Source organism: Stenotrophomonas sp. NY11291, assembly GCF_023277365.1.
Classification (GTDB): Bacteria; Pseudomonadota; Gammaproteobacteria; order Xanthomonadales; family Xanthomonadaceae; genus Stenotrophomonas; species Stenotrophomonas geniculata.
Map to the genome: position 1 here is coordinate 3,782,125 of NZ_CP096975.1, position 227,703 is coordinate 4,009,827.

The 227,703-nt window shown below is 64.7% G+C and carries 202 protein-coding genes, 2 tRNA genes, 1 other RNA gene and 4 pseudogenes (2 of these 209 cut by a window edge); 72 read left to right on the plus strand and 137 right to left on the minus strand.

All coding sequences use genetic code 11. From position 1 onward, the window contains the following. Together pgeF and rluD are read right to left on the minus strand one after the other, a co-directional pair. Positions 1–459: the 5' portion of a peptidoglycan editing factor PgeF gene (pgeF, locus tag M1L61_RS17665; RefSeq protein ID WP_164089494.1), read on the minus strand. It extends 312 nt beyond the left edge of the window; 459 of the gene's 771 nt are visible here — the first part of the coding sequence; the start codon lies at positions 457–459; its stop codon lies beyond the left edge, outside the window. Next, positions 459–1,448, minus strand: coding sequence for a 23S rRNA pseudouridine(1911/1915/1917) synthase RluD (gene rluD / locus M1L61_RS17670; protein WP_248853870.1), 990 nt, complete (start codon positions 1,446–1,448; stop codon positions 459–461). Before rluD ends, pgeF begins: the two co-directional genes overlap by 1 nt. 114 nt (positions 1,449–1,562) lie before the next feature. Between rluD and M1L61_RS17675 the strand changes: the two genes are divergently transcribed. Both M1L61_RS17675 and M1L61_RS17680 read left to right on the plus strand, forming a co-directional pair. Then, positions 1,563–2,450 carry an outer membrane protein assembly factor BamD gene (locus M1L61_RS17675; protein WP_029379759.1) on the plus strand — a complete coding sequence of 296 codons (888 nt, stop codon included), beginning with the start codon at positions 1,563–1,565 and terminating at the stop codon, positions 2,448–2,450. Between the two features lie 190 nt (positions 2,451–2,640). Continuing rightward, positions 2,641–3,840 carry a lipase family protein gene (locus M1L61_RS17680; RefSeq protein WP_248853871.1) on the plus strand — a complete coding sequence of 400 codons (1,200 nt, stop codon included), beginning with the start codon at positions 2,641–2,643 and terminating at the stop codon, positions 3,838–3,840. A gap of 120 nt (positions 3,841–3,960) precedes the next feature. Here M1L61_RS17680 and M1L61_RS17685 read toward each other — a convergent pair whose 3' ends face one another. The 3 genes from M1L61_RS17685 to sucC all read right to left on the minus strand — a co-directional run bounded on the left by M1L61_RS17685 (position 3,961) and on the right by sucC (position 7,885). Next, the gene (locus tag M1L61_RS17685; protein WP_049437286.1) at positions 3,961–5,595 is read right to left on the minus strand and encodes an NAD+ synthase; all 1,635 of its coding nucleotides are present in this window, start codon (positions 5,593–5,595) and stop codon (positions 3,961–3,963) included. Positions 5,596–5,819: 224 nt separating this feature from the next. Continuing rightward, positions 5,820–6,695: a succinate--CoA ligase subunit alpha gene (sucD, locus tag M1L61_RS17690; protein WP_005410793.1), complete on the minus strand. Its 876-nt coding sequence runs from the start codon at positions 6,693–6,695 to the stop codon at positions 5,820–5,822. A 20-nt stretch (positions 6,696–6,715) separates the two neighbouring features. Next, positions 6,716–7,885 (minus strand): ADP-forming succinate--CoA ligase subunit beta, encoded by a 1,170-nt coding sequence (sucC, locus tag M1L61_RS17695; RefSeq protein ID WP_004154430.1) that lies wholly within the window; start codon positions 7,883–7,885, stop codon positions 6,716–6,718. A gap of 405 nt (positions 7,886–8,290) precedes the next feature. Between sucC and M1L61_RS17700 the strand changes: the two genes are divergently transcribed. Beyond that, positions 8,291–9,904: an ATP-binding protein gene (locus M1L61_RS17700; RefSeq protein WP_217014085.1), complete on the plus strand. Its 1,614-nt coding sequence runs from the start codon at positions 8,291–8,293 to the stop codon at positions 9,902–9,904. Positions 9,905–9,964: 60 nt separating this feature from the next. After that, positions 9,965–11,338 (plus strand): sigma-54 dependent transcriptional regulator, encoded by a 1,374-nt coding sequence (locus tag M1L61_RS17705; RefSeq protein WP_228354731.1) that lies wholly within the window; start codon positions 9,965–9,967, stop codon positions 11,336–11,338. Positions 11,339–11,456: 118 nt separating this feature from the next. Here M1L61_RS17705 and pilB read toward each other — a convergent pair whose 3' ends face one another. Continuing rightward, the gene (gene pilB, locus M1L61_RS17710) at positions 11,457–13,184 is read right to left on the minus strand and encodes a type IV-A pilus assembly ATPase PilB (RefSeq protein WP_248853872.1); all 1,728 of its coding nucleotides are present in this window, start codon (positions 13,182–13,184) and stop codon (positions 11,457–11,459) included. A gap of 308 nt (positions 13,185–13,492) precedes the next feature. Then, positions 13,493–13,936 (minus strand): pilin, encoded by a 444-nt coding sequence (locus M1L61_RS17715; RefSeq protein WP_241881160.1) that lies wholly within the window; start codon positions 13,934–13,936, stop codon positions 13,493–13,495. Positions 13,937–14,296: 360 nt separating this feature from the next. Here M1L61_RS17715 and M1L61_RS17720 point away from each other — a divergent pair, with 360 nt between their 5' ends. Genes M1L61_RS17720 through coaE form a run of 3 tightly spaced genes read left to right on the plus strand, consistent with a single transcriptional unit; the run spans position 14,297 to position 17,051 of the window. Then, on the plus strand, positions 14,297–15,556 hold the full coding sequence (locus M1L61_RS17720; protein WP_248853873.1) for a type II secretion system F family protein: 1,260 nt from the start codon (positions 14,297–14,299) through the stop codon (positions 15,554–15,556). A gap of 8 nt (positions 15,557–15,564) precedes the next feature. Beyond that, entirely contained in the window at positions 15,565–16,428 is an 864-nt protein-coding gene (locus M1L61_RS17725; protein ID WP_010481503.1) for an A24 family peptidase, read from the plus strand. A gap of 11 nt (positions 16,429–16,439) precedes the next feature. After that, positions 16,440–17,051 (plus strand): dephospho-CoA kinase, encoded by a 612-nt coding sequence (coaE, locus tag M1L61_RS17730; RefSeq protein WP_043402827.1) that lies wholly within the window; start codon positions 16,440–16,442, stop codon positions 17,049–17,051. Between the two features lie 160 nt (positions 17,052–17,211). Here the strand turns inward: coaE and M1L61_RS17735 are convergent, their stop codons facing one another. The 6 genes from M1L61_RS17735 to rimK all read right to left on the minus strand — a co-directional run bounded on the left by M1L61_RS17735 (position 17,212) and on the right by rimK (position 22,263). Then, entirely contained in the window at positions 17,212–17,598 is a 387-nt protein-coding gene (locus M1L61_RS17735; RefSeq protein ID WP_049481722.1) for a hypothetical protein, read from the minus strand. Between the two features lie 484 nt (positions 17,599–18,082). Then, a complete protein-coding gene (locus M1L61_RS17740) occupies positions 18,083–19,450 on the minus strand; it encodes a HAMP domain-containing sensor histidine kinase (protein WP_032952284.1) in 1,368 nt (455 codons plus the stop codon). After that, positions 19,413–20,090, minus strand: a complete 678-nt coding sequence (locus M1L61_RS17745; RefSeq protein WP_005410804.1) for a response regulator transcription factor — start codon at positions 20,088–20,090, stop codon at positions 19,413–19,415. Before M1L61_RS17745 ends, M1L61_RS17740 begins: the two co-directional genes overlap by 38 nt. A gap of 8 nt (positions 20,091–20,098) precedes the next feature. Next, on the minus strand, positions 20,099–20,572 hold the full coding sequence (locus tag M1L61_RS17750) for a hypothetical protein (protein WP_010481496.1): 474 nt from the start codon (positions 20,570–20,572) through the stop codon (positions 20,099–20,101). A gap of 89 nt (positions 20,573–20,661) precedes the next feature. After that, positions 20,662–21,138, minus strand: a complete 477-nt coding sequence (locus M1L61_RS17755; protein ID WP_010481495.1) for a hypothetical protein — start codon at positions 21,136–21,138, stop codon at positions 20,662–20,664. 246 nt (positions 21,139–21,384) lie between these two features. Beyond that, complete coding sequence (gene rimK / locus M1L61_RS17760) at positions 21,385–22,263, minus strand: 30S ribosomal protein S6--L-glutamate ligase (protein ID WP_005410807.1); 879 nt, start codon at positions 22,261–22,263, stop codon at positions 21,385–21,387. A 167-nt stretch (positions 22,264–22,430) separates the two neighbouring features. On the opposite strand from rimK, the gene M1L61_RS17765 reads away from it, so the two are divergent. Continuing rightward, positions 22,431–22,796 (plus strand): hypothetical protein, encoded by a 366-nt coding sequence (locus tag M1L61_RS17765; RefSeq protein ID WP_224328455.1) that lies wholly within the window; start codon positions 22,431–22,433, stop codon positions 22,794–22,796. A 64-nt stretch (positions 22,797–22,860) separates the two neighbouring features. Here the strand turns inward: M1L61_RS17765 and M1L61_RS17770 are convergent, their stop codons facing one another. Next, positions 22,861–24,045: a hypothetical protein gene (locus M1L61_RS17770; protein ID WP_248853874.1), complete on the minus strand. Its 1,185-nt coding sequence runs from the start codon at positions 24,043–24,045 to the stop codon at positions 22,861–22,863. A gap of 115 nt (positions 24,046–24,160) precedes the next feature. Here M1L61_RS17770 and M1L61_RS17775 point away from each other — a divergent pair, with 115 nt between their 5' ends. Next, the gene (locus M1L61_RS17775; protein WP_248853875.1) at positions 24,161–25,018 is read left to right on the plus strand and encodes a PoNe immunity protein domain-containing protein; all 858 of its coding nucleotides are present in this window, start codon (positions 24,161–24,163) and stop codon (positions 25,016–25,018) included. A 1-nt stretch (position 25,019) separates the two neighbouring features. On the opposite strand, the gene M1L61_RS17780 is transcribed toward M1L61_RS17775, so the two are convergent. After that, positions 25,020–25,424 (minus strand): DUF805 domain-containing protein, encoded by a 405-nt coding sequence (locus M1L61_RS17780; RefSeq protein WP_019336442.1) that lies wholly within the window; start codon positions 25,422–25,424, stop codon positions 25,020–25,022. A 294-nt stretch (positions 25,425–25,718) separates the two neighbouring features. Between M1L61_RS17780 and M1L61_RS17785 the strand changes: the two genes are divergently transcribed. Further along, the gene (locus M1L61_RS17785; RefSeq protein WP_049437318.1) at positions 25,719–26,453 is read left to right on the plus strand and encodes a hypothetical protein; all 735 of its coding nucleotides are present in this window, start codon (positions 25,719–25,721) and stop codon (positions 26,451–26,453) included. A gap of 336 nt (positions 26,454–26,789) precedes the next feature. Here M1L61_RS17785 and M1L61_RS17790 read toward each other — a convergent pair whose 3' ends face one another. The 6 genes from M1L61_RS17790 to ere(A) all read right to left on the minus strand — a co-directional run bounded on the left by M1L61_RS17790 (position 26,790) and on the right by ere(A) (position 32,011). Then, positions 26,790–27,431: a substrate-binding domain-containing protein gene (locus M1L61_RS17790; protein WP_180730033.1), complete on the minus strand. Its 642-nt coding sequence runs from the start codon at positions 27,429–27,431 to the stop codon at positions 26,790–26,792. Between the two features lie 255 nt (positions 27,432–27,686). Beyond that, positions 27,687–28,451 carry an IS6-like element IS6100 family transposase gene (locus tag M1L61_RS17795; protein WP_001389365.1) on the minus strand — a complete coding sequence of 255 codons (765 nt, stop codon included), beginning with the start codon at positions 28,449–28,451 and terminating at the stop codon, positions 27,687–27,689. A 347-nt stretch (positions 28,452–28,798) separates the two neighbouring features. Beyond that, positions 28,799–29,299, minus strand: a complete 501-nt coding sequence (locus tag M1L61_RS17800) for a GNAT family N-acetyltransferase (RefSeq protein WP_000376623.1) — start codon at positions 29,297–29,299, stop codon at positions 28,799–28,801. 127 nt (positions 29,300–29,426) lie between these two features. Continuing rightward, the gene (gene sul1 / locus M1L61_RS17805) at positions 29,427–30,266 is read right to left on the minus strand and encodes a sulfonamide-resistant dihydropteroate synthase Sul1 (RefSeq protein ID WP_000259031.1); all 840 of its coding nucleotides are present in this window, start codon (positions 30,264–30,266) and stop codon (positions 29,427–29,429) included. After that, positions 30,260–30,607 (minus strand): quaternary ammonium compound efflux SMR transporter QacE delta 1, encoded by a 348-nt coding sequence (locus M1L61_RS17810; RefSeq protein WP_000679427.1) that lies wholly within the window; start codon positions 30,605–30,607, stop codon positions 30,260–30,262. The genes sul1 and M1L61_RS17810 overlap by 7 nt, the downstream gene beginning before the upstream one ends. Positions 30,608–30,790: 183 nt before the next feature. Then, positions 30,791–32,011, minus strand: a complete 1,221-nt coding sequence (gene ere(A), locus M1L61_RS17815; protein WP_032490532.1) for an EreA family erythromycin esterase — start codon at positions 32,009–32,011, stop codon at positions 30,791–30,793. 580 nt (positions 32,012–32,591) lie between these two features. Here ere(A) and M1L61_RS17820 point away from each other — a divergent pair. Further along, positions 32,592–32,759 (plus strand): annotated as a pseudogene (locus M1L61_RS17820) (phage integrase N-terminal SAM-like domain-containing protein); the annotation flags it as partial. 39 nt (positions 32,760–32,798) lie between these two features. Continuing rightward, positions 32,799–33,113: pseudogene (intI1, locus tag M1L61_RS17825) on the plus strand (class 1 integron integrase IntI1); the annotation flags it as partial. Between the two features lie 174 nt (positions 33,114–33,287). Here intI1 (M1L61_RS17825) and M1L61_RS17830 read toward each other — a convergent pair. From M1L61_RS17830 to M1L61_RS17845, 4 genes and pseudogenes are all read right to left on the minus strand, one after another. Further along, positions 33,288–33,752 (minus strand): TonB-dependent receptor, encoded by a 465-nt coding sequence (locus M1L61_RS17830; protein ID WP_345779139.1) that lies wholly within the window; start codon positions 33,750–33,752, stop codon positions 33,288–33,290. Further along, positions 33,715–34,553, minus strand: a pseudogene (locus tag M1L61_RS17835) (AadA family aminoglycoside 3''-O-nucleotidyltransferase). Before M1L61_RS17835 ends, M1L61_RS17830 begins: the two are co-directional and overlap by 38 nt. 60 nt (positions 34,554–34,613) lie before the next feature. Further along, the gene (aac(6')-Ib, locus tag M1L61_RS17840) at positions 34,614–35,168 is read right to left on the minus strand and encodes an AAC(6')-Ib family aminoglycoside 6'-N-acetyltransferase (protein WP_012695458.1); all 555 of its coding nucleotides are present in this window, start codon (positions 35,166–35,168) and stop codon (positions 34,614–34,616) included. Positions 35,169–35,266: 98 nt separating this feature from the next. Next, on the minus strand, positions 35,267–36,007 hold the full coding sequence (locus tag M1L61_RS17845) for a subclass B1 metallo-beta-lactamase IMP-96 (RefSeq protein WP_186931965.1): 741 nt from the start codon (positions 36,005–36,007) through the stop codon (positions 35,267–35,269). 152 nt (positions 36,008–36,159) lie between these two features. On the opposite strand from M1L61_RS17845, the gene intI1 (M1L61_RS17850) reads away from it, so the two are divergent. Beyond that, entirely contained in the window at positions 36,160–37,173 is a 1,014-nt protein-coding gene (intI1, locus tag M1L61_RS17850) for a class 1 integron integrase IntI1 (protein WP_248853876.1), read from the plus strand. A gap of 279 nt (positions 37,174–37,452) precedes the next feature. Beyond that, complete coding sequence (locus M1L61_RS17855; protein ID WP_180730035.1) at positions 37,453–37,758, plus strand: helix-turn-helix transcriptional regulator; 306 nt, start codon at positions 37,453–37,455, stop codon at positions 37,756–37,758. Positions 37,759–37,795: 37 nt separating this feature from the next. Here the strand turns inward: M1L61_RS17855 and M1L61_RS17860 are convergent, their stop codons facing one another. Next, a complete protein-coding gene (locus M1L61_RS17860) occupies positions 37,796–38,686 on the minus strand; it encodes a LysR family transcriptional regulator (RefSeq protein WP_180730020.1) in 891 nt (296 codons plus the stop codon). A gap of 278 nt (positions 38,687–38,964) precedes the next feature. On the opposite strand from M1L61_RS17860, the gene M1L61_RS17865 reads away from it, so the two are divergent. From M1L61_RS17865 to M1L61_RS17900, 8 genes are all read left to right on the plus strand, one after another. Continuing rightward, on the plus strand, positions 38,965–39,873 hold the full coding sequence (locus M1L61_RS17865) for a WYL domain-containing protein (protein ID WP_180730018.1): 909 nt from the start codon (positions 38,965–38,967) through the stop codon (positions 39,871–39,873). Between the two features lie 12 nt (positions 39,874–39,885). Next, positions 39,886–43,119 (plus strand): helicase-related protein, encoded by a 3,234-nt coding sequence (locus M1L61_RS17870; protein WP_180738362.1) that lies wholly within the window; start codon positions 39,886–39,888, stop codon positions 43,117–43,119. Positions 43,120–43,133: 14 nt separating this feature from the next. Beyond that, positions 43,134–44,921 (plus strand): DUF262 domain-containing protein, encoded by a 1,788-nt coding sequence (locus M1L61_RS17875; RefSeq protein ID WP_180730015.1) that lies wholly within the window; start codon positions 43,134–43,136, stop codon positions 44,919–44,921. Next, the gene (locus M1L61_RS17880) at positions 44,918–45,727 is read left to right on the plus strand and encodes a DUF4391 domain-containing protein (RefSeq protein WP_033982000.1); all 810 of its coding nucleotides are present in this window, start codon (positions 44,918–44,920) and stop codon (positions 45,725–45,727) included. Before M1L61_RS17875 ends, M1L61_RS17880 begins: the two co-directional genes overlap by 4 nt. 26 nt (positions 45,728–45,753) lie before the next feature. After that, positions 45,754–47,754, plus strand: a complete 2,001-nt coding sequence (locus tag M1L61_RS17885; protein WP_180738363.1) for a site-specific DNA-methyltransferase — start codon at positions 45,754–45,756, stop codon at positions 47,752–47,754. Between the two features lie 223 nt (positions 47,755–47,977). Continuing rightward, positions 47,978–50,983, plus strand: coding sequence for a DEAD/DEAH box helicase family protein (locus M1L61_RS17890; RefSeq protein ID WP_180730014.1), 3,006 nt, complete (start codon positions 47,978–47,980; stop codon positions 50,981–50,983). 54 nt (positions 50,984–51,037) lie between these two features. Further along, the gene (locus M1L61_RS17895) at positions 51,038–52,918 is read left to right on the plus strand and encodes an ATP-dependent endonuclease (RefSeq protein WP_180730013.1); all 1,881 of its coding nucleotides are present in this window, start codon (positions 51,038–51,040) and stop codon (positions 52,916–52,918) included. 2 nt (positions 52,919–52,920) lie between these two features. Then, positions 52,921–54,330, plus strand: coding sequence for a DUF2130 domain-containing protein (locus M1L61_RS17900; RefSeq protein WP_180730012.1), 1,410 nt, complete (start codon positions 52,921–52,923; stop codon positions 54,328–54,330). A 10-nt stretch (positions 54,331–54,340) separates the two neighbouring features. On the opposite strand, the gene mobH is transcribed toward M1L61_RS17900, so the two are convergent. Beyond that, the gene (mobH, locus tag M1L61_RS17905; protein WP_180730009.1) at positions 54,341–56,188 is read right to left on the minus strand and encodes a MobH family relaxase; all 1,848 of its coding nucleotides are present in this window, start codon (positions 56,186–56,188) and stop codon (positions 54,341–54,343) included. A 308-nt stretch (positions 56,189–56,496) separates the two neighbouring features. Here mobH and M1L61_RS17910 point away from each other — a divergent pair, with 308 nt between their 5' ends. The 3 genes from M1L61_RS17910 to M1L61_RS17920 are packed head-to-tail and all read left to right on the plus strand — an operon-like array spanning position 56,497 to position 57,659. Further along, the gene (locus M1L61_RS17910) at positions 56,497–56,814 is read left to right on the plus strand and encodes a type II toxin-antitoxin system PrlF family antitoxin (protein WP_022580070.1); all 318 of its coding nucleotides are present in this window, start codon (positions 56,497–56,499) and stop codon (positions 56,812–56,814) included. Continuing rightward, complete coding sequence (locus M1L61_RS17915; RefSeq protein ID WP_022580071.1) at positions 56,814–57,272, plus strand: type II toxin-antitoxin system YhaV family toxin; 459 nt, start codon at positions 56,814–56,816, stop codon at positions 57,270–57,272. The genes M1L61_RS17910 and M1L61_RS17915 overlap by 1 nt, the downstream gene beginning before the upstream one ends. A 27-nt stretch (positions 57,273–57,299) precedes the next feature. After that, positions 57,300–57,659 carry a DUF3742 family protein gene (locus tag M1L61_RS17920; protein WP_022580072.1) on the plus strand — a complete coding sequence of 120 codons (360 nt, stop codon included), beginning with the start codon at positions 57,300–57,302 and terminating at the stop codon, positions 57,657–57,659. A 6-nt stretch (positions 57,660–57,665) separates the two neighbouring features. Here M1L61_RS17920 and M1L61_RS17925 read toward each other — a convergent pair whose 3' ends face one another. From M1L61_RS17925 to M1L61_RS18035, 23 genes are all read right to left on the minus strand, one after another. Beyond that, positions 57,666–59,189, minus strand: coding sequence for a conjugal transfer protein TraG N-terminal domain-containing protein (locus M1L61_RS17925; protein WP_180730001.1), 1,524 nt, complete (start codon positions 59,187–59,189; stop codon positions 57,666–57,668). A 15-nt stretch (positions 59,190–59,204) separates the two neighbouring features. Continuing rightward, positions 59,205–59,576 (minus strand): hypothetical protein, encoded by a 372-nt coding sequence (locus M1L61_RS17930; protein WP_180729999.1) that lies wholly within the window; start codon positions 59,574–59,576, stop codon positions 59,205–59,207. Continuing rightward, positions 59,573–60,979 carry an integrating conjugative element protein gene (locus M1L61_RS17935; protein WP_180729996.1) on the minus strand — a complete coding sequence of 469 codons (1,407 nt, stop codon included), beginning with the start codon at positions 60,977–60,979 and terminating at the stop codon, positions 59,573–59,575. The genes M1L61_RS17930 and M1L61_RS17935 overlap by 4 nt, the downstream gene beginning before the upstream one ends. 10 nt (positions 60,980–60,989) lie before the next feature. Beyond that, a complete protein-coding gene (locus M1L61_RS17940) occupies positions 60,990–61,937 on the minus strand; it encodes a TIGR03756 family integrating conjugative element protein (RefSeq protein WP_180729992.1) in 948 nt (315 codons plus the stop codon). Then, on the minus strand, positions 61,934–62,380 hold the full coding sequence (locus M1L61_RS17945) for a TIGR03757 family integrating conjugative element protein (RefSeq protein WP_008266034.1): 447 nt from the start codon (positions 62,378–62,380) through the stop codon (positions 61,934–61,936). The genes M1L61_RS17940 and M1L61_RS17945 overlap by 4 nt, the downstream gene beginning before the upstream one ends. Positions 62,381–62,544: 164 nt before the next feature. Then, entirely contained in the window at positions 62,545–63,039 is a 495-nt protein-coding gene (gene radC / locus M1L61_RS17950; RefSeq protein ID WP_012205990.1) for a DNA repair protein RadC, read from the minus strand. A gap of 178 nt (positions 63,040–63,217) precedes the next feature. Next, the gene (locus M1L61_RS17955; protein ID WP_014596091.1) at positions 63,218–63,982 is read right to left on the minus strand and encodes a thioredoxin domain-containing protein; all 765 of its coding nucleotides are present in this window, start codon (positions 63,980–63,982) and stop codon (positions 63,218–63,220) included. Positions 63,983–63,997: 15 nt separating this feature from the next. Next, positions 63,998–66,901, minus strand: coding sequence for a conjugative transfer ATPase (locus M1L61_RS17960; protein WP_180729988.1), 2,904 nt, complete (start codon positions 66,899–66,901; stop codon positions 63,998–64,000). Further along, positions 66,901–67,350, minus strand: coding sequence for a TIGR03751 family conjugal transfer lipoprotein (locus M1L61_RS17965; protein ID WP_180729985.1), 450 nt, complete (start codon positions 67,348–67,350; stop codon positions 66,901–66,903). Before M1L61_RS17965 ends, M1L61_RS17960 begins: the two co-directional genes overlap by 1 nt. Then, positions 67,331–68,740: a TIGR03752 family integrating conjugative element protein gene (locus M1L61_RS17970; RefSeq protein WP_180729982.1), complete on the minus strand. Its 1,410-nt coding sequence runs from the start codon at positions 68,738–68,740 to the stop codon at positions 67,331–67,333. Before M1L61_RS17970 ends, M1L61_RS17965 begins: the two co-directional genes overlap by 20 nt. Continuing rightward, a complete protein-coding gene (locus tag M1L61_RS17975; protein WP_026383919.1) occupies positions 68,730–69,659 on the minus strand; it encodes a TIGR03749 family integrating conjugative element protein in 930 nt (309 codons plus the stop codon). The genes M1L61_RS17970 and M1L61_RS17975 overlap by 11 nt, the downstream gene beginning before the upstream one ends. 5 nt (positions 69,660–69,664) lie before the next feature. After that, positions 69,665–70,357, minus strand: a complete 693-nt coding sequence (locus M1L61_RS17980; protein ID WP_125277445.1) for a PFL_4703 family integrating conjugative element protein — start codon at positions 70,355–70,357, stop codon at positions 69,665–69,667. Further along, positions 70,354–70,764, minus strand: coding sequence for a TIGR03750 family conjugal transfer protein (locus M1L61_RS17985; RefSeq protein ID WP_125277444.1), 411 nt, complete (start codon positions 70,762–70,764; stop codon positions 70,354–70,356). The genes M1L61_RS17980 and M1L61_RS17985 overlap by 4 nt, the downstream gene beginning before the upstream one ends. A 13-nt stretch (positions 70,765–70,777) precedes the next feature. After that, positions 70,778–71,137 carry a TIGR03745 family integrating conjugative element membrane protein gene (locus M1L61_RS17990; RefSeq protein WP_125277443.1) on the minus strand — a complete coding sequence of 120 codons (360 nt, stop codon included), beginning with the start codon at positions 71,135–71,137 and terminating at the stop codon, positions 70,778–70,780. Between the two features lie 16 nt (positions 71,138–71,153). Continuing rightward, positions 71,154–71,387 carry a TIGR03758 family integrating conjugative element protein gene (locus M1L61_RS17995; protein WP_022579861.1) on the minus strand — a complete coding sequence of 78 codons (234 nt, stop codon included), beginning with the start codon at positions 71,385–71,387 and terminating at the stop codon, positions 71,154–71,156. Continuing rightward, positions 71,384–71,767 (minus strand): RAQPRD family integrative conjugative element protein, encoded by a 384-nt coding sequence (locus M1L61_RS18000; RefSeq protein ID WP_125277442.1) that lies wholly within the window; start codon positions 71,765–71,767, stop codon positions 71,384–71,386. The genes M1L61_RS17995 and M1L61_RS18000 overlap by 4 nt, the downstream gene beginning before the upstream one ends. 98 nt (positions 71,768–71,865) lie before the next feature. Next, positions 71,866–72,615, minus strand: a complete 750-nt coding sequence (locus M1L61_RS18005) for a TIGR03747 family integrating conjugative element membrane protein (RefSeq protein WP_125277441.1) — start codon at positions 72,613–72,615, stop codon at positions 71,866–71,868. Beyond that, entirely contained in the window at positions 72,612–74,795 is a 2,184-nt protein-coding gene (traD, locus tag M1L61_RS18010) for a type IV conjugative transfer system coupling protein TraD (RefSeq protein WP_125277440.1), read from the minus strand. Before traD ends, M1L61_RS18005 begins: the two co-directional genes overlap by 4 nt. A 4-nt stretch (positions 74,796–74,799) precedes the next feature. Continuing rightward, entirely contained in the window at positions 74,800–75,348 is a 549-nt protein-coding gene (locus tag M1L61_RS18015) for an integrating conjugative element protein (RefSeq protein WP_125277439.1), read from the minus strand. Then, on the minus strand, positions 75,345–75,950 hold the full coding sequence (locus M1L61_RS18020; RefSeq protein ID WP_125277438.1) for a transglycosylase SLT domain-containing protein: 606 nt from the start codon (positions 75,948–75,950) through the stop codon (positions 75,345–75,347). The genes M1L61_RS18015 and M1L61_RS18020 overlap by 4 nt, the downstream gene beginning before the upstream one ends. After that, entirely contained in the window at positions 75,932–76,669 is a 738-nt protein-coding gene (locus M1L61_RS18025) for a TIGR03759 family integrating conjugative element protein (RefSeq protein WP_125277437.1), read from the minus strand. The genes M1L61_RS18020 and M1L61_RS18025 overlap by 19 nt, the downstream gene beginning before the upstream one ends. 14 nt (positions 76,670–76,683) lie before the next feature. Further along, entirely contained in the window at positions 76,684–77,325 is a 642-nt protein-coding gene (locus tag M1L61_RS18030) for a hypothetical protein (protein WP_125277436.1), read from the minus strand. Continuing rightward, positions 77,322–77,900 carry a PilL N-terminal domain-containing protein gene (locus tag M1L61_RS18035; protein ID WP_125277435.1) on the minus strand — a complete coding sequence of 193 codons (579 nt, stop codon included), beginning with the start codon at positions 77,898–77,900 and terminating at the stop codon, positions 77,322–77,324. Before M1L61_RS18035 ends, M1L61_RS18030 begins: the two co-directional genes overlap by 4 nt. 321 nt (positions 77,901–78,221) lie before the next feature. Here M1L61_RS18035 and M1L61_RS18040 point away from each other — a divergent pair, with 321 nt between their 5' ends. Then, the gene (locus M1L61_RS18040) at positions 78,222–78,851 is read left to right on the plus strand and encodes a hypothetical protein (RefSeq protein WP_125277434.1); all 630 of its coding nucleotides are present in this window, start codon (positions 78,222–78,224) and stop codon (positions 78,849–78,851) included. Between the two features lie 14 nt (positions 78,852–78,865). Continuing rightward, positions 78,866–79,756, plus strand: coding sequence for a hypothetical protein (locus M1L61_RS18045; protein ID WP_248853877.1), 891 nt, complete (start codon positions 78,866–78,868; stop codon positions 79,754–79,756). A 115-nt stretch (positions 79,757–79,871) separates the two neighbouring features. Here the strand turns inward: M1L61_RS18045 and M1L61_RS18050 are convergent, their stop codons facing one another. Continuing rightward, positions 79,872–80,840 carry an IS5 family transposase gene (locus M1L61_RS18050; RefSeq protein ID WP_248854793.1) on the minus strand — a complete coding sequence of 323 codons (969 nt, stop codon included), beginning with the start codon at positions 80,838–80,840 and terminating at the stop codon, positions 79,872–79,874. Between the two features lie 83 nt (positions 80,841–80,923). Between M1L61_RS18050 and M1L61_RS18055 the strand changes: the two genes are divergently transcribed. Then, a complete protein-coding gene (locus tag M1L61_RS18055) occupies positions 80,924–81,988 on the plus strand; it encodes a hypothetical protein (protein ID WP_248853878.1) in 1,065 nt (354 codons plus the stop codon). A 5-nt stretch (positions 81,989–81,993) separates the two neighbouring features. After that, positions 81,994–83,958: a hypothetical protein gene (locus tag M1L61_RS18060; RefSeq protein WP_180729979.1), complete on the plus strand. Its 1,965-nt coding sequence runs from the start codon at positions 81,994–81,996 to the stop codon at positions 83,956–83,958. 137 nt (positions 83,959–84,095) lie between these two features. Here M1L61_RS18060 and M1L61_RS18065 read toward each other — a convergent pair whose 3' ends face one another. The 28 genes and pseudogenes from M1L61_RS18065 to M1L61_RS18200 all read right to left on the minus strand — a co-directional run bounded on the left by M1L61_RS18065 (position 84,096) and on the right by M1L61_RS18200 (position 110,821). Next, positions 84,096–86,375, minus strand: coding sequence for a helicase-related protein (locus tag M1L61_RS18065; protein ID WP_125277432.1), 2,280 nt, complete (start codon positions 86,373–86,375; stop codon positions 84,096–84,098). A 135-nt stretch (positions 86,376–86,510) separates the two neighbouring features. Continuing rightward, the gene (locus tag M1L61_RS18070; protein ID WP_125277431.1) at positions 86,511–86,816 is read right to left on the minus strand and encodes a hypothetical protein; all 306 of its coding nucleotides are present in this window, start codon (positions 86,814–86,816) and stop codon (positions 86,511–86,513) included. Positions 86,817–86,885: 69 nt separating this feature from the next. After that, entirely contained in the window at positions 86,886–87,197 is a 312-nt protein-coding gene (locus tag M1L61_RS18075) for a hypothetical protein (protein ID WP_125277430.1), read from the minus strand. Positions 87,198–87,299: 102 nt separating this feature from the next. Further along, positions 87,300–88,445, minus strand: a complete 1,146-nt coding sequence (locus tag M1L61_RS18080) for a class I SAM-dependent methyltransferase (RefSeq protein ID WP_257504843.1) — start codon at positions 88,443–88,445, stop codon at positions 87,300–87,302. 40 nt (positions 88,446–88,485) lie between these two features. Further along, positions 88,486–89,136 carry a hypothetical protein gene (locus tag M1L61_RS18085; RefSeq protein ID WP_125277428.1) on the minus strand — a complete coding sequence of 217 codons (651 nt, stop codon included), beginning with the start codon at positions 89,134–89,136 and terminating at the stop codon, positions 88,486–88,488. Positions 89,137–89,218: 82 nt separating this feature from the next. Then, a complete protein-coding gene (locus M1L61_RS18090; protein WP_125277427.1) occupies positions 89,219–89,626 on the minus strand; it encodes a hypothetical protein in 408 nt (135 codons plus the stop codon). Positions 89,627–89,717: 91 nt separating this feature from the next. Then, positions 89,718–90,416 (minus strand): DUF3275 family protein, encoded by a 699-nt coding sequence (locus M1L61_RS18095; protein ID WP_125277426.1) that lies wholly within the window; start codon positions 90,414–90,416, stop codon positions 89,718–89,720. A 54-nt stretch (positions 90,417–90,470) separates the two neighbouring features. Then, positions 90,471–91,385, minus strand: a complete 915-nt coding sequence (locus tag M1L61_RS18100; RefSeq protein ID WP_125277425.1) for a DUF3577 domain-containing protein — start codon at positions 91,383–91,385, stop codon at positions 90,471–90,473. 380 nt (positions 91,386–91,765) lie between these two features. Beyond that, positions 91,766–92,578 (minus strand): GTPase, encoded by an 813-nt coding sequence (locus M1L61_RS18105; RefSeq protein ID WP_125277424.1) that lies wholly within the window; start codon positions 92,576–92,578, stop codon positions 91,766–91,768. A gap of 279 nt (positions 92,579–92,857) precedes the next feature. Further along, complete coding sequence (locus M1L61_RS18110) at positions 92,858–93,136, minus strand: uridylate kinase (RefSeq protein WP_102774531.1); 279 nt, start codon at positions 93,134–93,136, stop codon at positions 92,858–92,860. Between the two features lie 96 nt (positions 93,137–93,232). After that, positions 93,233–93,970, minus strand: coding sequence for an ABC transporter substrate-binding protein (locus M1L61_RS18115; RefSeq protein ID WP_125277423.1), 738 nt, complete (start codon positions 93,968–93,970; stop codon positions 93,233–93,235). Positions 93,971–94,179: 209 nt separating this feature from the next. Next, entirely contained in the window at positions 94,180–94,572 is a 393-nt protein-coding gene (locus tag M1L61_RS18120; RefSeq protein WP_125277422.1) for a hypothetical protein, read from the minus strand. Positions 94,573–94,593: 21 nt separating this feature from the next. Beyond that, the gene (locus M1L61_RS18125) at positions 94,594–94,806 is read right to left on the minus strand and encodes a hypothetical protein (RefSeq protein ID WP_125277421.1); all 213 of its coding nucleotides are present in this window, start codon (positions 94,804–94,806) and stop codon (positions 94,594–94,596) included. A 330-nt stretch (positions 94,807–95,136) separates the two neighbouring features. Beyond that, positions 95,137–95,367, minus strand: a pseudogene (locus M1L61_RS18130) (hypothetical protein); the annotation flags it as partial. A gap of 538 nt (positions 95,368–95,905) precedes the next feature. Beyond that, positions 95,906–97,918, minus strand: coding sequence for a DNA topoisomerase III (locus M1L61_RS18135; protein ID WP_248853879.1), 2,013 nt, complete (start codon positions 97,916–97,918; stop codon positions 95,906–95,908). 275 nt (positions 97,919–98,193) lie between these two features. Beyond that, positions 98,194–98,637: a single-stranded DNA-binding protein gene (locus M1L61_RS18140; RefSeq protein ID WP_125277419.1), complete on the minus strand. Its 444-nt coding sequence runs from the start codon at positions 98,635–98,637 to the stop codon at positions 98,194–98,196. Positions 98,638–98,710: 73 nt separating this feature from the next. Then, on the minus strand, positions 98,711–99,238 hold the full coding sequence (locus M1L61_RS18145; RefSeq protein ID WP_125277418.1) for a DUF3158 family protein: 528 nt from the start codon (positions 99,236–99,238) through the stop codon (positions 98,711–98,713). Next, positions 99,235–100,035, minus strand: a complete 801-nt coding sequence (locus M1L61_RS18150) for a PFL_4669 family integrating conjugative element protein (protein ID WP_125277417.1) — start codon at positions 100,033–100,035, stop codon at positions 99,235–99,237. Before M1L61_RS18150 ends, M1L61_RS18145 begins: the two co-directional genes overlap by 4 nt. A 317-nt stretch (positions 100,036–100,352) precedes the next feature. Then, complete coding sequence (locus M1L61_RS18155) at positions 100,353–101,597, minus strand: STY4528 family pathogenicity island replication protein (protein ID WP_125277416.1); 1,245 nt, start codon at positions 101,595–101,597, stop codon at positions 100,353–100,355. 3 nt (positions 101,598–101,600) lie between these two features. Next, complete coding sequence (locus tag M1L61_RS18160; protein WP_008267477.1) at positions 101,601–102,161, minus strand: DUF2857 domain-containing protein; 561 nt, start codon at positions 102,159–102,161, stop codon at positions 101,601–101,603. A gap of 15 nt (positions 102,162–102,176) precedes the next feature. Continuing rightward, positions 102,177–103,805 carry a ParB family protein gene (locus M1L61_RS18165; RefSeq protein ID WP_125277415.1) on the minus strand — a complete coding sequence of 543 codons (1,629 nt, stop codon included), beginning with the start codon at positions 103,803–103,805 and terminating at the stop codon, positions 102,177–102,179. After that, a complete protein-coding gene (locus tag M1L61_RS18170; protein WP_125277414.1) occupies positions 103,798–104,046 on the minus strand; it encodes a type II toxin-antitoxin system HicA family toxin in 249 nt (82 codons plus the stop codon). The genes M1L61_RS18165 and M1L61_RS18170 overlap by 8 nt, the downstream gene beginning before the upstream one ends. Then, positions 104,030–104,905, minus strand: a complete 876-nt coding sequence (locus M1L61_RS18175) for a ParA family protein (protein WP_125277413.1) — start codon at positions 104,903–104,905, stop codon at positions 104,030–104,032. The genes M1L61_RS18170 and M1L61_RS18175 overlap by 17 nt, the downstream gene beginning before the upstream one ends. Positions 104,906–104,947: 42 nt before the next feature. Next, complete coding sequence (locus M1L61_RS18180; protein ID WP_012205952.1) at positions 104,948–105,160, minus strand: AlpA family transcriptional regulator; 213 nt, start codon at positions 105,158–105,160, stop codon at positions 104,948–104,950. Between the two features lie 118 nt (positions 105,161–105,278). Then, on the minus strand, positions 105,279–106,034 hold the full coding sequence (locus M1L61_RS18185) for a hypothetical protein (protein WP_077575456.1): 756 nt from the start codon (positions 106,032–106,034) through the stop codon (positions 105,279–105,281). 564 nt (positions 106,035–106,598) lie between these two features. Then, complete coding sequence (locus M1L61_RS18190) at positions 106,599–108,527, minus strand: integrase arm-type DNA-binding domain-containing protein (RefSeq protein ID WP_125277412.1); 1,929 nt, start codon at positions 108,525–108,527, stop codon at positions 106,599–106,601. Between the two features lie 238 nt (positions 108,528–108,765). Next, positions 108,766–108,839: transfer RNA gene (locus M1L61_RS18195), tRNA-Gly, on the minus strand. Positions 108,840–108,967: 128 nt separating this feature from the next. Then, positions 108,968–110,821 (minus strand): autotransporter domain-containing esterase, encoded by a 1,854-nt coding sequence (locus tag M1L61_RS18200; RefSeq protein WP_071306353.1) that lies wholly within the window; start codon positions 110,819–110,821, stop codon positions 108,968–108,970. Positions 110,822–111,028: 207 nt separating this feature from the next. Between M1L61_RS18200 and thiS the strand changes: the two genes are divergently transcribed. From thiS to M1L61_RS18220, 4 genes are all read left to right on the plus strand, one after another. Next, complete coding sequence (gene thiS, locus M1L61_RS18205; protein ID WP_049454766.1) at positions 111,029–111,229, plus strand: sulfur carrier protein ThiS; 201 nt, start codon at positions 111,029–111,031, stop codon at positions 111,227–111,229. 80 nt (positions 111,230–111,309) lie between these two features. Beyond that, the gene (locus M1L61_RS18210; protein WP_010481470.1) at positions 111,310–112,104 is read left to right on the plus strand and encodes a thiazole synthase; all 795 of its coding nucleotides are present in this window, start codon (positions 111,310–111,312) and stop codon (positions 112,102–112,104) included. Then, positions 112,104–112,838 carry a tRNA (guanosine(46)-N7)-methyltransferase TrmB gene (gene trmB, locus M1L61_RS18215; RefSeq protein WP_057504384.1) on the plus strand — a complete coding sequence of 245 codons (735 nt, stop codon included), beginning with the start codon at positions 112,104–112,106 and terminating at the stop codon, positions 112,836–112,838. Before M1L61_RS18210 ends, trmB begins: the two co-directional genes overlap by 1 nt. A 27-nt stretch (positions 112,839–112,865) precedes the next feature. Next, positions 112,866–114,713, plus strand: coding sequence for an SLC13 family permease (locus M1L61_RS18220; RefSeq protein ID WP_010481466.1), 1,848 nt, complete (start codon positions 112,866–112,868; stop codon positions 114,711–114,713). Between the two features lie 358 nt (positions 114,714–115,071). Here the strand turns inward: M1L61_RS18220 and M1L61_RS18225 are convergent, their stop codons facing one another. Beyond that, complete coding sequence (locus tag M1L61_RS18225; RefSeq protein ID WP_010481464.1) at positions 115,072–115,407, minus strand: Rieske (2Fe-2S) protein; 336 nt, start codon at positions 115,405–115,407, stop codon at positions 115,072–115,074. Positions 115,408–115,585: 178 nt separating this feature from the next. Here M1L61_RS18225 and M1L61_RS18230 point away from each other — a divergent pair, with 178 nt between their 5' ends. The 5 genes from M1L61_RS18230 to M1L61_RS18250 all read left to right on the plus strand — a co-directional run bounded on the left by M1L61_RS18230 (position 115,586) and on the right by M1L61_RS18250 (position 119,878). Continuing rightward, a complete protein-coding gene (locus tag M1L61_RS18230; protein ID WP_248853880.1) occupies positions 115,586–115,867 on the plus strand; it encodes a hypothetical protein in 282 nt (93 codons plus the stop codon). Positions 115,868–115,942: 75 nt separating this feature from the next. After that, on the plus strand, positions 115,943–116,659 hold the full coding sequence (locus tag M1L61_RS18235) for a fumarylacetoacetate hydrolase family protein (protein WP_019660190.1): 717 nt from the start codon (positions 115,943–115,945) through the stop codon (positions 116,657–116,659). Between the two features lie 55 nt (positions 116,660–116,714). Next, complete coding sequence (gene mscL / locus M1L61_RS18240; RefSeq protein ID WP_010481458.1) at positions 116,715–117,119, plus strand: large-conductance mechanosensitive channel protein MscL; 405 nt, start codon at positions 116,715–116,717, stop codon at positions 117,117–117,119. A gap of 242 nt (positions 117,120–117,361) precedes the next feature. After that, complete coding sequence (locus tag M1L61_RS18245) at positions 117,362–118,783, plus strand: M28 family peptidase (protein ID WP_248853881.1); 1,422 nt, start codon at positions 117,362–117,364, stop codon at positions 118,781–118,783. Positions 118,784–118,888: 105 nt separating this feature from the next. Next, positions 118,889–119,878 carry a hypothetical protein gene (locus M1L61_RS18250; RefSeq protein ID WP_248853882.1) on the plus strand — a complete coding sequence of 330 codons (990 nt, stop codon included), beginning with the start codon at positions 118,889–118,891 and terminating at the stop codon, positions 119,876–119,878. A 109-nt stretch (positions 119,879–119,987) separates the two neighbouring features. Here the strand turns inward: M1L61_RS18250 and M1L61_RS18255 are convergent, their stop codons facing one another. From M1L61_RS18255 to M1L61_RS18290, 8 genes are all read right to left on the minus strand, one after another. Next, positions 119,988–120,764 (minus strand): TrmH family RNA methyltransferase, encoded by a 777-nt coding sequence (locus M1L61_RS18255; RefSeq protein ID WP_248854794.1) that lies wholly within the window; start codon positions 120,762–120,764, stop codon positions 119,988–119,990. Positions 120,765–120,816: 52 nt separating this feature from the next. Next, entirely contained in the window at positions 120,817–122,334 is a 1,518-nt protein-coding gene (locus M1L61_RS18260) for an alanine/glycine:cation symporter family protein (protein ID WP_010481454.1), read from the minus strand. 180 nt (positions 122,335–122,514) lie between these two features. Beyond that, the gene (locus M1L61_RS18265; RefSeq protein WP_029379754.1) at positions 122,515–123,054 is read right to left on the minus strand and encodes a GNAT family protein; all 540 of its coding nucleotides are present in this window, start codon (positions 123,052–123,054) and stop codon (positions 122,515–122,517) included. Next, positions 123,047–126,172 (minus strand): efflux RND transporter permease subunit, encoded by a 3,126-nt coding sequence (locus M1L61_RS18270; protein ID WP_010481452.1) that lies wholly within the window; start codon positions 126,170–126,172, stop codon positions 123,047–123,049. Before M1L61_RS18270 ends, M1L61_RS18265 begins: the two co-directional genes overlap by 8 nt. After that, positions 126,169–127,275 (minus strand): efflux RND transporter periplasmic adaptor subunit, encoded by a 1,107-nt coding sequence (locus tag M1L61_RS18275; protein WP_109814711.1) that lies wholly within the window; start codon positions 127,273–127,275, stop codon positions 126,169–126,171. The genes M1L61_RS18270 and M1L61_RS18275 overlap by 4 nt, the downstream gene beginning before the upstream one ends. Before the next feature lie 273 nt (positions 127,276–127,548). After that, the gene (locus M1L61_RS18280; protein ID WP_248853883.1) at positions 127,549–129,612 is read right to left on the minus strand and encodes a TonB-dependent copper receptor; all 2,064 of its coding nucleotides are present in this window, start codon (positions 129,610–129,612) and stop codon (positions 127,549–127,551) included. Positions 129,613–129,684: 72 nt separating this feature from the next. Beyond that, positions 129,685–130,116 carry a DUF2946 family protein gene (locus M1L61_RS18285; protein WP_248853884.1) on the minus strand — a complete coding sequence of 144 codons (432 nt, stop codon included), beginning with the start codon at positions 130,114–130,116 and terminating at the stop codon, positions 129,685–129,687. Between the two features lie 691 nt (positions 130,117–130,807). Beyond that, positions 130,808–131,791, minus strand: a complete 984-nt coding sequence (locus M1L61_RS18290; protein WP_010481448.1) for a LysR family transcriptional regulator — start codon at positions 131,789–131,791, stop codon at positions 130,808–130,810. A gap of 207 nt (positions 131,792–131,998) precedes the next feature. Between M1L61_RS18290 and cysK the strand changes: the two genes are divergently transcribed. Beyond that, positions 131,999–132,958 (plus strand): cysteine synthase A, encoded by a 960-nt coding sequence (cysK, locus tag M1L61_RS18295; protein WP_010481445.1) that lies wholly within the window; start codon positions 131,999–132,001, stop codon positions 132,956–132,958. Between the two features lie 237 nt (positions 132,959–133,195). Next, entirely contained in the window at positions 133,196–133,795 is a 600-nt protein-coding gene (locus tag M1L61_RS18300) for an O-acetyl-ADP-ribose deacetylase (protein ID WP_010481443.1), read from the plus strand. A 92-nt stretch (positions 133,796–133,887) separates the two neighbouring features. Here the strand turns inward: M1L61_RS18300 and M1L61_RS18305 are convergent, their stop codons facing one another. From M1L61_RS18305 to gap, 9 genes are all read right to left on the minus strand, one after another. Further along, on the minus strand, positions 133,888–135,036 hold the full coding sequence (locus M1L61_RS18305) for a hypothetical protein (protein ID WP_019338731.1): 1,149 nt from the start codon (positions 135,034–135,036) through the stop codon (positions 133,888–133,890). A gap of 129 nt (positions 135,037–135,165) precedes the next feature. Beyond that, on the minus strand, positions 135,166–136,170 hold the full coding sequence (locus M1L61_RS18310) for a class I fructose-bisphosphate aldolase (RefSeq protein ID WP_010481439.1): 1,005 nt from the start codon (positions 136,168–136,170) through the stop codon (positions 135,166–135,168). Between the two features lie 196 nt (positions 136,171–136,366). Next, complete coding sequence (gene pyk, locus M1L61_RS18315) at positions 136,367–137,833, minus strand: pyruvate kinase (protein WP_010481436.1); 1,467 nt, start codon at positions 137,831–137,833, stop codon at positions 136,367–136,369. 210 nt (positions 137,834–138,043) lie between these two features. Beyond that, on the minus strand, positions 138,044–138,697 hold the full coding sequence (locus M1L61_RS18320; protein WP_248853885.1) for an HAD hydrolase-like protein: 654 nt from the start codon (positions 138,695–138,697) through the stop codon (positions 138,044–138,046). Beyond that, positions 138,694–139,869 (minus strand): phosphoglycerate kinase, encoded by a 1,176-nt coding sequence (locus M1L61_RS18325; protein ID WP_010481432.1) that lies wholly within the window; start codon positions 139,867–139,869, stop codon positions 138,694–138,696. The genes M1L61_RS18320 and M1L61_RS18325 overlap by 4 nt, the downstream gene beginning before the upstream one ends. 561 nt (positions 139,870–140,430) lie before the next feature. Continuing rightward, a protein-coding gene (locus M1L61_RS18330) for an IS3 family transposase (protein ID WP_099560046.1) occupies positions 140,431–141,782 on the minus strand; the annotation gives its coding sequence in 2 pieces (ribosomal slippage) (positions 140,431–141,335 and positions 141,335–141,782; 1,353 coding nt in all). A 157-nt stretch (positions 141,783–141,939) separates the two neighbouring features. Beyond that, positions 141,940–143,316: a DUF3999 domain-containing protein gene (locus tag M1L61_RS18335; RefSeq protein WP_010484085.1), complete on the minus strand. Its 1,377-nt coding sequence runs from the start codon at positions 143,314–143,316 to the stop codon at positions 141,940–141,942. Beyond that, complete coding sequence (locus M1L61_RS18340; RefSeq protein WP_071306365.1) at positions 143,316–145,991, minus strand: DUF2339 domain-containing protein; 2,676 nt, start codon at positions 145,989–145,991, stop codon at positions 143,316–143,318. Before M1L61_RS18340 ends, M1L61_RS18335 begins: the two co-directional genes overlap by 1 nt. A gap of 125 nt (positions 145,992–146,116) precedes the next feature. After that, the gene (gap, locus tag M1L61_RS18345) at positions 146,117–147,121 is read right to left on the minus strand and encodes a type I glyceraldehyde-3-phosphate dehydrogenase (RefSeq protein ID WP_010484083.1); all 1,005 of its coding nucleotides are present in this window, start codon (positions 147,119–147,121) and stop codon (positions 146,117–146,119) included. A gap of 193 nt (positions 147,122–147,314) precedes the next feature. On the opposite strand from gap, the gene M1L61_RS18350 reads away from it, so the two are divergent. The 3 genes from M1L61_RS18350 to M1L61_RS18360 all read left to right on the plus strand — a co-directional run bounded on the left by M1L61_RS18350 (position 147,315) and on the right by M1L61_RS18360 (position 149,811). After that, positions 147,315–147,944 (plus strand): OmpW family outer membrane protein, encoded by a 630-nt coding sequence (locus tag M1L61_RS18350; protein WP_019338734.1) that lies wholly within the window; start codon positions 147,315–147,317, stop codon positions 147,942–147,944. A 236-nt stretch (positions 147,945–148,180) separates the two neighbouring features. After that, complete coding sequence (locus M1L61_RS18355) at positions 148,181–148,999, plus strand: S1/P1 nuclease (RefSeq protein WP_248853886.1); 819 nt, start codon at positions 148,181–148,183, stop codon at positions 148,997–148,999. Between the two features lie 11 nt (positions 149,000–149,010). Beyond that, positions 149,011–149,811: an MBL fold metallo-hydrolase gene (locus M1L61_RS18360; RefSeq protein ID WP_227199722.1), complete on the plus strand. Its 801-nt coding sequence runs from the start codon at positions 149,011–149,013 to the stop codon at positions 149,809–149,811. Between the two features lie 57 nt (positions 149,812–149,868). Here the strand turns inward: M1L61_RS18360 and M1L61_RS18365 are convergent, their stop codons facing one another. Genes M1L61_RS18365 through M1L61_RS18375 form a run of 3 tightly spaced genes read right to left on the minus strand, consistent with a single transcriptional unit; the run spans position 149,869 to position 152,040 of the window. Next, positions 149,869–150,411: a hypothetical protein gene (locus M1L61_RS18365; RefSeq protein WP_100447155.1), complete on the minus strand. Its 543-nt coding sequence runs from the start codon at positions 150,409–150,411 to the stop codon at positions 149,869–149,871. Positions 150,412–150,440: 29 nt separating this feature from the next. After that, the gene (locus M1L61_RS18370) at positions 150,441–151,682 is read right to left on the minus strand and encodes a TonB family protein (RefSeq protein WP_143993922.1); all 1,242 of its coding nucleotides are present in this window, start codon (positions 151,680–151,682) and stop codon (positions 150,441–150,443) included. Beyond that, positions 151,675–152,040 (minus strand): BlaI/MecI/CopY family transcriptional regulator, encoded by a 366-nt coding sequence (locus M1L61_RS18375; protein ID WP_012481135.1) that lies wholly within the window; start codon positions 152,038–152,040, stop codon positions 151,675–151,677. The genes M1L61_RS18370 and M1L61_RS18375 overlap by 8 nt, the downstream gene beginning before the upstream one ends. Positions 152,041–152,158: 118 nt before the next feature. Between M1L61_RS18375 and M1L61_RS18380 the strand changes: the two genes are divergently transcribed. After that, positions 152,159–152,716: a flavin reductase family protein gene (locus M1L61_RS18380; protein ID WP_191863585.1), complete on the plus strand. Its 558-nt coding sequence runs from the start codon at positions 152,159–152,161 to the stop codon at positions 152,714–152,716. Between the two features lie 34 nt (positions 152,717–152,750). Then, the gene (locus M1L61_RS18385; protein WP_248853887.1) at positions 152,751–154,703 is read left to right on the plus strand and encodes an acetyl-CoA hydrolase/transferase C-terminal domain-containing protein; all 1,953 of its coding nucleotides are present in this window, start codon (positions 152,751–152,753) and stop codon (positions 154,701–154,703) included. A gap of 86 nt (positions 154,704–154,789) precedes the next feature. Here M1L61_RS18385 and M1L61_RS18390 read toward each other — a convergent pair whose 3' ends face one another. From M1L61_RS18390 to M1L61_RS18460, 15 genes are all read right to left on the minus strand, one after another. After that, entirely contained in the window at positions 154,790–155,095 is a 306-nt protein-coding gene (locus M1L61_RS18390) for a HigA family addiction module antitoxin (protein ID WP_010484074.1), read from the minus strand. Between the two features lie 11 nt (positions 155,096–155,106). Further along, a complete protein-coding gene (locus tag M1L61_RS18395) occupies positions 155,107–155,385 on the minus strand; it encodes a type II toxin-antitoxin system RelE/ParE family toxin (RefSeq protein ID WP_010484073.1) in 279 nt (92 codons plus the stop codon). Positions 155,386–155,656: 271 nt separating this feature from the next. Beyond that, positions 155,657–157,654: a transketolase gene (gene tkt / locus M1L61_RS18400; protein WP_010484072.1), complete on the minus strand. Its 1,998-nt coding sequence runs from the start codon at positions 157,652–157,654 to the stop codon at positions 155,657–155,659. Between the two features lie 215 nt (positions 157,655–157,869). Further along, the gene (locus M1L61_RS18405) at positions 157,870–159,189 is read right to left on the minus strand and encodes a dicarboxylate/amino acid:cation symporter (RefSeq protein ID WP_019338741.1); all 1,320 of its coding nucleotides are present in this window, start codon (positions 159,187–159,189) and stop codon (positions 157,870–157,872) included. A 57-nt stretch (positions 159,190–159,246) separates the two neighbouring features. Further along, on the minus strand, positions 159,247–160,962 hold the full coding sequence (locus M1L61_RS18410) for a BatD family protein (RefSeq protein WP_248853888.1): 1,716 nt from the start codon (positions 160,960–160,962) through the stop codon (positions 159,247–159,249). Beyond that, positions 160,959–162,797, minus strand: coding sequence for a tetratricopeptide repeat protein (locus M1L61_RS18415; RefSeq protein ID WP_248853889.1), 1,839 nt, complete (start codon positions 162,795–162,797; stop codon positions 160,959–160,961). The genes M1L61_RS18410 and M1L61_RS18415 overlap by 4 nt, the downstream gene beginning before the upstream one ends. Further along, complete coding sequence (locus tag M1L61_RS18420; RefSeq protein WP_019338744.1) at positions 162,794–163,798, minus strand: VWA domain-containing protein; 1,005 nt, start codon at positions 163,796–163,798, stop codon at positions 162,794–162,796. Before M1L61_RS18420 ends, M1L61_RS18415 begins: the two co-directional genes overlap by 4 nt. After that, complete coding sequence (locus M1L61_RS18425) at positions 163,795–164,244, minus strand: DUF4381 family protein (RefSeq protein WP_143994412.1); 450 nt, start codon at positions 164,242–164,244, stop codon at positions 163,795–163,797. Before M1L61_RS18425 ends, M1L61_RS18420 begins: the two co-directional genes overlap by 4 nt. Continuing rightward, positions 164,241–165,170, minus strand: coding sequence for a DUF58 domain-containing protein (locus M1L61_RS18430; protein WP_049461750.1), 930 nt, complete (start codon positions 165,168–165,170; stop codon positions 164,241–164,243). Before M1L61_RS18430 ends, M1L61_RS18425 begins: the two co-directional genes overlap by 4 nt. Positions 165,171–165,178: 8 nt before the next feature. Further along, positions 165,179–166,204 (minus strand): MoxR family ATPase, encoded by a 1,026-nt coding sequence (locus M1L61_RS18435; protein WP_019659996.1) that lies wholly within the window; start codon positions 166,202–166,204, stop codon positions 165,179–165,181. Positions 166,205–166,377: 173 nt separating this feature from the next. Then, the gene (locus M1L61_RS18440) at positions 166,378–168,351 is read right to left on the minus strand and encodes a type IV pilus secretin PilQ family protein (protein ID WP_049437119.1); all 1,974 of its coding nucleotides are present in this window, start codon (positions 168,349–168,351) and stop codon (positions 166,378–166,380) included. Positions 168,352–168,372: 21 nt separating this feature from the next. After that, a complete protein-coding gene (locus M1L61_RS18445) occupies positions 168,373–168,879 on the minus strand; it encodes a pilus assembly protein PilP (RefSeq protein WP_248854795.1) in 507 nt (168 codons plus the stop codon). A gap of 26 nt (positions 168,880–168,905) precedes the next feature. Then, a complete protein-coding gene (gene pilO / locus M1L61_RS18450) occupies positions 168,906–169,562 on the minus strand; it encodes a type 4a pilus biogenesis protein PilO (RefSeq protein WP_049410131.1) in 657 nt (218 codons plus the stop codon). Beyond that, complete coding sequence (locus tag M1L61_RS18455; RefSeq protein ID WP_248853890.1) at positions 169,559–170,449, minus strand: PilN domain-containing protein; 891 nt, start codon at positions 170,447–170,449, stop codon at positions 169,559–169,561. The genes pilO and M1L61_RS18455 overlap by 4 nt, the downstream gene beginning before the upstream one ends. Then, positions 170,449–171,507: a pilus assembly protein PilM gene (locus tag M1L61_RS18460; protein ID WP_010484061.1), complete on the minus strand. Its 1,059-nt coding sequence runs from the start codon at positions 171,505–171,507 to the stop codon at positions 170,449–170,451. The genes M1L61_RS18455 and M1L61_RS18460 overlap by 1 nt, the downstream gene beginning before the upstream one ends. Before the next feature lie 219 nt (positions 171,508–171,726). On the opposite strand from M1L61_RS18460, the gene M1L61_RS18465 reads away from it, so the two are divergent. Continuing rightward, positions 171,727–174,150: a penicillin-binding protein 1A gene (locus M1L61_RS18465; RefSeq protein WP_248853891.1), complete on the plus strand. Its 2,424-nt coding sequence runs from the start codon at positions 171,727–171,729 to the stop codon at positions 174,148–174,150. Positions 174,151–174,510: 360 nt separating this feature from the next. Further along, positions 174,511–175,155 carry a hypothetical protein gene (locus tag M1L61_RS18470; protein ID WP_010484059.1) on the plus strand — a complete coding sequence of 215 codons (645 nt, stop codon included), beginning with the start codon at positions 174,511–174,513 and terminating at the stop codon, positions 175,153–175,155. 176 nt (positions 175,156–175,331) lie between these two features. Here M1L61_RS18470 and M1L61_RS18475 read toward each other — a convergent pair whose 3' ends face one another. From M1L61_RS18475 to gmk, 16 genes are all read right to left on the minus strand, one after another. Next, entirely contained in the window at positions 175,332–176,075 is a 744-nt protein-coding gene (locus tag M1L61_RS18475; RefSeq protein WP_248853892.1) for a hypothetical protein, read from the minus strand. Between the two features lie 69 nt (positions 176,076–176,144). Continuing rightward, positions 176,145–180,476 carry an ESPR-type extended signal peptide-containing protein gene (locus M1L61_RS18480; RefSeq protein ID WP_248853893.1) on the minus strand — a complete coding sequence of 1,444 codons (4,332 nt, stop codon included), beginning with the start codon at positions 180,474–180,476 and terminating at the stop codon, positions 176,145–176,147. A gap of 61 nt (positions 180,477–180,537) precedes the next feature. Beyond that, the gene (locus tag M1L61_RS18485) at positions 180,538–181,245 is read right to left on the minus strand and encodes a pilus assembly protein (protein ID WP_248853894.1); all 708 of its coding nucleotides are present in this window, start codon (positions 181,243–181,245) and stop codon (positions 180,538–180,540) included. 17 nt (positions 181,246–181,262) lie between these two features. Beyond that, on the minus strand, positions 181,263–182,369 hold the full coding sequence (locus M1L61_RS18490; protein ID WP_343239075.1) for a CfaE/CblD family pilus tip adhesin: 1,107 nt from the start codon (positions 182,367–182,369) through the stop codon (positions 181,263–181,265). A 20-nt stretch (positions 182,370–182,389) separates the two neighbouring features. Beyond that, entirely contained in the window at positions 182,390–185,113 is a 2,724-nt protein-coding gene (locus M1L61_RS18495) for a TcfC E-set like domain-containing protein (RefSeq protein WP_248853896.1), read from the minus strand. A 51-nt stretch (positions 185,114–185,164) separates the two neighbouring features. Further along, positions 185,165–185,671: a CS1 type fimbrial major subunit gene (locus M1L61_RS18500; RefSeq protein WP_197654366.1), complete on the minus strand. Its 507-nt coding sequence runs from the start codon at positions 185,669–185,671 to the stop codon at positions 185,165–185,167. Positions 185,672–186,008: 337 nt separating this feature from the next. Continuing rightward, positions 186,009–186,374, minus strand: coding sequence for a NirD/YgiW/YdeI family stress tolerance protein (locus M1L61_RS18505; protein WP_029550882.1), 366 nt, complete (start codon positions 186,372–186,374; stop codon positions 186,009–186,011). 480 nt (positions 186,375–186,854) lie between these two features. After that, on the minus strand, positions 186,855–187,919 hold the full coding sequence (locus M1L61_RS18510) for a hypothetical protein (protein WP_248853897.1): 1,065 nt from the start codon (positions 187,917–187,919) through the stop codon (positions 186,855–186,857). A gap of 291 nt (positions 187,920–188,210) precedes the next feature. Beyond that, positions 188,211–189,488: a citrate synthase gene (locus tag M1L61_RS18515; protein WP_049437152.1), complete on the minus strand. Its 1,278-nt coding sequence runs from the start codon at positions 189,486–189,488 to the stop codon at positions 188,211–188,213. Positions 189,489–189,784: 296 nt separating this feature from the next. After that, on the minus strand, positions 189,785–190,027 hold the full coding sequence (locus M1L61_RS18520; RefSeq protein ID WP_010484049.1) for a type B 50S ribosomal protein L31: 243 nt from the start codon (positions 190,025–190,027) through the stop codon (positions 189,785–189,787). 88 nt (positions 190,028–190,115) lie between these two features. Then, a complete protein-coding gene (locus tag M1L61_RS18525) occupies positions 190,116–191,054 on the minus strand; it encodes a nucleoside hydrolase (RefSeq protein ID WP_248853898.1) in 939 nt (312 codons plus the stop codon). Positions 191,055–191,539: 485 nt separating this feature from the next. After that, positions 191,540–193,651, minus strand: coding sequence for an ATP-dependent DNA helicase RecG (gene recG / locus M1L61_RS18530; RefSeq protein ID WP_248853899.1), 2,112 nt, complete (start codon positions 193,649–193,651; stop codon positions 191,540–191,542). A gap of 7 nt (positions 193,652–193,658) precedes the next feature. Continuing rightward, positions 193,659–194,045 carry a RidA family protein gene (locus M1L61_RS18535; protein ID WP_005410875.1) on the minus strand — a complete coding sequence of 129 codons (387 nt, stop codon included), beginning with the start codon at positions 194,043–194,045 and terminating at the stop codon, positions 193,659–193,661. A 196-nt stretch (positions 194,046–194,241) separates the two neighbouring features. Then, the gene (locus tag M1L61_RS18540; protein ID WP_010484045.1) at positions 194,242–196,404 is read right to left on the minus strand and encodes a bifunctional (p)ppGpp synthetase/guanosine-3',5'-bis(diphosphate) 3'-pyrophosphohydrolase; all 2,163 of its coding nucleotides are present in this window, start codon (positions 196,402–196,404) and stop codon (positions 194,242–194,244) included. A 105-nt stretch (positions 196,405–196,509) separates the two neighbouring features. Continuing rightward, positions 196,510–196,809 carry a DNA-directed RNA polymerase subunit omega gene (gene rpoZ, locus M1L61_RS18545; protein WP_005410877.1) on the minus strand — a complete coding sequence of 100 codons (300 nt, stop codon included), beginning with the start codon at positions 196,807–196,809 and terminating at the stop codon, positions 196,510–196,512. Between the two features lie 110 nt (positions 196,810–196,919). Continuing rightward, positions 196,920–197,585, minus strand: a complete 666-nt coding sequence (gmk, locus tag M1L61_RS18550; protein ID WP_010484044.1) for a guanylate kinase — start codon at positions 197,583–197,585, stop codon at positions 196,920–196,922. A 291-nt stretch (positions 197,586–197,876) separates the two neighbouring features. Between gmk and fdnG the strand changes: the two genes are divergently transcribed. Genes fdnG through M1L61_RS18565 form a run of 3 tightly spaced genes read left to right on the plus strand, consistent with a single transcriptional unit; the run spans position 197,877 to position 202,517 of the window. Continuing rightward, complete coding sequence (gene fdnG, locus M1L61_RS18555; RefSeq protein ID WP_248853900.1) at positions 197,877–200,945, plus strand: formate dehydrogenase-N subunit alpha; 3,069 nt, start codon at positions 197,877–197,879, stop codon at positions 200,943–200,945. A gap of 10 nt (positions 200,946–200,955) precedes the next feature. Next, complete coding sequence (gene fdxH, locus M1L61_RS18560; RefSeq protein ID WP_019338770.1) at positions 200,956–201,873, plus strand: formate dehydrogenase subunit beta; 918 nt, start codon at positions 200,956–200,958, stop codon at positions 201,871–201,873. Next, positions 201,870–202,517, plus strand: a complete 648-nt coding sequence (locus M1L61_RS18565) for a formate dehydrogenase subunit gamma (protein WP_043400330.1) — start codon at positions 201,870–201,872, stop codon at positions 202,515–202,517. Before fdxH ends, M1L61_RS18565 begins: the two co-directional genes overlap by 4 nt. 142 nt (positions 202,518–202,659) lie before the next feature. Here the strand turns inward: M1L61_RS18565 and M1L61_RS18570 are convergent. Further along, positions 202,660–203,783 (minus strand): IS3 family transposase gene (locus M1L61_RS18570; protein ID WP_231298559.1). Its coding sequence is split into 2 segments (ribosomal slippage): positions 202,660–203,543 and positions 203,543–203,783, totalling 1,125 coding nucleotides; the frame shifts between segments, so codons are not numbered across the junction. A gap of 340 nt (positions 203,784–204,123) precedes the next feature. On the opposite strand from M1L61_RS18570, the gene fdhE reads away from it, so the two are divergent. The 5 genes from fdhE to selD all read left to right on the plus strand — a co-directional run bounded on the left by fdhE (position 204,124) and on the right by selD (position 209,690). Then, positions 204,124–205,107, plus strand: coding sequence for a formate dehydrogenase accessory protein FdhE (gene fdhE, locus M1L61_RS18575; protein WP_143994197.1), 984 nt, complete (start codon positions 204,124–204,126; stop codon positions 205,105–205,107). 4 nt (positions 205,108–205,111) lie between these two features. Continuing rightward, on the plus strand, positions 205,112–206,536 hold the full coding sequence (selA, locus tag M1L61_RS18580; protein WP_071306602.1) for an L-seryl-tRNA(Sec) selenium transferase: 1,425 nt from the start codon (positions 205,112–205,114) through the stop codon (positions 206,534–206,536). Next, positions 206,533–208,464 (plus strand): selenocysteine-specific translation elongation factor, encoded by a 1,932-nt coding sequence (selB, locus tag M1L61_RS18585; protein WP_248853901.1) that lies wholly within the window; start codon positions 206,533–206,535, stop codon positions 208,462–208,464. The genes selA and selB overlap by 4 nt, the downstream gene beginning before the upstream one ends. Positions 208,465–208,488: 24 nt before the next feature. Then, positions 208,489–208,584: transfer RNA gene (locus M1L61_RS18590), tRNA-Sec, on the plus strand. A 26-nt stretch (positions 208,585–208,610) separates the two neighbouring features. After that, complete coding sequence (gene selD / locus M1L61_RS18595) at positions 208,611–209,690, plus strand: selenide, water dikinase SelD (protein ID WP_248853902.1); 1,080 nt, start codon at positions 208,611–208,613, stop codon at positions 209,688–209,690. Between the two features lie 57 nt (positions 209,691–209,747). Here selD and M1L61_RS18600 read toward each other — a convergent pair whose 3' ends face one another. Further along, positions 209,748–210,608, minus strand: coding sequence for a YicC/YloC family endoribonuclease (locus M1L61_RS18600; RefSeq protein ID WP_019661992.1), 861 nt, complete (start codon positions 210,606–210,608; stop codon positions 209,748–209,750). Between the two features lie 124 nt (positions 210,609–210,732). Between M1L61_RS18600 and rph the strand changes: the two genes are divergently transcribed. From rph to pepQ, 7 genes are all read left to right on the plus strand, one after another. Next, the gene (gene rph, locus M1L61_RS18605) at positions 210,733–211,458 is read left to right on the plus strand and encodes a ribonuclease PH (protein ID WP_008267511.1); all 726 of its coding nucleotides are present in this window, start codon (positions 210,733–210,735) and stop codon (positions 211,456–211,458) included. Next, positions 211,455–211,844, plus strand: coding sequence for a VOC family protein (locus M1L61_RS18610; protein ID WP_019661993.1), 390 nt, complete (start codon positions 211,455–211,457; stop codon positions 211,842–211,844). Before rph ends, M1L61_RS18610 begins: the two co-directional genes overlap by 4 nt. Continuing rightward, entirely contained in the window at positions 211,841–212,437 is a 597-nt protein-coding gene (gene rdgB / locus M1L61_RS18615) for an RdgB/HAM1 family non-canonical purine NTP pyrophosphatase (RefSeq protein WP_010484033.1), read from the plus strand. Before M1L61_RS18610 ends, rdgB begins: the two co-directional genes overlap by 4 nt. 56 nt (positions 212,438–212,493) lie before the next feature. After that, on the plus strand, positions 212,494–213,720 hold the full coding sequence (gene hemW, locus M1L61_RS18620; protein WP_248853903.1) for a radical SAM family heme chaperone HemW: 1,227 nt from the start codon (positions 212,494–212,496) through the stop codon (positions 213,718–213,720). Positions 213,721–213,843: 123 nt separating this feature from the next. Next, positions 213,844–216,123, plus strand: a complete 2,280-nt coding sequence (locus M1L61_RS18625) for a DUF1631 family protein (protein WP_010484031.1) — start codon at positions 213,844–213,846, stop codon at positions 216,121–216,123. Next, positions 216,120–216,494: a PilZ domain-containing protein gene (locus M1L61_RS18630; protein ID WP_248853904.1), complete on the plus strand. Its 375-nt coding sequence runs from the start codon at positions 216,120–216,122 to the stop codon at positions 216,492–216,494. The genes M1L61_RS18625 and M1L61_RS18630 overlap by 4 nt, the downstream gene beginning before the upstream one ends. A 75-nt stretch (positions 216,495–216,569) precedes the next feature. Next, positions 216,570–217,901: a Xaa-Pro dipeptidase gene (gene pepQ / locus M1L61_RS18635; protein ID WP_138969838.1), complete on the plus strand. Its 1,332-nt coding sequence runs from the start codon at positions 216,570–216,572 to the stop codon at positions 217,899–217,901. 464 nt (positions 217,902–218,365) lie between these two features. Here pepQ and M1L61_RS18640 read toward each other — a convergent pair. The 3 genes from M1L61_RS18640 to M1L61_RS18650 all read right to left on the minus strand — a co-directional run bounded on the left by M1L61_RS18640 (position 218,366) and on the right by M1L61_RS18650 (position 221,773). Next, positions 218,366–219,717, minus strand: a protein-coding gene (locus M1L61_RS18640; protein ID WP_099560046.1) for an IS3 family transposase whose coding sequence is annotated in 2 segments (ribosomal slippage) — positions 218,366–219,270 and positions 219,270–219,717 — 1,353 coding nt in all. Because the reading frame shifts where the segments join, the coding sequence is not laid out codon by codon here. A 179-nt stretch (positions 219,718–219,896) separates the two neighbouring features. Next, a complete protein-coding gene (locus tag M1L61_RS18645) occupies positions 219,897–221,219 on the minus strand; it encodes an aminopeptidase P N-terminal domain-containing protein (RefSeq protein WP_029379908.1) in 1,323 nt (440 codons plus the stop codon). 5 nt (positions 221,220–221,224) lie between these two features. Beyond that, positions 221,225–221,773, minus strand: a complete 549-nt coding sequence (locus M1L61_RS18650) for a YecA family protein (protein ID WP_049437176.1) — start codon at positions 221,771–221,773, stop codon at positions 221,225–221,227. A gap of 153 nt (positions 221,774–221,926) precedes the next feature. Between M1L61_RS18650 and M1L61_RS18655 the strand changes: the two genes are divergently transcribed. The 8 genes from M1L61_RS18655 to M1L61_RS18690 all read left to right on the plus strand — a co-directional run bounded on the left by M1L61_RS18655 (position 221,927) and on the right by M1L61_RS18690 (position 226,052). Continuing rightward, positions 221,927–222,148: a TIGR02449 family protein gene (locus M1L61_RS18655; RefSeq protein ID WP_005410898.1), complete on the plus strand. Its 222-nt coding sequence runs from the start codon at positions 221,927–221,929 to the stop codon at positions 222,146–222,148. After that, entirely contained in the window at positions 222,145–222,441 is a 297-nt protein-coding gene (locus M1L61_RS18660) for a cell division protein ZapA (protein WP_005410899.1), read from the plus strand. The genes M1L61_RS18655 and M1L61_RS18660 overlap by 4 nt, the downstream gene beginning before the upstream one ends. A gap of 153 nt (positions 222,442–222,594) precedes the next feature. Further along, positions 222,595–222,780: non-coding RNA, 6S RNA (gene ssrS / locus M1L61_RS18665), on the plus strand. Between the two features lie 83 nt (positions 222,781–222,863). Continuing rightward, complete coding sequence (locus M1L61_RS18670) at positions 222,864–223,457, plus strand: 5-formyltetrahydrofolate cyclo-ligase (protein WP_019338637.1); 594 nt, start codon at positions 222,864–222,866, stop codon at positions 223,455–223,457. Continuing rightward, complete coding sequence (locus M1L61_RS18675; RefSeq protein WP_019338636.1) at positions 223,454–223,933, plus strand: EVE domain-containing protein; 480 nt, start codon at positions 223,454–223,456, stop codon at positions 223,931–223,933. Before M1L61_RS18670 ends, M1L61_RS18675 begins: the two co-directional genes overlap by 4 nt. Positions 223,934–223,955: 22 nt before the next feature. Beyond that, positions 223,956–224,603: a ribose-5-phosphate isomerase RpiA gene (gene rpiA / locus M1L61_RS18680; RefSeq protein WP_019338635.1), complete on the plus strand. Its 648-nt coding sequence runs from the start codon at positions 223,956–223,958 to the stop codon at positions 224,601–224,603. A gap of 21 nt (positions 224,604–224,624) precedes the next feature. Beyond that, entirely contained in the window at positions 224,625–225,071 is a 447-nt protein-coding gene (locus M1L61_RS18685) for a DUF192 domain-containing protein (RefSeq protein WP_049428291.1), read from the plus strand. A 135-nt stretch (positions 225,072–225,206) separates the two neighbouring features. Then, the gene (locus M1L61_RS18690; protein WP_010484022.1) at positions 225,207–226,052 is read left to right on the plus strand and encodes a SirB1 family protein; all 846 of its coding nucleotides are present in this window, start codon (positions 225,207–225,209) and stop codon (positions 226,050–226,052) included. A 78-nt stretch (positions 226,053–226,130) separates the two neighbouring features. On the opposite strand, the gene M1L61_RS18695 is transcribed toward M1L61_RS18690, so the two are convergent. Further along, a complete protein-coding gene (locus tag M1L61_RS18695; RefSeq protein WP_014038358.1) occupies positions 226,131–226,355 on the minus strand; it encodes a rubredoxin in 225 nt (74 codons plus the stop codon). Positions 226,356–226,389: 34 nt separating this feature from the next. Between M1L61_RS18695 and thiE the strand changes: the two genes are divergently transcribed. Both thiE and hemL read left to right on the plus strand, forming a co-directional pair. Continuing rightward, complete coding sequence (gene thiE / locus M1L61_RS18700) at positions 226,390–227,016, plus strand: thiamine phosphate synthase (protein ID WP_049453670.1); 627 nt, start codon at positions 226,390–226,392, stop codon at positions 227,014–227,016. Positions 227,017–227,034: 18 nt separating this feature from the next. Further along, positions 227,035–227,703, plus strand: the 5' portion of a protein-coding gene (gene hemL, locus M1L61_RS18705) for a glutamate-1-semialdehyde 2,1-aminomutase (protein WP_191849955.1). The gene runs 621 nt beyond the window's last position; only the first 669 of its 1,290 coding nucleotides appear in the window; its start codon is at positions 227,035–227,037; its stop codon lies off the right edge, out of view.

Sequence of the window (227,703 nt, forward strand, 5' to 3'; positions counted from 1 at the left end):
CTGCATGGCGGCCACCGTGGCCTCCAGCATGCCGTCGGCCAGGCCACGCCAGCCTGCGTGGGCCGCGCCCACCTCACTGCCATCGGCGGCGGCGAACACCACCGGCAGGCAGTCGGCGGTCAGGATCGCCAGCACCACGCCCGGCACCGAGGTCACTGCGGCATCGGCCACCGGTTCGCTGGCGCCGGGCACCGGCGGCGCGCTGAAGCGCAGCACGGTGCTGCTGTGCACCTGGCGCAGCCAGTGCGGGGCCGACGGCAGCGCCAACCCCTGCTGCAGCAGCTGGCGGTTGTGCTCCACATTGGCGGGGGTATCACCATCGGCCGCGTGCCGGTTGCCCAGGTTGAACTGCGCGAACGGCGCCGGCGAAATGCCCGCACCGTGCCGGCGCGTGGTCAGCGCATGGATGCCCGGAGGCGCCGGCCAGTCCGCCTGCAGCAAGGGCAGCGCGGCAGCCATCACCAGCGGTCCCGCTCGCGCGCGGCGAAGGCTTCGCTGTCTTCGCGCAGCACCTTCATCAGGTGCAGCATGTCGTCCGGCACCGGCGCGGTGTTGCGCACCGGCTCACCGGTGATCGGGTGCGTGAACTCCAGCGTCTCGGCGTGCAGGGCCTGGCGCTTGAAGCCGCGCAGCGCGGCCACCAGCTCGTCGCTGGCGCCCTTGGGCAGCTTCAATGCACCGCCGTACAGCGGGTCGCCGATGATCGGATGGCGCACGTGCGCCATGTGCACGCGGATCTGGTGGGTACGGCCGGTTTCCAGGCGGCACTCCAGCGCGGTGTGCGCACGGAAGCGCTCGCGCAGGCGGTAATGGGTGATCGCCTCCTTGCCGTCCTCGCGCACGGCCATCTTCAGGCGGTCGCGCGGGTGGCGGTCGATCGGGGCATCAGCGGTACCGCCGGCCACCAGCGCGCCCATCACGATGGCCAGGTACTGGCGGTGCACGTCGCGTGCGGCCAACTGCTCGACCAGCGCGGTCTGCGCTTCCAGAGTCTTGGCCACCACCATCACGCCGCTGGTGTCCTTGTCCAGGCGGTGCACGATGCCCGCGCGCGGCAGTACCGCCACCGACGGGTCGCGGAACAGCAGGGCATTGACCAGGGTGCCGCTGTGGTTGCCGGCGCCCGGGTGCACCACCAGGCCGACCGGCTTGTTGATCACCAGCAGGTGCTCGTCCTCGAACAGCACGTCCAGCGGGATGTCCTCCGGCTGGGCGTCGGTCTGGGTTTCCAGCACCACGTTGAGGGTCACCACCTCGCCGCCGCGCAGCGGATCGCGCGGACGCACCTGGGCGCCGTCCAGCAGGACCTCACCGGCTTTGATCCACTCGGTCAGGCGCGACCGCGAGTATTCGGGGAACAGTTCGGCCACGACGGCGTCGAAACGGCGGCCGGCAGCGGTGTCGGGGACGATGGCCTGGCGGGCCGATTCAGAGCGTTGTTCAGACATGGCAGGGGGGCATTCTTTGAAATTTTGGGGTCCCGGCGGCCGGTTTCAGTCGCTGGACAGGACACTAGGCTATCATCGACCCTTCGTATTCCAGCCGCGTCCCGCCTCGACCCCATGATCCGACGCTCCGCCATGCTCTCCGCGCCCGTCCGCCTCACCGCCCTGCTGCTGGTGCTGGTCATCGCCGCCACCGGCTGCCACCGTGGTGCCAAGAAGGGCGATCGCCCCGATGAAGGGACGCCGGTCGAACAGTTGTACGAGAAGAGCCACAAGCTGATGCAGGGTGGCAACTGGAGCGGCGCCGAAGCCAGCTTCCGCCGCCTGGTGGCCCAGTATCCGTACGGTCCGTATACCGAGCAGGCGATGATCGAGACCGCCTACGCCCAGTACAAGGCCGGCAAGCACGATGACGCGGTGTCCAGCATCGACCGCTTCATCCGTACCTACCCGACCCATCGCAACATCGCGTACCTGTACTACCTGCGCGGCCTGGCCAACTCCAATCGCAGTACGGTTTTCCTTCGTCGCGTATGGTCACTGGATGCCAGCCGCCGCGATCTGTCCACCCCGCACCAGGCGTATTCGGACTTCAACATCGTGGTGGACCGCTACCCGAACAGCCGGTACGCCGCCGATGCGCGCCAGCGCATGCTGGAGCTGCGTGATGTGTTCGCCCAGCACGAGCTCGACAACGCCCTGTACTACATGCGCCGCGGCGCTTGGGTCTCGGCCGCCGGCCGCGCCAACTACCTGCTGGAAACCTACCCGCAGAGCGCGTTCCAGTACGACGCCGTCGCCGTCCTGGCCGATTCCTACACCCACCTGGGCAACAAGACCCTGGCCGACGACGCCCGCCGCGTCCTGCAGCTGAACCAGCCGGACCACCCGTGGCTGGAAGGCAAGTGGCCGAAGTACCCGTGGATGATCCGCAAGCTGAACCCGTTCGCTGGCGAGAAGTCCGCCAGCACCGGCCAGCGCAACGCGCGACTGGAAAAGAAATAAGAAAAAGGCCCCGCAAGGGGCCTTTTCTTTGTCGGTTATCCACGCCATGCGTGGAGGGTTCGTGCGCCCATGGACCACGGCACTAGGAATTCTACGAATCCCCGGCGGATGCGACGCCGGTCCCAATCGGCGCGGGCGAGCCCCTCCACACTGCGGTGCAACGGCCATCCCGGCCGTGAAGGAGCGCCTCATGACCCCACCGCCACGCCATTTCCGCCCCCGCGCCTGCCTCCTCGCCACCGCGCTACTGGCGCTGTCCCCGGGCCCCCTGGCCGCCGCACCGGTTGCACCGGGCGATCTGCTGTCTGCTGCCCCCTATCGCGCGTCATGGGTGCCATCCAAGGCCGCGCAGGCCTACAAGCTGCACTACCGCACGCCGGATCATCGCGGCCAGCTGGCCGAAGGCACCGGCCTGCTGTACCTGCCCGCCGGCGCGGCGCCTGCAGGCGGCTGGCCGGTGGTGTCCTGGGCGCATGGCACCCAGGGCATCGCGGATCGCTGTGCGCCCTCGGTGTCCGGCCCCTACCAACCCCAACGCGACGGGCGCTTCCTCGATCAGTTCCTGGCGCAGGGCTATGCGGTGGTCGCTGCGGACTACCAGGGCCTTGGCAGTCCAGGTGACCATGCCTATCTGCATGTGCGCACTGCCGCGCGCAACGCCATCGACCTCGTCAAAGCCAGCCGCCAGTACCTGGGCAACGCGCTGTCGCCGCGCTGGGTATCGGTCGGCCATTCGCAGGGTGGCGCCGCCGCGCTCACGGCAGGCCACATCGCCCCCACCCATGGAGGGCCGGCGTTGCACTACCGTGGCAGCTTCACCACCGGTACGCCCACGGCAGTGGAGTTGACCGCGCTGGTGATGAAACCGGACAACCGCAGCCCCAATCCCGGTGCAGTCAACGCGTATCACGCGTATCTGCTCGACGGCCTGCTGCAGGTCGCGCCGCAGATCGACCGCGTCCTCAGCGACACCGGCCGCGCCCGCGTGGCAGTGGCACGTGAGCAGTGCCTGGGCGAACTGGCCGCCACCCTGGACGGTGCGGATATCGGCAGCATGTTCACTGCACCGCTGACCAGCGTGCCGGGCATCTGGGCGGTGCTGTACGACTATCTCGGCGTACCGCGCCGCGGCTTCAGCCAACCACTGATGCTGGGCCATGGCAGCGCGGACCGCGATGTGCCCTATCTGACCACGCTGCTGTACGCCGCAGGCCTGGCCCTGCGAGGCGAGCCGGTGGCGTTCCGACGCTACCCGGTCGACCACCGCGGCACGCTGGATGCGGCGGCGGCGGATGGCCTGGCATTTGTGCGTGCACGGCTTGAGGGCGGCCACTTCAGCGACACTGCGGAAACCGCCGGCCTCGAACAGCTGCTCGACGAAGCCCGGTAGATCCACGCCATGCGTGGATGATCTTCGACCATCGTGCGGACCAGGGTCCGCACCCACCGGAGAGGGCCAACGGGTTGCCGGCCATCGGCCGGCACTCCCTGTCGTCTGCTGGACCGGACCTCAGCCCTTGTAGCCGTTGCTGATCGGGTAACGACGCTCACGGCCGAACGCCCGGCGCGAGACCTTCGGCCCGGGCGCGGCCTGATGCCGCTTCCACTCGCTGATGCGCACCAGGCGAAGCACACGGTCGACCACGGTCGCGTCGTAACCGGCCGCCACGATCTCCGTGCGCGACTGCTCCTGGTCGATATAGCGGTACAGGATGCCGTCCAGCACGTCATAGGCCGGCAGCGAATCCTGGTCCAGCTGGTTCTCGCGCAGTTCGGCCGACGGCGGGCGGCTGATCACCGCTGGCGGGATCACCGGTGCGCCGCCCACGGTGTTGCGCCACTTGGACAGCCCGAACACCTCGGTCTTGTAGAGGTCCTTCAACGGCGCATAGCCACCGCACATGTCGCCGTAGATGGTGGCGTAACCGACCGCGTACTCGCTCTTGTTGCCGGTGGTCAGCAGCAGGCCGCCGAACTTGTTGGCCAGCGCCATCAGGATCACGCCACGGCTGCGCGACTGCAGATTCTCTTCGGTCACGTCCGGCGTGGTGCCCTCGAACATCGGCGCCAGCGATTCCATCAGGCCCTTGAACGCCGGCTCGATCGACACCGCCTCCAGCTTCACGCCCAGTGCCTGGCACTGCTCGGCCGCCAGGTCGTTGGAAAGGCCTGCGGTATAGCGCGACGGCAACCGCACGGCGGTGACGTTCTCGGCGCCCATCGCGTCCACGGCCATGGCCAGCACCAGCGCCGAATCGATGCCACCGGACAGGCCCAGCCACACCTTCTTGAAGCCGTTCTTGCGGCAGTAGTCCTGGATGCCACGGGTCACCGCACGCCAGGCCAGCGCGTCCATGCTCTCGTCGCCATCGTCCATCCACACATGCGGCATGAAGCGGCGGGTTTCACCGTCGTACTCCACCACCAGCCACTGGTCGACGAAGGCGGCGGCGGCCGGGTGCACGGTACCGTCGCCATCGGCCACCACCGAGGCGCCATCGAACACCAGCGCGTCCTGGCCACCGACCACGTTGAGGTAGGCAATCGCCGCCCCGCTCTCACGGGTGCGCGCGGCCAGCACCGCATCGCGCTGGGCATGCTTGCCCCGCTCGTACGGCGACGCATTCGGCACCACCACCAGCTGCGCGCCGGCGCGCACGGTGTCGGCCAACGGCTCGGCGAACCACAGGTCCTCGCAGATCAGCAGGCCGACCGGCACACCGTTGACCTCGAACACGCAGCTGCCGCCATCCGGATCGACATCGAAGTAGCGGCGCTCGTCGAACACCGCGTAGTTGGGCAGCTCGCGCTTGCGGTAGGTCTGCTCGACCAGCCCGTCGCGCAGCACGCTGGCGGCGTTGTAGACCACCGCACCCGCCGCCTGCGGCCAGCCAACCACGGCGGTGATGCCACGGCAGGCGGCAGCGATGCGGGTCATCGCCTGCTCGCACTCGTACAGGAAGCCCGGGCGCAGCAGCAGGTCCTCCGGCGGGTAACCGCTCACCGCCAGCTCGGGGAACATCACCAGCTCGGCGCCGTACTCGTCGCGCGCCTGGCCGATCATCTCGATGATGCGCTCGGTGTTGCCGGCGACATCGCCGACCGGGAAGTCGAACTGCGCCATCGCGATGCGGATCGAAGCCATGGGAATCCAGCCTGTGGTTGCAATGCCGCCATTGTAGCGCTGCGCCATGCGCGCGCCGGGCGCGCTCACTACGTGGACAGCCCTGGCTCAGTAGATCCCCACCATGCGTGGATGGGCCGACCAGGCGGCCGCCAGACGCAGAAAAGCCGCCCGAGGGCGGCTTTTCCAAAGCAAGCCGAGCGTGGGCTCGGCTCTACAGAATCGGCTGCCAGAGGCAGTCGTTCTTATTTCACCAGCTTGGCGATGGCAGCGCCCAGGTCGCCCGGCGAGCGGACGGTGACGACACCGGCAGCTTCCATGGCGGCGAACTTGCCTTCGGCCGTGCCCTTGCCGCCCGAGGCGATCGCACCGGCGTGGCCCATGCGCTTGCCGGCCGGAGCCGACGCACCGGCGATGAAACCGACGACCGGCTTCTTCACGTGGTTCTTGATGTACTCGGCGCCGGCTTCTTCGGCGTCACCGCCGATTTCGCCAACCATGATGATGCCTTCGGTCTGCGGGTCTTCGTTGAACAGCTTCAGGCAGTCGACGAAGTTCAGGCCGTTGATCGGGTCACCACCGATGCCGATGCAGGTGGACTGGCCCAGGCCGACTTCGGTGGTCTGCTTGACCGCTTCATAGGTCAGGGTGCCCGAACGCGACACGATGCCGATCTTGCCCGGCTGGTGGATGTGGCCCGGCATGATGCCGATCTTGCACTCACCCGGGGTGATGACGCCCGGGCAGTTCGGCCCGATCAGCACGGTGTCCGGATGGGAGCGGGTCAGCACGTTCTTGACGCGCAGCATGTCCAGCACCGGGATGCCTTCGGTGATGCAGACGATGACCTTGATGCCGGCAGCAGCGGCTTCCAGGATCGCGTCGGCCGCGTACGGCGGCGGCACGTAGATGACCGAAGCGTTGGCGCCGGTGCTCTGCACGGCGTCGGCAACGGTGTTGAAGACCGGCAGGTCGATATGGGTGGTGCCACCCTTGCCCGGGGTCACGCCGCCAACAACCTGGGTGCCGTACTCGATCATCTGAGTGGCGTGGAAGGTGCCCTGCTGGCCGGTGAAGCCCTGCACGATCACCTTGGTGTTCTTGTTAATCAAAACAGACATGGGAATTCCTTGGTGTCGAATCAGGCAGCGTTCTTGACAGCTTCAACGATCTTCTTGGCGCCATCGTTGATGTTGTCAGCCGGGATGATGGCCATGCCGCTGTCACGCAGCAGCTGCTTGCCTTCTTCCACGTTGGTGCCTTCCAGGCGCACCACGACCGGAACCTTGACGCCCACTTCCTTCACGGCGGCGATGATGCCTTCGGCAATCATGTCGCAGCGGACGATGCCGCCGAAGATGTTGACGAAGATGCCTTCAACCTTGTCCGAGGACAGGATCAGCTTGAACGCTTCGATGACGCGCTGCTTGTTGGCACCGCCGCCCACGTCCAGGAAGTTCGCCGGCTCGCCGCCGTTGAGCTTGATGACGTCCATGGTGGCCATGGCCAGGCCGGCGCCGTTGACCATGCAGCCGATGTTGCCGTCCATGGTGACGTAGTTGATGTCCAGCTCCGAAGCGATCACTTCGGTCGGGTCTTCCTGGGTCTTGTCGCGCATGGCGACCAGGGCCTTCTGGCGGAACGCGGCGTTGTCGTCGCTGTCGAACTTGCCGTCCAGCGCGTACAGGTTGCCGTCGTCCAGGATGGCCAGCGGGTTGATTTCAACCAGGGCCAGGTCCTTTTCGTTGAACAGGCGGTAGAGGTTCACCATGATGCTGGCGAACTGGCCGGCCTGCTTGGCGGTCAGGCCCAGCTTGAAGCCGAAATCACGGCCGTGGTAACCCTGCACGCCTTCGACGAAGTCGACGTTCAGCGAGTGGATCAGCTCCGGGGTTTCAGCGGCGACCTGCTCGATTTCCACGCCGCCTTCCGAAGAGGCGATGTAGGTGATGGTCTTGGTGCCACGGTCGACCAGCACCGACAGGTACAGTTCCTTGACGATCTCGCCGGCGGTGGTCACCAGCACCAGGTTGACCGGCAGTTCAACGCCTGCGGTCTGGTAGGTGGCCATCTTGGTGCCGAGCATCTTGGCCGCAGCGGCCTTCACGTCGTCGGTGGTCTTGCAGAACTTGACGCCGCCAGCCTTGCCGCGGCCGCCAGCGTGGATCTGCGCCTTCACCATCCAGGGGCCCTGGCCCAGGGAGTTGGCAGCGGCAACCGCTTCGTCCGGGGTCGCAGCGACCTTGCCGGCCGGGACCGGGATGCCGTACTCGGCAAGCAGTTGTTTTGACTGGTATTCGTGGAAATTCATGCGTCACCGTGGGAATAGGAACGACCGCACGCAATTCCTCAGGGCCCCGGCGGGGCGCCGGCATGGACCGCGGCGGGCCCACTATTGTGGCCGAGCGAGCGCCGGGGCGCAAAGAAGTCTGTACAAAACGCCAGACCCGGCCAGATTTCCACCGCCATTCAGGCAGTTGCGCCCGGGCCGCCGTTGGCCACCGGTATCCACGGCAGGCCAAATGCGCGATCCGGGCGGCTCCGGCGGCGTCCTGCCGGGGGCCCTATACTGGTCAACCAAGGTGTGTAGTGCCGGGCCTGCCCGGCTGCTTCCACCGCAGGCCACAGAGAAGCGACGTACCCGCCCGGCTTCAGGGGATGCCAGGCAGGGCCGCCGCAGATTCCAGACCCAGGCAGCCAGAAGGGGAGTTCCGGCGTGTCACCCAGTGCTTCATTGATCGACCGCATCGAATCGATTCCGCGGCGTGAGCTGTACTTCTTCGCGCTGTACCGGGTGCTGATCGCCGCGGTCATCGCCGGCCTGCTCTACAGCCCCCTGTCCGGCATGGTCGGCGAGGCCCATCACCCGCGCCTGGCCGATACCGTCGCGGTCATCTATCTGCTGCTGTCGCTGCTGGCCCTGGCGATCGGCCGCAACGAACGCTGGCTGCGCCCGATCGTGGTCAGCAGCGTGCTGGTGGACATCATCGCCGCCACCCTGCTGGCACATGCCCTGCCCGGTGCCAGCGCCGGTATCTCGATGTCGCTGCTGTTCAACATCGCCGCTGCCGCCACCCTGCTGCCATTGAGCTGGGGCCTGGGCCTGGCAATCGTCGCCAGCCTGGCCACCGGTACCGAATACCTCTGGAAGGTGCTCGAAGGCGGCGACCCCACCCGCACGCTGGCCGAGCTGGCCATGTTCGCCACCAGCTACCTGGCGTTGGCCTTCATCAGCTACCAGGTAGGCAACCGCGCGCGCCGCAACCAGCAGCTGGCCAACCAGCGCGGCGACGAAGTGGCCAACCTGTTCCAGATCAACGAACTGATCATCCGCCGCATGCGCACCGGCGTGCTGGTGGTGGACGCCGACAACCGCATCACCCTGGCCAATGAAGCGGCCTCGATGCTGCTCGGCGACAACGACGGCATCGGTGAGACAGGACGCCTGGATCTGGCCAGTGCCGCGCCGGAACTGGCGCGCCGCCTGCAGCGCTGGCGCAACGGCTGGGCGCAGGACGAACTGCCGCTGCAACTCAACCCCGACCAGCCCGAAGTGCAACCACGCTTCGCCCGCCTGCTGGCCGGCAGCGAGCTGGCCCTGGTGTTCCTGGACGATTCCAGCGTGGTGTCCCGGCGCGCCGAATCGCTCACTCTGTCGGCAATGGGCCGCTTCTCGGCCAGCCTTGCCCATGAAATCCGCAACCCGCTGGCGGCAATCAACTACGCCGTGCAGCTGCTGGAAGAAGGCACCGGCTTCAACGAAAGCGATCGCCGCCTGCTGCAGATCATCCGCCAGCAATGCCAGCGCACCAACGGCATCGTCGAGAGCGTGCTGGGGCTGGCACGGCGCGAACGCGCCACGCCCGAGAACGTGGACCTGGTCGCCTTCGTGCGCCGCTTCGTGCTGGAGTACAAGCAGGGCCAGACGCTGGAGACCGACAGCATCGAACCGATCATCAGCGACACGGCGGTGATGGCGCAGGTCGATACCAAGCACCTGTACCAGGTGCTCACCGTGCTGGTGCACAACGCATTGAAGTACGGCCGCATCGGCCAGCAACCGGCGCGGGTGCGCCTGCGCGTGGCACAACACGAACGCAGCGCGGTGATCGACGTGATGGACCGTGGCCCCGGCATTCCCGAGAGTGTGGCCGCACAGCTGTTCCGTCCGTTCTTCACCACCTCCGAGCACGGCACCGGCCTGGGCCTGTATATCGCCCGCGAGTTGTGCCGCGCCAACCAGGCACGGCTCGACTACATCCCGGTGCCGGCAGGCGGCTCCTGCTTCCGCCTGGTGCTGCCCGGCCCGCACACGCTGTTGCCCACCTGATCCCAGATCTGTGCGTCAAACATTTGTCGCTTCCAGCCCCCTCGTTTATCTTTCACGCCCATGAACGAAACCCGCAGCGCCCTCGTCGTCGACGATGAACGCGACATCCGCGAACTGCTGGTACTGACCCTCGGCCGCATGGGGCTGCGCATCAGTACCGCCGCCAACCTGGCCGAAGCACGCGAGCTGCTGGCCAGCAATCCGTACGACCTGTGCATCACCGACATGCGCCTTCCGGATGGCAACGGCATTGAGCTGGTCAGCGAAATCGCCCAGCACTACCCGCGCACGCCGGTGGCGATGATCACCGCCTTCGGCAGCATGGACCTGGCCGTGGAAGCGCTGAAAGCCGGCGCCTTCGACTTCGTCAGCAAGCCGGTGGACATCTCGGTGCTGCGTGGCCTGGTCAAGCACGCGCTGGAACTCAACAACACCGAACGCCCTGCGCCCGGCCCCGCCACCGAACAGGCTGCACGCCTGCTGGGCGCTTCGCCGGCCATGGACGTGTTGCGCACCACCATCGGCAAGGTCGCGCGCAGCCAGGCGCCGGTCTACATCCTCGGTGAATCCGGGGTTGGCAAGGAACTGGTCGCCCGCACCATCCACGCCCAGGGCGCGCGTGCGGCCGGCCCGTTCGTTCCGGTCAACTGCGGCGCCATTCCCGGCGAGCTGATGGAGAGCGAATTCTTCGGCCACCGCAAAGGCAGCTTCAGCGGCGCCCATGCCGACAAGCCCGGCCTGTTCCAGGCGGCGCACGGCGGCACCCTGTTCCTGGACGAAGTGGCCGAGCTGCCGCTGCAGATGCAGGTGAAGCTGCTGCGCGCGATCCAGGAGAAGTCGGTGCGCGCGGTCGGTGCGGCCAACGAAGAGCCGGTGGACGTACGCATCCTCTCTGCCACCCACAAGGACCTGGCCGAGCTGGTCGAAGATGGGCGCTTCCGCCACGACCTGTACTACCGCATCAACGTGATCGAACTGAAGGTGCCGCCGCTGCGCGAGCGCCGCCAGGACCTGCCGGAGCTGGCGGCCGCCGTGCTGGCGCGGCTGGCCCGCAGCCACGGCCGTGCCACCCCGCTACTGGCGCCGTCGGCGCTGGAGGCGCTGGACCACTATGCGTTCCCGGGCAATGTGCGCGAGCTGGAGAACATTCTGGAACGCGCGCTGGCACTGGCCGAAGAAGACCGCATCGGTGCCGACGACCTGCGCCTGCCGCAGCATGCCCCGCGCACGCCCGGCAGCGCAGCGCACGCGGAAGCCGTGGTGGACCTGCAGCCCGGCAGTGCCGCCCTGCCCTCGTACATCGAGCAGCTGGAACGCAGCGCCATCCAGCGCGCGCTGGAAGAGAACCGCTGGAACAAGACCCGGACCGCCGCGCAGCTGGGCATCACCTTCCGCGCGCTGCGCTACAAGCTGAAGAAGCTGGGGATGGAGTAAGGGCCGAACGGCCCTGGCAGGCGCCAACCTTGGTTGGCGCTGCGCCGCCGCGCCATCCGCGCATGGCGTGGATCTACTGCTCTTCGGGCCATCAGCCGAGCATAGGCTCGGCTCTACCTCAATCCTTGGTCACGCGATTGATCTCGGCCAGGCTGGTCACGCCCGCAGCCGCCTTCTTCAACGCCGACTGCCGCAGGTCATTCACTCCGATCTGCTGCGCCGCCTCGGCAATCTGCAGCGCATTGCCACCGGCCAGCACGATGGTGGCGATCTCATCGGTCATCGGCATCACCTGGTAGATACCGGTTCGGCCCTTGTAGCCCTCGGTGCACTCATCGCAGCCCACCGCCTCGTACAGCTGGATGCCCGCATCCAGCTGCGCCTGGGTGAAGCCCTCGGCCAGCAGCGCATGCTCCGGCAGGTTGGCCGGACGCTTGCAGTTGCCGCACAACCGGCGTGCCAGGCGCTGCGCGATCACCAGCGTCACCGAGCTGGTGATGTTGTACGGGGCGATACCCATGTTCATCAGGCGCGCGATGGTCTGCGGCGCATCGTTGGTATGCAGCGTGGACAGCACCATGTGGCCGGTCTGCGCCGCCTTGATCGCAATCTCGGCCGTCTCCAGGTCGCGGATTTCGCCGACCATGATGATGTCCGGATCCTGTCGCAGGAACGAGCGCAGCGCCGCGGCGAAGGTCATGCCGCGCTTGTTGTTCTGCTGCACCTGGTTGACACCGGGCAAGCGGATTTCCACCGGGTCTTCGGCGGTGGAGATGTTGCGCGTCTCATCGTTGAGGATGCCCAGCGCCGTGTACAGCGACACCGTCTTGCCCGAACCGGTGGGGCCGGTCACCAGCACCATGCCGTACGGCTTGTGGATGGCCTCCAGGAACAGCTTCTGCTGGTCCGGCTCGTAGCCCAGCTTGTCGATACCCAGCTTGGCCGCGCTGCCATCGAGGATACGCAGCACCACCTTCTCGCCGAACAGGGTCGGCAGCGTGCTGACGCGGAAGTCGATCTGCTTGGTCTTGGACAGGTTGAGCTTGATGCGACCGTCCTGCGGCACGCGCTTCTCGGCGATGTCCAGCTGCGCCATCACCTTCAGGCGCGCGGCAATGCGCTGGTTCAACTTCACCGGCGCGCGCGCCACCATCTTCAGCAGGCCGTCGATGCGCAGGCGCACGCGGTAATCGTCTTCGTAGGGTTCGAAGTGGATGTCCGATGCGCCCTTGCGGATCGCGTCGACCAGCACCTTGTTGACGAACTTCACCACCGGGGTGTCGTCACCCTTGGCGTCGATGCCGGAGTCGCCGCCGGCATTGTCCTCGTCACCCAACCCGACATCGAGGTTGGCCATGCCCTCGTCATCGCCACCGAGCGCGTCGCCGATGGTGTCGTGGCTGGCGTGCCACTGCTCCAGCGTCCGGCGGATCTGGTCTTCGTCGACCAGGATCGGTTCTACCACCAGATTGGTGTGGAACTTGATCTCGTCCAGCGCATGGGTCGGATTGCTGGTGCCCACGAACAGCTTGCCGCCGCGTTTGAACAGCGGCAGCACGTTGTGCTTGCGCAGCAGTTCCTCGCTGACCAGGCTCATCGCGTTCTGGCTGGCGTCGAACGTGGAAACGTCGAACAGGGGCATGCCGAACTCGACCGCGTTGGCGGCGGCGAGCTGCGAGGCGCTGACCAGCTTGTTCTGCGCGAACCAGGTTGGCAGCGGCTGGCGAGCGGCGGCGGCCTTGGCCATGGCGTCGCGGGCAGAGGCCTCATCCAGGGCACCGTCCTGGACCAGGCGGCGGGCCAGTCCGGTGATGCCGACGAGATTGGGGGTGGTTACCGCATTCATATGAATCCTCTACTCTGAGGGTCGCCGTTGCCTTGTCGGTCGAGGCCACGATGAGGCGGCCAGATCAATCTAGACGGGGGGCCTACCATGACGCCGATCCTTCAGCATTACTGTGTCGCCCGGACCTCCCGTTCCCGGCGATGAAGCGATTCTGATGCCCATCGGAATGATAGCGGCGTCAGGGCAATCCAGCAGCAGTTTCCGGCAACAGACCAAAAATCACGTTGCGGCGTTCTCTCCCATAAAAAAAAAGCGGAGAGCATTTGCTCTCCGCTTTTCATCCCGCAATTGCTCTGCCGATTACCGGCTTACTCGCCGGCGGAAACGGTCTTGTTCTGGCAGCTACCCGGGCGATACTTGGTGTCGATGCTGCCCGAGCAGGTCCAGCTCGGAACAACGCCCTTGGACACCTGGGACGCATCAGCCTTCAAAGTAATGGTTTTGGTATCGACATCGTCAGAAATATTCTGCGCGGTAGCAGTGATAGTGCCGGTAGCGTTATCCCAAGCCAGAGCACTGACGTACTGAGTCTTCTGGAAATCCGGCTGCCATTCTTTCGGAGGCAGAGCATTATTGGTGGCCACGTACTCCGACACGTCGGTACGCAGCGAAGAAGCCGCAAGGATCACTTCCGAGACCTTGGCCTTCTTGGTGTAGTTCGAGTATGCCGGCAGCGCAATGGCAGCCAGGATGGCGATGATCGCAACAACGATCATCAGTTCGATCAGGGTGAAGCCCTTCTGGTTCTTCATGGTGATACATCCCCAAGATAAGTGGTGGTTGATGTCGGGGTGGTGGCCGGCCGGTCAGATGACCGGATGAGCAGGCTGCCCGTCCCCGCGGGTGGATCAACGCAGGTTACGTGCCAATCTCCCATGGCAGCGTCTCCCCGATTTCCCCGCGCCAATGATGGCAGCAATTTCGCGGATGGGAACCCCCCAGAAGCGAATCTGCGATGGACGCGGCAATGTGACGCGGTACGTCACCTTTCGTCTCGTCAGGTCGAAAACCCTGCGCGGCGTCACGCCAGCAGGCTCCCCGGACGGCCCTGAACCGGCTACCATCGCCGGTCAGGATGCCCGCCTGGGGATGGCGGGCCTTGGGGAGCCAACATGTCTGTCAGTCGCAGTGCGATCAAGAAAGAGCCCGTGGCGCGTAGCACCATGGAGCTGCAGCCGTTTGTCTGGGAGGGGACCGACAAGCGGGGTATCAAGATGAAGGGCGAGCAGTTGGCCAAGAACGCCAATATGCTGCGCGCCGAACTACGCAAGCAGGGAATCAACCCCGGCCAGGTTAAGCCGAAGCCGAAGCCGCTGTTCGGCACAGCCGGCAAGCCGGTGAGTGCCAAGGACATCGCCTTCTTCAGCCGGCAGATGGCGACGATGATGAAGTCCGGCGTGCCGATAGTCTCGGCACTGGAGATCATCGGCAGCGGGCACAAAAACCCACGCATGAAGAAGATGGTGGACGGAGTTCGCGCCGACATCGAAGGCGGCTCATCGCTGCACGAAGCGATCAGCCGCTACCCTGTCCAGTTCGACGAGCTCTACCGCAACCTGGTACGGGCTGGTGAAAGTGCCGGCGTGCTGGAAACGGTGCTGGATACCATCGCCACCTATAAAGAGAACATCGAGGCGCTGAAGGGCAAGATCAAGAAGGCCCTGTTCTACCCGGCCATGGTGCTGGTGGTGGCCTTCCTGGTCAGCACCGTCTTGCTGGTCTGGGTGGTGCCGCAGTTCGAGGAGGTCTTCAAGAGCTTCGGTGCAGACCTACCGGCCTTCACCCAGATGGTGGTCAACCTGTCAAAGTTCATGGTGTCCTGGTGGTGGCTGATGGCCATCGTCATGATCGGATCGGTGGTGGCCATCGCCATGACCTACCGACGCTCGGAGAAGATGCAGCATACGGTCGACCGGCTGGTGCTGAAGGTGCCGGTGATCGGCCAGATCATGCATAACAGCGCCATTGCCCGATTTGCACGGACCACGGCGGTGACCTTCAAGGCCGGCGTGCCGCTGGTGGAGGCGCTGGGCATCGTGGCTGGCGCCACCGGCAACAAGGTCTATGGCGAGGCGGTACTGCGGATGCGCGACGACGTCTCGGTGGGCTACCCGGTCAACATGGCCATGAAGCAGCTGAACCTGTTCCCGCACATGGTCATCCAGATGACCGGCATCGGCGAAGAGGCAGGCGCCCTGGACGCCATGCTGTTCAAGGTGGCTGAATACTACGAGCAGGAAGTGAACAATGCCGTGGATGCCTTGAGCAGCCTGCTGGAACCGATGATCATGGTGTTCATTGGTACCATTGTCGGTGGCTTGGTCATCGCGATGTACCTGCCCATCTTCAAACTCGGCGCCGTCGTCGGCTAAAGGTATCAATGGCATTTCTCGACCAGCACCCCGGCCTCGGCTACCCCGCCGCGGCCGCCCTGGGACTGCTGCTGGGCAGTTTCCTGAACGTGGTCATCCTGCGGCTGCCCAAGCGGCTGGAGTGGCAGTGGAAGCGCGATGCGCGCGAAGTCCTGGAGGAACCGGACTTCTATGAGCCCCCGCCTCCGGGGATCGTGGTGGAGCCGTCGCACTGCCCGCACTGCAAGCACAAGCTGAGCTGGTACGAGAACATCCCGCTGTTCAGCTGGATCATCCAGGGGGGCAAGTGCCGCCACTGCAAGGCGCCGATCTCGCTGCAGTACCCGCTGGTGGAGGCGCTGACCTCGGTACTGGTGCTGGCCTGCGTCTGGCAGTTCGGTTTCGGCTGGCAGGGCTTTGGCGCCATCGTGCTGACCTGCTTCCTGATCGCCCTGTCCGGCATTGACCTGCGCACGCAGCTGCTGCCCGACCAGCTCACCCTGCCGCTGATGTGGCTGGGGCTGATAGGCAGCATCGACAACCTGTACATGCCGGCCAAGCCCGCCCTGGTGGGTGCGGCGGTGGGTTACCTGTCGCTGTGGACGGTCTGGTGGCTGTTCAAGCAGCTGACCGGCAAGGAAGGCATGGGCCACGGCGACTTCAAGCTGCTGGCGGCGCTGGGCGCTTGGTGCGGGCTGAAGGGCATCCTGCCGATCATCCTGTTGTCGTCGGTGCTGGGCGCCATCATCGGCTCGATCTGGCTGTACAGCCGCGGTCGTGACCGCGCCACGCCCATCCCGTTCGGCCCCTACCTGGCCGTTGCCGGCTGGCTGTACTTCATGTGGGGTGCGCCACTGGTGGAGCAGTACCTGGTGATGAGCGGGCTGCGCTGAGGGGAGTCCCCATGAGCCGCTATGTAGTTGGCCTGACCGGAGGCATCGCCTCCGGCAAGAGCGAAGTGACCCGGCGCTTCGAGGCGCTGGGCATCGTGGTGGCCGACGCCGATCTGGCTGCCCGTGCCGTAGTGGCCGCCGGCAGCCCGGCGCTGGCCCGCATTGCCGAGCGCTTCGGCGCCGACATGCTGCTGGCCGACGGCAGCCTTGACCGGGGCCGCCTGCGCGCTCACGTGTTCGCCGACCCGGCCGAGCGGACGGCGCTGGAAGCGATCACCCACCCGGCTATCCGCCTGCTGATGCAGCAGCAGTGCGAGCAGGCCACCAGCGCCTATGCGATTGCGGCCATTCCGCTGCTGACCGAGGTGGGCGGGCGGAAGGCCTACCCATGGCTGGACCGGGTGTTGCTGGTGGATGCGCCCGAAGCCGTGCAACACGCCCGGCTGATGCAGCGGGATGGCATTGATGCCGCGCTGGCCGACCGGATGATTGCTGCACAGGCCAGCCGCGCGCAGCGGTTGGCGCTGGCCGATGATGTGGTGGTCAATGATGGACAGCCGGAGGACCTGCAGGTGCAGGTGGAACAGCTGCATGCGCGGTATCTGGGGTTGGCCGGGGGTTGAGGCCGGGTTGCCGGCCAGCGGCCGGCACTACCGAAGTGCATCCACGCATGGCGTGGATCTGGGGATCTGCTGTAGAGCCGAGCCGATGCTCGGCCGCGACCATCAAGCCGAGCATCGGCTCGGCTCTACAAAACGCTCTGCATCCACGCGTGGCGTGGATCTACTCCAGCTGCAGGCGGGCGTAGCGGGCGAGTTCGCGGGCGCCGAGCAGCAGGCCGTCGACCACATCGGGATTGAGTTGCTGGCGGGCACCGCCCTGCTCCCGCGCGAGTTCGGCGGCGTGCAGCAGCTGGATCAGGGTATGCAGACCGGCAAGCGTGCGGCTGAGGCCGGCCATCATGGCTGCCTGCGCCGGGCTGGCCCCCTGCACGTCCAGCGGCTGGCCGTCGGCGGCGTCGCGGCCATCCATGCGCGCCAGCAGCGCGGGCAGCAGGTCCTTGGGGTCATCCAGCAGAACTTCGACACGCTCGGCGACGTCGGCAGGCAGCAGGTTCGCCGCATCGCCGATCAGGGCGTGCAGCTGGGGGAACAGCGGGCGGGTGGACATGGTGGAGCTCCTCGCAGTCGGCAGGCCACCTGCAGATGCAAGGTGGCGGACGGTGCGGGTTGGCGTACCGGAGACCCAACAATCAGCAAAAAGACTCCAGCGGATTCTGACGAATCCCCACGCACCGCCCGCCGAAACAAGGCACGCGGTGCATTTTCCACGACAGGCCGACGCCAGCCGGAAGTTTGCTGAATGTTGGTTTTTTTCAGGACGCCAATCCCGGCCAAGGCACCTGCCCCGGCCAGGTCATCAGGCCATCGCCACACGCGGCGAACTGTAAGGAAATTCCCAAGTGCGGCGCGGGCTTGCCAATGCGTGCGCTGGAACACGCGCAGGGCGCGGCAGCGATCACGGTGGTGTCGCGTTGGGCCTGAGGCCCGATCATCGCGCGAGGATGATTTGGTGGCACAAGCGACACAGAGCGCGATGCAAGGTCGGCAGGGTTCGTGCCGACCAAGGTCGGCACCCACCAAAGCACGGGCCCTTACAGCGGCTTCGGCGAGAACGTCAGGGTGGCGATCACGCCACGCTGGCCACCGGGGCGCACGCTCACCTGCCAGCCGTACAGGTCGCACAGGCGGCTGACGATCGACAGGCCGATGCCGCCGCCCTGCGAATGGCCGGCGTGGGTGCCACGGTAGCCACGCTGGAACAGCTTGGCTGCGTCTTCCTCGCTCAGGCCCGGGCCGCTGTCGGTTACCGACACCGAATTGGTGCCGACGAACACGCGTACCTCGCCGTCCTGCGAGTACTTCACGGCATTGCCGATCAGGTTGCCCAGTGCCACCGACAGCGCCGCCTCGGGCGCATCGATCACCAGGTTGCGCTCACCTTCCAGCAGCAGTTCCAGCGGCTTGCCACCCAGCTGCGCACGATGCGCATCCAGCAGTTGCTCGGCCACGCGGGCGACGTTGCTGGTGCCCTGTCCGCGCTCGTTGCGCGACAGCAGCAGCAGCGCGCCGATCAGGTCGCTGCACTGCTGTTCGGCACGCTGGATGCGCTGCAGGCGCTGCAGCACCTTCTCGTCCAGGCCGGGCCGGGTCAGCAGCAGCTCGGTGGCGCCACGGATCACCGCCAACGGCGTGCGCAGCTCATGGCTGACGTCTGCATTGAATTCACGGTCGCGCTGCACCACTTCGGTCAGCCGCGAGGAATAGTCGTCCAGCGCCTGGGCCAGCTGCCCCACTTCGTCGTCGGGGAAGCGTGGCGCCAAGGGTTCGGGATCGCTGGTGCCGCCGCGGTAGGCGCGCAGCCGCGCGGCCAGATCCGACACCGGCTTCATCACCTTCGACGCCGACCACCAGCCCAGCACCAGCGACAGCACGCTGAACACCAGCACCGACAGCACCAGCGCGCGGTTGAGCTGCTTGCCGCCGCGCACGCTGTCGGTCATGTCATAGGCAAGGAAGAACCAGGCGTCGGGCGTCTTGCGCACGGCCAGCTTGTAGGAGTACGGCTCGCCGTGCTCATCGCCACTGACGCTGTGGATGCCATCGGAGAAGCCCGCCCACTGCGCGCGTTCTTCGCGCACCCGGTCGAACTTGTCCTTCGAATAGGCATAGGCCCTGATCTGCAGCACCGGTGCGTCCGGGTTATGCCCGGGGTGCTCGTAATAGCGGCGCGCATACTCGTCGATGTTGCGATTCATCAGCTCTTCCACCAGCTGGTTTTCCACGCGCAGGCGGGCCCAGTTGGTGGCGAACGCGAACAGTGTTGTCAGGCAGAAGCCCAACAACACGAACGAAACGATGATGCGGCTGCGCAGGCGCCGCCGATAAGGCGTGCGCCGGCGCTCCCCCTTGGTTGCCACCGAATCAGGCTTCCGGGGTGGCGATGCGGTATCCGATGCCATGGCGGGTCTGGATCAGCGGCACTTCAAACGGCTTGTCGACCACCGCACGCAGGCCATGGATGTGCACGCGCAGGGAATCGGAATCGGGCAGTTCTTCGCCCCACACACGGGTTTCCAGTTCCTGGCGGGTCACCACGGCCGGGGCCGCTTCCATCAGCGCCTGCAGGATCTTCAGTGCGGTCGGGTTGAGCTGCAGCAGCTTGCCCTGGCGGCGCACTTCCAGCGTATCCAGGTTGTATTCCAGATCGCCGGTTTCCAGCACGCGGGTCTGCACGCCCTTGCCGCGACGCGACAGGGCGTTCAGACGCACTTCCACTTCCTGCAGCGCGAACGGCTTGATCAGGTAGTCGTCCGCGCCGGAATCGAAGCCCGCCAGCTTGTTGTCCAGCGAGTCGCGGGCGGTGAGCATCAGTACCGGGGTCTGCTTGCGCGCTTCATTGCGCAACTTGCGGCAGACCTCGATGCCGTCCATGCCTGGCAGATTGAGATCCAGCACGATCGCGTCGAACTCGTGCACCACGGCCAGGTGCAGACCGGTAACCCCGTCAGCCGCGAAGTCCACGGTGTGGCCCCGGTCCTCCAGGTAGTCGCCCAGGTTGGCCGCAATGTCGCTGTTGTCTTCGATTACCAGGATTCTCACTGTCACCTCTAATTGACGAATTTGCCGACGCGCTGGGCCTGGCCCATATCACGCTGTGCCTTGTCCTTCCGCCGGGCGCGCTCGGCAACGGTAGTGCACTGCGTCGTGGCCCGGTTCGAACCCGTGGCCTTTTCACGTTGGCATATTAGACGACTATCTTCACGTGCCTGTGTCAAAACCGTGTTCACGATCTGCTGGTCGTTGAAGACATCGGTTCGTACCTGTTCAGGCATGGAATCGCGGTCAGGGTGCTGCTCGACGGCCGTACGCATGCGCACCAGCGCCTCGCGCACGCGGCTGCGGTCGGTCTGCTTCAGTTCGCTGTAGGTCTCGCCATCGTTGAGTTCGATTTCGATGCGCTCGATCTGCTGTTGCAGCGGCTTGCCGGGGATAAAGACCTCGCCGGCCTGGTTCGATGCAGAGGCGGCGGTGGCCAGGGTCAGGCCCGAGATCAGGACCGCCGACATCAGGAGGGACTTCATGACAAACGAATCCTTGTTTGAGTTGAGTGCTGACTGTATTCGCACCACCTTCACGCCAGCAAGTGCCATGCGCAGGGGCATCGGACGGCCTAGTGGTTGGTGGCGGGGTTGAAGTTGTTGAAGGTGCGCTGGTCGTTGAGCAGGGCCTTGCCCTTCTCCTCGATCCGGCGGCGCTCAGCCACGGTCAGGCAGCGGCTTTTAGGCATGTTGCTGCCGGTGGTGCGGGTGTGCTGGCAGATCTGGCGGCTGTCTTCATGGGCGCGGACAAGAACCGTGTTGATCCGCTCCTGGTCGTTGAAGACCTCCGCCTGGACCTGCGGCGGGAGCTCCTGAAGCGTGCGGTGATCACCCATGCGCTGGGTGATGCGCGCCAGTGCCTGCTGCACCTGGGCACGGTCGTCAGCGGAAATCTCGCTGTATTCGCCGTCATCGAGGGCCTTTTCAACCCGCCGGACCTGCTCGGCCACCGGTGCCTGCCCGTCCATCTGAATGGCGGTCTTCTCCGGCTTGGCGGAGACAGCACCAGACAGCCCCAGCAACAACGCGATCATCGTGATGCGGTACATCGCCAGCCTCCGGATCCATCCAGGAACGATGGGCGCCACTCTACGGCCGTCACGTTGCCTCCACAAGGGACCTGCGGCGGGCATAAAAAAGACCCAGGCGGTGCCCCGCCTGGGTCTGAAGTCGTATCCCGATACCGATCCTGCTGAGAGGCAGAGCTGCGGTTCGCTGAAGGCTACGCCGGCGCCGATTAAAGGCATGTTAAAGCCGGCCTCATTTGCCCATGAGAATTTCAAGCCATTGATTGATCATGGCTTTTTAAGCTTCTCGACGTGCTCGATGATGCGCGTGGCCACATCTACCCCGCAGGCGGCTTCGATGCCCTCCAGCCCTGGCGTGGAGTTGACCTCCAGCACCAGCGGGCCGCGCGCGGAGCGGATCAGGTCCACGCCACAGACCGACAGGCCCAGCGCCTTGGCCGAGCGCACCGCCACCTGCTGTTCGGCGCGGCTGGCCTTGGCCGCCACCGCGGTGCCGCCGGCATGCAGGTTGGAGCGGAAGTCCCCTTCCGGCGCCTGGCGCTGCATCGACGCCACCACCTGGTCACCGACCACGAAGCAGCGCAGGTCGGCGCCCTTGGCTTCGCCGATGAACTCCTGCATCAGGAAGTTGGCGTACAGGCCCCGCAGGGCCTCGACGATGCCACGCGACGCACTGGCCTTCTCGGTGAGGATCACCCCCCGTCCCTGGGTACCTTCGTTGAGCTTCACCACGTGTGGCGGCGGGCCGAGCATGGACAGCAGGTCGACGGTGTCATCCGGGTTGTCGCCGAACACGGTGACCGGCATGTCGATGCCCTTGGCGGCCAGCAGCTGGTGCGCACGCAGCTTGTCGCGCGAACGCAGGATCGCGTCGGAGGGGTTGGGCGTACGCGCGCCCATCAGCTCGAACTGGCGCAGCACGGCGGTGCCATAGCGGGTGATCGAGGCACCGATGCGCGGAATCACCATGTCCACGCCGGTCATCGGCCGGCCCTTGTAGTGCATCGAGAAACCATCGGCGGCAATGCGCATGTAGCAGCGCAGCGGATCGAGGATGCGTACGGTGTGGCCGCGCGCGCGGGCCGCCTCGACCAGCCGGCGGGTGGAGTACAGGGAGCTGTTGCGGGACAGGATGGCGAGCTTCATCGCGGCAGGATCGGACGGCAGGCGCGCAGCATAGCGCGGGCGTGTGGCGGGTGGATGATGCCCAGCAGGCCGCCGCATCTGCGTGCCTGACGGGGCTGTGCGAAGATGCCTTTCGCCGGCTGATGGACAGAACACGACCGGCTTACACACCCCAAGGAGAACCACAGATGCGAATGGGAATTCCGCTGTTGTTGCTGTTTGGCCTGGTGGGAGGCGCCGCAGACGTACAGGCTGCGCCGACCCATGCAGTCTCCCGGCTCTACTTCGATGCCAACAACACGCTGATCGGCCAGGGCCTGCGCTACTGCACAGGCAAGACACAGCACCAGGGCGTTGCCTCACACGCCAATACCCGCTGGATCGATGTTTCCTACGCCTGCCAGGGCGACTCGACCGACGTTTCCTACGGCAGCTGGGTGCCTGCGCAACTTCGGCAGGACTTCTGCACGCTGTATGACGCCTGCACGTCACTGATGCCATGGCCGGAACCCGGTCTGCCCGGCACCCTCGGCAACGGCTTCTACTCTGACTGACGGCCGGTAGCCGCCGCACCGTCTCCGGCGATGGCCGCACCGTCGCCGGGGACATCCTCATGGCTCATCCAAGGGATGCGTGGCGCCGCCAAACCGCGCGGGGCAGGCGCAACGAGAAGTGCCCATCGCGGACACGCACGGCCAGTGCGGTTTCCCGCCATTCCACAGGCAAGGCGAGTGCCGTGTGTAGCGTGGGGATGCGTGTGATCGCGTCGAACGTCCAGTGTTCCTCATAGGCGTCGCAGCGAAGCGTACCGTCATCGCCGGCCTCGATCACATCGATCCAGGCCCCACTGCGGGCCTTGCCGCTGCCGCCCGTCGCACGGCGGCCAATGGCCTGCCAACGCCCCTGCCAGTGGACGAGCCATACGCCCTCGATGGGACGCAGATCCCCATCAAGCACGCTGCCCGCCACCACCACGCATTGTCCGGACGGGCTGGTGATCACCGTCTCCAGATCGCAGGCGTGACGGTCACTGGGCTCGCCATCGAGACAGAGCGCGTACGGGCAGATGCGCGCGAACAGGGTCGGATGCGCGGTCAGGCGCAGATCGTCGGGAAGCAGCGGGATGGCCTGCAGCACCCGGGCATCCGGCAGGACATGCCGCAATGCCTGCGGCAACCCGGCGGCCAGCGCCGGATGCTCCGGGTCCAGCCATAGACCCCGGCAGGGGCGCAGCGTGCTCGATCGGCAGGGATGATCCCGCAACCACATCGCGGCTTCGGCATCCCCGCCAAGCTGCCGGCGCTCGTGCAGCTCCTGCCAGAACAGGCTGGGAACAATCGCCAGCAGGTGCATCACCCTCTTGTCCGCTTCGTCGTAGACGATCACCGCTTCGCTGCGATCAATGTAGCCACTGGCCACGCGCAGCGCGCTTCCCGCCAGCGTCTGCCACTCGCCACTGGCATCGTGGCTGCCTCCGGTGGATACGCCCTCGACAATGGCGCCATCGCGCAGCATCTGGGTGCTGTAGGCCGGCCCTCCCATGCCCAGCTCACCCCAATCCAACAGGACATCATGCGTGGGCGGCCGTGTGGCAAAGGGCAGCGTCGCCCGCGAGCGCAGCAGTGCGCCGCCTACGGCATCACCGACCAGATCGAAGCGCTGCAGCACGCCACCCACTGCAAGGCACGCGGCCAGGGCGACAACCACGCCCAGCGGCGACCACCAGGCCACGCAGATGGCGACCAGGACCAGGAACGGCAGCCACTGGGTGAAACGGCGGAGGGCGATTCGATCAACGGTCATGCGGGCAGGGTGACTGCGATTGCGCACCATTCAAACCTTCAACGCGGTGCCAGGCAATGGGGGTCGAACCGGCATTGCCGCTAGACTTTCCCTGATGATGGAACCGATGACTGCCGTGAACCGCCGGAATCTGCTGCTGGACGTACTACCGCGATGGAGAGCACTGGCCAAGGATCCGGGAGTACCGCGCCGCATGCTTCGCCTGCCGGACTGGCAGGCGGACTGGAACGCGGGCATGGCCCTGCTTGCGCGTCATGCGCGCAATGGCGGTGAACCTGCGGAGGAACCGCTGCAGGGGCATGCGGCACTGGAACATGCCTACGGCTGGGAAGCGGTTGCCCAGACCGGCAGCAACCTGCTGCTGAAAGGCACCGACCGCGGCTTCGCCCCCACGGCATTGCAGCAGATGCATGCCGACGTGACAGAGCTGTGGCTGGAACACGCACGTTTGCTGGCGGTAGCCCAGGACAGCCTGCAACAGCAAGGCCACGACATCGCGCTGGCCGCGCCGTTGCAACCGCGCACAACGCAGCACTACGAATACGCCCTGCAGCTGTTGTCACTGGGCGTGCTGCTGGATGCGCAGGATCGTCTTCCGGCGCTGGTGGAGCAGGTGCTCTGCTTCGAAACCGACCGCGTGCTGGACTACCTCAGCGCGCCGGCGCTGGGCCTGGTGGAAGCCAGTGATGAGGTCTTTCATCCGCGCCCGTTCGCAGAGCTGTTCGCGCCATTGCGCGACGGTGAAGCGTTCATCCCTTCACTGCTGGCCGGCTACCTGCAGGTGCAGTACCGCGACTTCTTCCTGCTGTCGCCCAAAGCCCAGAAGCGGACCCGACGCCTGACCGGACCGAATGCCTGGGGCTACTGGGCGCTTGAGGTAGCAGCGCTGGTGGTGCTGTATGGCGGCGACGATGCCGCGCTGCGCACCTGCCCGCACTACCCTTCCGACCTGGTGGACTTCGCCCGGCGCTGAGTCAGGCGCCCGGCAGACCGGAAATGCCGCCGAATCGATTCTCTTCCTCGTTGCCCGGCAGCAGCATGACCGGGAAGAGGACGAATACGCCCAACGGGATGAAGGCGATCACGACGTACCAGCCAGACTCGTCGATGTCATGCAGTCGTCGAACGGCCAGGGCCAGCATCGGCGGAAGGAGGACGATGACCGCGCAGACCGTCATGCCCCACCCCAGCATCCGGAACGGCTCGAAGGCCTCCCCATCGAGCAGCACGGTGCCCGTCAGCCAGTATCCGCCGTCCATCAAGGTGTAGCTCGCTGCCACCACAAGCGCAGCAGACAGGGAGTACGACCAGAACTCTTTCCGGTTGGATCGCCCTGAAAAATCAAAGCAACGCCTGAGGGGCAAAAGTGCGGGGATCATTCGCGCTCCGGGCAGCGGACGATAGGTCGACGGTTAACGATCTTTTAGCATCCCCAAGCCCAGCACCAACTGAACCCTGCGGCCCGACGGGCCCGGCAGACAGCGGAGGTTGCAGGAGCCCGCCGCGGCAGCCGCGCAGCCGGAGACGCAGCGCGAACTACCGCACATTTTCACAGACGCGGGCATTCTGAATCGAATCACTGGCTTGCAGCAGTGGCGGATTGGTCGAATTCCGGTTTTCCAGAATGGCGCCTCTGCTAGCGTCACTGCTCACTCATGGATTCGAGGTTTTGAATGGCTGCGATTTCTTTTCCGCTGATGCTTGCACTGCTTTCCACCCAGGCCCCGATGGCCGCAAACGCAGAAAGTGACTACGCCAGAGCCGCAGCAGCATCGATCGGGCCGGGCATCTGCGACCCCGGCATGGACATGCTGCCGAACGGCGGAGGCGTGGTGATCCGGCGCTGCGGCAAGAACGGTACGGTCGCGGGCGTTGGCAGCAATATCGATGCTGCGACGGCCAACACCAATGGCTTCCTGGCCGTCGCCGAGGAAGGCCCGGTATGCAGTGTTTTCGCACGCGATCCCTATGTCAGCATCCCGGCACCGGGTGTGGGTATCAAAGGAGAGTGCAGTTCCACTCCGATTTCCGCCTATGGCATGACGACCACCACTGCGGGACAGAACCTGCTTGAGCTGGCCATCACCCTGGCGGCGACGCAGGCGCGGTGCAATGTCGACTACTACTATGGGTCGGCACATGGCTATAAGTATCCCTACAGCTGCACTCGCCCGGGCCAATCCTGGAGCGTTGCCGGCCTTGGCTCCAGCGTCGACGATTCAAACGCGATGGCAATGCGGCTTGTGAAGAAATCATCCAAGACCGGTACGCACTGCTATTTTGACAACGCCGAGTTGAATGGCGTCGTCTTCCGCGCATACCTGCACTGCAACGGATCGACCTATACCGGTTTCGGGAGCTCTGTAACTGCCGCGGCCAAGGACGCGGCTGCGCAAGCGGGCGCATAAGCTACTCGGGCTGTGGTTCGAAGGAGCCACAGCCCGACGCATTGAAGAATGAGGTTTCAGCGCTGCCACACACACTGGACTCCGGTGTGGTTCAACGAGTGCGCCGCGTCTGTCTGGGGTGAATACCCTGGAGACATGGAGCGGGTAGAGGGAACAAATCCGCGCATCCAACCCATTGATTAATAACGGGTTTCCCCAGTTCGGATGTCCGATTTGGGCCACAAATGATACCAGTTTTGCCCTCCTGATGGATAGATGCATCCACTGCTGTCTTAGGGCAGCTACAGGCAGCCACTGAGTTGTGTGCCCTGCGACCTGCTCCTAAGCGAAGTGGTATCAGGCGCCCTGAGCTTGTGCTACATGCAGAGCTCTGCTCTCGAATCGCTCGGAAACAGAGTTCGCTTGCCCTTGGGGTCTATGCAGGTGCGTCACGATCTCGTAGGGACCGTCGTCCAGCGGGCGCATGCTGATTCCCCATCCATGGGCGCGCTTGATGCGCGATTGCGCGGATAGCCCGACACCGTAGCCGGCAGAAACCCATAGCGCCATCATCTCGAAAGACGTGACGTACTGAAGATTCTGCTGGTCAGCAGGCGGGTGCGAGAGCAGCCGATGATCCAGCAGAGAACACGTCTCAGCCCGCCAGCGAAAGATCGGGTAGTCCTGTAGATCGGCGACGGTGAGCGCTGCCTGGTCAAGCAAGGGAAACCGCAGCGGCATCGCAACAGCCATGTGCTCAATCCACAAGGGCCGGGTTTGGATGGCCGGATCGCTCGACCCTTGAAGCGACACCCCTACGTCATAGCGGCCTTCACGAAGTCCATCAAGCAGCTCGTCACCTGCAACCTCAAAGAACGCGATGCTGACCTCTGGCTCTTGCGCGCGTTGCAGCGCGAGCAGCGCCGAAAGCTGAGATGACGATACGCCTGGCGCTATCGCAAGCCTGAGGTGGGCAGGTTGGCTGGTGATGTTGTCCATGGAGAACCCACAGAAGCGACGAAGCAGGTCAAGGGCAAACCAGCATCATTGTCATTTTCAGAAGACGACTGCACCAGTTGATTGGGCGTAATGGCTGTTGTGCAGCCAGCTCCTGACAGTTCAATATCAGAAGTGATCTGCACCAATCTCGACTATGCTCAATACTCGTGTGCACCAAAGCGAGGTGAGCATGGCGACGGAGGCTCTGTTGCAAAGATTGGCGGCAGTCAGAGGTAGGCTGTCGCTCTGCGCCGATCAGGCGGCTGCTGCGAAATGGTGGTTGAGCATGCCCATGGCCTCCGTCAGCGCCGAGGGCCCAATGCCAAAAGCTCTCTCCACAAGGCGCACCTCGCCCCTGATGCCGGGCTGCAGGCACCAGGGGCGAGCCTGTCCTTTGCGCAGGGCTCGCATGACTTCGAATCCCTTGATCGTGGCATAGGCCGTGGGGATCGATTTGAAACCGCGCACCGGCTTGATCAGTATCTTGAGCTTTCCGTGATCGGCCTCGATCACGTTATTGAGATACTTCACCTGCCGGTGGGCCGTCTCCCGGTCCAGCTTTCCTTCGCGCTTCAATTCGGTGATCGCTGCACCATAGCTCGGCGCTTTGTCGGTATTGAGCGTGGCAGGCTTTTCCCAGTGCTTCAGGCCTCGCAGGGCCTTGCCCAGGAACCGCTTCGCTGCCTTGGCGCTGCGGGTCGGCGACAGGTAGAAATCGATCGTGTCGCCCCGCTTGTCGACTGCCCGGTACAGGTAGGTCCACTTGCCCCGCACCTTGACGTAGGTTTCATCCAGGCGCCAGCTCGGATCAAAGCCACGCCGCCAGAACCAGCGCAGCCGCTTCTCCATCTCCGGGGCGTAGCACTGGACCCAGCGATAGATCGTCGTATGGTCGACCGAAATGCCGCGTTCCGCCAGCATTTCCTCAAGGTCGCGATAGCTGATCGGATAGCGACAATACCAGCGCACCGCCCACAGGATCACATCACCCTGGAAATGGCGCCACTTGAAATCCGTCATCGTTCCGTCCGTCCAATCTCCGCCAAGCATGCTCAAGCTTCACGATTTTTGCAACAGAGCCCTATCTTCGGCCTTCACACGCACGAAAGGCGGCGAAGCTCCGCCGTTAATCCGTCCGCCGGAGATCTCGCCCAGGCAGGCTGAAGGCCGAGCAAGCCTGACAGGCCCGAAAAGCCCGGCACGGGCGTCGGCGGCGATGACGGCGGCGGCATTATCCAGGGTTGATGATGGAAGTGGAGGATATCGACAACCTCTCGCGCAACCAAGACATCGCGGTCGGACTGCAAGTGATCTTGAAGCCACGGGCCCGTCCCACCCCGACATGGACCTCGATGCCCGAACGGACGTTAGATTTCGAGTTCTAGGCGTTCTGCGATGAAGGTTGGATCCCAGCCGGGATTGAAAGTGTCGACGTGGGTGAATCCGAGCCGCTCGTATAGGCCACGCAGGTTCGGGTGGCAGTCGAGCCGCAGCTTGGCGCACCCCTGCGTTCGCGCGGCATGGCGGCAAGCCTCGATCAGCGCGGAGCTGACACCCCGGCCCGCATGTGTCCGTCGCACCGCGAGCTTGTGCAGATATGCGGCCTCCCCCTTGAGGGCGTCGGGCCAGAACTCGGGATCCTCGGCCGACAAGGTGCAACAGCCGACGATGCCGTCGCTGCAACTCGCGACTAGGAGCTCGGATCTCAGGACGAAGGTCTCCGCGAATGTCCGGTCGATCCGCGCGACGTCCCAGGCGGGCGTTCCCTTGGCGGACATCCACGCCGCAGCGTCGTGCATCAGCCGCACAACCTCGTCGATATCACCCGAGCAGGCGACCCGAACGTTCGGAGGCTCCTCGCTGTCCATTCGCTCCCCTGGCGCGGTATGAACCGCCGCCTCATAGTGCAGTTTGATCCTGACGAGCCCAGCATGTCTGCGCCCACCTTCGCGGAACCTGACCAGGGTCCGCTAGCGGGCGGCCGGAAGGTGAATGCTAGGCATGATCTAACCCTCGGTCTCTGGCGTCGCGACTGCGAAATTTCGCGAGGGTTTCCGAGAAGGTGATTGCGCTTCGCAGATCTCCAGGCGCGTGGGTGCGGACGTAGTCAGCGCCATTGCCGATCGCGTGAAGTTCCGCCGCAAGGCTCGCTGGACCCAGATCCTTTACAGGAAGGCCAACGGTGGCGCCCAAGAAGGATTTCCGCGACACCGAGACCAATAGCGGAAGCCCCAACGCCGACTTCAGCTTTTGAAGGTTCGACAGCACGTGCAGCGATGTTTCCGGTGCGGGGCTCAAGAAAAATCCCATCCCCGGATCGAGGATGAGCCGGTCGGCAGCGACCCCGCTCCGTCGCAAGGCGGAAACCCGCGCCTCGAAGAACCGCACAATCTCGTCGAGCGCGTCTTCGGGTCGAAGGTGACCGGTGCGGGTGGCGATGCCATCCCGCTGCGCTGAGTGCATAACCACCAGCCTGCAGTCCGCCTCAGCAATATCGGGATAGAGCGCAGGGTCAGGAAATCCTTGGATATCGTTCAGGTAGCCCACGCCGCGCTTGAGCGCATAGCGCTGGGTTTCCGGTTGGAAGCTGTCGATTGAAACACGGTGCATCTGATCGGACAGGGCGTCTAAGAGCGGCGCAATACGTCTGATCTCATCGGCCGGCGATACAGGCCTCGCGTCCGGATGGCTGGCGGCCGGTCCGACATCCACGACGTCTGATCCGACTCGCAGCATTTCGATCGCCGCGGTGACAGCGCCGGCGGGGTCTAGCCGCCGGCTCTCATCGAAGAAGGAGTCCTCGGTGAGATTCAGAATGCCGAACACCGTCACCATGGCGTCGGCCTCCGCAGCGACTTCCACGATGGGGATCGGGCGAGCAAAAAGGCAGCAATTATGAGCCCCATACCTACAAAGCCCCACGCATCAAGCTTTTGCCCATGAAGCAACCAGGCAATGGCTGTAATTATGACGACGCCGAGTCCCGACCAGACTGCATAAGCAACACCGACAGGGATGGATTTCAGAACCAGAGAAAGAAAATAAAATGCGATGCCATAACCGATTATGACAACGGCGGAAGGGGCAAGCTTAGTAAAGCCCTCGCTAGATTTTAATGCGGATGTTGCGATTACTTCGCCAACTATTGCGATAACAAGAAAAAGCCAGCCTTTCATGATATATCTCCCAATTTGTGTAGGGCTTATTATGCACGCTTAAAAATAATAAAAGCAGACTTGACCTGATAGTTTGGCTGTGAGCAATTATGTGCTTAGTGCATCTAACGCGCTGATCACCGGCGGTTGAAAACCGTCCGGTGGATTCGCAGGTTATGCTCCCTCATTTTCATTTCCGGTTTCCTATAGGGCAACCAGGCTGTCCTTGCCGGCGCTTGTAACACAGACGATGGCATCAAATGCCTCGCTCAATTTCGTTTCTACAGAGGCGCTTTGAGACCGCATTCGCTTTGCTTCCATGGGGGCATCTGTCAATGTCAGACATGAATTCTCCGTACCACAGGCGTCGATGACATACTGTTCCATACTATCCTCACGGATTGCATCGGCAGGCGTGGTCACAACAGAGAATCCAAGAGGACTTTTTGGCGATGGGAAATGCATTTCCGGCACGGTGGGTCCAAGATGGGTGAATGCAATCGCACGGTAATTCACCCTCTCTGCGAGGTGCTGCCCCATGGGAACAGCCGTAAGCTCGCCTGAAAAGGAGACTGGAGTTTTTTGTAAATGATTGTTGTGCGCCAGCAGAATTATCTTCACATCCGGATTCGCTCGAACCATTCCATCTACTACGCCCGCCATATACGAGTCACGTACGGAAGTATCTCCCTCAAGAGAGGTACCATCGAAGAAAGTTTTCATTATACGCAAGGTTTCCAACGTATACTCTATCGACTCTATTCGATCAGAGGCTTTTCGGAACAAATCGCTGTTGACGTGTTTTTTCAGGACGGGGGCAAGCGACGCCAAGCGGAGCTTCAATCTGGTTACCCCTGAGATAGCTTTCTCCTGCCGAGCCGTTTCTAGCTCCCCCCATTTTGCCGATGAAATAACCGCCGACTGGCCATCAATGGACGCCAACAAGTGAGTCAACATATCAACGTGCGGTTTCATGAGGTGATCGATGAGCTGGATAATTTCGGCCAATTGCGCTAGGTCGTCCCTTGGGTTCAGGGTGTTGGGTAAGTCGATTCCGACTAACTGCAGTTTTCTTCCTGATTCGCGGAGATATGATTTCAGCCAGATCAGCACTGAGCCATACACAGAAAAGGTCAGGGTATCCGAAAATCGCTCAAGTTCATGAGCACCGGCTGTTGAGTTGAGCCATTCAGATAACCGGGATGCCTGAATCGCCCCACATTCCAAACCAATCGCATTAAACTCATGCCTTTCGACCAAATAGCGGATAAGACTAGCTCTAGCCAGTGAAAACTCCGCGACAAAATGAGCGCCCTCGCCAATGCCGACAATTCGGGCGCCCTCAATTACGGAAGTAAGAATCTCAAACTCATTGAAGTCCAGCTTTTGAGGCTGTAAAAGTGTTCTGGTCGTTCTCCATGTCATTTTTTTACCTTTGCGTTTATTGCTGTAATCGTCATACGTTCGCTTCGCCAATAACCCGGCTCACAGCATAACAAATTATTAATTCGTTTCTTTATATCTCGTCTTAGGTGGTGCCGATCATGAGTGCCCGATCAGACAACTCCACTCAAAAAATGCTAGATTACACTTAACAATTGGCAATTTCAAGAAAATACTTGAAATTTTTCCTTATGGATATCATATTATTTTCATAATAAATGTGAAGAGGATATCCCATATGATCACGTTGCCGAAGGCGCTTTTGGACAAATATGACGATTGGCTGGAACGGGAGGCGGTTGATGCCAACCGTCATGGCGAGCACCGGAAATGGCTACGCTATTATCTGGATTTCTGCCACAAATACGGGAATGGATACCTTGACGAACTGAGCCTTGGTCTATTCGCCGAAAAGCTGCAAGACAAAGGTCAGCACCCTTTCCAGATCGAGGAAGCGTCACGTGCCGTTCGTTTGTATTACCGAATGGCCGGGGAAACGAAAGATGCCCTGCCGACACCTGCCTGCGAACCTGAAAGAATCTCAAAACTGCCTCCGGCCACCATGAAATCTGAAGGTGCGTCCTGGGTGGGTGAACTGACAAGGCTCAGGGAAGAAATCCGGATTCGTCATTATTCTGCCAAAACGCTATCGAGTTATTATGGCTGGGCCAGAAAGTTCCAGGCTTTTGTCCGGAGCAAGTCCCCCACATTGCTTGATACCGACGATGTCAAACGGTATTTGACGTGGCTGGCGGTGGAAAGGGATGTTGCGCAGCACACGCATTCGACCGATCCACGGAGCGGTGTCGTGCGTCGCCATCACATGTATGACCAGACCTTTCAGCGCGCCTTCAAACGTGCCGTAGAACAAGCAGGCATCACGAAGCCCGCCACACCGCACACCCTCCGCCACTCGTTCGCGACGGCCTTGCTCCGCAGCGGTTACGACATTCGAACCGTGCAGGATCTGCTCGGCCATTCCGACGTCTCTACGACGATGATTTACACGCATGTGCTGAAAGTTGGCGGTGCCGGAGTGCGCTCACCGCTTGATGCGCTGCCGCCCCTCACTAGTGAGAGGTAGGGCAGCGCAAGTCAATCCTGGCGGATTCACTACCCCTGCGCGAAGGCCATCGGTGCCGCATCGAACGGCCGGTTGCGGAAAGTCCTCCCTGCGTCCGCTGATGGCCGGCAGCAGCCCGTCGTTGCCTGATGGATCCAACCCCTCCGCTGCTATAGTGCAGTCGGCTTCTGACGTTCAGTGCAGCCGTCTTCTGAAAACGACAGCCACCATGAAAGTCCGTCCCTGACCTGAACCTGATGTATTGAGCGCAGGGGTGTAGGTTTTGTTGAAGACGTTATTAACTCTCAATGTCAGGTCAACATTGTTGGTAAACTTGTAATTGGCAAATACATCAACCAGCGCATAGGATGGTGTCTTGGCTGCTGATGTTGTTTTGCCGCTGGATACATAATTGTAACGCGCCCCCGCAGTCAGCTTTTCTTCCAAGAAGCGTGCACCCGCTGTCAGCGTGAACGTGTGATCAGGGAGATAGTTATTGGATCCCAGACCTGGCATCTGAGCTGGCATATTGGTTTTGGTGTAGGAATAGCTGACACCAGCAAAAGCAAAGCGCGCATCATAATTTGTTTGCAGTTCAAAACCACTGCATCTAACGCCGGAGTTAAGCCGCCGCGCGTAGCGCGGTCGGCTTGAACGAATTGTTAGACATCATTTACCAACTGACTTGATGATCTCGCCTTTCACAAAGCGAATAAATTCTTCCAAGTGATCTGCGCGTGAGGCCAAGTGATCTTCTTTTTGTCCCAGATAAGCTTGCTTAGCTTCAAGTAAGACGGGCTGATACTGGGCAGGTAGGCGTTTTATTGCCCAGTCGGCAGCGACATCCTTCGGCGCGATTTTGCCGGTTATTGCGCTGTACCAAATGCGGGACAACGTAAGCACTACATTTCGCTCATCGCCGGCCCAGTCGGGCTGCGAGTTCCATAGCTTCAAGGTTTCCCTCAGCGCCTCGAATAGATCCTGTTCAGGAACCGGGTCAAAGAATTCCTCCGCTGCCGGACCTACCAAGGCAACGCTATGTTCTCTTGCTTTTGTAAGCAGGATAGCTAGATCAATGTCGATCATGGCTGGCTCGAAGATACCCGCAAGAATGTCATTGCGCTGCCATTCTCCAAATTGCAGCTCGCGCTTAGCCGGATAACGCCACGGGATGATGTCGTCATGCACGACAAGGGTGACTTCTATAGCGCGGAGCGTCTCGCTCTCGCCAGGGAAAGCCGAAGCCTCCATAAGGTCATTGAGCAATGCTCGCCGCGTCGTTTCATCAAGCTTTACGGCCACAGTAACCAACAAATCAATATCGCTGTATGGCTTCAGGCCGCCATCCACTGCGGAGCCGTACAAATGCACGGCCAGCAACGTTGATTCCAGATGGCGCTCAATGACGCTTAGCACCTCTGATAGTTGGTTCGAAATTTCGATGGTCACCGCTACCCTCATGATGTCTAACGTTTGACATGAGGGGCGGCCAAGGGCGCCAGCCCTTGGACGTCCCCCTCGTTAGGCATCACTGCGTGTTCGCTCGAATGCCTGGCGTGTTTGAACCATGTACACGGCTGGACCATCTGGGGTGGTTACGGTACCTTGCCTCTCAAACCCCGCTTTCTCGTAGCATCGGATCGCTCGCAAGTTGCTCGGCGACGGGTCCGTTTGGATCTTGGTGACCTCGGGATCATTGAACAGCAACTCAACCAGAGCTCGAACCAGCTTGGTTCCCAAGCCTTTGCCCAGTTGTGATGCATTCGCCAGTGACTGGTCTATTCCGCGTACTCCTGGATCGGTTTCTTCTTCCCACCATCCGTCCCCGCTTCCAAGAGCAACGTACGACTGGGCATACCCAATCGGCTCTCCATTCAGCATTGCAATGTATGGAGTGACGGACTCTTGCGCTAAAACGCTTGGCAAGTACTGTTCCTGTACGTCAGCAAGTGTCGGGCGTGCTTCTTCTCCGCCCCACCACTCGACGATATGAGATCGATTTAGCCACTCATAGAGCATCGCAAGGTCATGCTCAGTCATGAGGCGCAGTGTGACGGAATCGGTGCTGTTGGTCACGATGCTGTACTTTGTGATGCCTAACGCGAAGGTAAACGGCGCCGCTTGCGGCGTCCAGTGAAGCGAAGCGGAATGAGTTTCACCGCCTTGTTAGAAATTTAGTTACTTGGCTGTGATGGTTTTTTACTTTCATTTAGCCCTTTAACAGCCTGTTCCCATGTACGTTTCAAGAGTGATGCGTCCCCAATTTCACTATGACCTGAAACAACCAGTTTTGCTTTACCATATTTAGACATTAATATTTTGGCGGACTTTGGCCAAGCTTCTAAATTTGCGTCACCCAAATTACCAAGACCGTCCGGTTTAACAAAACAACCACCGAATAAAATTTTCTTTTCAGGTAACCAAACCACTACGTTATCTTGAGTGTGCCCCGGGCCGGGATAAAAAACTTCAATTTTATTTTTAACTAGCCAATAACTAACTCCGCTAAATGAGTTTTTAGCTTGCACCTTACCGTCTTTTTTAAGAAGTTCATTTGTTAATTCAGATGCATACGTGGGAATAGATTGAGAATTAAGCCACTCTATTCCCCCTGTGCTGTCGCTATGGAAATGTGAGGAAATAGTGCCTTTGATTTTATAGCCGCGCTCCACAAACCAATTGACTAACTTTTCAGTATCTGTAGCAGTAAATGGAGTGTCAATCAGATAGGCGTCAGTGTTTACAAGAACCACCAAACCGTGTTTAGAAACAACACCCCAACCGTTAACTTCTTCGAACGATGTATGAACATAAACACCTTCTTCAAGCTTCTCGATTTTTAAATCAGGCAAAGCCGCTCCTGCGGCAGTAATGCTACAAAGGAAGCATACACATAAAACAAATAATTTCTTCATACTTGCCCTTTTCTAACTTTGTTTTAGGGCGACTGCCCTGCTGCGTAACATCGTTGCTGCTCCATAACATCAAACATCGACCCACGGCGTAACGCGCTTGCTGCTTGGATGCCCGAGGCATAGACTGTACAAAAAAACAGTCATAACAAGCCATGAAAACCGCCACTGCGCCGTTACCACCGCTGCGTTCGGTCAAGGTTCTGGACCAGTTGCGTGAGCGCATACGCTACTTGCATTACAGTTTACGAACCGAACAGGCTTATGTCAACTGGGTTCGTGCCTTCATCCGTTTCCACGGTGTGCGTCACCCGGCAACCTTGGGCAGCAGCGAAGTCGAGGCATTTCTGTCCTGGCTGGCGAACGAGCGCAAGGTTTCGGTCTCCACGCATCGTCAGGCATTGGCGGCCTTGCTGTTCTTCTACGGCAAGGTGCTGTGCACGGATCTGCCCTGGCTTCAGGAGATCGGAAGACCTCGGCCGTCGCGGCGCTTGCCGGTGGTGCTGACCCCGGATGAAGTGGTTCGCATCCTCGGTTTTCTGGAAGGCGAGCATCGTTTGTTCGCCCAGCTTCTGTATGGAACGGGCATGCGGATCAGTGAGGGTTTGCAACTGCGGGTCAAGGATCTGGATTTCGATCACGGCACGATCATCGTGCGGGAGGGCAAGGGCTCCAAGGATCGGGCCTTGATGTTACCCGAGAGCTTGGCACCCAGCCTGCGCGAGCAGCTGTCGCGTGCACGGGCATGGTGGCTGAAGGACCAGGCCGAGGGCCGCAGCGGCGTTGCGCTTCCCGACGCCCTTGAGCGGAAGTATCCGCGCGCCGGGCATTCCTGGCCGTGGCTCTGGGTTTTTGCGCAGCACACGCATTCGACCGATCCACGGAGCGGTGTCGTGCGTCGCCATCACATGTATGACCAGACCTTTCAGCGCGCCTTCAAACGTGCCGTAGAACAAGCAGGCATCACGAAGCCCGCCACACCGCACACCCTCCGCCACTCGTTCGCGACGGCCTTGCTCCGCAGCGGTTACGACATTCGAACCGTGCAGGATCTGCTCGGCCATTCCGACGTCTCTACGACGATGATTTACACGCATGTGCTGAAAGTTGGCGGTGCCGGAGTGCGCTCACCGCTTGATGCGCTGCCGCCCCTCACTAGTGAGAGGTAGGGCAGCGCAAGTCAATCCTGGCGGATTCACTACCCCTGCGCGAAGGCCATCGGTGCCGCATCGAACGGCCGGTTGCGGAAAGTCCTCCCTGCGTCCGCTGATGGCCGGCAGCAGCCCGTCGTTGCCTGATGGATCCAACCCCTCCGCTGCTATAGTGCAGTCGGCTTCTGACGTTCAGTGCAGCCGTCTTCTGAAAACGACAATCATAGTAAAGAGAGAACTTTAACGTCTATATGTTTAACGTGGTTAATTTAAGTGGATTGTTTGACGCTTCTGTCGATGCAGAAGCTTACTATTCAGCCAGGTCGTCCACCTGGCACACCGACCTATGAATCCGAACCAGCATTAGCTTTCGGGCGGGCCGTTCGTGCCGCTCGCGTCGCGCAAGGCGTCGCTCAAGACGACTTTGCATTTCAGGCTGGAATATCGCGTTCGCACATGGGCAAGATCGAACGCGGGGAGCATGTGCCGACGCTTCCCCTGATACTGAAAATTGCTACCGCGCTCGGGATCAGCGCCAGCGAGTTGATGGCGGCGACTGAAAAGAACCTCAACTCTGGCAGTGAGCCGCAAGGCTCGCCATAAGCGGCCGCGAACTTCAGTTACGGCCCTTGCCGCCGCATCAATCGCCCGAGTGCTCGCGCAGGCGCGCGATGAACCGCTCCACCGATACCGGCATGCTCTCGCTGGTAGGTCGCAGCAAGTAGGTCGTGATGATCGCGGAATCCATAGCCAGGGGGCGGATCACCACATCGGGGCGCGGGCTCGCCGCGACCCTGGTTGCCGTGATGAAGCCTACCCCGTAGCCCGCCCCGACCAGGGTAAGCATCATGTCCAGCGAAGACACATGCTCGACAACGTCGGGCTCACGCTCCAGCGGCCGCAGGAGCCGCACCAGTTCGCGGTAGCAGCCTTCGCATATCTGCGGATCGCATAAGACCAGTGGGTAGCTCGCAAGCTGATGCAGCGGAACGGCCTTGTGTGAAAGCAATGGGTGCCGGGCGGGCACCGCGACCACCAGCGAGTCGTGCCAGAGTGGCTCGGTCAGGATGTCATCGCCGACCTCCGCCGTGTGCGCAAACCCGATCGAGAAGTCGCCCGAGCGCAACCCGCGCAACTGCTCGGCCAACGGCACTTCGGACAGGCGAATCTCGATCTCCGGCTCCTCCTCGCGGCAGCGGGCCAGGAGGGTCGACAACCGGGGATCGATTGCGCCATCGGACACGGCGATGCGAAGGCTTCCGCTCAGGCCCGCCGCGACCGCCCGGACATTCTCCTGAGCCTGTTTCAGCGCGGCGAACACCCTGCGCACGTCTTGCAGGAAAGTTGCGCCCGCCTCGGTAAGCACCGTACCTCGGCGGTTGCGCACGAAGAGCACCGCGCCCAGGTCGTCCTCAAGCTCCTTGATGGCGCGGGACAAGGGTGGCTGTTCGATATGAAGGCGCCCGGCGGCCCGTGTGAAGTGCAGCTCCTCTGCGAGAGCTACAAAGCAGCGAAGGTGTCGCAGTTCCATGGGCCGTGCTCCTGTTCCCTATCAAGGATCTATTCGCACCAGTTTTCGTCCGCAGGAGCCTGCTGGATGCACGCTATTCCACGGCGTTCCTGGTGCGATCCGATGGACCATCACCTACTCGTCCATGCCAGATCACTGCATTTGCGCCTCAAAAAATGGTTATCATAATGCAGCGCACTAGAAATCCAACTTAGATTTATAGACGTCTTTTCAAGCAGCTCATATACTTTCTGCAGAAATCCGCATAAGCATTCGCTAACCCGAACGAGCCAACCAGGATGCCCCACGAACAGCTTGCCGATCTAACCCAGCCACAGCGCGACCGGCTCGCGTTCGTGGAGTTGCGCGTGCGCTTCATTGGGGAGATGCGCCGCCAGGACTTGGTCAGGCGCTTTGGTATCCAGTCCGCCGCCGCATCCAGGGACTTGGCGCTGTACAAGGACTTGGCTCCGGGGAATATCGACTACGACGGCAAAGGCAAGTTCTACGTCCTCGGCCCGAGCTTCCAGCCGATCTTCGATTTCCCGCCCGAGCGGGTGTTGTCGTGGCTGACGCAGGGTTTTGGCGACGGTGAACCGATGCACATCAAGGCCTGGGTGGCCAGCGAGAGCCCGTCCCGGCTCACCCACCCTGACCTGGACATCCTGGCGAGCGTGACTCGGGCCATCCACCGCGAATGCCCGCTCGGCATCGAGTACCACTCCATCTCCAGTGGCCGCACCGTGCGGGAGATCGTCCCGTTCGCGCTGATCGACAACGGCCTGCGTTGGCACGTCCGCGCCTTCGACCGCAAATCGCAGGAATTCCGGGATTTCGTCATCACCCGGATCAAGCGTCCTGTGGTGCGCAAGGGGCAGCCCGTGGCGCCCCACGAGATGAGCGATCAGGACATTCAATGGACACGGATCGTCGAGCTGGAGCTGGTTCCTCACCCGGATCAGCCCCGGCCAGAAATCACTGAAATGGACTACGGCATGCGAGGCGGCGTGCTGCACATGAAGCTGCGCGCCGCCACCGCTGGCTACATCCTGCGCAAATGGAGTGTGGACTGCTCCCCCGACCATAGCCTGCGCGGCCCTGAGTACCGGCTTTGGTTGAAGGACCACCTCGCCATCTACGGCGTGCGCAATGCAGTGCTGGCGCCGGGGTATGCATCGCCGAGTGCAGAAACGTCGATTGCTGACTGAACGGAAACGACCATGAAGCTGATCCAAAACACCGGAACACAGCGCGTCATCGACTTGATGCAGCCCCACCTCAAGCACGGCAACCGACTCGACTGTGTAACGCCTTCGTTCTCTCTCTACGCCTTTGCAGAAATCCGGGAGGCGTTGTCTGCTCTGGATCGAGTTCAATTGATCGTGCCTCCTGACAACGAGGCACTTGAACTCTTGGGTACGGAGAGCGACCGCGCTGCACGCAATCGTCTGCAGGCACGCTGGTTGGCCAATCAATGCGCGAAATGGATCACAGAGAAAGTGGCGCTTCGGCGGGCATCAAAAGGGGTGCCACAGGGAGCTGCCGTTATGCGCGGGCCGGACGGGGCTCCTGCGCAAGTGATTCTGGGTTCTTTTGCCTTCAACACGTCTGGCCTTGGTCTGACGCCGGGCAACCCTCTGAACCTGATTCAGGCATCAGAAACGGTCGACGAAGCCGCGCAGCTCGCCCAATGGTTTGATCACCAGTGGGCAGGCTTGCATGGTGCTGATGCCACCGACTCCAAAGGCCAGCGCAACGAGAGCGAGTCCATCCTTGAAGCACTGCAGGCGCTGGGCGAGCACCGTGACCCCTTCACCATCTACACCTTGATGCTGCACCGCCTGTTTCAGGACAGCGGTGACGAGATGGACGAGGAGCGCATCGTCAAGTCCGCCACCGGCATCCGCAATACCGTGGTGTGGAAAAAGCTCTTCAAGTTCCAGCGCGACGGTGTGGTGGGTGCCATCGACAAGCTGAACCGCTTTGGCGGCTGCATCATCGCCGATAGCGTGGGTCTGGGCAAAACCTTCGAAGCCCTGGCCATCATCAAGTATCACGAACTGCGCAACGACCGCGTGCTGGTGCTGGCGCCCAAGCGCCTGCGCGACAACTGGACGCTCTACAAGGCCAACGACAAGCGCAACATCCTTGCGGCTGATCGGTTCAACTACGACGTGCTCAACCACACCGACCTGTCGCGCGATGGCGGCCTGTCGGGCGACATCGACCTGTCTCATGTGAACTGGGGCAACTACGACCTGGTCGTGATCGACGAGTCGCACAACTTCCGCAACAAGGCCACGCACAAGGGCAAGGAATCGCGCTACGACCGCCTGATGCGACGCATCATCCGTGAAGGCGTCAAGACTCGGGTACTAATGCTCTCGGCCACGCCGGTCAACAACCGCTTGGCCGACCTGCGCAACCAGATTGCCTTTGCCACCGAAGGCGACGACACCGCCCTGTTGGAACACGGCATCGCCAGCATCGAGGCCACGACCCGCAAGGCGCAGGCGCAGTTCAACCGCTGGCTGGCGCTGGACGAAGCTGAAAAGACTCCCAGTCAGTTGGTGGAGATGCTGGGCTTTGACTACTTCACCCTGCTGGACCATCTCACCATTGCCCGCTCCAGGCGGCATGTGGAGAAGTACTACGGCACCAGCGAGACCGGCCGCTTCCCGGACCGACTGCCGCCCATCAACATCAAGGCCGACGTGGACCTTGCGGGCGAATTCCGTGCCATCCGCGACATCAATCAGGAAATCCGCCGACTCACGCTCGCCAGCTACGCGCCGCTGCGCTATGTGCTGCCCCACAAGCAGGCCGCCTACGACGCCAAGTACAGCACCCAGGTGCGTGGCGGCGAAAGTTTCTTCCGTCAGGCGGATCGCGAAGAAAGCCTGATCCACCTGCTGCGTGTGAACGTGCTCAAACGCATGGAAAGCTGTGTTTCGTCCTTCACCCTGACCGTACAGCGCCAACTCAAGGATGTAGAGAACACCCTGACACGCATCGAATCCCATGCCGAAGCGCTGGAGGAAATCGACATTGCCGACGTCGATATCGACGACCCGGCATTCGAGACCTTGTTGGTCGGGCGCAAGGTCAAGGTGCTGCTGGGCGATGTGGATCTGATTCGCTGGAAGCAGGACCTGCTGGAAGACCGCAACCGCCTGGCGACCCTGCTGGCGGCAGCACGCCAAGTGGATGCCGCGCGCGATGCCAAGCTGGCAGCCTTGCAGGGCATGATTGCCCGCAAATGCGCCCAGCCCATCAACACCCACGATGGCAAAGCCAACCGCAAGATCATCGTGTTCACCGCCTTCTCCGACACGGCGCACTATCTCTACGCCCAACTTGCCCCCTGGGCCAGGGATACGCTGGGTGTGCATTCGGCGGTCGTCACAGGCAGCGCCGGCATTCAAACCACCATGCCGGGTTTAAGTAAGCGCATGGGCGACGTGCTCTCGGCCTTCGCGCCGCGCGCCAAGGAGCGCCCGCAAGACATGGCGGGTGAAGGCGAGATCGACTTGCTGATCGCCACCGATTGCATCTCCGAAGGGCAGAATCTGCAAGACTGCGACTGGCTGATCAACTACGACATTCACTGGAACCCGGTGCGCATCATCCAACGCTTCGGGCGTATCGATCGCATCGGCTCGCCCAACCAGCGCATCCAGTTGGTGAACTTCTGGCCCAACATGGAGCTGGAGGAATACATCAACCTGGAACAGCGCGTCAGCGGCCGCATGGTGCTGCTCGATGTCTCGGCCACCGGCGAAGAGAACCTGATCGAGCAACAGTCCGGCAACGCCATGAACGACCTGGAGTACCGGCGCAAGCAACTGCTCAAGTTGCAGGACACGGTGATCGACATGGAAGACCTGTCAACCGGCGTGGCGATCACCGACCTCACCCTGACCGACTTTCGCATCGACCTGGCGCAGTACCTCAAAAGCCACCCCGGCAAGCTCGACACCCAGCCGCTGGGCGCTTATGCGGTCACCACCACGCTGGATGCCGACATTCCCCCAGGCGTCATCTTCTGCCTGCAAGCCTGCGGCCCGACGGTAAAAGCCGCCGCATCGTCCGACTACCCGCTGGCGCCGCACTACCTGGTGCATGTCGGCGATGACGGCACCGTGTTGCTGCCTTACCCGCAGGCCAAGCGCATTCTCGATCGTCTCAAGCGCTTGGCGCTGGGGCGCGAACGGCCGGATGACAGTGCCTGTGCGCGCTTCGACAAGGCAAGCAAAGGCGGCGAAGACATGCGCCACGCCCAGAAGCTGCTCGCTGCGGCGGTGGCGTCCGTCGCCGGCAAGCACGAGGAGCGGGCCGTGGCCAGCCTGTTCACGCCCGGTGGCACACACGCCATGAAAGGCGAGTTCGCCGGCAGCGGCGACTTTGAGGTGGTGGCATTTCTTGTCGTGCTGCCCGATGAGCAGAGTATTTGATAACAAGGACCCGCATGAGCTTTCGCACCGCCGAACCCGCATTGAAAGATGTCCTCGATGGCATTGCATCGGGGCAAATCCAGCTTCCTGACTTCCAACGCGGTTGGGTGTGGGATGACAACCATATTCGGTCGTTGATCGCAAGCCTCTCGCTCTCCTACCCGATTGGCGCGGTCATGTTTCTGGAAGCAGGCGGTGTGCCGTTCAAACCGCGCCTGTTTGCCGGCGTCAACCTGCAGCCGGCGCCTGCTCCAAAAACCCTCGTACTTGATGGTCAGCAACGCTTGACCTCCATGTACCTGGCGCTGCGCAGCGGCCAGCCAGTGCCGACACGCACGGAGAAAGGCGCGAATATTCGCCGCCTGTATTTCCTTGACATGACCCAATGTCTGGATGAATCGGCCGACCGTGAAGATGCTGTGCTTTCAGTGCCGGAGACGCTGCAAGTCACGTCGGATTTCGGCCGAAAGGTCGATCTGGATGTCAGTACACCTGATTTGCAGTACAGCCAGCGGCTCTTCCCCGTGGCATTGTTGTTCGACATCCAAGGTTTCATGGCCTGGGAAAGCGGTTTCAGCGCGCACCATCAGTTCGCAGCGCAAGCCATGCAGTTCATGCAGCGGTTTCGTAACGAAATCTGGCTGCGCTTCCAGCAGTTCAAGGTGCCCGCCATCGAACTGACCCAGGACACGCCGCGCGAAGCCGTGTGCCAAGTCTTCGAGAAGGTCAATACCGGTGGCGTGACGCTCACCGTCTTCGAGCTGATGACGGCAACCTTCGCGGCCGATGAATTCAACCTGCGCGATGACTGGGAAGCTCGGCAGGAGCGACTGACGGCCAAGCACGACGTGCTCACGGCGGTGGACGGCACCAGCTTTCTCACCGCAGTGACCCTGTTGGCCAGCTACCGTCGACACAAAACGCATGGCACATCCGTCAGTTGCAAGCGTGCCGACGTGCTGAAGCTGCCGCTGGCGGACTTCAAGGCGCTGGAATCTGATTTGGAGAAAGGCTTCAAGCGGGCTGCCGAGTTGCTGGCGGAGGAAAAAATCTTCGACGACCGAAGCCTGCCTTATGCCACGCAACTCATTCCGTTGTCGGCCATCTGCGCTCATTTGGCAGACCGCACCACGCAACATGGCGTCAAACAAAAGCTGCTGCGCTGGTACTGGAGCGGTGTTCTGGGTGAACTGTACGGTGGCGCCAACGAAACCCGTTTTGGCATGGACATCCACGATGTGGTCGCCTGGGTCGAAAGCGGCAGCGAACCGCGCACGGTGCGCGACGCCAACTTCGCGCCGACGCGCCTGCTGTCTCTGCAAAGCCGCCTCGCAGCCGCCTACAAGGGGCTGGCCGCCTTGCTCATGAAACACGGTGGTCGGGATTTCGTCAGCGGTACGCCGATTGACCTCAACACCTACTTCAACAACGCCATCGACATCCACCATGTGTTCCCCCGTGCCTGGTGCGAAAAGCAGAAGTTGCCCAAGGAGAAATGGAACAGTGTGGTCAACAAGGCTCCTCTGGCTGCTGGCACCAATCGTTTCATCAGCGGGGATGCGCCCAGCGTGTACCTCGCCCGCATCCAGAAAGCCAAGCAGGTGGCCCCCGATAGCCTGGACGAGTTTCTGCTCTCCCACGTGATCCCGGTGACCGCGCTGCGCTCTGACGACTTCGATGCGTTTATCCGCCAACGCGCCGCCGCACTGTTGAAGCTGATCGAACAGGCCATGGGCAAAACCATCGCCGGGCGCGACAGCGAAGAAACGGTCAAGGCATTTGGGGCGGCACTCTCGTCATGAACAGGTCGGATGTCGTCAGTGCCCTGAATCTCCCGGATAGCGCGCGGGTGGATCAGCGCGTGCCCAAGAAGCTGTTGCTGGAGAACGGTGCGCCCACGGCGTCCGACAAGCGCTTGATCACCGATGCCATTGAAGACATCCAGTGGCTGGCCGCCCTCAAGCCCAACACCATCGGCGTGCCCGAGTACCGCGATACGCAACGCGAGTACCTGGAAATCGCGGTGCTGGCGGTCACCTTGCGCGGTGCCATCAAGCCCACCAGTCTTTCACGCCTGGTCGAATTGGTGCATCGGGCCGTGCCTTACCCGGTGCTGTTACTGCTGGATGAAAGACGAGCTGACGGGCCCACGCTGACCCTCTCGCTGGCGCATAAACGCTGGGCGCAGAACGAGGCAGAAAAAATCGTGCTCGACGGCGATCTGGTGTCGGCCTCTTTATCCCGCACGGCCAGTGGCACAACCGAGGCTGATACGAAGGCACGTCCCGAAGCCGAACATGCCTTCGTGCAATCCCTCGCAATTGCGCGTCAGCCCCAGGCCTCGCTTCATGCCCTTTATCAAGGCTGGATCGAATGCGTGCAGGCCCTGCACGCAGCGCGACGCACAGGAAGCTATCAAGCCGCCGCAACGCCGGAACAGGCTGCGGCACGCCGGCAGGCATTGGCCGATTGCCAGCGGCTGGAAGGTGAAATAAGCCGCCTGCGGGCCGAGGCGGCCAAAGAAAAACAACTGGCGCGCCAGGTGGAACTGAACCTGACGCTCAAGCGCATCCAGTCCGAACTGGCCGCTGCACAACAACAGCTTTGAAGATTGAACGAATGACGGAGAAGACCATGGAAAAACTCACGGCAGCCAGCCCGGAAGCCCAATCCGCCGACCTGGTGGCTGGCAATATCGAACAACTCAAGGCGCTGTTTCCGGAACTGCTCACGGAAGGCAAAGACGGCGTGGCCGTGAATGTGGACGTGCTCAAGGCGCTGGTGGGTGATGCCAGCGTGACGGATGCTGATGAGAAGTACGGCCTTAACTGGCACGGCAAGCGCCGCGCCCGCCAACTGGCGCTCACGCCCAGCACGGGCACGCTGCGCCCCTGCCCAGAAGACAGCGTGGATTGGGAGTCCACCCAGAATTTGATGATCGAGGGCGACAACCTCGAAGTGCTCAAGCTGCTGCAAAAGAGCTATACCGGTAAGGTCAAGCTGATCTACATCGACCCGCCGTACAACACCGGTAAGGATTTTGTGTACCCGGACAATTTTCAGGACAACATCAAAAACTATCTGGAATTGACTGGCCAAATTGAAGGCGGGCAGAAGGTCAGCAGTAACACCGAGGCCAGCGGGCGGTTTCATACTGACTGGCTGAATATGGTGTATCCACGGTTGAGGCTTGCGCGTAACCTGTTGCGACCTGATGGAGTGCTTTTTGTCAGCATTGACGACCAAGAGGTTGCGCACCTCCGTGCAGTATGTGACGAAGTGTTTGGTCCTGAAAATCTGATCGCTGAAATGGTTTGGGAGGGAGCCAACAAGAACGATGCGAAACAGATTGGCGTATGCCACGAATACGTTCTCGTTTATGCGAGGAATCGAGATGCAGTGCCTCGCGAATGGGGATTGAAGAAGGAAGGAGTGGACGCGATCTTCAAGGAAGCGAAACGACTGCGGTCAGTTCATGGTGATGACTTTGTCGCGGCCTCTGATGCACTCGCGGGTTGGTATCGAGCCATGAAATCAAGCGATTCGTTTGCGCATCGACGCTATCGCTTTATTGATGCCAGGGGGGTCTACAAGGAAGAGAACCCTACCGCGCCCGGCGGAAGGAAATTTCAGCTGATTGATCCACGAAATGGCAACGAGATTCGGCTTCGGGACAATCGCGGTTGGGCCTTCGATCAGCTTGAGTTCAATAAGCTTGTGGAGGAAAACCGTATAAGATTTGTTACAGAGTCGAGCATCATGTTGAAGCTCTACTTGCACGAAACCGACTCAATGACACCACCGAGTGTCTTCTATCAACCTGCACGATCGGCCTCTGAACGGCTTACCAAGATGATGGGGAAGGAAGTCTTCGACTTTCCTAAGGACGAACTCGTTCTCCAGAAGTTCGTCGAGATGGCCACTTCCTCCAATGACTCCGATTGCTATGTCGTTGACTTCTTTGCCGGGTCTGGCACCAGCGGTCATGCCGTCATGGCGCAAAACGCTGCCGATGGCGGCTCGCGCCACTATGTACTGGTGCAACTGCCTGAACCGCTTGATCAAGACAATAAAGATCAAAGGGTAGCCGCTGAGTTCTGCGATAAGCTCGACAAGCCGCGCTCCATCGCCGAACTGACCAAAGAGCGCCTGCGCCGCGCCGGCGCCAAGGTCAAGGCCGACAACCCTGACTGGCAAGGTGACACCGGTTTCCGCGTCTTCAAGCTCGACACCTCCAACATTCGCGCTTGGAATCCGAAGCCTGATGACCTGGAAGCCACGCTGCTCGATCATCAGGATCACCTGCTCGAAGACCGCAGCGAGGCCGACGTGCTGTATGAGCTGCTGCTCAAGCTCGGCCTTGACCTGTGCGTACCCATCGAAAAGCGCAGCATCGACGGCCTGGATGTTCATGCCGTCGGCGGTGGCGTGCTGCTGGCGTGCCTGGCTGAGACCATCACCCGTGAGCAGGTGGAGCCACTGGCCCAAGGCATCATCACCTGGCACAAGAAACTGGCACCCGCCGGCGATACCACCTGCGTGTTCCGCGACAGCGCCTTTGAAGGCGACGTGGCCAAGACCAATATGGCGGCGATTCTGCAGCAGCACGGCATCGCCACCGTGCGCAGTCTGTGAGGCCCGCCATGCAGCCCTATGTGCCCGATGCACTACCCCTGAGCGAACTGAATTACCGCCTGTTGCTGCCCTTGGTGGGCCAGGCCAATGCCGCACTGGCCCGCTATGACGGGCTTGTGTAGCGGCTGGACTCCACAAAGATGTTTGTGGAGTCTGATTGTATTTTTGCGCTCCGCAAACGTGTTTGTGTCGTTTGCGGACTCCACAACGATCAGGATGGCCCATGAAGCTGCATTTTGAACCCGATCTCGACTACCAGCTTCAGGCCATCGAGGCCGTGTGCGATCTTTTCCGTGGTCAGGAGGTCTGCCGCACCGAATTCACGGTGACCATGAAACTGCCCGATGACGCGCAGATGTCGCTGGATGTGGCGCAGTCTGACCTTGGCATGGGCAACCGCTTGACCCTGCTGGACGATGAACTGCTCAAGAACCTCGCGGGCATCCAGTTGCGCGGTGGCCTGCCGCCTTCTGGCGCGCTGACTTCGGGCGATTTCACGGTGGAAATGGAAACCGGCACCGGCAAGACCTATGTGTACCTGCGCACGATTTTCGAGCTGAACAAGCGCTACGGCTTCAGCAAGTTCGTGATCGTGGTGCCGTCGGTGGCGATCAAGGAAGGCGTCTACAAAACCCTGGAAATCACCGAGGAGCACTTCAAGGGTCTCTACGCGGGCGTGCCCTTCGATTTCTTCCTGTACGACTCGGCCAAGCCGGGGCCGGTGCGCAACTTTGCCACCAGTTCCAACATCCAGATCATGGTGGTGACGGTGGGTGCCATCAACAAGAAGGATGTGAACAACCTCTACAAAGAGAGCGAGAAGACCGGCGGCGAGAAGCCCATCGACCTGATCAAGGCAACCCGGCCGATCATCATCGTGGATGAGCCACAAAGTGTGGACGGCGGCCTGGAAGGCCGTGGCAAGGAAGCGCTGGATGCGATGAACCCGCTGTGCACACTGCGCTATTCCGCCACCCACGTGGACAAGCACCACATGGTGTACCGCCTGGATGCGGTGGATGCCTACGAGCGCAAGCTGGTCAAGCAGATCGAAGTGGCCTCAGCCACGGTAGAGGACGCGCACAACAAGCCGTTTGTGCGCCTGGTGAAGGTGGAAAACAAGCGCGGCCGCATCAGCGCCAAGATCGAGCTGGATAAACAGACCGCCACCGGCGTGCAGCGGGTTGAAGTGACGGTCAGCGATGGCGACGACCTCCAGCAGAGCGCCGATGGCCGCGCGATCTACGCCGATTTTCGGGTGGGCGAGATCAACACAGCCAAGGGCGAAGAGTTCATGGAGCTGCGCTACCCCGGCGGCGAAGTGTTTTTGCAGCCGGGCCAAGCCCACGGTGATGTGGATGCGCTGGCCGTACAACGCGAGATGATCCGCCGCACGATCAAGGAGCACCTGGACAAGGAAAAGCACCTGCGCCCGCTAGGGATCAAGGTGTTGAGCCTGTTCTTCATCGACGCGGTGGACAAATACCGCCAGTACGACGCAGACGGCCAGCCGGTCAAGGGCGTGTATGCGCAGATATTCGAGGAAGAGTATCGTCGCGCCGCCAAGCTGCCGGCCTATCAGAGCTTGTTCGCCGAGATCGACCTGGCGTTTGCCGCCGAGGACGTGCACAACGGCTACTTCTCCATCGACAAGAAAGGTGGTTGGACTGACACCGCCGAGAACAATGCGGGCAACCGGGAGAATGCCGAGCGCGCCTACAACCTGATCATGAAGGAGAAGGAAAAGCTGCTGTCCTTCGGCACGCCGCTGAAGTTCATCTTCTCTCACTCCGCGCTCAAGGAAGGCTGGGACAACCCCAACGTGTTCCAGATTTGCACCTTGCGTGACATTCAGACCGAACGCGAGCGCCGCCAGACCATTGGCCGTGGGCTGCGCCTGTGTGTCAATCAGGACGGCGAGCGGGTGCGCGGCTTCGAGGTCAACACCTTGACTGTGGTGGCCACGGAAAACTACGAACAGTTTGCCGAAAATCTGCAAAAGGAAATCGAGAAGGACACCGGCATCCGTTTTGGCATCGTGGAGCAACACCAGTTTGCCGCCATTGCCGTGACCGGTGCTGACGGGCATGCCACGCCGCTGGGTATCGAGCAATCGAAGGCGCTGTGGGAGCACTTGAAAGCCACCGGCCATATTGATGCCACGGGCAAGGTGCAGGATTCGCTGAAAACGGCGCTGAAGAACGGCACCTTGGAACTGCCGCCTGAGTTTGATGCGCAGAAGGCTCAGATTGCCGAAGTGCTGCGCAAGGTGTCGGGCCGGCTCGACATCAAGAATGCCGATGAGCGCAGGCAAGTGCCGCTGCGAAAGGGCAAAGATGGCAAGGCCGTTTATCTGAGCGACGAGTTCAAGGCACTGTGGGACCGCATCAAGCACCAGACAACGTACCGCGTGCAATTCGATAACGCCAAGCTGGTGACGGATTGCATTGCAGCGTTGCAGAAGGCTCCGGTGATTGCCAAGGCACGGCTGCAATGGCGCAAGGCCGACATTTCTATCGGCAAGGCGGGTGTCGCCGCGACGGAAAAAGCGGGCGCGGCGACCGTGGTGCTGGACGAGGCGGATATCGAGCTGCCGGATTTGCTGACCGACCTGCAGGACCGCACCCAGCTCACCCGACGCACCATCGTCAGCATCCTGACGGGAAGCGGCCGCCTGGACGACTTCAAGCGCAATCCGCAGCAGTTCATCGAATTGACCGCCGAAACCATCAACCGTTGCAAGCGCTTGGCCCTGGTCGATGGCATCAAGTACCAGAAGCTCGGCGACCAGCATGTCTATGCGCAGGAGCTGTTCGAGAAGGAAGAGCTCACCGGCTATCTCAAGAACATGCTGCTGGATACCCAGAAGTCGATCTACGAGCACGTGGTGTACGACTCGACCACCGAGCGGGACTTCGCCGATGGGCTGGAGAAAAACGAAGCCATCAAGCTCTACGCCAAGCTGCCAGGCTGGTTCAAGGTGCCCACGCCACTGGGCACCTACAACCCCGACTGGGCCGTGCTGGTGGAAGAGGATGGTAGCCAGCGCCTGTACTTTGTGGTGGAAACCAAGAGCAGCCTGTTCACCGACGACCTGCGCGACAAGGAAAGCGCCAAGATCGAATGCGGCAAGGCACATTTCACTGCGCTGGGGGTTGGTGAGAACCCCGCCCGGTATGTGGTGGCGCGCTCGGTTGACGATCTTTTGACCGAGGCGGCAAAGGGGTAGGTTCTGCCGTCGTTCACAGCGAGATACATAAACCACAAGGAGCAGAGGCCCGAAATGAAGATCCAATCCGTTCGCATCCGAAACTTTCGCACGTTGAAAGACGTAACGATTCCGTTCGATTCCGTCACGACTTTCATCGGGCCGAACGGTGCCGGCAAATCAACGGTGCTTCGTGCGCTTGACTGGTTCTTCAATGGCAAGCCCGGCTCGCTGACAGAAAAGGATTGCTCTTTTGGGGCGACGGACGAAGACATCGAGGTTCAGGTCACCTTCGCAGACCTCACCGAAAAGGATCGCGAGGCACTCGGCAAGTACGCACCTGAAGGAGTAGTCACGTTCACTGCATGGAAGCGCCGATCCCCTGACGGCGCCGATGTGCTCTCCGCCAATGCAAAGGGATTCCCAGCTTTCAATGCTATCAAGGCGGCAGGCGGTGTGACTGCGAAGAAAGATCTGTACGCCACTCTCCGGCGCGAGCGCCCGGAGCTTGATCTTCCTGCTGCGAATACCGGCCCGGCCGTGGAGCAGGCGATGACAACTTGGGAGGCGGCTCATACGGATCAACTTCTCGATGCCCCCGAAGCTTTGCAAACCAATTTCTTTGGGTTCAACAGCGGCGGCAAGATGAGTGGGCTCTTCGACTTCGTTTTGGTGACGGCCGACCTTCGGGCAAGTGAGGAGTCGATCGATGGCAAGGCAAGCATCATTGGGCGAATCCTTGAGCGCTCGATTGATCGAACTGCTGCTGATGAGGCGATCGCGGAAATCGTTGCCGAGTCACGGGCAAAGCAGCAACAGGTTTATGAAGAGAAGTTCAAGGAGCAACTCGGGACCATCACAACGCAGCTCAATGAGGTCGTCACAACCTATGCGCCAGGCCGGGCAATCACGGTTTCTCCGGCAGAAGTGGAGCTCAAGGCTCCCCGCACAACCTTTGATGTAGCCGTGCTCGATGGCACCACTGAAACAGCTGTAGAGCGGCAAGGGCACGGTTTTCAGCGCACGCTCCTGATCTCGGCTCTGCAGCTCTTGGCGCAATCGGGCGCGGCCTCCGCTGAGGGTGTCATCTGTTTGGCCATCGAGGAACCGGAGCTTTTCCAGCATCCGATCCAAGCGCAGACCTTTGCGAAGGTGCTTAGGTCGCTCGCCGAAGATACTGGCAAGCGCATCCAGGTAACCTATGCCACGCATAGCCCCTACTTCTTGGAGGCACGGCAATTCCACCAAGTCAGACGGCTGACGAGATCAACTGACGAAGTCCCGGTGGTGACGGTTCACTTTGCAACGGTTGAGGATGTGAAGGGCAGGCTACATGGAACAGTGGATGGCGATGTGATTGATCGCAGGCTCGACCATAACGTGGCTGACCAGCTTGCCATAGCACTCTTCGCGAATCGCGCATTTCTTGTGGAGGGGACAACCGAATCGGCTGTGTTCTACGGTATTGGCGATAGAACTTCTCCGGGGGCTCTTGAGGCAGCAGGTATCTCGATTGTTCCAGTCGGCAGCAAGACATCAATACCTCTCGCGCATGCGATTCTGAAATCTATTGGTGTTCCAGTCTATGCGCTTTTTGATGCTGACGGTGGATTTGAAGTGCGCGCCAAAGCTAAAAACAAAAAGCAAGATGACATAGATCGGGAGCGCAAAAATCATGCGGTAGAGAACCGCAGGTTAATGCGGTACTTCGGCTTGCCTGAAGAAGATTTTCCACCTGCCACCATTTCCGAAGTCGCCGCGATATTTGATGATCACCTTGAGGCGTTTCTGTCCGCGAACTGGGATGAGTGGATATCTGCCTGCAATATTATTGAGACTGATGCCGGAATAAATCTTGCGAAGAACCAGCTCGCATACCGGACTGCGACACTCCGATCAGGAGGCGAGGTGCCAGAAATGCTTGCGCAGATTTTGGTCAAAGTGGAAGGTAAGTAACCATGCATGAAATAATCTGCCCTCACTGCAGGAAAGCATTCAAGATCGACGAAGCTGGGTACGCGGACATCCTGAAGCAGGTTCGAGATAGCGATTTCGAGAGACAGTTACATGAACGGCTAGAGTTGGCCGAACAGGAAAAACGCAATGCGGTTGAGCTGGCTGAGGCCAAGGTTGCCAACGAATTACAGAAAGCCGCATCCGCCAAGGATGCCGAGATTCAGGAGCTGAAAGCCAGGCTTGATGCCGGAGAGGTTGCGCGGCAACTCGCCGTGGCCGAGGCATTGAATGCGGTGGAAAAAGAGCGTGACACGCTTGCAAATGAATTAGAACAGGCGAAGCGCGACAAGCAAGCTGTATCCAAGTTGGCAGAGGTCACGCTCATAAGCGAAGTGCAAAAGGCCGCTGCAGCAAAGGAATCGGAGATACAGGAACTTAAGGCGAAACTCGACGCCATTGTTATTGAGAAAAAGCTTGCCATTACTGAAGCAGTCAACGCAGTCGAGAGAGAGCGTGACGAAATGAAGAGCGGCTTGCAACGGGCAGAACTTGAAAAGCATCTTGCCGAGAAATCTTTGAAAGAAAAGTACGAGACGCAGATCAAGGATCGCGATGACGCAATCGAGCGTCTACGGGACATGAAGGCGCGATTATCGACCAAAATGGTTGGCGAAACGCTAGAGCAGCATTGTGAGACCGAATTCAATCGAATTCGCGCTACCGCATTTCCAAGGGCGTATTTTGAGAAGGACAATGATGCGCGCAGCGGAAGTAAGGGGGACTACATATTTCGCGACTCAGATGAAGCTGGAACTGAGATCGTCTCGATTATGTTTGAGATGAAGAACGAGAATGATGAAACCGCCGCCAGGAAGAAAAATGAAGATTTCCTGAAGGAGCTTGATAAGGATCGCACTGAGAAGGGTTGCGAGTATGCAGTGCTGGTTTCTCTGCTCGAACCTGAAAGTGAGCTATACAATACGGGAATCATTGATGTGTCCCACCGTTACCCAAAAATGTATGTTGTCCGGCCGCAATTCTTCCTCCCCATCATCACCCTGCTACGAAATGCGGCAATGAATTCGCTCAAGTACAAATCCGAGCTGGCGCTCGTGAAGGCGCAAAATATCGATATCACGAATTTCGAGGCCCAGCTGGATACGTTCAAGACTGCATTCGCCAAAAACTACGACCTCGCCTCCAGGCGATTTCAGACGGCAATCGATGAAATCGACAAGTCGATCGATCACCTACAGAAGACAAAAGAGGCCCTGCTTGGCACCGACAGAAATCTTCGACTCGCGAACGACAAGGCGCAGGACGTGACGATCAAGAAGTTGACTCGGAGTAACCCAACAATGGCTGCGAAGTTTGCCGAACTCAAGAATGGCGGATCTTCTGGTGCTGAATGAGTCTGGTCATTTACGTCGGAAGCACGGCCAGGTAGGGGTTGTTTTGTGGCATTTCACAGAATACCGATTGTGGCGGAAGAAGCAGGTAGCCGTGTAGCTTCCGTGATTTTCTGGGGCCTGTGACTTCGCAGGTCCAGATGTTCAGACCACTCGGCTGTTTGCGATGCAATTGCAGTCGCTCGAAACGCTTCTGCACCCACTGCCAATCCTGCAGGTTCTCCTGTTTGGCCAGTTTCCCTACCTGCGGGTGCTCCTGCGCATAGCGCTGAAATACGCCAGGGCTGACCAGGTAGGCGGTGTCGCTCACGGAATGCACCAGTGCTTTCGCATCGTTGATGATGAGCCGCCGCGTGGCGATGCCCTGTTTCAGCCACGCCATGAAGTGCTCGCCGGATGGCTGTGTCGTCGAGGACGTGGAAACCGGCCGTGAAGGCGCAACGTCGGCCAAGGTCGGCGGGGGCGTATCGGCAAGAACGATGGGTATTTCGTCCGGGACGGTTTCCACATCCTGATCGGTGGTTGGCGAGTTTCCCGTGTCCACCATCGCCAGCATGTCTTCCATGACGTCAGGGGTGGCCTGGGCCTTGGGTGGAGGGGCCGAGGCGATGCCACTACCTTCCGCTGGCGGAGCGTTTTGGTTCTCCAAAGCGGACGTCGCGCCGTCCGCAGAAAGGGTGGCCCCTGCCTCGACATCTTCGCCTGCGGGGGGCGTATCGATCATCACCGTCCCGGAAAAGGGCGCCGGTCGCTCACCAGATTCCCAGATCAGCGCGGGTGCCAGCCGTAGCAACGTAAACGAGTGGGTCCAGCCGGTGGAACTGGTCACGGTAGCACGCCAGATCGCTTTGCCGTCCGGCGTGGGCTGCAACATGCCGTGATCCTGCAGCACGTTGAACACGGCGGTGTTGTTCGCTGGGATGCCGTCTATGCCCTGGGACAGCAAGTGCGCCCGCAGCTTGTCTGAGACAGTCTTGCTGACCAGCCACAAACCATCCTCGGTGAGCCAGCCATCGGAGGCCTCGGGTTGGTTCAGCTTCAGCTCCTCCTTGAGCAGGTAACGCAGCCCGTCCAGCAGCTTGCGTTGCAGCGCGTGCTTGGGCGCAGCCATGGCGCGCGCAGGATCGCCACCCAGTTCCTGGGCCACGGAAGCCCGGTCGGCCTGCACCACCAGTTCGCCCAGCACCCCTGCATGCTCGTACTGCCCGGCCAGGACATAAAGCAGCGGTGCCCACAGTGATGGGTAGCTGCTGAGCCAGTCCAGGACTTCACGGTCAAGCAGTTGCCGGTAGAGCAAACCTGTCGCGGCGCTGTGCAGGCGGTACTCGCGATCGTCACGGTAGCGGAAGCGGTATGGCTGGTGCAGCGGGCCGTGCCACGGATGCCAGGTATTGCCGTCGGCTAGCTCGACGTGCAGATCGACAGCGATCTTGCCGATGTCGTGCAGCAGTGCGGCGTAGGCGATGGCAGCAGTCCACGCCTCGGCTTGCGCGGCCTGATCCTCGGGGTTGGCGCCGATCGGCAGCAGATGAGACTGGCGCAGCTTCAGGCTGTAGGCGACGATTTCCAGACCGTGGTCGAGCATGCCGCCTGGGTAGGCATGGTGATGCGCTTCGGAGGCAGGGAAAGCCTGGACCAGCTCGGCATAACGTTCCAGCGGCGCACGGTACAGCGCGGCGAACTGCTTGCGCGAGAGCGAGGTGCGCTGCCAGATGTGTTCCAGCAGCTTCTGCCGGCGCGGTGTCGCCAGCAGCGATGCGGCCGATTCCGGCCAGATCAGCCCTTTCGGGAGGTCGGTGGTGGGTGCTGGCGATGGAGCGGCAGCGACCGGAGGCCGTTTCCGCTGGAACAGAGAGAGCATGTGGGTGTCCTGGTGGCGGGCCAAGCGGGAGGCCTTTTCGCCTTTTCGGGTAGGGCCTTTCCCCTTGCACCCCATTCCCTTGCCATTTCGGCCCTTTGGCCTTTAGAAGCCTTTGGATATAGAGCGGTGAGCATTGGTCGTCCACCGTCAATGCGGGTGTGGCGGGGCCGGATTGATGCGGGAAGGCTGGCTGTTCCCACCCTACGATGAGGTTCATTGTTGGATGCTGGAGAACCCCGGTGAGACCTCTCATTGACGCGGTAAGGATATTTCCTTACAATATAGGCATTGCGACCAGGAGAGCCACCATGCCTGCCATTCACGAAGTTGCCACGCTGACCTCCAAAGGCCAGATCACGCTGCCCAAGTCCATCCGGCAGGCGCTTGGCGCCGATACCGGTAGCAAGCTCGCGTTCGAGCTTCGTGGCAGTGAGGTCGTCGTGACCCGCGCTGATGCCGAGCACGAGGACCCGGCCATTGCCGCGTTCCTGACCCTGCTGGCCCGCGACATTGAAGCAGGCCGGAATGTGCGTGGCCTGCCCGAGGATCTGGCTCGCACCATGCTGGAGCACGCGGGGCACAAGGTGGACCTGGGTGATGATTTCGATGAGGACGTGGAAATCTGATGCAACAGCATGGCTGGACACTGCTGTTCCACGACAACCTGATCGAGCAGATGATGAAGCTGCGCGCGGCCGTGCTGCGCGCCCAAGACAACGATCCGGAAGGGTTCGGATCGAACGCCAACGTCAAGTTCTTCCGGGCCTTGACCCAGTTGATACAAGACGTGGTGCCGAGTGATCCGGCGCGCGATGACTACCGTCAAGGCAACACCATGGGGCCGGCCTATCGTCACTGGCGGCGGGCCAAGCTCGGAAGGCGATACCGGCTGTTTTTCCGCTACGACTCGAAGGCGAAGGTCATCGTGTACGCCTGGGTCAACGATGAACAGACCCTGCGGTCTTCGGGAAGCAAATCGGACCCGTATGCCGTGTTCGAGAAGATGCTCGGGCGCGGGAACCCGCCGGACGAATGGAGCGCATTGGTACAGGCAAGCCAGCAGGATTGGAGCAAACTGGAGTAGCAATTTCACATGTAGAAGGTGACGACCATGAACACGACGACCCGCATCAGCACCGCAGAACGCCTCGGCCGCGCCTTGGGCCGCGGATGGCGCGCCTATGTGCGTGGCGAACGGCGAGCGTCGAACTGGTTGGTATCCAAGGGCGTGCCGATGGCAGGTGCCACCGTGCTGCTGTGGACGGTCAAGCTGGTTGTGCTGGGATTGCTGTTCTATGCAGTCTTCTGGATGGCGCTGCTACTGGTGTTCGTCATGGTGGTTGCCTGGATGGCGCGCAATGCCGACTTGAACGATGAACTGCCCGAACCAGAATGGCGAAACGGGCCTGCCGGATTCGGCCTGTACACCTACGATGGTTTTCGCATTGACCCTCATGTCCAGGACGATTAGCTGTGCTCACTTCTTCGGCACCGCGCTGATTGCGGTACTTCCTCCCTTTCCGCCAGCGGCCTTGGCATCTCCGGTAGCTCCAGCCAGGCCTTGTAAGACGTTACCGGCGCGAACGCCCGCCCAAGCCAGGGCCATGATCCAGAACGTAGGCAGCACAATAAACATCGTTCCCGTGACGAACATCAGCAGCATGTCGCCAAAGGCGTTGTTCATCCCCACCAGCGGGTCGAAGTTGCTGTGTGGCCGGTTCCAGCCGAAGCCCCAGCCGTAGAGCGCATCGAGGACGGTGCTGTCGATCCAGCGCGCGAGCTGGAACCAGAAATCGACGAAGAACAGCGCGAACTGCACGACGCTGACGGTAACGACCGTCTTCAAGTCATAGGTGCCCACAACCAGCACGAGCGGGATGCAGATGACCAGCGCCATCTTGAGCAAGGCGAGCACCATGGGCAGCGCCTGGCGCACCACATCCATGGCGGGAAACGCGGCAATCGCGCCGACAGCCATGCCGACGTCGCCCGTGGCCCGCGTCACGATGTTCGGCAGGGTCTTGTCGATCTGGCCGCCGTAGTCCGTATAGACGCTGCCCTGGTTCAGTTTCTGCTGCCTCGGCGAGGCGATGGTGCGGATCACCGAGTCGTCCACATCGGCTCGGCTCAAAAAGCCGGCCCAGCCCGCCAATCGATTCAGCAGGCTTGGGTCTACCTGCCCCAGCAGGCGTGCGCGCAGGCCATTGCTGCCATCGGCCCACCACTGCCTGCAGGACGGATAGCCGCCACCGCTGGCCACCTGCGCAAGTCCGGCGTCGCGGGTGCTGTCGTAGGGCCAGTCATCGCGTGGTGTGCTGGAGCGGTAGGTGTCGTAGTAGCCGCCCGTGTCCGTGAAGAAGCGCGAGCCGATCCAGGTCACGTCGTGCATCTGCGCCTCATCAAGCTGAGGACGCTGCATGAACAGCTTGGCGCGCGCCGGTCCGTAGCAGTCTCGCGAGAAGTCCGCCACTTCCTGAGCCAGCACCGGATCGTCGATGCGGGTCGCGTCGATCTCCATCCTCATCTGCCGCAGATCGGTTCCGCAAGGGATCGCCGCCACCGAGGCCCCCGTGACGGCGCGTGAGAGTGTGTGCATAAAGGCCCACCAGACGGGCACCTTCGCCGACTGGTTGTTGATGGTGCTGAAGGACTGCGACCAGCCGGTATCTGTGGGCTGCGGCACGCTGACCTGGCATTGGGCCGAGCGTGCGCTGTCGTAGCGGATGGTGTTGAGGTCCACGTCGATGAACGGTATGCCGGCGAACATCACCACCACGATGGCGACGAACACCCGGTTCTCGATGCGCGCAGCCGAGAGCACGCCCTTGTTGCCTTCGTCGGCACCCTCCGCACGGGCCTTCAACCATTCCTGCACGATGATGGCAATGAAAGGCAGCGCGAATACACCGCTCGCCACCAGTACCGCCCAGATGCCGTTGTGGACGATCCACGACACCAGCGTCAGGTAGTACTCCAGGTAGTCGGTGGTGAAAAGTGTCATAACCTCGATCTCCCCTCAAGCGGCCTGCAGCAACAGGCTGGCTTCCAGCGCGACGATCGCGGCAACGCCGGCGATCTCGCTGCGCACCAGGCGCCGCCGCGCCTGCCTATCCGCCCCGCGTTGGGCCTCGCGCGCCAGCAGCCGGCGACGCATCCAGACCCAGCCGTAGGCGGTTGCGCCATACAGGCACAGTCGCCACACCAGGAAGTAACCCGCCGTGGCCGTCAGCCACAGTTCCCAGCTGGCGACGCTGCCGACGAGGTAAATGCCGACGACGTTGGCACCCACGGCGGCAGCAACGAGCACCACCGTCCACAGCAACGCCTTCGCCGCGCGCCGATTCAGCAGCCAGCGCGGGCGCAGCCAACTGGCACGCGGCGGGTTCATGGGTTGCCTCCCGGATTGCCCTTCTGAAGCCGGTCGAGGCGGTCGGGAATGGGATCGCCTTCGTAGATGCCACGTGAGCCAGCCGCGCGCGTGCCGTGGCGCTGGATGATGGCCATCGGCGAGTTGTTCGCCAGCTCGCGGCGCAGCTCCAACTCGGTCTTGAGGTTGCGGATTTCCTGGTCGAGCGTGTCGCTCTCGTGGTTCACGGCCTCGACCGCCAACTGGTTCGCCGCGACGTTGGGCTCCTTCTTGCCGGTCAGCAGAGTGCGCTGGAGCAGCAATGCCTTCTCCAGCACCGACGCCAGCGCGACCTCCGAGGCCAGGCGCCGCGCCAGCAGATCCTGATCCGGCTCGTCGCGCAGCGCCTCGATGACGCCGCGCGTGATGGGCAGCGAGGTGCTACCAGCCGCGCGCAGGTTCTCGAAGGTGGTGTTGCGCGTTCCCGAGACCAGTTCCTGCAAGGCTTCCAGTTTTGCCTCGTACTCCTCCTGGATCAGCGGCGTCAGCCCGACGCCGGGCACTGTTTCGGTCTTGGTGCAGGCATCGCAGGTGCGCTGCACCTGCTCCCCAAGAACCCGTGTGGCCCATTCGGTCGCCTGCTGTGGCGACGTCCAGGTCTGGCAGGACAGGCTCGCGCAACTGGCGGGGGCAATGGACGACGTGTCGGTCACGCTGCGACCGTTGACTAGGTTGTAGCCCGCGCGGGTGACGTCGCCGACCACGCGGATCGCGGACTGACCTGCTCCCCCCGCATTGCTGCCGCCCACCCAAGGCACGCCGTCGTTGCCCCGGCGCGTCTCCGCCTGTTCGATCGCCGACACGGCATCCGTGCTCGACACCGCATCGCGCAGTGCCATGCCTTCGGCCATCTGGCTCCAGCCGAGCTGTCCGCCCGCCGTGTCGGCCATCTTCTCGGCCATGGCGCGGCACGTCAGCTTGGAGCGGTCGAAATCCAGCCGCGCCTGCAGCACGCCGTTGGTCAGCAGGTTGTACAGGCCGGGATCGGCGCGCTGGATGATCAGCGCCGGCAGCGATGCCACCGCGCTGGTGGCGCTCTGGATCACGTTGCTCATGATCTGCTGAAAGCCGTTGGTGACGCCGTTGAGCTGGTTGCGCAGCGTGGTCTGGATGCTCATGTCGCCGCAGATCAGGTTGCTGTTCCAGCCCACGCCGACGCCGATCGAGCGCATGCCGGCAGCGCGGCCCATGGACACCGCGCTGCCGCCGCCAATCGAATACATCACCTCGTCGCCGATGACGGAGCCGCCGGTTTGAAAACCGGTCTGCGCCCACGCCAGGCCGCCGCCAAGAACGAGCGCGCCAGCCAGCACCCCAGCCAATACCGTGGGGCGCAGCAGGCGGCGTGCCTTGGTGGAGAGGTTTGTCAGTTCAGGACGCTTCATCGCCGTACCCTCATTGGAAATCGACGCTGCCGAGGAACACCTGGCCGCGACGTTCGCAGCACGCATAGGGCCGCCACAGCGCCCAGGCGTAGTCGCCTTGCTGGGCCTGAGTCAGGAAGCCGCTGCGCGGGAACACCGTGCAGGACGAGGACAGGACGGGCGTGAGTTCCTGCCATTTGCCTGTCGAGGCATCGCCTTCCATCAGCGCGCCGGCAGGCCAGTAACCGGGCCGCGAGTTGGCGAGCAGCGGCTGATAGACGTGAATCTGCCCACGGCGCGTGACGACATCGCCGGCGCGCTGGGCCACCACGGCGCCGGCCTTGTGGTCGTCGGCCTGGTGCAGGAAGCCGCCGCGCGGATAGACGTTGCCCCACAGGTTCATCGTGGTGCGCGCGCCGACCTCGCGCCTGCCCGGAATTAGTGCCTCCGGGTAGGCCATCTCCGGCACGTTGTAGCGCCAGGCCAGTGTGTCCAGGGTGCTGAGCAGGTACGGCATGAACGCCGTGCCCGCGCCCTCGCAGAAGTAGCCCGACGATGAGACGAACTGGTTGAACACCTCGACGCCGGGATGGCCGATGACGTCCGCGTTCTTGAACTTGGCGAGATTGTTTTCGTGGTCTTCGTTGGTGGTGCCGTCCCCGCCGGCCTGCGCGGATGGGTTGGGCGCGCTCATCGCCCGGACTTCGACCCAAGGGTTCTCGCCGGTGTTGCTGTAGCTGGAGACGACCGCATCGGGGATGTAGTGGCGGACCTTGATGGATGTGCGCACCGTGCAGCCCGTCCAGGTGCAGTAGAGCCAGTAGCAGATGCCGACGACGCGGTATTCGAGGCAGTCCGGCGATGCCACTGAGCCAACGATGGTTGCGGTGTTGAGGGCGTAGCTGCCCGTGGCGCTGAGCAGCAGCATTGACGCCACGCCAGCACGCAGGCGGCGCATCCGCTCGAAGGATCGGGTCATGGCTGCGGCCTCCGGTGTTGCTCGATGCGCGCGACGGCACGGGCCACGTCCGGCTCGCCATAGACCACGTAACGCTGATCCACCACGACCGCCGGGATGCTGGTGACGCCCAGGCTCCATGCGTCGGCGACGCCCTGGTATGCGGAAGCAATGCGGCGCTGGAGGTCGGCACCGCCGTTGTTCAGACGGCGCTTGACGATGGCCGTGGCCTGCTCAGGATCGGCGGGCAGCTGTGCGGAAAGCTCGGCTTCGATGCGCGGGCCTTCATCCAACTCGATCAACCGCTCGCCACCCATGGTCTTGACCGGGTGGCGGCTGTCGGTGACGACCACCACATCGGCGGCGAAGGTGGCTGGGCTGAAAACGGCCAAGGATGCCGGCAGTGCAACGGCCAGGCCAAGGGTTCGCCAGCCGGATGCGAAGCGGAATAAAGATGCTGGCATGTCGCGTGCCCTGGAAGTTGATCAGAGCCATAGTCGAACGCGAACCCGCTGCCGCCCCAACAAACAATGCGCATCGCGGGCACCCCGCATACCTGTTCGGTGCTGCCGCATGGAAAAAAGCGGAGGCCGAAGCCCCCGCTGTGATCAGTGAACCACGGGCCTTCCTACAAAAGACCAGACTCGGCGAACGAGTACGGTGTGCCCTGACCAATCACGAAATGGTCAAGTACCCGCACGTCGATAAGCGCCAAGGCCGTCTTCAACTGCTCGGTCAGCAAGCGATCCGCATTGGATGGCTCGGTGGTGCCCGAGGGGTGCTGATGGGCGAAGATGACCGCAGCGGCGTTCAGTTGCAAAGCGCGTTGCAGCACGACACGCGGATAAACCGAGGTCGCATTGATCGTTCCATGGAACATCGGCTCCACGGCCAGCACGTCGTGCATGCTGTTCATGAACACGACGACGAATATCTCATTGGGCTCGGCGACCAGCTTCAAGCGAAGGTAGTCCCTGACCGCAGCGGGCCGTTCAAGACGTGGCCCTGCTTTGAAAACCCGTCGCTCCAGCAACACGATGGCTTGCTGGACGATCCAGTCCTCGTTCTGAACAGAAATATCGGAAAGCGACTCCAGGCAGGAGTCATTGATGACGACAGACATGGCGAACCTCCAGGCAGGGAAATCGGAGGGCGCACATGCCCCTGGAGGGCAGGCCCTCCAGGGAATGGAACAAGGTGCATCCATCACCGCAGCAGCGGTGATCGTTCGCGGCCAGGATGCGGGGCGAACGGGTAGCGGTCAGCGCAGCGTGCTGCGCCGTAGCCTCAATGACCGCGGGCTACCTGGGCATGTCGCCGACGACGTCGGCAGGCATTTCCGTAGTGGGTGAAACGACCGAATCCTCAGCTGCCAGCATGTCCATGGCCGACAGCAGTGCATCGCCTTCGATAGGCCCCTGCAGCAGGATCGCCTGGCTGGTCTGGCGATCGTGTAGTCGCAGGGATGGCGTCGCGGTCACGCCGCCCTTGGTGGCTTCCTCGGCCTGAGCGCGAATCAACGTTTCGGGCCGCTCGCTGGCCAAACACTGCTCGACGGCTGGGTTTAGGCCGGGATAGCGCAGGCCCTCGGGCAAGCCCAGGCCGTCACTGCGCGTGTGCGCATAGACCCATTCAATGGCCTGCCAAAAGGCCACATGCCCGCCACTTTCGGCGGCGCACTCGGCCAGGCGTGCCTCGGCAGAGGCGGCCGGTTCGTGCGCGGCCAGCGGCTGGTGCTGCCATTGCAGGGCTACGTCCGCGTTGGCGCCCACCCAGCGTTTGAGTTGCGGAAAGTACTCCCGGCAGAACGGACATTCGAGGTCGGCATAGAGCGTCAGCGTGAACCGGCCCTGCGCGTTGCCCATTTGCCAGGGCGGCCCGGCCACCTGCGCGGTACTGACCGGCGCGGGAGCCAACGACGCGGGTTCGCTGGGTGCGCGGGACACGAGCCAGATCAGCAGCAGCGCGATCAATCCAGCGGCCAAGAACCAGGGCCAGCGCTTGCGCGAGCGCCGATGGCGGAGCGCCTGGACTGGCATCGGAATGGAAGGATGTTTCGGTTTCACGGCAGTCTCCGGCGGCTATTGCGGCAGGCCCAAGGCCGGCGACTCGATGCCGCGCGCCTGGTCGATCTTCTCGGCCACCTTGAAGGCCGCGTCGAGTTCACTGATGCCGTGCTGTTGCATGAGTTGGTAACGCTCGGCTTTCTCCTCGGGTTCGGTCTGCGCAAGCGCGAGATAGAGGCTCGGTGGCACGGCCCGAAACAGCACTTCCAGGCTCTTGGAGAGGATGACGCCCTCGGTGAACTTCCCGGCTTCCTTGCGCGCCGAAAGCATCAGCGCCTTCTGCGCAGGCGAGAGTTCGCGGAAGCGGGCGATCTTCTCCACCTCATCGGGTGGCATCGACAGGCAGATCCACCACTCGATCATGTTGAGCATGGGCTCTGCGGCGCGCGGCAGATCGTCGATGTTTTGTGTGGCGAGCCAGAACCAGGCTCCCAGCTTGCGCCACATCTTGGTGATCTTCACCACGTAGGGTGCGAGCAGCGGGTTCTTGGTGATGATGTGCCCTTCGTCGGTGACGTTGATGATCGGGCGGCCCAGGTACTGATCGCGCTCGGCAATGTTGTTCACCGTGCTGATCAGGCTGATGTAGGCAATAGAGAGCTGCGCGTTGTAGCCCTCGCGGGCATAGGTCGCCAGATCCACCAGGGTGATGTCGGCTTCGGGCCACGGCGAACCGTCACGGTCGAACATTTCACCGTCCGTGCCTTGGCAGAACATGTCCATGGCGTCGGCCATCTCCAGCAATCGCACACGCCGCATTTCCGGCAGCGTCGGGTCCTGGCTGCGCGTGCGCAGCGCGTTGCGTACATCGCGCGTGAGCACGGTGCGCTTCTCGCCATCCTTGCTGTGGCAGTGTTCGGCTGCATCGAGGATGCACTGACGGATCAGTGAGCGGTCGGCTCGCGTCATCCGGGCTTCTTCCTTGTCTTCGCCGCCGGTGATCATCAGCCTCGCGGTGATCTCCAATTCGCCCAGTACGTCGCGCTGCTCATCTGCCTCCATGGCCACAGCATCGGGCGGCAGGTCTTCGTCCAGGGCATCGGCGTCGAGCGTCTGCACGTCGCTGGGCGTCTCGATCAGCCGGCGCGCATCCGCGAACGGCGCCAGGGTAACGCCCGAGCCCGGCGCGAGCTTGACCCGGTTCACGGTCAGGCCCAGGCGCCGGGCAAAGTCGCTGAACAAGCCAAAGCTGTTGCCGGCCTCGACAATGAACAGGCGGGGTCGGTAGATCGCCGTGACCTGATTCAAGAGGTTGTTGAGGGTCGCCGACTTGCCCGAACCCGTCGGGCCGAACAGGAACAGGTGGGCGTTCATCTGCCGGTCCAGGCGGTTGAGCGGGTCGAAGGTGATCGGCCCGCCGCCGCGGTTGAACATCGTGATGCCGGGGTGCCCCGTACCCTGGGCGCGGCCCCACACGGGCGAGAGGTTCGCCGCGTGCTGGGCGAACATCAGTTGGGTGTACCACTTGCGCCGATCCTGGCCGGGGTTGTAGCAGCATGGCAGCCAGCGCAAGTAGCTGTTCAGCGGGGCCACCTCATCGTCCTCGCGCACCGGCTGCAAGCCGGCGTTGAGCATGACGTTCGCCAGGTCGAGGCCGCGCCGGTCCAGTTCCGCCTCGTCGCGCCCGCGCAGGTAGAACGCCAGCGTGCCGCGATAGAGCTTGTGCGCGCTGCCGATCAGGGAACGGGCTTCATGCACGTCCTTGAGCGTCTGCTCGGACGCCAGGGTTTCGCCCACGGCCTTCTTCGCCAAGTGATTGAGGTCTGCTTCCAGAACATCCTGGGGTGTGGCGACCATCGTCAGGCAAAGAATGGTGTCCTCGGGCATCTGGTCGAACAGCGTGTTGATTGCGTCGCCCTTGCGGGTTTCACCGGTCAGGTGCCCCGTGCCCGGCGGCATGCGCAGGCGGTCGGTGATCAGCACGCGATGCGGCATGCCGTCGAAATGCCAGGTGCCCTGCGCCACGTCGGAGCGCGGCTGGCCGAAGAACAGACGCTGGCTGAAATCCCGTCCGCTCGCCAGTTCGATCTCGCCGTCCTCGCCGTCCTTGCCGTCCTCCGCACTGTCGGGGTAGCGCGCCAGCGCATAGAAGCGCTCCCGGTCTTCGGCCCCAGGCCCAAGCAACGTGGGACGCGGGTTGAACCAGCGCAGCAGCCAGTCGTGAACATCCGCAGCCACCATGCGCCTGGCCTGAATGCCGGCGTTCGCCAGTCCGCCGCACAGGCGGTCGCAGACGATATTGAGCATCTGCTCGGGCGTCTGGCCGCGGCGGCTGTTTTGCCCTTGGCCGGTCACGCGGCGATAGACCACCATGCGCACGCGCCGGGTCTGGCCGCGCCAGCGCAGCCGTGTGACCACCGTGTCCTCGAACAGACCGCCCGGCTTGGCCACCGCGCGTAGGTGGTGGCCGAAGAAGCGCAGGTAGAACTCGGTGAACGCCGTATCACGGGCGCGCGGCTGCACATAGTCGCGCAGGGTCTGCATGTACTGGTCGAAACTGGGCTCGTCCTGAGCGTAGAGCTGCAGCACCCAGGGGTTCTCGTCCAGTTCATCGAAACTGTTCTGCAGCGCGTTCTCCAAGGCATCGCGGGCCTGCGCGAGCCAGCCAGGTTCCCGGCCTTCGGTGCCCAGCGGCACCAGCTCGTAGAACGCCGCCACCGATTGCCCGTCCTCCAGCAACATGGCCTTCGACTGCGGCAGGAACTCCACCCAGGGCAGCAGTTCCACGAACGACGGCGCGACCTCGTACAGCGCCTGCTCGTCTGCCATGGTCGCCGGCCTGCGAGCTTGCACCGCCGCGCCGGGTTCGGGGAGGCCGGCCTGGTGCAGTGCCTCGACGTGGCGCTGCCAGCCGTCCGGCTGCTCGTCATCGGCAGCGCCGGACGCGGCCAGCTTCGGCCAGGGGAGTTTCCAGCGCATCAGTAGTCCTCCACGCGCTCGCCTGGCATGGCGTACTGCACGCGCTGGTACAGCGGGAACACGGTCGTATAGCCCGGAATCGGCACTGGGTCGGTGCCCGCCAAATGGGGATACACGTACATGACGAGGTCGGGGTTGGGCAGGCGCTGGAACTGGCGATAGACCTCGTTGCGCGCCGTGCGCGTGTAGCGCATCTGCTCGGCAGGTGCTACCTGCACATCCATCTCGGTCAGCGGCCTGCGCAGGCTCTGGCGTGCATCGAGCAACTGCCTGCGCGCCACCTGGCCGGCGCCACCGCCGCCGTCACCGGCGTTCTGTTGCCAGATGCCCATCATCGTGCTGTCGCCGTGGGTCAGCAGCTTTTCCTTGCTGGTGGCGCAGCCGCCGAGCAGCGCGACGGCCAAGGCCAGAGCCAGGCCTTGAGCCCAGCTATTCAAGTTCGAGAGCATGGCTTTCTCCTGCGCGGTGATCGACCTTGCGGCCTTCTGGGTCGAAGTCGATGGCGAGCGGCTTTTCGAGGTGGACGGCGACCTTGGCGCCGGGCTGCACATAAACGGCAGCGAAGGCCTGGCCGTAGAGCTTGTTGACCCAGCTCGACATGTCCTGAACGCCACTGGCGAGAATCCGGCCCACGGCTTCCTGGCCGCTGATGCCCACGCTGCCGATGGAGCCGTCGGCGCCGACATAGGACGCCCTGCCGCTGTCGGATTCGATCAGTGAGGCCACTCCAGCGCCAGCCGCCGTGATCAGCGCCTGGGTGCCGAGGTACTGCTGCGCATTGCTGCGCCGCTCGCCGCTGACACAGGGAATGCCGTGCGGATCGCTGATCCAGCCCAGGCCGTCGCGTTGTTGGTTGTTTTGCTGGTTGCCCTCGCGATCCTCGGGAATGGTGCGGATGGTCCCGTCATGGAACACGAAGGTGATGCTGCGCACCTGGCCGCGCACACACGAAAGCGTCCAGTCGCCCGATGCGGTGCCGGAGAACACGGCTCCGGCCACATCGGGAATGTCGATGCCGTTCGCGGTCAAATTGTCAGGCCCGACCAAGACCTTGAAGGGGTATGGATCGTTCACCGTGCCGTCGATCGGCACGCGGCCAATCAGCGCCGTCATTGCCACCGACCCCATCAGGGTCGAGTTGGTCGGCACGGTATAGACGGGCGTCGCGCTCTTGACGCCAGCGGCGCGTGCACCCGCGTTCGCCACGGTTTGCGCTGTGGTTTCCAGCGTGCTCTGTGCGGAACCGAAGCTGGTGGGGAAGCTTATGCCGCCATTCGACCTGCCGCGCCCGTCGCTTTGTTTCGCGTCATCAGGCTCCACCCAGCGCATACCGCCTTCCATGCCAGCCTCGTCGCCGTCACGTAGGCCCAGCCCCACCGGCAAATCGGCATGGCCACCGCCACGTCCGCCGATGCTGTCCAGGCGCTGCTGCAGGTCGGCGAGCAGCCCCTCGGTCTGCTGGCGCGTGCTGGCCGCCTGCTGCTGGTCACGGCGCAGGTCGGAGCGCTCGGATTCGAGGGCCGAACTGATGCGCTGGTCGATGGCGCTCTCGCGCTGGCGCAGTCGCTGATTCTCCTCGCGCTGCGACCTGTTGTCGGACAGCGCGGTCTGAAGCTCGGTGCGCAACTGCTTCACCTGGGCAACCAGCGTCGCCACGGTGTCGCGCGGGGTATCGCCCTCGATGCCCAGCGCCTTCATTTCCTCCGGCGTGAGCCTGCTGCTGCCATCTGCGGTGGGCGGCGCCGACGCACCGCCACCGGAGAACAACCGGATGGCGACGAACAGCACCAGCAGGGCCACGGGGATCAGCAGCCACTTCAGGAGTCCGTTACTGCGCATGGCGGGCCTCCCTGTCGTCGCTGGCTGCTGCTTTGGGCTGCGGGAGATGCACAGCGGGGTCGAAGCGATGGATCGCCGGCAGCAGCGATTGCGCGAGGCCGTGCCCGCGCGTCACCAGGTACAGGACGGTGGTGTCCTCGGGGGTTCCGCGCGGGCCAAGCGCCTCGTGCTGGAAGGTGGCGGTGAGGAAATCCCCTTGCAGCACGCGCGGGTCGAGGCTGATCCAGTCGCTGCTACTGTTGGTCAGGCGCACGGCAGTGACCCACTGGTCTTCCAGGCGCCACGAGGCGAGCGCGACCGCGCGTGCCGGCAAGGTCGGCATCAGCGTGCCGAGGTCGAGGTCGCGGCGCAGGTTGACCCGCATGACGCCTGGCAAGGCTTCCACGGTGCGCAGCGGTGCGTAGAGGTTCTGCGCAGCAAAACGTGTCAGCACGACGGGGATTGGCGTTTCGCGCCGCGCCGTCCGGGTGCCCGCCTGCTCCTGAGCGCGTGCATGGGGCGCATCGGCACCGTCAGGCTGATCGCCATAGCGCGCTGTTGAGTTGTTGCCCTCGACGATTCGCACCGGTTCCAGCTCGGCTTCGCCGTCCTTGGGCGGCTCCGCCGCAATGTCGAGCAGGATCAGCGCGCCGGTGTCGGCGTCCTGCAATTGCAGCCGAGTGGGCTCGATCGGCTCGCTGGCGCGCAGGTACACCGCGCCGCCCGCGCTCTGCACGCGCAAGCGCTCACCGACGCCTGCGGGAACGCCCACGCGGACGTTTCGGTCGATGAACACGATGCGCTCCTGGCCGACCTTCAACGGCACCGCCAGCGGCATGCGCTCCCAACGCAGGATCTCCACCGCCTGGACAGCGGGGGACACGACCACTGCGGCGGCCACGGCCAGCAGCCCCAGCAGCGCGAGTACAGGATGCTTCATGGGCTTCATGGGGAATTACCTCCTTGAGGCGCTTGCGGCGTCAGGCCACCAGGCACCGGGCGCGTCGGCTCCGGTGCGCTGATGCGCTGGGGCGTGCCCTCGTAGCAGTCGATCACCAGGCCGAACGGGTTGCGTGCGGGATCGACGTCCACCCGCGCGACCTTCACGGGGTAGCGCACCAGGGCGCGCTTGACCTGCTCGGCGCCGTAGTACTCGTCGGCGCTGATGTCCAATGTCACCACCCAGTCGCGGTCGGAGATCACACGCACGCGCGCCGTGGGGTTGTCGCCATAACTGCGGCCGGGGATTTCGTAGATGCCACGCACACGCTGGCGCAGTTCGCCGGTGCTGCGGCGGTAGTCGTAGTCCGCCTTGAGGAATGCCTGGCAGGACGGGGTGAGGTATGGCGAGAGCGTGTGGAGGTTGCGCGGGTAGTCTTCTTCGCCATTTGTGGGCCAGCGATTGAGGGTCTGGAACACGTAGAACGTGAACGCATAGATCGACTCGGGCGGCACCTCCCACCACTTGCGGGTACTGCCGGAGCGCAGGTCAGGCGGGACGTGGATGGTCAGGTCGCGCGGCGCGCTCCACCAACCGCCGCCCATGACCAGGGCGACGATGACCAGCGCACCCGCGCCGAGGCGCAGCGTCTTGATGTGCGCCTGCAGGTGGGTGATCTCGTTCTTGAAACGGCTCATCGTGCGCCCCCATGCCTGCCCCTGCGGGTGGTCCAGAAACCGGAGCGCGAGATCAGCACATGGCCGCCCACCCAACCGGCCATCAGCGGATGGCGCGTGGCAATCCGCCATTGCAACTGCCGGTACAGCCAGGTGTCGGGACGCCCACGCTTGAGGCGGCGCAGGATGCCGCCGCCGATGAAAACGCCCAGCGCCACGCCCAGGACAACAAAGGTCGGCGCGATGGCAATCGTGCGGAACACCCAGGACAGCGGCGCGCCGACCACCAGGCCGGCAGCGCCGGACAGGCCGCAGCAAATCCACAACTCGTCGGCGGTGAGGCCGCGCACGACCACCGGGTGCCTGTTGAGCCGGTGTGGAAGGAACGTGACCGTCCCATCGGCACGGACATGCTGTTGCTCGGACATGGCCCGTCCTCGCTTACAGGATGCCGGTGGCTTCGGTGAGCAGCCAGATGCCGATCACGAGCAGGACGGCGCCGATGGCGACCGTGAGGCCGAACTGGCCCCAGGTCTTGCGCCCGGTGTGGATTTCCGCGTAGGTGCCGTAGGCGTGATAGCACACGCCAATGAACATCGACGCCACCACCAGCAGAGCCACGAGCATGATGATGTCGTAGCCGTAGTTCCTGATCGTTTCCATGATGCCGCTGCCAGCGCCGCGGGTTGGGTTTTCCAACTGCGGCAGCCCTTGCGCGAACGACAGCGCGGGCAGCGCGGCGGCACCCAGGGCGACGGCGGCGCGTTGGACAAAACGAGTAGTGAGGATGCGGTTTTGCATGGTCAATCCCTTCAGGTCAGGAGAGGAGGAAGAAAGTCAGCACGAGGTACATCGCGACGAAGCGGATGCAGACGCCGAGGAACTGGCGCTGGTTGAGGCGGTTCTCGGCCCACCCCACGTAGGCCGTTCGGATGGCCCAGACGCCCCAGACGAGCAGAACCGCGAACACGACGCCGACCAGGACGGTCGCCATTGCGGACGGCGCGATGCCGCTGTTGGCTTGAAATGCCGAGACCTGGGCACCGTTCATGGCCTGCCCTGCACAGTCGTCGGCAGCGATGGCGGGACGGCCCGCTCGGTGCGGTACTCGCCGGCCAGTTCGGAAAGGTCGCGCGGCTGGGCGCGCGACGGGTTGAGATGGGCCTGGATACCAGCGCGCACACGGGCCAGATCAGTCAGCAGTCGTGGGTAATCGAAGTGGTAGCGCTCGCCCGGCTGGATGGCGGTTTGCACGGAGCTGTCCTTGACGGTGCGCTCCAGCGCATCGAGCTGGCGCAGCGCAGCAACCAGCTCCTGACGCTGCGCCGGGGACTCGGCCAACGCCATCGAAGACTGCCCCATCAGCAGGGCCGTCACGAGAAAAGTGGGCACGCCGCGATGCGCGGCGCGCAGCCAGATCGGAGCCAACATCGCGCCATTCCTGTGTGATCAGCAATGGCTTGATCGTGGCGATCAGAGACGTATCAGGCCGCAAACAATAAGAACCTGCGGATGACCGGATTGATGGCCTAGAGGTACTTCTTGAAGCTCCCTGCAGTCAGGCTCACGGCCAGTCCCAGCAAGCCGGCGCTGGGCAGCAGGATCAGGAGCGGATGCACCGAGATCGGTAGCGCCAGGTACGTCACCCAAGGCAGTACGGCCAGCGGCATCAGACTGGCTTTCGCTCGGTGGTAGATAAAGCCGGACTCGCGGCCCGCGCCGAACCGGCGCACATCCCGCCTCACCAGTCCGTCGATCAAACCGACAAATGCCGCCGTGAAGATCAGCGGAAGCGTGAGCGCCAGGACCAACAGACGCACCAAAAAAGTGAGCGTGGTGAAGGCGGCAGCGATCAGGTAGCTTTCGGCCCAAACATAGACTTGGCTGATGAAGTAGCGGAAGTTTCGTGTCTGCCCCTGACTGGGCGCGCGGGCGCGCTCGGCGGTCTGGCTCATGCGCTCCAACAGCCCCGATCGCACGAACACCCATTCGTAGCCGGTGTCCACCAGCTCGTGCGCCGTTCGCCCCGGCTCCTGCACGACCACGCTGCGCGTGAAATGCTTGGACAGGTGCCCCAGCTCGTACTGCAACATTTGCTGGGAGTGCTGCCAGCCCTGGTCTTTCCAGAACAGGTGCATGCCGATGCACTCCATCAGGATCGAGAACAGCAGCGAGCCGACCAGTACCCCGAGCAGCCGGAACGGCAAGGTGATGGTGCCGACGGTCAAGCCCTGGCGGCGGTTCTGCTCGCGCTGCGCAGTCGAGGCGGCATCGCTCATGGCGCGGCCTCTTCGCTGGCCGTGTCGCCCGTGTCGGTGATGGGTGTGGCGATGGCCGCCTCATCGATCAAGTCGTCCGGCAAGGCCGCGTCCTGCAAGACCGGGGAGCTGGTGAACTCCCACCATTGCGTGGCCTCGCTGTAGCTTTGGCGCATGTGCCCTGCCAGTTGCTGCAAGTCCGCCGGCATCACTTCATCCGGGTCTGGCGCCGGCAACGGCATGCGCACCTTCCAAAGCTGGCCGCCCTGCAGCAGCGCGAAGCACTGGCCTTTGGGCAGGCCGACGATGTGCGATGGCTCGATCATCGGCACGCTGGACATGCTGATGCGGTCCTGGGTGTTTGACGTAAAGTCTGTCGCTCCACGAATATCGGAGCTGTCGGTCGCGCCGCTGACGATGGTGGTCGTATAGACCTCGACCTTCGGCAACTGCCGGGTCAGCAATTCAGCGGTAGCCGTCTCGCGCACGCGCAGCATGAACAGGTTGTTGAAGTTGCCGATCACCTGACCGGCCTTCGCGCGGTTGCCGATGCGGGCTTCGATGTCCGAGAGCGTCTGTGTGTACGCGGTAACTTGTAGGCCAGCGCCGCCGCCCTTGTTGATCAGCGGAATGAACTCGTCGCCCATCAACTCGTTGAACTCATCGGCGTGGACGTTGATCGGCACGCGCGTGCCAGCCGATGCGCCCGGCAGACCGTCGTCGATCCCGTGCTTGTAGATGTGGCCGGCGACCGAAACCAGGTCGGAGAACATGGAATTGCCGACCGCCGCGGCGACCTCGGCGTCGGACAGCGCGTCCAGGCCGACATAGACCACGGCGCGCTTTCGGATGACCTGCATCCAATCGAAGATCGGACGCGGGTCGGCCAGGTCGGAGTAGTTCGGGGCCAGAAGCTGGGCGATCTTGCCGCTGGTGAGCTTCTCCAGCAGGGGCAGCAGCGATGCGACGATCTTGTCGAAGTAGGTCTTGTCGTAGCGCACTGCCGAGCGCAGGCCGTCGAGCACCGGGTCATAGTTGCGCGCCTGCGAGAGGTACTGCTCCAGCGCCACCACGCGCTTTTCGCGCCCGATCATGTTGCGCGGGATGTTCTTTTCGTTGAGCTTGGCCTCGATCTGGACGATCACCTCCCAGGCCTTGGGCTCGGTCTTGGCGAAGTAGTGCTGGGCGTACTCGATGAACAGCGCATCGATGTTGATCACATGGCGCTGGATCAGCATGTAGTCCGGGCGCTGCCCCAGTTCCACCAGGGCGCGGGCGATGATGTTGACGAAGCGCCACGCAAACTCGCGAAATGCCGCGCTGTTGCCTTCCCCGGAGAGCTGCCCTGCAACACGGGTGGCCACCTCGCTGATGCGCCCAAAGCGGCCCACGGCGTTGTAGCGCGCGGAAATGTCCGGCCAGCCCAAATGGAAGACATAGAACTCGCCCTCGCGGCCCGCACGCTTGGCCTCGACGTACACCCGCTTCAAGAGATCGGCGTCGCCCTTGGGATCGATGACGATGACGACCTCGTGCTCGCCGTCGGCGTTCTTGCGCCGAATGTCCTGGGTCACGAACAACTCGGCCAACCGCGTCTTGCCCACGCGCGTGGTGCCCAGCACCAGCGAATGCCCGACGCGCTCACCCAGCGGCAGGCTGACGTCCACCTCATCGGGTTCGATGCCGTGCAGGCGCGGCAGGCCGCCCACAGGCGGCAGCGGGCGCACCGGGTTGAAAGGCACATCCCAGCCCGTGAGCGCGGGCAGCCGGGACAGCGGGAACGGCGCGAACTCCAGCCGTTCCTCCAGCCTGCGTGCCAGCCGGTAGGCCGGCGTTGGCTCGACGTAGCGGCGAAATTCCGGTCGGTACGTCTGCATGAGCCTATGGGTGTGTTTCTGCTCCCACAGAAACCCGCGCCCCACGAACAGACGCTGCTGGCTGACCGGCACGTCCTTGCTGGTCATCACGTAGCGCGGCAAGCGGCGAATGTTGCGCCGGTAGCGCAGGATGACGCGGGCATCGCGGTAGCGGATGGCACCGTAGGCGCAGAACGCCAGCGCACTGCCGACGCCCATGGCGGGGCTCAGCGCGAGCGACCACGGTGCCACCAAGGACAGAAACGCGGCGCCTGCACACGCCGCGACGGTATAGAACTCCACCGCTGGGCGCAGCAGAACCTCGACCGGCTGTTTCCCCGACATGGCTTCATTGCTCGATGCCGGTGGCTGTGATCAGCACCGGGTAATGGCGCAGACCCAGGCGCTCGGCCAGGTCGTCACCGACCACAGGCGCAAGGGGCACGCCCGGCACCAGGGCGCGCAGCCGTGCCAGGCCCTGCACGGTCTCGACGTTAACCACCAGGCCCACCGCGCCGCGCTCGCGCAGGGATGTTGCCTGGCGGCGCAGCCAGGCTTGGGACGCCTCGTCGTCGCCGACGACCACGAAAGGCCGCAGGCCCGGTGCCTCGATCACCCGCCGCGCGACGGTGCCAAGCGTGAGCTTGGCACTGCGCACCGGCAACATCGCGGCCTCGTCCATGGGCGTGGCGGGCACCGGGAGCATCGGGATAGGCTGTCGGGCCGGAGCATCGGCGCGCGGCTGAAGGTTCAGAGCCTCGTAGTACGGCAGCGCCGATGTGCCGCCACGGTCTTCGACCACGATCAGCGGCTCGCCGGCGCTCGAGGCCAGTGGCAGAGCCGCCAGCAGCAAGAGCAGGCCCTTCAGCGTGAGGTTGGCCAGAGGGGGCTTCGTCATGGGGATGTCTCCTGGTGCGCGGCGAGGGCCGCGGCGGTTGGGTGCGTGCCCTGCACACGGGCAAGGTGGCGCGACACGCTGCGCCGGTAACGTGCGGCAGGTTCTCCGCCCGCAGGGCGGTGGTAGCGACCGATTGCCAGTAACCAGTCCTCGCCAGTGGTGTGCTGCTCCTTCAGAATTTCAGCGGCGAGGGCGAGGTTGCGGTATGGGTCGAGCAAGTCGCACGGGCTGACATAGCGCTGCTGGTGGTAGCCGAGGTTGATCTGACCCAGGCCCGCGTCGATGCGCGTGTGCGGCGTGGCGCGCATCGCCTGCTGCAAACCGGCGCAAGCGTCGGCGCGTGTGGCGTAACGACGCGACTGGCCAGCGACGTTGAGCGACCACGGCCATGGGACGATGCGCCCGTTGCGGCGGATGCCGCTCTCCTGCAAGGCCACGGCGTAGAGCACCGTCGAGGGGATGCCTGCGCGCTGGGCGGCGAGTTGGTAGGCCGGTGGCGGAACCTCTTGGGCATGGGCGGCGCAGGCGTACAGGCCAGCAGCGAGCACCAGTGCGCGTAAGCACTGCGAAACGGAGGTGGCCGCTATGGCTGGCGTTGCCATTGGCCGTTCACCTCGCGCACGACTGCTGGAAGGTCGCCGGGCAAGCTCAGCGACAGCCACCGCCCGCCATCATGGTTGAGCGTGATGCCACCGCTGCGCACGCGCGCCGGATCGACGTTCGCACGCTTGGCCCAGTCGCGGATACGTGTGTCGTCTTGGCGGCTGCCAACCATGTACAGGTCGAACTCGGTGCCGGAGGATTGCAGGCGCTGCACAAGCTGCCCGCAGGCCGCGCAGCCGTCCTTGACGAACACTGCTGTGCGGCCTGAACCGCGCAAGGGGTTGGCGCTTGTGCCGGCGCCGGGTTTTTCGTCAGGCAGGCTCACCCGCTGCATGCCGGGATTTAGGCGCTGCCAGGCCTCGTCGTAGGCACGCTGGTAGGCGAGCAGCTTCTCGACACGGCGCGCCTCGATCTGCACCTGCAGTTCGGCGTAGCGGCGCCGTTCCTCGTCGGTGCGCGCCTCGATGCCCAGGGCGGACAGTGGGTCCAGGTTGGGCGAGTAGATGCCCAACGGCCCGTCCATCAGTTCGCGATAACGCGCCCACTCCTGCGGTTGCAGGCCCCAGTTGCTTGCCACACGGTCGTCCAGGGTGCGGGCGATCAGCGAGCGCTCCTGACTTTGTGCATTGCGGGCGGGAGCCGTGGCCGGCTGCTGCGCCCAGGTGGGCAACTGGGCAGACGCGAGCAGAAGCGCGGAAAGGATGATGGCTGGCTTCATGTCGTGTCCTCAGCTCAAGGGATCGCCACGCGACGGGTCTGGTCGCCGGCCTGAAACACGGCGGAGTTGCCCTCGACCGCCTGAAAGCGCCATGGGCCGAGCGAATCGCCGGGCAGCAGCACCTCAAGCTGGTCGGGCGTGTAAGACCCGGCGCTCGGCGCAACGGACAGGCTGCGTTGACCAGCGCGAAGCTCGGCACCGACGATGCGAAATGGCAGTGGCGGCGGTTCTGGTTTGGCGGTGGGCCTGCTCGGTGAGCGCGGCTGAGCGGGTGCTGCTGCGCGCGCAACGGTCTGGCGCGTCTTGATTTGCTCGACCTCGGTGCGCAGCGCCTGAAGGTCGTCAGCAGCGGCATAGCCGCTCAGCGTTTTCTCGAACTGGGCAGCGCGTGCTTCCAGGAGTTCGCGGGTGTCTTTGAGGTCTGCCGCCGTTGCGACGGCTGGACGCTGCTGGATGGCATCAATGGTCTCGGCCAGGCCCATCGCCTGCGCTTCGAGACGTTGCAGGCGGGTATCAAGCTGATTCTGGTCGGCCTGCTCGTTCACCGCCTGGTAGCCGAGAGCGACGAAAACGCTGAGGCCGATCAGCCAGAGCCACATCAGGCTCTGCAACACCACGGCGGTGATCGGGCGACGGGGAGACTGCGCGGCATTCATGGCTGGCCTCCCGAAACCGAAGGCATCAGCGGAAACGTCTGCACCGCCTCGGCAACAGGCGGCTCGTGTGCGTGCTCGGCGGTCGCGCTGCCTCCAGCCTGCTCAAAGCAAATCTGCCGTGCCCGGTCATTCGCATGCAGTTCCCAGGCCGGGCCAGCCAGGGTGAGCAGCGCATCGCGCAAGGTCATGGGGCCAAGATGCAGGTGCGCCGCCGGCAGCGGGAGCGCATACAACTCGCTCACGGCGCGGGACGTCTCGCAAAGCTGGTAGCCGCTGCGTTTGAGCACATGCCGCAGGCCATCGCCCACCGTGGTGCGGGCGTCCTCGGGCATGGACACGTCGATGGTCTGCAACAGCAAGTCACGCTGCGCCGCCGTGGGTGCCAGCTCGACCAGCGTGTAGCGGCCATAGCGCACGACGGGAATGAACTCGAGTGCCTCGGGTTCGGGAACGGAGGCGACTTCTTCTATGGCGTCTGGCACCAGCGGCGCGGTCGTGGTCGTGCAGCCGCTGGCCAGCGCTGCAGCCAGGAGACCAGCGCCGACCAGACACCGTGATACAGGGATTGCGGGCATGGCATCGGCTCTTCTGTTGCGATGCCGATACCTTGGCGGCGCGTCGCTGCGCGGTCAGCCAGGAATGCGAACTGGGTGGTGCCCGCTTTTCTGTCTTGGGGTAGTGCCGGGGGTGGCAATACGAAAGCGGAGACCGTCTCTATCTGTCATTCCTCGCCAACTTACTTTGGGTTACATTGCCCGAGCATGTGCCTTTATTGGCCTTGCCTGCAAGGAATCGATCTGGATCAGGATATGCCCACAGGATCACTGCTCGCATGCTGTTGTGGGTCGATGGAATTTGGCGACTACCAAATTAGGTTCTAGGAGAAACAAAGCGGCATGACGATTCGGTCACCTCATCGCGATGCACTGCGAATTTTGTTCGTCTTAAGAGCAGGAGGCAGCCCTGTCGAACCACCGACGGCTGAGCATGCTCTCGTCTTCAAAGGCGAAGCACGTCTACAAGCTTTCGATTTTTGGATGCGAAATCCAGACTATCTTGCGGCGGAGTTGCTTGATTTGTTCGCAGAGACAAAGGACAAGAGCTACTACAAAGCAGCGCAGGTGATCTTGGACGACGAGGAGCCTGACCTCCGCCGTGTTCCTATGGTTCGGTACTTCTTTGGTGCCTATGAGCGGCTGGATGATGCCCTCTCGCTGCTAAGGTCCCGGGATCTGATTCGCATCACTGGCACCAAGGGAGCCAAAAACAAGGTCTTGGAGACAGATTTCGTTCTTACGAAGTCCGGCTATGACGTCTGCTCGACCGCAGTGTCGCAGGAGCCCATTCTTCAATGGTATGCGGATAGGGCTGCATTGGTAGCCAAGATCGCGGGTCCTATGGGTGGGACAGCTTTGAAACAAAAACAGTATCAGCGCGCGAGCTACGCAGAAACCAAGTTGGGCGGAGTTATCCCGGCCATCACCGAAGATGTACGAGTTCGCCTGATACAGCTGAAATCCGTGTAACGATGGGGAGAAATATGGCAAAACCCAAGGAAGAATGGCTGCGCGCGATAGCAAATCGAGCAGAAGTGGAGACTGCCGCAGTTGAGGGCGTCCTTTCCGCTCACCGAATTCAACCATCACCTGTACTTGCCCAGCCTCGCAGACTTGTTCTGCGAGAGATCGAGTTTTCTGGCGAGAAAGATGGCATCGCGAATGCTGGCCCTTTCGCGTTTTCCTGGACGGCCCTTGATCACGGTCTGTGGGCCATGCTTTCTGAGCATAACCTACGGGGCAAATCAACCATCATCGAAATTGTTCGATGGATGATAAGAGGAAGACCATCAAGCAACTTGCAAGACGATGTGCGACGATGGGTTCATGCCGTGAGGCTGGGATTCCTCCTTGATTCAGACGAATACGAGATCGTTGCCAGAACTCAGGGTGAGCCTATCGGCAGCCTGTACCGTATTCGTGCGCCCAGCCCTAGCGGAGGCAAACCGGGGAAAACCGTTCTTGCCGACTTTGCTACCGATGGCGAGTTCGAAGCAGTCATGGCAGATTTCTTCATGCGCACGTTCGCGATGGATCCGATATCGACTTGGCGACAGGGAAAAGAAGACGAAGGTCAATCGGTAACACATAGCTGGGTATCCTTTTCAGGCGCCATGTTCATCGGCACTAACTACGAGGTACTCCTTGGCGACATGCCCGTCACCACTGGCCTCACATCGCGGTTAATGCAGATGTACCTCGGCGTTCCGTGGGTTTCAACACTCGCTGCTGCGAAGACCGCGCACCAGATCGTTGAGCAAGCTGTTCAAGTTTTTGCGAGAAAAAATGAACAGGGGCATGAGGCAAGCAAAGAGCGCATTGCAAGCATTAGCGCCCAACTGGCAGAGAAACGTGCCGACCTAGGGAAGGTCTGATCAAAGCGCTCTGATACTTGGATTTCAGCGTCAAGGCGCCAAGTCGACCTCGATATGATCGATTTTGCGCCGTTTCTGAGGCTTTTCGACGGGTTTCCCCGTCCAACAGACGGATTTACCCCGTCGGCAGCAACAGACGTCGCCGCGCCATCCACAGATTCGACAGCGCGAACAGCGTCAACACCTGCGCCGTGTTCTTCGCCAACCCGCGATAGCGCACCTTGGTGTAACCGAACTGCCGCTTCACCACTCGGAACGGATGCTCCACCTTCGCCCGCAGGCTGGCCTTGAAGTGCTCCCAGCGCTCGGCATACTTGCGCTCGCGCTTGTTCTTCAGCGCTCGCAACTTCGAGGGCTTCTCCGCGATCCAGAACGCAGCCTCCACGTCTTGCAGCTCCTCGCGCTTGTCCGCGCCGGTGTAGCCGCTGTCGCCGCAGATCGTATCTTCCTTGCCGTGCAGCAGCTTGTGCACCTGCGTCACGTCATTCACGTTCGCCGCCGTGCACTCCACGTGGTGCACCAGGCCCGACTCCTCGTCCACGCCAATGTGCGCCTTCATCCCGAAGTGCCACTGGTTGCCCTTCTTCGTCTGGTGCATCTCCGGGTCGCGCTTGCCGTCCCTGTTCTTGGTAGAGCTCGGTGCCGCAATGATCGTCGCATCGACGATCGTGCCGGCCTTCAGGCTCTGGCCCTTGCGCGCCAGGTGCGCGTTCACGCGCTCCAGGAGCTGCGGCGCCAGATCATGCGTCTCCAGCAGCCGGCGGAAGTTGAGGATCGTGGTCTCGTCCGGGATGTTGTCCAGCCCGCTCAGGCGGGCAAAGCGGCGCATCACCGGCATCTCGTACAGCGCCTCTTCCATGCCCGGGTCGCTCAGCGCGTACCACTGCTGCAGAAAGTGGATGCGCAGCATCGTCGCCAGCGGGTACGGTTGCCGGCCACGCTGGCCCATCTTCGGGTAGTGCGGTGCGATCAGCGCCAGCAATGCGTTCCACGGCACCACCTGCTCCATCTCCGCCAGGAAGATCTCGCGTCGCGTCTTCTTCCGCTTGCCCGTGTGTTCCGCGTCCCCAAAGCTCAGCTGCATCGTCGTCATCCGTCGAACCTTGCGCTATTGTCGCCGAGGAATTGTTCAGAGCATCCCTAGCGAAGATTCCAAGCGATGAGGCCTTGCGCAACGCCATTGATGCGGATGCGGCCGAGCTAGCTGATATTCGTCGCCAAGAACGAGCCATGGTCGAACATGCGGAACGCGCCGTTGCCGCGCTCCGAGAACTCACGGCCATTCATCAGGAGGATCGGCGGGACCTTCAGACACACATGGATGCCATGTCCGCAATGGCAGTGTTTCGTCGTCTGGAACCCAAGTGTTGCCCTCGTTGCGACCACACGATCTCCAAGGTGAAGAAGGAACTTGAAAGTTCCAACCACTCATGCTCTGTTTGCGGTGAGTCGATCACGAGCTCCGAAGATGGCGAGACGATCAAGGCTGAGCTGCAGGAGCGGGTTGCGGAATCTGATTCCGCAGTAGCGCGCGCCTCGACCAAAAAAGAAGAAGTGGAGGCTGACTTAGCCACCCTTCGAGAAAAAATTGACATCTTGCAAAGTCGTCTTGAATCAGCTTCTAAAGAGCTAGGTTCCGCAGTGCGACGGCAAGAGGTCGCAATAGCCGTAGCTGCTCTGGAAGGTCGGCTGGCGGAGGCCTCAATAAGCCCAGTTGCACAAGCTGACAACCGAAGCGACGAACTGAAAATTCTGTCTGCTGTCGTGGCGGAAACAGAGGCTCGGGTTAAGGCCGTGAGAGATGGTTTGCTCACCGATGTTTCTGCACGCCTGGTTGAATACGCCAAGGCCTTCGGAATGGAGAACTTGTTGGAGGCGTCACTGAAGGGAAACGCAGCTCTATCTTTGGTCAAAGGAGGAGTGCCCACGAGCTACAGCAAGGTAACGGAAGGCGAGAAGTTACGTCTGAAGGTGGCGACCGTTCTTGCGATGATTGAAATCTCTGAAGCGCGGGGTATTGGTCGGCACCCGGGATTGCTCATGATTGATTCGCCCGCTGCTCAAGAAGTATCCCCTGTCGACGTCGATCACCTTATTGCGGGGCTTCAGGAAGTTTTTACCAAGCTGCCGCATTTTCAAGTGTTTGTTGCCGGTATCTCGTCCAAGGCTATAACCGATCACATACCGGAGACGAATCGCCGTGAGGTTGCCGGCAATGCGTTCCTGTGGTGACCAACATGCATCCGATTGAAGCAGAACTTATAGAGGCCGTGAAGAGCGGGCGGGACTGGCAGTTGGAAGATCTTGGCGGGATCACGAAGCTTGCGTCGGCAGCACGATCGCTCGGTAGCACGCCCATGATGCCCGAACTGCTTCACCCGCTTGTGTTGGGGTGGAACGATGCAAAAACAGCAGATCGGGACGTGTACAAAGGCGTCCTGCACGATCTATTGGAGGTCGCAACAACAGATTTCGTACTCCTTGAAGCGGTCGATATCCTAGAACATCATCGCCCGCTGCCGGACGACGGAGATGAGTGTTGCTTCATGCTCTTCCTTGCAAAGGCCGCAACCGGCGACCATTCGCTCTCTGGGCTATCGCGCGGCGCGGCGCTTGATGGCGCGTTTCGCTGGGCCGGAGACAACAGGCGCTGGCAACTTCGCTTACTGGACTTCTTCCTCGGTCTTGCGCCAAGCGACGATACAGAGTTCCTGCGGCGGGCCGCCAAGATTGTCGGTGTCGCTTTTTCGCACTGGCGTGACAAGGAGTTGGTCGAGGTTTTGCACAAACTCGCCCAACTCGAAGCGGTCCGGCCCGAGGCAGCATTCGAGTTGGGAATGGCGGCTCTTGCTGAAGCCATGGATAGAGGGGACAGCAACGCGGCAGTCACGGCATTCCGTGACGCCAGAGACTGGTTTGGAGAGTCCGACGGAGTGTCTGATCACCATCCTGAAGCCAGCTTGTACCTCGATGGCCTCGACCTACTCCTGAGCTTCCACAGCGGGGCCGCAAGCGCATCGATCAGTGTCGTAAGCACTCGCGTTCAGCAGCATGCGTTCGAGCTCCACGCCTGGTCCGGAGGTTCCGGCCCTCCGTGGCTGGGGGCGAGGCAGACCGAAGCGGTGTGTTGGAGTGTGTTGGCCAGTGCTGTTGCGGGACTGGCAGGCGCACTTGACGAACCGAGTTGGTGGGAACCGGCTGTTGTCATCGAGGAAGGTCTCCTGTCGGTGTACAGCGCAAGTCGATCGATCTTGCGTCGAGATCAGCACGGTGGCGTCGAAGCGATGGTCAGGCCTCGAATACGTGCAAGTGTCGCCACTCGGGCCGGACAGGTGCATCAAGTTCGCATGTGGCTCCAGCAAAACGCGACCCATGAATGGATTGCGGAAGCGCAGGATCTGATTGCACAGATTGATGCCTTCGTTGAACAGTCAGGCGGTCGGGAAAACCCTCCTGAGGCGGCGAATGAACGGGCCCGGCTCGCCGCCATCATCGCAGGGTCCAGCATTCCAGAAGAACAGAGGAATGTCCTTCTGGGTGTAGTCGCGAACGCCATATCTCTGCAACTTTCCAACATGACAAGTGCCGAAGCCGATGTCATAGAGCGCTGCTGTAACGAAGTTCGTGGGCACTCCGACTACAGCGCGAACACGAACGGGGCACGTCTCTTCGATACCGTGCTTCTCTGGTTGGTTCGTTTTATTTTCAATCGTCTGGAATTGACTAAGGGCGATGACCCAACTGGCGCCTATCTCTTCGAACGCGATGATGGTTCACTGCCTCACGAGGATGAACTACAGCAGGACTTTTTTCGCTGGGTGGCAACGTATGCAGCAGGGAGCGACCTTGAACCGACAAACATTGCGAGTGGCAGAGCCGATATACGTCTGAAGTCTGGCCCAGAACGTCTCGTTGTCGAGGTGAAACGTGAGGAAAAGGACTGTTCTTTCGATGCGCTTTTTAAGTCATATGCAGCACAAACGGCGGACTACCAGAACGTCAGCATCCGATTAGGCGTACTGTTGGTGCTCGACTTGGCGACACCCAACCGCGAAGGCACCCCGCATTTGACGAGTTTATTTGAGGCTCGCCGCGTTCATCGCTCAGGCGAGGATCAGTCGCGGTTTATCCTAATTGTCAAGATTCCCGGTCGGCGCAAGAGACCAAGCGATCTTACAAAGCTTGCCAGAACCAGCCGGTAGCAGTTGCTCTGCGCTTGTTGGCGTTCATGGAACTTGTTGGGATAAGAAAAAGCACAGCCATGTCCACGTAAGCGTGGGCATGGCTGCAAGGTGGAAATGAGTGAGCCGGCGGCGCTAGGCCGACGATGGCGTGGAAATCAGGCGGTGACCAACTGCCGGGCCAGTGCGACCTCGACGGAATCACCGTCCTGGTTCAGAACATCCAGCCCCGATTCGGGCACATCGCCCGAGGTGGACTGCGAGACCATGATCTTCTTGGCCATCAGTTCCAGGCAGGTCATCTGCGAGGAACCGGCGTAGCCGAGGTAGATCACGCACACGGGCTGTTTCTGCCCAATGCGCCAGGAGCGGCGTGCTGCCTGTTGGAGCGAGTACACGTTGTAGCCACTTTGCATGAACACAATCGTCGGGAACTCCAGCAGGTCCAGCCCCGTCTTGACCAGCTCGGGATTGGTGACGAGCACGTCGATGCCCCGGTCCAGTTGCTCGGCGATCCAGTCCTCGCGGCGGCTGGCATCCACGCTTGCGCGCAGTACCGCCACCTTGAATCCTTCCTGCTCCAGCAGCCCCTTCAGGCGCGACGTGGTGTCGCGCGTGCCGGTATAGACCGTGTAGGCCAGAACCTTGCGGCCCTGTGTCTTCTCCTGCTTGCAGATGTCGATCAGCTCACGCTCCTTGGGGCTGATCTCGAACTCATTGAACTGAGCCGGGACAAACGCCAAGGTGTTGCGCGTGCGCGGATGCACCACGGTCTCCGACCGGAAGCAGCAATCCGGCCAGGCCAATAGCACGTTGAGCACCACACCCAGCAAGGTCGTGTCGCGTCGCGCCAGAGCCTGTTTCAGCTCTGCGGTCAGCCGACCCGCCAGATCGCGGTAGGCCGCAGCTTGCGCCACGTCCATCTGGACTTCACGAAACTCCTCGTCATACGGCGGCAGGACGTTGCCGCCGATGTCCTTGAGCTTGAGGAAAATCGTGAACGGCAGGATGCAGCGCAAGACGCCTTTCGGGCCGAAGCCGGGAGCCTTGACCGTGCGCACCGATACCTTGGTGCCATTGGCTGTCTTGTGCGCCGTGCCGGTGCTCTCGGAATAGATGTCCTTGAGGACGCCGTGATCGCGCATGAACGCCATCGCAGCCGAGGTCATGCTGCCGCTCGTGGTCGGGCGGTAGCCGTCTTCGATCATCCGTCCAGGCAGCGCCCGGAACAGCAGGTAGAACAGATCATCGCCATAGCCGCCCATCAGCGTGCCGGTCAGCAGCAAGGTCTTGCGAGCCTTCGCCGCCAGCACGCCCATGGCCTGGCCCTGGGCACTGCCACCGTTCTTGTACTCGTGCGCCTCGTCGGCGATGAGCAGGTCGAACGTGCCTTGCGGCAGGTAGCGCTTGATGAACTCGGACGGTTGGTAGCCGCCTTCGCCAAAGCCAAACTCCATGTTGGCCATCGCACGTTCCATGCGCGTGGCCTGACGGTCGGAAAACACCAGCTCGCCGTTGCCATCCATGAGGTTGATGAACTCATGGATGTTGTCGCCCAGCATCGAGGCCAGGAAGCCGTCACCGAACTTCTGCATCAGCTTCTGCGCGGTGACCTCCCCGATGGTCGGGATGCGCTTCAAGGCTTTGAGGACGACCGAGGACTGGTCACTGCCGGACAGGCTGCGCGGGCGGATCAGCGTCCACAGGGGCGCGGCGCAGTGGCTGCACTTCCTGCGGGACTCCTCGGCTTCGAGCGAGATCGGGTTGACCGGCTCGCCGTCGAGGTCGGTGATGAGCGTGCCGCAGTCCGGGCAGGCTGCCACGTCGCCGTGGCGGGTGCGCCGCTGGGTGAAGACCGGCTTCCAGTGGAACCCCATCCGCATCCTGACGCGGCCCAGGATGAAAAACTCCTGGCCCGTGGGCTGCACACCCAACTGCTCGCGCAGCTTGATGAGCTTGACCAGCGTGTCCGGGCCATTGAGCACCCAGACCTTGGCGCCGGCCACCGTCTCCTGGATCTCGCGCCGCCACTTGTAAACCAGGTGGGGTGGCGAAAGCACCAGGGTGCGGCGGTAGCCTTCGGCGTTGAGCACGGCGGCCGTGGCGATGCCGACGGTCGTCTTGCCGCAGCCCATTTCACCGTTGACGATCGCAGCGCGCTCGCCTTGATCGACCAGCAGCTCGGCGGCGGCATGGACAACGTCGGCCTGGGCCTGGAACAACTTGCGCTTGAGGCTGGCGACGACGAGTTGTCGCTGCGCCTGTGCTTGACCGGCATAGACCGGCGGGTTGGCGCGGTTGAGAGAGTCGAGCAGTTCGTCGCCGAACTCGCCGACAAAATCCTGAAGGCTCAGGGTGAGAGGGTTGGATTCCGCTTCGAGCAGTTCGTCCTGTACGGGCGCTGAATCGTTGGCGGTGGTGTCGAGATCGAGGGACATGGTGATGCTCCAAAGAAAAATGGGACATGCACCACCCCAGCGGGGCGATGGCATGCCCCGTGATGGGAAGATAGACGGCGAACCGTCGGTGGTTGGACAGTGCAGGCGCTCGCGGCCTACGGTGACAACTCGCGGTCAGTACTCGGACGGCAGCACGATGCGGGTCGCTCTGCGATCTGCTTCGGTGAAGATGCGGATGCTCAGGTCACGGGTGACGACGTAAAACGAATCGAGGCGTTCGCCAGACTCCAACGCAGCGTTGTTCTGTTGCCATTGGTTATCTGCGACGTCGCCCCAGTCGCCACGCATGTGGCGTTCGAAAAGCGGCATGGGATCGAGCCGGCCTTCGTTCATCAGGCGTTCGACGCCTTCGCTGAACTCCAGTGCACCGATCTCGAACAGCCGTTTGCGGCGGTGCTTGTCATGTTGGTTGGATGTCATGTGGCTTCCTTCTGAGTGAAGGGGCTACGGCACCCTTGCGGGGTGTCGGTGGCCCCGCGTTGGAGAAGATCAGTACTCGCTGGGCAGCAGCAGCGTGGTGACGCTGCGATCCCATTCGGTGATGATCCAGAGCTTCAGGCCGGGTGCGACCTGGTAGGAAGAAAACAGACGATCCTCGCCGGACTTCAGCGCGGCATCGTTCTGCCGCCTGTCGCTGTCGTCGAGGTCGCCCCAGTCGCCACCGAAGTGGCGGCGCAGATACGGAATCGGGTTGAGCCGGCCCTGTTGGACCAGGTCATCGACGCCGCAGGTCATGACCACCTGGCCGGGCGAGAAGCGCAGGCTCGGTGTCTGGCTGATGGAAAGTGCTTGGGCTGCCATGGAAGGCTCCTTGATATGGAAGGGCCGCGGCACCCCATCGGGGCGACTGGACCCCGGTGGGTGGAAAAAATCGACGGCGAACCGTCGGCGGTGGAGAAACGATCAGCGGATGGTCAACACCTCGCCCCGCGTGGCGGAACCCGGCGTCATGTCCCAGGCGCGGATGACGGGAACGAACTTGTCGGTGAGGATGCGCGTCTCGGCAATCGAGCCGTCTTCGCGTTCGGTGAATTCCCGCTGGAGCGTCTTGTCCTTGTGGGTGTCACCTTTGACGACGAGCACGCGCCCCGTCTTGGATTGCACGACTCCCGAGATCGCGCCCGCAGCCAAAGCCAGGGCGAGATGCCAGTGGGACAAGGCCCGCGCCGGTGGACGCAGCGTCTGCTGCGCGGCCCCCAACTGGGTATCCCGCGACGGCCAGAGGCCTTGCAGCCTGCCAACCTCATCGGCGAACTGCTCCGGCTCCATCGTCACGCGGAAGAAATGCCCCGGCTCCGCCGGGCTGGTGGGGACGATGTACGGCAGGAACGGCCATTCGCTCGGCAGCTCCTCGGCTTCGACTTCGCCAAGCCCAACCTGCAGCAGCAGATTGCGCACGGCCTTGACGCCATCGGGCGTCTGCTCACGCTGGCGCACCCGCCGTCCGAAGATCACCACCTGCTTGAACTGCGTTTCCACCGCTCGGTAGATGCGCAGATCGGTGTAGTGGCGCGTCAGCCAGCCAACCAGCTCCGCGTCGAGCACGTAGCCGGGGACGATGAAGACCAGCACGCCGCCGTACTGCAGCAGGGGCAGCGTGCGCTGGTAGAACAGTTTTTCGAGGCGGGCACGGCCCTGACCCTGATAGCCAATGTTGCCGTTGACATCCTTGGACAGGTCGCCATACGGCGGATTGAGCCAGAGCAGCCCAAAGGACTGTTTGGAGATCATCGTGTCCATCAGGTCCGCGTGCAGGCAGTGATCGACCAGGCTGCGGGCATGGCGCGCCCGCTCTGCGTCGAACTCGACGGCGAACGCCCTGGCCTGCTCGCGCCCGAGGGCATGAGCAGCTTCGGCGATTGCCACGCCTTCGCCGGCGCAGGGATCGAGGATGCACATCGGCCCATTGGATTCAGGCGCACTGGGCATCAGTGCATTGAGGGCTCTTTCGAGCGTCGGTTCGTCGGTCGGGAAGTACCCGTTCTTCACGAAATTGCGGGCGAGCCGCGGGAACATGAGAGCCATGGAAGTCTCCTGGTTGGCGGGGATGAATAGAGAAGGCGCGCCTTGGCGTGCCTGCGCAGGTGGGTCAAGCCGCTACCGTTTCCGGCGTCCAAATCTTGGCCGGATAGGGATAGGCGGTGAGCACGTCACTGCGGATCAGCGAGCCGAGCGCCTGGGTCAGCGCCGGCACGTCGATGGCGAGCCGATGGCCCACTAAAGGCCCGAGGGCGAATGGCAGACGGGTCAGCATCTCGCGGCTTTGCAGCAGTTCCAGCACGGTTTCGCGCCAGTGGTCGAGCAATGGCAGTGGGCAGGTGTCCTGCACCAACGTCCACAGGCGGTCAAGCCGGTGGTCGCTATCGCGGGGCAGCAATGCCAGTGCGCTGGCGTTGGCCTTGTCGGGCTTGACGCAGCGCCGATCGAACAGCCACACGTTGGACAGCGAACCGAACAGCGTTCGCCGGTAGGCGCGGGTCATGCGCTTTTCCAGGCGATCGACGTTGCCGACGAACACCGGGACGCTACCGTCCTGGTCGGTGATGAGGTGGAACTGCTCCAGCCCCTGCTCGTCGCGCCCGAGGGTCAGGCGAGCCAGGAACTGCTGGACGGCGGTGTCCCGCGCCCAGATCGACAGGAAGATCAGGTTGCCCTGGTCATCGCCGACGCAAGCGTCGGCCATCACGTCCGGGCATTCGTCGATGCGGTACAGCGTGGTGGAAGAAGTGTTTGCGGGCATGGTGGTGTCCTCGGATGAACGGGAACAGCACCGCCCGCAGGGGCAAGTGCTGCCCCTTGGGGTGGAAGTAAAACGCTCTGGTTCAGGCCGTCAGCGCCGTAGCTGGGGCTGTGGTCGCCTTGGGTGCGCGCCGCCGTGCGTGGTAAGCGCGAACGCCTGCACGCCAGTCGGCGGACTGCTCCGGTGCGAGGTTCAGATAGGACAGCGGGCACGAGTAGTAGTACGGGTGCATGGATTCGTCCAGCGGCTTGTAGCCCCACTGGCTGCCGCTGCGTTCCAGCAGATCGCAGCGGATGGTGCGCAGGGACTGGCCCGGTGCGAGATCACGGTGTACGCCTTCGGCCTTGGCCGTCACTTGCACAACGGACCAGAGGACGTTGCCACGCAGCGCGTGGGCGATGACCTTGACGCTGGCGCGCTCGGTCTCTTGCGGTGCGATCAACTCCGCGATCAGTTCAGACCGCGATTGGGGTGAGAAATACCAGCCCATGAGAGGCCTCCTGGAAAAATTGAGCCAGAAGCCTCCCCGGTGGGGAAGACCCCCGGCGGGTGGATGAACACCGCAGATGCGGTGTCCAGTACTACGCAGGTTGCAGTTCGGCCTGGCGGCTCCACTCCTGCGTCTTGAAGTCCAGCGCGTAGCCCAGTTCGCCCAGGCGGACGATCTGCGCGCGCAGGGTGCGGCGGTCGATGGTCGAATCCAGTTTCACGGACTCGCCCAGTGGCCAGAGCAAGCTGAACAGCGCGGCGTCGCCATCTTCGGTACTGCCGGGAGCAGTTGCCGCAGCGGGCGTCGGCGCATCCACGCCGAAGGGCGTGGTATCGACCAGCGGATCCGTGGATGCCTGCACGGGTGCGGGCTTGGCGGGCTTGGACGTTTTGGCAGTCTTGGCCGGTGTTGCCGGCGTTACTGCAGGCTGCGCGCCCAGCTCTTCATCGAGCGGATCGACGTCCTGGGTGGCGAAGCTGCGTGCCTCGTCACGGCTCAGTTTGTCGATGTCGTAGAGCGTCATCCCGTCCAGGCTGGCACGGATCTCGAAGCGCATGCCGCCACCGACCGGGTAGGACTTCGGGAAGATGTACCTGATGATGAATTCCCCGTCGTACTTGCCTTCGGGGTATTGCTCCAGCTCCGGGTCCTTGACCTCGAAGGTACCCAGGTGCGTGGCGAGGCGACCGACCGTGAAGGGGCCGTTCTTGCCGCGGATGGTGCGCAGCGTGAGCTGGCCGGGGACGACGATGGGCGAGACCGATTTCTCGGATGCCGATGTGGCTGCCATGATGGTTCTCCTTAGCGATTGGGAAAACGACAAGGCCCGCGAGGGCCTTGCCGATCAGAACGAAGCAGCCAATGCCGGCTCCTGCTTCTCGACTTCACCTTCGGGCTCGCGCTCGGCGGGCTCGGCAGGCTGATCGGCAGCGGGGTCGGCGTCCTCGGCTTCGGACGCGGATGCGTCCTGGGCTGGCGGCGTCTCGGCTTGCGCGGGGCTCGTCGGATAGACCTTGGTGCCGTCGATCTTGATCAGGCCGATGTGGATCAGCGTCGATTCCAGGCTTGCGGCCGGTTCCCCAGCGCGTTCACCCTTGGTGCGGATGTACGGATCGATCTTCATGTCGTTGAGACGGAAGGCGATCAGCACCTTGCAGTCCCCTTCGATGGCCTGCACGCACCGGCGAACCAGATGCTCGGCTTCAGGGGTGGTGACGATGGTGTCGAAGTACCGATACTCCGGTTCATCGACAGGCCCGGCCAGCGCGGCGACGGTGCAAGAGAGGAACGGGTCGCCATCTTTGGGCGTGACGTCCTTCGGACGGCTGAGGTAGCCGATGCCGCGGGTGATCAGCTCGTGCTGCCTGATCGAAGCCAGTTCGGCCCGGTCAAGCGGCTCGGCCTTGAGTAGGCGCGCCTTGAGGGACGCGGCGGCTTGACCTTTCTGATCGCCCTTGTCACGGATGTATGCATCGCCCCACAGGTCGCCGAGGCGAAAGCGCACCAGTGGGCGCTGCTTGGGATCGTCAACGCCGATGTAGCGCTCGACCAGCTTCTTGGCCTCGGCACCCGAGACCTTGACGTCGCAATAGCGATAGCTGGGGTCCTTTGCGGAACCGACCAGCGCGGCGATGGTGCATGCCAGGAAAGGCTGCGCGCGGCGGCCGCCCCGGACAGGCACTTCACGGGCACGCTGGATGTAACCGATGCCCGAGGTGTGGAGGTCGAAATACGATTTCTCGTTGGACGTGGTGCTCATGGTGAATCTCCATAGGGATGAAGCGGAGACACACCGGCCCCACGCTGCGGGGAAAGGTGCGTAACCCCGCGATGGGTTGATAAGGCGAAAGCATCCACCACCAGAGACTGGTGGCCGCTCGCGGATGGATGTGGTGCGAGCTGGCTCGGTCACGCAGTGGGAACTGCGCCGCAACCTCGAAGACCGATGGTTGCCTGGCATGTCGCTGACAACGTCAGCAGGCATGGGCTCAGCATGGCCGGGCCTCGCGCGCGAGACAGCCATCAATCGGCATCCGGTCGATTCCCTTTGATGAAATCTCCCAGGCAGAAAAAAGGCCCTCCTTCCGAATGGAGGGAGAGCCTGTGGGGGGGGCATGTCGCCTGGTTCTTTTCGTGGTGTCACGCCGGTACAGCGCGGCGCCGTCGGGACGTCTCCGCGCCGATCACGCTCACATCGATCAGACGCCAGCGCCCGTCGTCGATGAGCCGCTCCAGCACTTCGCCGAGGATGTCGAAATACACCTCGTCGTGCCGATCGACCAACTCGCCGTCGCGGCGCAGCTCCACCGCATAGGTATCGCTGCCGCGCTGGTAGAGGATCGTCACCTGGCCGGCGAACTTCGCGGTCGAAACCGTGAAACTGATCGCCGGAGGCGTTTCGATGATCCTGGACGGCTTCGGATCGACCCAGGTGAAGTCGTGGGCGCCCGCATCGACCAGCATGTGGGTGATGCGCCGGAACCCGTCGGGCGCCGGCATTTCCTCCAACTGCTCGATGAGCTGACCCAGTTCCATGCACTGCGGCTCGGGAATGGGCAGCTTGGCCGGCGCGGAGCCGAGGATGTGTGTCTTGACGGTGTAGGGAGTGCCGTCGGACATCATCTCGGTGCGCTCTTCTGGCGTGTCCGCACGCAGACCGTCGAAACGACGACGGGCATAGGGTTGGACATGCACCTTGGTGCCCTCACTGGGAATGCTGGTCACCAGGTTGGGATCGAGTACCGCGAACTCGCTGGGCTTGAGCTTGACGACGATGGCGTCTTCGCTGGCTGCGACCACCTTGCCGTCGAAGGGCTGGGGATCAATGATGAAGCCCAGTGTCGAGGACTGTGGCTGATCATCGAACACGCGGTACTTGAACGACCGCACGTTGCGGGGCACATGGCCTGCGACCAGCGAAGGCATCAGGGTCTTGATAAGAGAGCGATCCATGTGAATCTCCTTGAGGAAGAACAAGGGATTCCCCGCCCGCAAGGGAGAGGTCCCTTGTGGGTGAATGGGCGCAATGCGTCCGTAGGAAGAAACAACCAGCACGGTTTCCCGCGCTTGCAGCCTTGAAGGTCTTGGCTGCCTGGGCATGTGTCGGCAACGCCGACGAACATGGGGCAAGGATGGCCCTGGAGTGAGCCGCCTGCGCTCAGGAAACCGCACCGCGCCGCACCCGCTTTCCTGCGTCGCGACAAGAAAAGCCCCTCGAAAGGGGCTGGGTGGTCAGGCTTGGTACACGAAGTAGTGTTCGCGCTGACGTGGAAAGAACACGTGCTTCCACGTGTCGCCGCCGGTGTTGCCACCGTCGAAGACGACCATTTCGTAGGCATCAATGTCGGTGTCTGCCAGATCGGCGCTGGCGATATGGCGCATGTGCAGCATGCCGCTCAAGCGCTCGAATACCAGGATCTGGCCGATGGCGTCGTCCTGGCCCATGGCGTTGACGCAGGCTCCAAGCTGATGCTCGAAGTCGCGTGCGGGCGAGATGAGGTCGGGGAACATAAAGTGCTCCTATGGAATTGGACCAGCCCGGCTCCCAGAAAGGAGACGGGCTGGCATGGAGGACAAAGAGGAAGGTGGGCGCGTGGTGTGTTTGCTCTAGGACTCGGCCAGCGGCAGGCCCAGCAACACGGGCGCGTCAGCGTCGAGGATGAGGATGCGCACATCGGCCTGCCCAGCCAGTTCCAGGATGTTCGCCAGGTCGTCTGGCATGCCCTTGCTGCGGTGCTCCTGCCGAAGCTGCTCGGCGGTGATGCCCTCGGCGTGCTCCAGGTTCTTGTCCGTCCAGGGTGTGGAGATCAGCTTGACGCCGATCGCCGGGCTGTACGGAACCCGAAAGGCGATGAACAAAAAGGCCTCCGGCGTGGCAAGATCCGCCAGATTGGCGAGGTACTGGTCGGTTTCCGGGCTGATGTGCGCGCTGCTGATCTCCCAGCATCGGCTGTAGTAGCCGGTCTCGAAACTCAGGCGCTGCACGACTTCCCGCGCGGCCTCGACCGAATAACTGTCACCAACGTGGATCAGGCGACCGTCGAAGTCCTCGCCATGAATGGCATAGACCACGGCATTGATCACGCCTTCGCCGTTAACGCCTTCATCGGCATCGCATTCGGCCAGTACCTCGGCACTCACAGGTTCAGAGCCGTTCGTGACCACCGCGAAATCGCTGGTGACGATGCAGGACGATGAAATCAGTTCCTGGTCGGAAAGGTGTTGCTGGCTCGGGTGGATGTTTCGCCAGACATGCGGGCTTCCGTCCTCGTAGCTGATGGACAGCGTGCGGACGATGTTCAAATTCCAGTAGCCGCGCAGAAAGGGATTTGGATTCTGAGACATGGGAACGCTCCTGATTGAATAATGGAGCCAATTCCCGCCACCGGGAATTGGACCCGGTGGGTTGAAAGTGGAAAATGCGTCAGGCAGAGGTGATCGTTGGCTTTGATTCAGCCTTACGCTGGGCAACGGAAAGGAAATTGAGGGACATGACCGTGTAGGCGCATGTCTCTCGTGGGGAACGAAAAGGCGATGGTGTGCCGGAAACGGGGTCACCAACCGCTGTAGTTCAGCATCAAGTCGGCAATGACCTTGCGGCGTTCCAGGTCGAGACCGTCGAAGTCCGACAGCCCGTGGAAGTGGCAGCGTTTGAGCATGGCACCGCCCTCGCGCGCGTTGTAGAAGCTGACCATGGCGGACAGAAACATGCGTTGCCCGCTGCTCAGGACACCGAGGGCGTCGTTGAGCCGCAGCATGTTGGGACGCAGATCCCACTTGCTCTTGGCCTGGTTCAGGCCGTCACGGGTGCCATCGCCAAACCATTCGGGGCCAGCGATCTCGGCACCACGCTTCCAGGCCTCGAAGAAGGCTTGGGGCGCGGCAGCGAAATGCTGCTCTTCCCGCATGATCTGATCGACGACTTCCTGCGGCAGCAGTTGATTCATGGCGTGATTCCTCCAGTTGGATCAGGGAATGGCGAGCTGGGACCAGCCGCCTCTTTCGAGGGCACGTTGAGCCGCCGCATGGCTGCGGAAGTACTCGTGCGATTCCCGCGAAACGGGACCTTCGGTATCGCGCGTGCCGATGTAGTGGCCGGCGGCGCTTTGCAGGACTTCGAGCGGCAGGAACTTGCCGCAATAGGTCAAGGCCAACTGGCCGAAAGAGGCTATGTGGGACATGGGTAGGCTCCTTGGAAAAGCGAGGCCTTGTCCCTCACGGGATGGCAGCTCCCGCACGCGGTGGATAAAAAGCATCGGCGTCACGGGGACGCGCGTCCGCAGACTTGATGCGATACGGACTGGCGGGTTACGCGGGAAGAACCCGCGGCAGCCAGGAACCCATGGCTGCTGGCATGTGCTGACGAATCAGCGAACATGCGGGCAGCTTCATGCGGGGGCCGCGCTGCGTCAGTTGGAAAACGGCATTCGGCCCAGCCCGGATTGATCGGCGCAGAGAAAGAAAACCCGCATCAAGTGCGGGCTGTCAGGGTGGTGCGTGGGTGCGTTGGCTCACTCGGGCGTGTCGCCCAGGACATGCTGCTTCCACAGGGCGAATGCCTCGTCCTGTCCCAGTTCGGCCAGGACCACAATGGGTTGCGCCTGCCGCGCACGCAGCGAAGCGAAATACGCCTTACGGTCGGCGATGGCCTTGAGGTTGATGCCATCGATGAACAGCAGTTTGCCGCCCTTGATGAACAGCACCTTGTTGCCAAGGTCGCGCTCGAACGCGGCTCGTACTTTCTCCGGTTGTTGCATGCGTCGGTTTCCTGTTGCTGTGGCCGTCCATTGGGTCGGAATGTTGATCGGCGAGATAAAGACGCCGAAGGCTCGCTGACCTTCGGCTCGGGAGGAAATAACCACCCGTGGGCTGTTGCAGGCCCGGTCGTCGCTAGAACCGTCTGCTCATCAGCAATCACACCCGGCCCATGTCGTGGCTGGGGCCGGCATCGTCTGGCGCACATCCGCGCACAAAGGGAGCCCGTTTTTGCGCCGGTGGGCACCGGCACCGAATACCGCTGACCACAAAGGGTCTCCGGAGGGTTCGCGCAGCCTGGCAAGCCATCGGGGGACCCTTCGCAGTGGGCGGGAGAAACACAGACCAGCAGAACACGCGGGAGACGGTTCGCGGAAAAGCTACCTTCAGGTCCCGCAGCCGGGGACGGCTGGACGGGACGCGCACACGGACAAGAAGGCGTTGCGCGCTGGGCGACCCGCAGGGGCGTGCGGGACACGGGCCACGCCTTTGAAACAGAGCGCGGCCCACGGGAAACGGAGTCGGTCAGGTGCCTTTGCGGCCGCTGCTATGCGAGCGCGAAGCGCCACGCTTGGGCGTACCGGATTCGACCGGCAGCGTGCCTTGGCAGTCGGGGTAGCGACTGCACGACCAGAATGGGCCGCTCTTGCCGGTGCGCTGGCGCGTCGGTGCGCCGCACTGCGGGCATATTGGCCCATGGGGAAGCTTGATGGACAGGGACATGCTGCCGTACTGCGCGGTCAACTGCGAAATCCAGGTGGCCTGCTTGCTGAGGAATACGTCCAGGGTGAGCTGTCCGGCCTCGATCATGTCGAGCGCCTGCTCCCACACCGCAGTGGTGCCGGGATCTGCAATCGCTGCGGGCACGGCGTCGATCAGCGTGAACGCCGCATCCGATGCGCGAATGGAGCGTCCCTTCTTCACGATGTAGCCACGGGCGATCAGCACGCTGATGATGTTGGCTCGCGTCGCCTCGGTGCCGATGCCCGTTGTGTCCTTCAGCTTCTGTTTCAGACGCGGGTCGGTCACGAAGCGCGCAACGCCCTTCATCGACTTGACCAGTTCGCCCTGGGTGTAGGGCTTGGGCGGCATCGTCTTGAGCGCCTTGATCTCGACCTCGGCCACCTGGCACGCCAGGCCCTCACGCAGCGGGGGCAGCACCTGGCTGCGCGTCGCGTCGTCGCCGTCCTCATCCGCTTTCGGTTCGGCCAGCACCAGACGCCAACCCTTGACGACCACCTGTTTACCGGTGGCCACCAGCGTCTGCTGCCCGCAGGAAAACTCAGCCACGGTACGGTCGAACTCGTGGTGTGGGAGGAACTGCGCCAGGTAATGCGCCCGGATCAGCCGGTACACCGCCAGCTCCTTCTCGCTCAGAGCAGAGAGGTTCGCGGGTTCGAGCGTCGGAATGATGCCGTGGTGCGCCGTGATCTTGCCGTCGTTCCAGGCGCGCGAACGCTGGGAGCGGTCGAGCTGACCCATGATCGGTCGCAGCGACGGGTCGGTCTTGAACAGGCTGTCCAGGACAGTGGGCACCTCGGCGAACATGCTTTCGGGCAGGTAGCCGGAGTCCGAGCGCGGGTAGGTCGTGGCCTTGTGCGTCTCGTACAGGGCCTGGGCGATCTGCAATGTCTCCTGCACGTCCAGCCCGAGCTGCCTGGAACAGACCTCCTGAAGCGTCCCCAGGTCGAACAGCAGCGGCGGGCCTTCGCGCACGCGCTCGGTCTCGACCGACACCACCTGGGCGCTGCCCGCAGCGCGAATCTGCTGCGCCGCCTGCTGGGCGACCGGCTGTTGCAGGCAACGACCGGCGTCGTCGGTGCAGCCGTCGGGCGCAACCCACTGCGCGGCGAAAGCCTGACCCTCTGCGGACAGAGACACGTCGATGGCCGAGAACGGCACCGACTTGAAAGCCGCGATTTCGCGGTCGCGGTCCACGACCAGCTTCAGGGTCGGGGTCTGGACACGTTCGACCGACAGCACGCCGTCGTAGCCCGCCTGCCGCCCGAGCACAGTGAAAAGACGGCTGAGGTTCATGCCGACGAGCCAGTCTGCCCGCGAACGTGCCAGCGCCGAGTAATACATCGGCAGCGTATCGGACGACGGTCGCAGCTTGCCGAGCGCAGTGCGGATCGACGCATCGTTGAGTGCCGATAGCCACAAGCGCTCGATGGGGCCACGGTAGCCGCACAGGTCGATGATCTCGCGGGCAATCAGCTCGCCCTCGCGGTCGGCATCGGTGGCGATGACGAGATGGGTCGCCTTCGCCAGAAGCGCCTTGACGACCTTGAATTGCGTGGCGGTCTTGGGTTTGACCTCGACCCGCCACTGCTGGGGAATGATGGGCAACTGCTCCAGTGACCAGCGCTTGAGCGCCGCGTCATAGACCTCGGGTGCTGCCGCTTCTACGAGATGGCCGATGCACCAGGTAATCGTGACGCCGGAGCCGTTGAGGCAGCCTTCACCGCGCTGTGTCGCGCCGAGAATCCGACCAATATCCTTGCCCTGGGAGGGCTTCTCGCACAAGAACAGCCGCATATCCGTCCATCCGATTTCCGTGGTTCATTGAGTTGCTGGAATCGAGGATGCCGGGCACCGCCAGGGGCAACAGCAAACAAGTCGCAAGCGGTGGCGACCACTTTCACGGGATGGAATGGCTGGGGCGGAGATGGCGTGCAGCTGGGGTGTGCGGGCCGGGAGCCGCGATTTTCGGGAGCGCGTGGAAGCCGGTGGACGTTGATGGAGCTATCCCCTGGGGATAGCTCGCAGGTGCATGGATAGCAGCGAAGCACCGCAACCGCCTCCATGCCGGATCACTTCCTGCGCTTGACCTCCTTCGGCGCAGCCGGTTCCTGGGCTGCTTGGGGCTTCGGCTGCGCGTCCTGCGCGGTCTTGGGGCTGAGGGTCACGGACTCGACGCGGAACGGCAGGATGCCAACGCTGCGCGCGTTGATCTGCCAGGTTTCGCGCGGCTGATCCTCGTTGTCCGTCCAGGGTTCGCGCTCCATGCGTCCGACGACCAGGACGCGCATGCCCTTCTGGTAGAGGTTCTTCCAGTGCGCGGCGTCGCGGTGCCAGATTTCCACCGGTGCCCAGAAGCCGCCGCGATCCTCGAAGTCACCGCCTTTGGTGGGAATGGGGTTGTCGAAATACACGTTCAACCGCAGCAAGCGCCGCGGCTCGTCGTTGCCGTTGGGGAACTCCCGGTACTCGGGCGGGGAGCCAATGTTGCCTTCGCCCCAAAAATGCGTGCTCATGTTGCAATCTCCATGGTGGTTGAAATACCCGTGCCACGTCGGTGCCGGGCGTGTACTGGGGTGTCCGGTGCAATCACCGATCACGCATTCCAGGTGGGATGGACTTGAGCCTGCGCAGGTAGGCGTCTTCCGCCTTGGCGGCCTTGCTGGCGCACTCCTGGGCCTGCCTGCCCAAGGTGTGCAACAGGCTGATCTGCATGTTCAGCGTGATGCGCTGAAGCTCGATCGCGTGCAGCTCGGCCAGCAAGTTGACCGGCGTGCCGGTGCTCGCCATCAATTCCTGCCACAGGGCTACGCCCATGGCTGAGCGGTCGTGCTTGCGCCAGCGCAAAAACGCCGTGCCTGCGCCAGTGGTTTGCTGGGCCAACTCCACGGGCAGCAGGTGGAAGGGATGCCCGACTGCCTGTTGCAGCACCTGCCGCTGCGTCAAGCCAATCAACTCGTCGCGCATGGCGAAGCACTGGCTGGCCCAGGCCTCAAGATCCCCCTTACCCTTAAAAGGCTTCAAAAGGCCTTTTAGAGAGGCAGCGTGTTCCAGCTTCATGAAGGCAGCCTGTTGCAGGCCCTGGAAGTAACGGGGTTCGCGATTCGGATCGCTCATGCCTGCTCGCCCTCGACCTCGCCGGCGCTGACTTCGGGTGCTGCGTCAGTGGCGGGCTCGTCGGTGGTGGCCGCGTCGTTGTGGGCAGGCGCTGCAGCAGGACTCTCAGCACGCTGTTGCAGGCCACGGCGCACGATGGGCGGCGCGAACTTCGAGCGGCGCGTGCCTTCCAACACGTCCTGCGGCAGTTCGCCGAATTTCTCCAACGCCGCCCGTGCTGCGGCGTTCTTTGATACGAAGTCGTCGCGCGTGCAGCCCGAATAGCGGTATTGCTGGGCCAGCGAGAACAGGCTGCGCAGTGCATGGGCGCCCTCGTTGAGCCAGCGCTCCAAGGTGCTGCGGTCGATGAGCGCCGTGTGGTGGGCGAGGATCAGTTTGCGGGCGATGTCGTCGTAGTCGGCCAGCAGATAGACGGCGGCAAAGCCGAGCTGCGCATTGACGAACAGCGGCAACTTGACGGGCTGCACGTTGAGGTTTTCGCCCAGGCTGAGTGCCGGCGGCACGCTCGCCAGCGCCTGATCCACCTGCTCGCGCAGCGATTGCAGCGTGGTCTTGGTCTGGTCGAGCTTGACCTCGATGCGCAGCATCCACCAATCCGAGTACGGGTCGTCCTGTTCCGAACCGCGCCGCATCTTGTTCATTTGGGCGATGTAGCCGTTCAGGCCAACGATGCCCGGTCGCCCCTCGGCGGCGGCACGGCCATGCCAGATGCGCGAAGCGTGGTGCGTGTGAAGCGTCAGCGACATCGCGCTGCGCAGGGAGCCGAGATTCAGTTGCAGAGGTTCATTGGTTGCCATGGTGTCCGCTCGTTGTGTGGAAAGGAGCGGTCAGCTTCGGCAGGAAGCGGAAGGCCGTCAGTCAACAAACCGAAACCTGCCAGACCCCGGTTCAGCGCGTGGTGGCCGCCTGCGGCGCGAGCTATCCCCTGGGGATAGCTCCATGGAGCGCCAACGAACGCTGCACGTCGGGATCAGGGCGGACAACGCCGATGCTGCTGCAGATGTTCGAGGCCAGGCTTGCGACTGCACGGCATCCGCCCCAACGGTGGAACTATCCCCAGGGGATAGCTCTATTGGCATCCATGGGCGTCCACTTCACGGCCTTGTCGGCCGGCTCACTTGCTGGCGAGCAGATCTCGCAGCCGCTCGATGTGCTGCCTGGCGACTTCTGGTGGCACCGGCTTACCCTGCGTTTGGGCCGGCGGTGTGGGTGGTGGCCGTTCGTTTGGCGGAGCGGGTGCCGGTGGCGGGTCTTTCTTGGCCCAGGCATTGAACTCGCCGTGGATAGCTCGCTGGATGATGCCGAATAGATACCCAGCGGGATTGCGGATGCCGTGGTTGCTACAACGCGCGGCCCATTCGTCCAGCACGTCCTGCCTCAGCGAGGCATCAACCTGCTGCAATGCCACCTTGGCACCCGCCTGCTGTTCCGCCTTCAGTTGCGCAAAGCGCTTGGGCCATTGCAGATCGTCCAGCGCGCGCGCCTGCGCAGTAGTACGTATTTCATTAATACAACTACTACGTACTGTACGGGCCTGCTTCGGATTCCGAAGAGAGACGTCTGGCGCGGGTTCCGACCCTGCTTCGGAATCCGTAGCGGGTCGTTCACGATTCCGAAGAAGGCTCGGAGCCCCTTCTTCGGAATCGTGAATGGCGTCTTCCTGTGGATAACTATCGCTGGCCGTGAGGTCCTGGTTGGCGAGACGTTCGGCCATCACCTGCAACCGTGACGGGAGGGTGCGTCCGACCAGTAATGGGTCTTCGCCGATTTCCTTGAGCGTGTGCAGGCCCACGATCTGCACGGCCTTGGCAGAATGGCCGAGTGCCTGGCTGACGAGTTGCAGGTAGTCCGGGTCGAGCTGCATGGCCTCGAACGGTGTCAGGGGTTCGTCGTGCAGCACGTACAGATTGCCGAGGATGCGGCCGGTCTTGGGGTCACGCCGTCGCCGAACCAGGCTCAGCCAGCGGGTCAGGCGCATCAGTGTCAGCGCCCGTGCCACGGTTTCATGCGAGGCCTGCCCTGCGCAGGGCATGGACGCCAGCCAGGGCCGCAACTGCTCGTAGGTGGGGAATGCGGTCACGCCATCGTCGTTGAGCATCAGCCGGAACACTTGCCAGGCGTTTCGTTCCAGCGGCGTCAAGCGGCGGTCGAGGAACAGCTTGCGTGGCACCGTCTCGTGCCGGTTGCCACTGAACAGGAAAGCATCGCCGGAGGTAGGCGTGGGCGACTGTGCAGGTGTAGACGCAGGTGTGCTGGGGGCGGGCTTGGGCGCAAGGTCTTTCAGCGCAGCATCGAACAGCTCTGCGAGTGCGATGGGGCCTTGGCGTCGGACTCGTGGTGCGGTGTCGTCCACGGCCATGACTCAAGCCAATCCCTGATCGACCCAGCTCTTGATCGAGGCCCAGACCACCGACAGAGGCAGCGACATGCCTTCGGCCAAGTCCATGGCGGCATCGAGGATGGAGGTTTCGTCTTCGAGATCGACCGTTCTGCTGTTGGTCACGGCCTTCCATTGCCGCCACAGCTCCGTGTCCTGCTCCTCGTCCAGCACGGGGTGCCGACCCTTGCGTTTGGGCAGACCGAGGATTTCACGGCGAAGTGCCACTTCCTGATGCGTCAAACCATAGAACTTGCTGACCATCTCCGTGCTCGCGCCCAGCCTGAGCATGCGATCGACTGTGGCGATTTCCTTCTCCACGTCCTGCGCCTGCTGGAGCAGCCGCCGCAGCACTTCGCGGTTGACCGTCACTGAGCACCAGGAGACGTTGGCATTGGCCAGCACGCTGATCAGCGCGGGATGCTTGAGGGCGTCCAGCTCTGCCTCGCCAAACCCCATCAGTTTGCAGCGGCGCAGTTGCCCATTGCGCAGGTCATAGAGGGCCTGGGCGATGACAGCCTGGTTGAGTGGGTGTGCTGTGGACATGCTGGCCTCCCTCGCTTAGGTTCCAGAGTCCGCAGCGCCGGCTTCGAGATCGAGCAGGCGGCGGGCCAGTCGCAGCAGGCGAAACAGCTTGACCAGCGCGGTGTCGCTCAATCGTCGGGTTACGTCGCCCTGGCCGTGCAGCAGCGCCGGCAGGTCGATGACGAGTTTCCCGTTGTCCAGACCGACGTCGGCGGGCTGCTGATCGGCCAGGCAAGCTAACAGCGCATGGACGGCACGGCCCAGCGGCGCTGGGTTTGTGGTGCGAGCGCGGCAGGCGAAGCCGATGCCGTCTGGGCGGTCATCGATGCACTCGCCCAGGTCTGCCTCGACCGCAATCTCGCGGGCAAACTGCGCGATGTGGATGCGCAGGTGCTCGGGTGTGTCCAGGCCAGGGGTGATGTACCAGACATCCGAGATCGGATAGAGCCCGCCGGCCTGCACCGGGATGGACTGCAAGACGTTCGCTGAGAAGGTGGGCGGCAGCGCATCGCCCAACTGGTCGGCGACCATGCGTTGGATGGACTCAAGTCGCTCCGTTGTCGGCGCCGGGGAAACAATGTGCTCCCGAAGCAGGTCGCCATCTGCCGCCGGACTGACCGCGCCCGAATGACTGGCATCCGCGTCGCTCTCGCCCGTCGAGGGCGTTGCCGTCGGCCTCGCATCAGGTGGCGCAGTATCGGCAGGAGGGCGCGCGATGGCTTCTGGCTCTGGCAAGGCGGGCGGCGTCGAGGGCGGCGTCGGCTCGCTGACCAAGGCACGCTGGCGGCTCTCGGATTCGGTCATGTCTAGAGCGAGCACGTCGTAATCAACACCCAGCAATTCGGTCATCTGGCCGATCAGTTCGTCCTGTACGCGTTGCGCAGAGAATTCGTCGGCCTGGGCATCGAATTGCGACAGCACTTCCTGAAAGAACTCGTCGAATTCCTGCACCAGTGAGCGGCCTTTGGCGTAATGCTCCCAGGTGCGCTCGCAGGCCTTGCGCATGACCGACAACCGCTCGACCTGGTGACGCCCCAGGCCGGCGTAGAGCACGGTCGGGATTGCGGGCAGCAGGTAGCGTACGGCGTCGGCCATCCGGCTGATGTGCGACTGCTGCACGGGGTATCCATCGGCGGCCAGGCGGCGGGCCAGCTCGGACTGGCTCAGGGGGGAGCCGCTTTCCAGTTCGTAGAACTCGCGCGCTTTCTCGACGCCCAAAGCGCGCTCGATGAAGGTGAGGCCACCGCGCAGTTCGTTTTCCGCAAGATGCCCGGTGAGCGCGACGATCTCGCCACGCTCGGGCCACGGGCGGAACAGGCATGAGACCCGAAAAAATCGTTCGTCCCTGGTCTCCGACCAGAGTTCGCGCAGGATTGCCAGTCGCGTGTTGCCGCCATTGCGGATGATGTAGTGATCGTCGCCGGGCCGCCGGGTGATGGCCGGTGCCGCGTCCAGACCACGCTCGCGGATGGATGCCTTGATTTCCTCGTACACCGGATTGCGCTTCTTGCGCGGGTCGTGGTCGTAGGGGCGCAACTGGTCCAGGGTCACGACCATGGGCGTGTCGGCGATCGGGTCGCTCAAGGACGTTGCTGACGGGCCGCTGCGCTCGAACCCGGATGCAAGCAGTTTGCCGGCCATCTGCTGGGAGGTGATCTCAGTCATGGCCGCCCCCCTGCGCTTGGGACCGGGTCTCGCGCTCAGCACGACGGATCTGCGCACGGGCGTTGAGGGCTGCCCGGTGATCGCTGGCCGTCGAACTGGTGTAGATCGCGGCGCAGCCTGCCTTGGTGAACTTGAGGTGACCGCCCGCCGTGCGCTTGACGTGCCAGCCTTCATCGACGGCGAACTCGATCAGGGCGCGCAGCCGGCTGTGGCCTCGGGCCAGTTCATGTGCGTTGGCCATGGGACCTCCTGGTATCAAGAGGCTGTAGCGGACGGCCGGGCACGGCGGCAAATCGATCCTGCCACTGCGGGAGCAATTCGCCGGCAAGATCGCGCATGGTGGCGAGCGCGGCGGGAGCGACTCTGCCCACTGGTTGGCGGTACTCGACCCGATGCACCGGCAGGCCGCGCGTCGCAGCACGCGGATAAGCCTCAATGGCCGGTACGTCGGTGGCCAGAATCCGAATGTCGGTGTGGCCCTGGAAAAGATCGCGCAGCGCCTGCTGGATCAGCCGGGCGTTGGCGGACACCGGATGGACGCGGTTGATGAGCAGGTACAGCGGCGGCGGCCCGATACCCAGGTGCCGGTATGGTGCAATGTCCTCCAGCAACTGCATGGTGCCGCGCCGCAGTTCGCGGGCGGCGAGGATTTCCGGAGTCACGGGCGACAGCGCGAGGTCGGAGGCAAGCACCGCCATCTCCAGCAGCACCGAGCGCGCGCCCTGGGTGTCGATCAGCACCAGGTCGTAGAGGGGGTTCAGTATCGGCAGCAGATGCCGCAGCCGCAGGCGCCCGTCTGGCGCATGCAGCAGCAAAGTGTTCAGTTCTCCTCGGTGGTCGTTGGAGAGCACCAAGTCCAGGCCCGCGATGATCGTGCGGGACACAAGCTGGTCGAGGTCGCGCTCGTTGAAGGCCAGCAATTCATAGATGCCGCCGGGCGCGCGGTGAGCCAGCTCATAGTAGGAGGACAAGGTGGGCTGCACATCGAGATCGAGCAGCAGCACGCGCAGTCCGGCGTCCGCAGCGAGACCGCCCAGGTTTGCGGCCGTGGTGGTCTTGCCGACCCCGCCTTTGGTTGAAATGATGGATACGACCTGCATGGTGTTCTCCGTATGAGGATGGAAAGTCCGCGGGAGAACGGATCAGGCCCGGTTGTTGACGCGCTCGTCGATCCACTGATCGATTTCGATGGAGTCCCAGCCCACGGCGCGCACGCCCAGACGCAGCGCTTGCGGGAACTGGCGTTTCTTCATCAGGTTGTAGATGTGGGCGCGCTTGAAACCGGATTTCGCTTCGACTTCTTCCAGGCGCAGGATGCGGCGCTCGTTTGGCGGCAGTACAGGTGTTTGCGACATGGCGGTCACTCCTGAACGCTCAGTGGCGTTTGTTGGCGTGACCTCTATTCAATAGACACGGCAGCGAAAAGACATTGCAAATGCAATCTCCGCTACTGCACATACAAGCTGGCAAATCTCAGCGGGAGGCGCTACGCAACCGGCGCCTGGCGGTGGCGAACTTGCCGTTCAATGTCCGCTCCGCGATACCCATGGCGCCGCTGTGATGGGCGACCAGCGCGCTGACCACGGCCTCCTGCGTCTTGAAGCTGGAGTACGGCGTGCCCGATGGCGACTGGCCGAGCATCAGCTCTAACAGGCCGCCAACGATGTTCAGGTAGGTGGCCTCGGCCCGATCACTGATCGGACACTGCGCGCATGCCGAAATCACCGTGGACTGCTTGAGCAGCGCGTCATGCTTGTCCTGCAACTCGCGAAGCTGACGTTTGGTCTGTTCCAGGGCGGATTTCAAAGCCTGGCGTTCGACCAGCATGGCTTGCCCTGTTTCTAGGGAGATGAAGGGATGGATGATGCGCTCGCTGCGGGAGAAGAGAAAGCCGGGCCGCTGCTCGGGGTAGTGCTGGCGCATCCAGCACTTCAGATCGACATGGCGTACCGTCAGATCAGGCGATTCGATCAACGCGGTGTCGCGTGTCGTGATGCCATGCTGCCCGAAGGGCAGTTCCCCGTTGAGGATGCCGTCATAGATGCGGTCGGTGTACAGCCGCAGTTCGCCCAAACGCGGGCAGTCCAGCGACTGCGGCAGATCCATAGGCGACGAGACCGAAGCCAGGATCACCTGCTCGTATCGCAGCAGTCCGGCCCAGCGGATGGACGCTTCGAGCGGGCGGTAGAACACCTTTGATGTTGGTGCATCATTTTTGTTCTCGTGCATGCTCCGTCTCCTTCCAGGAGAAGAACTACAGGGCCGACTGCTTTTGCAGCCGTCCTCATGGTCGGCCTGTTGTCCGCGCAAGACGCGAGTGATGACGCCCGCTTTTGATGACTTCTGATCAGTTCGCGCAACGAGTAGGCGTTGTGTGCTCGATGTGCAAAAATCCATCGGGCACAAGAAAACCGAGCGTCTGTCGCGGCTCGACAGTGACGCTTGCGCTATCAGGATCGTGAGAAGTGGCTGCTCTCGCAAAACCGTATCGGTATGGTCTGATGCGCCAGCGGTTTCAAAAAGCGGCGAACGCTCGGAATCTATTGATCGGGGCTTGAGATTGGCAACGAAAATCCGCTGGTGTCATATCCGATCGAGATACTGATATAGCGAGATAGCATTACCGAGAAGTCGCCTATGGTGACTGCCGAGCGCTGATCCGACGCTAAACGCTGCCTGCCAAAACGTGGAAATTGCGAGTTGGCCGCGCAGAAGACGGATGGGCGGCCATGCGAAGCGATCGACGTTCCCTCCTTTGACCTTGACCGGACGGTGCTGCCGCCCGGCCTCAGCTCAACGGGCGACGGGATCTTCGGGCATATCAACCAACATTGCCGTTTTTACCAGGCGCTCTACAGTCTGCCTGGCCAGCACCGGAGACGCCTCCGATTGCTCTGCAAGCTCATCGGTTTCTATGGCATGTGCGGCGACCAGTCGAGCTGCAAGATGCAGGTTGGTCGGATCGACGGCCTCGATGACTGGACACTTGCCCAGGGCATCGTATGGCCGCAGCAGTGCGTGATAGATGTGCCAGGTGTCGATACCGCGCGGCACCAGCTTCAGGACAGCCTGAATCAGCTTGCGCTTGATGGGGTCGAGTTGCCAGTCCGGGACGCGCTGCCCACGGTGACCCAGATGGATCGACAGGAGATTGCCGGCCTGAATCTCGTAAGTGATCCAGCGGCGGGACTTGCCAACCAGCTTGGCGTAATCGGCCACCGACAGGTTGTGGGATGCCTCGAATATCTCCAGCAATTGCAAGCGCTCGCGCTGCACCTCTGACAGCGTGGGTCGCGCGTACTCGGGCAGATGCACCGCCGAAAGTCGATAGACGGAAGCTGGAACCGCTGGTGCATCGGGTGCAGGCGCAACGATCAACTGAGGGGCGTTTGGATTCAGGGCGGGCGGCTGCGCTGCCGCCTGTCCGGCGATTGTGGGCAGGCCCTGCAACGTGATGGTCAAGTGCGTGCTGGCAACTTCGACCTGATTCTGCTCGAACAAGTCCAGCCGGTCGGCCCAGTCCTGCATCATGACGCGGCGTTGCTCGACGTACTCGGCGTGGTTGTAGGTCGCGCTGATCCGATCCGGATCGGCATGCGAAAGTTGGGCGTCTACCCACTTGGGCGGATACCCCAATTCATTGAGCGCAGTCGAGATGGTGGCGCGAACGCCATGCCCAGTGAGTTGGTCTTCATAGCCCATACGCTTGAGCGCGCCATTGAGCGTGTTCTCGCTCAGAGGGTTTTTCAGGCACCAATCACCGGGGATAAGATACACCTGTGCTGGCTTCAGATTTCCCAGCAAATGACGAACGACCTCTTGTGCCTGCAACGACAGTGGCACGATGTATGGCGGGATGTCGGCGAAACGCTGGCGCTTCTTCTTGGTGAGCTGCTTGCGTTGCTTGAGCCTGACAACCGGGATGATCCACAGACCGCGCTCCAGATCAAACTGATCGGGCGTGGCGTAGCGCAATTCACCGGTGCGCACGCCCGTGAGCAGCAGCAGACGTAGACCCAGTTGCGTATTCAGGCGACCGCTGTACTTGCGCAACGTCTGCAGCATTGCCGGCAGCTCGGGCATGCGCAAAAAGGGATTGTTCTCCACCGGGGGCAGCGGCATCGCCACCACGTCCAAATCCTTGGCCGGGTTGTCGCCCATGTTGGGCACCACCACCGAGGCGTAGGTGAATAGCTGGCTGAACCAGGTGCGCAGCTTCTCGGCCACCGACAGCGAGCCACGCTTTTCCACTCTGCCGATGATGTCCAGCAGGTGGGCGCGGGTGACGTCGTAGATGGTCAGGTGGCGCAATACGGGAAACACGTCCTTGGCGAAGACGCGCCCGATCTGCTTGGGCGTACTTTGGCGGCCCTCATTTTCCAGAGAGAGGCTGCGGTGGGCCAGCCATTTGTCGTAGATGGTCTGGAAGGTGTGCTCGCCAGCCAGGACAATCACGTGACGTTTGCGCTTGCGTTCCGAGTGCGGGTTGATGTCCTTGGCCAGCAGCGCCCGCGCCTCTTCACGCAAGTCGCGAGCCTGTTTCAAGGAGAGGGCCGGATAGCCGCCAAAGGTGATGCGCTCACGCTTGCCCAGCCAGGAATAGCGGAAGTGCCATACCTTGCTGCCGATGGCGGAGACGTAGAGGTAAAGGCCGTCGAAATCGGCAAGCGAGTACGGCTTGCCGGTGGCCTTGGCTTGCCGAGCCATGAGGTCCGAGAGCATATGTCCAACTCCAGAAGGCGAGTTGAATGCAATCGTTCTCTTCTAGCGCCAGCTCCTCCAGCAACAATGCGGATTGGGAACCTCGCACATTGTTTGGGCCACTTTTTGTACCAGTTTGGGCCGGTTGTCAGTGGTTCTCGCTGGATGTCAGTGGATCGAGGCTGGGTGAAAATCCTCAATTCTGACAATGACTTACGGTGTTCTATGGACTCCGGTGGAAGTCCCTGGAAAGTCGAAGTGGAGCGGGCGATGGGAATCGAACCCACGTCAGTAGCTTGGGAAGCTACGGCTCTACCATTGAGCTACGCCCGCATTACGGGTGAAAGTCTATGCGGAGCGGCCGGTGTTGCGCAATGGTGGCCGCCGCACCCGCCAGGCATCGCCCGGCGCTGCCGTGCAGGCATCCCAGGCACCTTGCGGTGCCCGGGATGTTGCATTCATCAGAAGCTGCCACCCACGGTGGCGAAGATCGTCGCGTCACGGGCGCGCTTCTGGGCGGCCGTGGTGCTCAGGCCAACGTTGCCCTGCAGGCCGAACAGGTCCATGCGCGCACCCAGTACGGCGGTGGCGTAGTTCTTGTCGAAGTCCAGGCCCGGCACGCGGTAGCTGCCCAGTTCCGGCAGAGTCTGCAGCCAGGCGCTGGCCTGCTTGGTGTCCTCGAACTCGTGGTCGTAGGTCACCTGCACGTAGGGCTTGACGGTGCCGCCATCGAAGCGGGCCTGCCAGCCGACGCGGCCGACGGTCGAGTCGACGTTCTGGCGGTCGTAACCCAGCGCAGTGGCCATGGTGCCGGCGGTGGCGCTTTCGGTGTAGCCGTCGATCTTCACCTTCTGCCAGATCACCGAAGCGATCGGGCCGTGGCGGAAGCCACCTTCGGTGCCGAACTCGTAACCGGCATTCAGTGCGGCGGTCAGGTTGCTGCCATCCGGCGAACCACCATGCTCACGGGTGGCCGGACCCAGCTGGACCTTGCGGTTCACGTCATACGACGACCAGGTGTAGCTGACCTGGCCGTTGACCCAGACGCGGTCGCCATACCAGGCAGCGAACAGGCCGGCGGTGGTGTCCTTCTGGGTGAAGTCGCCACGGCTGTTGCCGAAGTCGGCGCTCATGCGGCCGAAGCCGGCGAAGCCACCCACCACCACGCCGTTACGTGCCCAGTCGACACCGAACAGGCCGGCCGGCGCCACGCCGTCGTACAGGTCGGCGTGGTCATAGCGCTGCATGTCACCGCGCACGCCACCCCACCACGACAGGCCATCGGCCGGACGGGCGCCCAGGTGGTTGCTGACCTGGTCGGCACGCGAACGGCCGACCGTCTGTGCCGAGTGGCTCAGCACCTGCTGCAGGCGCGGAGCCTCCAGCACCGAGACGGCGTACTGGCCCAGCAGCTGGTGACCGGTCACAGTGGGATGCACGCCATCGGCGAACAGATAGGTCTGGTACGCATCGGGGCTGACGTAGGTCGTCGGGTTGCAGCCGATGATGCTGCCCGTGGTGTTGGCCGGGTTGATCTTGCAGGCGGTGCCGGTGACGTTGGTGAAGCCGTACATGCCCGGGTTGGCGGTCACTTCACGCAGGATGCTGAAGGTATCGAGCGGAATGAACTCGATGCCTGCCTGCTTCAGGCCGCCGTACAGTGCCTTGTTGTAGCCCACCGACATGGCGGTGGCGGCTGCCGCGTTGGGGCCGCGGAACTGCGGGGTGATGCCCACGTCCGGCAGGTTCGGCACCAGCACGTACTGGGCACCGGCCTGCTTCAGGGCGCCGACCAGCGCGATCTGGTCGGTGACCGCCGCGCCGATGATGCCCTGCACCTGGGCCGGCGACGCACCCGCGCCGGCAGCACCGGCCGCGGCGAACAGGTCGTTGGCGCCGCCCCAGACGGTATACAGGGCATTACGATCAGCCTTGCCGCCGTTTGCGGCCAGGTAACGGGCCGCCTGCGACTTCAACGACGGGATCGCGCCAAGGGCACCACCGCCTTCGACCGACACGCGGGCACCGCCGACAGCGTAGTTGTCGCCGTTCTGGCCGTTGCCGTTGGGGTCCTTGTTGAGGCCGTAGTAGTTGGCGACCTGCTGCGACCACACCCAGCCCGGGTTGGTGGTGAACTGGCCGGAGAGCCCCTGGGTGGCCTCAGGCAGCAGCGGGCGGAAATAGCCGGCGTCGGTGAGGCTGTCGCCGAAGAACACCGCCTTGGAATACGGACTTTCGCCTGCCATGGCCGGCAGCGCGGCGAGTGCGATCGCAGCCGCCATCAGGGAGCGGATCGGGTGTTTGCTGAGCTGCATCTAGGAACTCCTGTGGGGTAAATAGGTTGGAATCCGGCGCACGTACGCCGGCGCACGGTCAATGGTTTCACCGCGCCGCCGTTTGCTCACGCTGCGCCGCCGCATGGATTGTCGCCTGATCACGCCGGAACCCGCTGTGCTGGAGCTGGCGCCCGGTTCAAATTGCAAACGTTCCGATCTCGACGGGCTATCAGCGACAATGCAGGGATGAACATCCAGCTCAACGGCGAACCCCGCACCCTGCCCGCCTCGGCAACCCTCCACGACCTGCTCGAGGCCGAGCAGCTGCTGCAGCGCCGGGTGGCGGTGGAGGTCAACGGCGAGATCATCAGCCGCAGCCGCCATGGCGAGCACGTCCTGGCCGAAGGCGACATTGTCGAGATCGTGCACGCGCTGGGCGGGGGCTGAGACCTGCGCGGGTTTGCCGGCCAGCGGCCGGCACGCCATTGCGTGATCCCATCTTCAGGCGGATAGGCGATAATCGCGCCATGAACGTTCATGTCTCCCCCGATTCGCTGGTGATCGCCGGCAAGACCTATGGCTCGCGGCTGCTCACCGGCACCGGCAAGTTCAAGGATCTGGAAGAAACGCGCCTGGCCACCGAGGCTGCAGGCGCCCAGATCGTCACCGTGGCCATCCGCCGCACCAACATCGGGCAGAACCCGGGCGAGCCCAACCTGCTCGACGTGCTGCCGCCGGAGCGCTACACCATCCTGCCCAACACCGCCGGCTGCTACACCGCCGAAGACGCGGTGCGTACCTGCCGGCTGGCACGTGAGCTGCTGGACGGCCACAACCTGACCAAGCTGGAAGTGCTGGGCGACCAGAAGTCGCTGTACCCGGACGTGGTGCAGACCCTCAAGGCCGCCGAACAGCTGGTCAAGGACGGCTTCGAGGTGATGGTCTATACCTCCGACGATCCGATCCTGGCCAAGCGCCTGGAAGAGATCGGCTGCGCTGCGGTGATGCCGCTGGCCGCACCGATCGGTTCGGGCCTGGGCATCCAGAACAAGTACAACCTGCTGCAGATCATCGAAGACGCCAAGGTGCCGATCATCGTCGACGCCGGCGTGGGCACCGCGTCGGACGCGGCAATCGCGATGGAGCTGGGCTGCGACGGCGTACTGATGAACACCGCCATTGCCGGTGCACGCAGCCCGGTGCTGATGGCCAGTGCCATGCGCAAGGCGGTCGAGGCCGGCCGCGAGGCGTTCCTGGCCGGGCGCATCCCGCGCAAGCGCTACGCCAGCGCCTCCTCCCCGGTGGATGGGCTGATCGGCTGATGACCAATCCTTTCGACAGCGCCGGTTCCAAGGCTCCGCCCAAGCCCTTCACCGTCAGCGAAGGCCGCCGCGAGGTGCGCAGCTTCGTGTTGCGCCAGGGCCGCTTCACCCCCGCCCAGCAGCGCGCGTTCGACGAACGCTGGCCGCGCTTCGGCATCGATTACAACGGCCAGCCGCGTGACCTGGACGCCACCTTCGGGCGCCCGGCGCACAAGGTGCTGGAAATCGGCTTCGGCAACGGTGCCGCGCTGCGCTTCGCCGCCCAGCACGACCCGTCGCGCGACTACATCGGCATCGAAGTGCACGCGCCCGGCGTGGGCCGGCTGCTGAACGCGCTGGCCGACGACAACGCCGACCACGTGCGCCTGTACCACCACGATGCGGTGGAAGTACTGCAGAACGAGATCGCCGATGGCGCGCTCGATGAAGTGCGCATCTACTTCCCGGACCCGTGGCACAAGAAGCGCCACAACAAGCGCCGCCTGCTGCAGCCGGCGTTCGCCGAGCTGCTGGTGCGCAAGCTGCGCCCGGGTGGCCGCCTGCACTGCGCCACCGACTGGGAAGACTACGCCGAGCAGATGTGGGACGTGCTCGATGCCACCGCCGGCCTGGTCAACCGCGCCGGCCCGCGTGGCAGCGTGCCGCGCCCGGCTTGGCGCCCGCAGACGCACTTCGAGACCCGCGGCCAGAAGCTCGGCCACGGCGTCTGGGACCTGCTGTACGACCGCACCTGACGATCGCCTGAGGACGCCGCGCCCCACATGGATACCGCGCTGACGCTGACCAACGACATGAAGCTCGTGCTCGGGCTGGTCGGCTTCACGATGGCGATGTTCCTGTTCGAGCGCATCCGCGCCGACGTGGTCGCGCTGGTGGTGCTGGTGGTGCTGGGTGTCACCGGCCTGATCGCGCCGGAGGAAATCTTCGGCGGTTTCTCCGGTAACGCGGTGATGAGCATCATCGCCACCACCATCCTCGGTGCCGGCCTGGACCGCACCGGGGCGCTGAACCGGCTGGCGGCCTGGCTGCTGCGGCGCGGCCATGGCGTCGAGCAGCGCTTGCTGATGATGACCACGGCCATCGCCGGCCTGAACTCGTCCTTCATGCAGAACCCGTCGGTGATGGCGCTGTACCTGCCGGTCGCCTCGCGACTGGCAGCGCGCACCGGCCTGACCCTGCAGCGCCTGCTGCTGCCGATTTCGGCGGCAATCGTGATGGGCGGCGCGCTGACCATGGTCGGCAACTCGCCGCTGATCCTGCTGAACGATCTGCTGGCCTCGGCCAACAACAACCTGCCCTCGGGCCTGGCCACCATCGAGCCGCTGCGCATGTTCGCGCCGCTGCCGATCGGCGTGGCCCTGCTGATCGCCTCGCTGCTGTATTTCCGCTACTACGGCGACCGCAAGCTGATCGAGGAAGAGAACCTGGTCAACGACGGGGTCACGCCCGCACGCACCGAGAGCTACTTCGCCAAGACCTACGGCATCGAAGGCGATGTGTTCGAGCTGGTGGTCAGCGCGGAAAGCCCGCTGGTGGGCATGACCCTGGGCGAGGCCGAGAACCTGCACGATGCCCCGCTGCTGCTGGCCCTGAAAACCGGCAACGACACCCGCCTGGCGCCGCCGGCGGAAATGCGCATCTGGGTCGGCAGCGTGCTCGGCGCGATGGGCCCGCGCGAGCAGATCAACGATTTCGCGCAGAACCAGTTCCTGCGCATGTCTTCGCGCCTGAAGCACCTGGGCGACCTGTTCAACCCGAGCCGTGCCGGTATTTCCGAGGCGGTGGTACCGCCGACCTCGAACGTGATCGGCAAGAGCGCCGCGGACCTGCGCCTGCGCAAGGAGCGCGGCATCAGCCTGCTGGCGATCAACCGCGACAAGCAGGTGATCCGCGAGGACGTGCGCGACGTGCAGCTGCGCGCCGGCGACATGCTGGTCTTCCACAGCATCTGGACCGATCTGGCGCAGGCCGCGCGCAGCCGTGACTTCGTGGTGGTGACCGACTACCCGACCGGCGAGCAGCGCCCGCACAAGTTCAAGATCGCGATGGCGATCTTCGCGCTGACCATCCTGATCGCGCTGACCAGCAAGCTGCCGGTGGCGCTGACGCTGATGACCGGCGTGGCCGGCATGCTGCTGACCGGCGTGCTGCGCATGGACGAGGCCTATGCCTCGATCAACTGGAAGACGGTGTTCATGATGGCCGGGCTGATTCCGCTCGGCTGGGCGATGGATTCCAGTGGTGCGGCGGCATGGGTGGCCGGCCATACCATCGACAAGCTGCCGACCGGCATCCCGGTGTGGGTGCTGGAGGTGGCGCTGGCGCTGCTGACCACGGCGTTCTCGCTGGTGATCAGCCATGTGGGCGCAACCATCGTGATGGTGCCCATTGCGGTGAACCTGGCACTGGCGGCGGGTGGCAACCCGACGGCGTTCGCGCTGATCGTGGCGCTGTCGGCGTCCAACAACCTGATGACGGCCTCCAACCCGGTGATTTCGATGATCACCGGTCCGGCCAATTACACCCCGCGCGAGATGTGGCGGGTCGGCGGACCGTTGTCGCTGATCTACACCTGCGTGGTGGTGTTGATGATCAACCTGATGTTCTGAGGGTTGGGGTTTGTTGGCAGGGCTGCGCCCTGCACCCGCAGAGGCAACGGCAACAGCCGGAGCAACAGCAACGGCAACAGCAACAGCCTGCTATCCGTGGGATGGCGGGGTGGGTCCGGTGGCGGGGGACGCTGCAAGTACGTCCCTGTAAGCTCGGTCGCCGCATCCATGCGGCTCACGCCCCCGCAACCGGACCCACCCCGCCTTCGATAGTTTTCCGCGAGCTGTCGGAACGGAATTCTTTGCTGTTGGTGGGTGTCGACCTTGGTCGACACGGTAGATCCACGCCATGCGTGGATGGATCTCTGGATATCCATTGATCCTGTGGGTGCGAACCTTGGTTCGCACACCGGTTGCCTCAGGCCAGGTAAACCTGCCCGTCGCGCACGTCCACCGGCACTGCGCGCAGGCGGTCGCCCTTGCAGGGACCGGCAATGCAGTCGCCGCTGTCCAGCGCGAACGAGGCGCCGTGGGCGGCGCAGACCAGGTGGCCTTCGCGGCTCTTCAGGAACTGGCCCGGGGCCCAGTCCAGGCGTCGGCCGGCGTGCGGGCAGATGTTCAGGAACGCACGCACCTGCGCGCCGTCGCGGTACAGCACCAGCGACTCGGCATCGCCATCGACCACCGCTTCGACCTCGGCAAACGCGCCATCGGCAATGGCATCAAGGGCGATCAGGGAAGCAGCGGCAGTCATGGCGAAGGCTCGGACAGTAAACCCGCATTGTCGCATGCCCACTCAGGTGACTGGCTGCGACATGAACACAAGTCATTGATCCGTAATAAGCACAGGCTATATTTAACGAGTTTTTCACTCAATGACAGTGGCGCGTCCCGATACTCTGTTTTCGCTGATCCCAGCCTATCGAGCCGCCATGTTCAATCGCGCATCCGCCTTCAACCAGTTCCGCACCCTGTTCGCGCCGCGCAAGCCGCGTCACCCGCTGGTGCGCGTTGCCGTGGGCCTGCTTGGCCTGGCGATCCTGGCCGCGATGGTGTTCATCGGCGTGTTTGTTGGTGCGGCGATGATCATGGTCGGCCTGGCGTGGAAGCTGCTGGCGTCGCGCAAGCCGGGCGCCGCGCGTCCGGTCGACCCGGCCGTGGTCGAGGGCGAGTACCGCGTGGTGCGCAAGCCGGTGTTGCCGGTCTCGCGCTGACCTGCGCCATCCGCGCCCGCTGACGGCGGGCGCCATGCGTTCTAGACTGCGGGCACGCCCTTCCTGGATGCCCGCATGTCCGATGTCTCCGATGTGATCCCTGCCGTAGCCCTGCCGCGTGTGCCGGTAGCCGGTGGCGGCAGTTTCCCCGTGCACCGCATCTACTGCGTCGGCCGCAACTTCGCCGACCACGCCCGCGAAATGGGCGCAGCGGTGCCGGCGGCCGATGACCGCGGCCGCCCGATGTTCTTCAGCAAGCCGGCCGATGCGATCGTGGTCGGCCACGACGATGCCATCCCCTACCCGCCGGCGACTGCCAACCTGCACCACGAAGTGGAACTGGTGGTGGCGATCGGCCGCGATGCACCTGCCGGTGAGCTGGCCGTGGCCGATGCCGATGCACTGGTCTACGGCTACGCCGTGGGCCTGGACCTGACCCGCCGCGACCTGCAGGCCGCCGCCAAGGACAAGGGTCACCCGTGGGACGCGGCCAAGGGCTTCGATGCCTCCGCGCCGATCAGCGAAATCGTCCACGCCGAGGAAGTGGGCGACCTGGCCGCGCTGAACCTGTCGCTGGAGGTCAACGGCGAGGTGCGCCAGCAGGCGCTGCTGGACCAGATGATCTGGAACGTGCCGGAGATCCTGCACGAGCTGTCCAAGCTGTGGCAGCTGCGTGCCGGCGACCTGGTGTTCATGGGCACCCCGTCCGGGGTGGCCGCACTGAAGCCCGGCGACCGCTTCAGTGCCCGCCTGGAAAACGTGGCCGAGCGCCACGGCGTGATCGCCGGCTGACATCACCTGCGCTACCCTGCGCGCTGTCCACTTCCCCCACCGGAGAAAAACAACAATGGGAATGCTCACCGAGTTCAAGGAATTCGCGATGCGCGGCAACGTCATCGACCTCGCCGTCGGCGTGGTGATCGGCGCGGCCTTCGGCAAGATCGTGACGGCGCTGGTCGAGAAGATCATCATGCCGCCGCTGGGCATGCTGATCGGCAAGGTGGATTTCTCGCAGCTGGCGTGGACGCTGTCGCCGGCCCGCATCGGGCCGGACGGCAAGGAGATTCCGGCGGTGGTGATCGGCTACGGCGACTTCATCAATACGCTGATCCAGTTCGTGATCGTGGCCTTCGCCATCTTCCTGGTGATCAAGGTGATCAACCGCCTGTCGCGCAAGAAGGAAGCGGCACCGGCAGCGCCGGCCGAGGAAGTGGTGCTGCTGCGCGAGATCCGCGACAGCCTGAAGAAATAAGGTATCGGGCGCCTACCGGCGCCCCTCCCACCTGTAGAGCCGAGCCCACGCTCGGCTGATCTGCAAAAGGCAGCCGAGCATTGGCTCGGCTCTACAGAAGCAGGCGAAAGCCCCGCCCCGGCGGGCTTTCGCTTTGCTGCATCTGGCGGAAAACAGCATCCGCGCCAGCCATGACCTCCCGCCCATGCGCCGGGCTGAACGACTGTTAAGCTCCAAGGCTTGGTCCCTTCCCGGAGCTGTCCATGCGTCGCCGCGTCCTTGCCATCGCATCCTCCCTCGCCCTGCTGGCCGCCCCGGCCTTCGCGGCGCCGCACACCACCACCCTGCCCCCGGCGTCGCTGGCCACCGCCGCACAGCTGCGCGATCAGGCGCTGGCCGACGACACCGGCTGGAAGGTGGTCGAATCGCTCACCACCGAGATCGGCCCGCGCATCGCCGGCAGCGAAGCCGACGCCCGTGCCGTGGCCTGGGCCGAAGCCAAGTTCAAGGCCCTCGGCTTCGACAAGGTGTGGAAGGAGCCGGTGACGTTCCCGAAGTGGGAGCGCCGCAGCGAACACGCCGCCGTGACCGGCAAGAACCCGCAGCCGCTGCAGATCACCGCACTGGGCGGCAGCCCGGGCGGCACCGTTGAAGCCGAAGTGGTCCGCTTCGCCGATCTGGCCGCACTGCAGGCCGCACCGGCCGGTTCGCTGAAAGGCAAGATCGCCTTCGTCGATTACCAGATGCTGCCGTTCCGCGATGGCCGCGACTATGGCCGTGGCGGTGCGATCCGCAGCAAGGGCCCGTCCGAGGCGATCCGCAAGGGCGCGGTGGGCTTCCTGATGCGCTCGGCCGGTACCGACTCGCACCGCGTGCCGCACACCGGCATCACCCGTTTCGATGACGGCCTGACCCCGGTGCCGTCGGCGGCGCTGTCGGTGCCCGATGCCGACCAGCTGGCGCGCCTGCTGGCCCGTGGCAGCACCACGGTGAAGGTCGCGCTGGATTGCGGTTGGGATGGCACCGCCACCTCGTACAACGTGATCGGCGAGATCACCGGCCGCAGCCTGCCTAAGGAAGTGGTGGTGATTGGTGGTCACCTGGATTCATGGGACCTGGGCACCGGCGCGGTGGATGACGGCGCGGGCGTGGGCATCACCATGGCCGCAGGCCACCTGATCGGCCTGCTCAAACAGGCGCCGAAGCGCACCATCCGTGTGGTCGCCTTCGCCAACGAAGAACAGGGCCTGTACGGCGGCAAGGCCTACGCCGAGGCGCATGCCAAGGACGTCGCCCTGCACCAGCTGGCTGCCGAGAGTGACTTTGGCGCCGGCCGCATCTACGCCTTCAATACCGGTTCGCCGAACCCGGAAGGCTCGCGCGAAGCGACGAAGCAGATTGCCGAAGTGATGAAGCCGCTGGGCATCGAGTACCAGGCCGACAAGGGTGGCCCGGGCCCGGACGTCGGCCCGCTGGCCGCCAAGGGCGGTGCGTGGGCGTGGCTGGCGCAGGATGGTTCGGACTACTTCCACCTGCACCACACCGCCGACGACACGCTGGACAAGATCGACCCGAAGGCGCTGGCACAGAACGTGGCCGCCTACACTGTGTTCGCCTACCTGGCGGCGGAAGCCGATGGCAGCTTCGGCAGCGAGGCCAAGGCGACCACGCCACCGAACGAGTGAAATTCTGAAGGCGGAAGACGCTGAGTTGCAGGCTCAGCGTCTCCCCCTCTTTCCTTCAGCTGCGAACATCCCCATACAGACAATCCGTTTTCTTGGAAAGTACGCGTGGAAGGATTCGAACTGCTCGACCAGATGGATTTCCACTTGGGTTTCCATAGCGCGTACCCGTTCTGGCTGGGACAACGCGTCAACATCTATGATCCCGAACAGAATCAATGCCTTCTCGGCATCATTCCGGAAGTGAAGGCGTGCCTGCAAACCGAACGATTCAATGCGGCAATTTGCGTCAACGGTTTGATGCTACTGAATGTGCGACACCTTTCGCAGACCGCGCCAGATATGGGCATTTCAGGTGATTTTGATCAGTCTGCAATATGGATGGATCGACACTTGGATTACGCCAATGCACTTCAGCTGTGCTTGGAATCGGAGTCGATAAAGCATCCTGACTCCTACGAAGTCTCCGCCACTGCAACCCGGGCGAAGGAGATATGCAAGGTCGGATTCCTCGACGGCCGCCCCGTAAACGTCAGCTTTGGCACGGCTCGCACCTTGACCACGGTCATGCATGCGCTGTCCGGATGGGTAGCTGGAGGCGCCCTTGCGCCTTCTCCCCTGGAAGCACCCGGATGGAGAATTCCCCACGAAGTAGTTCATGTCGAAGCTGCTCGGTTTGCGCTGCAGAAATTCGCGCTCATAGCACGCAACGAACATCACGTCACATGGCTCTCCTATCTGCTCAAGGCCAAAACCGCATACGCCGACAACGACTATAGGATGTCATTCGTCCTCTCATGGTTCATCATCGAGTCCTCTCTCCGGTGGCACTGGATGATCGAGAACGAGGAGAACGCTAGATCTCGCGAAACCTGGAAGATCATCGACGATCTTTGTGCAGGGAAACTGATCTGCGACGAACACAAGCGTGCCCTCACGTCTTTGCGGAAGCTGAGAAACGAACTCATGCACAATCCCGCCGACACCGTCTGCCAGCCAATTCAATGTTACGAGGCTGGACAGATCGCGTGTGACCTTGCGCTGCTCGGCACCGACGTGGACCTCGTAACATCGTGGCGCACCAAGGTGCAGTTCTGAACCAAATGTTGCTGGAGAAGCGTCCCCGGCTCGTTTACTTCCCAAGCCGAGGCACTTCCAACTGGACATGCAGACGTGGACTCGAATCACCCTAGCCTGTCTGCAGCTCTCACCTCACGCGGCGACTGGCCCACTGCGCCAACAGCACGGCCGTGGCCGAGGCCACGTTGAGGCTTTCCACCGCACCACTGCCGGGAATCGAGACCTGCAGATCGCACTGGCTCGCCAGGCCACGGTCCATGCCTTCGCCTTCAGCGCCCATCACGTACACAAGCCGTTCCGGCAGGGACGCACGGAACACGTCGTCGCCACCATCAACGAGGGTCGCGGCCAGCCCGAAGCCGGCCGCACGCAGCTGTGCCATCGCCTCTGCGGTCTCCGGCAGCTGCACCAGCGGCACCGCCTCGGCACCGCCCTCGGCCACGCGTGCGGCGGCACCGGACAGCGCCAGCGTGCTGCCGGCCGGCAGCAGCAGCGCCTTGACCCCGAAGTGTGCGGCCGAGCGCAGGATCGCGCCGAAGTTGTGCGGGTTGCCGACACCATCAAGCCACAACGCCAGCGCCGGACCTTCGCCCAGATCCGCCAGCCACTGCGCCAGCGGCACGACCGGCGCGCGCAGCACGTCGGCCACCAGGCCTTCGTGGTGCGTGGTAGCGGCCAGCTTGTTGAGATCGCCCTCTTCCACCACGCGATAGCCCACGCGGTTGGCCACGCACCACTTCAGCACCGGCTGCATGCGCGGAATCAGCGCGTCCACCAGGTACAGCTTGCGCAGCGCCTGCGGGCGCTTGGCGAACAGGGCCTGCACGGCGTTCCAGCCATACAGGCGCAGTTCGTCGTTGCCACGCCCCGGCGGTGGCGGGGTGCCGCCCTCACGCGGTGGCAGCGGGGTGGCCCGCGGCGGTCGCGACGACGGGCGGCGGGCGTTCTTCCAGGGATCATTCACTACGGGACAACTCCAGCTTGCGTTGACGCCAGAAATCGGCGTTCTTGATGCCCAGGGCATCGGGGTCGAAGATCGGATCGAGGCCGAGCTTCTTCTGTCGTTCGTAATCACGCAGGGCCAGCATGGCCGGCTTCTGGATGATGAGGATGGCAATGATGTTCAGCCAGGCCATCAGGCCCACGCCGATGTCACCCAGCGCCCAGGCCAGGGTGGCGTTATGGAACGCGCCGAACACCACCATGCCGATGATGCCCAGGCGCAGCAGCAGCACGGTCAGCGGGCGCTTCTTGTTGTGGTTCACATAGCTGAGGTTGGTCTCGGCCATGTAGTAGTACGCCATGATGGTGGTGAAGGCGAAGAAGAAGATGGCGATGGACACGAACGCCGAGCCCCAGCCCGGCAGCACGGCTTCAACGCCGGCCTGCGCGTAGCCTGCGCCTTCCGGGATGCCGGCCAGGCCCTGGAAGATCGGCGCGGCGCCGGGCACCGGCGAGTACACATTGTAGGTGCCGCTGGCCAGGATCAGGAACGCGGTGGCGGTGCACACCATCATGGTGTCGAAGTAGATGGCGAAGGCCTGCACGTAGCCCTGCTTGGCCGGGTGCGAGACTTCCGAGGCGGCTGCAGCATGCGGGCCCGAGCCCTGGCCGGCTTCGTTGGCGTAGATGCCGCGCTTGATGCCCCACTCCACTGCCAGGCCCATCATCGCGCCGAACGCGGCGTGGGTGCCGAAGGCGCTCTTGAAGATGATGCCGAACATTTCCGGCACGCGGTCGTAGTTGATGATCATGATGACGATGGCCATCAGGATGAAGCCGGCGGCCATGAACGGCACCACCACTTCGGCGAAGTTGGCGATGCGCTTGACGCCACCGAAGATCACCACGCCCAGCAGCAGCGCGACCACGATGCCGATGCCCAGCTTCAGCGCCTGCACCGACTCCATGCCGAAAGCCTGGCCATCGAGCGGACCGCACAGCGCGGTGCCACGGCAGGCGTTGATGATGCTGTCGGCGATGGCATTGGCCTGCACGCCCGGCATCAGGAAGCCGGCAGCGATGATCGTGGCGATGGCGAAGGCCAGCGCGTACCACTTCAGGCCCATGGCCTTTTCGATGTAATACGCCGGGCCACCGCGGTAGCGGCCTTCGGCGTCCTTGGTCTTGTAGATCTGCGCCAGGGTGCATTCCACATACGACGTGGACGCGCCGAGGAAGCCCATCACCCACATCCAGAAGATGGCACCGGGGCCGCCGAAGGCGATGGCGGTGGCCACGCCGGCGATGTTGCCGATGCCCATGCGGCCGGCCATCGACATGGCCAGGGCCTGGAACGAGGACACGCCGGCGTCGGATTTCTCACCCTTGACGGTGAGGCGGCACATCTCGACGAAACCACGGATCTGCATGAAGCGCGTGCGCAGGCTGAAGAACAGGCCGGCGGCCAGGCACATGAAGATCAGCGCCTTGCTCCAGATGATGCTGTTGATGAAATGTACGGTAGCTTCCACGCGCGCTCTCTCCAGTCGGCGGGTTGTAAGGACGTCCCGTCGGCTGGAGGGGACCGGTCGATTCTCCCTGATCGAAGGCCGCTGCGGTAGCGCTGTTTTGCAGGGCCGAGCCCATCCTCGGCTGCCGTCAGGGGCCCAAGCCGAGCATGGGATCGGCTCTACAGCGGCCCGCCCGCGTGTTCAGGGCAGCTGCGTGCGCACCCGGGCGAAGCGGCGCAGGTCGTGCAGCTCACCCCGCTTGTAGATCGCGCAGCGATCCACGCCCTCTTCCTGGAAGCCGTTCTTTTCCAGCACCCGTGCCGAGCCGAGGTTGAAGTCGACCACCCCGGCCTGCAGCCTGAACAGGCGCAGTTCGTCCATCACCCACGGCGCGAACAGGCCGACCACGCGGGTCATCAGGCCCTGGCCCCAGTAGGCCTGGCCCAGCCAGTAGCCAAGTTCAGCCATATGACCGCGCTCGGCCACGCCCTGCTGGGCGCCGACACTGCCGCAGGCCTGGCCGTCGATCTCGATGGCCAGGTTCAGGGTGCCGGGGGCCAGTACGCGGCCGGCGAGGAAGGCCTCGCCATCCTCGCGCGTGTACGGGTACGGGAAGCGATCACGCAGGCCCCGCGACACCTCGGCGTCGTTGGCATGGCGCAGCAGCGATTCCAGATCATCCGCGCGCCAGGGGCGCAGCTGGAAGCCATCGCCCCGCAGCAACGTGGTCGGATCAGGCATGGCCACCCACCGAGGGCGATTCCGCTTCCTGCTTCTCCAGCTCGCGTTTCACCGCTTCCGGCGAACGGGTGTACGGGGCCAGCCGCGCGTAGAACGCCGGCACCACGAACAGCGACAGGAAGGTCGAAAGGGTCACGCCGAAGATGATCACGATGCCGATCGTGCCACGGCTGGCCGAACCGGGGCCACCGGCCACCACCAGCGGGATCGCGCCGACCACGGTGGCGATAGAGGTCATCAGGATCGGGCGCAGGCGCACCATCGCCGATTCGATGATCGCCTCGCGCACGGTTCTTCCGTCGTCGCGCAGCTGGTTGGCGAATTCGACGATGAGGATGCCGTTCTTCGCTGCCAGGCCGACCAGCATGACGATGCCGATCTGACTGAACAGGTTCACCGTGCCACCACTCACCCACAATCCGACCAGCGCACCGAGCACACCCAGCGGCACGGTCAGCATGATGGTGAGCGGGTGGATGAAGCTTTCGAACTGCGCGGCCAGCACCAGGTAGACCACCAGCAGGGCCATCGCGAAGGTCAGCAGCACTGCGCCGCCCGCACTCTGGTACTCGCGCGATTCGCCCTTCCAGTTCACCTGCGCATACTGCGGCAGCTCTTCGCGCGTGACCTGCTGCGCCCAGGCGATGGCCTCACCCAGTGGATAGCCCGGCGCCAGGCCAGCGTTGATGGTGATCGAGCGCAGGCGGTTGAAGCGGTTCAGGGTGCCGGCCTCGGCCACTTCGCTCAGCGTGACCAGGTTGGACAGTGGCACCAGCTCACCGGAGGTGGCACGCACGCGGATCGCGGCCAGGTCGGCCGGGCTGGCGCGTCCATCGCGACCGGCCTGCACGAGCACGTCGTACTCCTCGCCGTTGTCGACGAAGGTGGTGACGCGGCGCGAACCCATCATGGTTTCCAGCGCCGATCCGATCGCGGTGACCGGCACGCCGAGGTCGGCCGCGCGCTGGCGGTCGATGTTGACCCGCATCTGCGGCCGCGTTTCCTTGTAGTCCGAGTCCGGGCCGACCAGGCCCGGATTGTCGGCCATGCGCAGCAGGATGCGGTCGCGCCACTGCGCGATCTCGGCGTACTCCGGCCCGCCCAGCACGATCTGGAACGGCTGCCCGCCGCTGCGCACCAGGCCACCACCGACCTGGGTACGCACGCGCACGCCGCGGATGGTGTCCAGTTCCTTCTGCAGCTCATTGGCCACATCCGGCGTGCCCTCGCTACGCTGGCGCCACGGCTGCAGGAAGATGCTGACGCGGCCGGTGTGCATTTCCTCGCTGGCGCCCCAGCCGCCCGGCACGCGCGGGTTGGCACGCACGATGGGTTTGTCCGGGCCGACATGCGGTGCCAGCATCGCTTCCACCTGCTGTACCTGCTGCACGGTGTAGTCGTAGCCGGCGCCCTCCGGGCCGTCGATCATGATCTGGAACGAACCGCGGTCTTCGGCTGGCGCCAGCTCCGACGGCAGCAGCTTGAGCAGACCCCAGCTGGCAGCCAGTGCGGCCACCATCACCAGCAGGTAGATCCAGGTGCGGTCGACATGGTGGTCGAGCACGCGGCCATAGCCCGAGGCCAGGCGCTCCAGATTGCGGTTGATGAAGCCATGCAGGCCACGTGGTGCCTGCCCGGTGTGCGGCTTGAGCAGCTTGGAGGCCATCATCGGCGTCAGCGTCAGCGCTACGAATGCGGACAGCGCCACCGCTGCCGCCAGCGCCACCGCCAGTTCGCGGAACAATCGTCCGGTATTGCCTTCCAGGAAACCGACCGGCAGGAACACCGCCACCAGCACGGCGGTGGTGGCGATCACCGCGAAGGCAACCTGCGTGGTACCGCGTTTGGAGGCCACCAGTGGGGGCTCGCCCAGGTCGATGCGGCGCTGCACGTTTTCCACCACCACGATCGCGTCGTCCACCACCAGGCCGATACACAGCACCAGTGCCAGCAGGGTCAGCAGGTTGATCGAGAAGTCGAACGCGTACAGCGCGATGAACGCCGCCACCAGGCATACCGGCACCGTCACTGCGGGAATCAACGCCGCGCGGAAGCTGCCGAGGAACAGCCAGATCACCGCCAGCACCAGGATCATCGCCTCCACCAGCGTGGCGTAGACGCGGTCCACGGCGGCTTCGATGAAGGTGGTGTTGTCGAACGCAACAAAGATCTGCGTGCCCTTGGGCAGCGACAGCGCCACCCGCTCGGCTTCAGCGCGCGCGGTGCGCGCCACGTCCAGCGAGTTGGCGGTGGAGGTCTTGACGATACCCAGGCCGATGCCCGGCTCGCCGTTGCTGCGGTAGTAGGCGCGGCGCTCGGCCGAGGCCAGTTCGATCTTCGCCACGTCGCCCATGCGCACCACATAGCCATCGCGGCCCTTGCCCAGCGGGATGGTCGCGAAGTCTTCCGGCTTGATGTAGTTGCGCTCCACGCGCAGGGTGAAATCGCGGTCGGTCGACTCGATGCGGCCGGCCGGCAGTTCCACGTTCTCGTTGCGCAGCGCGGTTTCCACGTCGCCGGTGGTCAGCCCGCGTGCGGCCAGCTGGTCGCGGTCCAGCCAGATGCGCATTGCATAGCGCTGGCGGCCGCCGATGCGGACCTGGGCCACGCCGTCGAGGCTGGAGAAGCGATCGACCACGTAGCGGTCGGCGTAATCGCTCAGCTCCAGCGTATCCATGGTCGAGGAGACCATGTTGAACCAGATGATCGGGTCGGCATCGCTTTCGACCTTGGCGATTTCCGGCGGCCGCGCTTCTTCCGGCATGCGGTCGGCGACACGGCTGACCGCATCGCGCACGTCATTGGCCGCCGCTTCGATATCGCGGTTGGAAGTGAACTCGATGCTGACCTGCGAGCGGCCGTTGGTGCTGCGCGCATTGATCGTATCGATGCCTTCGATGCCAGCCAGTGCATCTTCCAGAACCTGGGTGATGCGGCTTTCGATGACCGCCGCCGAGGCGCCGGTGTAGTCCACCGACACCGACACGATCGGCGGATCGATGGCGGGCAGTTCGCGCAGGGTCAGGCGGGTGAAGGACATCACGCCCAGCACCAGCAACAGCAGGCTCATCACCACGGCGAACACCGGCCGCTGGATGGAGATGTCGGACAGTTTCATCCGCCGTGGCCCTCGGCCGCGACCGGCGCCGGCGCGTCAGCCGGCTTCGCACCGCTGGCCGGTGCCGCATCCTTGGCCGCGACCTTCAGGCCCGGGCGCAGCTTGCCGGTGCCATCGACCACGATGCGCTGGCCCGCTTCCAGGCCCTGCTTGATCTCGACCACGCCGGCACGGCGTGCGCCGGTGATCACGTCCACGCGCTCGACGCTGTCGTCGGCGGTGATGCGGTACACGAAGGTATCGCGACCGACCTGCACCACGGCGATTTCCGGAATCACCAGCGCCGGGCGCTCGGGGTGGAACAGGCGCACATCCAGCAGCATGCCCGGGCGCAGGGCATGGTCACCGTTGGCGAAGTCGGCGCGCACGGTCACCGCGCGGGTGGCCGGATCGATGCGTGCGTCGATGGTGCTGACCACGCCCTCGAAGGTACGGCCCGGCCACGCCACGCTGGTGGCACTGACCTTGTCACCGACGCCCAGCGCGGCCAGCTCCACTTCCGGCACCTGGAAATCGATGTGCATGTGTTCGATGTCATCGAGCGTGGCGATCACCGTGGTCGGCGTCAGCAGTGTGCCCGGGCTGACCTGGCGGATGCCGAGTACACCGGCGAACGGCGCACGCACGCGGCGGTCACCGATGTCCGACTGCATCTGCGCCACGCGCGCCTCGGCGGCATCGCGGATCGACTTCTGCGTATCCAGCGTGGCGCTGGAGACCAGCCGCTGCGTGGCCAGCTCGCGCTGGCGCTTGTACAGCTGGTCGGCCTCATGGAAGGTGGCCTGCGCCTGCACCAGCGCGGCCTCCTGGGCCTGCCCGCGCAGGGTTACGATCGGCGCACCGGCCGCAACATGCTGGCCGCTTTCGAAGTGCACCTTCTCGACGATCTCGCTGACCTTGGCGGTGACGCTGATGGATTCGCGCGCCTTGGCCGTACCCAGTGCCTGCAGCGTGTCGTTCCACTGCGTGGACTGCACGACCTGCGCGGTGACCGGCACCGCTTCTCCCTGCCGACGGGCGGCGGCCTCCTGTTTGCCCGCGCACCCGGCCAGCACGGCCAGGCAGAGGCCAAGGGCCAGGGTCGAAGCGATGCGAGCCAACATGAACGGTCCTGAGTGATCCACGGCCGCCGAGTGTAGGCAAGCGCCCACAGAAGCGATATGTGCCAAGCGTTTACCGGCGTGGAACCGGCGTCGCGATAGCGCCGTGAACCCGTTCCGTGCAAGGCTGGCAGCAGCGGTGTCGGCATGTGTCGAGGTGTATCCAGCCGTGCACCGCAGGCGTTGCCATCGTAGAGTCGAAGCTGCCCGGCAGAGGGCGTCGGGCGGGGACGGATCCTGGCGGGGATCCGGCCCCGGTTTTTTTCACCCGGCGGATCAGTACCGGTAGTTCACCTTCATCCACAGGCTGCGGCCCGGCTCGTTGATGCGCACCGGGTCGGCCGGGAAACCGAAGTCGGCGCTGCCGGCCAGGTTCAGGTGCTCGCTGTAGGCGCGGTCGAACAGGTTGTCGACGCCCGCACTGAGCTGCAGCTGCGAACTGAAGCGGTAGGCTGCGTTGAGCCCGAAGGTGGCGAAGCCGGCACTCGGCCCCAGGTCCTGCGCGACCACATTGCCCTGGCCATCGGCGACGCGATGCTGGTGGGTCACCGCGCGCAGCAGCGCACCGGCACTCCAGCGCTCGCCTTCCCAGTTCGCGCTCAGGCGTGCTTCCAGCGGTGGCATCTGCGGCAACGGACGCTGCTGGTCGCGGTTCTCGCCCCAGGCATAAGCCAGCGTGCCAGCCAGCTTCCACTGCTCGGCCAGGCTCACTTCCAGCCCGGCTTCGGCACCGGCGATGCGCGCATCGACGTTGCGGGCCTGGCTCATGCCCATCATGCCGCTGCCGTGGTAGGTGAACAGGATGTCGTCCTGGATCTGCCCGGCGTACGCCGAAACCCACGCCTGCACGCGCGGCCCCTTGTACTGCAGGCCGACGTCGAGCTGGGTGGTGCGCTCGGGCTGCACGCCGGTGAACGCGTTCACTGCACCGGCCGGGCCATGGTTGGGCGAGAACAGCTCCCAGTAGTCGGGCATGCGCTCACTGTGACCGAGGCCGGCGTACCAGGTCAGGCCATCGGCCAGGTCCTGCTCGTAACGCAGGAAACCGCTGCCGAGCCATTCCTTGCGCGTCTGCCCGGCGGTCGGATTGGGCCGGTTGCCCATCATTCCGCGGATCGATTGCCGCTCATCGCGGGCGCTGGCACGGTCGATGCGCAGGCCACTGATCCAGCGCTGGTCGGTGCCGGCGCCCAGGGTCAACTCGGTGAACACGCCGTAGCGGCGGAAGTTGGCATCGGTCTCCCAGGCGGCCTGGCGGTAGGTGTCGCGGCCCATGCCCATGCGGCCACGATGGCGGCTGTCTTCGCCATCCACACCGGCCACCAGCTGCACGTCCTGCCAACGCCACTCGGAACTGACCCGGCCGCCTTGGGTACGGCGGTCCACGTTCGAGGCCATCGGCATCGGCATCATGCTGTGCGGGTTCGGCGTGCGCAGCGTGTAGTTGTCCATCACGTGGTCGGCTTCGTTGTAGTACACGTTGGCCTGCAACGTATCCCACGCACCGGGCAGGTTGCGCTTCTCGAAGCGCGCGGCATAACTGGTGCGTTCGAACGCAGCACCGTCCATGCCGCGCCCGGCGTAGCGCGCGATGGCATCGCCGGCACCGGCGGAGATTTCCAGCAGCGTGTCGGCATCCGGCGTCCAGCCGATGGCCACGTCACCGTTCCACTTGCGCCACTTCGACGGCACCACATCACCGTGGCCGTCCTTGTAGTCATCGGCCTCGGAACGGTTGCCGCTGGCGCGCACGTAGCCGGTCGGATTGCCCAGGGTCAGGTCCAGCACCTGGTCATTGCGGTGGCGCGAACCAGCCAGCGCACTGGCATCGGCACGCAGCCCCGGTTCCTCGAAGCGCGGCGTATCGCGCTCGAAACGGACGGTGCCGGCCGAGGCTCCTGCGCCCCAGCGCACGCTCTGCGGCCCCTTGATGATGGTCAGCCGGTCGAAGCTCTCCGGCGCGATGTAGGACAGCGGATTGTCCATGCGCGACGGGCAGGCACCGATCAGGTTGCCATCGTTGCTGAGGATGTTCAGCCGCGAACCGAACATGCCGCGCAGCACCGGGTCGCCGTTGGTGCCGCCATTGCGGATGGCGGAGAAGCCGGGGACGGTCTTCAGGTAATCGGCACCGTCGCTGGCCGGCACAGGCTGCCGCGGCAGGCGCGGATCGGTCACCCAGTGCAGCGGCGAGGACGGTGCGGCGGCGGTGACCACCATCGTGTCGAGGGTGCGCGCCTGCTCGGCAGGCGCAGCATGGGCCAGTGACGCGGCCACGGCCAGGCCAAGGGCAACCGGCAGGCGCGCGCAGGCGCCCGCGGGGCGGGAAGTCATTTTCATCGGAACAGCTCCAAAGTACGCACGCGCGCACGGCGCCCGGTCAGGCGTCGTGCGGCAGATTCGATAGGGACATCAGCGGACGATGGAGAGGCGCGGCGGCCCACGTGCGGCATGCGCCGGCCAGCGCAGTGCCGGCAGCACCTGTTGCGACCACGGGAACACCAGGCGCGGCCGCCACAGCAGCGGCAACAGCAGCACCAGCACCGCCAGCCACGGCAGCAGGCGCATGGCCAGCACGCAGTATTCGCAGGCTTCGCCGTGCATGGCGTGGGGGTCGGCGGGGCGGTTGGGCGCTGCCGGCGCAGCACCGTGCCGATCGTGCCCGGCCATGGTCATGCCGTGCATGTCATGGCCCATGGCGGCGTGGTCCATGCCTGCCATCGCGGCGTACTCCATCGGCGGCGCCTGCAGCGCGCGGCTGACCAGTGGCGCAAGCACCATCAGCAGCGTCGCCAGGACGGCGAGCTGGAGCAGAAGGCGCTGCGGGCGGGACAGGCGGGTCACCCCGCTAGTGTAGATGCGGGTCCAGGGTTGCTCGTGCGACGAACGGTCGCAGGAGAGGGTTTATCGGCAGGGCTTGCAGCCCTGCACCCGCTGAATCAACGTCAACGTCAACGTCAAAAGCGGGCAATCCGTGGGATGGCGGGGTGGGTCCGGTTGCGGGAGACGCCGTAAACCCGTCCCTGGGGGCTTGGCCGCGGCATCCATGCCGCGGACACTCCCGCAACCGGACCCACCCCGCCTTCGACAGATTTCTGCGATCTGTCGTAGATCCACGCCATGCGTGGATGAATCTCCATCGGAATCGAATATTTCAAATTGGAATCGAAAAGAATCCACGCATGGCGTGGATCTACCGTGTCGACCAAGGTCGACACCTACCAACAGCCATCGGAATCTGTCAGAGGTGGGGCGGTGTGGGCAGGCAGGACCGTTGGCGCCATGGATGGCGCCATCGAGCCCCCAGGGGTGAGGGCGCTTTGCTTGCGAAGCACTGCTTCGCAAGCGCCCGAACGCACAGCCGCCAGCGGCTGGGCCGGACCCCGGAGGGGGGTTTACGGCGTGTCCTGCCTGCCCACACCGCCCCGCCCCCAACGGAAGCCAGCTGTTGCTGCTGCTTCGGCTGTTGCTGTTGCTTCGGCTTTTGCCGTTGATTCGGCAGGTGCAGGGCTGCAAGCCCTGCTCGACCACCCCCTCACACCGTGATGGTCTGGGTCAGTGACTCCCACGTCGGTGGCACCGGCCACGCCGCCGCCTGGTTGCCATCCAGCACCCTGCGCAGATCGCGCGGATCAATCTGCGGTGCCAGCACGTGCACCAGCTCCAGCGCGTAATCACGCAGCACGCGGTCACGCGGCAGCACCGCCCAGGCAATGCACTCGCTGATCGGGTCCGGCGCCGGCCACGAGCGCAGGTCTTCATCGTTGGAACTGACCGCCATCTCGGCCAGCAGGCCTACGCCAAGACCCGTACGCACGTAGGTCTTGATCAGGTCCGCATCGAGCGCGGTCAGTGCCAGGTCGGGCACCAGCCCATTGGCGGCGAAGGCGCGTTGCAGCGACGAGTTCGGACGGGTCGAGGATTCGTAGCTGATCAATGGCTGGCGGGCCAGCGCGGCCAGGTCCGGGGCGCGGCCGGCGCGGTCCAGCGGGTGGCCCTTCGGCACCACCACCAGACGCCGCCAGCGGAACAGCGGCACCGCGATGCCATCGGTGGGCTCACCGCCGGCGGTGCTGATGATGGCGATATCCGCGTCACCCTGGTTCAAGCGGTCCAGCGCGTCGGCTTCGCCGGCCTGCTGCAGGTGCACGCTGACCTGCGGGTAGGCCTGCTTGATCGCTGCCACCGCCGGCGGCAGCACGAAGCGCGCCTGGGTGTGGGTGGTGGTCAGGATCAGCTGGCCCTGGCTCTCGCGGCGCTGGTTGGCCGCGTAGGTGCGGATGTTGTTGGCCTCGGCCAGCACCGCGCGGGCGCGGGCGATCACTTCGGTGCCGGCCGGGGTGACCGACTCCAGGCTGCGGCCCTTGCGCACGAACAACAGGAAGCCGAGCTCGTCTTCCAGCTGCTTGAGCTGCTTGGACAGGCCAGGCTGGGTGGCATGCACGCGCGAGGCGGCGAGCGTGATGTTCAGCTCGGCGTCGGCGATGGCAACCAGGTAGCGCAGCTGGGTCAGCGTCATGGGAGGCAGGCGGCGTGGGGCGGAAGTCCACTCTAGGGTCATTTGCCGTCACCAGCTTATAACCAAAGGTTGTTTAAGAAAGGTATCTGGTCATTTCCGGGCGTCATATGCCGGCGCTACGGTCAGCCGGCAGCCGCTGGCCTGAACAGCCAGCCCTCCCCCTTCGCCCGCCGAAGCCCGGCGCGGCCCCGTTTCCGGAGCGCTTCCATGGCCCTGTACGACTCCATCCTCGATACCGTCGGCAACACCCCCATCGTCAGGCTGCAGCGCCTGGCGCCCCCGCAGGTCAGCGTCTACGCCAAGGTCGAGTCGTTCAACCCGGGCGGCTCGGTGAAGGACCGCCTGGCGCTGGCGATCATCCTCGACGCCGAAGCGCGTGGCGTGCTCAAGCCGGGCGACACCATCGTCGAAGCCACGTCAGGCAACACCGGCGTGGCACTGGCGATGGTCGCCGCCGCGCGCGGCTACAAGTTCGTGGCCACCATGGTCGAAACCTTCTCGGTGGAGCGCCGCAAGCTGATGCGCGCCTATGGCGCCAAGGTGATCCTGACCCCGGCCGCCGAACGCGGCAGCGGCATGGTGCGCAAGGCGGCCGAACTGGCCGAACAGCACGGTTGGTTCCTGGCCAGCCAGTTCGCCAACCCGGCCAACCCGGCGTACCACCGCAACACCACCGCCGCCGAGATCCTGCGCGACTTCGCCGGCAAGCGGCTGGACTACTTCGTCAGCGGCTGGGGCACCGGCGGCACGCTCACCGGTGTTGGCGAAGTGCTGAAGGTCGCGCGCCCGCAGACCCGCATCATCGCCACCGAACCGGCCGGCGCCGCACTGTTGAAGGGCGATGACTGGAAGCCACACAAGATCCAGGGCTGGACGCCGGATTTCGTGCCGGACGTGCTCAACCGCGATGTGGTGGATGAACTGGTAACGGTGGACGATGACCGCGCGATCGCCACCGCACGCCGACTGGCTGCAGAAGAAGGCATCTTCGTCGGCATCTCCGCCGGCGCTACCGTGGCCAGCGCGCTGGACGTGGCGGCCCGTGCTGAACCGGGCGCGGTGATCCTGGCGATGCTGCCCGACACCGGTGAACGCTATTTCTCCACGCCGCTGTTCGCCGATGTGAATGAGGGTTCCGACGACGACTGGCTGGCCGGCCTGCCGTAATGCGATCCGCCGGGCATGGCCCGGCGCTACCGACGTCCGACTGCAGGTAGCGCCGGGCCATGCCCGGCGTGCGCCCTGCTTCAGCCTGCGTGAAGGCGTCGCCCGCCATCGTGCGTGAAGGCCGTCGGATCGCAGCGCGTGAGACGGTCATGACGCAGTATCGATGCCCTGTCCCCTACCGTGGGAACAGCCGGCGCAGACGCTGCGCGGATCACCTCACAGGCAGGAGACGGACGCATGAAGATCGAAGTTTGGCAGGGCGACATCACGACCCTGGCGGTGGATGCGATCGTCAACGCGGCCAATGAAACACTGCTCGGTGGCGGCGGTGTCGACGGTGCGATCCATCGTGCCGCGGGCCCTGCGCTGCTGGCCGAGTGCGAGCAACTGCCGGAGCTGCGCCCGGGCGTGCGTTGCCCGACCGGCGAAGTGCGCGCCACCGACGCTTATGCATTGCCGGCGCAGCATGTACTGCACACGGTGGGCCCGGTCTGGCACGACGGCCAGCGCGACGAACCGGCATTGCTGGCCAACTGCTACTGGAAATCGCTGCAGCTGGCCGAGTCGCTGGGCGTGCAGTCGATCGCGTTCCCGGCGATCAGCTGCGGCGTGTATGGCTATCCCCTGTACCAGGCCGCGCAGATCGCAGTGACGGAAACACTGGCGTGGCAGCGCAGCCATGCACAGCCGATGCGCATCGTGCTGGTGGCGTTCAACACTGCCACGGCAAAGGCCTACCAGCAGGCGTTGAGTGCCGCCGGGCAAAGCACGGACAACGAACCGCGCGGGTCGGTGCTGCCGCCGCTGGGCGATGCAGGCTTCGCCGCTGCGCACTGAACCACAGCGCTGCAGGTAGAAGAAAAGGCCGGGCATTGCCCGGCCTTTTCCGTTGCATCGTTGTCGTCATCCACGCGCGGCGTGGATCACGCTCAACGGCTGGCAGCTTCCACCGCAGCAGCGGCGTCATCGGCCACAGCAGCGGCAGCATCGGCCGCGGCACGTGCCGCCGAGGCCGCAGCACCGTCGGCGCTGGCACCCTCGACCTGCACGCGCACTTCCACCATGCCCGCACCGTTGTTCAGGCTGGACACGTCCACGGTGTAGTGACCGGCCGGCAGGGTCTCTTCCAGGCGCGAATTGGTACCGCTGCCACCGTCATCATCGGTCAGCTCGACGTCGCCGCCGACCACGCGCAGCACGGTATCGACCTGGCTGGAAACCGCATCCAGGCGCACGTCGGCCGGGCGATCCAGGGTCAGCAGGAAGCGGCGGCGGCCGTCGTTGTCGAGCATCGTGTACACGCTGCCCGACTTCGGCAGCGCTGTGCCATCGCGTTCCACCAGATTGCCGGGCAGTTCGATGCGGTTGGCCGACAGGGTGAACATGCCGCTGACGCCGTCGCCCAGACCGCGTGCAGTCAGGGTGTACTTGCCCGGCTTCAGTGACAGGGTCAGGCGCGAGTTGGTGCTGTCCCCGCCATCGTCATTTTCGGCGTCCACGCCCTGGCCCGACAGCTTCAGCACCGGATCGAAGACATCCGACACCAGGCGGATCTCGTACAGGCCGGCCTTGTCCACCTGCAGGGTGTAGTCCTGGGAACCACCGGCCAGCATGTCGACGATCTCGCCGCTGCCCGCCAGCGGCTTGCCGTCGTACGGCACCAGCTTCTCGGCGCGCAGGCGGTACGGACCGTAATCGGTCGAGCCGTTGGCGTTGACCGCTACCTGGTAGGTGCCGCCACCGTTGGCACGGAAGGCCAGCGAGACGTCGCCCTCGCGCTCGTAGCCGGTGTTGCTGCTGGCCACCAGGCTGCCGTTGTTGAAGACGGCGATCGAGCCGCTCAGCGAGCCGGTCAGCTTCAGCCCAACCAGCTGCTTGTCTTCCAGCTTGATCTGGTAGAGCTGGTGATGGCTGCCGTCGTTGTAGTTGATGCCGCTGCGCGAGGTGATCTCGCCGGACACCGGCTTGTCGAAATCGAGCGACGCGGCCTTGCCTGCGTCACCACCGCCGCCGAGACGGTTGCAACCGCCGGCGACCAGGACCGTGGCGACGGCCAGTGTGATTGCTGCCAAACGCATGTTGTTTCTCCTTGGCCTTCCATGTGGTTCCCACGCACCGGCCGGGCGCGTGGGGGCGGAAACGATACCCGCAAAAGCAAACGCCGGCGTGATGCCGGCGTTGCCCTGTTCATCCAGCGATGGGACGGATCAACCGTTCCACTTGCCCAGCGCGGCCAGGCCGTTGTCCTTGGCGCGCTCGTACACGGTCTTCTGGGCAGCAGCGTAGTTGCCCTTCATGTCCTTGGCCCACAGCTTCAGCGCGGCCTGCTGCATGGCGCGGCCGTAGGAGAAGCTCAGCGGCCACGGCAGGTTGCCCAGCTGGTTCATCGCGTTCAGGTGCTCGGTGGACTGCTCGTCGCTCTGGCCACCGGACAGGAACACCACGCCCGGCAGGATGGCCGGCACGGTGCTCTTCAGGCACATCACGGTCGACTCGGCCACTTCCTCGACGTCGGCCTGCTCATCGCAGCCCTTGCCGGAGATGACCATCGAGGCCTTCAGGATGGTGCCTTCCAGCAGCACGTTCTGCTGGTACAGGGCGTCGAACAGCGAACGCAGGGTGGCTTCGGTGACTTCGTAGCAGGTCTCGATGTCGTGGTCGCCGTCCATGATCACTTCCGGCTCGACCATCGGCACCAGGCCACATTCCTGGCACAGCGCGGCATAGCGGGCCAGCGCGTGGGCGTTGGACTCGATGCAGGTGCCCGACGGAATGCTTTCGCCGATGTTGATCACCGCCCGCCACTTGGCGAAGCGCGCACCCAGCTTGTAGTACTCCTGCAGGCGCTCGCGCAGGCCGTCCAGGCCTTCGGTCACCAGCTCGCCCGGGCAGCCGGCCAGCGGGTGCGCACCCTTGTCCACCTTGATGCCCGGAATCATGCCGTGGTCGGCCATGTACTTGGCGAACGGCACGCCGTCCTTGGTCGACTGACGGATGGTTTCGTCAAACAGGATGGCGCCGGAAATGTGCTCGTTGAGCTTCGGCGTGGTCAGCAGCAGTTCGCGGTAGGCACGACGGTTCTCCTCGGTGTTCTCGATACCGACGCCAGCGAAACGCTTGGCGATGGTAGCGGTGGATTCGTCGATCGCGATGATGCCCTTGCCCGGGGCAACCATGGCCTGGGCGGTTTCAGCCAGCTGTTCGATGCTCATGTACTTCCTGTGGCGGGTGCGGGAAAAACGTAAGTATAGCCCCGCCGCCCGTTGCGCCGACGTGCAGGCCAGTCTGGAAACGATTCCAATGTCCGCACCGGACAGGCGATGTCCTGTTGCGCCGGGTCAGAGCCCCTTTGCGGATCTGACCCTGGGTCGGATCCGCACGGCGGCTCCGACCCGGGGCCGACGGGGTTTACAGATCGCCCAGGCCGCTGGCGCGGCCGTCTTCACCCACTTCCAGCAGGCGCAGGGTGTTGGTCGCGCCCAGGGTTTCCATGTGCTCACCGCTGGTGAACACGACGCGGTCACCGGCCTGCAGCAGTTCGGCTTCCACCAGCAGGCGGATGCTGCCGCGCGCGGCTTCGCGCGGGGTCAGGCCACGGCTGTCGAAGTTGATCGGGAACACATCGCGCATCAGGGCCATCTGGCGGCGCGCGCCGTCGTGGCGGGTGACTGCGAACACCGGCGCCTTGGCGCGGAAGCGCGACAGGTAGCGGGCGGTGCCACCGGATTCGGTCATCGCCACGATCGCACGCACGCCCACGTGCTGCGACAGGAACATGGTGGCCATGGCAATCGCCTGGTCGGCACGTTCCAGATTACGCGGCGAGGCGTTGAAGTCGGTCTCGGTCTGGAACTGGCGCTCGGCACCCAGGCAGATACGCGCCATCGCTTCCACCGCCTTGACCGGGTACGCACCGGCAGCGGTTTCAGCCGACAGCATCACCGCGTCGGTACCGTCGATGACCGAGTTGGCCACGTCCAGCACTTCGGCACGGGTCGGGATCGGGCTTTCGACCATCGACTGCAGCATCTGCGTGGCGGTGATCACCACCTTGTTCTGCGCCAGCGAGGCCTTGATGATCTTCTTCTGCAGGCCCGGCAGCTCGGCATCGCCGATTTCCACGCCGAGGTCGCCACGGGCCACCATCACCACGTCGCTGGCCTCGACGATCTCTTCCAGGTTCTCGATCGCTTCGGTGCGCTCGATCTTCGACACCAGCGCAGCATCGCAGCCATGCGAGCGGGCGATGTCACGGGCGTCGTTCATGTCCTGCGCGTTGCGGCAGAACGACACGGCGATGAAGTCGACACCGATCCTGGCGACGATGCCGATCAGCTCCTTGTCGCGCTCGGTCAGTGCGCCCAGCGAGAGGCCACCGCCCTGCTTATTCAGGCCCTTGCGATCAGACAGCGCGCCGTCATTGAGCACGGTGTTGATGATGCGCTCGCCCTGCACCTCGACCACCTGCAGCTGCATCAGGCCATCATCGAGCAGCAGGACATCGCCCGGGCCGACGTCCTGCGGCAGGCCGAGGTAGCTGACGCCCACCTGGGTCGCATCGCCGGGGCCGGCGTTGGCGCTGGCGATCAGGTCGAAGCGGTCACCCGCCTTGAGCTGCACCTTGCCTTCGGCGAAGCGCTCGATGCGGATCTTCGGGCCCGGCAGGTCAGCCAGGATGCCCACTTCCACGCCCACGCGGGCCGCAGCGGCACGCACTTCGGCGGCACGCTTGGCCTGGCCGGAGGGATCGCCGTGGCTGAAGTTGAGGCGCACCACGTTGACGCCGGCGCGGAACAGATCCTCCAGCACGCCCGGCGGATCAGTGGCCGGACCGAGGGTGGCAAGGATCTTGGTGCGACGCTGACGCTCGAACATGGTGAATGGGCCTCTCCCGATAAAGAACGGAAATTAGCACATCCTTCACGCCGCATGTATACGGTTACAGCCTTGTGCTGCCTGACTTCGCGGGTCATGGAGCGGACATCGGCCGGACATACGCTGGCGCAGGCAGTTCTGTAGAGCCGAGCCCATGCTCGGCTGGGCATAGGCCGAAGCAGCCGAGCATGGGCTCGGCTCTACAGGAGCCTAGGCCAACAGCGTCGTCAGCTGCGCCGGCTCACGGGCCAGCTGGCCGGCACCGGCTTCGGTGAGTTCGACCTCACCGCCGAAACCCCACAGCACACCGACACTGCGCAGACCGTGGTGGCGTGCGCCTTCGATGTCCATGCGGCGGTCGCCGATCATCCAGCACTGCGCGGGCTGCACCTGCAGCCGACGCAGCGCCTCGCCCACCAGCTCCGGCTTGTGGCTGCGCGAGCCGTCCAGGGTCGAACCGACGATCTCCTCGAACAGCCCGCCGAACGGCAGGTGGGCGAGGATGCGGCGCGCATGCGGCTCGTTCTTGGCCGTGACCACCGCCAGGCGGTGGCCACGACCGTGCAGCATGCGCAGGGTGTCTTCCACCTGCGGGTACACCGTATGCTCGCGCCAGCCCTCGGCGTCGAAGCGCTCACGGTAGTAGCCCACCGCCTGTTCCACCCGCGCCGGTTCAACGAACAGCGGCGCGAAGGTGGTCCGCAGCGACGGACCGATCCAGCCCAGCAGCGTCTCCTGCGGCGGCACCGGATGGTCCATCTTCTGCAGCGCGTAAGCGATGCAGGCGGTGATGCCCACCTGCGAATCGATCAGCGTGCCATCGAGGTCGAAGAACAGCACATCCTTGCCGCGCTCGGCACTCATGCGCCGCGCGCGTCGAGTGCGGCCACCGCCGGCAGGGTCTTGCCTTCCAGGAACTCCAGGAACGCACCGCCGCCGGTGGAGATGTAGCTGACCTGCTGGGCGATATCGAACTTGTCGACCGCGGCCAGGGTGTCGCCGCCACCGGCGATGGAGAATGCCGGCGAGCTGGCGATGGCGCGGGCCAGCGCTTCGGTGCCCTTGCTGAAGGCTTCGAACTCGAACACGCCGACCGGGCCGTTCCAGACCACGGTGCCGGCCTTTTCGATCAGCTGCGCGTACTGCGCAGCGGTCTGCGGGCCGATGTCCAGGATCAGATCGTCTTCGGCAACCGCGTCGACCGCCTTCACTTCGGCAACCGCGTCCGGCATGAACTGCTTGGCGGTGACCACGTCCACCGGCAGCGGAATGTCGGCGCCACGCGCCTTGGCATCGGCCACGATCTTCTTGGCGGTATCCAGCAGGTCCGGCTCGTACAGCGACTTGCCGACGTTGTAGCCGGCGGCAGCAATGAAGGTATTGGCGATGCCACCACCGACGATCAGCTGATCGACCTTGCCGACCAGGTTGGCCAGCAGTTCCAGCTTGGTGCTGACCTTGCTGCCGGCGACGATGGCCAGCAGCGGCTTGGCCGGTGCATCCAGCGCCTGCGCCAGCGCGTCCAGTTCGGCCATCAGCAGCGGGCCACCGGCCGCCACCGGGGCGAAGCGGATGACACCGTGGGTGGAGGCCTGCGCACGGTGCGCGGTGCCGAAGGCATCCATCACGAACACATCGCACAGCGCCGCGTACTTCTTCGACAGGGCTTCATCGTCCTTGCCCTCGCCGACGTTCATGCGGCAGTTTTCCAGCAGCACCAGCTGGCCCGGCTGCACGTCGACGCCGTCGACCCAGTCGCGCACCAGCGGGACCTCGCGGCCGAGCAGCTCGGACAGGCGCTGGGCGACCGGCGCCAGCGACTCGGCTTCGCTCCACACGCCTTCCTTCGGGCGCCCCAGGTGCGAGGTGACCATCACCGCCGCGCCCTGCTCCAGCGCGCGCTTGAGCGTCGGCAGCGAAGCGGTGATGCGCTGTTCGGAAGTGATGCGGCCATTCTCGATCGGCACGTTCAGATCCTGGCGGATCAGCACGCGCTTGCCGGAGAGGTCGAGGTCGGTCATGCGGACGATGGACATGGGCAACTCTTTGGCTCAGGGACGGGATGCCGGGGTACGGCAGACGGCCATTGTATCGGGTGCGGGTGGTGGGAGGGTCGATGCCTGCGGCAGGCAGAGGCGCACAGCAAATGCAACAGCAACAGCCAAAGCGCTGGCGCTTCGTGGTGTTGTGGGTGGGCCGGGGCGGTGTGGGCTCGCGGGGGACGCCGTGAATCCATCCCTGGAGGCTCGGGCGCGCCATCCATGGCGCTTACGCCCCCGCGAGCCCACACCACCCCGGCCTCGACAGGTTCATGAGGCGGAGCGGACGGCAAAGGCAAGAGCGGTTTCTGATGTCGGAGAAAAATGTAGAGCCGAGCCCGTGCTCGGCTGGGTCTATCGCGAACAGCAGCCGAGCGTGGGCTCGGCTCTACAAAGAGCGCCCTGCCAAGCAGCTTTTGCTCTTCTTTTTTTCTTTCCGTGGGTGGACGCACACGGAAATTGTCAGAGGCCGGGCGGGGTGGGTTCGCGGGAGTGTCCGCGGCATGGATGCCGCGGCCAAGCCCCCAGGGTGAAGTGACCCCCGAGACTTGGACGGGGTCAAGCGGCCGATTGGGCCTGCTCCCGGTACTTTACCGGGCTCAGGCCTTTCAGTTTCAGTTTGATGCGCTCTTCGTTGTAGTACTGGATGTATTCCACCAGCCCAGCCTCCAGACTCTCGATGCTGTCAAAGCTGTTCAGATAGAAGAACTCCGACTTCAGCGTCCCGAAAAAGCTCTCCATTGCCGCATTGTCCAAGCAGTTGCCACGCCGGGACATGCTTTGCTTCAACGAGTGCTTTTCCAGCATGTGCCGGTAGTTTTCATGCTGGTACTGCCAGCCCTGGTCAGAATGGATCATGGGGCGCTCATCCGGGGAAAGCTTGCTGATGGCCTCCTCCAGCATCTGACCCACCAGATCGAACACGGGCTGGCGCTTGATCTGATAAGCCACGATTTCACCGTTGTAGAGGTCCATGATCGGCGACAGGTACAGCTTCATGCCCTGCACCTTGAACTCGGTCACGTCAGTCACCCACTTCTGGTTGGGCCGCTCGGCCTGGAACTCACGATTGAGGTCATTGCCAACCACAATATTGGCCGCTCCCTTGAAGGCCCGATAGCGCTTCACGCGCACGCGCGATTTCAGGCCCATCTCCCCCATCAGGCGCTGTACCCGCTTGCGATTGGTCCGATGGCCCTGATTGGCCAATTCCAGCGTTACCGTGCGATAGCCATAGCGCCCTTGGCTTTGATCGTAGATTGCACGGATGCGCTCGCGCAGATCTGCCTCGTCCTGATCCGGATGGGCCAGGACATGGTTCTGGTAATAGAACGTACTGCGTGACAGCTCTGCCGCTTCGAGCAGAAGCGACAGCGTATGAACCTGCCTCAATCCTTGGATGGCTTGCGCTTTGCGTCTCGCGCCGCCTGCTCTTCCCGGATCAAGGCATCGAGTTTTTTTAGGTAGTCGGTCTCCGCGCGCAGATAGGCGACTTCCTTGAGCAGCTCATCGCGGCTCATATCCTCAGGTGGCTTGGACGAACGGGTCTTTTTCATCGGCTTTCGGGGCGGCGGCAGGGGCGGTGCCAACGCTTGGGCACCGCCCTGAGCATACAGGCGCCGCCACTGCCCCACTGCGCCGGCATCACCAATCTGAAAGTAGGTGGTGGCTTCGCGCCCGGACATGCCGTCCTGGCTCATCTTCTCCAGGACAGCCAGCTTGAACGCGAGGTCATAGGACCGGGCCTGGCGGTGAAACCCGCGCCAACCGTGCAGCCGATAGGTCGCCACCCAGCGCCTGACCGTGGAAAACTCCAGGCTGTGGCGACGAGCAACGGCTTTGACCGATGTGGAGGTCTTGCAGGCCTCTTTGGCGACCTGCAGTTTGAAACGCGCGTCGTATCTGTTCATGTATCCCTCGGGGTTGGATCTGGTGTCCAACTCCCGGGGGTCACTTCAGGGACGGGTTCACGGCGTCTCCCGCGAACCCACCCCGCCCGGCCAAGCACGGCTTTTGCTTTACGCGACCAACCGCCCACCCACGAGGGGCTGCGCCGTTCGCCGGAACCTACGCCGAAGGCGCCGGCTTCTGCCGAAGCAGACTGACCGCCAGGCCGCCCACTACCAGCACACCCAGACCCAGCAACGCCCACAGCAACCACGACTTCCAATCGTGCTGCGGTTTCAGCGCCGCGTCGCCGGCCAGCGGCTCCGGGCTGCCTTCCAGGCGCGCCAGCGTCGGCTGCCACGACGGGTCGTTGCGCAACCGCAGTTCCTCGATCAGCACGCCAATCGGCGCCTCCGTGCGGCGCGCGGTCGAGCTGCCCACCGCCAACGCGTAGGGCGCCGCGCCCTGGCTCAGGAATACCAGTACTTCGGGCTGGTAACCCAGGCGCAGAGTCGGTGCGGTGGCCGTTTCGGCCGGGTTCGCCACCAGCTTCCAATAGCGATCCCGATGCACCCCGCCCAGCGGCTGCGCGGCCGATTGCTGCCGTTGGCCCTGCGCACCCTGCTGCAGCTGATAGGCAATCCACGGTGCACTGCGGCGCTGCCATTCCGCGCTCTGGTCATCGCGGCTGAACAATGTCCACTGCACCAGGCTGTTGTCGGTGCTGGCCACGTCGGCACGTGCCGCCGGGAAGCGGCCATCCATCTCGAAGGTGTATTCGCCCTTGCCCTTCGAGGTCGGTTCCAGCGACAACCATTCCCACGGCAGCGTCGCCGGTGCCGGCGGCAGCTCGGCCAGTACGCTGCGCAGCGTCGGCAGACGCGCATCGCCTTGCGCCAGCACGCGCAGATAGCGCGCTTCACCATCCACCTGCAGGCGGCGCTGCAGCAGGCGCTTGCCGGCGCGCTGCAGATCCACCAGCGGAATGTCGCGGCCAATCGCACGCCAGTGCTGCAGGTCGTCGCTGACGTCCAGCTGCACCTGAGCCTGCAACGGCTGGCCACTGTCAGCCCAATCCAGCACCAGCGCCGCCAGCGGCTGCTGGCCCAGCACACTGGCGTCGATCAGCCAGCCACCCTGCCCGCTTGCCGCCGCACCCCCACTCACGCGGGCTTCCACGCGACGCACACGGCCATCGGTATCGCGCTCGGTCAGCAACTGCAGGTCGTTGCGCTGTGCTTCGGCCAGTGGCGGCAACGCGAACCACGGCAGCTCACGCTGCACCGGCGGCTGTGCCAGCGGCTGATCCGGCGCCAGCAAGGCCGACGGCAGCGATTGGCCGGCGGCATTGAACACCTGCACATCGCCCAGGTCCGCACTGCCGGCGCGACGGTAGATCGCCGGTTCCAGCACAACACGGTAGGCACCCGATTGTGCGCTGGACAACGTAAGCGGCCACTGTTCGGCGTACTGGGTACGGTAATCGGCGGCCTGTGCGGTGACGGCGGCCAGCATGCCGAACATCGCCGGCAGCAGCGCCCTGCTCCACGTCTTCATTATTGTTTTTCCTCCACGGTCGGCGCCGCGCTCGGCGGTGCCGGTGCCAGATAACCCACGACCGTGCACAGCAGGCCGTAGGCGATGAACGATGCAATGCCCAGCAGGTTGCCCAGGTGCTGGCGATCAACAATGACCAGTTTGGCCAGTACCACACCCATCAGCACGGCACCGACCATCCACAACACGCGCTGGCCGCGGCGCGAACCCCATACCCAGGCGATCACGCCGAGCACGCTCCACAGCACGGTCAGGCTGGTCTGCGCCAGGCTGGAACGCATCATCGACGAACTCCACGACAGGCCGCCCCACTGATGCACGCCGTGCAGCACCAGGCTGGTCAGCGCAACGAAGGTGGCCAATGCCAACAGCGGCAGCCGGATCTTCACCAGTGCCTGCGGCGCCTGCCCGCTGTACAGCCAGCGCGCCAGCAGCGCCAGGCTCAACCACTGCCCCAGCTCGGCCGGGTTCAACACCGGCAGCCACAGCAGCGGCGCTGCGTCCCCCGGCAGCAACTGGCCGAACAGCCAGCCTGCGGACAGCAGGCCGAACAGCACGCACTGCAACGGCAGGCGCACGCTGTCGAAGGCAGCCCCCAACGGCCAGCGCAGTGCATTCCAGCGCCACAACGACAGCGCCGCCATCAGCAGCCACGGCAGCGTGAACAACAGCAGCGTCCAGCCCTGTGCCAGCCCGGCCTCGCCGCCGCCCCACAGGGCCAGCAACGAAAGCAGCGACGGCCACAGCAGCCACCACAGGAACTGCGCGATGCGTGCCACGGTGTTGCCGCCCTGACGCAGGCACAGCAACGTACGTACGCCCAGCGCCGCGAACACCGCCCAGGCCAGTGCGCCATAGCCGGCGAACGGCTGCTGGTGCGCATCGCTCTGCATCAGCGCCAGCGGGAAGCCCAGGGCCAGCATCGCCAGGGCGGTTACGCCCAGCGCGCGTGCCGGCTGGCGGCGCTGCATTTCAGCCGCCAGCCAGGCCGTGGCCGCGACCAGCACCAGCAACGCATCGGCCTGCGTGCGCTGCGGGAAGAAGCGGAAGATCTCGTGCACCAGACCGCCCAGCCACCACAGCAGGCCCCACAGGTAGTAGACCAGTGCGATCTCATGGCGCTCCCTGCGCTGGTAACTCCACGCCGACGCGAAGCCGGCAATGGCCAGCAGCAACGCGCCGATGGCAGTCGGGTTGAGCAGGAAGCGTGCGTCTTCGAGCCAGTGGTCGGCGCCGGCCACAAAGGCGAACGCAGCACCGATCTGCAGCAACGCGCCGGACACCTGCGGCAGCCAGCGTTTCTGGCGCAGGCCCAGCCAGGCCAGGCCCGCACCTTCCAGCGCGAACACCGCGCCGGTGGCACGCGCAGACAATGCCAGTGGCACCGCCAGCGTGGCGAAGCCCACCGCCAGCACCGCATGCGACTGCGCCAGCACGGTGTAAGACGCGCGCGCGATCAGTGCCCGCGCCAGTACGGCGTAGATCGCCGCCAGGCCCAGCGCGCACAGCGCCAGCGTCATCGGCTGCTCGTGCAGCATGCCCGCCTGCATCGAGAAGGCGACCAAGGGCGTGCCGAACACCAGGCTGCCGTCGACCAGATCACGTCGCCCGGCGGGCTGCCGGCGCGCGTACAGCAGCGGGATCAACAGGTAGAAGGCGAAGAACAGCAGCAGGAACGGCTCGGTGCTGCTGAACTTGTCCGGCGCGTACTGCAACACGCCCCAGAACGTGCCGATGCCGAAGGTAAAAGCGAAGCCAAGCAGGTTCAGCGCACGCCACGGACGGAACCAGGCAATGGCGAAGATGCCAGCGTTGAGCACCGCGTAGTAGCTGAACAGCCCCACGTGGTTGCCACTGCCGGTGGACAGCCACAGCGGCGCCATGAAGCCGGCGAGGATGCCCAGCACCGCCAACGTGCGCGAGTTCTGCACCACCGCCAGCACGCACAGGCCGGCCACCAGCGCGATCGAACTGGCGAAGGCAAACCCGGGGTTGAGCAGCTCGAACCGTTTGAATGCGGCGAAGATGGTCAGCAGCAACACGCCAATGGCACCGCCCTGCAGCGCCAGTGCGAACAGGCGCCGGCGCTCGCGCTGGTGCCAGCCGAACGCCAACAGGCCCAGCGCCCCCACGGTGACACCGGCCAGGCGCAGCTCGATCGGCAGCACCAGCCAGCCCTGGTCGCTGACGTACTTCAACAGCGCGGCAACACCGGCCAGCAGCACCAGCATGCCGATCTTGACCGGCACGTTGCCCTCGGTGAACCAGCGCTTGACCGCTCCGATGCCGCGCTCGATGAAGTTGGGCAGCGCCGGCTCGGAAGGCAACGGCGGCTGCAACGGCGCGTGTGGCACCGGCGGTGGTGCGACCGGGCGCGGCACCTCCGTTGCTGCAGGCACCACTTCGCGCACCGGCGGCGGCGTTGGCTGGGACGGAGGCGGTGCGGCAGCCGCCACCGGCCGCAGGAACGGCGGATCGGCGCCGGCCGCAGGCATGGGCGCAGCCCGTTCTGGCGCAGGCTCGGCTGCAACCGGCCGGACGGCCGGCGCGGCGGCCAGGGCACCTTCCAGCGCGGCCACACGGCGGCGCAGGCCGGCAATCATCACCAGCGCCACCACCAGCAGCAGCGGGATGGCCAGCAGGACCAGTACCACCAGGGCGATCAATGCTTCCATTGCATGCTTCCATTGCAATCCCGCGCCCCAGCGGCAGCGGTCGACCGGCCCATGCTACGACAGGGCTGGCCCCATAAACGACGAACCCCGGCCAGGCCGGGGTCCGCGTGCGATCTTCGCCGGCCTTACTTGGCGGCGACGACCTTGGCCATTTCCAGGCACTTGTTCGAGTAGCCCCACTCGTTGTCGTACCAGGTGACCAGCTTGACGAAGGTGCCGTCCAGGGCGATGCCGGCCTCGGCGTCGAACACCGAGGTGCAGGTCTCGCCGCGGAAATCGGTGGCCACCACCTTGTCTTCGGTGTAGCCGAGGATGCCCTTCAGCGGGCCTTCGCTCTGTGCCTTCACTTCAGCGCAGATCTCGGCGTAGGTGGCTTCCTTTTCCAGCTCGACGGTCAGGTCGACCACCGACACGTCCGAGGTCGGGACGCGGAAGCTCATGCCGGTCAGCTTCTTGTTCAGTTCCGGAATGACCACGCCGACGGCCTTGGCCGCACCGGTGGACGACGGAATGATGTTTTCCAGGATGCCACGGCCACCGCGCCAGTCCTTGTTGGACGGGCCATCGACGGTCTTCTGGGTGGCAGTAGCCGCATGCACGGTGGTCATCAGGCCACGCTTGATGCCCCACTTGTCATTGATGACCTTGGCCAGCGGGGCCAGGCAGTTGGTGGTGCACGAAGCATTGGAGACGATCGCCTGGCCGGCGTAGGTCTTGTCGTTCACGCCGTAGACGAACATCGGCGTATCGTCCTTCGACGGGGCCGACATGATGACCTTCCTGGCGCCGGCATCGATGTGCTTCTGCGCGGTTTCCTTGGTCAGGAACAGGCCGGTGGACTCGATCACCACGTCCACGTCCACTTCGTTCCACTTCAGGTTGGCCGGGTCGCGTTCCTGGGTCAGGCGGATCTTCTTGCCGTTGACCAGCAGGTCGTTGCCCTGCACCGCCACGTCGGCCTTGAAACGACCGTGCACGGAGTCGTACTTGAGCATGTACGCCAGATAGTCCGGCTCCAGCAGATCGTTGATGGCCACGATTTCGATGTCGTCGCCGAAGTTCAGCACCGCCGAGCGCAGGACGTTACGCCCGATGCGACCGAAACCGTTGATACCAACCTTGATTGCCATGTTCTCAAGCTCCTGCGGCCGCGACGGGTGCGGCGGGATGGATAGGGCCCACAAGTCTAGCAAACCGGGGCTGGCCACCGCGGGCCAGCCCCGACGGGCAGCGGGCCGGCAGACAGGATTTGATCCGGATCAAAGCGTTAGCGCGATGTGAGGCCGAAACTGGTCACATCCACCCAGCAACGAGATCACCCCCATGCGCAAGACCTCCCCCCTGATCGTGGCCAGCCTGGCCGCCGCCCTGTCGCTCGCCGCCGCCCCGGCCATGGCCCAGTCCAAGGGCGACTGGACCCTTTCCGCCGGCGTGCACCAGGTGGCGCCGAAGTCGAACAATGGCTGGCTGGCCAACCACACCCTGAAGGTCGACGTCGACAACGACGTCAAGCCGACCATCACCGGTGAGTACTTCATCGCCGACAACCTGGGCATCGAAGTGCTGGCCGCGCTGCCGTTCAAGCACGACATCAACATCAATGGCCTGGGCCGCGTGGGCAGCACCAAGCAGCTGCCGCCGGTGGTGACCGTGCAGTACCACTTCAACAGCAAGGGCAAGGTGTCGCCGTTCATCGGTGCGGGCGTGAACTACACGACCTTCTTCAGCGAAGACACCACCGGTGCGCTGAAGGACAGCCGCCTGAAGCTGCAGGATTCGTGGGGCCTGGCCGCGCATGCGGGCGTGGACTTCGCGATCGGCGAGAAGGGCGCGCTGCGCGTGGACATGCGCTGGATCGACATCGACAGCAAGGTGAAGTTGAACGGCGAGAAGATCGGCACGGTCAACATCGATCCGCTGGTCTATGGCGCTTCGTACGTCTTCAAGTTCTAAAGCGGTGTGTTGAGCGCGGGGGCTTCGCCCCCGCTCCCCCGCCGCACGCAAAACCCTCGCAGCATGTTGCCCCGGTGATTGCCGGGGCTTTTTTGTGCCTGGGACTGAAGCGGTTCCGGAGCTGGGGCAAGGCGGGGAGCGGAGCCGGGACACGCCGTAAACCCATTCCTCTGCGCTCCCACTTCGGAACAGGAACGCGCCGCTCTTCAATCCACCTACCCCGCTAGAATGTGCGCATGAAAGCCCTGCACTCCCTGTTCCTCGCCGCCGCCCTGGCGCCGGCCCTGCTGTCCGTCTCCGCCCCCGCACAGGCCTGGGGCGCGCAAGGCCACCGCCTTGTCGCCGAAGTCGCCGACGCCCGCCTCAACCCCACCGCCCGCGCCGAAGTGGACCGCCTGCTGGCCACCGAACCGGACGCCACGCTGGCCAGCATCGCGCCGTGGGCCGACCAGCTGCGCGCCAAGGACCCGGGCCTGGGCCGCCGCTCGGCCGGCTGGCACTACGTCAACATCGCCGAAGACAACTGCCACTACGAAGCACCGAAGCACTGCAAAAACGGCAACTGCATCGTCGAGGCCCTGAAGGCACAGAGCGCCATCCTCGGCGATCGCAGCCTGACCGACGGCGAGCGCCTGCAGGCGCTGAAGTTCGTGGTGCATCTGGTCGGCGACATCCACCAGCCGATGCACGCCGGTTACGCCCACGACAAGGGCGGCAACGATTTCCAGCTGCAGTTCGGCAACCGCGGTACCAACCTGCACTCGCTGTGGGACAGCGGCATGCTCAATACCCGCAAGCTGGACGATGCGGGCTATCTGCCGCTGCTGCAGAGCCAGCGCGCGCCGAAGCTGGCGCGCCAGTCCAACCCGCAGCGCGACCCGCAGACGTGGGCCGAGGCCAGCTGCCGCATCTCCACGCAAGCTGGCGTTTATCCGGCCACGCGTAAAATCGGTGACGAATACACCGAACGCTACCGGCCGCTGGCCGAAGCGCAGCTGCGACTGGCCGGTGAGAACCTGGCGCAGTTGCTGAACCGCGTGCTCGGCACGCGCTGAGGAGAGTTCCGATGTCGGTCCAGGTGCAGTCGTTCTTCCACCGTGACAGCAACACCTTCAGCTACTTGGTCAGCGACCCGGCCAGCGGCGAGGCGGCGCTGATCGACCCGGTCCTGGACTACGACCCGGATACCGATGCCAGCAGTGAAGCGCCGTTGCAGGCCGCGTTGCAGGCCATCGAACAACAGGGCCTGCAGCTGCGCTGGCTGCTGGAAACCCATGCCCACGCCGACCATGTGTCGGCCGGGCGCCGGCTCAAGCAACGCTTCCCACAGGCCACGCTGGCCATCGGTGAAGGCATCCGCGCGGTGCAGGCTACGTTCGCACCGCGCTATGGCCTGCAGCTTCCCGCAGCCGATGAGATCTTCGACCACCTGTTCAGCGATGGCGAGACCTTCGCTTTGGGTGACCTGCGCTGCCAGGTGATCGCCGTGCCCGGCCACACCAGCGACAGCATCGCCTATCTGATCGACAATGCGCTGTTCACCGGCGACTCGCTGTTCATGCCCGACGGCGGCACTGCCCGCTGCGACTTCCCGGGCGGCGATGCCGCGCAGTTGTACCGCTCGATCCAGCGCCTGCTGGCCCTGCCAGATGCGACGCGCGTGTTTGTCTGCCACGACTACGGCCCCGGTGGCCGCGGGTTCGCCAACGAAACCACCATCGGCCAACAGCGCGCGCACAACATCCACGTGCACGACGGCGTAGCCGAGGCAGAGTTCGTCAGCGTGCGCCAGGCCCGCGATGCGACGCTGGAAGAACCGAAGCTGATGCAGCCCGCAGTGAAGGCCAACATCCAGGGCGGGGCCTGATCCACTCCGCTGCGCCCGCCGGGCATGGCCCGGCGCTACCCCGGTCATCGCGAGCGATCATTTTCCCTGCGTGCGCACCACGTGCTGGCCCTTCACGATCTCGAAGGTAAAGGCATATTGCAGGGTGACGGCCACCGGTTCGACACGCTCGGCGCCCCGGCAGTCACCGCGATTGGCAGGCACCTTGCCGGCCGCGAAGTGGCAGACCGCTGCGGACGAGTACTTCCACATCGCCACGGCTTCCTGCGCTGCCTGCAGCAGGGGCGCATTCTCGCCCGCAGCACCTGCCGCGCACTCCGGGCGATCGGTCAATGGCAGGCTGCGCTCGACGTCGCCGTTGGCATCAACCACCACCTGCAGGCAGATGGTGGTCGGCGCCAGTTCCGCGCGCGGGTCGCGATCACCGACCTCCGGGTCCGGTGCCGCGTACAGTTGCGGCATCCGGTAGCCCTCGGTCGCACCCAGCGAATACACCTGCAGCTGCCCACTGCCGCCGCCCGTCTGCGGCTGCAGGCGCTGGTGACCGACATTCTCGCTGCGGGTATCGACGGTGGTCAGGCGATCCTGGGTTGCACACCCCACCAGCAGCGCCGCCATCATCAACAGCGGCGCGAACAGCGGCGCGGACTTCACTTCGCGTCCTCGGTGTCATCCATGGCGTAGGTGATCGGAATGCGTACGGCACCGGCCACCGGCTTGCCGTTCTTCACCGCGGGACGATAGGTCCAGCTGCGCGCGGCGGCGACGGAGACGGCGTCGAACACCCCCGGATTGGTCGCACTGAGTACCCGCACATCGGTCGGATGGCCCTGTGCGTCCACTTCGATGCGCAGATTGACCACGCCTACCTGGCGTTGCTCGAAGGCGGACTTCGGATAGGACGGCGGCGGCATCTTGTCCACCTGGATCGGCCGGTCCAACCCCGCCTTGGCCGCATCGTCCTGCGCATGTTCGAACGGCTCGACACCGATCCGGGTGCCACCGGCCGCACCGCTTTGGCTGGCCCATGCCACCGCCCCCATGCCCACACACAACCCGACCACCAGCACCTGCCCGGACACCCACGGCAATGCCTTCCGCTTGGACTGCTTCAACATGGCGATACGCTCCTTCAACACGGGTTGGCTGCGCCAATGGCAGACCGCGGGCGCAACCGGGTGGACCAGCTGCGCCTTCAGCAGCGTGCTGGCATAGAGGCCGCGCAGCGCAGGCTGCGGACCGATGGTGCGGGCATCGCAGGCCAATTCCTGATCGCGCAGGAAGCGGCGTGCCGCCCATGGCAGCAGCGGGTGGAACCAGAACACCGCGCGCGCCAGCAGCAGAGCGCCGTTGGCCCAGTGATCGCCATGGCGGCGATGGCTGCGCTCGTGCTGCAGGATCAGCCCCTGTTCCTGTGCGCTGAACTGCTGGTCGAATGCCGGACCGACCACGATGCGCGGCCGCCACAGGCCAACCAGGGCCGGCAGGCCGGGGTCGCCGCTGGCCTGCCAGCTGCCATCGGCGCGCGGCTTCAGTGGGCCCATCCGCCGTTCGAAACGACGCTGTGCGCGCAGGTCGCGCAGCAGGCACAGGCCCGTGCCCAATGCCCACAGCACCAGCAACAGCCCGGCCCATGGCAACGACGGCCCGTTCAGGGCATCGATGGCACCGGGCATCACTTTCAGCGGCAGCGTGGGCACCTGCTGCAACAACGCAACCTGCGGCAATGGCAGCATCAGTGCCACCAGCAGCATCGGCAGCAGCCACCAACTGCGGTAGGCCAGCCCCGCGCCGCCCATCCGCACCAGCAGCGGTCGCATTACTGCCAGCAGGACCGCGCCCACCGCCAGCCACAGGCTGGCCTGCCACAATCCGTCGAGCAGCTCAGTCATGGTCCAGCTCCTGGATCAGCTTCTTCAGTTCGGCGATGTCCTGCGCGCTCAACTGGCCGCGCTCGCTGAAGTGCGCGACCAGCGGCGCCACGCGCCCCTCGAAAACACGCCCGATGAAGTCCTGGCTCTGCGCCTCCACCCATGCCTGGCGCTGCAGCAGCGGCCGGTACAGGTAGCGCCGTCCATCACGTTCGGCGGCGATCGCGCCCTTGGTCAGCAGGCGGTTGAGCAGGGTCTTGATGGTCGGCTCGGCCCAGTCGCGGTGGGCCAGCGCGGCGACCACTTCGTCGGCGCTACGCGGTGCCTGCTGCCACAGCACCTCCATCACAACGGCTTCGGCTTCGCTGATCGGGGTCATGGTTTACATCCGTAATCGACAGCCCGATTACGCGCGTAATCGAATCATCTGTCAAGCCCCTCGACTCCGGGTTCATCCCGGCTGCGCCAGCATCGATTCCTCCCGCCCCAGGCCCCGGATGAAAGCGCTGTCCAAGAAGGATTTCCCGGTCCAGCAGGCGCGCCGCTTCCTCGAACCCGGCCCGATCGTGCTGGTCAGTACCGCGTGGCAGGGCCAGCGCAACCTGATGACGATGGGCTGGCACATGGTGATGGGCTTTTCGCCGTCGTTGGTCGCCACCTACCTGTGGAATGAAAACCACAGCCATGCACTGGCCGTCAGTAGTGGCGAGTGCGTGATCAACGTACCCGGCGTGGAGCTGCTCGATACCGTGGTCGACATCGGCAACTGCAGCGGCCGCGAGGTAGACAAGTTTGCGCGTTTCGGGCTGGATGCAGTACCTGCGCGCGAGGTTGGCGCGCCGCTGGTCGGGCAATGCCATTCGTGCTTCGAATGCCGTCTTTACGACGACAGCCAGGTGCAATCGAGCAACCTGTTCATCTGGGAAATCGTGCACGCACACGTCGCGCCACGGCCGAAGCTGCCGCGCACGGTGCATTACCGAGGCGATGGGCAGTTCATGGTGTCCGGCGCGGAAGTCTCGCGTCGACGGCGGTTCAAGCCCGACATGCTGTAATGCCAGCACTCCCCCACACGCAGGACCGCCCCGCATGACCGAACACGTCACCGACCTGGACGCCGCCGTCGACTGGTTGTTTGCGCGCGTGGACGGGCCGTTGCGGATCGGAGCACCGCTGGCGCTGGGCAAGCCGCACCGGCTGCTCAATGCCCTCTACGCACGCGTCGAGCACGACCCTTCGCGGCCGCTGCAGCTGTATACCGCACTGTCGCTGAATCCGCCGAAGGCGCGCGGCAACGGCCTGGAAGCGCGCTTCCTGGCACCGTTCGCGCAGCGCCATTTCGGCGACGATTTCCCGCGCCTGGCCTATGCCGATGCGATCGCGCGCGACGCGTTGCCGGCACATGTGCAGGTGGAAGAGTTCTACATGCAGTCCGGCGCCCTGCTCGGTTCGCGGCAGGCGCAGTCCAGCTACACCAGCCTGAACTACACCCACGCCGCCGATGCGGTCGCCCAGCGCGCGCCGCAGGTGATCGTGCAGAAGGTGGCGATGCGGCCGGATGACCGTCGGCTGTCGTTGTCGTGCAACAACGACATCACCCAGGACACCCTGGATGCGATGACCGCGCGCGGCCTGCCGCGCCCATTGATGATCGCCGAGATCGATCCGCAGCTGCCCTATCTGGGCGGCTCGGCGACGGTCGATGTGTCGTTCTTCGATCTGGTGATCACCCCGCCGCCGCCGTACCCGGCGCTGTTCGGGCTGCCGCGGCAGCCGGTCGGCGATGCCGACTACGCCATCGGCCTGTACGCCAGCACGCTGGTGCGCGACGGCGGCACCCTGCAGATCGGTATCGGCACGCTGGCCGATGCACTCAGCCACGCACTGGTGCTGCGCCATACCGACAACGCCCGCTACCGCCGCGTGCTGCACGCGCTGGATCCGCAGCTGGCCAGCCACCCGCTGGTGCAGGAGATCGGCGGGCTGGATCCGTTCGAAGTGGGCCTGTACGGCTGCAGCGAGATGCTCAACGAGGGCTTCCGCCGGCTGGTGCAGACCGGGGTGATCAAGCGCAAGGTGCACGACGACCTGGCGCTGATGCAGCGCATCGAAAATGGCAGCACGCTGTCCATCGACCACGCCACCCTGGCCGCCGAGGGCGAGTACCTGCACGGCGCGTTCTACCTGGGCTCGCCGGAGTTCTACGAGTGGTTGCGCACGCTGCCGGAAGATGAGTGTCGTGCGATCGGCATGCGCCGCATCAGCGAGATCAACCAGCTGTACGGTGGCAACGAAACGCTGGAACGCCTGCAGCGCCGGCACGCGCGCTTCTTCAATTCCTGCATGATGGCCACCGCGCTGGGTGCAGCGGTGTCGGACGCGCTGGACGATGGCCGCGTGGTGTCCGGCGTGGGTGGCCAGTACAACTTCGTGGCGATGGCGCATGCCCTGCCGGAAGCGCGCAGCGTGCTGATGTTCCGCGCCGCGCGCGATGACAAGGGCCGGCGCGAGTCCAACGTGCGCTGGAACTACGGGCACACCACCATCCCGCGCCACCTGCGCGATATCTACCTGAACGAGTACGGCATCGCCGACCTGCGTGGTCTGACCGACGAGGAATGCGTGCATGCGATGACCGCGATCACCGAAGCCCCGTTCCAGGGCGATCTGCTGCAGCAGGCACATGCCGCGTGCAAGCTGCTGGCGACCGCGCAACCGGACCCGGCGCGTCTGCAGCGCAATACGCCGCAGGCATTGGCGGCAGCGCTGGCACCGTTCCGCGCCGATGGCAGTCTGCCGGACTATCCGTTGGGCAGCGACTTCAACGAGATCGAGCAGGTACTGGTGAAAGCGCTGGGTTGGCTGAAGGCCAACACGCAGACCCGCGGCGACAAGCTGCGTACCGTCTGGGCAGCGTTGCGGCAACCGGCCGGCGACGGCGATGCGGTGTACCTGCAGCGCATGGGCCTGCAGGCTCCGACGGATTTCGCAGAGCGCCTGGACGCGCGACTGCTGCGCCTGGCGCTGGCACGCACTGCCTGAGAAAAGGGGACGGAGGGGATCAAGTCGTTCATGCACAGACGACTTGATCCCCTCCGTCCCCTTCTTTATTCATGCATGGCGCGGATCTACTGTCCGATCCTCACTGCATCCTCAAGATACAGGCGGGCAATGGGCGGATGCTCTCGATGCTCGACCTGCCACAGGTCATAGGCCGCCTGCATCGCCAGCCACATACGAGCACTGCCGAGGCCCGCAAGTTCAAGACGGTACGCGAGTTCAGCAGAGATGCCGGCGTGCCCGTTGATGATGGTCGACAGCTGTCCACGGGAATAACCAAGGTGCTGCGCCAGCGCACTGATGGACATGCTGATCGCCGGCAGGATGTCTTCGCGCAGCGATTCTCCTGGATGCGGCGGATCATGCAACGGCATCGAGCAGACTCCTAGTGGTAATCAAGGTAATCGACCAGTTCGACGTCGAGCCCACGAAAGCGGAACACCAATCGCCAACTCGCCGAGACATTCACAGCCCAGTAGCCGCTATAGCTTCCGTGCAGGGGATGCAGGCGATTTCCGGGCAGCCCCATGTCTCCAGGCAGCCGGGCTTGATCCAACTGCAGAAGCAAACGCCGCAACCGAGCCACATGATCGGCACGGACTCCGGAAATGTCGCCCCGCTCATAGAGCGCCTTCAGGCCCTTATGCCTGAAGCTGACGATCATGCAGTACCAGTGTAAGGCCACACCTTACACTCCGCAAATCCAGTATAGGTTTCTGCGCCGCGCTTGTTGACCATTTTTACTATTGAGGTTGTCTCGGCAGACTCTCCTTTTCGCAAGGAACGCAGGCCAGATGAAGAGGCCAACGCGACAGCGGCGCCGTCGGGCGGAACACGCCGTCCCCTTTTCTCGTCCACGCATGGCGTGGATCTACCCAGGAAAACGAGAAAGGCCGGCGTGCGCCGGCCTTTCCTTCATCACGCTGCGATGCTGCTTACAGCGCCTTGGCAGCTTCCACCACGTGGGCGGTGGTGATGCCGAAGTGCTTGTACAGCTGGTCGGCCGGGGCCGAGGCACCGAAGGTGTCGATACCGATCACGGCACCGTCCAGGCCGACGAACTGACGCCAGAAACCGGTGACGCCAGCTTCCACGGCCACGCGCTTGCGCACGGCGTTCGGCAGCACCGATTCACGGTAGGCCGCATCCTGGCGCAGGAACACGTCGGTGGACGGCATCGAGACCACGCGGGTCTTGAGGCCGGCCGCATCCAGCTGGGCCTTGGCTTCGGTGGCCAGCGAAACTTCCGAACCGGTGGCGATCAGGATCACGTCCGGAGTGCCGGCGGCATCGGCCAGCACGTAGCCACCGCGCTCGATCTGGGCGATCTGCTCGGCGTTGCGCGGCTGGTGCGGCAGGTTCTGGCGGCTGAACACCAGACAGCTCGGGCCGTCCTGGCGGGTGATCGCGGCCTTCCAGCTCACTGCCGACTCGACCGCATCGCACGGGCGCCACACGTCGTTGTTCGGGATGTAGCGCAGCGAGGCCAGGTGCTCCACCGGCTGGTGGGTCGGGCCGTCTTCGCCCAGGCCGATCGAATCGTGGGTGTAGACGTGGATGGCGTGGGCCGGAATCAGCGCGCTCATGCGCACGCCATTGCGGGCGTAATCGCTGAACACCAGGAAGGTGGCGTCGAACGGAATGAAGCCACCGTGCAGGGCCAGGCCATTGGCAATGGCGGTCATGCCGAACTCGCGCACGCCGTAGTACACGTAGTTGGCGTTGGCGTCGTCGCTGGCAACGGACTTGCTGCCCTTCCACAGGGTCAGGTTGGAGTGCGCCAGGTCGGCCGAGCCGCCGACGATTTCCGGCAGCAGCGGGGCATAGGCTTCAATGGCCAGCTGCGAGGCCTTGCGCGAGGCGATCGTCGGGCCTTCAGCCGCCACCTGGGCGATGTAGGCATCGGCCTTGGCAACGAAGTCGGCCGGCAGTTCGCCGTGCGAACGGCGGGTCAGTTCGGCGGCCTCGCCCGGGTACTGGCTGGCGTACTTGTCGAACAGCTGTTCCCACTCGGCCTGGCGCAGGGTGCCGGCGCCATTGGCGCGCCAGCCGTCGTAGATCGCCTGCGGGATCTCGAACGGACCGTACTCCCAGCCCAGCTGCTTGCGGGTGGCTTCCAGTTCGTCCTTGCCCAGCGGTGCGCCGTGGCTGGATTCCTTGCCCGCCTTGTTCGGCGAACCAAAACCAATGGTGGTGCGGCAGCAGATCAGGGTCGGCTTGTCGCTCTGCGACAGCGCGGCCTCGATGCCGGCCTTGATGCTTTCCGGGTCGTGGCCATCGACGTCACGGACCACGTTCCAGCCATAGGCTTCGAAACGCTCCGGGGTGTTGTCGGTGAACCAGCCCTCGACGTTGCCGTCGATGGAGATGTGGTTGTTGTCCCAGAAGCAGACCAGCTTGTGCAGGCCCCAGGTACCGGCCAGCGACGCCGCTTCATGCGACACGCCTTCCATCAGGCAGCCATCGCCCATGAACACCCAGGTGCGGTGGTCGACCACTTCCAGCTCCGGGCGGTTGAAGCGCTGTGCCAGCAGCTTCTCGGCCAGGGCGAAGCCCACGGCGTTGGCGAAACCCTGGCCCAGCGGGCCGGTGGTGGTTTCCACGCCCGGGGTCTCATGGCGTTCCGGGTGGCCGGCGGTGTGGCTCCCCAGCTGGCGGAACAGCTTCAGCTGCTCGATCGGCAGGTCGTAACCGCTCAGGTGCAGCAGCGCGTACTGCAGCATCGAACCGTGGCCGTTGGACAGCACGAAACGGTCGCGGTTGAACCAGTGCGGATTGCTCGGGTTATGGCGGAGGTAGTCGTTCCAGAGGACTTCGGCGATGTCGGCCATGCCCATGGGCATGCCGGGGTGGCCGGACTTTGCGGTTTCAACCGCATCGGCGGCAAGGAAGCGGATGGCGTTGGCCAACTGGCGACGGGTAGGCTGCGTCATGGTTCTGTCGGAATCGGGAGGCGGCCGCGGACGTGCGGGCGGCCTATTGTCCCATAGTCGCCGGGCGGGGGGTCAGTTCCACTTGCCCTGTAGAGCTGGCCGCTGGCCGGCAGCGTCGTGATCTCTGCCGGATTCCGCATGTGAAACGGGGTCGGAGCCCTTTCCTTGCGGAAAGGGATCCGACCCCGATCAGGTCACCGGCAGTGGCTCCGGACTCAGTCCTGCTGCGGGCCCAGCACCGGGCCATCGTGGGACTCGCCCTTGGCCACCAGGGTGGTCAGGGCCAGGTCGCCGGTCACGTTCAGGGCGGTACGGCACATGTCCAGGAAGTGGTTCACGCCCAGGATCAGGCCGATGCCCAGCGGGTTCACGCCCACCATCGCGCAGATCATCGCCACCACCGGCAGCGAGCCCGACGGCACGCCAGCCGTGCCGATGCCACCGAGGATGCAGACCGCCATCACCATGATCTGCTGGCCGATGCTCAGGTCCACGCCAAAGAACTGGGCCAGGAAGATCACCGTCACGCCCTCGAACAGCGCAGTGCCGTTCTGGTTGGCGGTGGCGCCCACGGTCAGCACGAAGCGCGACACGCGCTGCGGCAGGCCCATCTGGTCGGCCACGCGCAGCGCGGTCGGCAGGGTGGCGTTGCTGGAGGCGGTGGAGAACGCCATCACCGTCGCTTCCTGGGTATCGCGGAAGAACGACAGCGGCGAGCGGCCGGACAGCCACACGGCGGTGCCGTAGGTCACGATCATGTGCAGGCCCAGCGCCAGCACCACCACGCCCACGTAGGCGCCCAGGCGGATGATCAGCTCGAAGCCGAACAGCGCGGCCAGGTTGAACATGAAGCAGGCCACCGCATACGGGGCCAGGCGGATGACCAGGTTGATCAGGGTCATCGAGATTTCGAACACGCCTTCGATGGCGCGGCGCAGCGGTGCGACCTTCTCGTTGTCGGTCAGCACCATGCCGATGCCGAACATCAGCGCGAAGAACATCAGCGACAGGATCGCACCGTTATCCGATGCAGCCTGCAGCACGTTGCTCGGCACGATCGACAGCAGCATGTCCATGCCCTTCGGCGTGCCATGGATGCCAGCAACGATTTCCTTGCTGCGCTCGGCGTTCTCCGACAGCATCATCGCGGCGACCTGCGGGTCGACGCCGGCACCCGGCTTGAGCAGGTTGACCAGCACCAGGCCGATGCCCACGGCGATGCCGGACAGCAGCACGGTGTAGGCGAGGGTCTTCCAGCCGATGCGGCCGAGGGCGCGGATGTCGCCCATCTCCGACACGCCCATGATCAGCGCCGAGAAGATCAGCGGCACGATCAGCATGAAGATCAGGTTGAGGAACAGGCCCGACGCCGGGGTGGTGATGTAGTCCATTACCCACTTGGCACCGGCCTGCAGACCATCGACGCTGCCACCCAGGGCGTGCACGATCAGTCCCAGGATCAGGCCGATCGCAAAGCCGATGCCCATCTTCCAATGCAGGGGCAACTTCTTCTTGTCGGCAGCAGCTGCTGTCATGCGCGGGTTTCCTCGAAAAATGAATGCACTCTAACAAAGCGCGCAAGCGGCGCCGGTTCAGGTTCGCCGCGGTGGATACAGCGGCGCCAGGCCAGTGTCAGCGGTGATCGCCGCCGCCGACCAGTGCGGTCCGTCACGGAAGACCTCGCGCAGGCGCGTGCGCAGCGGCGCCAGATCACCCTGCCCGCCCCAGCGGGCCTGCTGCAGGTCCTGCAGCACCTGGCGCTGGGCCGGGTCATCCAACCGCGCGATGACCTGCTCGATGCGTTCAACGCCGGCCATCGCGCACAGCTGAGCTTCTACCTGATCGAAGCCTTCACCATCCAGCGCGCGGCGCAGTTCGGCCAGGCCGGCACGTCCAGTCGCCACAGCCGGCACAGCCCCCCTGCCCGCCTCAGGCGACGCCACGCGCGGGCGACGGCCACGCTGCCAGCCCCACAACAGGGTCAGCAGCCACAGCAGCGCCAGGCCGATGGCGGCGCCCATCCATAGCCACGGACGCTCGGCCAGGCCGCTGGCGCGCGGATCGGTGGCCGCGATACGACTGTCCTGGCCATCGCCCCCCGGCAGCGCAGCATCGGTGTCGATCGGCGGCAGCGGCGCAGGTGAAGCACTGCCACCGCCATTACCGGCTGCGACGGCGAGTGTCAGGTCCGGCAGCTTCGCTTCCTGTGGCTTGCCGTTGCGCACGTCCCACCACGGCAGGCGCGGCCCCGGCACCACCAGCGAACCCGGCTGGCGCGGCACGATCGAGTAACGGCGGGTGATCTTCAGCCGCGGCGTGCTGCCGTTGAAGGTCTCTTCGTACTGCGCCGGTTCGGCGAACACCTGTGCGGCGCTGCCGACGTCGGGCACCGGCAGGTCGGTGAACTGCGCGCGGGTGGCACCGTCGGCAATCGCCTCGACCACCACGTTGGCCGCCTCACCGGTACGTGCGCTGGTCGGTGCACTGGTGTAGCGCAGCTGCAGGCCCTGCAGCGGCAGCCACGGCTGCGGCGCCTGTGCCGGCTGTGCCTGTACCTGCAACGTGCGGTCGGCGCCGGTGGCACTCATCCGCCCGTCGCCGCCACCAAAGAAGTCGTCGAAGAAGCCACCGGCACTGCGCCCACTGAAACGCGCACCGGCCAGCCGAAGTGCACCGCTGCGCTCAGGAATCAGCAGGAAGCGCCGCTCGACCACGTTGTAGCGGCGGCCATTGACCTGCCGCACATCGGTGCGGTCATCGCCCACCCGCTGCAACGACGCACCGGCCGGGGTATCCAGCACCAGTTCGCCGGAGGCCAGCTGCGAAGCGAAATACAACCGCACCACCACGCCTACGCTCTGCTGCACATACGGCGTCTCGTCATCGACGACGGTTTCGATGAAGGCCACTGCGTTGCTGTCGGGGCCGGCCACGGCAGCGGCATCCACCTGCAGGGTCAACGGCGCAGTACGTACGCTGCCCACCTGCAGGCCCGGCACCACCAGTGCACCGCTACGCCGCGGCGTGAGTGCCACGCCATACAGATTGCGCTGCTGCATGCTGCCATTGCTCCACTCCACCTGACGGCTGCTGGTCTGGCCGCTGAGATCGAAGTCGGTACGCAACGGCGTGAAGTCTGGCGCGCCCTGATCGCTCTCGACATTGAGAGTGACCGTGTCGCCCATCGCGATGCGGTCGCGGTCCAGCCACGCGCGCGGCTGCGCCCACGCCAGCAGCGGCAGCCACAGCAGTAGTGCCGCCAACACCTGCAGCGGCCAGCGCCCGTGCATGTTCGTCGCCCGCGTCATCGCCCTTCCCTCTTCCTGCGTTCGTTTTCCAGCTGGAACTTGGCCCGCAGCAATGCGCCCGGATCATCCGGTACGCGCCGCATCCACGCCTCCACCGCCTGTTGCTCCTCGCGTTGGCGCGGGGTGGTACCGTCGCTGCCTGGCACGGGCTTGCCATCCTGTTCGCCCTTGCCCTCACGTGCCTGCTGCATTGCCTGCTGCATGCGCTGGCGCTGCTGCTCATCCGCCTGGGCCTGTGCCTTGGCATCCTCCACCTGTGGTGGCGCCTGCTGTCCATCGCGCCCGCGCTCGCCGGGCTGCGGGCTCGACGGGTTCTTGTCGTCACCGGGCCTGGGCTGCCCCTGCTGGCCCGGTTGCGGCTGGCCCTGGCCGGGATTCTGCTGGCCCTGCTGCGGCTGCTGGCCCTGCGGATTCTGCTGCCCCTGGCCGTTCTGCGGTGGCTTCTGCTGCCCGTTCTGCGGTGGCTTCTGCTGATCCTGGCCTTTGCCACCCGACTGCTTGCGCTTGCGCGCGGCATCGACCACGGCGCGGTTGGCGACCGCGTCGGCCATGCCGGGATGCAGTGCCAGCGCGCGGTCGTAGGCGGCAATGGCTTCGTCGTAGTTGCCCTGGCGGGCCAGTGCATTGGCCAGGTTGTACCAGCCCGCATCGCTGTCGATGCCCTCGAACTGCTTGCGGGCACTGGCGAAATCGCCATTGCGGTACGCCTGCGCACCTTCGGCCAGACGCTGGTGCTGCACCTGGTCGGCGCGCTTCCACAGTGTGCCCTTCACCGGCGGTGAAGCCGGCACGGCGGGTGCCTGCGCCTGCACATCACTCATCCACGGCAGCAGGCCCACCGCCAGCACCGCCGCCAGCAGCGCGCGGCGGCGGAAGGCCAGCAGCGCCAGCAGCATCACCGGTGGCAGCAGCCAGAACCCTTCATCACGCCATTGCTTGCCCTCGCCGGGCCGCTGCGCCGCAGTACCTTCGCGTGCATCCAGTACACCCAGTGCGCGCAGATCACTGTCATCGGCGGCAATGCGGGCATAGCGGCCACCACCTGCGGTAGCCACCGCACGCAGGCTGCCTTCATCCAGCGCAGCCTGGCGGATCTGCCCACTGCCATCCCGGTACGCCGCACCGGCAGCTGTGCCCAGGCCCAGTACCGACACCTGCAGGCCGAGGCTGCGCGCCTGCGCGGCGGCCAGTGCCGCTTCATCATCCGCCTGATCGCTCACCAGCAGGATCTGCCCCCGCAATGCCCCGATCTGGCGCATCAACCGCGTCGCCCAGTCGATACCGCGGTCGGCACGCTGGCCGTCACGTGGCATCACATCCGGCGACAACGCGTCCAGATACAACGCGACATTGCTGCCGTCATCGGTCAGCGGCGCCACGGTGTAGGCATCTTCGGCATACACCACCAGTCCCACCTGACCGCCCTGGCGGGCACGCAGCAGCGCGCCCACCTTCGCCCGCGCCTGCAGCAGCCGCGACGGCGGCAGATCGGTGGCGGTGATGCGGCTGGACAGATCCAGCACCACCAGCAGCGGCGCACTGGCCTGGAACATCGGCTGTGCCTGCTGCCGCCAGCTCGGTCCGGCCATGGCCAGCGATGCCAGCGTCCAGCCCAGCAGCACGGCCCAGGGCAGGCGTACTCGGCGGCGCGTGCCCGCAGCCAGCAGATGCGGCAACAGGTGGGCATCGACCGCTGTCCGCCACACATCGCTGCGCCGCTGCCGGTACAACGCCAGCGCGAGGATCAGCGGCAATGCCAGCAAGGCCCACAGCCATTCAGGTCGCAGGAAATGCAGCGCATTCCAGTCAGGAAGATGGGATGCCAACGCGATCATCGGCGGCGCTCCGGCCACACCCATGCCAACGCACCCAGCAACAACGCCAGGCCCAACGGCCAGGCATAGCGCTCCTCGCGCGGTCGCAGGCTTGGCCCCTTCGCCGCGATCGGCTCCAGCCGGTCCAGTTCGGCGTAGATGCCGGCCAGCTGCGCGGTATCGCGGGCGCGGAAGAACTGGCCACCGGTCATGCTGGCAATCTTTTTCAACGTGGCCTCGTCGACCGGATCCTGGTCGGCGGAAATGGGAATGCCGAACAGGCGCATGCTGCCATCGCCACCAAACGCGACGGTGTGGATGCGTACACCTTCGGCGCGGGCCACTTCCGCCGCACGCAGCGGCTCCAGCACCCCGGCGTTGCTGACGCCGTCGGTCAGCAGGATCAGCACGCGCTGTCCCTCGGGTTGGCTGCGCAGGCGTTTCACTGCCAGGCCGATGGCATCACCGATGGCCGTCTCGCGCCCGGCCAGGCCGACCACGCTGTCGCGCAGCTGGTCGCGCACGCTGGCCAGATCGGCAGTAAGCGGCGTAAGCGTGTAGGCGCGGTCGCCGAAGATCAGCAGGCCGATGCGATCACCGGCACGACGATCAAGGAAATCGGCGAGCACGGCCTTGGCCGCGGTCAGGCGATCCACCGCCTGCCCGCCCAGCACCATGTCGCCCTCGCCCATGCTGCCGGACACGTCCATCGCCAGCATCATCTGCCGGCCCTGCTGCGGCGGGGTGATGGCCTCGCCCAACTGCTGCGGGCGCGTGAGCGCGATGCACAGCGCGCACCAGCCCAGCCACAACAGCAGCGTGCGCAGCCACGACACATCAACGCGGCCGCCACCGGCCAGCGCTTCCAGTTCCGTCGCTGCATAGGGCACGCGCAGCGCAGCGCCGGGGTCGGCACGACGCTTCCACCAGCGCATCAGCAACGGCAACGGCAGCGCCAGCAGGGCCAGCGGCCACGCCAGCTGCAGGTCCGGCCATGGCCAGTAACTTGCCAGCAGGTTCATCGGCGGCGCTCCAGCAGCATGGCCAGGTAGCGCTCGCGCGCCCAGCTGCGCAGCGCCGCCACATCGTTGGCGTCCACTCGTGGGCGATAGGCACCTTCCGCCAGCAGGCTGCGACGTGCCGCGGGCAGCGTGCCTTCCGGATCCACGCGCTGCCACCAGGCGTCATCGCGCAGGGATTCACTGCCGGGCTGTGTCTGGCGTGCGGCGCGACGCAGCAGCCCTGCGATCGCCGCCAGTTCGGCAGCCGCATCGGCGGTGGTTGCCAGCTCCTGATCAAACACCTGCAACCAGCGTTGGCGGCGTCGGCGGCGCTGCCACCACAGGAAGGCCATCGCCACCAGCAACAGCAGCACCACGCCGCCGATCATCAGATAGCCCGGTGCCGGTGGCCACCATGATGGGGCCGGCGGCAGCTGCACATCGCGCAGCGGCAGGTTCGCGCTCATGCCGGCACCTCGGTGGGGGATGGTGCCAGCCAGGCATCGCTGGGCGCATCGGTGGACAGCACCTGCACATCGACGCGACGCGCTCCCAGCTGGCGCCGCAGTTCCTGCAGCGGTTCGACGAAGTGGGCCTGCCAATGAGCCTGCACCTCGCTGCGCCGCAGGTCGAGGCCGATGCGCTGTTGCAGGGTCTGGAACTGTAGCGCGGCCGACGGAGGCTGCAGTTCCAATGGATCGACCAGCAGCACCAGGCTGAGGTCATGGTGCTGGGCCAGCGCACTCCAGCGCGCAGGCGGAATACGGATGGCCTGCTGCGGATCGGCCAGCACCAGCACACGTGCACCCGGGCGCAGGACGCGACCGGCATGGTCCAGCGCGCGTTCCAGGCCAAGGTCATCGGCCGGGGGCTGCGCATACCAGCGGGTGAGCGCATCCAGCACGCGCAGCACGCCGCGCGGGCCTCCTGCCGGTGCGATCGGGGGTTCACGGTCGCTGCCACGCAGGGCGCCGATGCGATCGCCACGACGTTGTGCCGACCACGCGGCGACGGCGCCTGCACGTGCGGCCTGCACCGATTTGAAGCGCACGCGGGTGCCGAAGTACAGGGCCGGCGAGGTATCGGCCACGATCAGGCTGACCCGCTCGCGTTCGGCCTGGAACAGTTTGGTATGGGCACGACCGGTCCGTGCGGTCACCCGCCAGTCGATATGCCGCGCATCATCACCGGCCACGTACTCGCGTGACTCGGCATATTCCATGCCACGCCCACGCAGCGGTGACGGCGCCTGCCCGGCGTTGCCGGCACGGCCACGGCGTGGCGGCGGCGGACGCTGTGCAAGGCGGCGCAGCGCCACCAGTTCGGACAGCTGCGGGCGCAGCCCGTCACCGTCGCTGACGGAGGAGGCGTGGTGCAGGGATGGATCGGTCATGCGCAGGCTCAGGGTGCCGGCACCCGGGCCAGCAGCTCCTGCACCAGGCGTTCGCCATCCCAGCCTTCGGCAGTAGCTTCGTAGCTGGGCAGCACGCGATGGCGCAGCACGTCGGCAGCGACCGCACGCACATCATCAGGGGTGACGAAATCGCGGCCGGCCAGCCAGGCGCGCGCACGCGCGCAGCGTTCCAGCGCGATGGAACCGCGCGGGCTGGCGCCCCAGGCAATGCGGCGGCCGAGGCCAGCGTCATAGCGCGCCGGATCACGCGAAGCCAGCACCAGCTCGATCAGGTAGCGTTCCAGCGCCGGCGCCATGTGCAGGTCCAGCACTTCGCGGCGGGCATCGAACACATCCTGCATCGGCAGTTTTTCCGGCGCTGGTGCGGCTTCGCCCAACGCGCCGCGGGCACGCTCGCGGGCCAGGCGCAGGATCTCCGATTCGGCGGCCTGGTCCGGGTAGCCGATGCGCACATGCATCAGGAAGCGGTCCAGCTGTGCTTCCGGCAGCGGGAAGGTGCCTTCCTGTTCGATCGGGTTCTGCGTGGCCATCACCAGGAACAGCGGCGGCAGCGCGTAGGTGTGGCGGCCAACGGTAACCTGGCGCTCGCCCATCGCTTCCAGCAGTGCGGACTGCACCTTGGCTGGCGCGCGGTTGATTTCATCGGCCAGCAGGATCGGGTGGAAGATCGGTCCGGGTACGAATTCGAAGCGGCCTTCCTGCGGGCGCCAGATCTCGGTGCCGGTCAGGTCGGCCGGCAGCAGGTCCGGGGTGAACTGCACGCGGGCGAAGTCAGCCTCCAGGCGCGAGGCCAGCGCACGGATCGCCGTGGTCTTGGCCAGGCCCGGAGCGCCCTCCACCAGCAGGTGGCCATCGGCCAGCAGCGCGATCAGCAGGCGTTCGACCAGTGCCGCCTGGCCGACGATCTCGGCCGACAGGGCATCGCGCAGCTGGGTGAAGGCGCCATGCAGGCGCGAGGTGGCCGGCGCGGGCGGCGGCGAGACGGTTTCGGGCATCGGCGGTGGCAGGTTCATGGGGGCCTTTGACCGGCGCGGGACGGCACGGGTTCCCGACATCATCGCAGGGTGCCCTGCGATTGGCATCAAGAACGGCTGAACGGCGCATCCACGCATGGCGTGGATCTACGGGTGGAAACGAAGAAGGGCCGCGCATGGCGGCCCTTCTTCGTTTCGCGGGTGGCGCGGGCTCAGTTCTGCTTGGCCACGCGCAACACCTTCGGCGTCACGAACACCAGCAGCTCGGCCTTGTCCTTGTTGCGGCCACGCTTCTTGAACAGGTTGCCCAGGAACGGCACGTCGCCCAGGAACGGCACCTTGCTGATGCTGCTGCGGTCGGTGAACTCGTACACACCACCGATGACCACGGTCTGCCCATCCTCGACCAGCACCGCGGTGTTGACCTCGCGGCGGTTGATCGACGGCACCGTGCCGTAGCCCTGCAGCTCGATCAGGCGGTCGACTTCATCCTTCTTCACCTGCATGTTGAGGAACACGCGGTTGTCGTTGGTGATGGTCGGGGTCACCCGCAGTTCCAGCACCACTTCCTTGAACTGCACGTTCGGGGTGGAACCGGCGCCACCGGCAGCACCGGTGCCGCTGATGGTGACGTAGCCGATTTCCTTGCCCTGCTTGATCATCGCCTCGCGCTGGTTGGTGGTGACCACGCGCGGGTTGGAGATCACCTCACCTCGCGACTCTTCCTGCATGGCCGACAGCTCCACATCCAGCAGGTAGCCAGCGTTGAGGATCGACAGCGCCAACGAACCCGGATTGCTGGCCGTAGCCACCGGCAGGTTCCAGTTCAGGCCGCGCTTGATGGTCGGGCCACTGGGAACCGGCGCCGGGCCGACGCTGCCACCCGCCTGCCACTCACGGACCGCCTTGGCGTTGGCCAGTGCCGTATCGACCTGCGACTTGCGGGTTTCCTCGTTGGCAGCGAGGCTGCCGCTGAAGTACACGTTGTCGCGGCTGCCGCTGATGCCGAACTTCGCACCCAGCTCGCGGGCGAAGGTATCGGTGGCGATGACAATGCGGCTTTCGATCAGCACCTGGTCGACCGGGCGGTCGATCACGCCGATCAGCTCACGCATGCGCGCGATCTTCTTCGGGATGTCGCTGATCATCAGCGTGTTGGTGCGCTCGTCGGCCACGATACGGCCGCGCGAGGACAGGAAACCACTGTCTTCCTGCGACGAACCGCCACCACCGCCATTGCCGCCACCACTCCCGCCACCGATGCCCTTGGCCTCGGTCAGCGCTTTGAAGATCTGCGTGGCGCTGTGGTAGTTGATCTGGACGTAATCGGTGACCAGGTCTTCGCGGTTCTCGATGGCGATGCGCGCGTCTTCCTTCTCCTGCTCGAACTTGGCCAGCTCAGCCTGCGGAGCGACCCAGATCACGCTGCCATCGCGACGCTTGTCCAGGCCCTTGGCACGCAGCACGATGTCCAGCGCCTGGTCCCACGGCACGTTGACCAGGCGCAGGGTCACATTGCCCTGTACCGAATCGGACGCCACCACGTTGAGATTGGATTCTTCGGCGATCAACTGCAGCACGGTGCGCACCGGCACGTCCTGGAAGTTGAAGGTCACCGGCTTGCCGGTGAAGCCACGCTGCCCCACCGCCTTGGCGGCCTGGGTGACGCTGCCGGCGGTGACCGCGCCCACCGCGGCGGGCGCCTGCCGCGGGCTGATCTCCACCACGTACTCGTTGCCGCTCTGGTAGGCCAGCGATTCCACTGCACCACCGGTGCTCAGCACCAGCTGGGTACCGGCACCGGACGGCTTGGCGTCGATGCGCTGCACCGGCGTGGCGAAGTCGGTGACGTTCATCGGCTTCTGCAGGTTGGCCGGCAGTCGGGCGTTACCGACATCGACCACCACGCTGTTGCCCTGCGTACGCAGGTCCGGGACCGCGCCCTGGCCGTCGAACTGGACGATCAGGCGCCCGGCGCCATCATCGCCGCGCTTGAAATCGATCTTGGCCACCGACAGGCCCGCCGGCGCTGCCGCCGGTGCCACGGTGGCGCCCACCGGCTTCTCGGCCGGTGCGGCGGCCAGCGCCGGAGCGCAGGCCAGCATCAGCGCGACTCCCAACGCGCTGACACGGTTCAAGGTAGAGCGCCGGATGGGACGCAGCCCCTTGGCTTGGTGAAAGGTCATCGTGCTATCCCCAGTAAACGATCATTGATCTTCAAGCGAGAGCGTTGCCGGCCGTTCCAGCCAGCCGCCCGCGCCATCCGGCACCAGTTCGATCAGCTCCACGTGGTCCTCGAAGACCGCCGTGACCCGCCCGTCGCTCTGCCCAAGGTACCCACCCGGGCGTACCCGGTAGGTCACCTTGTCCGGCCCCATCACCAGCGCCACGGTAGCGGCGCCGGTGCCGATGGTACCGACCATGTCCAGTGCATCCAGCGGGAAGCCTTCCAGCGGCTCCTTGCGCCGGTTCGGATCCGGACGCAATCCGCCATTCCCCTGCTGCGGATTGGTCCAGGCATCGGTGAACGGGTCGCGCAGACCCTGTGCGGAGTATTCGAAGGTTTCGAACTGCTGCATCACCGGCAGCGGCTCCAGCGGCTGCGCCGGTCGGGCACGCTCGCCTTCCACCCACTTTTCAAGGTTCGGCGCATCATCCGGCGTGCTGGTCACATCGCGGCCGCACGCGGCCAGCATCAGCACGACGGCTGCCATCCCACAACGCGCAAAGAGGGAACGGATCACTTCTTCTCCTCCTTGCCGGCGTCAGCCGCCTGCTGTGCCTGCACCTCGGTCTCATCCAGATAGCGATAGGTCTTGACCGTGCCGGACAGTTCCAGCGCACCGCTGCGGGCGTTGCCGCTGGCCTTGTCCTTGGGCTTGAGGTTGATGTCGTGCATGGTCAGGATGACCACGCGCGGCAGCGACGCCACGCCACTGACGAACGCACCGAACTGGTGGTAACTGCCCACCATGCGCAGCTTGATCGGCTTTTCGGCGTAGAACTCCTTGACCTGCTCCTGCTCCGGCTCGAACAGCTCGTTGGTCAGGCCGCTGGACAACGCCGTCTGCGAGATGTCGATGATCAGGTCAGGCATTTCGGTCTTGCTGGGCAGCTGCCGCAACATCTGCTGCAGCACCTGTTCCATCTGTGCCAGCTGCTGCTTCAGCGGTGCCAGGTTCACCGCGCGCTCCTGCTGCTTGGTGAACTCGGCACGCAGATCGACTTCCTTCGATTCCAGGCCGGCCAGTTCCTCGCGCTTGCCACTGATCAGCAGCATCCACGCAACGAACATGATCACCAGCGCCAACAGCGAGCAGAAGACGATCTTGGCCTTCTGCGGCCAGTTGCCGATGTCGTTGAAATCCAGGTTCTTCAGATCGATTTTCTGGCTCATGCGCGATCCCCCTGCAGCGGGGCGTTGAAGGCCTGCGGCGGCTGCGCCAGGCGGCTGCCCTCGGGCTTCGGCGCAGGCTTGGCAGCCGGGGCTGCCGGCTGGTTCGGCGCGGCCGGGGTGGCAGCAGGTGCGTTGACCGGCGCGGCGGTGGGGGCGGGTGCAGCCGGAGCAGCAGCGGGCTGGCCTGCGGCCGGTGCAGCGGGCGCCGCTGCATCCGGGCCGGCGGCAAGCGGGGCCACTGCGGGCGGAGCCGGCGTTGCCACCGAACCATCGGCGTTGAGGCCTGGCGTACCGGCCACTTCCTCACTCTGCGCCGGCAGCTTCACCTTGACCACGAACACATAGGGCAGCGCCTTGATGTCGGCCAACGGGCCAACCTTGCCGTCCTTGTCCTTCTCGGGATCACGCGCTTCGATGATCGACAGTTCCGGGTTGGTCATCCAACCGGAGGTCTCCAGGTTGCGCATGTACGCCGAAACACGGGCGTTGGACTGGGTGCGGCCTTCCAGGGTCAGCACGTCGCCTTCCTGCTTCAGCGCGGTCAGCACCAGGCCATCGGGAATCGTGCGCACCAGCGCATCGAACAGGTGCACCATCTGCGAGCGCTTGGCCTGCAGTTCCTCAATGACCTTCTTGCGGGCCAGCAGACGTTCCTTCTGCGCGTCGAGGCGGTCGATCTCCTTGTTCTGTTCCTTGACCTTTTCGATCTCGGCTTCCAGATAGGCGTTGCGGTCCATCTGGCCGCTCACCTGGCGGTCGTAATAGAACCAGATCAGCAGCGACAGCAGCAGGCCACCGACAGCGGCCATGCCCAGCATTGCGTAGAACTCGCGCTGGCGTTGCTTGCGCCGCTCGGCGCGCCAGGGCAATAGATTGATGCGTGCCATCAGTCGAAGCTCCTCAGCGCCAGACCGGTGGCGATCATCAGCGCGGGGGCATCCTGGGCCAGCGCATGTGCGTTCACCTTCGGCCCCAGGGTCATCTGCGCCAGCGGGTTGGCGACCACGGTCGGCACGCCCAGCTGTTCCTCGACCATTTCCGGCAGGCCGCCGAGCACGGCGCAGCCGCCGGCCAGCACGATGTGGTCAACGCGGTTGAACTCGCTGCCTGCGTAGAAGAACTGCAGCAGGCGGCTGATCTGCTGGACCGTGGCTTCCTTGAACGGCTCCAGCACTTCCATCTCGTAGCTTTCCGGCAGCCCACCCTGGCGCTTGGCCAGGCCGGCTTCCTCGTAGCTCAGGCCGTAACGGCGCATGATCTCGTCGGTCAGCTGCTTGCCACCGAACACCTGTTCGCGGCTGTACAGGCTGCGGCCGCCGCGCAGGACGTTGAGGGTGGTCATGGTGGCGCCGATATCGACCAGCGCGACCACGCCCTCGATGGACACCGGCAGCTCGCTGGCGACCAGGGCGTAGGCGTTCTCGACCGCGAAGGCCTCCACGTCCATCACCTTGGCCTGCAGGCCCCCCAGTTCCAGGGCCGACTGGCGCAGTTCCACGTTCTCCGAACGCGACGCGGCCAGCAGCACCTGGACCATCTCCGGGTTGTTCGGGATCGCTCCGATCACCTCGAAGTCCAGGTTCACTTCCTCGATCGGGTACGGAATGTAGTTGACCGCTTCCAGCTCGATCTGGGCTTCCATGTCGTTTTCGTCGAGCTCGGCCGGCATCGGGATCACCTTGGTGATCACCGCCGAACCGGCGACGGCGGCAGCGGCCAGCTTGGCCTTGCTCCCCGAGCGGTTCATCGCACGGCGGATGGCCTCACCCACGGCCTCCACTTCCACGATGTTCTTCTCCACCACCGCGTTCGGCGGAAGAGGTTCCACGGCGTAATGTTCCACACGAAAACGGTTGCCACTGCGGGACAGCTGCAAAAGCTTTACCGCAGTCGAACTGATGTCGACGCCTACAAGCGGCGACTGACTTTTTGGGATGAGCCCCACGGTTTCTCCCCTGCCGACGGGCACTTGGACGCAAGACCTGCGCCCGAGCATTAATAACGTATTCTTAGCAAATGGCAACGGCCCTGCTGTGAAGTCCCTCACGGATTCACCATGCAGCCCCTGACTGTTCCCCTTGCGCTCCCCGGCGACGACCCCAGCCGCCACCTTGCGTAATCTATACTCTGCGACCACGAAATTCGCAATCGGAATCTGAACCCGATGACTCGACTCCGCCGCTGGCTGCGCTGGATCTTCCTGATTGTCCTGGTCCTGGCGCTGATCGGCGCGGCCGCCGTAGGCGGTCTGTACTACGCCGTGTCCTCCAAGCTTCCCGACGTGCAGACCCTGCGCGACGTGGAAATGCAGGAGCCGATGTACGTCTACGCTGCCGACGGCAAGCTGATGGCGGTGTTCGGCGAGACCCGGCGTACCCCGATCACCATGAAGGACGTGCCCGAGCGCCTGAAGCAGGCCTTCCTGGCCACCGAGGACGCCCGCTTCTACGAGCATGGCGGTGTGGACTACAAGGGCATCGGCCGCGCGGTCTGGCTGCTGGCCACCACCAACGACAAGCGCGTGCCCGGTGGTTCCACCATCACCCAGCAGGTGGCCCGCCAGTTCTTCCTCAGTTCCGAGTACAGCTACACCCGCAAGCTGGCCGAGATCCTGCTGGCACGGAAGATCGAGTCCGAGCTGAGCAAGGACGAGATCTTCGAGCTGTACCTGAACAAGAGTTTCTTCGGCAACCGCGCCTACGGCGTGGCCGCTGCCGCCGAGTTCTATTACGGCAAGAAACTGAACGAGCTGGACCTGGACGAGATGGCCTCGCTGGCCGGCATCCCCAAGTTCCCGTCCTCGGGCAACCCGATCTCCAACCCGGAGCGCGCCCGCCAGCGTCGTGACAACTATGTGCTGCAGCGCATGGCCGACCTGAAGTTCGTCAGCCAGGCCGAGGCCGACGCGGCCAAGGCCGTGCCGATGCACGCCACCGCGCATGAGCCGCCGGTGCAGGTCGATGCCCCGTACGTGGCCGAACTGGTGCGCCAGGAAATGATCGCCCGCTTCGGCGGTGACGTGGTCAACAAGGGCTACCACGTCACCACCACGATCGATTCGACCCTGCAGACCGCCGCCAACCAGTCGGTGCGCGACGGCCTGCTGCTGTACGACCACCGCCACGGCTGGCACGGCGTGGAGAAGCAGGTGCAGGTGGGTGCCGGCGAAGACGCCGCCGCCCTGGCCGAGCACCTGCGTGGCCTGTACGGCCAGGCCGGCCTGCTGCCGGCCATCGTTGCCAGCACCGGTGCCGATGGCAGCGCCACCGTGGTGCTGGCCAACCGCAGCGAGATCGTGCTGCCGGCCGGTGCCGCCAAGTGGACCAACAAGACCCCGGGCAAGCTGGTGCAGCGCGGTGACATCGTGCGCGTGCGTGCCGGTGCCAAGGAAGGTGAGTGGCTGCTGGATCAGCTCCCGCGCGGCCAGTCCGCGCTGGTCTCGCTGGATGCCCACAGCGGCGCGCTGAAGGCGCTGGTTGGCGGTTTCAGCTTCTCCGGCAACAAGTTCAACCGTGCCACCCAGGCCCGCCGCCAGCCGGGTTCGAGCTTCAAGCCCTTCATCTACGCCGCGGCCTTCGACAAGGGCTACAACCCGGCCTCGATCGTGCTCGACGCCCCGGTCGTGTTCCGCGACCGCCGCGGCAAGACCTGGGCCCCGCAGAACGACGGCGGCGGTTTCCGCGGCCCGATGCGCCTGCGTGAAGCACTGGTGCAGTCGCGCAACCTGGTCTCGGTGCGCCTGCTTGATGGCATGGGCGTGGACTACGCGCGCAAGTACATCAGCGAATTTGGTTTCGCCGAATCGGAACTGCCGCCGAACCTGTCGATGTCGCTGGGTACGGCGTCGCTCACCCCGCTGTCGGTGGCCCGTGGCTACGCTGTGTTCGCCAACGGCGGCTCGCGCGTGGACACCTGGCTGATCGATCAGGTCAATGACCGCGACGGCAACCTGGTGTTCAAGGAAAACCCGGCGATGGCCTGCCGCGACTGCGCCGGCAGCAGCGACCAGCCGGTCAACCAGGTGGTGGACGGCTTCAACTTCGGCGCCCCGGCCCCGAAGGTGGACCCGGCTGCTGCGGCCAAGGCCGAAGCCAAGGCCGAGACCCCGGCCGCGCCGGTCAACCCCGATGCCCGCACCGCCCCGCGCGCGATCGACGCCCGCACCGCCTACCAGCTGGTGTCGATGATGCGCGACGTGGTCCAGCGCGGTACCGGCGCCCAGGCCAAGGTGCTCGGCCGCGAGGACGTGGGCGGCAAGACCGGCTCCACCAACGACCACCGCGATGCCTGGTTCTCCGGCTTCGGCGGCCCGTACGTGACCACCGTGTGGGTGGGCCGCGACGACTTCCGCTCGCTGGGCTACCGCGAATACGGTGGCAAGGCCGCCCTGCCGATCTGGATCGACTACATGCGCACCGCGCTGAAGGACACCCCGATTGCGCAGAACGATCCGCCCAGCGGCATGGTCCAGGCCACCCTCAACGGCGCGACCGAGTGGGTGAAGGTGGAAGACATGGACCGCCTGACCGACTACGACCTGAACCTCAATACGCCGCAGGCCGACGCCGCCGCGTTCGATATCTTCTGAGGAAGGAACAGGTGGGTGCCAACCGTTGGTTGGCACTGCCCTTTGTAGAGCCGAGCCCATGCTTGGCTTCGGGGGACCGCGGTAGAGCAGCCGAGCATGGGCTCGGCTCTACAGGATCAACGGCACCCTTTTGCCTTGGTAGCAGCCAACCTTGGTTGGCGCCGCCTTTGTAGAGCCGAGCCATGCTCGGCTCCGGGCGCTCGCGATAGAGCAGCCGAGCATGGGCTCGGCTCTACAGGATCAACGGCACCCGTTTGCCGTGGTAGCTGCCAACCGTTGGTTGGCATCTACGCGCCATACCCACGCAGATGTCACATCCCTGCGCTACTCTGTACCCAGGTCGCAACAGGGAGTCATCGCATGCATCGCGCCCGTCAGCATGCTGCCAGCCAGACCCGCGAGCGGCGCCACCGCCTCGCCCACGAAGCCGCCCGCCTGATGGCCGAAGGCGGCATCCGCGACTACCACCAGGCCAAGTTGAAGGCCGCCAGCCGGCTCGGCATCCACGACGATGCCTCCCTGCCCCGCAACACCGAGATCGAAGACGCCCTGCGCGAGTACCAGCGGCTGTTCTCCGGGCCCCAGCACGGCAACGAACTGCAACGCCGCCGCGAGGCCGCGATGCGTGCACTGGAGTTCCTGCACGGCTTCTCCCCACGTCTGGCTGGCCCAGTGCTGGACGGCACCGCCGACGCCAACAGCCCCGTGCAGCTGCACCTGCACAGCGACGACCCGGAGGCCGTGCATCGCTTCCTGGACGAGCACGGCATCCCCGCCGAATCACGGACGCGCCGACTGCGCATGGACCGCGAACGCTGCCTGGATGTGCCGGTGTGGGTGTTCAGTGCGGAGGAACTGACCTTCGACCTGGCCGTACTGCCGTACGACGCCCTGCGCCAAGCACCGCTGTCGCCGGTGGATGAGAAGCCGATGCGGCGCGCGTCCGTGGCGCAGTTGCGGCAGGTGCTGGCCGAGGCGGAGATCACCGCGTACATCGGCGGATGACGGCAGCGCCGGCCCATGGCCGACGCGCGTAGCGGTACCTGCCAGTGGTGGGTGCGGACCGTTGGTCCGCACCGTGCTTCAGGCAATCGATTGCTGGCCGAAGAGCAGTCGAGCGCGGCTCGACTCTACAAAAGCTGCGCTACCTGCTCTGGCAGATGGCGCCCATCATGCTCCCGCTACCAGACGAAACGGGTATCGCGCAGCGGGTCGCTGAGCAACCGCGGCAACCAGGGCGCGGGGGCTCGCTGCGGATACTCCCGCATCATCTGCGCATGCATGGCCTGCAGGTCCCGCAGCAAGCCGGCCTGAAAGTAGACGTCGTTGAACGTATCCGACCACCCACTCTTCACCCGCTCACGCTCGCCGCCCTTCAAGAGCGGCATCTGGTCCAGCGGCACGTCCAGGATCGTCGCCAGTGAGGCGTTGATCTGCGCATTCTCCACAGCGGCCTTGCGCACGGGATCCAACCGATCCCGAATCTGCCGGCAGTCGTAGGGGAAGCACCCGCCTGTGACGTTGATGTAGTCAGCAATGTCCGCCAGCATGTCGGCCTTCAGACGCCACACCACCTCGCTGTCCATCACCTGCCGCACCCGCATCGTGCGCAGCGTACTCGCCCGCACGTCCTCCGGCGTGGTGAACTCGGCCCCCCGCGTGCTGCCAGCGTGGCGCACCAGCACGATGCGATGGATCGCCTCGTGGGTGACGCCCTCGATGCGCAGCGCCGCTGTATCCGGATGTATGCGCGGCGGCGGCACGCCCAGCATCTGCCACATGTACCACAGGACCAGCAGTAGACCGACGATGCACAGACCGCTCATCAGCGTCCACAGGTCCAGGTTCCGGGTGTAGTAGCGAAAGCGCGCCCGCCAGATATAGAACGTGCGATAGCTGATGAAGCCGCTTACCCATCTGTACATTGCCATCTCCTTGGCCAGGACCCCGGCGCGACGGGGTGGATTACGCGCGTCACGCCGGGGCTCCATCGCTTACCAGCCGATGCCCACACCCACGCCCATGCTGCGTTCACCGCTGTTGGTGAACGCACCATTGAGGCTGAAGGTGGCTGAGCCCTTTTCGTTGAGTACACGCTGGTAGCCCACCGCCATGGCCGATTCGCCTTCGGCATAGCCCACGCCCGCGCCGAGGCGGTTGTAGGTGGCCAAGCCAGCGGTGTTCATGGCCATGGCCGTCTGCGCGCTGCTCATCGCCGCCATGCGGTTGAAGCGCTTGTCCATCTTGTCCAGGCGGCGTTCGAAGTTGCTGATGGCACCATCGGTGTATTCGTTGGCGCGGGCCAGCATCTTCTCCAGTTCGGCGGTATCGACCTGCGGCGTGGGCGACGGCGCGTCGTCCTTCTTCGACTTCGGCCGCGGCGTGGGCGACGCGCCCTCGCCTGCCGAGGCCACCTGCGGCGAATCGCTGGCTTCCGGCGTTGGCGTGACCTGTTCGGTCGGCGCGGCCGAACCCGTGGACAGCGCACGCGACCGCGGCTGACCGTCGACGCGTTGCTCCAGCCCGTCCATGCGGCCATTGAGCTGCTGCTGCACGGCGTGCAGCTGGCCACCGTTGACGGCCTCGCGGCTACCGGCAGCGATCAGGCCGTTGGCCACGTTGGAAATGACCATGCCATTGGCGCCGGCCAGGGTGAGCTGGGCAGTGCCGTCGCTGCGGGTGGAGGGCGTTTCCTGGAAGACCGAGCGGAGCTGGGTTTCGACGCGGTCTACGCGGGAACCGGTGGTGACTACGGCGGAGTCTAAGGCGGTGAGGGCCTCATCGACAGTGCTATGGACCCCTCCTTGAATATTGTACATAGGGCCGATGACGTTGCCTTGCTGGTCCAATGTGGCTCCACCACCAAGAAACGCCAAAGATTCGCGAAGTTGCGCAACGACTACTGCGTCACTACTTCCACGCCCCCTATCTATGTTCACGATACGCCGGCGCAAAGTATCGTTGCCCACTGAAACGACATTCGCTTCGGTGGCAATCGACGTCGCTCCCAATGCAACTGCCCCATCCGCACCACTGGCGATCTGACTTGCTACACCAATTGCCACGCCCGATGTAGCAGCAACCTTTGTTCCACTCCCCAGCGCAAATCCGCCCTCAGCACCAAGAGCAACCTGCGACCCCCTACCGATAGCGACAGAGTTGATTCCAGAAGAAAGTGAGTACGCGCCAATGGCAGTTGCACCACTCCCGATTGCCTTAGCGTCACTGCCAATTGCCACAGCCAGACTCCCAGCCTCAGCACTGCTGCTTTGCGCGTCCCAACCCACCTGAACGAACTCGCCACGCTCTTCAATCTTGCGTAGAGCCAAGTTGGTCGCAAACAACTGCCCCCCATTCACCGCATCCGTGCTGGCCGAAGAGCTGATATCCCCCGCTGCCACCCCCGATACGCGCGCACCTTCCATATCCACCAAGCGACGATCAGCACTGAACTTCACCACGCCATCCAGATCCGGATCGAAGTTATCGAAGTCCGCACGCAGCGCATCCAGCTCGACCCGGTTGTCGGCGATACGCCCGTCCTGATCCGTCAGCTGCTGCGCATGCCCAGCCAAAGCCTGTCGCTGCGTTTCCACCGTGGCATTGGTCGCAAACAGCTGCTGCCCGGTCACCGCATCCGTGCTGCCCGCACTCAGCGTGCCGTTGGCGATGTTGTAGATGCGTCGCTTGGCTCCGGTCTTGTTCGCGACATCCACGATGGTCCCAGTGTTCTCCGCACCCAGACGCACATTGCCACTGGCAGATACCTGGCCCACCAGACCGCCCAAGGCATCAGCCTTCAGCACAGCGCTATCGGCCACACCACGGGCGGCATCGGCCGCCGTCTTCGCCGCGGTTGCGGCCGTGCGCACGCTGGCCACTTCGCTGTTGGTGGCATTGAGCTGCTGCCCGGTTACTGCATCCGTGCTGGACGTACTGAGCACGCCGTTGGCCAGATTCTGCAGCTTGCGCTTGGCGCCACTCTTGTTGGCCACGTCGATGACGGTGCCGGTGTTGTCCGCACCCAGGCGCACGTTGCCGCTTGCCGACACCTGCCCCACTAGGCCATCCAGTACCGCCACGCGCGCCTGCGCACCGTCCGCGGTCGCCTTCACAGCAGCCACGCTGGTGTTGGTGGCATGCAGCTGCTTGCCGGTCACCGCTTCACTGCTGGACGTACTCAAGGCGCCGTCCGCCACGTTCACCACCTTGCGCTTCAACGAGCCGTTGCCCACCGAGACCTGATTGGTTGCAGTCGTGGCTGAGCCATTGCCCAGCGCAACCGCGCCCGCATGTGTCGCACTGGCGCGATCACCGAGGGCCAATGCGCTCTGCGCCGTGGCAGTGGCCTGATTGCCCAGTGCCGAGGCATACAGGCTGCTGGCTACGGCCCCGCGCCCAACGGCCGTGGCCTGGTTGGCCGACGCGTTGCTCTGGAAGCCTAGTGCCATTGCGTGCGTGCCTTTACCAGACGCCTCATGGCCGACGGCAACGCCTCGATCACCCGTTGCGACGGCATCCAATCCAAGCGCCACCGCACCGTTGCCACTGCGGGTTCCAGCACCGATGGACACACCCGCGTTGCCACTGATCTTGTTACCCGCGTCATCCACCGTCGCGCGAGCGTCTGCGCCCATGGCGACGCTCTTGCCGTTGTAGGCTTTGGCGTTGTTGCCCAGCGCCGTACTGATGCCGTAGCTGGCCTGCTCCGCGACAGCTCCCGCGCCAAGGGCCACTGCGCTGGCGTTCAGCCGTGTAGCCGTCGCGTCGGCTGCTGCCTGCGCCTTGCTGACATTGGCGTTGGTGGCGTTGAGCTGCTTGCCCGTCACCGCCTCGGTGCTGGTCGTGCTCAGCGCCCCATCCTTCAGGCCGGTGATGCTGCGCACCGCATTGGACTTGTTGCGGACATCCAGCACGGTGCCGGTGTTCTCGCCGCCAAGGCGCACGTTGCCACTGGCCGAGACTTGGCTGACCAGGCTGCTGACCGCATTGGCCTTGGCCAACGCTGTGTTGGCATTGGTATTGGCCGTAGTGGCCATGGACTGCGCTGCCGTGGCAGTTGTCTTCGCTGCATCGGCCGCAGTTTTGGCACTGGTCACATTGGTGTTGGTAGCAGTGAGCTGTTTGCCCGTCACAGCCTCGGTGCTGGTTGTCGTGAGCGATGCGTCAGCCAGACCGGTGATGCGGCGGTTGGCATTGGACTTGTTGCGCACATCCAGCACCGTACCGGTGTTCTCACCACCCAGCCTTACGTTGCCAGCGGCCGATACCTGGCTGACCAGGCCACTGACCGCATTGGCCTTCGCCAGCGCCGAGTTGGCATTGCTGTTGGCCGTGTTGGCGGTGGATTGTGCCGCCGTGGCCGTCGTTTTCGCCCCATCGGCCGCGGCCTGGGCCTTGGTCACGTTGGAGTTGGTGGCATACAGCTGCTTGCCCGTGACTGCATCACTGCTGGTCGAGTTCAGCCCCGCATCGGCCACATTGACTACCCGCCTTTTCACGCTGGCGCTACCGACCGAAACGGTGTTGGCCTCTGTGGCAAGCGATCCACGACCAAGTGCCACAGTGCCATTTGCCGATGTCTTTGCACCATAACCAACAGCCACACCGTCGTACTCTGCGAGCGATTCCCCGCCCAGTGCGATTGCACCCGTCCAGCCACTACTGCCCGCGTACGCATCACCACCGATGGCAATCTTGGAGATGCCTGCGCCGGGATTCGTCATGGAACCACTTCCCACGGCAATGGAGTTTTCGGTTTGAGCCTTGGCATTCTGCCCAAGCGCCGTTGCTCCAATCCCGTTGGCCCTACTGTAGGTGCCTACAGCAGTGCCATATCCACCGTTCTCGGTGACCGCATAGTGACCGAGCGCAATGCTGTTATCTCCCCATGCCTCCGAGAGACTCCCAAGTGTCACGCTTCTCGCACCCGCGGCACGGCTGCTGATACCTGCCGCGAGACTATGTTCACCGCTGGCACGTGCTTCCGACCCAAGTGCCATGGACTCCTTGCCGTCGATGACACTCCAGTTGGCCCGCGACGTGTTGCTGTACACATCGCCACGATTGACTGCCCGGGTCTCGAATGCGCGCCCACTGTCGCCAGCCGTTGCGACGAAGGCACTCATTGTCTGTCGTGCCCACCAGGCTGTGTCATCTTCGTCATCCTCGCGCGCGCCAGCAGCCGGCACCACCAGCAACGAAAGAAGCACAAGACTCCCTGCACGAACCGTGGAAGACGCTTTCCCGCGCGATGGCGCCAGTTCGCTGGCCACCACCCAGCACTGACGGGCGCGACTCCACAGACGGCGATAGATACGATTCATTGGATCTCCTTAACAGGAACGTCAGAAAGAACCCACCAGCACCGCTGGCGGGGCTGGGGAATCAGCCGGCGCTGGGCGCCAGGGTCTGCACGTGCTCGCGATAGCCATCGCGAGTCAGGCGGTAACGCATCTGCAACGTGTGTCCCGGTTGCACGGGAAAAGGCAGTTCCAGCGCGCTGCCCGGGTAGAGGCTTCGCGACACGTCGTGCGCGGTGCAGCGCGCGCCATCGCAGTCGGCAATGCTGGTGATGCCCACGCGCACCGTGCCGGTGTTGCGCAGACGATTGCCTTCCACCTGTACCGCCATGGCGGGCTGCGCAGGCAGCACATTGACCAGTGCGCCCCAGACCAGGCTGACGCCGATGTTGGCCTGTGCGCGCTCGCCCTCGCCTGGGCGTTCGATCCCTTCAGGGCCACGCACACCTTCAAAGTACACGCGGTAGGCGGTTTCCTTCTCGACCGGCTGCAGCGGAATCACCCGGATCAGGCGATTGCCGCCACCTGCCAGCGCGAACTTACCGGGGGTGATGGCGATGGCCGCTTCGCCGGGCTCGACCTCGACCTCCTGCTCATCCGCGCTGGCTGGATTGACGATGCGCTTGATCGAGGCCTGCACGTACTGCGGCTGGGTGGACTGCGAATAGATGCGGATCTGCGCACCCTTCTTTACGTCCACCGACGTGCGCATGGGGTGCACGGTGAGATTGGCGTGGGCAGGCATCGCCATCAGCAGCGACAAGGGAAGCAGGCAGCGAATGAAAGGCTTCATCGGGGGCTCCATGGGAATCAGGGCGTGACAGTGGGAACGCGCAGTTCCACCTTGAGGTCGCCGTCGTAGTAGCCGGGGCGTTTGCTGCTGACCGGCACGCGAGGGGTGTCCAGCGTCAATGGCGTGGGCACGCAGAACACCGGCTGCGTCATGCCGGGCAACAGCACCAAGCGCAGCTTTGCGGTATCGATGCCGTGCAGCAGCTGCTCCACGCCGTTGCGCAGCGGTATGGCGCTGCCGTTGTGATCGAGGGTGACGGTGTAGTCCACGCGCTGCGTGGCGTCGCTGCCGCCGTCGGTATGCCAGACCGAGTAGCCGGAAGGCCCCGGAGGACGCGGCCCGCTGTCGCGCACGGTGACGCCCAGGTACTGGCTCTGCGAGCCCAGTCCGTCGTACAGGCACATATCGAGTTGAGTCCGACCACCGACGGTCTGTGCCAGCGGGTCGTACTGCAGGTTCAGGCCGACGTGCGGGGTGACCTGGTCGAAGAGCGGGAAGTAGATGGAGACCGCGTTGTAGTCGGTGATGGTGAAGTCGAACACGAATATGTAGCGCGCGAGCGATCCTCCGGAGCCATCTCTCAGCGACAGCTCAAGATTTGCTTTCCAGCGGCCAGCAACGAGCTGACGGAGTTCAGCAGCTGGAATCCGGAGTGACAGAGCCGTGCCACTTGCGGGCGTAACGCAGGCTGCCGAGAACGTGGTCCAGAGAGGCCGCACATGAGGCTGCCAGTAGTCATTACATCCTCGCCCGGACTCAGCGCGGTCAAGCCATCCCTCCACATTCACTTCAGTTGGTAGTCCACTCCGTTGCTCAACGAATCGAAGGGGGACGCGACTCCTATACGAGCCGTTCTCACCGGTATCACTTACAGGACAGCTACCTGTCGCCGGATCCGAGTTGGATCTGCAAGTAAGATGTAGCTCGCCCAAGCCCATTTCGGGCCGTTTGCTATAGCCAAGTAGTGTTTTGGGGGCAAGCAATTCAACTTCGACGGGAAGTGCTGATCTGTCCCAGCGCTGGGCAATGTGCTGAACAATGTCTCCACTTGGCGGATCGGTCTCCGGCGGCTGCTGCGCCATCGCCTGCGGCGCCAGCACCACCAGCGCACACAGCACCGCCATCACCCACCACACCCGGCGGTTCACTGCGCACCTCCCGCTGCCGCGGTCTGCGGCGTGGCGGCAATCAATGCCTGCTCCTGCAGCAGTCGCGTCACCCGTGCCTGATGGCGGATATCAGCAGGCAGCTGCGCCACGGCCAGCGGTTCGCACTGCACGGTGCCCACCAGCATCACCACGCTGCGGCGCTCGCGCACCTGCAGCGGGCAGTGCAGCAGCCGGTCGTCCTGCAGCAGGTACAGGGTCTTTTCGCGTCGTGGGAAGTCGGCCACGAAGCCTCCATTGCTGCCGGTGCCGGGCACCGGCGCGTTGAGAATGCGGGCGCCGCGCAGCGGTGCACCGGCGATGTCGTGGGCGTTGCCGATGAAGGTGTAGGTCACTTCAATCGGCACCGGCATGCGCACCAGCCGCCCAGGCGAGAGGAACAGCGGGCGCGCCCCGCCCACACCGCTCACGCGCACGGCGGCGATGCTGTCCAGTGCGCTGGCGTCCTGCACCTCGGCGCGGTGCGATTGGTACGCGGAAATCGGCAGCAGGCGACGTTCGCCCAGCTTCAGCCGCTGCCGGCGCAGTCCACCCACCTGCAGTTCGGCGGCCACGCCGGTCAGGTCCAGATCGTCGGTGCCATCCACCTGCACCGCCAGCCCGGCATCGGCGCCCACGCCTGCGCCCCAGTACAGGCCGCGCGAGCCGATGGCCAGGCCGGAACTGTGCGTGGCGCTGTACGCCACCTCGTTGCCACCCTGGTGCTGATAGCGCGATACCGTAGCGCCGGTCTGGCCGATGCGGTTCTGCAGCTGCCCGCTCAGCGTGGCGCTGTAGCGTTCGTTGTTGTTGCCGCGTAGTTCGCCAGACACTTCGCGGTACTGGTCTTCGTATTCCTGGCGCAGGGTCTGGCCGGCGCTGTAGTTGATGTCGGGCCGCGCGTGCTGCGGCTGGCGCACATCCAGGCCATAACGCCGCTGCGAACTGCCGCGATCACCGCGCTGCAGGCGGTTGAGGCTGACGTTGAAGTAGATGCCGCGGTCACGACCATCGCGCAGGCCGCCGCCACTGGTCTGCTGCCACACGCCGATGCGGCTGGAGACACTGAACTCGCCCCAGCGCTGGCTGCGGCTGTAGCTGGCCTGCCAGGTGCGGCTGAGCTGCGGCACGCGCGTGGGCTGCGGAATCCACGGCGGCAACAGCGGGTCCAGCCCAGCCAGCGGATCATCCCCCAGCCCTGGTTGCACGGTGCCTGCGCGCCAGGTCTGGCGGCGCGTGTAGGCCACGTAGGCATTGCCGCCCGCCACCGGCAGCGCCATCGAGGCGCTGAGCGAGTCGGCACAGCCGAGCCGGTCGCGCGCGTCGTCCTCGAACTGGCAGGCGCGGCCGCGCATGCGCTGGTGGTACACATTCCACGAGGCGCGGCGACGGTAGGACAGCTGGTGCTGCTGGCCACGGCTGCCATCGCTGCCGTGCATGCCGCTGAAGGTGGCGCGGATCTCCTGGGTGGCGAAGACATGGCGCAGGTCCAGCCGCAGTTCGCCATAACTGAAGCCACCCAGGTCTGCGACGCCGGCCGTCATCGCCACGTTGCGCGACACCGGCACGCGCAGGCCGGCCATCGCTGCCAGCTCGTCGTTGAAACGGTCGCTGCGGCGCTCGTTACGGCGGCCGCCCTGCATGAACCACTGCACGCTGCTGTCGGTCCAGTCGCCGCCCTTGTCGAACGGCGCGTCCTCGCTGCGCACCAGCACGCCGTCTTCGTAGATGCGCAGGGTGACGGTGTAGTTGCCCAGCGGAAACCGGCGCGTATCGAGCTGGTTGATACCGGCCTGCAGGTAGAAGGTCTGCAGCAGGCGCTCGCCGTCGAAGGCATCCACGCGTGCGTCGCGCGCCAGCAACACGGTGAGCGGCGTGGCCTGCACGGCGGCAGCGGAATCCACGTAGGCCTGCGTGGTGCCCAGGCGCAGGCCCTGGAAGCGGTCCATCGGCAGCATGCTGAAGCTGAAGGTGCCGCCCTGCGGGCTGCTCAGGTTGCGGCGGTCCATGCGCCCGGCCTGCAGGTAGTACTGCTGCCCCAGGTCATGGCGGTAATAGGCGTTGTCCAGCTGGAAGTCGCGGTTGGCGCGGCCGCCGCGATAGTGCTGCTGGCTGAAGGTCCAATCGGCAGACAGGTGCCCGCGCTGCAACACGCCCAGCGCGCCCATGCCCTGCGCGGCCAGCGACTGGTAGCCGCGGCCGCCGCTGACGTTGAGCGTGTGCTGGTGCAGGAAGGCATTTTCGGCATTGGCGCTGACCTGGTGGTAGCGCTCGGCGGCCGGTTCGCCGGGAATCCATTGGCGGGCGACGAACAGGCGCACGGCGCCCTCGCCTTCGTCATACAGCGCGCGCACGGCGGTGGGCTCCTCGGGGGGATCGATGTAACCGCAACCGGCGCTGGCGCCGCCGTAACGGCAGGCCAGATGGCTGTTGCGCGGCAGCGGCTGCGACAGCGCTGGCAACAACGCGGCCTGTGCCTCGGCGGGCAGCTGCAATGCCTGCAGCGCCTCGGCCGGGGCTTCCAGCTGCACGTGTTCCAGAGTCACGCGCACCGGCACCAGCCCGGTCGAGCGACCGAACAGGCGCACCTCAAGTTGTTCGGTCTGGCCTTCGACCAGATCCTCGAAACCGGCGGGAACGCCGCGCGCCGCGACCAGGGGCATGGCCAACGACAGGGCGAGCGCGACCGCCAGCCGGGTGACGGCGGGTGCGGGAGATTTCATGGGGGTGTTACCGGAAGCGGCCGGCCCGGGGAGCGGGCCGGCGCGGGCGCCTTACGGGCTGGTGGTCTTCTGCTGCATGGCGATGGTGACGATGCCCTCGTAGGTGCCGCCCTTGGCGATCGGCGCCTGGTTGGTCTGCGCTATACGCAGCGGCATCGGGATCGATGCGCCCGGCAGCGCGCCGTCGAACAGGTCGGAGGCGGCGAAGTCCTGCGCGGCCACGGTCAGCGCCTTGCCGTTGAGGCTGACAGTCAGCGGCACCGGGGCACCGCTGCCATCGGTATTGAGCAGCTGCGGAGCGCTGCCGACCCGCACTTCGATGTCCTTGTCTTCATCATTGGAGTAGATGCGCACCTGTTGGGTCCACGGCACCAGGCCGCTGACCGGGTTGTGGACCAGGTTCACGACGGAGTCCAGCGCGGTGCCATCGGCCTTCAGCAGGGCCAGGGTCGGGTCGACGTTGGCCCAGACCTTGATGTCGGCGTCGAACGCGTTGGCGGACAGCGAAACAGTGGCCAGCGCTGCAGCGAGCGTGGCCTTCTTCAGAATGGCGTGCATGTGTGTCTCTCTCGGACAGGGGGAATATGAAAGCCCCCCTCCCCAAGGAGAAAGGGAGGGAGGCGCCGCCCGTGGAGGTGGTCACGGGCGACGAGAGAATGGTAGGTAGGCCTACCGCATGCAGGCCATGCAACAATTCCTAAATAGCTGGACGTTAAGAAGAATTCTTGAGGGCTTTCAATGTTTGAGGATTATGCAAATTTCCTCACGACTTGAATGCAAGAAACCTCATTGCGTTGCATTTGTAGCGTCGAGTGATACTCGACTATCGCTTGAGGCGCACCGTGTGCGCATGAGAGCATGGCTCGACGCTACGTGTAGAAATCGCGAACGCCCTTCAACGCGCGGGCACCACGGCGACGTGCTCCACATCAATGTCGGTGGGCTTGAAGCGGTGCGTATCCACCTCACCGTGCAGCTCCACCACGGTGGTCGCGCTGACGGCCTGGTGGCTGGGCAGATCCTTGTCGTCGATTTCCACATCGATCTCGCCGGTGGCGTCCTTGAAGCGGTAGCGCTCGTGGCCGATCCTGGCCACCAGCGTGCCCCGCAGCACCACCGGCTGGTCGTCACGCTGGGCGCGCGCCTCGGCAACCGTGGTGACGGCATGGGTGGCGCCCGGGCCGGTGTACTGGGCAAAGGCCCCAGCGCTGAGCAGGCTCAACGTGGTGGCGATGAGCGCAAGGGTGAGTCGTCGGTTCATGGTGTTGTCCATGCAGGGATAAGTGCCCACAGCTTCCCTCGCCTCGATAGTGACGCCCATGCAATAACTCCGAAAAGATGTGAAAACGACATCCGACGTCAGAAACCATTCATCGCGGACCTGACGCCTCTTTCAGCATCAATTCCGAGCGCATTTTCTGCGGCCTTCCGGCGTGCGCTGGGGTGCTCGCCCAACCGGTACGCGGAGGCATAGTTCAGCTGCCAAGCCATGCTTTTGTAGAGTCGAGCCATGCTCGACTGCTGTTCGCGCGGCGCGCATGAGTCAAGCAGGGCTCGACGCTGCAAACACATGCTCACGCACGACGGGATGGCATCAGGCCGCCTTACGGCGGCCTGACGGGTCCCACTCAACGATGCAATCTCAGAAGAAGATTGCGTACAGGATCAGCAGCGGAATCGGCACGCCCAACAGCCAGAGCAGAATCATTTTCATGGCAGGTCTCCTTGCATGGAATGCGGGTTACAGGTCGCGGCGGCGGCCGCCCCAGGTGGCGCTGAGGCTGGCGAAGAACGCGCCAATCAGCAGGGTGATGAACAGCCACAGCGCGGCATACGCTGCGGCCTTGCGGGCATCGTCGGCCGCCTGCTTGGCGGTGGTCTTGGCTTTCTCCAGCGCGGCACGCATGCGCGTCTGCACATCGGTCACACGGGCCTGCGCTTCGGCCTGGCTCATGCCGGTTTCGCGCGCGATGAGCTGCGACAGGTACTGGGTGTCGGCCGGGTCGAGGCCATCGCCCTGCAGGCTGTTGACGATGATGCGGTTCACTTCGGTGCGCAGTTCACGACGGTCGCCGGCCGGTGCACGGCCCGGCATCGGGCGCGGCGGCGCCATGCCGGTCTCGCGTGGGCCCGCATTCGGTGCCGGCGGCGGAGCCGCGTTCGGATCCAACGGCGCGCCCGGCGGTGGCGGCGCAGCGGGATCGGCAGCACCGGCGTTGGTGGCATTGCGGAACAGGGAATCCACCCAATAGTTGAGGTCGCCTTCCGGTGCGGCCGCGGCGGCGCTACCGGCACCTGCGGCCGCAACGCCGGCCGTGGATGCGGCAGCGCCTGCAGTGGCACCCGCCACCTTCGCGCCCGTGCCGAGCACGCCGCCGATGGCCGAGGTCAGCAGGCCCGCAGTCAGCAGCGTGGCCACGGCCCACGACACGAAGCCGTGCGCGGTATCGCGGAAATAGGTTTCATCGCCATGGATCTGCGTCCACTTGGTGCGCAGGCGGCCGGCCAAATAGCCGCCCAGACCCGATGCGGCCAGTGCGGTGAAGGTGAGCCAGGCGATGCTGGACCAGCCGAAGGTTTCCTTGCTGACGCCTTCGAACGACCACGGCGACACCGAGGAGAGGCCAAGGCCGACACCGAGGATGAGCAGGATGAGGGAGAGTGCGGCGGCAGCGGCGGCACCTGCGAAGATCGCGCCCCAGGAAACGGCGCTTTCGCTGGGAGGGGCGACGATGGGGGCGGTGACGACAGTGGCAACGTCGGGACCAAGCGGGCCGCGCTCGGGTGGGTCGAATCGGGTACTCATCGGGATGGACGCTCCATTTCAGGTGCTGCGGATGCAGCTGGCGTCCTGAGGCTGCGCGAGCGGTCGTGAAGCTGGCGAGACCCTTGAATCACGCGGTCTTGGCGCGATGAAGCGCGTGCCAACCAAGGTTGGCACCTACCGAAGGCGGATGCGGTGGTAGATCCACGCCATGCGTGGATGATTTTTCGCGGGCGCCGAAATCGTGCGGACCAACGGTCCGCACCTACCAGGTCCGCGCAAAAAAAACGCCCCGCGGATGCGGGGCGTTCTCAGCACAACCTACGCGGGCGATCAGCCCTGGTAGTCGCGCACGTCGCTGCCGGTGTAGACCTGGCGCGGACGGCCGATCTTCATTTCCGGATCAACCTGCTGTTCCAGCCAATGCGACACCCAGCCGGAGGTACGGCCCAGGGCGAACATGACGGTGAACATCTCGGTCGGGATCTGCAGCGCCTTGTAGATGATGCCGCTGTAGAAATCGACGTTCGGGTACAGCTTGCGGGCGACGAAGTACTCGTCCTGCAGCGCGGCCTGTTCCAGCTTCACGGCCACGTCCAGCAGCGGATCCTGCACGCCCAGCTGCTTGAGCACCTTGCTGGTCATCTCGCCGATGACCTTGGCGCGCGGGTCGAAGTTCTTGTAGACGCGGTGGCCGAAGCCCATCAGGCGGAAGCCGGAGGTCTTGTCCTTGGCCTTGACCACGGCGGACTCGACGTTGTCGGCAGTGCCGATCTCTTCCAGCATCTTCAGCACGGCTTCGTTGGCACCGCCGTGGGCCGGACCCCACAGCGCGGTGACGCCAGCGGCGACCGACGCGTACGGGTTGGCACCGGTCGAACCGACCAGGCGCACGGTCGAGGTCGAGGCGTTCTGCTCGTGGTCGGCGTGCAGGATGAACAGCAGGTCCAGCGCCTTGACCACGTCCGGGTTCAGATCGTACTGGCCGTCAGCCGACTCGAAGGTCTGCTTCAGGAAGCGGCTGACATAGTCCAGCGAGGTGTCCGGCTTGTTGGCCGGCAGGCCCTTGCCGTGGCGGTAGATCAGCGCCGACAGGGTCGGCACCTTGGCGATCAGGCGCACGGCGGCCTGGCGGCGCTGTTCGGCGTCGGACAGGTCCAGCGAGGCGTGATAGATGCCCGACAGCTGCGCGATGGCGGCGGTCAGGATCGCCATCGGATGGGCATCCTTGGCGAAGCTGCCGATCAGGGTGTTGATCGACTCATCGACGTTGGCTTCGGCAGCCAGCTCATCGGTGAAGGCCTTCAGCTGCTCGGCGCTCGGGCGCTCGCCGTTGATCAGCAGGTAGGCCACTTCGACGTAGCTCGACTTTTCCGACAGCTGTTCGATCGGGTAGCCGCGGTACAGCAGCACGCCCTTGTCGCCGTCGATGTAGGTGATGGCGGACTTGCAGCTGGCCGTCGCGGTGAAGCCGGAATCGTAGGTGAAATACCCCGTTTCCTTGGTCAGCTTCGCGATGTCGACGCAGTCGTTGCCAAGGGTGGGTTTGATGACGGGCAGAACGACCGACTTATCGCCGGCGTTGAGCGTGACCTGATCAAGATCGGACACTGTGTGCGCTCCTTCATGGGAAGGCGCCTGCCCAAGCGCATTGGTCAGGCACGTGAATGACGTCCTCGGCCTGTGCCGGGGATCAGGTCATTATCGCACAGCAGCATTTGCCCGGCGCTAGACAGAAGTCGTATACGACAGGCGACCAGACGCCGGCCGTTGAGCGGCCCGGATCGGCAAAAGTGTTGTCACACGAACGCAGTGTTCCGTCCATCCAAACGCCCGTTGGGTTGGCGTTGGGGAAAAACAAACGGCCGCGCAGAGCGCGGCCGTTGGTTCGAAGCTGGATCGACAGATCAGCGCGCGTAGCGCTTCTGGAACTTGTCGATACGGCCCGAGGTGTCGATGACCTTGTGCTTGCCCGTGTAGAACGGGTGCGAAGCCGAGGAAATTTCAACCTTCACCAGCGGGTAGTCGTTGCCGTCTTCCCACTTGATGGTTTCCTTCGTCGCCATGGTCGAGCGGGTCAGGATCTTGAAATCGGAGGTGACGTCATGGAAGACGACGTCGCGGTAGTTCGGATGGATATCGGCCTTCATGGGCTCACACCGTAAATGGGCTGGTGGTCAAGAGCGGCATTATAAGCACCGGTTGCCGCTCGGGGCAACCGGTGCGGGTCAATCGGCTTCAGTCCGCGCCCAGGGCCTGGCGCACCAGGGCCTCGAAACGCTGCTGGTCGTAGGCCATCAGCAGATCGCAGTTGTCCGGCTGGCCGGTCTGGCGGTTCCAGTCGACGATGGTGGCGCCGCGGCTGAACGTGCCGTTCAGCTCCACGTTCAGCGGGCGCGACTCGACCCGCAGCTGCCCTTCCGGGTTCAGCGCCCAGGCCATGGCCACCGCATCGGCGGTGTACCAGCGGCCGCCCTTGCTGTCTTCGGACAGGCCACGGGTCTTGCGCGAGATCAGCTCGTAGAAGCGGGCGCGATCGGAATCGGCCTGCAGCCACTTCTCGGCGTCCTGCAGCGGCAGGCCATGGGCGACGGTAGCTTCCCAGTCCGACACCAGCAGGTGCTTGAACGAGGTGAACACCACGTGCGCCGCTTCCGGGTCGAAGGCGATGTTGAATTCGGCCGCCGGGGTGATGTTGCCGTGGCAGGTGACCGCGCCGCCCATCACCACGATGCGCTTGATGCGCTGTGGCAGGGTCGGGTCCAGCTTCAGTGCCAGGGCCAGGTTGGTCAGCGGGCCGAGCATCACCAGCATCAGTTCGCCGGCGTGCTCGTGCGACAGGCGCAGGATGGCCAGCGCGGCGTGCTCGGCTTCGGCCCGGCGGCTCGGCGGCGGCAGGTCCACGTCGCCGTAGCCGTCACGGCCATGCACGTGGGCAGCGTCGACGGAGGGATGCAGCAGCGGATCCGGGCTGCCGGCAAACACCGGCACGTCGGCGCGGCCGACGATGTCGCAGAGCTTGAGGGCGTTGCGGACGGTGTACTCGAGGCCGACATTGCCGGCGGCGATGGTCAGGGCGACCACGTCGTGCCGTTCATCGGCGAAGGCCATCAGCAGGGCCAGGGCGTCGTCCACACCGGGGTCGGTGTCGATCAACAGCGGGATCTTGTGGGTCATCGTTGCCGTCTTCAGATCGGCAACGAAGTGTGGACCGGGTTGATGACCGTTGCAAGTACGGGGTGTTGGGGTTCTGGCAGGGCTGCGCCCTGCACCTGCACCTGCAGAGGCAGGAGCAACGGCAACGGCAACAGCAACGTCGAAAGCTGGTTTCCTGGGGTATGGCGGGGTGGGTCCGGTGGCGGGGGACGCTGCAAGTACGTCCATGTAAGCTCGGTCGCCGCATCCATGCGGCTCACGCCCCCGCAACCGGACCCACCCCGCCTTCGACAGTTCTCCGCAGCTGTTAGTGGGTGTCGACCTTGGTCGACACATCCACGCGATGCGTGGATGAAGATGGAAATGATCGAAAGGCTCTCTGTAGAGTCGAGCCATGCTCGACTCACGCGCGCAGCGCGAACGGCAGCCGAGCGTAGGCTCGGCTCTACAGTAGATCCACGCCATGCGTGGATGGGCATGCCGGGAATGGGGTCAGAGCCCGTGCCTTACGCCGAGGCGTAACGCACGGCGGTGCCGATCCAGCGCTGCACCACGCGGTCGGCCAGCGTGGGTTGCTGGGCCAGCAGGCGCTCGGCCAGGTCGTGCACGCCGGGCAGCAGGCCGGCATCGCGGGCCAGGTCGGCGATGCGGAAACCGGCCAGGCCGGTCTGGCGGGTGCCGAGCAGTTCGCCGGGGCCGCGCAGTTCCAGGTCCTTTTCGGCAATGACGAAACCGTCGTTGGTTTCGCGCATGGTCTGCAGGCGCTCGCGTGCCATCTGCGAGAGCGGTGCCTGGTACAGCAGCACGCAGCGCGACACCGCCGAACCGCGGCCAACACGGCCGCGCAGCTGGTGCAGCTGGGCCAGGCCGAGGCGTTCGGCGTTCTCGATCACCATCAACGAGGCGTTCGGTACGTCCACGCCCACTTCGATGACGGTGGTCGCCACCAGCAGGTCGATCTGCCCGGCCTTGAACGCCACCATCGTGGCCAGCTTTTCCGCAGCTTTCAGGCGGCCATGCACCAGCCCCACGCGTACGCCAGGCAGCAGCGCCTGCAGCGATTCGTAGGTGGCCTGCGCGGGCGTGGCGTCCAGCTCTTCGCTTTCCTCGATGAGCGTGCACACCCAGTACACCTGCCGCCCTTCCTGGCAGGCCAGGGCGATGCGCTCGATCAGCTCCGGGCGACGATCGTTGTTCAATGCGACGGTCTGCACCGGGGTGCGGCCCGGCGGCAGTTCGTCGATGGCCGAGACATCCAGGTCGGCGTATTCGGACATCGCCAGCGTGCGCGGAATCGGTGTTGCGGTCATCACCAGCTGGTGCGGCACGCTGTTGCCGCCTGCGCCCTTGTCACGCAGCGCCAGCCGCTGGTGCACGCCGAAGCGATGCTGCTCGTCGACGATGGCCAGGGCCAGGTCCTGGAACACCACCGCCTCCTGCATCAGCGCGTGGGTACCCACCACCACCTGCGCTTCGCCGCTGGCGACCTGCTCCATCACCTTGGCGCGCGCCTTGCCGGTGACCTTGCCGGCCAGCCAGGCGATGCGCACGCCGAGCGGTTCCAGCCAGCCGCGCAGATTGTTGAGATGTTGTTCGGCCAGCAGCTCAGTCGGTGCTGCCAGCGCAACCTGTTTGCCCTGCTCCACCGCCAGCATCGCAGCCAGCGCGGCGACCACGGTCTTGCCGGAGCCGACATCGCCCTGCACCAGCCGCAGCATCGGGCTGGGGCGCGCGAGGTCCTCGCGGATCTGCTTGAACACGCGCGCCTGTGCGCCGGTCAGGGCGAACGGCAGCTGCTTCAGCAGCGCCTTGGCCAGCTTGCCGGGGCCGGCCAGCGGCGGCGCATGATGCGCCTGCAGCGCGATACGCTGGCGACGCAGGCTGAGGTGATGGGCCAGCAGCTCTTCCATCGCCAGGCGACGCTGCGCTGGATGAGTGCCGGCCGCCAGCGCGGCCAGGTCGGCATCCGGCGGCGGCCGGTGCACGGTCAGCAGCGCACTGCGCAGCGACGGCAGGCCGAGGCCATCGAGCCAGCCGCTGGGCAGCAGTTCCAGCGTGCCTTCCTCGGGCAGGCGGTCCAGCGCCTGGCCGATCAGCTTGCGCATGGTCATCGGGCCGACGCCTTCGACGGTGGGATACACCGGGTCGAGGCGGTCACCGAGTTCGGGATCGTCGTTGCGGCCCAGGAGCTGGTAGCTGGGGTGGACGATTTCCAGGCCGAGCTGGCCCGGTTTGGGCGTGCCGAAGCAGCGCAGCCGGTTGCCGACCGCGAACTGGCCGACCTGCTGCTGGCGGAAGTGGAAGAAGCGCAGCACCAGGGTGCCCCGCCCTTCGTCTTCCACTGCCACTTTCAGCATCGGCCGGTAGCGCATGCCGCGCTCGACCGCGACCACCCGCCCTTCCACCTGCGCCGGCACGCCGTTACGCAGGTCTTCGATGCGGGTCAGCCGGGTCCGGTCTTCATAGCGCAGCGGCAGATGAAGCCAGAGATCCTGCAGGGTGGCCAGGCCACGCGCCTGCAGTTTGGCGGCCACGGCCGGACCGACGCCCGCGAGCATCGCCAGGGATGCTTCGCCGGACGGTGACAGGACCGGGGTGACCGCCGCCTTGCGTGCCACGTGGCGGTCAGTCGATGACCATCACCGCGTCGACCTCGAAGTTGGCGCCCTTCGGCAGGCCGGAGACTTCGATGGTGGAACGGGCCGGGTACGGGGCCTGGAAGTAGTCCTGCATGACCGCGTTGACCTTGGCGAACTCGCCCAGGTCGGTCAGGTACAGGCCCAGGCGCACGACCTTGTCCAGCGAGCCGCCGGCGGCTTCGGCCACGGCCTTGAGGTTGTCGAAGGCGCGGCGGGCCTGTGCTTCGACGTCACCGGCGCCGACGATATCGCCGGTGGCCGGGTCGAGCGGGATCTGGCCGGAGAAATACACGGTATTGCCGGCGCGCACGGCCTGCGAGTACGGGCCGATGGCGGCGGGGGCCTTTTCGGTGTTGATGATCTGGCGGGACATGGTCGCTCCGGTGGGTTGGGGGAAAACAGAGCGGTGATTGTACCGGGTGGGGGTGCATCCACGCATGGCGTGGATCTACGGCAATCCGGTCATGTGATGCGCCGTCTGTAGAGCCGAGCCCATGCTCGGCTGCCTCGGGCTGGAGCAGCCGAGCATGGGCTCGGCTCTACAGAAAGCATCCACCCATGGCGTGGCTCTACTGGCGGCGTACCGACTGCACGACCGACAGGCGGCGCAGGCGGCGCATCACTTCGGCCAGGTGGTTGCGGTCGCGTACCTGGATGTTGAACGCCAGCACGGCGGCGTTGAAGTCGCGGTCCAGGTAATCCACGCGCTCGATGTTGGAATGGCTCTGCGCGATGGCGGCGGCCAGCTGCGCCAGCACGCCGGTGCCGTTCTCCACTTCCACCACCAGCGAGGTGTCGTAGTCGCCGGAAACGGTGGTGTCCCAGCCGATCGGCACCCAGCGCTCGGGCGACTTGCGCAGTTCGGCCAGGTTCGGGCAGTCCATGCGGTGCACCACGATGCCCTTGCCGGCGGTGTGGTAGCCCATGATCTCGTCGCCGGGAATCGGCTGGCAGCAGCCGGCGAAAGTGACCACGCCGCGCTCGCTGCCGTTGATCAGGATCTTTTCCTGCGAGTGGTGGCGCGAATGCGGGCCGCCACGCAGTTCGGCGTAGGCCATCAGCGCCTGCGCGGCCTGGGTCGGCATCCAGTTGCCCAGTGCGACCTCGGCCAGCAGCGCCTCCAGGCGTGGGAAACGATGCTCGGCCAGGAACGCATCCAGGCGCCCCTTCGGCAGCCGTTCCAGCGACGAATCCATCGCTTCCAGCGCGCGGTCGAGCATGCGGTGGCCCAGCTGCACGGCGTCCTCGTGCTCCAGCTGCTTGAGCTGGTGGCGGATGGCGGTGCGCGCCTTGCTGGTGACCACGAATTCCAGCCACTGCGGTTTCGGCGTGGCCGAGCGTGCGGTGATGATCTCCACCGACTGGCCCGACACCAGCTTGGTACGCAGCGGCACCAGTTTCTTGTCCACGCGCGAGGCCACGGCCATGTTGCCGACGTCGGTATGCACGGCGTAGGCGAAATCGAGCGCGGTGGAGTTGCGCGGCAGCGCCAGGATCTTGCCCTTCGGGGTGAACAGGTAGACCTCGTCCGGGAACAGGTCGACCTTGACGTTGTCGAGGAACTCCAGCGAGGAACCAGCAGCACGCTGCGAATCGATCAGTTCGACGATCCAGGCGTGCGCACGGCTCTGCGCGCTGTTGGGTGAATCGCCGCCGAACTTGTAGGTCCAGTGCGCGGCCACGCCGCGCTCGGCGATCAGGTCCATTTCCTCGGTACGGATCTGCACTTCGATCGGCGAGCCATACGGCCCGAACAGCACCGTGTGCAGCGACTGGTAACCGTTGGCCTTGGGGATGGCGATGAAGTCGCGGAAGCGGCCATCCAGCGGTTTGAAGGTGGCATGCACCGACCCCAGCGCGTGGTAGCAGCTGGGTACGCTGCGCACGACCAGGCGGAAGCCGAACACGTCCATCACCTGGTCGAAGGATTTGTTCTCGTCGCGCATCTTGTTGTAGATGCTCCACGGCGTCTTGATGCGACTGACCAGGCGGTGCTCGATGCCCTCCTTCGCCAGCCGCTGCGACAGCTGTACTTCCACCTGCGCCAGCGCTTCGCGGCGTACCACCGGCTGGCTGCGGATGTGCTTTTCCAGGATCGCGTGGCGCCACGGATACAGCGCCTTGAAGCCTAGGTTCTGCAACTCGCTCTTGACCAGGCTCATGCCCAGGCGCTGGGCGATGGGCGCATAGATCTCCAGCGTCTCGCGGGCGATGCGGCCGCGCGCTTCGCGGCTCTGCGCGCCCAGCGTGCGCATGTTGTGCAGGCGATCGGCCAGCTTGATCATGATCACGCGCAGGTCGCGCGACATTGCCAGCAGCATCTTGCGGAAGCTCTCGGCGGCCGCTTCCTGGCGGTCGCGGAACTTCAGCTTGTCCAGCTTGGTCACGCCGTCGACCAGTTCGGCCACGGCTTCGCCGAACTCGGCAGCCAGCGCCTCACGGGTCAGCGGGGTGTCTTCGATGGTGTCGTGCAGGATCGCGGCGATCAGCGCTTCCACGTCCAGGCCGAGCTCGGCCAGCACCTGGGCCACGGCCACCGGATGGGTGATATAGGGCTCGCCCGACTTGCGCGTCTGCCCAGCGTGCGCGGCGGCTCCGACTTCCCAGGCGCGGCGCAACAGCGGCAGCTGTTCCGGCGGCAGGTAATGGGCGGCGCGTTCAAGCTGGAGGACGTAGTCGGGTACGGCGGCAGCGGGGGCTGCGGCGACCTTGGCAGTGGGGCCTGGGTTCATGCCCGAAGCCTATTCCAGCGCGACGTTTACGGCAAATCCTGAATGCGAAACAGCCCGCACGGGGCGGGCTGTTCGGCGATCCAGCAATGACGTTGATCGATGCGATCAATCGTCGTTCTTGGACATGTCTTCGTCGGCGACCACTTCGGCGGCGGCCCACTCCAGCGCTTCGCGCTCGGCGCGCTCACGCTCGGCCTTCTCGACTTCGTCGATCAGCGCGTTGTCGATCTTGCGGGCGGCGATTTCGCGCAGCGCCAGCACGGTCGGCTTGTCCTCGGTCTCGCTGTTGTCCAGCGTGGCCTGCACGCCGTTGGCGAGCTGGCGGGCACGCTTGGAAGCCATCATGACCAGTTCGAAACGGTTGTTAACGACTTCCAGGCAATCTTCTACGGTGATGCGGGCCATACGGGCTCCCGGCGACCGGTCGGCCGCTCAGTCGAATGAGGGAAAGGGGACGGAGTGTACTGGCAGGGGCTGGACAAAATCAAGCCAACCCTCACCCGATTCTTTTGGAATCAGTCAGTTGCGCCCGAATCAGGGGTCAACAGGGCCTGGATCAGGCCGGCGTGGCGGACCTTCTGGGCCTCCCGGCGCAGGCGGCTGGCGGTGAAGATGGCGCACAGCTCGTCGACGGCGGTGTCGAACACCTCGTTGACGATGACGTAGTCGAACTCGTTGAAGTGCAGCATCTCGTCACGGGCCGCGCCCAGGCGCTGGGCGATGACCGCCTCGCTGTCCTGGCCGCGCTTGCGCATGCGGTCCTGCAGGGCCTGCTTGGACGGCGGCAGGATGAACACGGTGACCGTGCCCGGCACCAGCTGGCGCACCTGCTGCGCGCCCTGCCAGTCGATCTCCAGCAGCACGTCCTGGCCGGCGGCCAGCTGCGGTTCAACTGATTGGCGGGCGGTGCCCTTCCAGTCGCCATGCACCCAGGCATGCTCGAAGAAGTCGCCGGCGGCGATCATTTCCTCGAACTTTTCCGCAGAGACGAAATGGTAGTGCTGGCCGTTCACTTCACCCGGGCGCATCGCACGCGAGGTGAAGGAGATCGACAGGGCGATCTGCGGGTCACGCGCCAGGGTGGCATTGACGATGCTGCTCTTGCCGGCACCGGACGGGGCGGCAACGATGTACAGCGTGCCGCGCGCAACGGCCTCCGACGGCTTCGACGGTGCGCTCATGCGGGGGATCCAACGGGTTGATTTCGCAAAATTTTTCCTCGATGTTCCAGATCCGGCGCGGAGGATCGCGCCAGGACGGCGGGGGCTGCGCGGAACATCCTGGAACCAGGCCCGGCAGACGCTTTCCCCGGGGTGCGGGCACGCAACTTTACCAGAGCCGCCCCGTTGCGCGCCCGCCCGGCAGGCGCCGGGCCTTGTGCCACATGGGCGTGCGGGGGCCTGTGCTATAACCGGGCCGTACCCAACGACAGCCCGGAGGCCTGCGCCTCCCCGCCATCCCAGGAGAACGGCATGCCATCGATGAGCCGCCGCCAGTTCCTGAAAGTGACCGGGACAACCCTGGTCGGCTCCAGTCTGGCACTGATGGGCTTCGCGCCCGGCATCGCGCTCGCGGAGGTCAGGCAGTACAAGCTGACCCGCGCGACCGAGACCCGCAACACCTGTACCTACTGTTCGGTGGCCTGCGGCATCCTGATGTACAGCCTCGGCGATGGCGCCAAGAACGCCGAGCCGAGCATCTTCCATATCGAAGGCGACCCTGACCATCCGGTCAACCGCGGCACGCTGTGCCCGAAGGGTGCCGGCCTGGCCGACATCATCCACAGCAAGTCGCGCCTGCTCTACCCCGAGTACCGCGCGCCCGGCTCGAACGAGTGGAAGCGGCTGAGCTGGGACGATGCGCTGGACCGCATCGCACGGCTGATGAAGGAAGACCGCGATGCCAATTTCGTGCAGAAGAACGAGGCCGGGCAGACGGTCAACCGCTGGCTGACCACCGGCATGCTGGCAGCCTCGGCCACCAGCAATGAAACCGCGGTGCTGACCCACAAGGTCGTCCGCTCCCTTGGCATGCTGGCATTCGACAACCAGGCACGTGTCTGACACGGCCCGACGGTGGCAGGTCTTGCCCCGACGCTAGGCCGTGGTGCGATGACGAATCACTGGGTCGACATCAAGAATGCCGACCTGATCCTGATCATGGGTGGCAATGCCGCCGAGGCGCACCCGTGCGGGTTCAAATGGGTGACCGAGGCCAAGGCACACAACAAGGCCCGGCTGATCGTGGTCGATCCGCGCTTCAACCGCTCGGCCGCGGTGGCCGACGTGTACGCGCCGATCCGCACCGGTACCGACATCGTGTTCCTGGGCGGCCTGATCAACTACCTGTTGACCGAGGACCGCATCCAGCACGAGTACGTGCTGAACTACACCGACATGTCGTTCCTGGTGAAGGACGAGTTCGCCTTCAAGGACGGCCTGTATTCGGGCTACAACGAAGAAAAGCGCAGCTACGACCGTTCCAGCTGGGACTATGCCTACGGTGACGATGGCTTCGTGCGCAGCGACCCGACGCTGAAGGACCCGCGCTGCGTCTACAACCTGCTCAAGCAGCACTACGCGCGCTACACCGTGGAGATGGTCGAGCGCATCTGCGGCACGCCCGCCGACAGCATCCGGCAGGTCTGGGAGATGATCGCGTCCACCGCCGGCAAGGACAAGGCGATGACCATCCTGTACGCGCTGGGCTGGACGCAGCACTCGGTGGGTGCGCAGAACGTGCGTGCCGGCACCATGGTGCAGCTGCTGCTGGGCAACATCGGCGTGGCCGGTGGTGGCATGAACGCGCTGCGCGGGCATTCCAACATCCAGGGCCTGACCGACATCGGCCTGATGTCCGACCTGCTGCCTGGCTACCTGACGCTGCCGAAGCAGGACGAGCAGGACTACGACGACTACATCGCCAAGCGCACGCAGAAGCCGCTGCGCGCCAACCAGATGTCGTTCTGGCAGAACTACCCGAAGTTCCACGTCAGCCTGATGAAGTCGTGGTGGGGCGATGCTGCCACCGCCGACAACAACTGGTGCTTCGACCACCTGCCCAAGCTGGACAAGCCGTACGACATGCTGCAGGCGTACGAGCTGATGAACGAAGGCAAGATCCACGGCTACATCTGCCAGGGTTTCAACCCGCTGGCCTCGGCGCCGAACAAGGGCAAGCTGATCAATGCGTTCTCCAAGCTGAAGTTCATGGTCAGCATGGACCCGCTGGAAACCGAGACCATCGCCTTCTGGCAGAACCACGGTGCGTTGAACGACGTCGACCCGAGCACGATCCAGACCGAAGTGTTCCGGCTGCCGACCACTTCCTTCGCCGAGGAGAACGGCGCGGTGGTGAACTCCTCGCGCTGGCTGCAGTGGCACTGGAAGGGGGCCAATCCGCCGGGCGAAGCGCGCAGCGACATCGAGATCATGTCCGAGCTGTTCCATCGCATCAAAGCGATGTACGAGAAGGACGGCGGCGCGTGGTGGGAGCCGGTGCGTGATCTGGCCTGGAAGTATTCCAACCCGGAACTGCCGACGCCGGAAGAACTGGCGATGGAATACAACGGCAAGGCGCTGGCCGATGTGTTCGATCCGAAGGACCCGACCAAACTGGTGCGCAAGGCCGGCGAGCAGCTGGCTGCGTTCGGCGACCTGCGCGACGACGGCAGCACCTCCTCTGGCTGCTGGATCTACATCGGTGCCTGGGGCCCGACCGGCAACATGATGGCGCGGCGTGACAACAGCGACCCCACCGGCATCGGCAACACGCTGGGCTGGGCCTGGGCGTGGCCAGCCAACCGCCGCGTGATGTACAACCGCGCCTCGTGCGACGTGGCCGGCCAGCCCTTCGATCCGCGGCGCACGCTGCTGGCCTGGAACGGAAAGAACTGGGGCAGCGTGGACGTGCCGGACTTCAAGGCCGACGAAGACCCGGCCGGCGGCATGGGCCCGTTCATCATGAACCCGGAAGGCATCGCGCGCTTCTTCGCCAAGGCCGGCATGGCCGAAGGCCCGTTCCCGGAGCACTACGAACCGTTCGACACCCCGCTGCGCAGCAACCCGCTCAGCCCCGGCCAGGCGCAGACGCTGAACAACCCGGCCGCGCGCGTGTTCGCCAGCGACCGTGCCCAGATCGGTTCGCCGGATGAGTTCCCGCACGTGGCCACCACCTACCGCCTGACCGAGCATTTCCACTTCTGGACCAAGCACGGCAAGCTCAACGCCATCATCCAGCCCGAACAGTTCGTCGAAATCGGTGCTGCACTGGCCGACGAACTGGGCATCAACAACGGCAGCCGCGTGCGCGTGAGTTCCAAGCGCGGCCATATCGAAGCCGTTGCGATGGTGACCAAGCGCATCAAGGCCCTGCAGATCGATGGAAAGACCGTGCACCAGGTGGGCATTCCGATCCACTGGGGTTTCCTCGGTGCAGCCAAGCCCGGCTACATCGCCAATACGCTGACCAATGCCATCGGTGACGGCAATTCGCAGACGCCCGAATCGAAGTGCATCCTGGTCAAGGTCGAGAAGGTGTAGGAGACACGCCATGTCACTGCAATCCCTGGACATCATCCGACGCTCGGCCACCACCACGCCCTCGCCGGAGGCGCGTGGTGCGCACACCGGCCAGGTCGCCAAGCTGATCGATGTGAGCAAGTGCATCGGCTGCAAGGCCTGCCAGGTCGCCTGCATGGAATGGAACGACCTGCGCGACGAAGTGGGCAGCTGCGTTGGCAGCTATGACAACCCGCCCGACCTGAGCGACCAGTCGTGGACGGTGATGAAGTTCCGCGAGTACGAGGACGAGAAGGGCAAGCTGGAGTGGCTGATCCGCAAGGAAGGCTGCATGCACTGCAGCGACCCGGGCTGCCTGAAGGCCTGCCCATCGCCCGGCGCGATCATCCAGTACGCCAACGGCATCGTCGACTTCCAGGAAGAAAACTGCATCGGCTGCGGTTACTGCGTGACCGGTTGCCCGTTCGACGTGCCGCGCATTTCCAAGAAGGACCACAAGGCCTATAAATGCACGCTGTGTTCGGACCGGGTGGCGGTGGGCCAGGAACCGGCCTGCGTGAAGACCTGCCCGACCGGCGCGATCACCTTCGGCAGCAAGCAGGCGATGACCGAACATGCGGCCGGCCGTGTGGAAGACCTGAAATCGCGCGGCTACGAGAACGCCGGCCTGTACGACCCACAGGGCGTGGGTGGCACCCACGTGATGTACGTGCTGCAGCACGTGGACAAGCCGGAGCTTTACGCCGACCTGCCCAAGGACCCGCGCATCAGCCCGATGGTGGAGGTCTGGAAGGGCGTGGCCAAGCCGCTGGGCGTGCTGGCGATCGCCGCCACCGCCTTCGCCGGCTTCCTGCATTACATCGGCATCGGCCGCAACACGGTCAATGACGAGGAAGAAGAGGAAGCCGAACACGAGGCGAAGCAGATCGAAGAGGAGCAGCGGCCATGAAGTACGCCCCGCACCCGCGCCAGATCATCCGCTACCGTGCGCCGACCCGCATCAATCACTGGATCGTGGCGATCTGCTTCGTGCTGACCGCGCTGTCCGGGTTGGCGTTGTTCCACCCTGCCCTGTTCCCGTTGACCCAGCTGTTCGGTGGTGGACCGTGGACGCGCATCCTGCACCCGTTCGTTGGCCTGGCCATGGTGGTGGGCTTTGCCTTGCTGGCCTTCCGCATGTGGCGCGATAACCTGCCGACCGCCGACGACCGCGCGTGGATGCGCGGCATGCGCGATGTACTGCGCAACGAGGATGAGAAGCTGCCACCGGTGGGCCGTTTCAATGCCGGCCAGAAGCTGTTGTTCTGGGCCATCATCGGATGCCTGTCGGCGCTGCTGCTGACCGGCTTCGTGATCTGGCGGCAGTACTTCAGCCACTTCTTCCCGATCGGGGTGATCCGCTTCTCGGTACTTGCCCATGCGCTGTTCGGCTGGGTGCTGATCTGCGCCATCGTGGTGCACATCTATGCGGCGATCTGGATCAAGGGGTCGGTGCGGGCGATGACCCAGGGCAAGGTGACCTACGGGTGGGCGTACAAGCATCACCGGCAGTGGTTCCGGGACATCCTGCGCGGGCGCCGGGAAGAGGGGTAGCGGCAGGGCCTGCGGCCCTGCACCCGCAGAGGCAACGTCAACGTCAAAAGCTGGCTGCCTTGGAGAGGCGGGGTGGGTCCGGTTGCGGGGGACGCCGTAAACCTGTGGTGGTCAAGTATTTTTGGACACTCCCAAAGGGAGTTCAGGCCACCTGCTCTTCACAAAGCGCAGGTGGCACAAGGCCGTTGGCACTGTGCGGCCGACGGTGGTTGTACCAGTCCACGAATTGCTCGATGTCTGCTGCAGCCTCCTGTCGAGTGGGGTATTTGGAGTAAAGCCACTCCCCTTTGAGGGTGGCGAAAACCCGTTCCACCACCGCGTTGTCCCAGCAGTTGCCCTTCCTGCTCATGCTTTGGGTGATGCCGTTGTCACGCAGAATTTCGGCCATGGCATGGCTGGTGTACTGCCGACCTTGATCCGAGTGGAAAAGTAGTCGCCCGTTGGGACGACGCTGTTTCAGAGCCCCACGCAGGGCTCTGACGGCCAGCCAGGCATCCCCTTCGTGAGAGTGGGCCCAGCCCACGATCCGTCGGGCAAACAGATCCACCACGATGGCCAGATAGAGCCAGCCTTGCTGGGTCGGGATGTAGGTGATATCCCCTGCCCAAACTTGGTCGGGTGCCTCCGGGTTGAATTGGCGTTCCAACACGTTGGGCGCGGTCAGTGCCTGCGGCCCCAGACTGTGGTACTTGTGCCGCCGGTGCTGCCGCGCCCTGACGCCGGCCCGGCGCATCAGCGTCCGGGCGCGGTAGCGACCCACTGGCAGGCCGCGATTGGTCAGCTCCCTGGCCATCTTGCGAGAGCCACAGCTCCCCCGGTGGGACTGATGAATGCGACGAACCAGATCAACCTGGGCCAGCAGTTCCCGGTCAATCCGGGGCTCCCGGTGCAGCCAGGCGTAGTAGCTGCTACGGGGATAGTCCATCAACTGACACACCAACCGGATCGGAGCGACCTTCCCCAATTCCTGGATCACCTGTTCCGGTGATCGCTGTCCCGAATGAAGAAGGCGATGGATTTTTTTAGTAGGTCGCGCTCCTCCTTGAGCCTGCGATTCTGGGCCTCCAGCTCGGCGATTCTGACCTGGGCATCTACGGGCGGTGCCTCGGCCTGCGGGTCATGTTTTCGACGCCATTGCTCGATCCAGCGCCTCAGCGCCGTCGGGCCGACATCCATCAGCTGGCAGACGTCCCTGACTGTCTGCCCCTCCACAACCACAAGGCGAACCGCCTCGTCCCTCATGCCCTGAGTGATCTGCTTTGCCATGGGTCTACCTCGATGCTTGAAATTGATCCTATCGAGTGTCCAAGTTGATTAGACCACCACAACCCGTCCTTGGGGGCTTGGCCGCGGCATCCATGCCGCGGACACCCCCGCAACCGGACCCACCCCGCCTTCGACAGTTTCCCGCTGCTGTCGGAATGGCATGAGCTGCTCTTGGTGGGTGTCGACCTTGGTCGACACGATGAACATGGCAACGACCGAAACCGGTTTTTGTAGAGTCGAGCCATGCTCGACTGCTTTGCTCGACTGCGTTGTTTGAACACGCTGGACGCCAGCGCCGACAACGGCGAGGATGGAGGCTGGTTCTTCTGGCTGGCCCTGCATGGCGCAACGCATCCTTGAACCCGGTGAGATCGAGACACTGGCCTCGCGCGATGTTCCGCGCATCATTCTGCCCGATGTCGCGTCCCTGTTCGCCGAGCGCGCGACGCGCCTGCGCAGCCTGGCCGCGCACAGTGCCATCGGCGGCTACCTGCAGCTGCTGGCGGCGTTGGCCGATGCACAGCAGGCGCTGCTGGACGAGCTGACACCACAGCAACGCGAGACGCTGCAGTCGCAGGCACGTGCGCAGCAGTCGAGTGCGGCGGCCGGTGCCGGCATGCCGTTGCGGCCGGCCAACACGCTTCACCTGGATGGACGCTGGCGCGACTGGCTGCGCACGCTGTGCCAGCACTGTGCCGACGAGGCCGGGCTGCCGGCGGAAACCCGCCAGGAGTTGCAGCGCGTCGCCGCGGCCGACGATGCCTGGCTGGAGGCGCAGGCCCATGCCGTGCTGGAGCGTGATGATGCGCCATCGGTGGACGCGGTCGCGGCGCTGCTGGTGATGAACGCACTGCAGGTCTACTGGGCGGTGCTGGCGGACAGCTTCCGCTCCACCGACCTGAAACCGCTGGCCGATGCACCCGGCCTGTGCCCGTTGTGCGGCTCGCTACCGGTGGTCAGCGTGGTGCAGGCACGCCCACCCTATGCGTCCTACCGTTACCTGTCGTGCTCGCTGTGCGCATGCCAGTGGCACTACGTGCGCGTGCAGTGCAGCCAGTGTGGCACCGCCGGCAAGGACATCGCCTACCGCGCCCTGGCCGATGTGGATGGCGACAGCGGCGAGGCCGTGCGCGAGAGCGCGGTCCGTGCCGAGACCTGCGACCACTGCCACAGCTACCGCAAGATCCTGTACCTGGAAAAGGATCCCTCACTGGAACCGGTCGCCGATGACCTCGGCACGTTGGCGCTGGACCTGCTGCTGGGCGAAGAAGGTTATGCGCGCGCCAGCCAGAATCCGCTGCTGTGGCAATCCGACGGCGAGTGAGGCGATGACAGCCACGCCCTCCACCCCGGCATCGGTTTCCGCCCTGCCCTCGCTGGACCGGTTGCTGCGCCTGCCTGCCCTGGCAGCACTGATCGAGGGCCACGGCCATAGTCGTATCACCCGGCTGCTGCGTTCGCACCTGCAGGTGCTGCGCGACCGTATCAGCGCCGGCCAGCTTTCGGCCGCGCAGCTGCAGGAAGCGGTTGGCGGTCCGGCGCTGGTCGCGGAGATCGAGTCCGCACTGGCGGCCGATGCACGGCTGGATCTGCAGCCGATGTTCAATCTGACCGGCACCGTACTGCACACCAATCTCGGGCGCGCATTGCTGCCCGATGCCGCCGTGCACGCGGTCAGCCGCGCGATGACCGCGCCGGTGGATCTGGAGTTCGACGTCATTCGTGGTCGTCGCGGCGACCGCGATGCACGGGTGCAGGCATTGATCTGCGAACTGACCGGCGCTGAAGCCGCCACCATGGTCAACAACAACGCGGCGGCGGTCCTGCTGCTGCTCAACAGCCTGGCCAACCGCCGCGACGTGGTGGTGTCGCGCGGCGAACTGGTGGAGATCGGTGGCGCCTTCCGCATTCCCGACGTGATGCGCAGCGCCGGTGCGCGACTGCTGGAAGTAGGCACCACCAACCGCACCCATCCGGCTGACTTCGCCAACGCCATCGGCACCCGCACCGCACTGCTGATGGAGGTGCACGCCAGCAACTACGCGATCACCGGCTTCACCGCCAAGGTCGACACCGCTGCGATGGCGGCAATCGCGCACGAACATGGCCTGCCGCTGGTGGTGGACCTGGGCAGTGGCAGCCTGTGCGATCTGGCCACGTTCGGCCTACCGCACGAGCCCACTGTGCAGGAAACGCTGGCAGCCGGCGCCGATCTGGTTTCGTTCAGTGGCGACAAGCTGCTGGGTGGGCCTCAGGCCGGCATCATCGCCGGCCGCGCCGACCTGATCGCGCGGATCAACCGCAACCCGCTCAAGCGCGCGCTGCGCATGGACAAGATGGGCCTGGCTGCGCTGGAAGCGGTGCTGGCCCTGTACCGCGAACCGGAGCTGCTGGCACAGCGCCTGCCGACCCTGCGCACGCTGTCGCGCACGCAGGACGACATCGATGCGCAGGCCCAGCGCCTGCTGCAGCCGATGCGTGCCTCGCTGGCGGCGGACTACACCCTCGAGCCTGCTTCGATGCACAGCCAGATTGGCAGCGGCGCGCAGCCACAGGCGCAGCTTGCCAGCGCCGGACTGCGCATTGCCAGCGCACGCCGTGGCGGACTGGATCGCCTGGCCAAGCGCTTGCGTCAGCTACCGCGCCCGGTGCTGGGCCGCATTGCCGATGACGCGTTGTGGCTGGACCTGCGCTGCCTGGAACCCGGGGACGAAGCGGCCTTCCTCGCCCAATGGAGCGCGCTGCAGGCATGATCGTCGGCACCGCCGGGCATATCGACCATGGCAAAACAAGCCTGGTACGCGCACTGACCGGCATCGAAACCGATCGCCTGCAGGAAGAGCGTACGCGCGGCATATCGATCGAACTGGGCTATGCCTATGTTCCGGTGGAAAGCAGGGACGTCGAAGGCCCGGCGACGACGCTGGGTTTCGTCGACGTGCCGGGCCATGAGCGCTTCGTGCACACGATGGTGGCCGGCGCCACGGGTATCGATGTCGCCCTGCTGGTGATCGCTGCCGACGACGGCGTGATGCCACAGACCCGCGAGCATCTGGCCATCCTGCAACTGCTGGGCGTGGACCGCGGTGCGGTGGCGCTGACCAAGATCGACCGTGTGGATGTAGCGCGCATCGCCCGGGTCGAGATCGAGATCGCTGCGCTGCTGGCCGGAACGCCGCTACAGGATTCCCCTGTATTCGCCTGCAACAGCACCTCAGCCGATGATGCCGGCATCAGTGCACTGCGTACCCAGCTGCACGCATGGGCGGCGGACGACGCCAGCACGCACGAGGCCGAACTGCGCAGCGAACTGTTCCGCATGCCGGTGGACCGCGTGTTCTCGCTGGCCGGCCACGGCACGCTGGTGACCGGCGCGGTACATGGCGGCATCGCCTTGGTGGGTGAGCATCTGCAGCTGATGCCGGCTGCCACTGAAGTGCGCATACGCAGCATCCACGCGCAGAACCAGGCCAGCGACCACGCGATGGCCGGGCAGCGCTGCGCGTTGAACCTGGCAGCCATCGCTCGTGACGACATCCGCCGTGGCGACTGGATCGCCGACCCGCGCGCACTGCTGCCCACCACCCGCGTTGATGTGCGCCTGCGGCTGTCCGCGTTGGCCGCGCCATTGCGCGACTGGGCGCCGCTGCATATCCACTGGGGCACGATGCACCGGCAGGCCCATGTGGTGCTGCTGGAGGACGACGATCACGGCAATGGGCAGTTGGTGCAACTGGTGTTCGATGCGCCGGTCTGTGCGATGTGTGGCGATCGCTTCATTGCCCGCGACTCGGCGGCAACCCGTACGCTGGGCGGCGGTGTCGTACTCGATCCGGATCCGCCACAGCGGCGGCGGCGCAGCCCTGCACGCCTGGCGTGGCTGGTGGCGCTGGAACAGCTGGCCACCAGCGCAGATGTTGGCCCGCTGCTTCAGCAGGCGGCCACCGGAATTCCATTGGCCGCACTGCAGCGCTACTGCCGGCGCGCCGCCGACCGGATCGATCTTCCTGCAGGCGCACAGCGCATCGCCACCCGCGACGACACGGTGGTCATCCTCGCTGCGCACTGGCAGGTGCTACGCGAACAGGTAATCGCCTCACTGCGTGGCTGGCATGAACGACGCCCTGACGAACCCGGTGTCGACAGCGGGCGCCTGCAACGCAGCACCCTGCCTGCACTGGCAACGAGCCTGTGGAACGCGCTTCTCCAGGACCTGCTGGACGACGGCAGCGTGCAGCGCGTGGGCGCCTGGTGGCGCCTGCCCGGCCATGACCATGCGCCACCGGAACGCGAGCGTCTGCTGCTGGAACGCGTGCTGCCGCAACTGCACGCCGGTGGCTTCGATCCGCCGTGGGTGCGCACCCTGGCCGCCGACATCGGCCTGGCCGAAGACGAGGTCCGCGCCGTCCTGCGCCGCGCCACCACACGTGGCGAACTGTTCCAGGTGGTACCGGACCTGTTCTATGCACCGGCCCGCATTGCCGAGCTGGCCACGATCGTCGCGCAGCTGTCGCAGGCCAGCGGCGCGGTGGATGCGGCCGCTTTCCGCGATGCCATCGGCCTGGGCCGCAAGCGCAGCATCCAGATCTTGGAGTTCTTCAATCGCGTTGGCTACACTCGACGCGTCGGTGACCAGCATCGGCCGCGTGGCGACCTGCAGTGGAACGCAGCCCGCGACTGAGCCCACCGCTACCGCCGTACTTTCGGAAGGCATGCGCATCCGGGCATGCGGCTGGGCTTCAAACCCAGTAGGGGGCGTCGATCGTTCCCTGGTAGGTTCGACTCCTGCTGCCTTCCGCCATTCGTGTTTCCGCAGGAGATGTCGGCATGGCCACGCACGCGCAGTCCCCCGCCCCTTCAACGGCCGATGCCCCGCAACGCCTGACCTCGCTGGCGCACGGCGGCGGCTGCGGCTGCAAGATCGCGCCGGGCGTGCTGACCGAACTGCTGCGCGGCGTGCCGGCGCTTCCGGCACCGGCTGAGCTGCTGGTTGGTCGCGAGACCAGCGACGACGCCGCGGTGTACCGCCTTGATGACCGCCAGGCGATTGTCGCCACCACTGATTTCTTCATGCCGATCGTCGACGATCCATTCGACTTCGGCCGCATCGCCGCCACCAACGCGCTGTCGGACCTGTACGCGATGGGTGCCCGGCCATTGTTCGCACTGGCCATCGTCGGCATGCCGATCAACACGCTGCCGCAGGACACCATCCGCGGCATCCTGCAGGGCGGCGAACGCGCCTGCGCCGATGCCGGCATCGTGGTAGCTGGCGGCCACAGCATCGATTCGGTGGAACCCATCTACGGCCTGGCCGCGATCGGCGTGCTCGACCCGCAGCGGCTCAAGCGCAATGCCGATGCCCGCGCCGGCGATGTGCTGGTGCTGGGCAAGCCGCTGGGCGTGGGCGTGTATTCGTCAGCATTGAAAAAAGAAGTGCTGGATGCCGACGGCTACCGGCAGATGATCGAATCGACCACCCGCCTGAACAGCGTGGGCATGCCGCTGGCCGCGCTGGACGGCGTGCATGCCATGACCGACGTCACCGGCTTCGGCCTGCTCGGCCACCTGCTGGAAGTGTGCCGTGCCAGTGGCGTTGCCGCCGAGGTGGACAGTGCACAGGTGCCGCTGCTGCCACAGGCGCTGGAGCTGCTGCAGCGTGGCTGCGTGACCGGCGCTTCCCACCGCAACTGGGCCTCGTATGGCGCCGAGGTGCGCTTCGCCGAGGGCTTGGCCGCCCATTGGCAGCCGCTGCTGACCGATCCGCAGACCAGCGGTGGCCTGCTGGTGTCTTGCGCCCCGGAAGCGCTGGACGCGGTGCTGGCCTGTTTCCACGACGCAGGGTTCGTCCAGGCAGCCGTGATCGGCCGCTTGAGCGCTGGAACACCGGGCGTCAGCGTGCGCTGATGCGCGGAAACGACAAGGGCGCCCGAAGGCGCCCTTGTCGTTTCGCCGGGTGCAACATCACTCGATGTTCTGCACCTGTTCGCGGATCTGGTCGATCAGCACCTTCAGTTCCACCGCCGCATTGGACGTGCGGCTGTCCACCGACTTCGAGCCCAGCGTGTTGGCTTCGCGGTTGAACTCCTGCAGCAGGAAGTCCAGGCGGCGGCCGACCGGCTCACGCTGCTTGAGCACGCGGCGGATCTCGACGATGTGGCTGCCAAGACGGTCCAGCTCTTCATCCACGTCCAGCTTCTGCAGCCACAGCACCAGTTCCTGCTCGGCGCGGCCGGGATCGACCGGGTGCGGCAGGTCGGCCAGGCGTGCGGCCAGCTTGGCACGCTGGCCGTCGCGAATGGCCGGAATCAGCGTGCGGACTTCGGTGGCGATGCGTTCGATGCCGTCCACGCGCTCGCTGATGGCGGCCGACAACTTGCCGCCTTCGCGCTCACGGGCCTCGACGAAGCCGTCCAGCACCTGGTCCAGCAGGGCCAGTGCCTCGACCTGCAGGGCGGCGGCATCGGTGGCCTCGCCACGGGTCACGCCCGGCAGCTGCAGCAGGTCGGTGAAGCTGACCTGCAGGTTGGGGAAATCGGAGGTCAGGCGGTGGGCCAGGCGGCCCAGCTGGCCCAGCAGGGCCTCGTCCACCTGCAGGTTGGCCGCCGCTTCCGGCGCGCGCAGGCGCATCACCAGATCCAGCTTGCCACGGCTCAGGCGTGCGGCGATGCGCTCGCGCAGCTGCGGTTCGAGCGCCCGCAGTTCCTCGGGCAGGCGGGTGCCGACCTCCAGGAAGCGGTGGTTGACCGAGCGCAGCTCGCAGCCCAGCGTGCCCCACGGGGTGACCCGCTCGCCGCCGGCATAGGCGGTCATGCTTCGAATCATGGATTGTGTCCGGTGCGTGCAAAGGGGGAATGGTACCCTAGCGCCCTCACCAGAGCCCCCTTGCCCGCCCCGTGAAGGCCGCGGGCGTGGCGGCGTACTCCCTCGCCATTACGGAACCCGCACCATGTCCGATTCCCGCCCCAGCGGCCGCCAGCCCGACCAGCTCCGCCCGGTCGTCATCCAACGCGGCTTCACCCGCCACGCCGAAGGTTCGGTCCTGGTGTGCTTCGGTGAAACCCGCGTGCTGTGCACCGCCAGCGTCGAGAACCGCGTGCCGGGTTTCCTGCGCGGCAAGGGCGAAGGCTGGGTCACCGCCGAGTACGGCATGCTGCCGCGCGCCACCCACACCCGCAGCGACCGTGAAGCGGCCCGTGGCAAGCAGGGCGGCCGCACACTGGAGATCCAGCGCCTGATCGGCCGCAGCCTGCGCGCGTGCGTGGACCGCAACGCGCTGGGCGAGCGCACCATCACCCTCGACTGCGACGTGCTGCAGGCCGACGGAGGCACCCGCACCGCCGCCATCACCGGCGCCTACGTGGCCCTGGTCGATGCAGTGAACGTGCTGATGAAACGCGGCGACATCAAGCGCAACCCGATCCTGGGCGCAGTGGCCGCCGTGTCGGTGGGCGTCTACCGCGGCACCCCGGTGCTGGACCTGGACTACGCCGAAGACAGCGACTGCGACACCGACATGAACGTGGTGATGAACGACGGTGGCGGCTTCATCGAGCTGCAGGGCACCGCCGAAGGCCATGCCTTCCGTCGCGACGAGCTGGACGCGCTGCTGGGCCTGGCCGAAAAGGGCGTGCGCGAGCTGCTGGCCGCACAGCAGGCAGCGCTGTCGGCATGAACCGGCGCCTTGCCCTGACCACCCTGGTGGTGGCCGATTACGACGAAGCCATCGCCTGGTACACCGGCAAGCTCGGCTTCGCACTGTTGGAGGACATCGACCAGGGCCACAAGCGCTGGGTGGTGGTCGGCCCGACCGACGGCAGCGCCGCCGCGCTGCTGCTGGCCCGTGCCAGCAATGAGGAGCAGCGCAGCCGCATCGGCAATCAGACCGGTGGCCGGGTCGCCTTCTTCCTCAACACCGATGACTTCCACCGCGACCACGCGGCGATGCTGGCCGCCGGCGTCGAGTTCCTGGAAGCCCCGCGCGAAGAACCCTATGCAACGGTTGCGGTGTTCCGCGATCTGTATGGCAACACCTGGGACCTGCTGGAGCCCCGTCAATGAAGAAACTGGTACTGGCCAGCCACAACGCCGGCAAGCTGGTGGAGATGCAGGAGATCCTTGCTGACCTGCCGCTGCAGATCACCTCGGCCGCCGAACTCGGCCTGGGTGACGTGGAAGAGACCGGCCTGACCTTCGTCGAGAACGCGCTGCTGAAGGCGCGCGCCGCCTGCGAAGCAACCGGCCTGCCGGCGCTGGCCGATGATTCGGGCCTGATCGTCGATGCCCTCGGCGGTGCGCCGGGCCTGTACAGCGCGCGCTATGCCGGTCACCCGACCAACGCCGCGGCCAACAACGCCAAGCTGCTGGACGCGATGGCCGATGTTCCCGACGGCCAGCGCAGCGCCCGGTTCTATGCGGTGATCGTGCTGCTGCGCCACGCCACCGACCCGCAGCCGCTGATCTGCGAAGGCCGTTGGGAGGGCCAGATCATCCGCGAGCTGCGCGGCACGAATGGTTTCGGCTACAACCCGGTGTTCCTGGACACCACCCACGGCCTGACCGCCGCGGAAATGGAGCCGGCGCTGAAGAACGCCATCAGCCACCGCGCCATTGCCCTGCAGCAGCTCAAGCAACAGCTGGCGACGCTGTACTGACGCCACCCGATCGAACCAGGGAAGCCGGCCAGCGGCCGGCACTACCGAAGAAGCCCATGCCGCACGCCCACGACCACTGCAACCACCTGCCCGGCGAAGCCTGCTCCGCTGACCACGACAGCCCGCCGCGGCTGGTGCCGCCACCGCTGTCGCTGTACGTGCACCTGCCGTGGTGCGTGCGCAAGTGCCCGTACTGCGATTTCAATTCGCACCAGGCCAAGGGCGAACTGCCGTTCGATGCCTACATCGACGCGCTGCTGCGTGACCTGGACCAGGACCTGCCACTGGTCTGGGGCCGGGTGGTGCACAGCGTGTTCTTCGGTGGTGGTACGCCCAGCCTGTTCCCGCCGGAAGCGATCGACCGTTTCCTTCAGCAGGCCAGCGCGCGCCTGCGTTTCGCGCCCAATGCCGAGATTACCCTGGAGACCAACCCGGGCACCGCCGAGCACGGTCGTTTCGACCGCTACCGCGCGGCCGGCGTGAACCGCCTCAGCTTCGGCATCCAGAGTTTTGACGACGTGATGCTCAAGCGCCTGGGCCGCATCCACGACAGTGGCGAAGCCGAGCGCGCGGTGAAAATGGCGCAGGACGCGGGCTACGACAACTTCAACATCGACCTGATGTACGCGCTGCCGGAACAGACCCTGGCCGGCGCCGAGGCCGATCTGGAACGCGCGTTCGCGCTGCAGCCGGCGCACATCTCGCACTACCAGCTGACCCTGGAACCGAACACGGTGTTCTTCGCGCGGCCGCCGCAGGGCATTCCCGATGAAGACAACGCCTGGGACATGCAGGAACACTGCCAGGCACTGCTCGCGCAGGCCGGTTTCGGCCAGTACGAAGTCAGCGCCTATGCGCGCCCCGGCCGGCAGAGCGCACACAACCTGAACTACTGGCGCTTCGGCGATTACCTGGGCATCGGTGCCGGTGCGCACGGCAAGATCAGTTCAGGCGCCGAAGAACACGTGCTGCGCCGCTGGAAGCTGAAGCATCCGCAGGCCTACCTGGACAGCGCGGGTACCCCGGCCTCGTTCGGTGGTGACGATGTGATCGCGCCCGAGCGCCTGCCGTTCGAGTACATGCTGAATCTGCTGCGCCTGCACGAAGGTTTCGGCCTGCGCGATTTCGAGTCGCGCACCGGCCTGCCGCGCAGCGTACTGGACGCACCGCTGGCCGAGGCCGTGCAGCGCGGCTGGCTGGACGTGACGGATGGCCATGTGCAGCCGACCGAGCTGGGCCGCCGCTTCACCAACGATGTGGTGAGCCTGTTCCTGGAAGATTGATCTCGCGTGACAGAGGGCCATGCCTGGCGAACGGAAGGCACATCCACCCTAAAGTAGCGCCGACAGCGGCCGACACGGTAGATTCACCAGATCGATCCGCGGGAATCCGGGTACCGCCTGCCGATGTCAGCCGTCTTTTCCATCACTCCTGCCGACAAGAACCGACTGGCCGCCAGCGACCTGCCACCGCGGGTACGTGAGCTGTTGGGCGCGCTGATCGGCCTGTGCCGGCAGACGCTGGCCGCGCCCCTGATCCTGACGGTGGAGGCGCTGGAGCAGAATCTGCTTCACGACGCCGACCGCGCACGCAATCCGCAGCAGCAGGCCGAGCTGATGGCCCAGCGCGGGCAGCTGCATGCGTTCTCCGGCCACTTCGCCGACCGTATGCTCGACGCCGTGGCCGATGCCCTCGCACGGCTGCGCGAACCGGCCAGCGGTGTCAGCACCAGTGCTACGCCGCCAGCGCTGCCGGGCATGCTCGGGCTGTCGCTGGTCGATGAGCATGAAGTGGATCGCGACCTGCTGCTGACCGAGATGGTGCGGCGCGAGACGCTGCGTTCAACCAATACACTGAACCTGCTGGGCCAACGCCTGGGCGTACTGGCGGCGGCGCCGGCCTTCGAGGCCGACACCCTGCCACTGGCACCGCAGGCACTGTGCGCGATGGTGCGCCGGATTGCCGAACAGGACGCGCTGAGCGTCGAGGTACAGCTGGCGCTGTATCGCAGTTTCGAACGGCAGGTGCTGGAACGGCTGGGCGATATCCTTGACCGTGCCAATGCCCTGCTGGCCCAGTCCGGCGTACTGCCGGGGCTGGTCTACACCCCCTACCTGGCACGCTCGTCGAGCACGCGGCGGATCATCACCCAGTCGGTGGGTGGCGGCCGCACCACGCAGCCGGCCAAGCGCGCCGCAGCCCCGCTGACCGGCTGGAACGGTTCGGCACCGGCCGGCTCCTGGTCCAGCCTGGTACAGGACGCCTTCCACGGGGGCGGCGCAGCCGGCCCCGCCACGCCGGGCGTAACCACGTCCACCGGCGGTGCATTGCATGAACTGCTGCAGCAGGCACGGCATGCCCGCCCTGCCCCGGCGGACAGCGGCGCGGTGCCCAGCGCGGCAGTCGACGCGGTCCTCGCGCGCCTGCAGGCCCAGTCCAGTGCCGCAACCGGAGTGGCCGACCTGCAGGCTGCCGTGGTCGCGCAGCTGCGCAGCGAGCATGGTGCGCAGGCCCAGCTGGGCAGTCACGACCGTGACAACCTCGACCTGCTGCGCATGCTGATGCAGCAGGTGCAACAGCAGCAGCGTCCCGATCCGGTGCCGGCCGCCCTGCTGGCGCGCCTGCAGGTGCCCCTGGCACGCGCGGCCATGGCCGACCCGGGCTTCTTCGTGCGCGACGAACACCCCGCGCGTGAGCTGCTCAACCAGATCGCCGAAGTCGGCGCCAACTGGCTGGGCGATGACGATGTGGACCCACAGCTGCTGCAGCGCATGGCGCAAAGCGTGCAGGGCCTGCTGGGGCAGGATGCACGTGCGCCGGAGGCCTTTGCCGCCGCCAACGAAGACGTGCAGCAGCACCAGCGCGCGGCGGCCCATCGTGCCGAACTGGCCGAGCGCCGCCATGTGGAAGCCGCGCGCGGCAAGGAACGATTGGAACTGGCCCGTCGCCAGGCCACCGCGCAGATCGACCAGTGCTGCGACACGCAGTCGCCGCCGCGCTTCGTGCAGACCCTGCTGCGCCAGGCCTGGGCCGATGCACTGACCCTCACCCGCCTGCGCCATGGTGACGATTCGCCACAGTGGCAGGAACGCCTGCAGCAGACCGAGCGCATCGCCGCCATCACCGCACAGGCCATCGACGCCCCTGGCGGCACCGATACCGCGCTGGCAGCGGACGTGGAGGCCGCACTGCTGCAGGTCGGCTACCACGCCGAGGAAGCCGCCGCCGTCGCGCGCAGGCTGGCCACGCCCGGCGGCGAGGATGAAAGCACCTCGCGTACCGAGCTCAGCGCACGCCTGAAGGCACGTGCGCGCTTGGGCGAGCACGCCGGCACGAACAGTGGCACCGCACCTGCCACACCGCGCAGCAGTGCTGAAGAAGCGGCCTACCAGCAGCTGTCCACGCTGCCGTTCGGCAGTTGGTTCGACATCGACACGGGCGATGGCACGCTGCGCCGCCAGCGCCTGTCTTGGTACAGCCTGCTGACCGGCCACGCGTTGTTCGTCAATGCGCGCGGGCAGAAGATCACCGATACCGACCTGGATACGCTGGCACGGCAGATCAGTGCCGGGCGCGCGCAGCTGGTCACCGAAGACAAGGGCCGGCTGGTCGACCGTGCCTGGGAAGCCAGCCTCGGTGCACTGCGTGCACTGGCCACGGGCCGCGCACAGGAGACCCCCGCATGAAAGCCGTACCGCCGCAGGACACCCGCCGCGCGCCGCGCCGCCAGGTCTCGGACCTGGTGCCGGTCACCGACCAGATGCGCGAGTGCGTGGTCGGGCGCCTCGGCAATGTCTCCGAAACCGGCATGCTGATGCTGGCCAGCGTGCCGCTGCGCGAGGATGCGCTGTACCAGCTGCGCTTCCCGTTGTCACTGGGTGATGGCCGCCAGCAGGCCATCGACGTGGGCGTGCATCTGCTGTGGAGCGAGCCCGCGCACGTTCCCGGGCAAAGCTGGACCGGCTTCCGCTTCCTCACCCTGTCACGCGAGCATCGGCAGCTGCTGCGCCAGTGGGTGGGCGAGGACAGCGACGAGGGACCGGTTTCGACGGCCTGAGTGCCGGTTCCGGCACAGCGGTTTTTCGCGGTATGCGGCAGAATCTAGGGCCGTTTTCCGTGTCGAGCCACCGCAATGATCCAGCAAGACCCCGGCGCCCTGTATTCCGACCACCTGGCCGTGCTGTGCCGACGTGCCGAACAGGCGCTGGCCCGCGGCGGCTTCGATCATCTGGTGGTGCCCAGCGGCACCCTGCACTACCAGGTGTTCGACGACCGCGACTACCCGTATGCGGTCAACCCGCAGTTCAAGGCCTGGCTGCCGCTGACCCGGGTGCCCAACAGCTGGATCGTGTTCACCCCGGGCAAGCGCCCGGCCGTGATCTTCCACCAGCCCTTCGACTACTGGCACGTGGTGCCGGACGCCCCCAGCGGCTGGTGGGTGGAGCACTTCGACATCCACATCATCCGCAAGCCCGAAGAGGCGCTGGCCCTGCTGCCGGCCGACCCGGCGCGCTGCGCGATCCTCGGCGAACCGCAGAGCGCGCTGGGCAACTACGTGCCGAACAACCCGGCGCCGGTGGTGAATTACCTGGAATGGCACCGCGGCAGCAAGACGCCGTATGAGATCGCACTGATGCGTCAGGCGCAGGTGCTGGGCGTGCGTGGCCACCGCGCCGCCGAAGCCGCGTTCCGCAACGGCGCCGACGAGTTCAGCATCCACATGGCCTATTGCCAGGCCGTCGGCCAGGACGCCAACGAGCTGCCGTACGGCAACATCGTGGCCCTGAACGAGCACGCTGCGGTGCTGCACTACACCGAGCTGGGCCGCAAGGCGCCGCAGCCGCTGCGCAGCTTCCTGATCGATGCCGGTGCCAGCGCCTACGGCTACGCCAGCGACATCACCCGCACCTACGCCGCGCAGGGCCACGACGAGTTTGCTGCGATGATCGCCGCCGTCGACGCCGCCCAGCAGCAGATGTGCGCGGCGGTGCGCCCGGGCTTCGACTACAAGCAGCTGCACGTGGACGCGCATCTTTCGCTGATGGGCGTGCTGAAGGACTTCGGCGTGATCAAGGTATCGCCGCAGACCGCGCTGGAGACCGGCGTCAGCGCCGCGTTCTTCCCGCACGGCATCGGCCACCTGATCGGCCTGCAGGTGCACGACGTGGCGGGTTTCGCGGCCAGCGACGAAGGCGGCCGCATCGAACGCCCGGCCGGCCACCCTTACCTGCGCCTGACCCGCGTGCTGGAACCGGGCATGGTGGTGACCATCGAACCGGGCCTGTACTTCATCGACATGCTGTTGAACGAAGTGAAGGACGCCGGCCATGGCGACGCGATCAACTGGGAGCGCGTGGACTTCTTCCGCCCGTATGGCGGCATCCGCATCGAAGACGAAGTGCTGTGCACTGATGGCGAGGCGGACAACCTGACGCGGCCGGCGTTTGCGGCGGCCAACGGCTGAGCCCCTCGTGGTTGCCCGTTGAATCAAAAGCCGCGCTTGGCCGGGCGGGGTGGGTTTGCAGGACACGCCGTAAACCCATCCATGGGGGCTCGATGGCGCCATCCATGGCGCCAACGGTCCTGCAAACCCACCCCGCCCAGCCCTTGACAGTTTCCTGCCGCGTCCAACCACGGAAAAGAAATAAAGAAAAGCAAAAGCGGGTCGCTCGCTGCGCTCGCTCTGTGCCGACCAGGGTCGACACCTACCAATCGTCGTTCGTCCCAACAACCGCAATTGCCAGTAGATCCACGCCATGCGTGGATGATTCATTCGATGTCTGACAGATGTGCCGACCAACGGTCGGCCCCCACCAACAGCGGCGTGAACCTGTCGAAGGCGGGGTACTGTGGGTTTGCGGGGTGTGAGCGGCATGGATGCCGCGACCAAGCCCCCATGGTGAAGTGACCCCCGAGACTTGGACGGGGTCAAGCGGCCGATTGGGCCTGCTCCCGGTACTTTACCGGGCTCAGGCCTTTCAGTTTCAGTTTGATGCGCTCTTCGTTGTAGTACTGGATGTATTCCACCAGCCCAGCCTCCAGACTCTCGATGCTGTCAAAGCTGTTCAGATAGAAGAACTCCGACTTCAGCGTCCCGAAAAAGCTCTCCATTGCCGCATTGTCCAAGCAGTTGCCACGCCGGGACATGCTTTGCTTCAACGAGTGCTTTTCCAGCATGTGCCGGTAGTTTTCATGCTGGTACTGCCAGCCCTGGTCAGAATGGATCATGGGGCGCTCATCCGGGGAAAGCTTGCTGATGGCCTCCTCCAGCATCTGACCCACCAGATCGAACACGGGCTGGCGCTTGATCTGATAAGCCACGATTTCACCGTTGTAGAGGTCCATGATCGGCGACAGGTACAGCTTCATGCCCTGCACCTTGAACTCGGTCACGTCAGTCACCCACTTCTGGTTGGGCCGCTCGGCCTGGAACTCACGATTGAGGTCATTGCCAACCACAATATTGGCCGCTCCCTTGAAGGCCCGATAGCGCTTCACGCGCACGCGCGATTTCAGGCCCATCTCCCCCATCAGGCGCTGTACCCGCTTGCGATTGGTCCGATGGCCCTGATTGGCCAATTCCAGCGTTACCGTGCGATAGCCATAGCGCCCTTGGCTTTGATCGTAGATTGCACGGATGCGCTCGCGCAGATCTGCCTCGTCCTGATCCGGATGGGCCAGGACATGGTTCTGGTAATAGAACGTACTGCGTGACAGCTCTGCCGCTTCGAGCAGAAGCGACAGCGTATGAACCTGCCTCAATCCTTGGATGGCTTGCGCTTTGCGTCTCGCGCCGCCTGCTCTTCCCGGATCAAGGCATCGAGTTTTTTTAGGTAGTCGGTCTCCGCGCGCAGATAGGCGACTTCCTTGAGCAGCTCATCGCGGCTCATATCCTCAGGTGGCTTGGACGAACGGGTCTTTTTCATCGGCTTTCGGGGCGGCGGCAGGGGCGGTGCCAACGCTTGGGCACCGCCCTGAGCATACAGGCGCCGCCACTGCCCCACTGCGCCGGCATCACCAATCTGAAAGTAGGTGGTGGCTTCGCGCCCGGACATGCCGTCCTGGCTCATCTTCTCCAGGACAGCCAGCTTGAACGCGAGGTCATAGGACCGGGCCTGGCGGTGAAACCCGCGCCAACCGTGCAGCCGATAGGTCGCCACCCAGCGCCTGACCGTGGAAAACTCCAGGCTGTGGCGACGAGCAACGGCTTTGACCGATGTGGAGGTCTTGCAGGCCTCTTTGGCGACCTGCAGTTTGAAACGCGCGTCGTATCTGTTCATGTATCCCTCGGGGTTGGATCTGGTGTCCAACTCCCGGGGGTCACTTCAGGGACGGGTTTACGGCGTCCCCGCAAACCCACAGTGCCCCGCCATCCCACGGAATGCCCGCTGTTGCTGTTGCTTCGGATGTTGCCCTGGCTTGAAGCAGGTGCAGGGCTGCAAGCCCTGCCGATAACCCCTTACCCCGCCATCACCGCTTCGATCTCGTCGGCGCTGCGCGCCAGGCCTTCGGTCAGCACACGATGTCCGTCATCGGTAATCAGCACGTCGTCCTCGGTACGGATGCCGATGCCGCGCCAGCGCGGCTCCACCGTCGTGTCGTCCACGCCGATGTACAGCCCCGGCTCGATGGTGAACGCCATGCCCGGCTCCAGCAGGCGTGAATCACCGGCGAGGCGGTAATCGCCTACATCGTGCACGTCCAATCCGATCCAGTGCCCGGTCTTGTGCCGGTAGAAACGCTGGTACAGGCCCTCGGACAGGTTCTTTTCCAGCGTGCCCTTCAACAGGCCCAGCCGCAGCAGGCCCTCGGTCAGGGTCTGCACCGCGGCGAGGTGGCCGGCCTCGTACGGCACGCCCGGCTTGGCCTGGGCCAACGCAGCGGCCTGTGCATCGCCGACCAGGTCGTGCAGTGCACGCTGCTCGGCACTGAAGCGGCCATTCACCGGGAAGGTGCGGGTGATGTCGCTGGCGTAGCCGCGGTATTCGGCACCGGCATCGATCAGCACCAGCTCACCATCGCGCGAACGCGCGTTGTTGTCGCGGTAATGCAGGATGCAGCCGTTGCGGCCGGCACCGACGATGCTGCAGTACGCCGGCACGGCATCGTTGGCACGGAACACACGCTCCAGCTCGGCCTGCAGTTCGTATTCGTGGATACCTGCCTTGGCCACCTGCATAGCAGCCAGATGCGCACGCACGCTGATCTGCGCGGCGTGGTGCATCAACGCGACTTCCGCACCCGACTTGAACAGGCGCTGCTCGTGCAGCAGGTGGCCCAGCTCCAGGAACTCATGCGGTGGCTGCGCGCCGTGGCGCACCTGCGAACGCACGCGGTTGACCCAGCCGATCAGCTTCAGGTCGAAGTCGGCATCGCGGCCGAAGTGGTAGTAGACGCGCGAGCGCCCTTCCAGCAGGCCCGGCAGGATGTCGTCGAGATCGTCGATCGGGTAGGCATCGTCCATGCCGTACTGCGCCACCGCCCCTTCCTGGCCGGCGCGGCTGCCGTCCCAGGCCTCGCGCTCGGCATCACGCTCGCGGCAGAACAGGATGGCCTCGCCGTGGCGGCGGCCCGGAATCAGCACCAGCACCGCTTCCGGCTCCGGGAAGCCGCTCAGGTACTGGAAGTCCGAATCCTGGCGGAACGGATAATGGGTATCGAGGCTGCGCACCTTCTCGGCTGCGGCCGGCAGTACCAGGATCGCGTCCTCGCCGGCCATGTCCATCAGCTGGCGGCGGCGACGCTTGTATTCGCCGGCCGCGATGCCGGTGCGCTGCTTGATGTCCATCAGTTCAGGCGCTGCCGATGGCGCGAGGCCAGCACCACGTCACCGTGCAGCAGCAGCACCGCCACGCGGATGAATTCCTCGATCTCCGACAGGGCTTCGTCGTCATCATCGCCGCCGGCCTCGAAATCCTCGCTGGAGGCGCGGGCCAGGCTGGCCATGTCGGTCAGCGCTTCCTCGCCCTCTTCGGACAGGGCTGGCCGGTTGCCACCACTGCCCAGACCGAAGCCGCCCAGGAACGAGCGGGTCCAGCTGAACATGGCATCGGCCTGCGCGGACACGTCATCGTTGTCGGTCAGCAGCAGTTCGAAGGCGAAGTCACGGTCTTCCAGCTGCTTGATGGTGACCTGCAGCAGCTGCGCCAGCACGCTGTCGGCAGCCACCGGCGCCAGGTTGTCGTCGGCCAGCACGCGCGCCGGCCAGTCGTTGCCGGGGGCGCCGCCGGCGGCCAGCCAGCCACACAGCGCGCCGTGCAGCTCGGCAGCGGTGGCGCCCAGGCCCAGTTCCTGGCTGGCGCGGGTAACGTCGTCGACGGAGGGAAGTTCGGTCATCGTGCGGCTCGTTCGGAAAGGAAACCCGGGGCGCGCACGCGCGCGCCCGTGAGACCCCGTAGTGTAGCAACCCGACGGCATCCTCTCCGCAGCCGTCCAGCCTTGCTGCGACAACGCTTGACCGCCCTTACCCGGCTTGCCTATCGTGCCCGTATGGAACCCGCTGATCCCCTTGCCCAGCTGCAGGACTTCGCCGCCCGCGTGGAAGCGTTGCTTGAACGCAACCAGCGCCTGGCCGAGGAGAACCGCAGCCTGCGCCACCAGCAGGAACAGCTGGTGGCCGAGCGCTCGACGCTGCTGGCCAAGAATGAGCAGGCACGTTCGCGGGTGGAAGCAATGATCAGCCGGCTCAAATCCCTGGAGCAGCACACATGAGCGCCGAACCGGTCAGTGTCCGCATCCTCGATCGTGAATACACCGTGGGCGTCGGCGGCGATGAACGCGACAGCCTGATGGCCGCCGCGCGCCTGCTGGATGCGCGCATGCGCGAGATCCGCGGCAGCAACCGCATGGCCGCGGTCGATCGCGTCGCCGTGCTGGCCGCGTTGAACCTGGCCCACGAACTGCAGCTGCTGCGCGACGAAAACGCCCGCCAAGCGGTGGCCTTGCAGCAGACGCTGGCCGATCTGAACCGGCGCCTGGACCGCGCCATCGACGGCACCCCGTAGAAAAAAGGGACGGAGGGAATTAAGGCGCATTCGCCCCTTCCGTGCCGGAAACGCCTTAATCCCCTCCGTCCCCTTTTCGCATATCTGAATTGGCACGGACTGTTGCCGACGAACGGCCTATCCAGATCCTGCGTGCTGGCTATAATGGCCACGCGTTCTCTGCGGTACTCGACGGCATGTGCAAACATTCGCCTTGTCCCTTAAGAACGACACCGGGAGCGCGACAGCGCCGGGAGTGCAGGTCCGCCTTGTAGCGGGAAGCCCGATGGTTCTCCAGCGTTCCCACTTGAGCCCCCGGGTTCAAGGTCGTTTCGCATGCATCGACATTGCGGAGAATGCAATATTCCAGCAAGGGCGGCGTCTTCGGGCGTCGCCCTTGTTCTTTGCGGCACAATGACGGCTGATCCTTGCCGCACGCTGCCATGACCGACCCGCGCCAGGCCCTGCGCCACGACCTGCGGCAACGCCGCCGTGACCTTTCCGCCGCTGAGCGCATCGCCGCCGCCGAATCCCTTGCCGATGCCCTGCTGGCGCTGCCGTTCGCCCCGCGCGAAGGCGCCGTGGCTGGCTACTGGGCGCTGGATGGCGAAATCGCCCTGCACCGCTGGCAGCTGCAACTGCCCGAAGGCCTCACCTACTGCCTGCCGGTGCTGGCCGGTGAGGTGCTGCGCTTCGCACCGTGGCGGCCGGGGCAGCCGCTGACCAGCAACCGCTACGGCATTCCCGAACCGGACGTGGCGGTGGAAGACACACTGGAACCGGCGCAGATGGCGCTGGTAGTGACCCCGCTGGTGGGTTTCGACGCGCAGTGCCGGCGGCTGGGCATGGGGGGCGGCTGGTATGATCGCAGCTTCGCCTTCCGCCACGATCGGCCGGCGCCGCCCTGGCTGGTCGGTGCTGCGTTTGCGGTGCAGCAGGTCGAGTCCTTGCCGGTGGCGTCGTGGGACGTGCCGGTGGATGCGATCTGCACCGAAGACGGCACCCTGTTCCCCTCCGCTGCCCCCGTGAACGCATGACCGCCCGCAAGCGCTACTGGCTGATGAAGTCCGAACCGGACGCCTTCTCCATCGATGACCTGGCCAAGGTCAAGGTCGAACCCTGGAACGGGGTGCGCAACTACCAGGCGCGCAACTTCATGCGCGATGGCATGCAGGTGGGCGACGGCATCCTGTTCTACCACTCCAATACCAAGGTGCCGGGCATCGTCGGCCTGGCCACGGTGGCCAGCACGGCCTACCCGGACGACACCCAGTTCGATCCGAAATCCGACTACCACGACCCCAAGAGCACGCGCGAGAACCCGCGCTGGATGCTGGTGGACGTGGCCTTCGACCGCAAGCTCAAGCAGGTGATCGCGCTGGACGAGATCAAGCTGCACGCTGATGAGCTCGGCGAAGGCTTCCCGCTGGTTGCCAAGGGCAACCGCCTGTCGGTGTTCCCGGTGACGGCCGCGCAGTGGAAGCTGCTGCTGTCGCTGGAAAAGAAATCCTGATTCCCTGCCTGAGAGTTCTCCCATGTCCGAAGCCAAGCGCCTGGCCGCCGAGAAAGCCATCGAGTACGTCGAAGACGGCATGATCGTCGGTGTCGGCACCGGTTCCACCGTGGCCTATTTCATCGATGCCCTGGCCCGCATCCAGCACCGCATCAAGGGCGCCGTATCCAGCTCCGAGCAGAGCACCGCGCGCCTGAAGCAGCACGGCATCGAGGTGATCGAGCTGAACCACAGCGGCAACCTGTCGCTGTACGTGGACGGCGCCGATGAGTGCGACGCCAACAAGTGCCTGATCAAGGGCGGCGGTGCCGCGCTGACCCGCGAGAAGATCATCGCCGAGGCCAGCGAGCGCTTCATCTGCATCGTCGACCCGAGCAAGCAGGTGCCGGTGCTGGGCAGATTCCCGCTGCCGGTGGAAGTGATCCCGATGGCGCGCAGCCTGGTCGCCCGCCAGATCCGCGACATGACCGGCGGCCAGCCGACCTGGCGCGAAGGCGTGGTCACCGACAACGGCAACCAGATCCTGGACATCCACAACCTGCAGATCACCGATCCGGAAAAGCTGGAGCGCGAGCTCAACCAGCTGCCGGGCGTGGTCTGCGTGGGCCTGTTCGCGCGCCGTCGCGCCGATGTGGTGATCGTCGGCGGCGAGCCGCCGGTCGTGCTCTGACCCTTTCGAAGGATCCTGACGATGTCGCTGTTGCGTTCGCTGCTGATGCTTCCGCTGCTGGCCCTGGCCGGCTGTGCCACCGATGCGGCCCGCCATTGGGTCGAGCTGGATGGCGCCCGCTACCAGGTCGAGCTGGCCACCAACGATGAAACCCGCGCGCGCGGGTTGATGTTCCGCGACCAGATGGCCGCCGACCACGGCATGCTGTTCATCCACGACCGCGAGGAAATGCAGGCGTACTGGATGAAGAACACGAAGATCGCGCTGGACATCCTGTACTTCGACAGCGAGCGCAGGCTGGTCAGCCAGCAGCGCGACGTTCCGCCGTGCTCGGCCGGCGACATGTGCCCGCCGTATCCCAGCGGTGGCCCGGCCCGGTACGTGCTGGAGCTCAATGCGGGCCAGGCCGAGAAGCTGAAGCTGAAGGACGGCACCGCGCTGACCTTCGGCCCGGGCATCGAAAAATAACGGTAGTGCCGGCCGCTGGCCGGCAATCCAACCCGACCGGGGCCAGATCCCTTTCGCAAGCGAAAGGGATCTGGCCCCGAAGTTTTTCACGCGGCACCGCTTGAAACCGCCTGCAAATGTCGCCAGTCTGTGGTCATGCAGGACCGGATCTCTCTCCCCGACTGGGATGCACTGGCCGACCTCGAAGACGAGGCGCTGCCACTGTTGCCGACCGCACTGCTGATCGCGCGCGATGAATACCCCGATCTGCAGCCGTCCACCTACGACGCGTTGATCCAGAGCCATGTCGACCACCTCCGCTCGGAAGTGGACAGCATCGACAACAGCCCGCTGAAGATGGCAGCGATCAACCGTCACCTGTTCGACGAGCTGGGCTACAGCGGCGACCACGACGAGTACTACGACCCGCGCAACAGCTACCTCAACCAGGTATTCGAGCGGCGCCTGGGCAACCCGATCTCACTGGCGCTGGTGCAGATGGAAGTCGCGCGCCGGCTGGGCATTCCGCTCGATGGCGTGTCCTTCCCCGGCCACTTCCTGGTGCGCCTGCCGGTGGACGACGGCGTGCTGGTGATGGACCCGTTCAACGGTGGCCGCCCGTTGGACGTGGACGAACTGCGCGAGCGGGCCAAATCACACTTGGGTGGGCAGATGCCGGACGACCAGGTGCTGGCGCAGATCCTTGACCCGGCGCCGGCGCGCGCGATCCTGATGCGCATGCTGCGTAACCTGCATGGCGTGTACGCCGAGGCCGGCGAGTGGGACCGCGCTGCACGCAGTGCCGATCGCCTGCTGAAGCTGGCCCCGGAGCAGGACGACGCGCTGCGGGATCGCGGCCTGGCCTATCTGCAGCTGGAATATCTGGCCGGTGCCCGCCACGACCTGGGGCAGTACCTGAAGCGCAATCCCGAGGCCAGCGATGCGCAGTGGCTGCGTGAGAAGCTGATCGACCTGGGCGGGCCGGTGCCGCGGCTGCATTGAGGGAGTCGGTGTGTGGACCAACGGTCCACACCCACCCCAACGGTCCGCACCCACAGAAGGGCCTGCAGGCCCTACCGGTCAATCGACTTCAACCATCTCGAAATCGGCCTTGGTCACCCCGCAATCGGGGCAGGTCCAGGTCTCGGGGATGTCCTCCCAGCGCGTCCCCGGCGCGATGCCCTCCTCCGGCAAGCCTTCCGCTTCGCTGTAAAGGAAGCCGCAGACCACGCACATCCAGGTGCGCAAGGTGGTGGGGGTGGCATCGCTCATCGGATAATCAGGGCTGGATTCACGGGCCGCCATTGTCCCATCGCGGCCCACGCACCGGTAGCCATCGATGACTTCTGCTTCCCCGGCGCCCCGCGGCGTCTACCTGATCACCCCGGACGAGCCCGATACCGCGCACCTGCTGGCACGTACCGCGCCGCTGCTGGCCGCTGGCGCCACCTGGCTGCAGTACCGCAACAAGACCGCCAACGACGCGCTGCGGCAGGAACAGGCCACCGCACTGCAGGCGCTGTGCGCGGAGCGCGGCGTGCCGCTGATCATCAACGACGACCCGGCGCTGGCCAAGGCCGTGGGCGCGGCCGGCGTGCACCTGGGCGGCACCGACGGTGACATCCCCAGCGCGCGCGCCCTGCTCGGCCCCGACGCCATCATCGGCGCCTCCTGCTACGACCAGTTGGCCAATGCCGAGAAGGCCGTGGCTGCCGGCGCCAGCTACGTGGCCTTCGGCGCGTTCTTCCCGACCACCACCAAGATCACCACCAGCCGCGCCCATACCGACCTGCTGCGGCAAAGCGCCGCACTGGGCGTGCCGCGGGTGGCGATCGGCGGGCTGACGCCGGACAATGTCGGTCCCATCATCGACGCCGGCGCCGACCTGGTGGCCGTGGTCAGCGGCATTTACGCCGCGCAGGACCCGGTCGCGACCCAGCGCGCCTTCCTCGCCCAGTTCGCGTAACGCCCAGGATATTCCCCCATGAACCACGACCAGTCCCACGCCCTGTTCTCCCGCGCCCAGCAGCTGCTGCCGGGCGGCGTCAATTCGCCGGTGCGCGCGTTCAAGTCGGTCGGCGGCGAGCCGTTCTTCGTCGAACGCGCCGACGGCGCCTACCTGTACGACGTCGACGGCAACCGCTACATCGACTACGTCGGTTCCTGGGGCCCGATGATCGTCGGCCACAACCACCCGGCGGTGCGCCAGGCGGTGAAGAAGGCGATCGACAACGGGCTGTCGTTCGGTGCTCCGTGCGCGGCCGAAGTGACCATGGCCGAAACCATCACCCGCCTGGTGCCGTCGTGCGAGATGGTGCGCATGGTCAACTCCGGCACCGAGGCCACGCTGTCGGCGATCCGGCTGGCGCGTGGCGCCACCGGCCGCAACCGCATCGTCAAGTTCGAAGGCTGCTACCACGGCCACGGCGACTCGTTCCTGGTCAAGGCCGGCAGTGGCATGTTGACCCTGGGCGTACCGACCTCGCCAGGCGTCCCGGCCGGCCTGAGCGAGCTGACCCTGACCCTGCCCTACAACGATTTCGAAGCCGCCACCGCGCTGTTCGAACAGCAGGGTGACGACATCGCCGGCCTGATCATCGAACCGGTGGTCGGCAACGCCAACTGCATCCCGCCGCGCGAGGGCTACCTGCAG

Excerpts from the sequence above, each read along its gene's own strand:
- M1L61_RS18385 (WP_248853887.1), top strand. The coding sequence starts at position 152,751 with ATGACCGAACACGTCACCGACCTGGACGCCGCCGTCGACTGGTTGTTT.
- M1L61_RS17885 (WP_180738363.1), top strand. The coding sequence starts at position 45,754 with ATGGAAAAACTCACGGCAGCCAGCCCGGAAGCCCAATCCGCCGACCTG.
- M1L61_RS17780 (WP_019336442.1), bottom strand. The coding sequence starts at position 25,424 with ATGATCCCCGCACTTTTGCCCCTCAGGCGTTGCTTTGATTTTTCAGGG.
- M1L61_RS17880 (WP_033982000.1), top strand. The coding sequence starts at position 44,918 with ATGAACAGGTCGGATGTCGTCAGTGCCCTGAATCTCCCGGATAGCGCG.
- M1L61_RS18230 (WP_248853880.1), top strand. The coding sequence starts at position 115,586 with ATGTTCAATCGCGCATCCGCCTTCAACCAGTTCCGCACCCTGTTCGCG.
- M1L61_RS18155 (WP_125277416.1), bottom strand. The coding sequence starts at position 101,597 with ATGGCCGTGGACGACACCGCACCACGAGTCCGACGCCAAGGCCCCATC.
- M1L61_RS18440 (WP_049437119.1), bottom strand. The coding sequence starts at position 168,351 with ATGACCTTTCACCAAGCCAAGGGGCTGCGTCCCATCCGGCGCTCTACC.
- tkt (WP_010484072.1), bottom strand. The coding sequence starts at position 157,654 with ATGACGCAGCCTACCCGTCGCCAGTTGGCCAACGCCATCCGCTTCCTT.
- M1L61_RS18015 (WP_125277439.1), bottom strand. The coding sequence starts at position 75,348 with ATGACGAAGCCCCCTCTGGCCAACCTCACGCTGAAGGGCCTGCTCTTG.
- M1L61_RS18510 (WP_248853897.1), bottom strand. The coding sequence starts at position 187,919 with ATGAGTACCCGATTCGACCCACCCGAGCGCGGCCCGCTTGGTCCCGAC.
- sucC (WP_004154430.1), bottom strand. The coding sequence starts at position 7,885 with ATGAATTTCCACGAATACCAGTCAAAACAACTGCTTGCCGAGTACGGC.
- M1L61_RS17675 (WP_029379759.1), top strand. The coding sequence starts at position 1,563 with ATGATCCGACGCTCCGCCATGCTCTCCGCGCCCGTCCGCCTCACCGCC.
- M1L61_RS17795 (WP_001389365.1), bottom strand. The coding sequence starts at position 28,451 with ATGACGGATTTCAAGTGGCGCCATTTCCAGGGTGATGTGATCCTGTGG.
- sucD (WP_005410793.1), bottom strand. The coding sequence starts at position 6,695 with ATGTCTGTTTTGATTAACAAGAACACCAAGGTGATCGTGCAGGGCTTC.
- M1L61_RS18325 (WP_010481432.1), bottom strand. The coding sequence starts at position 139,869 with ATGTCCATCGTCCGCATGACCGACCTCGACCTCTCCGGCAAGCGCGTG.
- M1L61_RS18225 (WP_010481464.1), bottom strand. The coding sequence starts at position 115,407 with ATGACTGCCGCTGCTTCCCTGATCGCCCTTGATGCCATTGCCGATGGC.
- M1L61_RS18690 (WP_010484022.1), top strand. The coding sequence starts at position 225,207 with ATGCAGGACCGGATCTCTCTCCCCGACTGGGATGCACTGGCCGACCTC.
- M1L61_RS17735 (WP_049481722.1), bottom strand. The coding sequence starts at position 17,598 with ATGTCCACCCGCCCGCTGTTCCCCCAGCTGCACGCCCTGATCGGCGAT.
- M1L61_RS18475 (WP_248853892.1), bottom strand. The coding sequence starts at position 176,075 with ATGTACAGATGGGTAAGCGGCTTCATCAGCTATCGCACGTTCTATATC.
- M1L61_RS18505 (WP_029550882.1), bottom strand. The coding sequence starts at position 186,374 with ATGAACCGACGACTCACCCTTGCGCTCATCGCCACCACGTTGAGCCTG.
- M1L61_RS18085 (WP_125277428.1), bottom strand. The coding sequence starts at position 89,136 with ATGCCCGCAAACACTTCTTCCACCACGCTGTACCGCATCGACGAATGC.
- rimK (WP_005410807.1), bottom strand. The coding sequence starts at position 22,263 with ATGAAGCTCGCCATCCTGTCCCGCAACAGCTCCCTGTACTCCACCCGC.
- M1L61_RS18355 (WP_248853886.1), top strand. The coding sequence starts at position 148,181 with ATGAAAGCCCTGCACTCCCTGTTCCTCGCCGCCGCCCTGGCGCCGGCC.
- M1L61_RS18425 (WP_143994412.1), bottom strand. The coding sequence starts at position 164,244 with ATGAGCGCGAACCTGCCGCTGCGCGATGTGCAGCTGCCGCCGGCCCCA.
- pilB (WP_248853872.1), bottom strand. The coding sequence starts at position 13,184 with ATGAATGCGGTAACCACCCCCAATCTCGTCGGCATCACCGGACTGGCC.
- M1L61_RS18380 (WP_191863585.1), top strand. The coding sequence starts at position 152,159 with ATGAAAGCGCTGTCCAAGAAGGATTTCCCGGTCCAGCAGGCGCGCCGC.
- thiE (WP_049453670.1), top strand. The coding sequence starts at position 226,390 with ATGACTTCTGCTTCCCCGGCGCCCCGCGGCGTCTACCTGATCACCCCG.
- cysK (WP_010481445.1), top strand. The coding sequence starts at position 131,999 with ATGGCCCTGTACGACTCCATCCTCGATACCGTCGGCAACACCCCCATC.
- M1L61_RS18050 (WP_248854793.1), bottom strand. The coding sequence starts at position 80,840 with ATGCAGCTGAGCTTTGGGGACGCGGAACACACGGGCAAGCGGAAGAAG.
- M1L61_RS18290 (WP_010481448.1), bottom strand. The coding sequence starts at position 131,791 with ATGACGCTGACCCAGCTGCGCTACCTGGTTGCCATCGCCGACGCCGAG.
- M1L61_RS17890 (WP_180730014.1), top strand. The coding sequence starts at position 47,978 with ATGAAGCTGCATTTTGAACCCGATCTCGACTACCAGCTTCAGGCCATC.
- M1L61_RS18630 (WP_248853904.1), top strand. The coding sequence starts at position 216,120 with ATGAAAGCCGTACCGCCGCAGGACACCCGCCGCGCGCCGCGCCGCCAG.
- M1L61_RS18165 (WP_125277415.1), bottom strand. The coding sequence starts at position 103,805 with ATGACTGAGATCACCTCCCAGCAGATGGCCGGCAAACTGCTTGCATCC.
- M1L61_RS18040 (WP_125277434.1), top strand. The coding sequence starts at position 78,222 with ATGACGATTCGGTCACCTCATCGCGATGCACTGCGAATTTTGTTCGTC.
- M1L61_RS17865 (WP_180730018.1), top strand. The coding sequence starts at position 38,965 with ATGCCCCACGAACAGCTTGCCGATCTAACCCAGCCACAGCGCGACCGG.
- M1L61_RS18220 (WP_010481466.1), top strand. The coding sequence starts at position 112,866 with ATGGATACCGCGCTGACGCTGACCAACGACATGAAGCTCGTGCTCGGG.
- M1L61_RS18335 (WP_010484085.1), bottom strand. The coding sequence starts at position 143,316 with ATGAAGACGTGGAGCAGGGCGCTGCTGCCGGCGATGTTCGGCATGCTG.
- M1L61_RS17845 (WP_186931965.1), bottom strand. The coding sequence starts at position 36,007 with ATGAAGAAATTATTTGTTTTATGTGTATGCTTCCTTTGTAGCATTACT.
- M1L61_RS18265 (WP_029379754.1), bottom strand. The coding sequence starts at position 123,054 with ATGCCTGATCCGACCACGTTGCTGCGGGGCGATGGCTTCCAGCTGCGC.
- M1L61_RS17930 (WP_180729999.1), bottom strand. The coding sequence starts at position 59,576 with ATGAACCCGCCGCGTGCCAGTTGGCTGCGCCCGCGCTGGCTGCTGAAT.
- M1L61_RS18600 (WP_019661992.1), bottom strand. The coding sequence starts at position 210,608 with ATGATTCGAAGCATGACCGCCTATGCCGGCGGCGAGCGGGTCACCCCG.
- hemW (WP_248853903.1), top strand. The coding sequence starts at position 212,494 with ATGCCGCACGCCCACGACCACTGCAACCACCTGCCCGGCGAAGCCTGC.
- M1L61_RS17995 (WP_022579861.1), bottom strand. The coding sequence starts at position 71,387 with ATGAACGGTGCCCAGGTCTCGGCATTTCAAGCCAACAGCGGCATCGCG.
- M1L61_RS18410 (WP_248853888.1), bottom strand. The coding sequence starts at position 160,962 with ATGACGCGGGCGACGAACATGCACGGGCGCTGGCCGCTGCAGGTGTTG.
- M1L61_RS18110 (WP_102774531.1), bottom strand. The coding sequence starts at position 93,136 with ATGTTCCCCGACCTCATCTCGCCCGCACGCGACTTCGAGCATCAGCTT.
- M1L61_RS17875 (WP_180730015.1), top strand. The coding sequence starts at position 43,134 with ATGAGCTTTCGCACCGCCGAACCCGCATTGAAAGATGTCCTCGATGGC.
- M1L61_RS17790 (WP_180730033.1), bottom strand. The coding sequence starts at position 27,431 with ATGGACAACATCACCAGCCAACCTGCCCACCTCAGGCTTGCGATAGCG.
- M1L61_RS18060 (WP_180729979.1), top strand. The coding sequence starts at position 81,994 with ATGCATCCGATTGAAGCAGAACTTATAGAGGCCGTGAAGAGCGGGCGG.
- M1L61_RS18190 (WP_125277412.1), bottom strand. The coding sequence starts at position 108,527 with ATGCTCTCGGACCTCATGGCTCGGCAAGCCAAGGCCACCGGCAAGCCG.
- M1L61_RS17860 (WP_180730020.1), bottom strand. The coding sequence starts at position 38,686 with ATGGAACTGCGACACCTTCGCTGCTTTGTAGCTCTCGCAGAGGAGCTG.
- M1L61_RS18465 (WP_248853891.1), top strand. The coding sequence starts at position 171,727 with ATGACTCGACTCCGCCGCTGGCTGCGCTGGATCTTCCTGATTGTCCTG.
- M1L61_RS18150 (WP_125277417.1), bottom strand. The coding sequence starts at position 100,035 with ATGGCAACCAATGAACCTCTGCAACTGAATCTCGGCTCCCTGCGCAGC.
- M1L61_RS18070 (WP_125277431.1), bottom strand. The coding sequence starts at position 86,816 with ATGACATCCAACCAACATGACAAGCACCGCCGCAAACGGCTGTTCGAG.
- M1L61_RS17975 (WP_026383919.1), bottom strand. The coding sequence starts at position 69,659 with ATGAAGCATCCTGTACTCGCGCTGCTGGGGCTGCTGGCCGTGGCCGCC.
- M1L61_RS18090 (WP_125277427.1), bottom strand. The coding sequence starts at position 89,626 with ATGGGCTGGTATTTCTCACCCCAATCGCGGTCTGAACTGATCGCGGAG.
- M1L61_RS18170 (WP_125277414.1), bottom strand. The coding sequence starts at position 104,046 with ATGGCCAACGCACATGAACTGGCCCGAGGCCACAGCCGGCTGCGCGCC.
- M1L61_RS18025 (WP_125277437.1), bottom strand. The coding sequence starts at position 76,669 with ATGAAGCCAGCCATCATCCTTTCCGCGCTTCTGCTCGCGTCTGCCCAG.
- M1L61_RS18350 (WP_019338734.1), top strand. The coding sequence starts at position 147,315 with ATGCGCAAGACCTCCCCCCTGATCGTGGCCAGCCTGGCCGCCGCCCTG.
- M1L61_RS17970 (WP_180729982.1), bottom strand. The coding sequence starts at position 68,740 with ATGCGCAGTAACGGACTCCTGAAGTGGCTGCTGATCCCCGTGGCCCTG.
- selD (WP_248853902.1), top strand. The coding sequence starts at position 208,611 with ATGGCCACGCACGCGCAGTCCCCCGCCCCTTCAACGGCCGATGCCCCG.
- M1L61_RS17990 (WP_125277443.1), bottom strand. The coding sequence starts at position 71,137 with ATGCAAAACCGCATCCTCACTACTCGTTTTGTCCAACGCGCCGCCGTC.
- M1L61_RS18565 (WP_043400330.1), top strand. The coding sequence starts at position 201,870 with ATGAAGTACGCCCCGCACCCGCGCCAGATCATCCGCTACCGTGCGCCG.
- M1L61_RS18185 (WP_077575456.1), bottom strand. The coding sequence starts at position 106,034 with ATGCACGAGAACAAAAATGATGCACCAACATCAAAGGTGTTCTACCGC.
- M1L61_RS18370 (WP_143993922.1), bottom strand. The coding sequence starts at position 151,682 with ATGACTGAGCTGCTCGACGGATTGTGGCAGGCCAGCCTGTGGCTGGCG.
- M1L61_RS18245 (WP_248853881.1), top strand. The coding sequence starts at position 117,362 with ATGCGTCGCCGCGTCCTTGCCATCGCATCCTCCCTCGCCCTGCTGGCC.
- M1L61_RS18140 (WP_125277419.1), bottom strand. The coding sequence starts at position 98,637 with ATGAGCACGCATTTTTGGGGCGAAGGCAACATTGGCTCCCCGCCCGAG.
- M1L61_RS18135 (WP_248853879.1), bottom strand. The coding sequence starts at position 97,918 with ATGCGGCTGTTCTTGTGCGAGAAGCCCTCCCAGGGCAAGGATATTGGT.
- rdgB (WP_010484033.1), top strand. The coding sequence starts at position 211,841 with ATGAAGAAACTGGTACTGGCCAGCCACAACGCCGGCAAGCTGGTGGAG.
- M1L61_RS18675 (WP_019338636.1), top strand. The coding sequence starts at position 223,454 with ATGACCGCCCGCAAGCGCTACTGGCTGATGAAGTCCGAACCGGACGCC.
- trmB (WP_057504384.1), top strand. The coding sequence starts at position 112,104 with ATGACCAATCCTTTCGACAGCGCCGGTTCCAAGGCTCCGCCCAAGCCC.
- M1L61_RS18120 (WP_125277422.1), bottom strand. The coding sequence starts at position 94,572 with ATGAATCAACTGCTGCCGCAGGAAGTCGTCGATCAGATCATGCGGGAA.
- M1L61_RS17940 (WP_180729992.1), bottom strand. The coding sequence starts at position 61,937 with ATGACCCGATCCTTCGAGCGGATGCGCCGCCTGCGTGCTGGCGTGGCG.
- M1L61_RS17785 (WP_049437318.1), top strand. The coding sequence starts at position 25,719 with ATGGCTGCGATTTCTTTTCCGCTGATGCTTGCACTGCTTTCCACCCAG.
- sul1 (WP_000259031.1), bottom strand. The coding sequence starts at position 30,266 with ATGGTGACGGTGTTCGGCATTCTGAATCTCACCGAGGACTCCTTCTTC.
- M1L61_RS17915 (WP_022580071.1), top strand. The coding sequence starts at position 56,814 with ATGCAACAGCATGGCTGGACACTGCTGTTCCACGACAACCTGATCGAG.
- M1L61_RS17685 (WP_049437286.1), bottom strand. The coding sequence starts at position 5,595 with ATGGCTTCGATCCGCATCGCGATGGCGCAGTTCGACTTCCCGGTCGGC.
- M1L61_RS18340 (WP_071306365.1), bottom strand. The coding sequence starts at position 145,991 with ATGGAAGCATTGATCGCCCTGGTGGTACTGGTCCTGCTGGCCATCCCG.
- M1L61_RS18360 (WP_227199722.1), top strand. The coding sequence starts at position 149,011 with ATGTCGGTCCAGGTGCAGTCGTTCTTCCACCGTGACAGCAACACCTTC.
- M1L61_RS18525 (WP_248853898.1), bottom strand. The coding sequence starts at position 191,054 with ATGACCCACAAGATCCCGCTGTTGATCGACACCGACCCCGGTGTGGAC.
- M1L61_RS18445 (WP_248854795.1), bottom strand. The coding sequence starts at position 168,879 with ATGGCAGCCGTCGTGCTGATGCTGGCCGCGTGCGGCCGCGATGTGACC.
- M1L61_RS18480 (WP_248853893.1), bottom strand. The coding sequence starts at position 180,476 with ATGAATCGTATCTATCGCCGTCTGTGGAGTCGCGCCCGTCAGTGCTGG.
- M1L61_RS18305 (WP_019338731.1), bottom strand. The coding sequence starts at position 135,036 with ATGCGTTTGGCAGCAATCACACTGGCCGTCGCCACGGTCCTGGTCGCC.
- M1L61_RS18625 (WP_010484031.1), top strand. The coding sequence starts at position 213,844 with ATGTCAGCCGTCTTTTCCATCACTCCTGCCGACAAGAACCGACTGGCC.
- M1L61_RS18470 (WP_010484059.1), top strand. The coding sequence starts at position 174,511 with ATGCATCGCGCCCGTCAGCATGCTGCCAGCCAGACCCGCGAGCGGCGC.
- M1L61_RS18520 (WP_010484049.1), bottom strand. The coding sequence starts at position 190,027 with ATGAAGGCCGATATCCATCCGAACTACCGCGACGTCGTCTTCCATGAC.
- M1L61_RS17920 (WP_022580072.1), top strand. The coding sequence starts at position 57,300 with ATGAACACGACGACCCGCATCAGCACCGCAGAACGCCTCGGCCGCGCC.
- M1L61_RS18000 (WP_125277442.1), bottom strand. The coding sequence starts at position 71,767 with ATGTTGGCTCCGATCTGGCTGCGCGCCGCGCATCGCGGCGTGCCCACT.
- M1L61_RS18670 (WP_019338637.1), top strand. The coding sequence starts at position 222,864 with ATGACCGACCCGCGCCAGGCCCTGCGCCACGACCTGCGGCAACGCCGC.
- M1L61_RS18485 (WP_248853894.1), bottom strand. The coding sequence starts at position 181,245 with ATGAAGCCTTTCATTCGCTGCCTGCTTCCCTTGTCGCTGCTGATGGCG.
- M1L61_RS17765 (WP_224328455.1), top strand. The coding sequence starts at position 22,431 with ATGCGAATGGGAATTCCGCTGTTGTTGCTGTTTGGCCTGGTGGGAGGC.
- M1L61_RS17800 (WP_000376623.1), bottom strand. The coding sequence starts at position 29,299 with ATGGACAGCGAGGAGCCTCCGAACGTTCGGGTCGCCTGCTCGGGTGAT.
- M1L61_RS17925 (WP_180730001.1), bottom strand. The coding sequence starts at position 59,189 with ATGACACTTTTCACCACCGACTACCTGGAGTACTACCTGACGCTGGTG.
- M1L61_RS18105 (WP_125277424.1), bottom strand. The coding sequence starts at position 92,578 with ATGGATCGCTCTCTTATCAAGACCCTGATGCCTTCGCTGGTCGCAGGC.
- M1L61_RS17720 (WP_248853873.1), top strand. The coding sequence starts at position 14,297 with ATGTCTGTCAGTCGCAGTGCGATCAAGAAAGAGCCCGTGGCGCGTAGC.
- M1L61_RS18115 (WP_125277423.1), bottom strand. The coding sequence starts at position 93,970 with ATGTCTCAGAATCCAAATCCCTTTCTGCGCGGCTACTGGAATTTGAAC.
- M1L61_RS17680 (WP_248853871.1), top strand. The coding sequence starts at position 2,641 with ATGACCCCACCGCCACGCCATTTCCGCCCCCGCGCCTGCCTCCTCGCC.
- radC (WP_012205990.1), bottom strand. The coding sequence starts at position 63,039 with ATGTCTGTCGTCATCAATGACTCCTGCCTGGAGTCGCTTTCCGATATT.
- M1L61_RS18695 (WP_014038358.1), bottom strand. The coding sequence starts at position 226,355 with ATGGCGGCCCGTGAATCCAGCCCTGATTATCCGATGAGCGATGCCACC.
- M1L61_RS18495 (WP_248853896.1), bottom strand. The coding sequence starts at position 185,113 with ATGAAATCTCCCGCACCCGCCGTCACCCGGCTGGCGGTCGCGCTCGCC.
- M1L61_RS17965 (WP_180729985.1), bottom strand. The coding sequence starts at position 67,350 with ATGCTCTCGAACTTGAATAGCTGGGCTCAAGGCCTGGCTCTGGCCTTG.
- M1L61_RS18035 (WP_125277435.1), bottom strand. The coding sequence starts at position 77,900 with ATGCCCGCAATCCCTGTATCACGGTGTCTGGTCGGCGCTGGTCTCCTG.
- mobH (WP_180730009.1), bottom strand. The coding sequence starts at position 56,188 with ATGCTCTCTCTGTTCCAGCGGAAACGGCCTCCGGTCGCTGCCGCTCCA.
- fdhE (WP_143994197.1), top strand. The coding sequence starts at position 204,124 with ATGGCGCAACGCATCCTTGAACCCGGTGAGATCGAGACACTGGCCTCG.
- M1L61_RS18280 (WP_248853883.1), bottom strand. The coding sequence starts at position 129,612 with ATGAAAATGACTTCCCGCCCCGCGGGCGCCTGCGCGCGCCTGCCGGTT.
- M1L61_RS17750 (WP_010481496.1), bottom strand. The coding sequence starts at position 20,572 with ATGAAGTCCCTCCTGATGTCGGCGGTCCTGATCTCGGGCCTGACCCTG.
- M1L61_RS18310 (WP_010481439.1), bottom strand. The coding sequence starts at position 136,170 with ATGAGCATCGAACAGCTGGCTGAAACCGCCCAGGCCATGGTTGCCCCG.
- M1L61_RS18020 (WP_125277438.1), bottom strand. The coding sequence starts at position 75,950 with ATGGCAACGCCAGCCATAGCGGCCACCTCCGTTTCGCAGTGCTTACGC.
- coaE (WP_043402827.1), top strand. The coding sequence starts at position 16,440 with ATGAGCCGCTATGTAGTTGGCCTGACCGGAGGCATCGCCTCCGGCAAG.
- M1L61_RS18175 (WP_125277413.1), bottom strand. The coding sequence starts at position 104,905 with ATGCAGGTCGTATCCATCATTTCAACCAAAGGCGGGGTCGGCAAGACC.
- rluD (WP_248853870.1), bottom strand. The coding sequence starts at position 1,448 with ATGTCTGAACAACGCTCTGAATCGGCCCGCCAGGCCATCGTCCCCGAC.
- M1L61_RS17715 (WP_241881160.1), bottom strand. The coding sequence starts at position 13,936 with ATGAAGAACCAGAAGGGCTTCACCCTGATCGAACTGATGATCGTTGTT.
- M1L61_RS17755 (WP_010481495.1), bottom strand. The coding sequence starts at position 21,138 with ATGTACCGCATCACGATGATCGCGTTGTTGCTGGGGCTGTCTGGTGCT.
- M1L61_RS18180 (WP_012205952.1), bottom strand. The coding sequence starts at position 105,160 with ATGTCGCAAACACCTGTACTGCCGCCAAACGAGCGCCGCATCCTGCGC.
- M1L61_RS18200 (WP_071306353.1), bottom strand. The coding sequence starts at position 110,821 with ATGCAGCTCAGCAAACACCCGATCCGCTCCCTGATGGCGGCTGCGATC.
- M1L61_RS18500 (WP_197654366.1), bottom strand. The coding sequence starts at position 185,671 with ATGCACGCCATTCTGAAGAAGGCCACGCTCGCTGCAGCGCTGGCCACT.
- M1L61_RS18125 (WP_125277421.1), bottom strand. The coding sequence starts at position 94,806 with ATGTCCCACATAGCCTCTTTCGGCCAGTTGGCCTTGACCTATTGCGGC.
- M1L61_RS18210 (WP_010481470.1), top strand. The coding sequence starts at position 111,310 with ATGAACGTTCATGTCTCCCCCGATTCGCTGGTGATCGCCGGCAAGACC.
- M1L61_RS18300 (WP_010481443.1), top strand. The coding sequence starts at position 133,196 with ATGAAGATCGAAGTTTGGCAGGGCGACATCACGACCCTGGCGGTGGAT.
- M1L61_RS18235 (WP_019660190.1), top strand. The coding sequence starts at position 115,943 with ATGTCCGATGTCTCCGATGTGATCCCTGCCGTAGCCCTGCCGCGTGTG.
- M1L61_RS17740 (WP_032952284.1), bottom strand. The coding sequence starts at position 19,450 with ATGGCATCGGATACCGCATCGCCACCCCGGAAGCCTGATTCGGTGGCA.
- M1L61_RS18420 (WP_019338744.1), bottom strand. The coding sequence starts at position 163,798 with ATGAACCTGCTGGCAAGTTACTGGCCATGGCCGGACCTGCAGCTGGCG.
- M1L61_RS18435 (WP_019659996.1), bottom strand. The coding sequence starts at position 166,204 with ATGAACCTGCCACCGCCGATGCCCGAAACCGTCTCGCCGCCGCCCGCG.
- pepQ (WP_138969838.1), top strand. The coding sequence starts at position 216,570 with ATGATCCAGCAAGACCCCGGCGCCCTGTATTCCGACCACCTGGCCGTG.
- M1L61_RS18365 (WP_100447155.1), bottom strand. The coding sequence starts at position 150,411 with ATGATGGCGGCGCTGCTGGTGGGGTGTGCAACCCAGGATCGCCTGACC.
- M1L61_RS17900 (WP_180730012.1), top strand. The coding sequence starts at position 52,921 with ATGCATGAAATAATCTGCCCTCACTGCAGGAAAGCATTCAAGATCGAC.
- M1L61_RS18075 (WP_125277430.1), bottom strand. The coding sequence starts at position 87,197 with ATGGCAGCCCAAGCACTTTCCATCAGCCAGACACCGAGCCTGCGCTTC.
- M1L61_RS17855 (WP_180730035.1), top strand. The coding sequence starts at position 37,453 with ATGCAGAAGCTTACTATTCAGCCAGGTCGTCCACCTGGCACACCGACC.
- M1L61_RS18270 (WP_010481452.1), bottom strand. The coding sequence starts at position 126,172 with ATGAAACTGTCCGACATCTCCATCCAGCGGCCGGTGTTCGCCGTGGTG.
- M1L61_RS18160 (WP_008267477.1), bottom strand. The coding sequence starts at position 102,161 with ATGTCCACAGCACACCCACTCAACCAGGCTGTCATCGCCCAGGCCCTC.
- M1L61_RS17945 (WP_008266034.1), bottom strand. The coding sequence starts at position 62,380 with ATGCCAGCATCTTTATTCCGCTTCGCATCCGGCTGGCGAACCCTTGGC.
- fdxH (WP_019338770.1), top strand. The coding sequence starts at position 200,956 with ATGTCACTGCAATCCCTGGACATCATCCGACGCTCGGCCACCACCACG.
- gap (WP_010484083.1), bottom strand. The coding sequence starts at position 147,121 with ATGGCAATCAAGGTTGGTATCAACGGTTTCGGTCGCATCGGGCGTAAC.
- M1L61_RS18100 (WP_125277425.1), bottom strand. The coding sequence starts at position 91,385 with ATGAGCACCACGTCCAACGAGAAATCGTATTTCGACCTCCACACCTCG.
- M1L61_RS17810 (WP_000679427.1), bottom strand. The coding sequence starts at position 30,607 with ATGAAAGGCTGGCTTTTTCTTGTTATCGCAATAGTTGGCGAAGTAATC.
- M1L61_RS18415 (WP_248853889.1), bottom strand. The coding sequence starts at position 162,797 with ATGATCGCGTTGGCATCCCATCTTCCTGACTGGAATGCGCTGCATTTC.
- pyk (WP_010481436.1), bottom strand. The coding sequence starts at position 137,833 with ATGTTCGAGCGTCAGCGTCGCACCAAGATCCTTGCCACCCTCGGTCCG.
- M1L61_RS18610 (WP_019661993.1), top strand. The coding sequence starts at position 211,455 with ATGAACCGGCGCCTTGCCCTGACCACCCTGGTGGTGGCCGATTACGAC.
- M1L61_RS18375 (WP_012481135.1), bottom strand. The coding sequence starts at position 152,040 with ATGACCCCGATCAGCGAAGCCGAAGCCGTTGTGATGGAGGTGCTGTGG.
- M1L61_RS17725 (WP_010481503.1), top strand. The coding sequence starts at position 15,565 with ATGGCATTTCTCGACCAGCACCCCGGCCTCGGCTACCCCGCCGCGGCC.
- M1L61_RS17985 (WP_125277444.1), bottom strand. The coding sequence starts at position 70,764 with ATGTCCGAGCAACAGCATGTCCGTGCCGATGGGACGGTCACGTTCCTT.
- M1L61_RS17910 (WP_022580070.1), top strand. The coding sequence starts at position 56,497 with ATGCCTGCCATTCACGAAGTTGCCACGCTGACCTCCAAAGGCCAGATC.
- M1L61_RS18405 (WP_019338741.1), bottom strand. The coding sequence starts at position 159,189 with ATGACAGCAGCTGCTGCCGACAAGAAGAAGTTGCCCCTGCATTGGAAG.
- M1L61_RS18045 (WP_248853877.1), top strand. The coding sequence starts at position 78,866 with ATGGCAAAACCCAAGGAAGAATGGCTGCGCGCGATAGCAAATCGAGCA.
- M1L61_RS18540 (WP_010484045.1), bottom strand. The coding sequence starts at position 196,404 with ATGAACCCAGGCCCCACTGCCAAGGTCGCCGCAGCCCCCGCTGCCGCC.
- M1L61_RS18065 (WP_125277432.1), bottom strand. The coding sequence starts at position 86,375 with ATGTCCCTCGATCTCGACACCACCGCCAACGATTCAGCGCCCGTACAG.
- M1L61_RS18655 (WP_005410898.1), top strand. The coding sequence starts at position 221,927 with ATGGAACCCGCTGATCCCCTTGCCCAGCTGCAGGACTTCGCCGCCCGC.
- M1L61_RS17960 (WP_180729988.1), bottom strand. The coding sequence starts at position 66,901 with ATGCGCTGGAAACTCCCCTGGCCGAAGCTGGCCGCGTCCGGCGCTGCC.
- M1L61_RS17935 (WP_180729996.1), bottom strand. The coding sequence starts at position 60,979 with ATGAAGCGTCCTGAACTGACAAACCTCTCCACCAAGGCACGCCGCCTG.
- M1L61_RS17705 (WP_228354731.1), top strand. The coding sequence starts at position 9,965 with ATGAACGAAACCCGCAGCGCCCTCGTCGTCGACGATGAACGCGACATC.
- M1L61_RS17770 (WP_248853874.1), bottom strand. The coding sequence starts at position 24,045 with ATGACCGTTGATCGAATCGCCCTCCGCCGTTTCACCCAGTGGCTGCCG.
- M1L61_RS18390 (WP_010484074.1), bottom strand. The coding sequence starts at position 155,095 with ATGCCGTTGCATGATCCGCCGCATCCAGGAGAATCGCTGCGCGAAGAC.
- M1L61_RS17870 (WP_180738362.1), top strand. The coding sequence starts at position 39,886 with ATGAAGCTGATCCAAAACACCGGAACACAGCGCGTCATCGACTTGATG.
- M1L61_RS18490 (WP_343239075.1), bottom strand. The coding sequence starts at position 182,369 with ATGGCGGTGCTGTGTGCGCTGGTGGTGCTGGCGCCGCAGGCGATGGCG.
- M1L61_RS18030 (WP_125277436.1), bottom strand. The coding sequence starts at position 77,325 with ATGAATGCCGCGCAGTCTCCCCGTCGCCCGATCACCGCCGTGGTGTTG.
- M1L61_RS18275 (WP_109814711.1), bottom strand. The coding sequence starts at position 127,275 with ATGTTGGCTCGCATCGCTTCGACCCTGGCCCTTGGCCTCTGCCTGGCC.
- M1L61_RS18095 (WP_125277426.1), bottom strand. The coding sequence starts at position 90,416 with ATGGCAGCCACATCGGCATCCGAGAAATCGGTCTCGCCCATCGTCGTC.
- traD (WP_125277440.1), bottom strand. The coding sequence starts at position 74,795 with ATGTCGGGGAAACAGCCGGTCGAGGTTCTGCTGCGCCCAGCGGTGGAG.
- mscL (WP_010481458.1), top strand. The coding sequence starts at position 116,715 with ATGGGAATGCTCACCGAGTTCAAGGAATTCGCGATGCGCGGCAACGTC.
- M1L61_RS18650 (WP_049437176.1), bottom strand. The coding sequence starts at position 221,773 with ATGACCGAACTTCCCTCCGTCGACGACGTTACCCGCGCCAGCCAGGAA.
- intI1 (WP_248853876.1), top strand. The coding sequence starts at position 36,160 with ATGAAAACCGCCACTGCGCCGTTACCACCGCTGCGTTCGGTCAAGGTT.
- M1L61_RS17980 (WP_125277445.1), bottom strand. The coding sequence starts at position 70,357 with ATGAGCCGTTTCAAGAACGAGATCACCCACCTGCAGGCGCACATCAAG.
- M1L61_RS18685 (WP_049428291.1), top strand. The coding sequence starts at position 224,625 with ATGTCGCTGTTGCGTTCGCTGCTGATGCTTCCGCTGCTGGCCCTGGCC.
- thiS (WP_049454766.1), top strand. The coding sequence starts at position 111,029 with ATGAACATCCAGCTCAACGGCGAACCCCGCACCCTGCCCGCCTCGGCA.
- M1L61_RS18145 (WP_125277418.1), bottom strand. The coding sequence starts at position 99,238 with ATGAGCGATCCGAATCGCGAACCCCGTTACTTCCAGGGCCTGCAACAG.
- selB (WP_248853901.1), top strand. The coding sequence starts at position 206,533 with ATGATCGTCGGCACCGCCGGGCATATCGACCATGGCAAAACAAGCCTG.
- selA (WP_071306602.1), top strand. The coding sequence starts at position 205,112 with ATGACAGCCACGCCCTCCACCCCGGCATCGGTTTCCGCCCTGCCCTCG.
- pilO (WP_049410131.1), bottom strand. The coding sequence starts at position 169,562 with ATGAGCCAGAAAATCGATCTGAAGAACCTGGATTTCAACGACATCGGC.
- M1L61_RS18320 (WP_248853885.1), bottom strand. The coding sequence starts at position 138,697 with ATGAGTGCCGAGCGCGGCAAGGATGTGCTGTTCTTCGACCTCGATGGC.
- M1L61_RS18660 (WP_005410899.1), top strand. The coding sequence starts at position 222,145 with ATGAGCGCCGAACCGGTCAGTGTCCGCATCCTCGATCGTGAATACACC.
- M1L61_RS18395 (WP_010484073.1), bottom strand. The coding sequence starts at position 155,385 with ATGATCGTCAGCTTCAGGCATAAGGGCCTGAAGGCGCTCTATGAGCGG.
- M1L61_RS18455 (WP_248853890.1), bottom strand. The coding sequence starts at position 170,449 with ATGGCACGCATCAATCTATTGCCCTGGCGCGCCGAGCGGCGCAAGCAA.
- M1L61_RS18535 (WP_005410875.1), bottom strand. The coding sequence starts at position 194,045 with ATGTCCCGCCAGATCATCAACACCGAAAAGGCCCCCGCCGCCATCGGC.
- M1L61_RS18005 (WP_125277441.1), bottom strand. The coding sequence starts at position 72,615 with ATGAGCGATGCCGCCTCGACTGCGCAGCGCGAGCAGAACCGCCGCCAG.
- rpoZ (WP_005410877.1), bottom strand. The coding sequence starts at position 196,809 with ATGGCCCGCATCACCGTAGAAGATTGCCTGGAAGTCGTTAACAACCGT.
- M1L61_RS17895 (WP_180730013.1), top strand. The coding sequence starts at position 51,038 with ATGAAGATCCAATCCGTTCGCATCCGAAACTTTCGCACGTTGAAAGAC.
- M1L61_RS18430 (WP_049461750.1), bottom strand. The coding sequence starts at position 165,170 with ATGACCGATCCATCCCTGCACCACGCCTCCTCCGTCAGCGACGGTGAC.
- rph (WP_008267511.1), top strand. The coding sequence starts at position 210,733 with ATGTCCGATTCCCGCCCCAGCGGCCGCCAGCCCGACCAGCTCCGCCCG.
- gmk (WP_010484044.1), bottom strand. The coding sequence starts at position 197,585 with ATGAGCGCACCGTCGAAGCCGTCGGAGGCCGTTGCGCGCGGCACGCTG.
- rpiA (WP_019338635.1), top strand. The coding sequence starts at position 223,956 with ATGTCCGAAGCCAAGCGCCTGGCCGCCGAGAAAGCCATCGAGTACGTC.